This window comes from Maribacter halichondriae, from assembly GCF_027474825.1.
GTDB classification, from domain to species: Bacteria; Bacteroidota; Bacteroidia; order Flavobacteriales; family Flavobacteriaceae; genus Meishania; species Meishania halichondriae.
Window position 1 is genome coordinate 1504044 of the sequence record NZ_CP107030.1, and the last position, 230686, is coordinate 1734729.

Here is a 230686-nt window from a genome sequence, read left to right on the forward strand (position 1 = left end):
TATACTTGCCAGCCTGATTATATGTTAAAATAGCATATAAATAGGAAAATACACTTGTAGTACGAACTGGCATAAAAGTAGAACTTTGTACCGTAAAGTTAAACCTACTTAAAACATTAAATATGGATATCACTCCAATCATCGGCAACATTGCCGCAGCATTGACTACGATAAGTTTTCTTCCACAGGCCATAAAGACCATAAAAACAAAGGATACGGGCGGACTCTCGTTCCCCATGTATTTTATGTTCGTAACAGGCGTCTCTTTATGGCTCATTTATGGTATGATGAACAACCAAATGCCAATTATCATCGGCAATTTAGTCACTTTGGTGCTTGCAGGAATCATTTTTGGTTTTATGCTCAAAGATATTTTTAGGAAGAAATCGAAAAATCGGTCGGCATTTTTAGGTTGAAGCGAACCTAGTACCTACTAATATTTCCCCAACAGATCTATCATATCGGGCGAACCCTGTATTTTGGCATGGTCAAGAGCAGTATTTCCTCGACTATCTTTCAACGCGGTATCGGCGCTGTTCTCGAGTAATAATTTAGCTATGTCCAATCGACCAAAAGTTGCTGCGTAAATCAAGCAGGTTGCCCCCATGGCATTCCGTTCGTTTACATTGGCTTCTTTTTCTATAAGTTTTTGGGCGAGATCGGTATAACCTTTAAAACAGACGCCCATCAGCGCCGTATTGCCAGAAGCATCCTTTGCATCGATTTTGGCACGTTTTTCCAATAAAAAATCTACGATCTCGGGTTCGTCATAATAGGTTGCCATAATCAGTGGCGTTGATCCGCGCTGGTCTTTGCTATCAAGCAGCACAGGGTTCTTTTCCAACATGGCCCGTACTTCATTGAAGTTGCCGTTACGTATCTCATTAAAAAATGTTTCGTTCATGGTCGCTGTGCTTTTATAATACTGAAATTCAATCCGTTCATATAAATGTATAAAAAAAACTACCACATCTAAGCTATGATGTGGTAGCCAATATACTTAATTCTCTTTTTCATTTGTTGGGACTATCGTATGCGGCGAGCACTAGGCCAAGCACATTTCAACAATCCTCAAATCAATTCAAATCAAAACGATCCAGATTCATCACCTTTGTCCATGCGGCTACAAAATCTTTGATGAACTTTTTACCCGAATCGGCACAAGCATAGACTTCAGCATAGGCACGAAGTTCTGTGTTCGATCCGAATATAAGATCTGCACGAGTACCTGTCCATTTGATATTGCCCGACATCCGGTCACGGCCTGCAAAAACGGTTTCGTCATCAGAGGTATCTTCCCATTTGATACTTAAATCAAGAAGGTTCACGAAAAAATCGTTGGTCAATACTTCACGGCGATCGGTAAACACACCATGTCTAGACTTGTCAAAGTTCGTATCAAGAACTCGCATACCACCGATCAAAACGGTCATTTCAGGAGCCGTAAGTTTCATCAACTGCGCCCTGTCTACCAACATGGCTTCGGCTGACGATTTGTAATCGGGATTTTTATAATTCCTAAATCCATCAGCCTTTGGTTCAAGGGCCATAAACGATTCGACATCGGTCTGCTCTTTTGAGGCATCGCTACGGCCGGCAGTGAATGGTACCGTTATTTCGTGACCGGCATTTCTTGCCGCTTCTTCGATACCTGCGTTTCCTCCAAGAACGATTAAATCGGCCAATGAAACCTTTTTGTTTCCAGATTGCGCTACGTTGAATTCATTTTGGATTCCCTCTAAAACCTCCAGCACTTTTGAAAGCTCGACAGGATTATTTACTTCCCAATTTTTCTGTGGTGCCAAACGAATACGGGCCCCGTTAGCTCCACCTCTTTTGTCCGAATCACGATATGTCGATGCAGATGCCCAAGCCGTGGTCACCAGTTGCGAGATGGATAATCCTGAGGCCAAAAGTCGCCTCTTCAACTCGGCAATATCGGCATCGTTGACCAATTCATGGTCGACCGCTGGCACGGGATCTTGCCATATCAACTCTTCCTTAGGTACTTCCGGTCCTAAATAGCGACTGACCGGACCCATATCCCGATGTGTTAATTTAAACCAAGCACGTGCAAAGGCGTCTTCGAATTCCTTCGGGTTCGCTTGAAAACGCTTTGATATTTCAAGGTATTTCGGATCCATTTTCATGGCCATATCAGCATCGGTCATCATCAATTCTTGAGTCTGAGTAGGGTCACCAGCGCGAGGCGCGCGTCTAGCGGCGGATTCGGCGGTTGGTTTCCATTGGTTCGCTCCGGCGGGGCTTTTCGTCAATTCCCATTCATAGCCTAAGAGCACATCAAAGTAATCATGATCCCATTTTGTTGGGTTGGGTGTCCAAGGGCCTTCGATTCCGCTGGTAATGGCATCGTCAAGCACGCCTGTTTTATATGAGTTTTTCCATCCCATACTCATATCGGCAATTCCGGCACCCGCGGGTTCTGGACCAACATACTCATCAGGGTTCGCGGCACCGTGGGCTTTTCCAAAAGTGTGCCCCCCTCCAGTAAGTGCTACTGTTTCCTCATCGTTCATGGCCATACGCCCAAAAGTCTCACGAATCAATTTTGCGGTTCCTAATGGATTAGGATTACCATTTGGCCCTTCTGGGTTTACATAAATGAGACCCATATGTGAAGCTCCTAAATTTGCCTCCAATTCGTATTCCCCTTCAGAAAAACGTTCTTCATTGCCCATCCATTCAGTCTCGGAACCCCAATAGATATCTTCTTCGGGTTGCCAAATATCTTCACGTCCACCGGCAAAACCAAAAGTCTTGAACCCCATAGATTCCAACGCGCAGTTCCCTGTCAAAATCATCAAATCGGCCCAAGAAAGTTTCTTACCATATTTCTTTTTTATCGGCCATAAAAGCAATCGTGCCTTATCTAAGTTGCCGTTGTCGGGCCAGCTGTTCAAAGGTGCAAAACGTTGCGATCCCGAACCTGAACCACCACGACCATCACCAATACGATACGTACCGGCGCTATGCCAAGCCATACGAATCATAAATGGACCGTAGTGTCCGTAATCGGCTGGCCACCAATCTTGAGAAGTTGTCAACGCTTCTATGATGTCTTTCTTTACTTCGGCCAAATCCAAAGAACTGAATTCAGTGGCGTAGTTGAAATCCCCATCCATCGGGTTGGTCAACTCTGAATTTTGACGTAATACATTCAATCGCAACTGGTTCGGCCACCAATCTTGATTCGTGGTTCCACCACCTGCTGTTTGCTTTAATGTCCCCCCTAAATAAGGGCATTTACTGGAATCGTTAATCTCCCATGCCTGTCCATGGGAATTGTTCTCGTTGTTCTCCATTTTAATATTATTTATAAGCTTTGCGAAGTTGCACTAAGCGGTTAGATTCTATCCTTTAAAAATACAAAAAACATAGGGCAGCTCATAGCCATTCTATATTAAAATATTATCAAATAATAAATATTTCCTATTTGAATGATGATTAATCTCAAAGAAACAAAATCATACAAAAGTAACTTGTTACCTTACAATTTTTAAGTAATTTCTTACGTTATAGAAATTATTGTAGTTTTACAATCTAAAACCAACCAAATATTTTGGAAACCTTATCCATCAATTTTCTGATTAAAGATTCTCCCACGGCGGTGGCCATCATCGACAATGACATGTGTTTTATGAGTCATTCACGTATTTGGCTTTCAGAGCTTTGCAAAACGAGTAAAAATATCATAGGAAAATCATACTATGAGGTTCTTCCCGAAACCCCTACAGATTTAAGAACAATTTTACGAGAATGCCTTCAGGGAAAAACCAACATCAACAAAGGCCATAAATTTATCCATCCGAATGGCAGGATACAGTGGTTAAAATGGAAAATAAATCCATGGAAGTACGAGGATGGAACTACTGGCGGTATTATCATAATCTTAGAAGATATAACCGAACAAAAGCGGGACGAAGAACTTTTGTTGAAGGCAGAAAGCGTTGCCAGAATCGGTGGTTGGGAAGTCGACCTAGCGACCAGTAAAGTATATTGGACAAGTATTACCAAAGAAATACATGAAGTGCCTGAAGATTACGTTCCCAATCTAGAAGAAGGCATTAATTTCTATAAGGCCGGAGAACATCGTGAAAATATCACCAAGTTAGTCAGCGAGGCCATCAGCGATGGCACCCCTTGGGATATTGAATTGATTATTGTCACCGCTAAAGGAAAGGAACTTTGGGTCAGGGCCATGGGCGATACCGAGGTCGTTGGCGGTACCTGCGTCAGGATTTTTGGCACCTTTCAAGATATCGACGAAAAGAAAAGGGCCGAACTCAAGTATCAAGAAGTCACCACACGACTTAAAATTGCCACCGAAGCAGCCAATGTTGGCGTTTGGGACTACAACATTGAGGAAAACAAACTAGTCTGGGACGAAAACATGTACCGACTCTATGGAATTAACAAAGATGACTTTATTGGCGAATACGAGGCATGGCAGGCAGGCTTGCATCCCGATGATAAAAGACGAGGAGAGCAAGAAGTGGCAATGGCAGTTTCAGGTGAAAAAGAGTTCAATACCGAATTCAGGGTCATTTGGCCCAGCGGAGAAATCAGGCATATAAGGGCTATAGCAGTAACGCAACGAAATACCGATGGCGAAGCCATCAAAATGATCGGCACGAATTGGGATATCACCGAATTAAAGAACACCCAACTACAACTCATAAAAACCGAGGAGTCTTTGCAAGGCACCTTTGAAAATTCATCCATTGGTATGGCACTGGTCGGATTGGACGGCAAGTGGGCCAAAGTAAACGAAAGTCTTTGCAATAGTGTTGGATATACCGAAGACGAGATCCTAAAATTGACATTTCAAGATATAACGCACCCTGATGACCTTGCAAAAGATCTCGCTTTATTGAAAGAACTTATTGATGGAAAACGAGAGAGCTACCAAATCGAAAAACGATACCATCATAAAAATGGACATATAGTATATGTTTTATTGACAGTTACCGCCGTTAAAAACATAAACGGTGAGATATCACATTTCATTTCCCAGATTGTTGATATAACCTCACGCATAGAGGCCGAAAAAAATTAAAAGGTCTCTTAGACGTTACCAGCGAGCAGAATAATAGCCTGATGAATTTCGCACATATCGTTTCTCATAATCTTAGATCTCATTCGAGCAATCTCTCAATGCTCTCCGGTTTTTTGGCACAAGAGAAAAAAGAAAAAGAGCGAAAAAACCTAGTGCAAATGTTACAAGAAGCCTCGGGTAGCTTGAATGAAACCGTGATGCATCTAAACGAAGTAGTGCAGGTAAAGGCCCATGCTCTGGAAAAAATGAAGGCCGTCAATCTGTATGATTGTTTGAAGGCAGTCGAAAAGAATATTAGTGTTTTATTGAAGGAAAAAGAAGCTAAGTGTATTATTAGTGTTCCAAGAAAGCAAAATATTAAAGCAATTCCGGCCTACTTGGATAGTGTTTTTCTTAACCTCTTTACCAATAGTCTTAAATATAGTTTTCCCAGCAGGAAGCCGGTTATTGAAATAACATCCGAAGAAAAAGGCGATAAGGTTGTGGTCAAGTTCAAGGACAACGGCCTTGGTATCGATTTGGATAGACATGGGGAAAATCTATTCGGCATGTACAAAACGTTTCATCGCCATAAAGACGCCAAGGGTATCGGACTTTTCATTACGAAAAATCAAATAGAAGCGATGAATGGAAATATTTCTGTCGAAAGTACTGTGGATGTCGGAACCACCTTTACACTAGTTTTTGATATCAATTAATAACTCTGAAAATGAAAAAATTAAACAGCACCTGTATAATAGATGACGATCCCATTTTCATTTATGGAACCAAACGAATCATGAACGAGATCGATTTTAGCGAGAATATATTGGTCTACAACAACGGGCAAGATGCTCTAGATGGTCTTATGGCCCTAACAGCGGAAGGTAAAGACTTGCCTTCGGTAATATTTTTAGACCTCAACATGCCCATCATGAACGGTTGGGAGTTTCTAGAAGATTATGTAAAAATACCCAATCCAAATCGGGAGAAGGTCATTATATATATACTAAGCTCCTCGGTCGACCCAAGAGATCTTGAACGAATCAAACACTACAAAGTGGTCAATAATTATATTCTAAAGCCGATTTCGCCGAAGGACCTAAAGCGTGTTCTCGAGCAGGTGGTATAGCCCAATTATCTTATTTAAGAATTTCAATTTCTGATACCGGGCGTAAAGTCATCGGGGGCTTCTAGGGGTCTATCAATGGTCCATTCGTCAGACGTGTAGTTTGAATTACCTGCTAAAATATTCAAGTTTCGGAGTGCACGGCCATTTTCAAATTCGTGGTTTGTGCCAGTACCATCCTCTCCGATGACCCCAAAAACATCAATTACGGTCCCGAACGGGTCAACCAATTCGAAATTATCATCGCCATTTGAATCTGCAGGACTATTTGTGCCAACGACTAAATCGGGCACAAAATCATATACTTTTTCAAATTCTTCCGCATTGGGCGAAATAACCAAAGTTCCATTGGCCGTAATAGCATAACCTGAAAAATCAATGGTCGAACTTATTTCGGTATTATTATTGGTGTAGCGATGTAGCTTCCATCCTTTAAGGGATAACACATCTGAATTCGAATTGAACAATTCTACGAAGCGGGCACCAGGATTATTTTCCGGATCGGCAAGTTCCGAAATGAAAATGTTGGTCGACGTGAACTCATCGACCAGATCTTCACATCGTTCTTGGGTAAAATCAATATCAGCCAAACTTCGTACTGCCAAAAAATAATTATCATTTTCCCTGAGCAACACCCCGGTTACCGTTCCATTACCTTCGGGCAAAAATTCCTTTTGAAAATCGGAAAACCCGCTATTTAGCAACAAGATTTCATTGTCATTACAGTCGGTCAGAGTACGTTCGGTTTCTTCGTTTTCCAAAGCAAATGTTTCTCCCAATTCCTCATCGATAATTTCAAGGGAATTGAATTGAACCAAGGTATTGGTCAAATCTTCTCTAAGGTCAAGTATAGAGATTTCAGCAGGCTGAAGGGAAACACCCGATTCACAGGAAACAAAGATATGTTGGTCGACTACTGAGGCGGGCAATCTTCCCACTGATACATTTCCAAAAGAGGTAAAAGTGGCGCCAAGCTTAAAAACACCTCTACTTCTGCCAAGATACAATCCTTTCAATTTAATATATATTTTGCTTCCTAGCGGATAAAATAAGTGTGAATCGCGCTTATCGATTTCAATCTGAAACCCTTCTATCGGATTTACTTTTTTATCCTGAATATGCAATACACTAAAAAAATTACCAGCTTCATCGGAAGAAACGACATATCCTTCAATAATCAAATCCTCTTGTATTTGCAGCGTTTGATCTACATAAAGATTTTTGATTTCCGAATATGTAGCATTCGCCGTAAGGGCTTCGGTACAATTACTTTCGGGCGCATCGAAGTTTTTGTCTTTGACGCAGGAGAACTGCATTAAAACCAAGATTATCGCGGTTACAAAATTTATTTTTCTATTCATTTCAAGTGCTCCTTTTCAAAAACTAAACGCCATATTTAAGAAGTACGTCCTTCCATAGCCGTACCAATACTTTGGTGCGAATGAAGGCGTGCCGCTCAGATTGTCTTGTTGCAATTGACCAAAATTTCCGTTTCTGCTCTGTTCGTATCCTCCCGTTCTAAATGTCGTATCGAATACATTGTTGATGCTAGCGAAAATGCTGATATATTTTCCTTTCTTAAGCCATGATTTTCCTCCGACAAGATTCAATAGATAAAAATTGTCCAAAGGTTTTTGTATCAGTAACTGATTGACATTCTCATCGGTAGCTTCCGGAAAATTTCGACCTGTTTCCGGGTCAATAAAAAAACTTTGGGTTCGGGTTATGGTCGAAATATTGGTATAATTATTTCCCAAATAGTTTGACGTTGCGGCCACCCACCAGTATTTTGGGTCACGGTACTCGATACCAAACGCAAGTGCTTTTTGAGGGCCCTGGGTAAGTTTGTAACCCTTGATGTTCGACACTCCCAAATCTATAAAACCATCAAGATTTATTAGGTCTTCTTCCGCTCCAGCAGTATCGAAATTGATGTTTACGTTGGGGTTGCTGGCATATTCATATTTTCCAACGGCGGCAACGGCGGTCAGTTTTACCGAAGATGAGATTTGATATTCGAGACCGAGTTCAACACCCTTATGAAGTTTATCCAAATCGGTCAATACTTCTTGCACAAAATCAGAGCCCACCCCTGCATCGACAAAAAAGAAGTTTATGTCTATCGTGTTTTGAAATCGGGTATAAAAGGTGGTAAATCGACCTGTCAGTTTTGCCAAGCGCATAAAATAATTTAAATCTACTGTTGACTGCGTTTCACTTTGAATTCCTCGTACAATCTGATTGTTCTCCCTTGAATTGATGAAAACATTCTGTAAAACGGGCGGGCGGGTCTGATAGCTTCCATGTGCGGTCAACCAATGCCTTCCCGTCAATTTATAAGTAAATCCACTTTTTGCGCCGAAATTGGAAAATTTCACAACGGAACTCTTTCCCAAGGAATTATCAGGAAAGCGTTCGTTTGCAAAAAGTCCGTTGCGTTGATAGTTCGTGCAGGAATACCTTCCGGCGAAAAAGGCATTCCATGTATTCCGGTTGTATCGCAGTTGCGCAAAACCATCGAATTGGGATGCATCCATTTCATAATGGTAATTGAAAATGTCATCTTCATTTTTCTGTTGCTCGCCGTTTGTGTCATTTAGGGTATTTGAAAATGGATCTACATCCAAATGGTAATCTGCTCCCAACAAATCGTTGATACGGGCAAAGTTCTCAGAGGTCAGTTTCTTATAGGCCAATCCGAAATCGATTTGGAAGCGGTCGGTCAACGTGAAATTTCCAAGTGAATTAAATGTCAATTGAGTATCATCCGCGGTATCGTCATATAAAATATAAGCCGCTTGCTCTCGATTGTTAGATGCATAAATTTGTCCCCAGTCCGTTTGTGGATCTTCCAAAAAACCTTCTTTGGCCAAATTGGCACTGGCGAAATTGGCGCCGATGGGGCTATTGATATAGAAGCTTGGTAGATACCGATAATAGGTCGGGTCAGGGTTGGGCGCATTGTAATATCCTAATCGGCTTCGCGCATGGGTTCCGAATTGATATACAATACCCGTATTCAAGTTGAACTTATCTGACTCGTAAAAATGGTTCAGCATCAACATAGGCTCCACAATTTTACGTTCCCGGGCGTTTCTAATTTTCCCATCTTGCAAGCCCCAATAGGGATTATACTTTTTACCCGCCAACTCGAAAACTTCTTCTGTAATAGCCAAGGAACGGCCACGACGATTGCTGGCGAAAATTCCTGTGAGGGTAACAGCATGTTGCTCGTTCAACCGATATTCCAAAGCTCCGAAAAGTGAAAAGGCATCATATAAAGTACCATCGATATAGCCTTGTCTCGCCCATCTTCGTGAGCCCGAGACCGAATAGGCTAGGCCATTTTCCTTTACCCCCGAAGTATAAGTAGCCATTAATCGACCTGCATAGGTACGGTTCGATGCTGAGGAAGACAATCGCGTACCCGGCCGCAAGCCCGAAGGTCGCATATCGATATTCGTATTGCCTAAGATTCCGCCGAAGGTGAAATCGGAAGCCTCCAAACCGTTAGTGAACTGTTGGTTTCTGGTTACGTCGTTTAGGCCTCCCCAATTGTTCCATTGCGGTCGGCCGTCAAAAAACTTGTTCATGGGTACGCCGTTGATCAATACTTTTCCATTTTGGGAATCGTATCCTCGAACACGAAAAAAGGCTTGGCCGAAATCAAAAGCGGCACGGCTCAGAAAAACATCGCGAGTGGCTTGTAAAAGTCCCGAAGAGTTTGAACTGGCCGCGTCGTCCAAAAGCTCCGAATCGGTTAATGTTATCAGATTGTCCGTTTGTTCTAGAGTAAGGTCGCGTTCAAGATATATGGTTCCAATATCCAAAGCCAGATTTCCTAAATTCACGGGTATTCCCTTTGTGACAAAATCAGGAAAGGATATGGTAAGAATATAGTCGTCTGCCGAAGGGCCGAAAAGTGTAAACTTTCCGTTAGCATCGGTTTTTGTCGCGAATTCGGTTCCTTGCAAGGTTATATCGACGTTGACTAAAGGTTCTTTGGATCGCTCATTAATTACGACTCCAAATATCCTGTTTTCCTGTCCGGTCACGAATTTTGGCAACAGATAAAATACTATGAATACGAATAAAATTCGCATTTAAAATAGTTTGGTTAGTGTGAATACCTTACAATATATTGATAAAGTGAACAATGAAGACGAAAAACCTATCGAAATTGAGGGTTTTTTCGTTACTTGAGGACTATATCTACTTGATTCAATGAAAATTAGATGTATACTTTTGCTCCTTTTTTCGGTATGTAACACCCTAGCACAATCGGAAAAAAGGTTCAAAATCAGAACTGTCGCCTTTTATAATGTCGAAAACCTATTCGACACTGTGAACGACACCTTAATCTTTGACGATGACCGCACGCCAGAAGGAAAAGACCATTGGACCGTAGAACGTTATGAAAAGAAAGTTGGCGATATTGTTAGGGTGCTATCCGAAATAGGTTCGAATGTAACCAATACTTCCCCGGATATTATTGGAATTTGTGAAGTAGAGAACCGAAAGGTTGTCGAAGATTTGATAAACCACCCTACATTACAACAAAAAGATTACGGAATTGTCCATTTTGATTCCCCTGATGAACGGGGAATCGATGTTGCCCTACTTTATAAGAAATCAGCATTCCTTCCTATCTCATTCGAAAGTCATAGATTATTGTTGATTGACGATGAGGAGGAGCGAAACTATACGCGCGACCAACTTGTAGTGAGCGGACTTCTGGATAATGAGAACATACACCTTATTGTAAACCATTGGCCCTCTAGAAGTGGCGGTGAGGCTCGAAGCAAGCCCAATAGGATGGCCGCTGCCAAGTTGAATAAGCGCATCATCGATTCCATTCAGCGATTGGATGCTTCCGTTAAAATCATCAGTATGGGCGATTTTAACGATGGGCCAAAAGACGACAGCTTTACAAAGATTCTAGGAACTAAAGGAAAGCGTGAAAAAGTCATGGAGAACGAACTTTTCAACCCAATGGAAAAATTACACCGCAAAGGTATTGGCTCATTGGCCTATCGCGATAAATGGAACCTTTTTGACCAAATCTACTTTACGGGCAACTTTTTGCATTCAAAAGATGAATATCGCTTTTGGAAAGCCGGAGTATATAATCCAAAGTATTTGATAACCAAAAAAGGACAGTACAAAGGATACCCGTTTCGCACTTATGCGGGTGGGAGTTATGCCGGCGGGTATTCGGACCATTTTCCGGTGTATGTTTATTTGATAAGGGAGGCCGCCGCAGACCCTTCTCAAGGTGGGGAGCCAAAACGATAAGGGAAATTGTACGTCATTGCGAGCAGAGCGAAGCAATCTGTTGAACCCTTCTGCAAAAGTTTAACAGATTGCTTCGTCGTTTTACTCCTCGCAATGACGTTTTCTATAATTCCTCAATAACGATATTCCGCCACTTCACTTTGATACCGCCACCATCATGAATTTGAAGCGCGATACCCCCTTCTCCCTCACCGATTTTTTCATCGGAAAAGTTGACCATTTCGGTGCCATTGAGCCAAGAAGTCAAATGGTCGCCATCGACACGTATCTTCATGGTGTTCCACTCGCCCATTTTTAGGGCCTTATCTTTATCAGGATCGGGTTTAATGAGCCACCCACGGCCGTATGATTCATATACTCCCCCAGTATCGTGCCCTGGGGGGCGACCTCAACTTGCCAGCCGCTTACTTTTGTACCATCGACAGTGGATCGATAAAAACGCCACTGTTACCATTGGCTTCTTGTTTGAAATCTAAGGTAATCTCGAAGTTTTTATAATGGTCGTTCGTGCCCAGGTACCCATAGCCTTTGTCAGGGCCACTTTCGCAGATTAGAAGTCCGTCTTCGACGTACCACTTTTCGGTGCCGTAGATAGTCCAACCTTCAAGGTTTTCGCCGTTGAAGAGTTGCTTTTGTTGAGAGAAAATTAAAGTGGAAAAGAGGATTGCCGTAAGCAGCATTGGTTTTTTCATAATGAAGTCTTTATTATTTGAGTTTTTGATATGTTAACCAGATTCCCGCCTTCGCGGGAATGACAATAAAACCTGCTTTTAATTAAACCATTGCCCCCAGGGGATTCGGCTTAGAATCAATATTAGACCAAGGCCATAAAAAATAGCGATGCTCTTGAATTTTTTATTCCCATCAAGAAATTTTTTATGTCTTGACCATCCTACGGTAATCAGTATGATGGCCAAAATATTGACAAAAGGATGCTCTACGGCCAATAGGCGCGCCGCCGATGTCAAACCGCCCATACCAAATTCTTGAATGGCACTAAAGCCATTGACAGACACAAAATATAGTATCAGACCTACTACCAATTGAATATGGCATATAATAAGCGCGAATAAGCTCAAACGAAGATCTTTGGTCATGGTGAACATCTTATTGCCGACCAAGCCCATTATTGCGTTGGCAACGGCAAAAAATAAAATGGCCAAGGCTACATAGGCCAAATAAGAATGAAGCATTTGAATAATTTCGTACATCACTTTGATTTTAGCATTTAAATGTAGCGATTTTTGCGCATAAAAAAACCCTGACTGAAAAGTCAGGGCCTAATTCGATTTGATAGGTGTACTAAAAGTTTAGGCGAACACTTGCGTTCCAAGTTCTTCCAAAACCAAAGAAGACCCTATTACTAGTACTAATGCCATCATAGGTTGGATCACCCGGCTGAGCAAAAATATTCGTATCCGATTCGGCGATGTAGGTATTATCAAAGATATTATTGACATTCACCCTAAAACTTAAGGCATTCTTACCGAATGGCAATCTATAGGAAAGGCCGGCATCGGCCAAACCGAAGGATGGTAGCTTTAAAGCGCCCTCTTCGCCAATATCGGTGGCGTCGAAATCCGCATAAAGATTGTCTGCAAACCGATATCCAGCATCAAAACTCAAGTTATCAATGATGTTTATATCAGTACCAATGAAAGCCGTGAATTGCGCTGCATCGCCAACTTTTACACCATCTAAGGGTAAAACTTCTTGTTGTTCTTGGCCATCAATTACAATAGGTTGTTGATTGTTATCAAAAAAAGTGGCGCTAACATCATCTTTATATTCCCAATTACCGATTGAAAGCATTCCAATAAATGCCACTTTATCGGAAACTTGGAACCTTCCGTCCAATTCTATACCGGTATGTACTTGGGTAACCCCTAACAAGTTTGCATTTCCTCTGATTTCGTCAGGATCACCGGCATTGAAGGTAGCACTCACAGATTCGAACCGGTCTTTCCAGCTCGTTCTATATAGGTTAATATTACCCCGAAATTTAGAACTTCTATAGCCATAGCCCAATTCCATCCCCACGATTTTTTCGTTGGTCAGGTTGGGGTTCAAATTGTTTCCGAAATTGATATATACAGCATCGAAAAGTGGTTGTTTTGAATAATACCCTGCATTGGCGAAAATATTATTTCGTTCGTCCAAGTTCCAGTTTACGCCACCTTTGATATTACCGCCCAAGATATTTTCAAAATCGGTCTTTTCGGGCGGAGTTTCGTTAAAGAATTCTTCCCTAGCAAAACCTTGGTTGGAAAGGGCTCCTTGTACGAATCCTGTAATATCCTCATTAAAACTATACTCAACTTGACCAAATACACCCAACCATCTGACCAAACCGGTATTGTAATAATCTATTTTTTCTTCATCATCTATATTTCCGAAGACCCACCATGGTTGGTTTGATTCGTAGGTTTCAAAAAACAGTGGATTAGGGTCATTATTCAAGTTGTCAGTCTGTAAATAGGCATCACCGCCCAATCGATTATCCACTCTTCTGTAATGGTACCCTGTATACGATCTAAGGTCAACACCAAAATCAACAACAAGTTTATCATTCAATTGGTTGTTGAAGTTTGCTAGAATGCCGTACCAGTTATGTGAATTTACGGAGGCCCTACGAGAAATTCCGTTTGTGTCGAGATCGATCTCCATTACCTTGATTTACATAAAGCCCATCTACCTGTGCCCTTTGTACCGTAGCTCCATCGAACTGAACGGGTTGCCCAGAGTTATAGGCCACTATTCTATCAACATCGACCAGGCCATCCGCTGTTTTCCATCGGCCATCGAACTGTCTTGCACCGGCGGCTCGGCCAATTTCACCTGATCCTCCACCACGCCCGAAAGAGGCATAGGTAGACGTTTCCAAAGTGGTCTTATCACTGATCTTCCAAGCCCAGTTCAAGCTAATGACCGGCTTGTGGTAAAAATTACGTCGGAAGTTGAATTCTTCTCCGTTCAAGTAGCCCCAATCACTATTGTACCTTCTGTTTGGCTCACCGTCTGAACCACCATAGGTTATATAATCGGCAATTGTGGGTGCAAAATCACGCTGGTGATGCCATTGTGGGGCACCCGTGACCATGAATTCCAAACTGTGCTTGTCGGTAGTATATCCCAATCCTAAATAGAAATTATAACCTTCGAATTTGGTCCCGTCGGCATACATACTACCTCCGGTACGGCTCAAAAGCAAAGAGGCCGAGAAGCCATTATCCAACAATCCTGAGGAATACGAAGCCAAAGTCTTTACGTAACCATCGTTACCCACTGTTGCGCCTATTGCACCTCCTTCGGCATTCTGAGAAGTTTTAGTCACAACATTAATGGTACCCCCTACTGAAGATATAGCGAGTTTGGACGACCCCAAACCTCTTTGTACCTGAATTGCAGAAGTAACATCAGAGAGTCCGGCCCAGTTGCTCCAGAATACGCGACCATTCTCCATATCGTTAACAGGAACCCCGTTAATCATCACAGCCGAATTGTTAGTATCAAAACCCCTGATATTGATTCGTGAATCTCCAAAACCACCCCCTGTTTTTGTTGCGTAGATAGATGGAGTGGTGTTCAAGATTTCAGGTAGCTCTTGCGAGCCAAGCTTTTCTTGAATCTCGGCAAATTTAATCGTTGAAACGGCAACAGGAGTTTGCCGGTCCTTAGCAATATCTTGCACTCCTACCACGATGATTCCTTCAAGTTCTTCAGCACTTGGCTCTAAGGTAATCGACCCAATATTACCCCCACTGGTAAAACTTACCTGTGCGTTGTTGAAACCGATATAGGATATCACCAAGGTTCCGGATTCTTCTGCGACTTCGATACTGAAATTTCCATCAAAGTCGGTGGAGACTCCGCTATTTGTTCCTTGATCAGAACATTGGCTCCTGGTAGCGGGCCACCGTTATCACCGTCAAGCACGGTACCGGTAATCGTTGTTTGCGAAAATGCTATAGCGACCATTAAAAATGATACCATAGCCAAATACATTTTTTTCATCTCTCTAGTGTTTATTTGTTTTTTTGAACGTGGTGCAAAAGTGCCGTATTTTTTGCGCTTTCACTTTAAGTGAACGTTAAATTAGTCGATGCAAATTTAACATAAAATTGGCAATCCTTGGCTCTGAAAAACAGGAAGTTATCAAAGGTTGCCAAAAAATAAGGAAGTGCTATTTTAATTCTTAAAAGCTTGCAACAGTTGCAGTGTCGAAACATCGTGATCAGCAATTTCGGAAGTATTCAAATCTTTTAGTATCGTACCTGCCAATTGTTTGCCCAGTTCTACGCCCCACTGATCGTAACTGAAGATATTCCACAATATACCTTGAACAAAGATTTTATGCTCGTACATGGCAATCAGAGCTCCAAGGGTATTTGGAGTGAGTTTGTCTATGAGTATAGTATTAGTAGGTTTATTGCCCTCAAAAACTTTAAAAGGAAGCAGTTTTTCCATTTCATCGACACCCATATTCTTCGCTTCCAGCTCAGTATGGACTTCGTCGGATGTCTTGCCATTCATGAGTGCTTCTGTCTGGGCAAAAAAGTTGGCCATGAGCTTATTGTGATGGTCTTCATCACCATAAAGGGATTTCTTGAATCCGATAAAGTCGGCGGGTATCAATTTCGTCCCCTGATGGATCAGCTGAAAAAAGGCATGTTGAGAGTTCGTGCCCGGTTCTCCCCATATGATCGTTCCGGTCTGATAATCGACTCGATTTCCGTTGCGGTCGACACTTTTTCCGTTACTTTCCATGATGCCCTGTTGTAAATAGGCGGAAAAACGGCTAAGATATTGCGAATAAGGAATTATTGCCTCGGTCTCGGCTCCGTAAAAATTGTTATACCAAATACTCAACAAGGCCAACACTACGGGAATATTGCTTTTGAATTCGGTGGATTTGAAATGTTCATCCATTTCATTCGCCCCTGAGAGCATGGCGTCGAAATTTTCAAATCCAACGGCCAGGGCAATGGACAGACCTACTGCACTCCAAAGGGAAAAACGGCCACCGACCCAATCCCACATTGGAAACACATTTTCTGGGTCTATACCGAATTCCGCAATAGCTTCCGTATTGGTCGAAACAGCCGCAAAATGTTTAGCAATATCAGCTTGGGTGGCATGTTTCAGAAACCATTTTTTTATCGTGGTCGCATTGCTTAAAGTCTCTTGGGTGGTAAAAGTCTTTGAAACCACAACAAAAAGAGTCGTCTCCGGATTTAGCTCCTTTATAATATCATGTACATGATCTCCATCAACATTGCTGACAAAGTGTACTTTTAGATGATTTTTATAGAACTTTAAGGCTTCCGTGACCATCGCAGGGCCTAAATCTGAACCTCCGATACCAATGTTGACCACATCGGTAAAGGTCTTGTTCGTATAACCTTTTTTATCGCCAGAGATAACGGCGTTGGAAAATGCCTTCATCTGTTCTTTGACCTGATATACTTCGGGCATTACATTTTTACCATCGACTAAAACGGAATCAGATTTTTTTGCACGTAAAGCGGTATGGAGAACTAATCGACCTTCAGTCTGGTTTATGGCATCCCCATTGAAATATTTTTGAATGGCATCTTTCAAACGAACCTCATCGGTCAATTGTAATAACAACTGGAGGGTTTCATCGGTAATTCTATTCTTTGAAAAATCAATAAAAAAGTCTTTCCACCTTAGGCTGAACCTATCGGCTCTAGTACCATCTGCGGAAAAAAGGGATTTCAAATGTGTATCCTTCGTAAGGGTATAGTGTTCGGTAAGTTTTTTCCAGGCTTCGGTAGTCGTAGGATCGATATTCTGTAATGACATTTAGGGCAGTTTTAAGATTACAAACACTCGCTCACCTGTTTTTCGATGGGCAACAAGATTGCAAAAATAAACTATAATCACTAGATTTTGAGACTACTTTGAAATGTGGTGCCTAGAACGGCGGACCTTATTCCCCTAAACTGGCCAAATCTTCTTCTTCAGTCACTTTTTCCGGAAATACAATACAATCCAATTGATCTTTTATAGAATCGATGTATTCAAAATATTTTGGCTGTAACGTTTCTGCCAAAGGCTCGGCTTTTGGAAGTTCTTCCCTTAGCGGGTCCACCTGCCTACCATTCTTCCAAAAACGGTAACATACGTGTGGTCCGCTAGTATTTCCTGTCATACCTATCCACCCAATGACATCACCCTGACGAACGAATTCTCCTCTTTTGACCTTTTGCTTTTTCATATGCAAATACTGTGTAGAATAGGTGCCATTATGACGGATCTTTACGTATTTTCCGTTGCCCCCTTGCGCGTAGACTCCGTGACCGTTCCGTCTGCGGTAGCCATTATGGGCGTCCCTATAGGAGCTGCATAATCTGTTCCTTTATGTGGGCGAATTCTGTTACCGTAATATCGTATTCTTCGCTTGAGATTATACCTTGAGGACAATCTACCATATTCGACCGGCATCCTTAGAAATGTTCTTCTTAGGTTATTCGCTTCCTCATCAAAATAATCTATAATGCTTTTTAAAGAATCGTTTTCATAAGCAAAGGCATAAATAGGTTTCCCATTATGCTCAAAATAGGCTGCCTCTATCGGTTCTGCTCCGGCATAAATAGAATCGTTGATATATTTTTCCTTATAGATCACCTTGAACTTATCTTCCTTTTGAAGCATCGTAAAATCTATAGTCCAAGCATATACATTTGCTAAATTATGTGTGACCGCGTAATCTATTCCCTGATCGAGAATAGCATCTGAAAGTGAAGTTTCGATAATACCCGATATTTCACGCTCTACATATTTGACTTTTTCTTTTTTTATAAGCGGTGACACTATCTCTAAAATCGACTACGGTATAGTTTATAGGGTCGTTTTCATAGATGAATACTTGAGCTGTTTCAGTGGTATCTTTTGATTTCAGAATCATGTAAGGCTTACCGACCCGGATTTTTCGAACATCAAAAGTATCTTTGTAATGCTCCGATATTTTAGCAATCTTAGGATAGTCTACCTTATTCTCGATCATGAGTTCGCCAAAACTATCCCCGCGTTTTACAGTATCTTTTTTAACCTTGAAATCATCAAGGTTGAACCCGAATTGCTTTACGGTAACTTTTTCGGCCAAAGAGACGACCTCTGCGATTTTTTCTTCATGCTCCTCTAAGGTATGATCCTCTTTGCAAGAAATCAAAATCGTTATTAAAAATAAGAAGCCCCAGTATTTGTACATTTCAGTTTTTTGGTTTTTCAGGGTTAAAGATATGGTCTACCCATTGCTTTCCCCAATCATTTAACTCTTGTTTGGTATACAAGTCTGGAAAAAACACGACTTTCTGAAAACTGGGTGGCAAATAATCTTTCCAATTTGTTCCCCCGGTCGCATCAATCTGGCCTTTGTCTTTTCCAAGATACCTATGGGCAGAACCCATATGCATCAACGGCCAATTTACGTTCGCATTTAAATCCAATGTCTTTAACGCTTTTATCAGGTCTTTATTATCTTTTTTTTCTTCGGGCAATTGTAGGAATTTATGATAAATAGTGCTGTCTTGAACCTGTTTTGAGATACGCACCAAGCGTGGCGTATATCGATATTCGAACTGTTTTAGCGTTAGTGTTTTTTCACCCGTGACCACGTCGGTAGCACCCTTTTTCCAATAGATATGTTCATATAGCTCTTCAACACTGTCTTCCGATGAAAACCGTTCACGTTGTGTGTGGTGTACCAAATTCTCCAACGGTGTCGCATAGATTTCGATCATGCGGTATTGGACAGATTGAAATCCGCTGGCCGGTAAGAGGGCCATTCTGTATTGTAGAAACTGCTCTCGCTCCATACCTTTGATCATGATACTGAAGGAAGAAATCAAGGCTTCATAATAACTGTTTATTCGTCTTGCCTTTTCAATGAAGAAATCCACATTTTGCGATTTGTCATCAACGACTTGCTTCTGTTCATGCAAAATCAATTTAAAATACAGTTCGGTAATCTGATGGTACATGATAAAAATTTCCTCATCAGGAAAATAGGTGCGGGGAATCTGAAGACTTAAAAGTGTATCGAGATGAATATAATCCCAAAAGGTAAGATAACGCTGATAAAGAAGGCCATCTAAATAAGAGCTTAAATCTTGGCCTGAATCTTTATACTTTTCTTCAAGTTTTGAAATTTGGGAATCGATATGCTCTTTGTTCTTCATTTAAGGGTACCATCAATAGGGAACAAAGTTACTAATTTATGACCTCAAAGTTAATCCATTATTATTTTGAACTGATGTTTGAGTCCGTTATAGCCATCGAGGTCAGCTTTGATAGAACCCACCGCCAAGTCGGCCTTGATACGTACCGGAATTTTGTTCATGTCATTCGAAACCCATAACGAGAGGCTTTCTTGTTCTTTAAAGACCCTACCTGACTGTACATAAGGGCGAAATTTTAGGCATTCTACCTTGCCGAACTTTGTTTTTAGTACTTCCTTACCCAAGTATTTAAGCTTAAACGGAAAGATACCGTCGTCGTCGTACAACATGTTCAATGTTATCGATTCACCCTGAACAAGGTCTTCGAGTTTATAATTGTTACGAAGGTAGTAAAACGCAGAAAGAAGATCTTGAACACTGTCTTGAAGTGTAAAATCGATTTTTTTATTATTCTTCTTGTCGTTGAGTACGGCTTTTGAGTTTTTATGATCAAAATTGATTTCGATATCCTTGGTGTAACCTCCTTCGTCGATTTTACGGATAAATCGATACGGCCTGCCATCTTTCTTGCCAAAATAACTCTCATAGGTATCATCAACTTTAAAAAAGACACTGGCAAGGCCTGTGGTCTTTCCTTTGCCTACTACATGATATGTCGGAACACCATCAATCTTCGCCGATTTTACCTGAAGTGTTGCGATACTGGCATTCAACCAACCATAGTGCATACGAAATTTGAGCCATTCCCCGGGTTTGAAGGCAGATTCCCTTTCCGGTGACTTATTATGTGTAATGGTAGATCTGTGCTGCTTTGAATTCATAACCAAGTCTCCCGACTTGCTTTCCTGAGCATTCGCAAACAGACCCATGGACAATACAAGAAGTAGTAAAAATTTCTTCATGTTCAAAGAATTGCACTAAAATTACGTATTGAGTCGTAAAACTTAGCGTTCGTTACAATTACTTAAACAAAATTTATTCCAAAGTATTGTGACTTAGATATAAAAAAAGCCCAGTTTTAAAACTGGGCTTTTCCTAAATAACCAACCAAACTTTAAATTATGAAAAACCAATACTTAAAGTTGTAAGGGAACCACCCCTTACTGATACCAAATTTAAGGCATTAAAACAGTCTGAAAATAGTTTTAACGTACTTTAACTATTCTCTTAACAGTACTTTATAATTCACATAATGATTTTAGCAGAACGTTAAGACTTTTAGGCGTTCTAGAGGGTGCCCCGTGCGGCCTGTTCTCTTTCTATTGCCTCGAACAAGGCCTTGAAATTGCCCACCCCAAAGGACTGAGCACCCTTGCGCTGAATGATCTCTATAAAAAGTGTAGGTCTATCCACAATGGTCTTTGTGAAGAGCTGTAATAAATATCCTTCTTCATCCCTATCTATTAAGATACCATGTTTTTTAAGGGTTTCGATATCTTCATCGATGTCGCCGACACGTTCCAGCAAATCGTCATAATACGATTCAGGAACATATAGAAACTCGATGCCCCGTTCGCGCATCGCCGAAACCGTCGCGACAATATCATCTGTGGCCAAGGCCAAGTGTTGCACCCCAGGGCCGTTGTAAAAATCAAGATATTCTTCTATTTGAGACTTTTTCTTGCCTTCGGCGGGTTCGTTTATCGGAAATTTTACGCGACCGTTTCCATTGCTCATCACCTTGCTCATCAATGCAGTGTATTCGGTAGCGATATCATCGTCAACAAAAGATACGATTTGGGCAAAGCCCATCACCTCACCATAGAACTTGCACCAAGTATTCATCTCGTTCCACCCCACATTTCCGACCATATGGTCGATGAATTTAAGACCGACCGGCTCAGGATTATAATGAGATTCCCACTTTCGGTACCCGGGCAAAAAAATGCCATTATAGTTTTTACGCTCTACGAATATATGTACAGTCTCACCGTAGGTGTATATACCTGAGCGTATCACATGGCCATTTTCATCTTCTTCGCGAGTAGGTTTCATGAAGGGCTTCGCTCCTCTTTTTGTAGTTTCCTCAAAGGCTTTGGTTGCGTCATCTACCCACAGGGCAATTACCTTTACACCATCACCATGTTCACCGATATGGCGATTTATTTCACCTCCTTTTTGTAGCGGAGTGGTCAGTACCAGGCGTATTTTATCCTGTTTTAAGACATAGGACACCCTATCTTTTAAACCGGTTTCCAAGCCTGCGTAGGCTTCTGACTGAAAACCCATTGCGGTTTTATAAAAATGGGCCGACTGTTTGGCATTACCTACATACATTTCTACATAGTCAGTACCCAGTAATGGTAGAAAGTCTTCGGCCTCATCGAATAATTTTCGTAACGAATACTCGGTGTTCTTTAAATCTTTTAGATTTTTTATTTCTGCTGCCATCTTAATTTTTTTATGGATTGAATAAAAATTCCGCTATCGACTTTTTCAAGTCCGCGGTCATCATATAAATCTCAGTACCTAACTATCATTAGGGATACCGAAATGGAGGTAAAACAACCTATTTACCACATAGCCCTAAGATGGGAAGTAATATCGATTCTTCGCTGAAGCATACTGTTATCCTATTCTTACAAATATCGGAAAAAACAAGGAAAAACACACAAGATGGCCTAAAACCAATATCCTATGCTAAAGAAAAAATTACCGTCATCAATTTCGGGAGACCAAGAATAGATGATCTGAACTGGTCCGAAAAAAGATTCCCATCCATAGCCAATTCCGTAACCCGAATAATCGGGTTCGGTAAACCACTCCCCAAGACGAAACAAGTCATCATCTATATTCGCAAAATTCGCAGCGAACAGAAGATGATGATTCTGGGCAAATTCAAAGTCCAACCTGCCGTAAGCTTTTACGAAACTGTTGCCGGGAATACTCAAAAAATCATATCCATAAAAGGGAATAAAGTTGTTGATCAAATCCGTACCATAGCCGCCTAGAACAAAATCGAACGTTGTGACATTCGAGGTGCCTAGTTTAAAGCCTCCTCGGTCTCGATGTTCATCGATAGGTTCTTTAGAATAGAAAAAGCACCGCCAAGTCTGGCTTTTGCAATAGAATATTCCTTAAAATTTTCATTAAAATCGGAAGACAATACATAAAAATGAAAATCACCGTTGAAGTAAAGTCCTTTTGACGGAAAATATTTATCGTCATAGGTGTCCAAAATAAGCTGCCCAAAGGCGCTATAAAAATTGCTCTTTTCGAATACCGATTTTGCTGCGGTCTGATTTGCTGCCAAAGCTTCGGCAGTTGTTGAACCTCCTAAGGTGTTGGTACTATATTTTATAAACTTATGTTCGGCGCCTATTCGAAATGCAAATTCTTCCTTTAATACCGTTTGCAGATAAAATTGGTTCGTGAAATCGGTCACATCTAAACGTATATTGTTCACACCGATGCCATTGGTTACGTCAAAATTTGAACGGATGACATCAAAATCGATATCTTGTTTGAATTCATTAAAGCGAGAATTGACCCCAAAACTCCAGTAGGAGCCCTTGTCTACAAAATAGTGGAAATTATAACGCAGGTTATCGCCAAAAATAAAATCCAACGAGGCCACATCATCTTTAAATAACAACTTCTTATGCGTGATATTGATCAAGGCCGCCGTTTTATAAAGATCGTCGTAGTGTGCCCCTAAACGAATGTAGGTCTTGTTGGGGTTTTCATTCAGGTCCAGCACCATATCTACCCCTCCTTATCTTTATTGGACAACAATTCGTAGCGAATGGTCTTAAAGTTGCCCGTCGCGGATAGGTTGCTTATACCTTGCTGTAATTTTTCAAAGGTAATTTTCTTATCCAGATCAAAACGGAGTTTTCCTTTTACATAGCCACGGGTGTAATTTTCGTTTCCCTTTAAAACTAATTGTTTGACTATCAAAGTATCTTTGGGCACCACATATTTTACTAGTTTCCCTTCACGGTTCTGTTGCTGTGAGATTTCCTTTAGGGCATCGAATTTTTCCCTAGCGGCAATCTCCCCGTTTTCAATGATTTGTTTTCCTGAATTAAAATCGACCACTGAATAGTCCCCTATTTCGGGCTTTATATAGATATCGGTCATTTTTGATTTCTCCTCCATGGCTACGGCAGTTCGGTAATTGTTGATTTGAAGCAGTATTTCCGTTGCCGACAACAGCGCTTCACGATTACGAAGGCCTTGCTGTACGTCGACACCGATAATGATATCGGCTCCCATGTTCTTTACTTCCTCTATCGGATAATTATTAACAACACCTCCATCTATCAATACCCTATCGCCCATTGCCGCAGGTTCAAAAAGGGATGGAAGCGTACCACTAGCCAAAATCGCCTCTGGCAGATATCCTCTATCCAAAAGCACCTCTTCACCGGTCTCGACATCGGTCGCAATACATAAAAAGGGTATCGAGAGTTTGCTGAAATCACTTACGTCTTTTACATGATAGAGCACTCTGACCAATTCGTTATAAATACTCTGGCCACCTGAGTAGGCTGGTGGAAACGAGATTCTGAACTTATTAAAGGGAAGGGTCAACGCATATTTTTCGGAAACCTCTTTTTCATAAAACGATTTTGCCCCCCGAGGAAGGTTGTCTTGGATCAAGGTTGCGAAATCCGTATTTCTGAAAATCGAGTCCAATTCAGTGGCCGAATACCCCGCGGCATATAGGCCGCCCACAATGGCTCCCATACTCGTACCCCCTATATAGTCAATTTTTACACCAGCTTCTTCGATGACTTTCAGCGCCCCGATATGTGCCAGTCCTTTTGCACCCCCTCCACTTAGAACCAGACCGACTTTCAAATCGTCTTTTTGACCGTTCTGCTGCGCATAGGTTAAAACCGGAAGTATTATAAGTAGTATTGAAAATACCTTTTTTAGCATAACTCCATATAGGTCTAAATTTTTAATGAAATGTTTCATAGATCATTTTTGCCTTGGCCATACCTACCTTTTCGGCCAATTTTTCAATAGGAGCTTCCTTTACCCGCTTTACCGACTTAAAGGCTTTTAAAAGTTCTTCCGCCGTTTTTTCGCCAACGCCCTCTATAGCCAGCAACTCGGAATTAATGGCCGCCTTGCTTCTTTTATTTCGATGGAACGTAATGCCGAATCGATGGGCTTCGTTCCGCAATTGTTGAATGATTTTTAGACTTTCCGATTTTTTGTCAAGATATAACGGAATAGAGTCTCCCGGAAAATAGATTTCTTCTAATCTCTTGGCAATACCGACTATTGCTATTTTTCCCCTTAGCCCAAGAATATCCAAACTTTTTAAGGCAGATGACAACTGTCCTTTTCCTCCATCGATCACAATCAATTGCGGTAACGGTTCTTTTTCGGCCAATAACCGTTTGTATCGTCTAAAAACCACCTCTTCCATAGACGCAAAATCGTCAGGACCATCTACGGTCTTGATGTTATAGTGACGATATTCTTTTTTAGAGGGTTTGCCATTTTTAAACACCACACAGGCCGCAACGGGATTGCTACCCTGAATATTACTATTGTCAAAGCATTCGATATGCCTAGGTTCACTGGTGAGCCTCAAATCTTTTTGCATCTGGGCCATGATACGATTCGTATGTCTATCGGGATCGATAATTTTTATTTGGTTAAACCGTTCTTGACGATAATATTTGGCATTGCGTTCCGATAGCTCAAGAATTTTCTTTTTGTCGCCCAATTTTGGCACTGTCACTTTTAATTCAGGTGATACCACGATCTTCAACGGCACGTAGAGCTCCTTTGATTCCGAATTGAAACGTTGCCGAATTTCGATTACGGCCAGCTGTAAAAGATCGATATCTTCTTCATCCAGTTTTTTCTTTATTTCCAAGGTGTGTGACCTCACGATCGAACCGTGTGAAAGTTGTAAAAAATTCACATAGGCAAAGGCATCATCCGAAATAATCGAAAAGACATCAACATTATTGATTTTGGGGTTTATGATGGTCGACTTTACCTGATAATTTTCAAGGACCTCGATTTTATCCTTGATGCGTTGGGCTTCTTCAAACTTCATATCAACCGCCAGAGCTTTCATCTGCCCTTTAAAATAATGTAACGAGGCTTTGAAATTTCCTTTTATAATTTCTCGAATGTCCTCAATTTGACGGTTGTACTCCTCCTCTTCTTGAAGATTCTCACAAGGGCCTTTGCAATTTCCTAAATGATATTCGAGACATACCTTATATTTTCCGGCATCCACCTTTTCCTTGGAGAGGTTGTAATTACAGGTTCGCAACGAGTAGACACTTTTGACCAGATCCAACAGTGTTTTTACCGTCTTCATACTGGTGTAGGGGCCAAAATATTCCGAACCATCTTTAATCAATTTTCTTGTCGGGAATATTCTAGGGAAACGTTCATTTTTAATACATATAAAAGGATATGATTTGTCATCTTTGAGAAGCACATTATAGCGTGGGCGATTTTTTTTGATAAGGTTATTTTCCAACAACAGTGCATCGGATTCGGTCCGCACGACGATATGCTTGATACGGGCAATCTTTTTTACTAGAACCCTAGTCTTGCCATTATCGTGATTCTTGGTGAAATACGATGAAACCCTTTTCTTGAGATTATTTGCTTTGCCGACATATAACATCTTATCATCTTCATCAAAGAACTGATAGACACCAGGGTTATCCGGCAATGTGCTCAACTGTATTTTTAAGGGTATTTGGGGCATGAAAACGGTATCGATATCATTTCGCAAAAGACTTCGTTAAATTACTATGTTTTTATAAATTGCTAGTGTGATTTTGCTTTTTTAACGAAAACCGAGGTCATACCCTTATGAAGAGAAAACAAGAAAACCCACGTCCATTTTCTTGGTAATTATTTTCTCAGAAGTATTTTTTTGACAGCAGGGAAAAATATCCCGATCATATCTCACCAAAATATGTTTGAAGCTTTTTCTTACATTTTTTATGATAATACTGATAGAAATTTTTAATATTTTGTAAATCAGCTACTTAGGTTCAATCGTTGTTCATTTATTGTAAAATAAACGTTAATCTTTTACTAAAAAGATGCATTTCATCGATAAAAAGTTGCACTTAAAAGGATTTTTAATGATTTTTTATTTACATTTATCACATCAAAATCATTTTCCCCTATGGACAACTACATCATAACACTAGGCCTTTATTTAGTTTTAATGCTATTCTTTAAAGTCTACTATGCCGTTGCGGCAAAAGAATAGTTTTTGCATTTTCATAGCCGTAGAAATTTAATCAACCTCAATGTTGAAAAAAGATTTACGTGTTCGCTATTTACAACTACGAAAGGAAGTCTCCAAGCAAAGTCTTAGTAATGCAAGTCTGACCATTGCGAATAAATTACTTGAGCTACCTATTTGGTCCTTTGATTGTTACCATATCTTTTTGCCTATTTCAAAAAAGAACGAAATAGACACTACGTTCATTCTCTCCATTTTACAAGGAAAGGACAAAAACGTAATTCTTCCGAAAATCGTTTCGACAAAAAGCCTGAAACATTTCTTGCTCATGGACAATACCAAACTTGAAGAAAGTTCATGGGGGTTCCCGAGCCAGTAGATGGTATTGAAATAGACCCAATGAAAATAGATGTGGTATTCGTACCGTTGTTGGCCTTTGACGAAAAAGGGAATAGGGTAGGTTACGGAAAAGGGTTTTACGATGATTTTTTAAGTAAGTGCAGGCCTAATGTCGTCAAAGTGGGCCTGTCGCTGTTCGAAGCGGAAAAAAATATTACTGGTATTGCGGATCATGATATACTTTTGAACTACTGTGTAACACCACAAAGAATTTATAGCTTTTCATGAGCTTGCTCTTCGTCATCAAAAGTCTGTAAATTCTGTTCGCCGTCCTCTTTTTTCTCACCAAATGCTCTTTTATTAAAGACCAGTAAAATTCCAACCCCTGTGCTAATTGCAGTATCGGCAATATTAAAGACCGGTTCGAAAAACCTAAAATTATTGCCTCCAAAATAGGGTACCCAATCGGGCCATGTTGTGTCGACCAAAGGAAAATAAAGCATGTCTACAACCTTTCCATAGAATATTTTGCCGTAGGGTTCCTCAGAGAACATTGTCGCCACGTGATTGTTACTGTCATCGAAAATTACTCCGTAGAAAATCGAATCGAGAATATTGCCCAAGGCCCCTGCAAAAATTAATGAGACCGCGATAATCAAGGTATTTGAAGCTTTTTTTCGAATTACGTCAAAGAGCCAATATCCTATGCCTATAATAGCGAATAGACGAAATATGGTCAAAAAGAGTTTTCCCAAACTTTCGGATATGGGCAATATATCGCTCAGTTTCGCTCCCCATGCAGCACCTTCATTTTCAATGAACAATATCTTGAACCAATTGAAGACCTCGACCGATTCGCCTAAAACAAAGTTGGTTTTTATATAAATCTTACTGATTTGGTCGATTATTAATATGGCCAAAATCAGTAAAAGAGACTTCTTTATGTTCATAGGAATAAAATATGATGGGCAAAAGTAGGAATATTATTCGGTTTTCTTGATTACAATGTTTCCCGTGGTCGTAGCCAAATAAAGCTCGTTCGGGCCATCAGAAATATTGTCTTTTTCTACCGTACCATACTTACTGACCGCATCTATAGAGGCCTTGGAAATCTTTGCAGAGATATCTCCGCTTTGGGTTTTGACATGGACAGATCGAGAAACTTCGCTCAGATGACAATCTCCATCGGCTAATGTGATATCGAGTTTTTTATATTCTCCTTTTGCAGCGACATTACAATTCGTTCCAAAAACTTGGACCTCCTTGAATTGAGGCAACATCACTTTCAACGAAATAGAAACAACCTTATGAGCGCTCAACTTATCGTTCGGGTTATTAAAACTAGGCTGAAAACCGGCCCCGACATGTAATGTCTTGCCTTCTTCCCGAAAACTTAAAAGCAGGTCATTTTTATATTCCCCATCGATCAGGGCCTCAACGACGACCTCATCGCCAATGCCTGTCTGCATTTCAATTCTAAAGCAATTTTCCGTATCGATTTGGATACGGTTTGTATTGTCATTGACAATCGACTTTTTAATGATTTTTTGTCCCGATAAGGTTCCAAAGGTCATTAGCAATAGGGCGCAAAAAAAGTCTTCATATTGTGAATCATTGTAGAACAAAAACGTCCGCCGAAGTGGCGGACGTTTTTTATTTCTGCATATTTTTCGCCTCGATACTCAGCGTAGCATGGGGCACGAGTTTCAATCGTTCTTTATTGATCAGCTTCCCTGTTACGCGACAAATACCATATGTTTTGTTCTCTATTCTCAATAGTGCGTTCTTCAGATCACGAATAAACTTCTCTTGGCGTATGGCCAACTGGGTGTTCGCCTCTTTGCTCATAGTCTCGCTTCCCTCTTCAAAAGCCTTGAAGGTAGGCGATGTGTCATCGGTACCATTATTTCCATCATTCATATACGAACTCTTCAAAAGTTCTAAATGACTTTTGGCTTTTTCTATTTTCTCTTCGATCAATACTTTGAACTCTTCCAAGTCCTTGTCCGAATATCTAACTTTTAAATCTGTTGCCATGTCTTCTAGTGTTTTTCGATAAACAATTTAGTGTTCACTTCATCAAATGCCACTTCGGTGCCATTTTCCAATATTTCCTCTAAATCTAATTCTGCGGTCAGCGTCTCCGTTTTAATATAGTTCAGGTTGTTCTCGACCGCTTTTTCGACCAACCCGTCCTTTAATATTTTAATATCGATTTTGTCAGTAACCTCAAAACCCGAATCCTTTCTCAAGTTCTGGATGCGGTTGACAAGTTCCCTTGCGATGCCCTCTTGCCTCAGTGTGTCATCGATTGTTACGTCCAACGCGACGGTCAATGCCCCTGAACTGGCGACCAACCAACCTTCTATGTCTTGAGAAGCTATCTCTACATCCTGTAACTGTAATTTAATGAATTTATTTTCAATTTCAAGGGATATTTCGCCCTCCTGTTCAATTTTTTGGATATCCTTCTGCCCCAGCGATGAAACTGCTTGGGCGATTTGTTTCATTTCTTTGCCAAATTTTGGCCCCAAAACCTTAAAGTTCGGTTTTATTTGCTTGACCAATATTCCCGAGGCGTCGTCTAGTAATTCAATTTCCTTTACGTTAACTTCCGATTTTATCAAATCGGAAACTGCTTCGATTTCTTGACGCTCTTTTTGCCCCAAAACAGGAATCATAATCTTTTGTAGGGGCTGACGCACTTTTATCTTTTCCTTTTGGCGAATAGAAAGAACCAACGAAGAAATGGTCTGTGCCTTCTGCATCTTGCTTTCCAATTCTTTATTTACCAAGGAGGAGTCGAAAATAGGAAAATTCGCAAGATGAACACTTTCAAAGGTTTCCTTCTGAGTCGTATTGGTCAAGTCACGGTATAGTCGTTCCATATAAAAAGGAGCAACAGGTGCCGATAATTTCACGACGGTTTCCAAACAAGTGTAAAGGGTTTGATAGGCCGAAATCTTATCCTCTTGGTAATCTCCTTTCCAAAAACGTCTTCTGCTCAGGCGTACATACCAATTGCTAAGATTTTCCTGCACATAACTGGAGATAGCCCTGGTGGCCTTGGTCGGTTCGTAATCGCCGTAGGCTTCATCAACAATTTTGATGAGTGTATGCAATTCCGATAAAATCCAACGGTCGATCTCAGGCCTTTCGTTTAGAGGGATTTCAGGTTCGGAATAGTTAAATTCATCAATGTTCGCATAAAGGGCGAAAAAGGAATACGAATTATAAAGGGTACCAAAAAACTTGCGCTTTACTTCTACGATACCGTCCAAATCGAACTTTAGGTTGTCCCAAGGGTTGGCGTTCGAGATCATATACCAACGGGTCGCGTCTGCACCATGCTCTTTCATCGTCTCGAACGGATCCACGGCATTGCCCAAACGTTTTGACATTTTTTTGCCCTCCTTGTCCAAAACCAGTCCGTTGGAAACGACGTTCTTATAGGCTACGGAGTCAAAGACCATTGTGGCTATCGCATGAAGGGTATAGAACCAACCTCGTGTCTGATCCACGCCTTCGGCGATAAAATCGGCGGGGAAAGTCTCACCCTTATCAATAAATTCTTTATTCTCAAAAGGATAATGCCATTGTGCGTAGGGCATGGAGCCGCTATCGAACCAAACGTCGATAAGATCACTTTCGCGCTTCATGGGCTTGCCGGATGAAGATATCAACACTATCTGATCGACGATATTTTTATGTAAATCTATTGTTTCATAATTCGCTTCCGACATATCCCCTATCACGAAATCTTCAAAAATATCGCTCTTCAATACGCCTGCCTGAACTGCTTTTTGCATCTCGGATTTCAATTCGGCCACCGAACCGATCATGATTTCTTCGCTTCCATCTTCAGTTCTCCAAATCGGCAATGGAATCCCCCAATACCGAGACCGGGAAAGGTTCCAGTCATTGGCATTGGCCAGCCAGTTGCCAAAGCGTCCTTCGCCCGTGGCTTTTGGCTTCCAATTGATGGTCTGGTTCAAATCGAACATCCGGTCCTTTACATCGGTTATCTTGATAAACCAAGAATCCATTGGGTAATATAAAATCGGTTTGTCGGTACGCCAACAATTGGGGTAGCTGTGTACGTATTTCTCGACCTTAAAAGCCTTATTCTCTTCTTTAAGGCGGATGGCTATTTCAACGTCAACCGAACGATCGGGAGCCTCGCCATCTTCATAATATTCATTTTTGACATATTTACCGCTCAATTCGTTCATTTCAGGACGAAACTTGCCTTGCAAATCTACCAAAGGAACCGGATTCTTATTCTCATCGAGCACAAGCATAGGTGGCACCAGCGGAGTTGCTCTTTGGGCCACGAACATATCGTCTGCACCAAAGGTTGGTGCTGTATGAACGATTCCCGTTCCATCTTCTGTGGTTACAAAATCTCCTTCGATTACCCGAAACGCATTTTCAGGATTTTCATAGGGAAGTGCATAATCCAACAATTGCTCATATTTGATTCCGACCAAATCTTTTCCTTTGAATTCCTTTACCACATAATAAGGAATCTTTTTATCGCCAGATTCATATTGAATCAATTCAGGCTTAGTTTCGACTTTTTCGAATTTTCCCGAAAACTGTTTCCCGACCAAATTTTTTGCCAAGATTACGTTCATGGGTTCAAAAGTGTATTGATTGTAGGTTTCAACCAAAACATAATCAATCTTCGGCCCAACGGTCAATGCGGTATTCGATGGAAGTGTCCATGGTGTGGTCGTCCATGCCAAGAAATAGATAGTACCTTCATCCTTCAAGAAATCAGGAAGCGTATTTTCGATGGCCTTGAATTGCGCAACGACCGTAGTATCGGTCACATCTTGATAGGTGCCAGGCTGATTTAGTTCATGCGAGCTTAATCCCGTACCAGCTTTTGGCGAATAGGGCTGTATGGTATATCCTTTATAAATGAGGCCTTTATCATAAATCTGCTTCAAAAGCCACCAGACCGACTCCATATATTTAGACTTGTAGGTAATATATGGGTCATTCATATCGACCCAATAACCCACCTTTTCGGTCATATCGTTCCATACATCGGTATAGCGCATCACCGCCTTCTTACATGCGTCGTTATATTCTTCGACAGATATCTTCTTGCCGATATCTTCTTTGGTGATACCCAATTCTTTTTCCACACCAAGTTCAATGGGCAGCCCGTGGGTGTCCCATCCGGCCTTTCGCTTCACTTGAAAACCCTTCATGGTCTTGTATCGCGGAAAAATATCCTTGATCGTACGGGCCATAACATGGTGAATGCCAGGCATACCGTTCGCGGAAGGAGGTCCTTCATAAAATACATAGCTCGGGCCACCCTCTCTCGAGGAAACACTCTTTTCAAAAACATGGTGCTCCTTCCAGTATTGCAAAATTTCTTCTGCCACCTTAGGTAGATCGAGACTGTTATATACTGCGAACTTCATAGTGCGTGTTCTCATACAAATTGAGGGTGCAAAATTATAAATTTAGATTGAATTATCGTGGTTTGTGACCGAATGAAATACCATTACCGTACATGGCTCGATTTAAATGGTAAATCATTAACGTCCAAAAAATACTTTACTACGTATATCTAAGCATCAAATAAATTAAACACTAAAAACAAAACAAAATGAAAAAAGTAATTCTTGGATCAATTTTAATGCTTGCCCTTAGTTTGTCGTTTGTTTCTTGTAGAGAAACTGCCGACAAAGCTAAAGATGGCATGGAAGAAGCCGGTGAAGATGTAATGGATTCAGCCAAAGAAGTTGGTGAAGACATGAAAGAAGCTGGTGAAGATGCAGCTGATGCGGTAAAAGAAGCTGGTGAAGATGCAGTTGACAAGGCCAAAGAAGTTGGTGATGACATCAAAGAAGGAGCTAAGGAAGTTGCTGATGATGTTAAAGATGCGGTTGACGACAACTAATTCAACTAGTTTATAAGAAAGCAAACCCTGATATTAGTCAGGGTTTTTTTGTTATTTACATTTTGATAGTATGATTAAAAGCTATACCCCACTCCCAATATAGCGTTTATTCCGGGTGCAACAATACCCGAAGAATAGGTGCGATAACGCTGATCTGTCAGGTTTTCAAAACTCAAAGATGCCTTTAGCGCGTTTGAAATGGTGTATTGCGAACGCAAATTGAGCGTATACCATGACGGAGAATATGGGTTACCGGTCCCATCAAGCGCATAGATGTACTCTTTGTTCCTTTCTGAAAGTGCCAGGTCGTCATACGCCAGTTCACCGTTAAAGTTCAAAAATAGGTCGGTATGTAGTCTTTGATTTTTCCAAATAACATGAAAATCTCCAAAAGTAGGAGCTGCATGTCGTGCCGGGGTATCGGTGCCGTCAGATTCTTCTTCAACACCTTCGGTCAGGGTAAGATTCGAAGACAACGATAGATTGTCCGTCAAAAAAGCTTCCAGTCCAAATTCAAAGCCATAAACATAGGCCTTTGCCGCGTTCTGAATGGCCTGTACATTGCTTAACTCTCCCTTGTAATCGATTTCAGATTGGCCATTGTATTGAAAATCTCGCCGCACTAGGGCATCGACCAAATAGGTATAGAAAGCTGCACCCTTTAGCACCACTTTATCATTGAAGTTCTTTTGAATACCCAACTCGGTATTATAGGCATATTCCGGTTCAAGATCAGGATTAGGTACAACGACCGATCCCGGTTCGGAATCAAAAATTTTTCCTACATCGTCTATATTCGGAGCTCTAAATCCGGTAGATCCGTTCCATGTAAGTTGAAGATTGGCCCTAGGAAACCAGCTAAAACCCAAACTACCGGTCAAAGCGCCTGTGCTTAAATCGGCATCATCGAATGGAAAAGGATAAAATGTTTTATCGAAAATGGCATCGATCCAGACATGGCTGTAGCGTAATCCTGAAAGCAAGGTAAAGTTTGGTTTTGCCTTATATTCTGCATTGATATAGCCGGCTGCAGTCTGCCAAGTAGACCCATCAGGATATCGGGAAGCCGTGCTCGAGACCACATCAGTTACTATATTCTTGCTGTTACCATCGGAATGCACTTTGTTGAAAAGATATTCCAAACCGTAATACAATCGTAGGTTTCCTATCTTCTTGTTCTCAAAATCAAGGTTTGTTGAAAAGGCATTGACTTTTTCTTTGGTCGAGAAAAGTACGTCGTCTTGAAAACCCCTATCGTTTCTGCTTTCCTCAAAATGCTGATAGGCCGTGGTCAGTTTTACGCCATCGTAGAACTTCCCTCTTCCTTTTTTATTCACCTGTAAATTCGTCATAAACCATTTCTGGGGACCATAATACCAAACTGCGGAACGCAGGCCGTCACCAGCTCCATTGGGACGTATCAATCTATCATATCGAGAATAGTCGGAAGTCTGCGAATAATGTGTGCCCAACTGAAAGTCTAATTGATTATTTAGTTTGAAAACTATTTTCTGCATTGCATTGATTTGATTATAACCCGATGGCAACTGTTTTTTAGGATTCTCATTAGCAACCAATCTGTCAATTCCGTTGGAAGTAGACACAAAAGTTTCGCGCAAATAGGAATCTGGCCCATGGGAGCCCATGGTCAAATCACCAAAATCATTGTAGGATACACTGGTCAAAAGTCCCCACTTATTCTTTGCCAGGTTAATGTCAAAATGAAAAGTGTTTTCGGTGTTGGCCGACGCAAACCTATAGTTTGCATTGCCCGCAGTGACCAAACTGTCACCTGATGACAAAAAGGGCGTTTTCGTGTAAAAATTCATGACCCCACCTATGGCATCACTCCCATAAATCACGGATCCGGGGCCGAAAATAACTTCAGTGTTTTTGACCGTGAATGGGTCTACCGAAATTATATTTTGAATATTGCCTCCTCTGAAAATAGCATTGTTCATACGCACCCCATCAACGGAAAGTAACAATCTATTGGTAGCGAATCCGCGAATCATGGGGCTTCCCCCACCCAGCTGACTTTTCTGAACAAATACTTTACCGCTGTTCTGCAGCAAATCGGCAGAAGTCTGCGGATTCATAAATGCAATGGTACGGGCATCAATGGAGACTATTTTATTAGGAATATCTTTCTTTTGCTGTTCCCATTTTGATACCGACATGACGACCTCATCCAACTGTTCGGCCTTCATTTCGAGAAATATCAGCCTGCCTTGTCTGAGCAACTGAGCCTTGGTACTTTTACGCATATCATAGCTCAAGTGCTTGAAGGTCAGGCGCTCATTGTTATCAAATATGCTTAAATCGCATATACCATCAAAATCGGACAGGGCGGTTTTCGACCTGTCGGAATTATAGGCAACTACATTGACAATGGGTTCTCGGGTTTCAGCATCCAAAACGGATATCTCCTGTGCTGAAAGTGCACCGAAAAATAATAGAAGTACGATACAGGTCAGTCTGCGCATCTTAGCTAAATACTTCATTTAAAATGGCCAGGGAACGCGGTTTTCGGAATCCCTGTAAATGTAATTCAAAATAAAGAACGATAGCTTTCAGTAGGGCTTGACGGTTGGTCTTCTTCATTTTGACAGTATGTATTGTATCAAAATTTATGCCCAACAGCTTTTTGAAGTACCCTAAATTTTCTCCGGTGATGCTAGGGTTGAACGAAGGGGTATCGGTAAATTCTCCTTCAAGAAGGTCAAAACAACTCGTATCCATATAGTCCGTATCCGGGTAGAAGCCAAAATATTTGGTCAATCCCAACAAAAAATAAATATGGAAGTTCGAGATTTCGTGATGTATATCGAGCCATTGCAAAGAGGCTTCGATATAATGGTACAGTTCTTCGTTACACTCCTCTTCATGAATGCTATTGGCAAGCATTTCCGATAAAAATAGGGTCAAGGAGTTTTTAGTGATATCGGTATGTAAGGTATTGTAAGGATAATCAATTTTCACTTCGCGAATACTTTCCAAAGTACCTTTGTTCTTATGCACGGCAACAATTTCCAATTGTGTCAAAGGTTGGAAGTACGCTGTTTTCAGTTTCCCTTTTTTTGAGGCCAAAACCCCTTTTAACAAATAGGATTTAAGTCCATCGGAATAGGTAAACGCTCTAACGATCAAGCTCGTATCCCCATATTTTATTGAGGAAAGTACTATGGCTTTGGTGGTTACTTGCATCGAGTGGCCGAAGTTTTGGACAAAGATAGGAATTTGAGAGGAGGAGGTACGAGGGTAGAAGTACGAGGTACGAGGGGGTAAATTCCTCCCGAATAACTCGGGACCAAGCACCAAATTCCAAAAAATCGACATTATGTTTATGAAATGGTGGGCTAAGGCTCTCTACGGGACACCATGTTGCGCATGGTTTTTTATCCGTAAATATTTGGATTCGTTAATATACCGGCAAGAATGTTGGAAGCCACATCTGTTCCGAATTTTTTAAGCTTGTCAACAATTTTAGTTTTCTTTTCGTTAACGTCAACATCTTTACTTTCTATAATTTTTTGCAGTTCTTTTAGTTGTTTACCCGTTAATTCGTCTTGAATTGAATCTATTATAAGGTTTAGACTTATTTTAGTTTCTTGATTTTGAGTGATGTTAATATTCATTTTATCATTATCCGAAGATATTTTATCAGGCAATCCAAATCTTTCAATTTCTTTTATAAGTCCATCTATCAAATTATAAGATTTGGATTGCCTGATAAAATATTCTCTCCCCTCCCAAATAACTTATGTATTTTAATTCTTTGATTTGATTTTCAGGCTTGCTATCAGCCCCATAAATTCTTACAATGAGGTTTATTGCTTTGTTTTTCCAATTGGTTAATGAATGTGAATCTGAGATATCTTTTGCTTCCGTCTTTAATTCTTGTAATGCTTCTAAAACTGTTTCTATCATTTTTTTAGATTTTGCACAATTATGACATAAAAATACACTCATAAAACCTAACAAAAAAGACCTACAAGGTTGGAAAAACCTTGCGGGTCTGTATAAATATAAAACTTCGTACTTCTAATTTCGTACCTCGTACCTTAAATCACTCCCTGCGCCAACATCGCATCGGCTACCTTTACAAAACCTGCGATATTCGCTCCTTTGACATAGTTGCAGTAGCCGTCTTTCTCTTTACCATATTCGATACAGGAGTCGTGAATGTCTTCCATAATATCTTTCAATCTTTCATCAACTTCCTCACGGGTCCAGCTGATACGTAATGAGTTCTGCGACATTTCGAGTCCCGAAGTGGCCACACCGCCAGCGTTGGATGCCTTACCAGGTGCAAACAAAATCTGCGCCTTTTGAAATTCGTGTATTGCTTCTGGAGTTGAGGGCATATTCGCCCCTTCAGCAACGCACATACACTTGTTCTTAATCAAGGTTTTAGCACTCTTACCATCCAACTCATTTTGGGTTGCGCAGGGTAATGCGATATCACATTTTACCTCCCATGGTATTCCTCCACTCACAAATTTGGCTGATTTGTACTTTTTGGCATACTCAGAAATTCGTCCTCTCTTGTTATTTTTCAAATCCATGACATAGGCCAACTTTTTCTTGTCGATACCTTCCTCATCATAAATATATCCTCCTGAATCAGAAAGTGTTACCACTTTACCGCCTAAGTGAAGTACCTTTTCGGCTGCAAACTGTGCAACATTGCCAGAACCGGAAATCACAACGGTCTTACCTTCAAAGTCTTCACCTTTGGTTTTTAACATGCTTTGGGCAAAGTATACTGTTCCGTATCCCGTTGCTTCGGGTCTAATTTTTGAACCTCCCCAGGAAAGTCCTTTACCGGTAAGTACACCCGTAAATTCATTACGCATTTTCTTGTACATTCCAAAAAGGAAACCTATTTCTCGCGAACCTACTCCGATATCACCGGCAGGTACGTCGGTATTCGGACCGATATGACGACATAATTCGCTCATGAACGCATGGCAAAAACGCATTACCTCATCATCGGATTTTCCTTTTGGGTCGAAATCGGAACCTCCTTTTCCACCTCCCATAGGTAATGTGGTCAAGCTGTTCTTGAATACTTGTTCAAAGGCCAAGAACTTCAAAATACTGGCATTTACCGATGGATGAAAACGCAATCCACCTTTATAAGGTCCGATTGCCGAGTTCATTTGAATTCGATACCCCCGGTTTACATGAATTTCACCATTGTCATCGACCCATGAAACGCGAAACGAGATTAAACGTTCGGGTTCTACCATGCGCAACAGAATGTTTTTACCGCTATATATTTTTTTCTGGCTATATACGGAATGATCGTTTCCGCCACTTCTTGTACCGCTTGGATAAATTCAGGTTCATGACCATTTCTGATCTTGACTTCCTCCATAAATCCATCGATTTTTGCTTGCATTTTTGCGTCCATAAAGTCTAAGGAATAAATTGTTTCCCTTTGGCTAGCCTCAGGGTTGGTTATTGAATTTAAGATATAACGGCAAAATTATGGTATTTCGATAATTCTAGGGCTATTTTTTTAAAAATTTGATAAAATTCTATCTGATTGCCTGCTCTAGGTCAGCGATAAGATCATCCAAATCTTCGATACCTACGCTCAATCGGATCAAGGCATCAACAACCCCGCTTTTTTCCCGTTCTTCTTTCGGAATGCTCGCGTGTGTCATACTCGCTGGGTGGCCCGCCAAACTCTCTACCCCGCCCAAGGATTCGGCCAAGGTAAATACTTGAAGTTTTTCCACGATTTTTATTGCATCTTCAAAATTGCTTCCCTTGGTAATGAAGGAAATCATACCACCGAATCCGTTCATTTGATCTTTGGCTACTTGATGATTCGGATGATTTTCAAAACCAGGCCAATAGACCTTCTCGATTTTAGGATGTTTGGCCAGATACTTGGCGATAGCTTCCCCATTTTCACAATGCCGCTGCATACGAACATGTAAGGTCTTGATTCCGCGTAGCACCAAAAAACTATCCATGGGCCCACAGACGGCACCACTTGCATTCTGGATAAAATAGAGCTGGTCGGCCAGTTCTTTATCCTTGACAACCAAGGCTCCAACGACCACATCACTATGGCCGCCCAAATATTTGGTTGCGGAATGCATAACAATGTCGGCCCCTAAATCCAAAGGTCTTTGTAAATAGGGGGTCGCAAAGGTATTATCGACCGCCAAAAGAAGATTATTTTTTTTGCAAGCCGTGAAACGGCTTTTATATCGATAATATTCATCATAGGGTTGGTCGGCGTCTCTACCCAGATAAGCTTCGTATTCGTATTGATACGTTTTTCAATTTCATCGATATTTTGCATGCCAACAAAATGAAAGGTAATACCGAATTTTTCGAATACTTTTTTGAACAGTCGATAACTGCCGCCATAGAGGTCATTTGTCGAGATCACTTCATCGCCCGGGTTCAATAATTTTATAACGGCATCCATGGCCGCTAATCCGCTAGCAAAGGCTAGACCATAATTTCCATTTTCTATACTTGCCAAGGAATTTTCCAACGCTGTACGGGTGGGGTTGGCACTACGTGAGTATTCGTAGCCTTTATGTCCGCCTGGAGTGCTCTGTGCATAGGTAGAGGTTTGATAAATTGGAGGCATTACCGCACCATAAGCTTTATCAGGCCGTTGCCCACCATGAATCGTTTTACTATTGAATTTTAAGTCTTTATCCCTCATATAGTATAATTAACACCACAAATGTATAGTTATCTTACGGAGAATACAACGGAGTTGTACTTTTGTACCAACCTAATACCGCCCCCAATGAAATTTCAAATTGTTTTTGTGCTTTGTTTTGTATTTCTGCTAAGTTGTAAGAATGATGAAAAGCTTACTTTCGAACCGGTTCAAATAACAAGTAACTCGTGTGCGGACTGCCCAAAGGTCGACATAAGCATTCCGAAAGTTCTTGAAAATTCCAAAATCGGACGCACTATCGAAACCGCATTACAGGAAGAAATCATCTTTCTGCTCACTTTTGATGAGGAAGTCGATGCTAAATCCATTAAAGAGGCCATACAATCCTTCAATAAAGGCTATATGGACCTCAAAGAATTATATTCGGATGAAAGTGTGGGTTGGGAAGCGAATATAGCGGGCAAAGTTACTTTTGAGGACCAAAATAGATTGACCATACTACTGGATTCATATATTTTTACCGGAGGCGCCCACGGATACAGCGGGAAAAGATTTTTAAACTTCGGCAAGAAAAAAGGAAAAGAACTTGAAACCTGGGAAATTTTCAAAAATATGCCTGAATTTGAAGATTTTGCCGAGGAAAAATTCCGTGAGCAAGAAAATATTGCTTTGGATAGAGCCATCAACAGCACCGGCTTCATGTTCGAAAATGATGAATTTTACCTTCCTGAAAATATTGGGTTTACCGAAGAAGGACTTCAACTATTGTACAATCAATATGAGGTTGCTTCGTATGCTGATGGACCAATTGTCCTGACATTATCCTACAATGATATCAATGCGTTTTTGAACACGAAAGTCAAGTCGTAGCCCTTATTCACTTACGGCTTTTTGAAGGGCCAATATTGCTCCCAGATGCAATCCCTCATGAAATATGTTAAACGCCAACGCATCATCAATGTTCCGTAAAGTCACATTGGCGCTGGTCGTATATTCATTGTATTCTTTGAAAAGACCGGCTTCATAATCTTTTTCTGCCCATTCCACAGTCGAGAACAAAAACCCCTCGATCATTTTGATTTCTTCATCGGTAGCCGTTCCGTCTGGCACCGTTCCCTTTCGAAATTTGTCCACTAATTCTTGAGTAACTCGAACCTGCAAACCACTCATCTTATAAACCAATAATTGTTGGGTTACGACTACATGGACAATGTTCCACCAAATATTGTTTCGGAAGCCTTTGGGTATTTTCAGCAATTCATCTTTAGATGTCACGCTCAAAATCTTATGAAGTATTTTTCGGTTCTGCAAAGTAATATCGAAGAGTTTTTCCAAAATATGCTTTTTAATGTGGATGCCAAAAATAGTACAATTGAACGGAATTGGGTTTCTTTGTACCTCACTTTTAAAAAGCAATTCTCTGTCAGTTCGAGCGCAGTCGAGACACGTATGGTAAAGGTTCTCGACTGCGCCCGAATTGACAGCAATACAACTATTTACGGTATTGCCTATCAACATGAAGACTATTTGAAACGAAAAAACGACGTATGAAAAAAATCTACCATCTAAGCACCTGCGACACCTGCCAACGCATCATCAAAGAGTTGCAACCCCTTGACGGTTTCGAATTGCAGGATATCAAGACCGAAGCCATGACTAAAGAACAGGTTGAAGAAATGCATAAACTTGCAGGAAGCTATGAAGCCCTTTTCAGCAAACGCGCAAGATTGTACCGCGAAAAAGGTTTGAACGAAAAACAACTTTCAGGAACCGATTTTAAAAACCTCATTTTAGAACATTACACCTTTCTAAAGCGACCTGTAATTTTTGTAGACGATACCATATTCATAGGTAACAGTAAAAAGGTAGTAGAAGCTGCCAAAGCTGCCATACATTCTTGAGTAAGCGAACCTTCGCCATATTAGCCGCTATAGGTGCAACCACCATTTACGCTCTGAACCATACTATTGCAAAGGGCGTGATGCCCCATTATGTGCAACCTTTTGGATTTATCATTTTCCGGGTTTGTGGAGCAGCTTTTTTATTTTGGATTATCTCAATTTTCGGCCCCAAGGAAAAAATAGAAAAAAGAGATTATTTGCGGATGCTTGTCTGCGCCATATTAGGAATGGGTATCAATATGTTGGTATTCTTTAAAGGCCTCTCGCTTTCCACACCTATTAATAGTGCGGTTTTGGTCACCACCACGCCTATCATTGTTCTAATCCTTTCCGCGGTTTTTATCAAAGAACGGGTTTCAGGTCGAAAAATTTTCGGCATCACAATAGGACTTTTAGGCGCGCTTGGTTTGATTCTATTCAGTTCTGAAATCAGGCAAGATGCACCCAACATTCCGCTGGGGAATTTCCTGATCCTAATGAACTCGGTTTTCTATGGTTCTTATCTAATTATCGTTAGGCCCTTGCTCGACAAATACCATCCATTTACATTTATGAAGTGGCTTTTCACTTTGGGAATATTGTTGGTGTTGCCCTTCGGATACCGAGAATTCATGGAAATCGATTTTACCAACCTACCGATGGACGCGATTTGGAGCATTGTTTTTGTAATAGTAGGCACAACGTTTTGCACCTATCTATTTAACATTTTTGCTTTGACCCAATTGAAGGCTTCAACCTTAAGTGCCTTTGTTTATATACAACCGTTGATCGGCATTCTTTATGCCACCGCCACTGGAAAAGACAGTTTGACCACTTTAAAAATATTGGCAGCCTGTCTGGTGTTGCTAGGCGTTTACTTGGCCAGCAGAAAACCAAAGCCACGAACTCAAGGATAAAACAAAATCTGTTGGGATTTTTACCCAAATAAACTTAACTGCTTGTTTTGAGGAGCTTTGGCAAAACCATAAATACTTCGACCACCATATTTATAAGATTCATCATTCTCCTTTTTAATCAGGGCATCGAAGTTCGTATTTGGCGTAAAGCCTTTTTCAGCTTTTTGGGAAAGAACGGTCAGCTTTTTAATGGCTTTGAGTTTATCGGAATTTCCAATATTTGCTCGGTGCACGGCATTTTTTAAGGTAGCTATGGTTTCATCATACACTTTGGTCGGCACTGGAAACGGAGTTGCGTCTTTTCCGCCGTGGGCAAAAGCAAATCGCGCAGGGTCCGAAAAGCGCGATGGTGTACCATGAATGATTTCACTGACCAACGTCAAGGACTGAAGCGTTCTTGGCCCAAGACCTTTCAACAATAATAAATCCTCAAATTTCTGGGTCTCGTTTTCTTGCGCCAGCCACAAAATACTGCCCAACCGTTTCATGTCGACATCCTTGGGTTTAATATGATGATACACCGGAACCAACAAATGTGGCAGTTCTTTTAGTATTTTATCGGGATGTTCTTTCGCAATTTCTAAAATACTTTGTTTCGTAGGCAGCGCATTTTTGTGGGTCAGGTTCAAAATATTCCCTTGATTCTTGCCACACACAGCGGTGTGTGGTTCTTCAACAAAGGATTTTAGATTTTCCGAATGCCAGTGATATCTGCGAGCCATACCGTTGGTGTTGTGCATGCCTTGTTGAATGACCGACCATTTGCCCGTATCGCCAACGATGAAACTATGAATGTATAGATTGAAGCCATCTTGTAATGCAGTATTATCGACTTTAGCGCTGAGCTTGCTACATTTCGCCAGATGGTTGCCATCGAGCCCAGTTTTGTTGCCTACCTCAAGTAATTCTTGCGGGGTTCTTGTAGATTGCTTTCCTTTTCCTCCGCAAACATAAAGTCCCAATTGTTTTGAAACGGGGTTTATGGACTGTTTCAGCACGTTCAAAACAGTAGTCGTAACTCCAGATGAGTTCCAATCCATACCGATGACCGAACCGAAGCTTTGGAACCAAAACGGGTCTGAAAGACGTTCCAAAAAATCATCCTTGCCTTTTTGCTCAATAATGGCCTCGACAATCGGAAGGGTCAACTGCTTCATGCGACTGAAGAGCCATATGGGAACGGCTCCGCCATGTAGTAATAAATCAGCCGTGCCTGAACGTTTCATATTATTGGAATTTATCCAAATATATGGATTTTTTCCATAAAAAATAATTGATTTAAAGAGAAATATCCTTCGGGGTTTTAGCAAACTTCCTAGTATCTTCTTTTGTCAAAATTTTGAAACCTTCAGGTTTTTCGACCGTAGTGAATATTTCGAGCAAATCTTCCGGAAGGGAAATAAGTCCATGTGATTTCAAACTCATCCATGCACCCATCATTTCGCAATGGGCCACATTCTTGCCATTGGCATCATAAAAGTTATGGTGGAATTCGAAGAACTTTCCATCTTCGCTCATTCCGGCAACCTCTAAAGAAACCTTTATCGGCCGTCCGGGAAACACTTCCTTAAAATAATAAATGTGCTCGTAAAAAACCACCGGACCGATTTGGTGTTCGGCGAATGTTTTTTGGTCGAAGCCAAGTGTTTGTAGAAAGGCCATTCGGGTATGGCTCATAAAATTGACATAGGCACTATTGGCCAAATGACGGTTCGCATCGACATCGCTCCACCGGACTTCGAATTCTTTTAAGTACATCGTATCGAGATTATTTTATTATGCATGCATAGGAATCACAAAAATACCATAGTTTTGGAAAAGCACACCGATATACTTAGAATTAATGAATAAATTTAGAATCAAAATTAGAGCCTTATGAATCAAAAGCCCGCTTTTATAAAAGAACTTTCATTGCCCGCAATCGCCGCCCCGATGTTCCTGATTTCAGGACCCAAATTGGTCGTCGAATGTTGTAAAAATGGTATCGTAGGCACCTTTCCCGCATTGAACCAAAGAACAAGCGAAGGTTTTGAGGATTGGCTCGTTGAAATAAAGTCGGAACTTCAAAAATTTGAAGAAGAAACAGGTAAAAAGGCTGCCCCTTTCGGAGTGAACTTAATCGTGCATCCAACGAATCCCAGATTAGAGGCCGATATCAAATTATGTGTCAAACATCAAGTACCCATTATCATCACCTCTCTAGGTGCCGTTTCGATGGTCGTAGATGCCATTCATAGTTACGGCGGATTGGTCTTTCATGACATTATAAAAAAGAGACACGCGGAAAAAGCTCAAGAAGCCGGCGTAGACGGATTGATTTTGGTGGCCGCCGGTGCAGGAGGGCACGCAGGAACTATAAACCCAATGACCTTGGTAGCAGAAATCAAGAAATTTTTTCATAAAACAATTATTCTTTCCGGCTGCATCAGTACCGGTCGAGATATCGCTTCTGCTTTACAGATGGGAGCCGATCTGGCTTATATGGGCACCCGTTTTATCAATACAGATGAGGCCAAAGCTCCGGATGAATACAAGAAAATGATTATTGACGCAGGTGCCAATGACGTCGTTTATACCGCTGCTATTTCTGGGGTACACGCCAATTTCTTAGGCGCAAGCCTAAAAGCTGCGGGACTTACCGAAGAGGATTTAAAAAAAGACCGAAAAATAGATTTCGGAAAAGAACTTGATACAGAGGCCAAAGCATGGAAGACAATTTGGTCGGCCGGGCAGGGTTCGGCTTTGATCGATGATTCCTTGCCCATTGCCGAACTTGTGGACCATTTGAAATCGGAATTTAAAGCTGCTATTGAAGAACAGATTAAAGTTTTGGAAACCTATCCTAAATAATCTATACTCTCATCCTGAGCGCAGCCGAAGGGCTACGTAGCTTTGGGCCCTTCGGCTGCGCTCAGGATGACATTTTTGTCGGACAACACTCTTTTTCTCAGTTAGAATATGCCAATAAGCCCTTCATCTTATAATCCGTCTTTTTTATTCAAAAACGGACATTTTTCGACGATTTATAGCGGATTATGGCGAAAAATCAATGATTTTCAGCAAAAACGCGAGCGAATCGATTTGCGCGATGGCGACTTTTTGGACTTGGATTGGAGTTTTTCCGAACAACCTTCCGAAAAAGTCGTTATTCTTTTGCATGGTTTGGAAGGCCACGGACAGCGGCCCTATATCACAGGCAGTGCCAAGACGTTCAATGCTTCCGGATATGATGCTTGTGCTGTAAATTTCCGGGGCTGTAGTGGCGAGACAAATCGATTATTCCGCTCGTATCATTCCGGGGCTACAGAGGATTTGGATGCCGTAGTGCAACACATCCTAAGTGAAAAAGAACACACAGAAATCTATATCAAAGGGGTCAGTCTCGGCGGCAATATGGCGTTGAAATATGTTGGGGAAGACCGGGAAATCCCAAAAGAAGTAAAGGCGGTAATAGGTATATCCGTTCCGTGCGATTTGCACAGTTCTTTGAAGGAATTATTGAAACCTAAAAATTACCCTTATTCCTTAAGGTTCAAAAAACACTTGACCGATAAATTATGGTTGAAGTTGCCTTTGTTCCCCGATAATATTTCCAAATTGGATATCAAAAATATAAGAACGCTAAAAGATTTCGACACTATTTATACCAGTAAGGCCCACGGCTTTAAAGATGCCTTGGATTATTATGAAAAATGCAGTTGCCTACAATTTCTTGCGAGTATCAAAGTACCTTCCTTGATTATCAATGCCACGAACGATTCGTTCTTAGGCCCCGAATGCTACCCGTATAAGGAAGCTCGAGAAAATGAAAATCTATATTTGGAAACCCCGAAATTTGGCGGACACGTTGGTTTCCATGATTCCGAAAATTTGTATTATTCTGAAAAAAGAGCGATAAAATTTCTTGAAGAACGTATTTAGATTTTGCTATTCCTTATATTAGTAGCATAAACCGATGTCGAATCGGATTCGGCATAAAAATCTGCATACATGAAAAAAGTACTCATTGCCATAGCTCTTGGAGGTCTGACGATCGGCTGTGGCGGAAAAGAAAAAAAGGAAGAGGAGAAAGAAGGTTTTGAAATGAGCCGCACCAAGGCCGAAGATAAAAAAGAAGCCGTTTCAGAGGGCGTACCCGTTGATATGGACAATGACGGTGTCGGGCCGTATGGCGATATCACGTTCCCAGATGAAATCGATTCGGAAATGGCCGCTGCCGGCGAGGCAAAATTCAACGCCATCTGTACTGCCTGCCACATGGCCGAACAACGTATGATAGGCCCCGCCCTAAAAGGGGTGTATGACAGAAGAAGTCCGGCTTGGGTTATGAACATGATTGCCAACCCCGACGGAATGCTTAAAGAAGATCCGATTGCCAAGGCACTTCTTAAGGAATACAACAACGCCATTATGTTGAACCAAAACCTTTCCGAGGAGGATACAAGAGCCGTTGCGGAGTATTTGCGGACGTTGTAAACTTATGAATTGTGAAAACAAACTGCCTATCTAGCAATGCATAGATAGGCAGTTTCATATATGACCAAGACCGTTTCAAATTTAAACTATGAAAACTTGGATTTCGATTTTAACAATTCTCATCATATTTGCTTCCTGCACGGAAAAAACAACTCTAAAAAATCAAAAACTTGACGTACAAATCATCCCCACACCCAAAAAAATGGTGTTGGAAGAAAAGGCGTTGGTACTCGATTTGAATAGCGGCATTACAAGCACCGATAAGAAGCTTGGGCCTTTTCTAGAACTTTTCCAGTCTGAGCTTCAAACCCTGACAGGTTTTGGATGGCCCATTGTAACCGACAAAGACCAAGCTGCGATTACCTTTCAGATTGCCAAAAACCAGGCCGAAGATGAATATCGTATTGCCATAGACAATTCCGTTTTGGTCAATGCAGGCAGCTTTCAAGCGCTTGCCATGGCCCGCACCACTTTGTTGCAATTGGCAAAGGTCGATGGCGAGGAACTTTTGTTCCCGCAATTGACATTGAACGATTCTCCCGATGCAAAATACCGTGGTTTGCTTATCGATCTCGCCCGCAGTTGGCATTCTATGGAAACGGTAAAAAAACTGATTGATTTGGCTTCCTATTACAAGACTAATTATATACAACTCCATTTTACCGACGACCAGTCGTATACGCTGCCGTCGAAAAAATATCCCAAGCTCCCAACGCCCGGCCGCCATTATTCCTTTGAAGATTTGGAGGAATTGGAAAGCTATTCGCAGCTGCGAGGCGTAACGATTATTCCTGAACTTGAAATGCCGGGGCATGCAAAATCTTTTATCGATGCCTATCCGGAAATCTTCGGGATAAAGGATGTTGAGGAGAATCCATATATCATCAATATGGGGAAGGAAGAAGTCTATAGCGCACTGGAAGAACTCATTGCTGAAATCACCCCCATTTTTAAAGCCTCGCCCTACTTTCATATTGGTGGCGACGAAGCGCGATTTACCAAAGTGATGGACGACCCCGAGGTCACGAAGTATATGAAGGAAAACAATCTGGGCAACGAAGAAGTCCACGAACTCTATCGCCATTTTTTGGTGCGGATGAACGAAGTCGTTAAAAAATATGGGAAGCAAACCTGCATTTGGGAAGGCTTTGCCAGAGCGGGAAACATCAAGATTCCGAAGGATATGATCGTGTACGAATTTGAATCATTATACCAATTGCCCAACGAACTGATCGAAGATGGTTATACTCTCGTGAACGCTTCTTGGAAACCGCTGTACGTGGTCAACGAAAAAAAGTGGGAACCAAAAACGATTTATGACTGGAACCTATGGCGTTTTCAAAACTGGTGGTCAAGATCCCCGCCACCGAAAATCCGATTCAGTTGGAAGAAACCGACCAGATCATCGGTGCTCAAATGTGTACGTGGGAGCAGCCGCAAAAAAGTGAATTTACAAGTTTGCGCAAACGGCTTCCGGTCATGAACGAACGTATTTGGAATACCAAGGAGAAAATTCCATTCGAAGAATTTATACAGCATTTGGAAAGTACAGATTCCAAATTATCGGTTTTGGCAAACGACTCGGAACAAGACAGTTTGTTGATCGGACATAATCACAAGGAGCCTGAAGAATAGAGCTATTTCAAGTATGATTGTAACAATATTTGGTTTATGGCCACTAACCGTTTAATAACCTGAATAATGAATAAGGAACCGAACGAATTTTTCAGTTCCCCAGCCCTAAAGGGAGGAAAAATTCTTCGGTAAATAATCAAAATCCAGAAAATCCTTTCCCTTTAGGGTCAGGGCAATAGGATTTTCGGCCACATTGCGATTATCCATTATTTTAGCCAAATGGCCCTTACCATCTATATTAAACCGATTTCATGAAAATATTGACCAAAGGGGAATATTACGGAGAGAAGCGATTGGAGTTGGACAATAAGGGAATCGTACTGTCAGAATACGATTATCAATTGCCCAAAACCGATTGGCATTATCATGAAAACCCCTATTTCATGTACATCATCGAGGGCAACGTTTATGATGTCAACAAAAAAAGGACCACCAACTGTACCCCGGGAAGTCTTCTGCTACACAATTGGGACGAAACGCATTATAATAGTAAAGCATCATCTACTGCCCGAGGATTCCATATCGAATTCGAAAGGGAATGGTTCGATCAGAAAAAATTAGATGTCGATCTTTGGGAAGGCAGCCATCTCATCCACAACCCGAAAATGCACCACTTGTTGGGTAGGCTTTATTTTGAATTCAAATGTCAAGACGAATACTCCGAACTATCCATAGACCTATTGCTTCTTGAACTTTGTGAGACAAGTCAAGCTGATAAAAAATTGGCCTTTTTGGATACTCCTGTATGGGTCGAAACATTAAGGGAATTATTGCACGAGCATGATTTACATAATTATAGCTTGGCCGAACTTTCTTCGATATTAGGCGTGCATCCTGTTCACATTTCAAGGGCCGTGCCCAAGTATTTTTCGGTTACTTTAGGAAATTATATCCGTCAGCAAAAAACAAAAAAGGCCATGGGTTATCTGTACGACCCCAACTATTCACTGACCGAAATAGCATATCTGTGTGGGTTTGCCGACCAAAGCCATTTTACCAGAACGTTCAGATCGTTTTTTGAAATGACCCCCAAAGAATTCAGGGTTCGTCTTTGATGTTAATATCGTTCTATTTAACCTAAAGGTGCGGTCTTACCTTTGAGCTCATCAAAAAACGTATAGATCATGTCAAAAACAATTTCATTCTTACTTTTCTTCTTTATCGGGAATATCATTTTCGCCCAAATCGACTTTTCAGAAACCCATTTAAAAACGATGCCGCTATTGACCACTATGGATTCTTTGGTAAAAGATGGAAAGTATGAAAATATTACGAGTATCCTCATCGCCAAAGATGGAAAACTTCTTTTTGAGAACTATTATAATGATAACGACCGGAGTTCAAAACACAATACCCGATCCGCCACAAAGAGCATAGCGACACTCTTAACGGGAATCGCTATCGACAAGGGATTTATAAAATCGGAAAACGATAAAATATTCGATTACTTAAAGCATAAAATGCCTGTCGAGCATCCCGATCCTCGTAAGGCGGAAATTACTATCGAAGACCTTTTGACCATGAGTTCGATATTAGAATGTGATGACAACAACAGTTTTTCAAGGGGCAATGAAGAGCGAATGTATATCATCGAAGACTGGGCCAAGTTCTTTGTAGACCTTCCCATAAGGTCGTATCCTTTTGGTCCCAAACCCGAAGAAATGCCCTATGGCCGATCTATGAGTTATTGCTCGGCCGGTGCCGCAGCATTAGCTGAAATTGTACAAACCGCCATCGGAAGCAGCGCGGAGGAATTTCTAAAAGAAAATCTATTCAAGCCTTTGGAAATCCAAAATTACAAACCGCACTACACGCCCACAGGAACATTGAATACAGCGGGGGGTAGTGAATACCAAAGTAGGGACTTCTTGAAATTAATACAATTGTGTTTGCAAAAAGGTACTTGGAACGGACAAAATATCATCTCAAAGGAATGGGTCGAAAAAGCAACCACCCCAAAAGCGAATGCGTGGGAAGGTATGGACTACGGCTATCTTTTTTGGCTTAGAAAATATGATAGGGCGAAATGCTTCGCCATGGCCGGAAATGGTGGGAACAAAATTATGGCTTTTCCCGAATTGGGCGTTACCGTTGTGCTGACCTCGACGAATTACAACAATCGTAATGCGCACAATTACACCGATGAGCTTTTGGAAAAATATATTATTCCGGCTATGAAGTTATAATTCCCAAAGATTGAAGGGTCGTGTGATTTTGGAGTCGTCATCTTTTTTTACTCGATCTACGACCACTTTATAGGTGGGATCTTCCAAAACATTCACTTCGATGATATCATCGGCGTCTTCCAAAAGCTGGATACAATCTTTGCTCAAATGCCGTAGGTGGACTTTCTTGCCTGCTTTTTTATAGCGTTCGGTAATTTTATTGAGGGCCTCGATACCTGACATATCGGCGACTCGGCTTTCCTTAAAATCAATAATGACCTCATCGGGATCGTTCTGAATATCGAACTTTTCAGCGAACAAAGTTGTGGAGCCAAAGAACAGGGGGCCGTAGATCTCATAATGTTTGATTCCATGCTCATCCACATATTTTCTGGCACGGATGCGTTTCGCGTTTTCCCAAGAATAGGCCAACGCGGAGATAATCACGCCAAGTAAAACCGCCACCGCCAGGTTATGCGTAACCGCTGTAATCAAAGTGACCAAGACCATAACGACTACATCAGACTTCGGCATCTTTCCAAAAGTCTTAAAACTCGCCCATTCAAACGTTCCGATGGCGACCATGAACATCAGGCCGACCAATGCGGCCATTGGCAATTGCTCTATCAAGCTTGATCCGAACATGATGAATACCAACAACATTACAGCAGCTGTAATTCCTGAAAGTCTAGCTCTAGCCCCTGAAGAAGTGTTGATCAAACTCTGCCCGATCATGGCGCAACCGCCCATTCCTGATAAGAATCCTGAAAGAATATTCGCAGTTCCTTGGGCCACACATTCTTTATTGCCGCTACCACGCGTCTCTGTTATTTCATCTATGATATTCAGTGTCAAAAGACTTTCTATCAACCCAACCCCTGCCACGATTGCTGCGTAGGGAAAAATAATCTTTATGGTTTCTAAAGTCATGGGCAGTTGTGGTATAGAAAGAGGTGGAAAGCCCCCTTGATAGTTTCTCCCGCGCCTATGGTATCGGCCACGGTCAAGGTATCGACACCAAAACCGATTACGATCGCAGAAACGACCACAATAGCCAACAAGGAAGACGGAATCGCCTTTGTCAATTTCGGGAAACCCCAAATGATCAGCATGGTTAAAAGTGTCAGCCCTAACATCACGAACATGGGTGTTCCGCTCAACAAACTATCAGTTCCCTTTTCATAGAAATTTGGGAATTGCGCCATGAAGATGATAATGGCGAGTCCGTTTACAAATCCGAACATTACCGGATGCGGCACGAGACGGATAAATTTTCCTAACCTCAAAACACCAGCCAATATTTGCAAAGCTCCAGCTAAGATTACCGTAGCAAAAACATAGTTTAGAATGGTTTCTGGTTCAATGCCCGGAAAGTTTCGTTTCAATTCTAAAATCAGTCCCACAAATATCACCGCTACGGCACCTGTGGCACCGGAAATCATTCCCGGGCGGCCACCTAAAATTGAAGTGACCAAACACAGTATGAATGCAGCATATAATCCTGTCAAAGGAGAAAATCCGGGAATTAGGGCAAAGGCGATCGCTTCTGGCACCAAGGCAAGTGCAACGGTAAGTCCCGAAAGAATTTCGGTCTTATAATCTACTTTTTGCTTAAAATCGAAAAGGTTCAGGTATTTTTTCATTTATGCTGAATTTATTTCAGTATGACCATGGGATTTTAAGCGGGCAAAAATAGGGTTAATTGAGGGATTAGCCGCAATGTCAAGATTTAAATTTGGCTGTCATTGTGGGGAGCTGAACGAATATTGAACACGCAACAAGGTCAAAAGCGACGCGGCAATCTGTTACATTTGAACATGAATGTAACAGATTGCCGCGCTACGCTCGCAATGACGATTTCGATTACCAGTCTTTCAACCCCAACAACTTCTCGCCCAACTCGTTCAATTTGGCAGTTTCGTATTTGGTCTGCTCCCATTTTCTAGGGTCTCCAGGGAAGGCGTAGCCTTCGGGGGCAATGCGATGTTTCCAAGAATTGATACGCCATTGTCTTAATTCCTCATTATCTTCTTCGGCAGGCATCATGGAAATATATTGTGCGATACGGACTTTATCCTTTGATTTATTAGGTCGAATACCATGCGGTTCGGTACTATTAAAAATGAGTAAATCACCAGCATTCATTTTGACTTTTACGATTTTATCCTCCAAATCAGAGATATCGGGCTGAAAACGGTCGCGGTCTTCGGGCTGGGTCAATTTCCAGGTATCATAATTTCTATAAAGCCACGGAATACATTGAAATCCACCCATGTTCTCGTCGGTCTGATCGGCAAGGGCCAAAACGCCCTGAACATTTTGCGGTCGGGTCTCAGGATCATAATCCCAATGAATGAATCCTTTTTTATCGACGCCCGGTTTTAATGGAAAGTTCAAATTAGCTCGGTCGATAGTGACCCAAAGCTTTTCGGTTCCCCAAACATCAACAAAGGCATCGTAGACTCGTTGCATTTGGCGGTTGTTCCAAAGGTGTTGGTTGTTGTATACTTCGACCATTCCTGTTCCGGTCAATTCTTTCATTTTCATTTCGGCGCGTGGAGGCGCATACCATGTTTCGGGGTCGTTAGGGTCTTTTTCATCGAATTCCCAAATAAAATCGGCGGTCGCTTTTGCCTGTGCTGAAGGGATGGCGTTTTTGATCAAGATATAACCGTTGTGCCTCCAAAAATCCCAATCTTCTTCGCTCAAAACCCGAAGCGGTTTTCCGTTGGAGCGGTCGTTCAATTTTATTTTACTGCTGGTTGCCGTTGATGGGTTTCCGGGAATCTCCTCATGGGCCTTGTTGGCCATTTCGATTTTTGAATTTGTCTGTTGCATGATATATCGCTTTAAAACTGTTTTTAATTTGATGAAGTAAAACTACTCCCAAATCATAATGGATGCCACCTTGATATTGACCTAAATTTGAACAATATTGACATTTAATATAATAATTGATTGCTTAAAAGGCAATTTTGTCTATTTTAAATAAATGAAAATTGAATTAGAAAGTATCAGTCCGCAGTCTAAAAGTCCGTTTCGGCTTTTACATGACCCTAAGCTAAATCATCTTTTTTATTGGCATTTTCATCCTGAATTTGAATTGGTGTACATTGAAGGAGCAAGCGGCACGCGCCATGTCGGCGACCATATTTCGCAATATGCCGAAAGTGATTTGGTCTTAATAGGTTCCAATATCCCGCATTTGAATTTTGACCACGGTGTGACAACGACTTATCGAAAAGAAGTCTTGCATATCAAGCCATCATACAAAGAAAATTTTATTTCACAATTTCCCGAATTACAAAGTTTGGACCGTTTGATCGAGCTTTCAAAATATGGGATTGCTTTTTCCGGGTCTACGAAAAAAGAAATTGGCATACTAATGAAAGAATTGCACGAGTTGCCGCCCTTCGAGTTTTTCATACAAGCGATGAACGTTTTAAAGAGACTTGCCCACAGCAAAGAATTTCAATTGTTGCATACGAAACCTTATATCAACCGATACAGTAAAAAAGAGCAAGAACGTATTCGTGAAATCTATTCATTTGTCGATGAGCGGTATCAAAACAAAATTACTGTTGAGGAAGTAGCCCAGATATGCAGTTTGACCAAGCCGGCTTTTTGTCGTTATTTCAAAAAATCAACAGGTAATACCTTTATCGGATTTCTGAACCAATACCGGATTAGCCAAGCAAAACGTTTATTATTAATGGGAAGGAACATCAGCGAAACCTGCTACGAATGTGGGTTTGAAAGTCTATCCTATTTTAACCGTACGTTCAAAAAAGTGACCGGTGAGAACCCGTCCGATTTTAAAAAAAGACTGTTAACGGATGGCGACTGATTTCAGTTTGCGTTAAAAAAAATACTAAAAGAGGCTGTATGCTGGTCATGTAATTTCTATCTTACCTTAAAATCAACTTATGAAAATGAAAAATATTATTATTCTATCAGGTCTATTTTTATTCCTCTTTACTTCTTGCGCACATCGATTGGTTGGAACATGGAATGTACAAAAATACGAACGAAAGACTCCTGGAGAAGAAGGCATGTCGGTCAGCAATATTGGCAAAATAACCTTTGACAAAAATGGTTCAGGAGAAAAGAACCTTGACTATTCGCTTTTGGGGATTTCTGCAAAGGACGTTACCCCCTTTCAATGGTCAGCAACGGATCAGTTCGTTACTATCGAGGGAGAAAATTCGGAGATTACCAAGACGTGGATCTATATCGAGAACAAATCCAAGTTTCAAAAATGGCAATCGACAGATGGTGCCAATAATGTGCAGACCTTGGAACTAGCAAAGGACTGAAATGGATATATTTAAAATCATGGAGTTTTCCGTCATCCTAAAAATGCTTTTGGCCGGGGTATGTATCTATGTTTATATTCTTATCATCACAAGAATTGCCGGAAAGCGCACCTTCGCCAAGATGAGTAGTTTTGACTTCGCCGTGACCATAGCCATGGGATCCATATTGGCCGATGCCGTAAACAAACCGGGCAGTAGTCTGATGCCCGCTTTTGTTTCGTTGGCAATTTTGGTCGCACTTCAAGTACTATTTGCTAAATTCAGGTCTTCATCGAACAAATTTGAAAAGGTGGTCTCGAATACTCCCATTCTATTAAATGACGGGAGCAACATTTTAAAAGACAATCTCAAAAGGGCTCTTGTCAGTGAAGCGGACTTAATGGGAAAAATACGCGAAGCGAACGTGCTACAGCTCTCACAGGTTAAAGCTGTGGTTTTTGAAACGACAGGGGATATTTCGGTTTTGCATACTACAAATGATGTAACCGTTGATGAAATTATAATGCAAGACGTAGACCAATAAGAAATCGGAAAAACTACAAACGAAAACCGCCCCGACACTACATCGGGGCGGTTTCCTAACTAAATAACCAACCAAAAAATCTTTACTTCGACGGCGCTCAGCATAACAGTCTCGGACTTTTATCTTTTTTAATATTTCTTTCTCCTATAATTGTCGTAATCTTTTGACTTTCATTACAGGATTCGAAGTTTTTTGTCTTTTCTTGACCGTCGAGCCCTTGCCCGATTTCAAGTACTGCTGATACCCTCTTCCTTTAAACTCATATACCGTTTCGCTACTTGGGTGGTACAGCTCGATTGTACTATCATTAATAACGTAGAGTTCAAAGTAATCATTGCCCATGGTATCATAAGCGAGTGTTAAAGTTTTAAGCGTTTCATCGTTTTCTACGTCGTACACCTGATAATCGCCCTCAAAATCCCATTGCAAATTGCTAACCGCTGTACCGGGAGCATCGATTGAGGACCTAAAAAAGGATGGAAGAAATTGTAAAAAGTTCTCATCATCAAAATCGTTCAAGGCACCTTCTTCACTGGCATAGGTCTTTTCCCAAGCATCGTATTCTTGAAGGAAATAGTTGATATTGTCATAGAAAACAAAGTCATAATCGAAGTTGTTGATGTTATATCCCTTCATATAATAAGACGTATCCGATCTAGAATCATAAAGTTCGATGGTGTTTCCGTTAACCGCAAAGACATCCAACAGCCAAAGTCCGTCAGCATCGTGGTCGATTTCTACGGTTCCGCGAAGGGTGCTGTAATAACCCACATCGATTCCGAAGCCGTTTCCGGTCTTACCGATTCCCACAATATTATTGTTGGCATATACGGTGCCTGTATCAAAAGAAATAGTAAAGGCACGTTGTAAAAATGGCACTTCCCCATTACCCTGGGTCGCATTAATATCGATATACCAAAGATCATACGACTGCAAAACCTGATCGGTATTGAATGCCGATTCCTCTATAAAATCGTCATGAACAATTGTTTCTGTATAACAGGATGTTATTAAAGTTCCGATGAGCGCCAGCCCGAATAGTAGTTTTGCTTTCATAATAAAAGGTGTTCAAATTCGAATTTTATAAAACAAGGATTGTGCCGTTATTTGCAACTATTTGAAAATCAATCTGTAAGGCGTTGCCTCAATTTTTAATTACATTTGACCGAATAATCATTTTGGTATGGATGAAGAATTACGTTTTGCTGTTTTGGGAGGCGGAAGCTGGGCGACGGCCATCGTAAAAATGCTGTGTGTCAATCAGGAAAAAGTGGGTTGGTATATGCGAAATTCAGATGCCGTAGGTTTTATAAAAATCCAGAAACACAATCCCAATTATTTGACTTCGGTCACTTTCGATATTAATAAATTAGATTTAACAGATGATATAAATTCGGCTGTTGAAAAAGCGGGTATTTTGATTTTCGCAATACCTTCCGCTTTTTTGAGTGACGAACTAAAAAAACTATCAACTTCCTTAAGGGATAAAATCATTTTTTCCGCAATAAAAGGTATCGTACCAGAATCTGGCCTTATTGTTGGGGAACATTTTCATGAAAAATACGATATTCCATTTGAGAATATCGGGGTCATTACAGGGCCTTGTCATGCCGAGGAAGTTGCCATGGAGCGATTGTCCTATTTGACAATAGCCTGTGCCGATAAAGAAAAGGCAAAGTTCGTAGCAAAAAATCTTGAAACCGATTATATCAAAACAAAGATTACGAAAGACATTATCGGTACCGAATATGCCGCCATGCTCAAGAACATTTATGCGATTGCCGCAGGTATTGCCCACGGATTGGGCTATGGCGATAACTTTCAAAGTGTTCTAATGAGCAATGCCATTCGTGAGATGAAACGTTATACGAAACGCATTCATAAAATCGACCGCAATATTAACGATTCAGCGTATTTAGGGGATTTGCTGGTAACGGGATATTCAACCTTTAGCCGAAATCGAATGTTCGGTAATATGATCGGTAAGGGCTATACCGTTAAAAGCGCACAGATGGAAATGAGTATGGTGGCGGAAGGGTATTATGCCACAAAAAGTGCGTTCGAACTTAAGTCAAAATTCAAGAAAAAAGTCAAAACGCCGATAATAGATGCAGTGCACGAAGTGTTGTACGAAGGAAAGAATGCGAAAAAGGTTTTTTCGGAATTGACCGATATGTTGGATTGAAAATAGTTTCCCTATCTTAGAATCAATCAATCCGTATTAGTATGCGTTCATATATCCTATTACTTTTTATCACGCTCCTATTTAGTTGCAATGCGACCCCTCCCGATATAACAATAGATGGTATTTTAGAAGTCCCTGAAAACCGAGACAATCCAAATTCCCGTACTCTCAAATTAGTCTATAAGGTTTTGAAGGCGAAGGACACAACTTCTGGCAAGGCACCTATTGTGTTTTTGATGGGCGGCCCCGGCGGGGCAACCTTGGTCACCGAAGAAATGTGGATAAACCATCCGCTTCGAAATGAGAGAGATATTGTATTGATGGATCAACGGGGCACTGGCGAATCGGAAGCCAACTGTACCAAAGTGGGTGACGCCATGTTTGCCATCATGCGAGAAGACCTTGGCCAAGAAAGTGAAACGACGACTTTGAGCGCCCTGATGTCCGACTGCAAGAAATTAATGAAACAGGATGGTGTTGACCTTGCTGGATATAACAGTAGAGAAAATGCCGCTGATTTTGAAGATCTGCGCAAAGCGTTAGGGTATAAAAAATGGAATCTATTTGGAGGTTCCTATGGTACTCGGCTAGGCTTGACCATAATGAGAGATTTTCCAAACAGTGTTCGAAGTTCAGTACTTGTGGGGGTTTTCGCTCCAGAATCGAATTTATTTGAAAATTATATCCTAAATTTTGAAAAATCGCTTTTTTCAGTTCTTGAGCGTTGTAAGAATAATGAGGACTGCAATAATCGATATCCTAATTTGACACAGCGTTTATTGAATGCATTAAGGAAAATACAAACAGCACCTTTGCGTTTTGACTATGAAGGAAAACCATTTGTGCTCAATTCCCAAGATGCTATGTTATTAATCCACTTGTCTCTTTTCAATCGCTATTACATAGGTACTATACCATTACTTATTGAAGCATTGGAAAATGGAGAAACCGAACCTCTTGTCAACGTCTTAAAATTTGTCGAATATTTGAGTAATCTTGTTAATTGGCCCATGAACCATTCTGTGACCGCTTATGAAGAAATTCCTTTTTATGAGGCAGAAGCTTTGAAAAAAGCCGCAATGGAGTCTAAAATTGGTGAGTTTTTACCTGTTACCTTCGATTTAAACTACATGTCCTTGGCTAATTGGCATTCTTTGAGATCCGATAGCTTTGAAAACCAACCCGTAGTTTCTGAAATTCCTTCGCTTTTGGTGAGTGGCAGTTTAGATCCAGTTACTCCCCCTAGCTATGCCCAAGAAGCTTTGAAGCATTTAAAAAACGGTTATGGGATCATTTTTTCAGATGAAAGTCACGATTTTGTTAACCCCTGTTTTCTTCAAATTACCGAAGATTTTCTCAACGACCCTTCCCAAAAGCCTAGTTCAGCTTGTAGTGAGGTAAGAAACCCTATTGAATGGAACTTATCAAACCCGCTCCAATGAAAAGTTGGAGTGCGTATCGATTTCGGCAGTAAGTTCCTCGCGCCAAACAGAAACCTGTTTTTCGTCTACTTTAAATACCGTCTTGAACTCCTCCAAGAGAGGTTCCATCAGATTACGAACACTATCAATATCAAAATATAACCTGCCCGTTCTTCGGATAAAGAAATCCATTGGTGTCTGCACCATTTCATGGTCGATACCAAAACGTAGTTCGGCTTTGGCCATTCTAATATAGATATCCTCATCTTTCAAAGAAGCATAGGTTTCCAAAATGGTCTCTGTTTGTTTTCCATAATTGGTTATTAAGAACCACGCATCATATTCGGTAAATCCATCGGATTTTATTTTTCCATAGATTTCGGCAATATATTTTTTGACATGTTTGAACTTTTTAAAGCCATCGTTGCCACACAGCGGAATATTCTCGGTGTCGCACTCCTTAAGTTTAGATTCATGCTCCTCTTCCATTTTTTTGGCGATTCGATTGACGACTCGTTCAGCCATTTTGCGGTAGCCCGTCAATTTTCCGCCGGCGATACTAATCAAACCTGTATCCGAAGTAAAGATCTCATCTTTTCGTGAAAGTTCCGAAGCCGATTTTCCTTCTTCATGGATTAAGGGCCTTAGTCCCGCCCAAGAAGAGACAATATCCTCCATTTCCAATTCAATTTTAGGAAACATATTGTTGACTGCCGATAATAGATAAATAGCGTCGGCCAAATCGATATCCACATTGTCCTTATCCTTGTTGAAATTGGTGTCCGTCGTACCCACATAGGTCACTTTTCCACGAGGAATGGCGAACATCATCCGCCCGTCGGGGACATCAAAATAGACCGATTGTTTTACAGGGAGTTTCTCATGCGGAAAGACCAAATGCACGCCTTTTGTCAAATGCAGTTGTTTCCCCTTTTTCGAATTATTCACACTTCGCAATTCATCGACCCACGGACCAGCTGCGTTGATGACATATTTCGATTTTATCTCGAATTCCGTGCCAGAAACCACGTCTTTCACCTTGACCCCAGCAACCTTTTCATCGGCATAAAAAAAATCGGTCACCTCTGCATAATTCAAAGCCTCAGCACCATATTTTAAACTGGTTTTGATATTTTCAATGGTTAAACGTGCATCATCGGTTCGATACTCAGCATAATATCCAGCGCCCTTTAAAATTTTCTTTGGAAGCAAAGGTTCCAACTTCATAGCTTCCTTTTTCTCCAGCATTTTACGCTTATCATCACCAGTCACTTGAGCCAAAATATCATATACCTTTAGTCCGATGGAGGTCAACCATTTTCCATACGAACCATTCTCGATCAAGGGCAACAACATTTTCTCAGGAAGCACCAAATGCGGTGCCAATTTATGCACAATCGCCCGCTCGGAACCTACTTCCTTGACCAACCAAAAATCGAATTGCTTTAAATAGCGTAAGCCGCCATGAATGAGTTTGGTCGATTTACTACTCGTTCCCGAAGCAAAATCGCCTTTTTCGACCAGAGCGACTTTCAATCCGCGGGAAGCTGCATCTAGGGCGATTCCGCCTCCCGTAATCCCGCCGCCGATGACGACTAAATCGTATTTTTCTTTGGAGAGTTTTTGAACGGTTTTTGTTCTATCGAGATTTGAGAATTTAATGTTTTTCATTTAGTAATTTTCTTTTTTCTTCGTTTTTGCGAGGAGCCAACCAAATGGTCAAAATCAAGTACCAACATTTGCGGCGACGTGGCAATCTGTTGAAAATCTTACTGAGATTCGACAGATTGCTTCGTCGCTTTATAAAATAGTCTACTTCAACTTTTTAGTCAGCTCCCCGCAAAGACGTTTTCTACTGCTCCTCCCAACCTTTCGTTCTTTCCACCGCTTTTTGCCATTTCTCGTATAACCGCTTCCGCTTGACCCGATCAAAAGTGGGTTTGAATATTCGGTTCATGGGTCGGTTTTGATCAATGTCATCTTGGGTCCAAAGTCCGACTTGGATACCCGCTAAGAATGCCGCACCCATCGCGGTGGACTCAATAACCTCAGGGCGATGAACTTCCGTATCCAAAATATCGGCCTGGAATTGCATCAAATAATTGTTGGCGCAAGCTCCTCCGTCTACTCTTAGGTTTTTCAATTGAATGCCTGAATCTTCTTCCATGGCCTTCAAAATATCCTTGGTTTGATAGGCCAATGATTCCAAGGTTGCTTTTGCCAAATGTGCTTTCCCGGTATCTCGGGTGAGTCCGAAAATAGCTCCACGGGCATACATATCCCAATACGGTGCACCCAATCCCGCAAATGCGGGAACCACATATACCGAACTTTCTTCCTTGACCGATTCGGCCAATGCCTCGGTTTCTTTTGCGTCCTTGATCAATCCCAATCCGTCGCGAAGCCACTGAATAGCAGCTCCGGCAATAAAAATACTTCCTTCGAAAGCATAATTCACTTTCCCATCAAGGCCATAGGCGATGGTAGTCAACAATCCATTTTTACTGAACTGTGGTTCCGTTCCCGTATTCATCAACATAAAACAACCTGTCCCATAAGTGTTTTTGGCCGTTCCCTTTTAAAACAACCCTGTCCGAAAAGCGCGGCCTGTTGGTCTCCTGCAATTCCGGCAATTGGTATTTTAACTCCATCGATTTCATAATCGCCGAAATGATGGGCCGAAGGTTTCACTTCCGGTAACATCAACTTGGGAATTCCGAGGGCATTCAACATTTTATCGTCCCACTTCAGATTTACAATATCGTAAATCATGGTTCTAGAGGCATTGGTATAATCCGTTACATGGTTCTTTTTATTGGTCATGTTCCAGACCAACCACGAATCAATCGTGCCCATCAGCAAATCGCCTTTTTCAGCCTTGGCTTTGGCCCCATCCACATTATCCAATATCCACTTGACTTTCGTTCCTGAAAAATAAGAGTCGATAACCAATCCCGTGGTTTTTCGAACGTGTTCTGTAAGGCCAGTTTTTGTAAGATGTTCGCAGATATCGGCAGTACGTTTGTCTTGCCAAACAATGGCATTATAAACAGGTTTCCCTGTGTTTTTATCCCAGACTACGGTAGTTTCACGTTGGTTGGTAATTCCGATACCCTTGATATCCGATGCACTTACCTTTTCTTTTTTCAACAATTCGGATAGCACCCCAAGTTGGGATTCCAAAATCTCATTGGCATCATGTTCAACCCAACCTGATTTTGGAAAGATCTGTTTGAACTCATTTTGGACCATGCCTTGTATCTTGCCATTCTCATCAACAAGAAGGGCGCGGGAGCTAGTGGTACCTTGATCTAGGGAAATGATATATTTCATACTGTTTTTTTTCTAAGTCTAATCTGTGCTAGTGTTAAATTCTGTTTTCCATTGGTTACTTGGCGATTATATCAAATTGATCTTTTTTAAGCCCTATATCAACCATATGACCATATGACCATATTCCAAGCCCTCTATTTTTGGAAGAATCAGTTCAAGCATATTCGGTATTTAAAAATGATCTTCTTTAGTTTCGGAATCGGGCATATAAACCAATCCTTTATAGGTTTCATCCTTATAATAGAGGGTTACATCAAAAAAATAAAAATTCTCTGGAGGAATATAATCCGACCAATCTATGTTCTTAAAAAAATATTTTGGCTTCTTTATTTCATATGAGCAAGGTGAAATATCCAAATTGATAGTACCCATGAAATAGTTGCTCAAATCAAGACCTCGTTCTAGAAAATGCTCAAATTGTTGTTTTAAAGTTCCTTCCGGATATCTCTCATCCTTGCCTTTTCCGGATGCAACACCATGACCCGACTTAATTTCACCGCGAACTAGAGCGTATTCCATGGATTCTGTCTTGTTTCTTTTCTTACCCGAACGTTAAATATAGGGCTTAAACTCCCTAATTCAAAGCTTGAAAACTACTCTATCGTTATCGTTACGTAAACTTCATTTCCAAAGGCATCGATAGCAGTAATTTTATGATTTCCCTCCGAAGGAAGCAATCCAATTTCATGGAAATTCTGGGTCTGTTTTACAAAAGTCTCATCTAGATACCAATACACTTCTGTTTCGGGTTTCGCATGTGCCAATTTCAGTACAAGCTCATTCTGCTTACCCTCGAAATTCTTGGCCAGGGTAATTCGGCTTCCGTTTTTCGGATAGATGAATTCCATCGGAACTGTATTATTGCTTTTACAATCGTTACGAAAAGGAGGTAATGGCTTATAAATAGGATGTGATTTCTTGTAGTAATATTCCATCAAAGGTGGTAGTGCGAACCAAGGTTCCATCTTTGCTTCAGACAAGTCAATACAGGAGGAATTTACCCGAAATTGCCGTTGAGGATCTAAGTGAACGATTTGATGATAACTGCACGATTTTACATAATTCTGTTTGTTGGGGATGGAAATTGTTTGCTTCAGACAAATATCCGTAGCCAAAAATCCACTTTCAGAACAGACTTCGATTTCGACAAATTCATCCACCGGTTTTTGGAACCAATTCGACCTAGGTAGCACATCGAAAACGTCAAATAGTATCGGTGCTGCGCTGCTCACACCGGACACATTTGGTCTTCCTTCGCCATCTGCATTACCAACCCAAATACCGACCACATGGTCTGCAGTTAATCCGATGGCCCAAGCATCTTTATTTCCAAAACTTGTGCCTGTTTTCCAAGCGATCTCTTTACTACTATCATAGAATTCCAATGATTCATTTCCTTCCGGGCGGTTGACCTCTTTCATCGCTTCAAAAGTGAGGTAAATACTGCCCGCATCGAAAACTGTCTTTTCTGTGGACAATTTGCCGAAACCGACCGCCTGGTCTTTTTGTAAAACCAAATCTGTGAATTCTTGACTAAAATATTCACTTGAAGTGTCGTTGAAATGGTTAACGGTTGAGGCCAAATTTGCATAGGTCTTGCACAAATCCCAAAGGTTGCTTTCAGCACCACCAAGAATCAAAGTGAGTCCGTAATGATCGGCTGATTTGTTTAGTCCGTCCAATTGAAATACTTCCAATTGATCGCGGAATTTCTCCAATCCGTATTGTTGCAACAATCGCACCGCAGGAATGTTCAACGAACGCGCCAAGGCACTTTTCGCTGCAACGGCACCACTATAATCTTCATTAAAATTTTCGGGAGTATAGCCAGCGATCTGTGTAGGAATATCGGGCACCAACATTTCAGGAAGCAGTTCACCCGCATCCAACATTGCGGCATACAATAGCGGCTTTATGGTGCTGCCCGTACTGCGGTTTGCCTGCACCATATCAACGTCTTTTTGATGTTCTTTTGTGGTTTTGGTATTACCCACATACGATAATACCTCCCTTGTTTTTACATCCAAGACCAAGACTGCGGCATTGTGCACTTGATTTTGACGCAAGTTCTGATGGTACTTTTGCACTATGGAATTCACATTACGTTGCAAATTTTCGTCCAGCGAACTTTTGATACGTTGCCCATTCGAGCTCTTGGCTATATGTTGAACCAAATGTGGTGCGCTATTCGGTAAGGGATATGGTTTTTGCGGAAGTTCTTCCAATAACGAAAGTTCATAAGTGGTACTGTCAATGATTTCTTGGGATAGCAATTTTTGCAACAAGCGATTTCGTTTTTCGAGTAGGCGTGTTTGATTCTTTCCAGGATAAATTAGACTGGGTGCATTTGGTAAAACTGCCAAAGTTGCCGATTCGGCCCATGATAACTGATACGGTTGCAAACCAAAATAACGCCAGGAAGCAACATCCAATCCTACCACATTACCACCATAAGGTGCATGGCTAGCATAGAGTTTTAGAATGTTTTCTTTTGATTCACGGAATTCTAACCGGGTGGCTAAAACCAATTCTATCAGCTTCTCCCAGTACGAACGACTTTTGCCATTTCGTGAAAGTCGGATTACCTGTTGGGTCAGCGTACTCGCGCCGCGAACGGTTTTTCCAGCAGAAATGTTCTCGCCGACTGCCTTGACCATCGAAACGGGATTAAATCCTGGATGCTTGTAAAAATGAGCATCTTCAAATTGCAGCAAACATTGCTCGAACTTATAAGGCACACTATCTATTACCGGAAAGCGCCATTGGCCGTCATCTGCGATTTTTGCCCCCAACAAAGTACCATGGCGGCTTTCAACCACGGTTGCCGTTGGAGTATTGAAAAGCTGTTTTGGAAGGCAGAGGTAGTAGGCGATTAAGAGAACCAACAGTAGAATTAGCTTTTTGGGGTGTTGCTTTGCGAATGAAATGAGCTTCTTCATTTATTAAAGTCATACTCACGTTCCACCAGGCAAATCCTGACTTTGTACCATGAATACCAATCTTTGATACCTTTTCGTTGGGCGAAGAGGTGGTCGGTGTTGGCTTTCCAATTGGCAATGGATTCCAAGCTTTCCCAATAGCTTACTGTGATACCGATTTCTTCCCTAGCACTTTCAATACCCAAATAACCTGGTTGTTGTTTGGCCAAATGATCCATTTGCTTTGCCATTTCGCCATAGCCGTTGTCGCCCTCGGTACGGATAGAGGTAAAGATTACGGCGTAGTAGGGTTTGTTGATCTGCATGTTGTTTGTATAGTCATTCCGAGCGCAGCGCGGGAATCTGTTGAAGCTTTACAAAGTGCCTATTGCACTTTAAGTGACCTCGAACCTAACGATAAACAGATTCCTTCGCTTCGCTCTGAATGATGTTATTTAATATACTCCTTCTCTAAAAAATACCCTACAATGGCCTCCTTCATCAATACCGATTGCTCCCCTGCTTTTAACGGGGGCAATTCTTCCTTGATTGTATAATGGGGCCAACTTTCTTCATCGAAATGTGAAAACTCATAGTAACCGTAGGGTTCTAACAAGCGGCAGATGGCGATATGCATCAAATCCAGCTTATCGTCTTTTTTATATTTTCTATGGTACTGACCCAATTCCTGAACGCCTACCAAATAGATGATGGCATCGAGTTCTAAAGGATCACCATCGGCAAATTGAGCGGAGAGTTTTTCCACCAGTTCTTCCCAATATTTTTTTAGTTGTTCGTCTCTTGACATTTACTTTTTTTGGCTCCCCTCCTCAGACGAGGAGGGGAAATTTAGCAAGCTAAATGGGGTGGTTGACCCGCAAACTTACTAACGTACTATTAGGTCATGAAACTTTTACGCCAAGGCCTGCGTTTTCAACCCCTCCGCTTTTTCCACAATAAAGTGGAAAAACCACCTCCCCTCGTCAGAGGGGAGGAACTTTTTAACCCTACCATAATAAGACACAAAGGTACAATACAAAGTTCTATATTTGTTTTATGAGCTTCTTGGATATTATCTTAGGTTTATTACTTCTTTACGGACTCTACAAAGGCCTTAAAAACGGACTTTTCGTTGAAATAGCCTCTATCATAGCCCTGATTGCGGGTATATATGGAGCCATTCATTTCTCTTACTACGCAGGCGATTACCTCTCCGAAAACATGCAATGGGAAGAACGTTACATCAACATCGCAGCCTTTATCATCACCTTTGCAGCCATAGTTTTAATTGTGCATGTAGCAGGGAAATTCTTGACCAAAATTGCCGATTTCGCCATGCTGGGACTGCTCAATAAAATCGCCGGAGGCATTTTCGGAGTGGTCAAAGTAGCCGTAATTCTCGGGGCGATTCTAGTCTTTTTTGATAGGGTAAATTCTTCTGCGGGCATGGTAAAAGATGAAACGATGCAGAACTCTGTGCTTTATGAACCGGTGAAAGAGGTTGGGGCGTTTGTTTTTGATGCGGTTTTGAAGGGGGAGGTTAAAAGGGAAAGAGAATAACGTTCTTTGACCTAGCTTGCTGTAACATGTGGCCCAAAGTCGGGAGACTTTGCGCAGCTTAAGGAGGTTAAAAAGGAAACCGAGTGAGTTTCTTTCTCGCCACCAGTTACAAACTGGCGGGAGCGAGTGAGATGGAGTGACGAGTTGCTCAAGGTCTCCCGACTTTGGGCAGCCGAAAAAAAATTTAGTCGGTATAAGATTCTCCAAATTATTTATTCCTGCCTTTTAAAATAAGCCTTACTCTTTGTGAATAACGAACGGCTTCTATACCATTTAACATATACCTTAATCTCCTTATTTTCATCACTAAGACAATTGACTACATAATACTGTACTGCATATAAAACATTCGATATTGGGTTCACATCTTCATCAAATTTCTTCTTTGCAATGCTCCTTTTTGATTCTGTTGCATGATTCAAATAGCTAAGATTATGAGCATTTAAATAAGGAGTTATCTTTTTCTTTGAAAAACTTTTATCATTGAGATAAAACTTAATAAACAAGATTAAGATGACAATTGCAACTATATAAGCCATATTCAAAATAAATAAAAATTTTCGCGCTCTTTAAAGTCTCCCGACTTTGATGGCACGAACTTGTTCGGTACCCTCTCGTTGGAACGAGCATCATACCCGTGTTCTCCACTGTCGACAGACAAGTTTACAACTGGTGGATTCATTTTACTTTTGGCCAAGTAAGAACATCCCCCTTGCTCCCCCTTCAAAGGGGGAATTCCCGCTCCGCAAAGTCTCCCGACTTTGACGGCACGAACTCCTTCGCTACCGCGAGTTTGCAACGGGTGTGTTCCATACAGCTTTCTGACCAGCTAGAACACACCCCTATCCGCTAAAGCGGACTTTCCCCTCTCAAGAGGGGATTTCCATTTTAAATCTTTTTGCCAGGCGATCACTCATAACTCTGAACTCATAACTTTCCACTTCGTACCTCTAACCTCGTACCTCTAACTTCCTACTGAACAACCTCAACCCATTGCCCCTTAGTCCGCACTATATAATCATTATCGTACATCGCCTCAGCTTGAACTCCCGGTAAATAATAACGGCCCAAATATGAAGCATTCAACAATACTCGAAAAGTCTTCGTCTCATTCTTTTTCATGTCGAAATAGAAGTTGGCACGGTCATCACGGATGTCTGTGTGGGTCACTTGGTTGTCGGCGAATTCGCCGAAATCGGTAAAACGGGTGTTGACGATTTCCCAGCCGCTGGGGAAGATTTCGGTCAAGGCCATATCCTTTAGATTGTTCGAACTGGTGTTCGTCAAGGTAACCTCGGCCACAAAATCGGTGCCCTGCATAATCTTTGTAGCATCGATGCGTGAACCGTCCCTGCCCTTAAAGACCATACTCGCTTTTAGGTTTCGCTGCACGATTTTTTTCTTCGCCAACGGGCAGAATACCGTTATTGATCAAACTTACGTATAGCGTATTGCCCTCGTCGTTCTTTAAATTGATGCTATTGTTTCCCTCTTTGATTTCAAGCTTACGGGATGCCAAGGTTTTGGAAGTACCGATACTTTCCGATTTTCCATTGATGGTCATGCTGGCCTTGATCCCCTTTCCACCTACCAATTCGGCGAATTTCGCCATGGCCAATAGGCTGTATGCTGTGCTTTGGGTGCTCATCCATCGTTTTTCGCTTAAAGTCGAGGCGACGGTTTTTGCCATTTGTTGGGCTTTTGATTTGTCCTTTAACAAGACCAAAGTTTCCAAAGCCATAGCTCTATTTCTATCCGAAGATCCGTAGGTGTAATAGTTGTATTTGTATTCCTTGAAATCCAAGGTTGCATTGCCCAACAATCGGTTGGCGACATTGGCTTGTCCGATCAATCCGTAGGTTGCGGCAAGTCGGTATTTGGCCTCGTTGGAAAGGTTGTTGGTTTCCCGCAATCGGTTCATACTGGCTACATCGGCATTGCCTGAAAGTGCCAAGGCGTACAGACGATACGCCTGGGCCAAATCGGCATTATTCGCTCCCGTACGCCATTGTTTGGCAATGTTCTGCTGGTATTTGACCCAGCTCGATTTAAAGCCGATAGGCAATACATAGCCCTTTTTCTCGGCTTCGAGCATAAAATGTCCGGCATAGGTAGTGCCCCAATCATTTACATTATTTTGACCCGGCCAGTATGAGAATCCGCCATTGGGCCGTTGAAAGCCGCCCAAGAGTTTGATGGCACTTTCGACATTTGTCTGTATTTGCTTTTTGCGATTGGAATCCACGTCAAAAATATCGGTCAAAAACAATTGTGGAAAAGCGCCCGAAGTCGTCTGCTCAACACACCCGTGCGGATACCGAATCAAATACTGCATGCGTCCGTTAAAATTCATCGGTGGCAAGGTGGAGAATTCAACCTGTGCCGAATTACTCCCTGCAATGCCGAAAGTTTCCAGATTGATGGTCTGACTTCCATTGGCATCCAATACGATATCCTGTACTTCGGTCGTCATCGGATTCGGATTGACCACATCGATCTCTACTTCGTAGGATGCTTTTTCGCCATTCCCAGAAGCTTCGATTACCACCTTTCCTATTCCCTTAAAATCGGCGACATCCAAATCGAAATAGACCATTTTTTCATCGGGCTGTGAAAAAGACAAGGTTTGGGTGCTATTCCCATCGATTGAAAACGCCTTATCTTTTTTAATTGAAATGGTCACATTCTTGACCTTGTTTTCCATGGCGAAAACGGTCACCGGAAGCGTCACTTTTTCACCCGGAGTAATCTTTCGTGGCAAAGAGGCCAAGACCATCAAGGGCTTGCGGACGGGAGTGGTCTTCTCGGCCATGCCGTAGGCTTCTTTTTCATTGTTTCCAGCGACGACCATTGTCCGCACCGAACCTATATATTTTGGAATTTTGATTTTATGCGATTTCGTCTCGCCTGCCTTCAATTCAAACGGCCCCAAATGCACCACCATCGGTTCAAATCGGTTCGCTTTTTTATTTTTGGCGCCTGCCAGGGCACCATCACCCCCGATTGCAAAAACCTGGTCGATCCGGCCGCCAAAGGCACCGATGACATCATCGTACACATCCCAGGTCTTCACACCTAGGGCTTCATGGGCATAAAAGGTATCCCACGGATTCGGGGTTTTAAACCGCGTCAAATCCAACAGACCCTCATCGATTATGGCGATGGTATAGGTCATCGCTTTTTTGCTTTTTTCGCTTACTTTGACCGTAATGGTTTCCTCGGGCCTCAAAACTTCCGGCATTGTTATTTGAGGTTCAATTTTTGTCGCCGGATTTTCCACCGAAACCGGTACCACTCCGTACAACCGAATCGGATTGTCGTTCAGGGTCGTGGCATGGGGTTGCAATAAAGAAATATGTACAAATACATTTGGCGTGTACAGCTCGCTCATCGGAAGCTGAAATTTAGTCTCATCCTTGGTCGTTTCGACCCAAAGACTTTCCAAAACCTCGGTACCGTTCTCCACCGTGACCAAGGCGCGACCCCCTTCTGAACTTGGAAAAGTAACCGTAGCCGTCTCGCCAACATTGTATTTTTCCTTATCCGTAGAAAAGACCAACATTGTAGCCGCGGAAGGATCGTTCTTTCGGGACTTGCCAGCCCAACCTGGCCAATCGATATAAATGGTCTTCCCAGTTGCATGGCCTCCGTTTTCATCTTCGACACGGACCAGATACCTTCCCCAGTTCGGATATTTCAATTCAAAATTGAAACTCCCTTTTCCGGAAGAATTGGTACTTATCGTTTCCTCAAAAATCTTTTCATGGTAATTGCTGCTGCTAAAATTACTCAGGTTATCGGCAGAGGTATCCCACCACCATCTCCAGCTCACTTTGTGAACGGTCACTTTCAGGTTTAGTGCCGCTTTGGGGCTTCCTTTTTCATCCACCGAAACCACTTCGAACTTGTGAGGCGTATCAGTCAGGAGCATACCACGAGTCTTGTCTCCCTTTGGAGCATTGAGTCCGATATAGGTTGTATATGGAGAATAAGGTTTTGTAAAGACATCGGTGCTGAAATCGCCACCGTTTTCGTATACTTTTGTGATAAATGCCGCGGCCAACATGCCCGGGGCTTGACTGTTCAGTTGCGGATTGATACTGAAACCGGTTTTGCCTTCGGCATCGATTCTTCCATCGAAAACAACTTGGTCTTCCATGGAAAAACTCCGGGTCGGGTCATCAAAATTATAACCGGAGAATTTGTCGAATTTTGTCGTTGTGGGATTGAATTTCGCCGTAATATCGGCCTTTAGATTCTTGGCAATCGCACCGTGCAACCATTTGACCTCCAGGTCGCCTTGTATCGGTTTGCGGCCCGAGAGCACTTCTTGGTCGAACTCGGTCTTGATCTTCAAGCGGTTCGGTTTGATGGTCTCGATCTTAAGCGATTTTGTAAAGGATGTGCCACCCACTGAGACTTTTGCCAACCAATTTCCGGTCGGGGCATTTTCGTCAGTCTTTAAGTCGAAATGATAGAAATTGTTGAGTGCGACAGTCTTTACCTCACGATGCACAACCTTATTATACGGGTCGAACAATTCCAGTTTTACGGGATGGTTTTCCGGCAATTCATTGGCATTATCGTTCAACATAAAAGAGAGGAAAATTTGGTCTCCCGGTCGCCAAACACCACGCTCACCAAAGATAAATCCCTTGATTCCCTTTTGAAGTTCCACCCCTGAAACCTTGAACTTGCTCACCGAAAGTACATTACCATCGTTCAGTTTTACGTAAGTCTTTTGACCCTTGTTTTCAGCAATCGCGAAATAAGCGAGCTTTTCCGAATCATAAATTGCCGTACCGTCAACATCGGTAACGACATTGCCCATCGGCTGCTGTTGAAAATTATAAAAGGTAACCTTCGAACCGGCAATGGGTTGGGTATTCAAAATATCGTTTACGGCCACGAAATAGCTCTTGTTCGCCCCTTTCTTTACTGTTACACCGATATCGGAAGCCAAAACGTTAATGCCGATTTTCTTGTCGTAGTAATACGATTTATCGCAGGGATTTTCGCGTTCGTTCCAATTGTAATCGTAATAATAGTCTTCGTAGTAGGTCTCGATGCCGTCCCACGAACTGTCTTCTTGTTCCTCGTCAAAATTATCAGCTGACTCGGTTTCGGGGTCGAAATTGGTGCTATCACATTTATACGAACTGTACTCAGGTTTATAATTGAATTCGACCCTATATATGGCTCCGACTTCAGGGGAAATCAACGATTTTAGATCCAATGCATGGGCCGACCATTTTCCGTTTGCTGATGAAAGGTTGTTCTGTAATACGATTTTCTTGGTGGCTATGGGTCTTGCCACGGAACGCAGATTGTAATTCCCGTTCAAGTTATTGCCCTGAAGAAATTGAAGGATGTTGTTCTCATAAATCTTCAGAACCGAAACATCAACAGCCTTCAAATTGACCGCCTCGAAGTTGATTTTTAGATTACTGGAAGAAGGCAAAATGGTTCCGTTTGAGAGCAGACGGACTTGCGGTTTGATCTGCTCAAAGGCAACGCGTTCCTCAAACTTTTGTTTCAATTTATACCCATCAGTGCTTTCGATTCCCTCAAAAACTTCAAGATTGGCGGTTCCCTTCAGTTCTATGGACGGATAGACTTTCAACGTATTACCATCGACGGAATATTTTGGACTGGCATCGCCTTCCAGCACCACAAGGCCTTTGAAGTTCTGCCCTTTTTTTATAGGGTCGGAAAAATTGACAAGCACCAATTGCGTTTCTCCGGTTTCTACGGTGGCATCCAACACCGTAAAATTATTCTTTCCTGAGATTTTGATGGTGTTTTTTCCCTTGCTATCAATATCAAATTTGCTTCCGTCCCAAGAAATTTCGAGTTCGGAATCCTCCTCATATCTTTGGATGCTATCAATCTTGAACTGGAATTGATTCCCTTTTTTTATGGCCTCGTCAAACTTAATGGGAATAGTTTTTCCCTTCTGTTTTACCTGAAGCAATTGCTTGGCGGTTTCCAACGAAAGTCTATCTGCACTTCGCAATTGTCCTTCGATAAATTGTCGTTCCTTCGAATAAGATTGCAGCGGATTTGTATAGACATTGAACTGCTGTTTCAAGGTTTTTACGCCGAAGGTCAAGGTTTTTAGTTCTTTGGGAGCATCCTTTACAATGTCTTCCAAGACCAACGTAAATTGGTATTCGGTATCTTGTTTAAATCCATTTTCTGGAGTAAAGGCGATGGTACGGTCGTTCAGGGCGACCACTTTCCCTTTAGTGCTTGGAGAAATCCGTAAGAGGTCATCATCCAATTCGTCGCCCTGACTCCAAGAATCGACGGGTTGGTTGAGTACCACGCGAACGTCTGAATTTGCGGAAATTATTCCGTGGGAAACTTCAGAAATATATTCTTGATACTTATTAAGGTTATCAAAATTTTCAGCATTGCTTTCTTCTTTGGAAGTACATCCAATCAGTAAAAATAGTAGAAGTGAAAAACGGAGAAAAGAGTTGATCTGCATTGATTTATATTTTGTTTAAAAGTAACTGGGTTCCAAACAAAATATATCACGGTAAACCGTGAAAACATTGCCCCAAATACCACTGTCTTCAGTTAGAACGAAATCCATTTAATAATTATTACTTTGTAGGGAAGAAATCAAGTAGTGTTAAAGACGTCGGTTTTGGATTACAAATATGTTATAGAATCATGTCGTTTATCGAAAAAAACAGTTTTCTCAAAGATGATTTCGATAAATTGGCTATCATTACAATTCGGTTGGCTACCCCATGTCGACCTACCACGAGAATCCCACACCGCTTCTTTACCTACTTATACGGCGAATACCTACTTACAATTTAGAACATTGTATGAAAATGAATTTGAAGCCCGTCTGCCGAAAGGCACGATATACCTTCTTGGCGTGTTTTTTATTGGTGTTGGCATCTTGTAGCAAAGAAACCATCGATACGATTGAAATACCGAAAGCGGAAAACGATGCTGCTCTTGAGCAGGCATTGCTCGGCATTGTGAACGATCACAGAACCGCTTTGGGATATACTTCATTGGAATATAGCACCGTGGCCTACGAATATGCCAATCTTCATAATGATTACATGATTGCCAAAGGCGGCATCAGCCATGATAATTTTAGTGCAAGGGCATCGAATATCGCTTCTGAGGTCAATGCCGAATTCGTTGCCGAGAATGTTGCAAAGGACTATACTTCAGCGGCCGAAGCGTTTCAAGGTTGGCTTGAAAGTTCAAGCCATAAAAAAACGATGGAAGGCGAATTTACCCATACTGCGGTAAGCGTTAAAAAAGATGCGAACGGAACTTTTTACTACACACAATTGTTCTTTCGGTAACTTCCTCAGAAAGCGGTTTTCTTTTCTTAATTTTGGGGTTTCGCGTCTTTCTGCGAAAAGTTAACAGTAAAAAGTTAATGGTTAATCGTAGGTTACGTTTGATCGGAATGGCACTGTTAACGATTAACTTTTAACCCTTTTTGCCATGTCAATAAAACCTCCCTTCAACCTCAGCAAGTGGATCGAAGAAAATCGAGATACCTTAAAACCGCCCGTCGGCAATAAAAACCTCTACAAGGATGCCGGCGATTATATCGTGATGGTGGTCGCTGGCCCCAATGCCAGAAAAGATTATCACTATAACGAGACCGAAGAACTTTTTTATCAGTTAGAAGGAAATATTGAAATACATATTCAAGATAACAGGCAAAAAAAAACGCTAAAATTAGGCCCAGGTGATATGTATCTGCATCCGGCCAAAGTGCCCCATTCCCCGGTACGCCATGAAGGAAGTATCGGCCTTGTCATCGAACGCAAACGTGCTGATATGGAAGTTGATGACGGACTGCTCTGGTTCTGTGATAATTGCAATCACAAACTCTATGAGGCCTATTTCACACTCAACGATATTGAAAAGGATTTCTTAGCACATTTCAAACACTTTTATGGCTCTGAGGAGTTGCTTACCTGCGATAATTGTGGAACCGTAATGCCCGTTGATGAAAGGTTTATAGCTCAAAAAGATTAGTCTATGCAAATCGCTATCAATATCTTAATCGGACTCGTAGCACTTCTGCACCTCTATTTTCTTTGGTTCGAAATGTTCGCATGGACGACCAAGGGACGGAAAGTATTTCGAAAATTCCCGCCAGAACTTTTTGAACCTACCAAACCTATGGCTGCAAATCAAGGTTTATATAATGGTTTTTTAGCGGCAGGGCTTATTTGGACTTATTTTATTGCAGATCCTATTTGGAAGGACAACGTTGCATTATTTTTTTTGGGATGCGTCGCCGTCGCCGGAATCTATGGGGCCATGACTGTCGAAAAGAAAATATTCTTTATTCAGGCATTGCCTGCCCTCATTGCCATAGCACTTATTTTGATATAAGGGTTTTAAAACACAAAATTATGAGCAGTCCTTATAAACCTGATGGGTATAATTCCCTCTCCCCATATTTTGTGATCGAAGATGTGCAAAAATTTATCGACCTTCTACAACAGATTTTCGATGCCGAAGAATTAAGAAGATACCATCGCCCCGATGGTTCGATTATGCATGTCGAACTTAGAATCGATGATACCGTTATCATGATTGGGGGAGCCACAAAAGTGTATACACCCATCCAACAGATGGTACATTTATATGTTCAAGATGTGGACGCAACCTTTGAAAAAGCCCTGAGGTTAGGTTGCAAGCCGATTCAAGAACCTGAGAAAAAAGAAAGTGATGATGACAAAAGAGGCGGTTTTACAGATTTCGCGGGCAATAGTTGGTGGATTGCGACGCAATTAGCTTAGCGCAAAATCTAAGGAATCCATGAATTCGAACGTATCATTTTACATCGTCATATTGGGATTGTTTTCGCTAATATCCTTAAATGCGCAAGAAATGACTCCTGAAGAAGTAGTGCAAAAACAATTGGAAACCTATAACAATAGGGACATAGATGGGTTTATGTCCACCATCGATGAAAATGTAACGTTCCATAATTTTTCAGATGGACAGGTAACCATGACAGGATCCGTAGCCTGCAGAGCCTTCTACTCCAAACTTTTTGAATCATCGCCCAAGCTACATTCCACGATTTTGACACGAACTGTTTTTGGCAACAAAATAATCGATCATGAAAGTATCATTGGGCGTAACGGAAGTGACGAAATTCTGGAATTAGTGCTCATCTATGAGGTAAAAAACGAAAAAATCATAAAAGTTACCGTCTTGCAAAAAGAGGAATAAGAATCGTAACTTTGCAATCCCGATTGTTATCGGGATAACAATACACGCTTAAAAAGTTATAAAATGTCGAAAATTGCAACGGAATTCGGTATCGATGCCGCTCTGAAAGCCTTGGGAATTAAAGAAATCAATGACGGAACCTCAACAGGTTCCAACTACTTCGCTTCAGGGGAAATTATAGAATCATATTCTCCCGTAGATGGTGTTTTGATAGCCAAGGTAAAGACGACCTCAAAAGAAGACTACGAAAAGGTCATGGCCAAAGCCACGGAAGCCTTTCAGACATGGCGCAAAAAACCGGCGCCCCAACGTGGCGAAATCGTTCGCCAGTTCGGGGATAAACTGCGAGAATTAAAAGAGCCGCTTGGAAAATTGGTTTCCTATGAAATGGGAAAAAGCTACCAAGAAGGTCTGGGTGAAGTTCAAGAAATGATTGATATCTGCGATTTTGCGGTCGGACTTTCAAGACAGTTGCACGGTTTGACCATGCACTCCGAACGACCTGGTCACAGAATGTACGAGCAATACCATCCTCTAGGAGTCGTGGGAATCATTTCTGCCTTTAATTTTCCAGTTGCCGTCTGGGCATGGAACACCGCTTTAGCTTGGATTTGTGGCGATGTATGCGTTTGGAAGCCCTCCGAAAAAACGCCATTGTGTGGAGTAGCTTGTCAAAATATCGCTGCAGAAGTTTTTAAGGCGAACGACCTTCCAGAAGGTATTTCCTGTTTGATAAATGGCGACTATAAGGTGGGTGAAATGATGACCGGAGACAGTCGTATTCCACTGGTTTCCGCTACAGGTTCCATCCGAATGGGAAAAATTGTGGCACAGGCCGTAGCCGCACGTTTGGGCAAATCACTTTTAGAACTTGGAGGTAACAACGCCATTATCGTCACTCCGGATGCTGACATTAAAATGACCGTAATCGGCGCGGTCTTCGGCGCCGTTGGTACCGCAGGGCAGCGCTGTACCTCAACGAGACGATTGATCATCCACGATTCGATTTATGATAAAGTAAAAAATGCCGTGGTCGATGCCTATAAACAATTACGAATCGGCAATCCTTTGGATGAAAACAATCATGTCGGTCCACTAATCGATACGGATGCGGTCGGAATGTATAATAAAGCCCTTGAAAAAGTAGTTTCTGAAGGCGGAAAAATCATTGTTGAAGGTGGCGTTTTAGAAGGAAACGGCTATGAGAGCGGTTGCTATGTAAAGCCCGCCATCGCCGAAGCAAAACCTGATTTCGAAATTGTACAACACGAAACGTTCGCGCCTGTACTCTATCTTTTGAAGTATTCCGGAGATGTCGAAAATGCCATCAAAATCCAAAATGGAGTTGTTCAGGGATTATCCTCAGCAATCATGACCAACAATCTGCGCGAAGCGGAACGTTTTCTATCGGTCGCCGGAAGTGATTGTGGTATTGCCAATGTCAATATAGGAACCTCAGGGGCCGAAATCGGTGGTGCTTTTGGGGGCGAAAAAGAAACCGGTGGTGGACGTGAAAGCGGTTCCGATGCCTGGAAAATATATATGCGTAGACAGACCAATACTATTAATTACACAGACCAACTACCGCTCGCACAAGGTATACAGTTTGATTTATAAAAAATGCAATTCTCTCGCCCTTTTGGTCGCTCGTCGGTTGCAGGGGCTCAGGGCATAAAATTCGACCTTTAGAAGTACAGGAGAAAAACTAAAAAACCGCTGTCTTTTCTTCTCTTGGTCCGTTCCCCCGAAAGACCAGATTGAAAATGCAGCGGTTGTCTTAACACTAAACTAACTCAACTAACTATTTTATTTTCAAGAACCAAAGTTTCCTCATATTCCGAAAAGCACTATTTATATTTTGACCGGATCCCACTCGTCTCTTGAACTGACCAACTGCCATGGAGCAGTGCCTGAGTTCCCAGTACAATGACCATACAACAAAATGTCAATAGTTTTCTGAATCTCGTTTTCATCTTAGAAGTGGTTCTCAAATTAAATTCTATTCAATATTACAATACATAACAAATGCCTCAAAGGGATAATGTATCGGTTCCCAAAAAATATGTATACCTGATACGTTTCCATGTATAATCGGTAAATTCAAAAATCTGAAAATTCATGTCTATCCCTGTTTTTTACTAGACTGTACAGTTTTTGTCACAACTTAGAATCTACTTATAAGTCTCTAAATATTAGTAATCTGCGGTTCGTATTTTGGTTATTTAATCTTATGATTCTTAAAAATTTTAAGATTTTTTTAATACATTGCTTAGCTTAACACTAAATGAATTTTAACTATGACAAAAACAACGACTAGTCTGATTGGGATAATCCTTACCATTCTAGCGGGTATTCTTCTGTACATGAAACTCTGTAGTTCTTGCGGAGTGCCTGTTGCCGAAGAACCTGTAGAAGAAAAGGCGGTGGTTCCCGTAACACCTGATCCAACATCGTATCCCTTCGCCTTTTCTGATGGTGAATACGCATGTGACGTAAACGACAATTATAATTTTAATGTGTCGTCTTCCTCCATTTTGATGCCTTTGGCCCAAGGTGTAACCGATTGTATCGGTAGTTTAAAGACCTTTTTGGCCGATAATGCTGGTAAGGTCATTAATATTACCGGTTATTTCAAAAGCGATGAAAATAATGATTCGGCCTTTCCGAATTTAGGGTTGGCGCGAGCCAATGCCGTCAAAAACCATTTGGTCGAAAACGGAATATCATCGGCAAGTATCAACACTTTTGGAAAGTTGATGGACGAAATGATACCCAAGGGCAATATGTTCCTAGGGCCAGTTACCTATGGCTTGGCTGGAGAATCTGCCGATGCCGCCGATGAGTTAAAGGCACTTTATGACAAAATAAAGGCTGATCCCTTAGTGCTTTATTTCAATACTGCAGAGGCTTCAATCAATTTGGATGCAGAACAAAGGCAGAAAGTTGCTGACATAAGTCGATATCTTGATAAAGTCGAAGGAGCTAAAGCCCTTGTGGTAGGCCATACCGATAACACAGGTAAAGCATCGAGCAATATGAGATTGGGGCAAGAGCGAGCCGATTTTGCGAAAGACTACCTTATGAAAAATGGTATCTCAGCGGTAAAAATCGACGCAACCTCAAAAGGACAAACACAACCTATAGAAAGCAATGCCACGGATGAGGGCAAAGCCAAAAATAGAAGAACAGTAGTAACATTAAACTAAACAATTAACTATTAAAAATTAATAAATATGGATTTTTCAAATATTTGGTGCTGGTTGATTCCCCTTCTAACAGGTTTGATCTGTGGTATAATTGGTTACTATTGGGGCAAAGGCTCAAGTACTACTATCGACAATTCTGCAGACTTAAAAGTATTGCAGGATAAAAATGCAAGACTTCAGGCCGATCTTGATGCATGTAACGGCAAACTAAAAGTTGCGGCGGCCGGTGCGGCGGCAGCGACTGTGGCGGCAGTAGCTCCAGCTGTTGAAAGAGAACTTCCTTTTGATGCGGAAGCCGCAAAATTGGCTATGGGCAAGGCTATTAAGAAAGACGACCTAAAGGTTGTTGAAGGTATCGGTCCGAAAATCGAGGAAATGTTCCACGCAGGTGGTATCAAGACTTGGAAGGCATTATCCGAAACCGCAGTAGCGAGATGCCAAGAAATATTAGACGGTGGTGGTGAGCGCTATAAAGTGCACGATCCTGCATCATGGCCCATGCAAGCTAAGATGTGTTATGAAGGTAAGTGGGCAGAGTTGGCCAAGTGGCAAGATGAGCACGACCACGGCAAATTGTAAAAATATCAAATAACCAACAACTAAAAATCCGGTTCATTTCTGAACCGGATTTTTTTTTGGACTCTGTTGGTATTTATTTATTGGGATTTTTTTCCCTATACCATTCCGTTGGCCTCTACCCATTTGAAACGGTATTGATCTTGGGGAAATTTCATGCGCTCGGAGATTCGCTCCAATCTTTCAGGAAGTTTAACAAGGTAATCGCGCGCTTTTTCCGCCTCATCAGAAAGACTTCGTATCGCATCCAATTCCCAATATGTATTAAGCTTGCGAAGTATCTCAACATAATCCTGGGCGGTATAGACCCCCAAACGCTGCGCACAATTTGAAAAATTTTCGAAGGCCGTACCTATCGTACCACCTGATTCCCTTAAAAAATGTGCGGGCATCACAATTTTCTTTTTCATCATATCGGCAAAAGCCAACATCATTCCCGATGGGTCTTCCCCAAAAATGGTTTTTACAAATTCCCTATACGCCAAATGGTGTCGCATCTCGTCACCGGCGATAATCGTACACATCTTTCCTAAAAGGGCATTGCCTTTCTTCTTGGCCATTTGACCTACTCTTTTGTGAGAAATATTGGTGGCCAATTCTTGAAACGAGGTATACACAAAATTCTTATACGGGTCTCTGTCCGTGCCGATATCAAAACCGTCCGTCAACAAATGTTGGGTCGTAATCTCTACTTCACGCATATTCACCCGTCCCGATAAATAAAGGTATTTGCTCAGTACATCTCCGTGACGGTTTTCTTCCCCGGTCCATGCGCGCACCCATTTTGACCAACCATTGGTCTTACCATCATGCTGGTTGATTCCCTCAACATCCATTAGCCAAGATTCATAGGTAGGCAGTGCTTCTTCAGTAATGGTGTCGGCAACCATGGTCACCCAAAAATCATATCCTAATTCCTTGGATTCGCCGCGCAAGGTCTCAATAGCATCCAGAAAATCATCACTTTCTGAATCGGGCAAAAAATCGGAAGGTTGCCAAATATCTTCAACAGGAATCAGAAAAGAATCCATAAATCCTTCAACTTGCGGCTCGATGGCCTGCATCACTTCTAACCGAATGTTCTTTTCAGCCATAATCTGTTTTTTACAAAGTTCGTGAATAATATAAGGAAATCCATTTAAAATCGGATGCTATTTCAATTTCGGCCCCGTTCATCAGAATAGAGGGTATAAACCGGGTCACTCTGCCAAACCTCTTTTGAATCTACGTCCATAACCGAGAGTTGCCCTTTAAAAGCGGCCCCTGTATCGATATTCCATACGTTGGCGGCATTCTCCGGAACGGCCGTTCCTGTCTTTGTAATCGGCGTATGGCCAATATAAATCTCTTCGTAGTGGGTCAACCTTTGAGGATAGCGGAAATCATCATTCTTAATATCTGGATGTAATGATAATGCAAGTTCCCAAAGCGTTCGGTCCCAATAAAAACTTTGCTGAAAATGCTCATGCTCAACTCCTTTTAGATTTGTAAAGCCCGCGTGGAGAAACAATCTATTTTCGGTGTCAAGATAATAATTCGTGAGATTCTCGTAAAACATAATATGAATGTCCTTTACGGAGTCATCAGCTTCTAGATAGGAATCCATGGTCGATTGGCCTCCATGTTGAAGCCAAAGGTGGTTATCTTCATCTTCTGCCAACCATTTAAGACAGAGTTCATCATGGTTTCCCCTTAAAAATACGCAACTATGGGTTTCGTCCAATTCTATCAAAAAATCAACGGTCTCAACGGCCTCACTCCAACCATCGACATAATCCCCGAGAAAGATCAATCGATCATCTGTGGTAATCTTTGCGCGCTCGAACACTTGTCGCAAAGCTTTGAGGCCTGAATGGATGTCTCCTATTACCAAAGTTCTCATCATTTTGCAAAAGTCGCAATTACGAGGATGATAACAAGGATAAAAAGCACTAAAAAGAAAATTTTCCAGAATGAATAGGGCCGCGTTCCGCTTAACGCACCGGTCTGACCATTGATATAAAAGTGGTATTCCTTATTATTAAAGCGGTATGAACTGATATAAACTGGAAGCAGAATGTGTTTGAATGTTTCGTCGGACAGTTTTATATCGGTGTTGTGAATTCGCTGGGTATCACCCCCTATATCTCTTCGAATCCAAGTATACGCAATATCTTTGGCCTCTTGAAACGATTGGTGGTGCCCGTCTTTTAACGATACGGTATATTTTTCGGTGACGAATCCGGAGAGGTATTTTGAATTGAATGACACCAATTCTTTTACATTCCAATACGAAATATTGGCAGGTATTTCTCTTCGTTTTTTTTGGGAAGCATTGATCAGAATATCATCGATAAAACCGTTTACCGAACCGGAAGCAGGTGACCAACGTGTTTTTCTGACCTGTTGGGTCTGGGTTCCATTTTTGGTTCGTATTCGCTGTGTTTCATAATAATAATCCCCACGTTGCCCTTGGTAGGCCGCATAGAGATTGGCATCGAAAGTCCAATAGGGAACATAAAGTCCGTGTAAGCCCTCAGGATCCAGCGCAGCTTTTTTTAAATTATTGGGCGCAAACCAAATGCCGTTTACCCAATTCTTAAAAATATTTCTTGCTTTTTTGGAATCCAACTGAAAAGGCAGTACTGCTTGTGGAAGTATCCACCCTTCTTTTTCGATATCCTCCCGAATTAAAGGTTCGCTACAATACACACAATCCAACGATTTGAAATTTTCCTCTACATGTTGGTTGGCCCCGCAATTTTTACAATGTAATAATTCGATAGTCTCGGTGTAGGCATTCTCTCCCACAACCTTTAAATAGTGTTGAAGTTCCAACTCTTCGAAACTGCTTTTGGCCTGCTCAATGAATTCTTCATAACCGCAATATTCACATTTGAGCTGATGTGACCCGGGCTTGAATTTCATTTCGGCACCGCAGTTGGCGCATGATTTTTTATGTTCGGAATTTTTGGTCTCTTCCATAAATTACTCCTGTCATTCCCGTGAAGACGGGAATCTTTTCATGCGAATAGATATTCTAGATATGGGTTCTTGTGTGAAGGCGAAAGTATATTTAATGGCTTGCGCTTTCAACCCCCGCCCGTACCGTTCGGGCGGGCCTCCGTCTTCTTCACTACGCTCGAAGACACCTCCCCTCCTCTGAGGGGAGGAGCCGTAAACTTCATTAATTATTACTCACTTGGCAATGGTGGTGGTGTGCTACCCCCTAAAAAGGATTTTAGTTCTTCAACATCCTTCAAAGCCGTCCAATTGGCCATCCCTTGTTTCCATATCAAAGAGTCGCGGTTGATTGTTCTACTTGCAAAGAGTTCTTGAAGTTTTTCAAAAGAGACCGGGCCCATTTGTTGGCTATTTGCGGCATAATGGTACATCACTTGTGCCGGTATCGGAGGTGGGGCCACCGCACCTTGTTGTGGCTGTGCGCCAAAAGGTTGTTGCGTGGCCTGCGGATTCATCATGCTGCCCATTTGTTGTGCCAGCACAAAGCCCATTCCCATTCCCATTCCGGCGCCTGCAGTACCTCCTTCGTTCTTTGCGGCTTCCTCCATGGCCTTAGCCGCTTTGAACTGGGCGAGTTTGGTCATATCCAACTTATCCAATCGGCTGTATTCGAAAATCTCTTTTTTGAGTTCTTCGGGCATGGAAACGTTTTCGATATAGAATTTTTCCAATTCTATTCCGATCCTTCCAAACTCTGGTTGCATGACCTCTTGACACGTTTCCGAAAGTTCGGTAGTATTAGCAGCATAAAGCTCTATAGGTAAATTGGCCTGACCTACCGTGTTCGTAAATCGAGTTACAATAAGGCTTTTCAAATGTTCGTTAACTTCATAATTGGTAAAATTACCGTCAGTGCCGACTACATCGACCACAAATTTTCCAGGGTCGTTGACCCTGAAGCTATAGGTGCCGAACGCACGAATCTCGACCAGCCCGAAACGCTCATCACTCAACATAAAAGGGTTTTTCGTTCCCCATTTTTCATCGGTGAACAAACGGGTATTTACAAAATAGACTTCGGCCTTGAAGGGACTATCGAATCCATATTTCCATCCTTTTAAAGTGGTCAGAATGGGCATGTTTTGGGTATTCAGGGTATATGTGCCCGGTTTAAAAACATCGGCCAACTGTCCCTCATTCACAAAAACCGCGGTCTGCCCTTCGCGAACGATCAGCTTCGCATTGTTCTTGATTTCATTCTGATACCTTTCAAAACGATGTACAATGGTATCATCGGTTGCATCGAGCCACTCTATAATGTCTATAAATTCGTGGCTAAGTTTCTTTTTTATTTCGTTGAACAAATCCATTTTCAGTAGTGTTTAAAAATTTTGAAGAAGGTACTGATTTCTTTAAAAGGTACAAAGTGGAAATCAGCAATTTCATACTTCTGTTTTACCAACAAATAGAATGAACTCTTTGGATCGAGTTTGAATTATACTACATTAGGAGGGAATAAAATTTTTAGAATGAAAACTGTTTACTGCATCGGAGAACTGTTAATCGATTTTGTGGCCGAAAAACAGGGTAATGATCTTTCGAAAGCTACTGAATTCACAAAAAAACCAGGAGGTGCCCCTGCCAACGTAGCTTGTGCCATTTCTAAATTGGGAGGTCAAAGTGCTTTTATCGGTGCTGTTGGCAAAGACCCTTTCGGAGTCTTTTTGCTTGAAGTTCTTAAGAATAACAAGGTCGATGTTTCTCTCGCCCAACGAAATAATACGTTTACAACGCTGGCCTTTGTCTCATTGGCTGAAGACGGAGAGCGTGATTTTGTTTTCAGTCGCGGGGCGGATAAAAATTTGGCATATGATTCAAGTGCAAAGCAGCTATTTAAAGAAAGTCTGATCCATTTTGGCGCGGCAACATCTTTGCTTGGCGGTGATTTGGAGGCTACCTACTCAAAATATTTCGAGGATGCTTTGGCTCAAAATACCTTTATCAGTTTTGATCCCAACTTTCGGATTGATCTTTGGAAAGGAGATGAGGCCACATTTATAAAAAAATGCATCCCTTTCATCGAAAGATCCCATTTGTGCAAGTTTAGTTTGGAGGAAGCACAACTACTTTCGGGAAAAACAGAACTTGAGGAATGCTGTGATTTTCTACACCAGTTGGGAACAAAAATCATTACCATAACGTTGGGGTCGCAGGGCACTTTGCTCAGTACATCTTCCTTTAAACAAACCATTCCCAGTATTTCCGTTTCTCCAGTTGATACTACTGGTGCAGGGGATGCCTTTATTGGTTGTTTGTTACAACAGATTGCGAAACTCGATAATCCGCACGAAATCATCGAAAACACTTTGGCCATGATTAAAATGGTCGAAAATGCCAATAAAGCAGGTGCCTTAACCACTACGGGGTTTGGGGCTATACCTTCGTTGCCTTCTGCGAATCAAGTATTCGAGTTCAATGTCTGAATTAGGATTTTTGGGATGTAAGGGTGTTAAGATAATGGCCTATGAAATATGAGGATATTACACATAAAATAATCGGTTGTGCCATGAAAGTGCATTCTACCTTGGGCAACGGATTTCAGGAAGTGATCTACCAAAGAGCTTTGTCCATAGAATTCAAATGGCAGGGATTAACATTTCAAAGGGAGATGGAAATGGACATCCGCTATGAAGGCCAACTCATCGGATCAAGAAGGGTCGATTTTTTTGTCGAGGAACAAATTATGGTCGAGTTAAAAGCCCTTATCCAGCTCGAGGATGTTCACTTGGCCCAAGCCATGAACTACTGTCAGGCCTACAACCTACCCATAGGCCTTTTGATAAACTTTGGCTCAAAAAGCCTCCAATTCAAAAGGGTCTATAACGTAACCCACCCAGAAAACAAAGACCATAAGGACAAATCCTAAAATCATATCACCCAAAGTAAAACAATCCTAAAATCAAATAATCCTACTAATCCTAATTCAAACAAAATAACCCATTTAATTTGTCATATTTTCAAAGCCCATGTCACTAAATTAATAGAGGCCAACTTTACATATGGGCAAAGACCTAGAAACCACCTTTCTAAATGCATTTGACGAGCATCGGCATAAGCTGCTGCGCATATGCTCGGTCTACGCCAAAGATGAAGATGACACCAAAGATCTTTTTCAAGAGGTATTGGTAAACATTTGGAAATCGATGCCTTCGTTCAAGGAGAATTCAAACATTGGGACATGGATGTACAGGATTACCTTAAATGTTTGCCTCCGTCTAAAAACCAAAGAAATCGGGAAGCAGAAAACAATGCTGCGCATGGATAGCCGCGCCATAAACATCTATAAAACCGATGTTGTAGAAGATGGGCAAATAGAGCAACAAAAGCAACTCGTACAATTACGAAAGTGTATCAAACAGCTTAACGAGGCCGATAAGGCGGTCATCACGCTCTATTTGGAAGAGCTGCCTTATAAAGAGATTTCAAACATCACCGGCCTGACGGAAAATAATATCGCCGTAAAAATAAAACGCATCAAGAGGAAATTGTTGAACTGCCTAAATCAAAAGTCATGATGGAAGATGAACTCATAAAAATCTGGCAGTCTTCTCCCCAAGCGGAGCAGATAAAGTTCGAGAAATCTCGGTTGATGTTGGATATGGAGTCGAGTTTGAATCGTATTCATCGAGGTTGGAAGTACATGGTTATTAGGGAAACTTTAGCCGGTGTCATTGTTATTCCGGTATTCGCATACACTGCATATACACACCCTTTTACCCTAACTAGAATTGGATCGGTTTTGATTATCCTAGCGGTCTTATATATTCTTTTTCGACTTTTAAGCATAGATAGGCAGAAGCCCAATAACTATGCTGAAACTTACTTGGATTATCTATATAGGGCAAGGGAAGTCCTCGGTATTCAGAAGAAGTCACTGGACAATGTTCTATATTGGTATGTATTGCCAACGTATCCCGGCCTAATAGTTTTTTTATTGGGGTTTGTTCACATTCCAGAAAAAATCAACATAATTCTATTAGGTTTTTCGACTACAATAGCTATGACGATTGGTGTCTATTTTCTAAACAAACGGGCGGCTAAAAAGCAATTTACACCAAGATTGCGAAAAATTGACGAACTTATCCAGACAATGGAAGAATAGTCTTTAAATCAAAAGAAATGAAAAATATAATTATACTGATAGCAACCTTTTTGATTGTGGTTACAAGTTTCGCCCAAGACATCACAGGCCAATGGAACGGAATGCTAAAAGAAATAAACCTGCGTCTGGTATTGCACATCACAGAAACCGATGCGGGCTATAGTTCGACTATGGACAGCCCCGATCAAGGTGCTGCCGGTATTCCAGTGACAAGCACCACTTTTGAGAATTCAACCTTAACCATCTCGGTAACCAATCTCGGCCTTACCTATACCGCAAAATTTGCCGAAGATAATTTTGATGGCACTTTTACGCAAGGAGGAATGGTTCTTCCCTTAAAAATGTCTCGGGAAGCAGTCGAAAAACCTGAATTAAACAGACCACAACACCCGAAGGAACCCTATCCATATCACTCGGAAGAAGTGACTTTTAAAAATGAAAGAGCCGATATTTCCTTGACCGGAACATTGACCTTGCCAAAAGAGAAGGAAAGTTCCCTGTGGCCATACTAATTACCGGAAGTGGGCCACAAGACCGAAATGAGGAGCTAGTAGGGCACAAACCTTTCTTGGTAATCGCCGACCACTTGACCAAACTCGGTATAGCTGTACTGCGTTATGACGATCGAGGTGTTGGCAAATCAACGGGTAATTTCGAAACTGCTACTTCGGCCGACTTCGCAACGGATGTTGAAAGTGCGGTCAGTTTTTTGAAGAAACGAAAAGAAATCGATTCGACAAAAATCGGACTCATAGGCCATAGTGAAGGCGGATTCATAGCCCCGATGGTAGCTTCAAGTTCAAAAGATGTCGGCTATGTCGTTTTATTGGCAGGACCAGGCATTCGGGGAGACCAAATTATCATACTACAACAAGAGTTGATTGCAAGGGCATCCGGTGTCTCTGAAGAGACCATACAATTGACAAAAGGTTTTAATACTGAAGTTTTCAAATTGATTCTGGAATCCCAAGATATTGACATCTTAAAAAAAGATTTGACTTCCTATATGAAAAAAGCACTTGAAAACGAAGCAAAACAGTTGGTTCCCGAAGGTCTGAACACAGCGGATTTCATTACCACTCAGGTCAATGCTCTTGCAACCCCTGGCTGGTTGGCTTTGTGAAGCACGACCCTGTTCCGGTACTAGAAAAAGTAACTTGTCCGGTATTGGCAATCAATGGCGAAAAAGACCTGCAAGTACCCCCAACAGAGAATTTGAGCGCAATTAAAAATGCTCTGGAAAAAGGAGGTAATAAATCGGCGACCACAAAAATGTTGCCGGGGCTGAACCATCTATTTCAGGAAAGTAAAACTGGGCTGCCCATTGAGTATGGCACTATCGAAGAGACCTTTTCACCAAAGGCGTTGACCATTATGTCCGATTGGATTTTGGAGCAAATCAGGTGATTTGATAAAATCAATTATAACGCACTTTTCTTAAAATACGTAGCGATTCTTTTAACGAGGCATAAATTTTCGCATCGTATGCTTTAATGAGCGGTCGTGCAGTTTCCATAGTATCCTTTGCCTCTTCAAATCCATTTAGATAACAAATAAGATAAGTATCCGGCAAGTGTTTTAAATCATTTATTTCCGATTGCTTCAGTTCAATTTTCTGCTCTAATTTTTTTAATAATGCGTTGTTGGCATTTAGCACATGATACAAGGTTTTTTTATCGAACTGTGGGGGTTCAAAAAGTAATTCACTATTAATCTGATAAGTACCATTGTCTTCAAAAGTTAGTACCACCTTTTCCAATGGATAGTATTTTTGTTTTTTACCTAGACCCAATTGAACGTATTCCATCGTTGTGAACGAGTGTTCATCATAGGTGATGGTTATTTCGTCCAAAGTAGAGTAAAATAGCTTAACCTGTTCGTTGATCAATTCGATATCGACCCTTGAATAGTAAGTCTCTCCGTTAACTTTTTTTCTGTTTCCCGCCCAGCAGACCACAAACTGTTCTTTAAAGACCTTGTAACTGCTCTCCAAATCAGGATGGCGATAGTTTATAAAATCGATAACCCCGTCAAGGGTCAACTCGATATTGTTCTTTGCATGTTGCTCGATGGTGGCTACAGCGTCCGAATTGATATCCTTCAACTCAATATCATAGGCTTTGGGTAGGCTGATACTGCCTTCCCGGAAAAATACCGAACCTCCATAGTACTTCCAGATATTTTTGCGCAAAGCGCAAACTTTCCCATTTGATTTTATGGTGACCAATCCCACCACCTTACCTTCCGGAAGATGCGGAAAAGGAATGTTTTCGTAGGAAATCAGGGGAGGATTATCTAAATAGGCATTGACTAAATTTTGGATCTTGCTGTCATCAAAGAAGTCTACTCCGACAATTTTATTGTCCTCGTCCTCGACTCCGATAACAATGAATGAATTGTTTTTAGGATTACTGTTCGCCAGCGCGCAAACATGCTTCAAGAATTTACCCTTACCTTCTTTTTGACCGATATCAATAAATCGCTTTTTGTCATAAAAACTGTTCTCATCATTGTGGGCGAGCAAGTTTTTAACGAGAAGGCGTTTGTTGATCATAATTCCTTCTTGACAATCGTACTGCTCGCTTGAGCTGTTGGCATAACTACCAAATCGGCAATGTTTACGTGATAGGGTCGGGTGACCACAAAATAGATAATGTCAGCGATGTCTTCGGACCTTAGTGCCTTAAATCCTTTATACACTGTTTCAGCTCGCGCCGTATCACCTTTGAAACGAACGTCGCTAAACTCGGTTTCGACCAGTCCCGGATTGACCGCTCCGACACGGATTCCATATTGATTCAAATCGATGCGCATCCCTTGATTTATAGCATCGACGGCATGTTTACTAGCACAGTATACATTCCCTTTTGGATAAACTTCTTTACCGGCGGTAGAACCAATATTGATAATATGACCTGACTTCCTCTCCACCATTTGGGGCAAGATCGCTTTTGAAACATATAGCAGCCCCTTAACATTGATGTCGAGCATGGCATCCCAATCATCGAGACTTCCTTCATCGATAGGGTCCAAACCATGGGCATTGCCAGCATTGTTGATGAGGATGTCAATTTTTGAAAAATCATCGGGCAATGATTCGATTTCACTTAGAACTGTTTCCCGATGACGAACATCAAAATTCAAGGTGTGAACATTCGTCTGATTTTTTAATTCCTCTTTCAGGTCATCCAAACGTTCTTGACGCCTTCCGCAGAGCACAAGATTGATTCCATTTTTGGCAAAAAGTTCGGCCGTAGCTTTACCTATTCCACTCGTGGCTCCGGTAATCAATGCTGTTTTTTTCATATCATTTTTCTTTTATGGGACTTTATGGCCCTGATTGGCTTCCAACAACATGAACCAATCTTGAAGTTCCATTTCTATTTTTGTTGCCTTCATGGCATTGGCCAAGCGATTCTTGTCCGTTGTTCCGACAACGGGATGTACTTCGGCCGGATGCTTTAAAATCCAAGCCAACAACAATTGATCCTCGGTAGCCGAATACTTTTTAGTCAGCGTTTCCAGAACTCTTCCTATCCGTTGCGTGCTTTCATTTTCTTCCCCGAAATAAGCCCCAAGTGGACTCCAAGACATAGCCAATCTTTTATTTGCTACAATATCATCCAAGGTGCCATCGTACATAACTTTGTCGGCCGTCAAGGAAAATTCTACCTGATTGCCAGTTACGGGAATTATGGTTTCAAGCATCTTAATTTGCGCAGGAGTAAAGTTCGAGACCCCGAATTCGAGAATTTTGCCCTCCTTTTTGAGTTGTGTTATTGCAGTGGCAATTTCCTCGGGGAGCATCAAAGGGCTGGGTCTGTGCAACAGAAAAAGGTCTAGATAATCCATTTTCAGATTGCGAAGTGATTCTTCAGCAGACCAAATGATATAATCCTTTGAATATTCGTAGTGCTTTATTCTATTGTCCCTTGCATCACAAACATATTGAATGCCACATTTGCTTATGAGTTGGATGTTTTCCCTAATGATTTCACTTTCGGAAAACGCCGCCCCAAAATCGGTTTCATTGGTATATCCACCATAAATATCGGCATGGTCAAAAGTTGTAATTCCGACCTCCAGACAATGGTGCATTAATTCAATTTTATCGGATTTGGAAAGTTGTTTTCCCCATTGGCCCCAAGTCATCGTTCCGGCGATAATTCTAGAAAAAGGTTGTATGTTTCCCATAGGGATGTGAAAATAAAAAGAAATCCCTTAAAAACTTCACAAAAATAGGGCGGCCGCAATATTATTTAACCAATCGTTAACAGCAATCCAATGAATAATTTAACAATTTGCAGCGCTATTGACTTTGCAACCGATCAAAACCAAAATTGTAAAATAACTTATGGAAGAAAATACCACTATCGACATTAGTGCCGTGAACGAGAAAATCGCCCAGGAAAGTGCTTTTATCGACTTATTGATGTTGGAAATGAACAAAGTGATCGTAGGCCAAAAACATATGGTCGAGCGATTGCTAATCGGTCTTTTAGGACAAGGACATATTCTGTTGGAAGGTGTACCCGGTCTGGCCAAGACCCTAGCCATAAATACACTGGCAAAAGCCGTAAAAGGAAGTTTTAGCAGAATACAGTTTACCCCAGACCTTTTGCCCGCCGATGTTGTGGGAACGATGATCTACAACATGAAGGTCAATGATTTCTCAATAAAGAAGGGTCCCATCTTCGCGAATTTCGTGCTGGCCGATGAAATCAACAGAGCCCCCGCAAAAGTACAGTCCGCACTCTTGGAGGCCATGCAGGAAAAGCAAGTGACCATCGGCGATGAGACTTTTATCCTCGATAAACCCTTTTTGGTCATGGCGACCCAAAACCCCGTAGAGCAAGAGGGTACCTATCCGTTGCCAGAAGCCCAAGTGGATCGATTCATGTTGAAAACGGTCATAGACTATCCCAAGATGAACGATGAGCAATTGATCATGCGCCAAAATTTAATGGACAACTACGAAGAAGTCAAACCGGTAATCACTATAAAACAGATTCTAAGTGCCCAGCAAGCTGTTCGTGAGGTTTACATGGACGAAAAAATTGAGAAATATATTCTTGATCTGGTATTCGCTACCCGATATCCTGAAAAATACAATCTAGAAAACCTGAAACCATTGATCAGCTTTGGCGCCTCCCCAAGAGGAAGTATTAATCTGGGCATTGCTGCAAAATGCTATGCATTCATTAAGCGAAGAGGTTATGTGGTTCCAGAAGATGTCAGGGCCATAGTTCATGATGTGCTAAGGCACCGAATCGGTATTACTTACGAGGCCGAGGCCGAGAACATCACTTCGGAAGAAATCATCAATAAAATCGTAAACGAGGTCGAAGTACCTTAAAAGCAGTAGGCGGTAAACAGTAAGCAGTTGGCAGTATACTGCACCCAATTGATACTGATTACTGAATACTGAACACTGTTTACCGAAAAAGATGGATACCAAAGAGCTACTTAAAAAAGTCCGTAAGATCGAGATCAAGACGCGTCGTCTCTCCGATCATATTTTTGGTGGGGAATACCACTCTACCTTCAAGGGCCGAGGTATGACCTTCAGCGAAGTACGGCAGTACCAATTCGGCGATGATGTTCGTAGCATCGATTGGAACGTAACTGCACGTTACAACGAACCCTTTGTAAAGGTTTTTGAAGAAGAACGTGAACTTACCATGATGTTGATGGTAGATGTCAGTGGTTCCGAAATGTTCGGCACCACGAATCAGTTCAAAAAAGAAATCATCACCGAGATATCTGCGACTTTGGCCTTTTCCGCAATGCAGAACAATGATAAAGCAGGTTTGATTCTCTTTTCGGACGAGGTAGAACTTTTTATTCCCCCTAAAAAAGGAAAGAGCCATGTTTTGCGTATCATTCGTGAACTGTTGGAATTCAAACCAAAAAGCAACAAGACCGATATTTCGGAGGCCTTGAAATTTTTGAGTAGTGTGATGAAGAAGAAGGCCATCGTTTTCGTTCTCTCCGATTTCATTGCGGACGATTATGAAAAGACCTTGAAAATTGCAGGAAATAAGCATGACCTTACGGGAATTCGGGTGTATGACGAGCGTGAAGAGACCATTCCGAATTTGGGCATGGTGCAAATGAAAGATGCTGAGACCGGCACCGTTCAATTGGTGAACACGCAATCGAAAAGTGTACGCCTGACTTATGGGAAATATCATAGAGAAAAGGTCGATTACTTCACTGATACCTTTAAAAAATCAGGCTGTGGCACATTGAGTTGTCGGGTCGACGAGAGTTACGTGAAAAAGCTATTGGGTTATTTTAAACGAAGAGGATGATTCGAAGTACGAAATATGAAGTACGAAGTACGAATGTAGCGTCGCAATGTTTGCGATGCGAGTGTATTCGTCAGCTTCGTATCGCTCCATATCTTCTTAAATATTTCGCTGTAGTCTTCTTTTTGATGGGATTTTTAGGCTTTTCGCAAAAAAATCCTTCGGTACGTTCCGTGGTCGACACAACCTTTATCAAAATCGGCGAGCAAATAAATTTTACGGTCACGGTGGAAGCCGATACCACTGCCCAAGTGATTTTTCCGGATGGACAGACTTTTTCGCCTTTGGAAACCGTTGAGGCCTACGCCACCGATACGACCCGTGAAAAAAGTCGCTACATTCTTCAAAAGATATATGCCCTGACCCAATTTGATTCTGGGTCCTATAAATTACCGACACAGCGCATCGAAATCAATGGAATAGGTTATTTTACCGATTCCCTTATGGTGGATGTAGCTACCGTGCCTGTTGATACCCTCAAACAGAAAATGTTCGATATCAAGGAATTGATGGTGGTGGAAAAAAGCAACTCGGCCTGGTGGAAAATCTTGTTGGGTATTCTAGTCGGACTCCTTGTTTTAGGAGGATTATTATATTGGTTCATCTTTCGTAAAAAGCCCTTGACCGAAGAAGAAAAGGTCGCCTTGCTGCCTCCTTACGACAGGGCTTTGCTAGAATTGAAGAATCTCGAAAATTCAAAATACCTTATCCAAGACGAGTACAAACAATACTACACAGAACTTACCAATATTGTTCGTTCTTATTTGGAAGAGGATGTTCATGTAAGTGCGTTGGAAAGCACGACGGACGAGTTAATCGCTAAATTGGAAATGCGTAAGGATGCGGGGGAACTAAAACTAGATGACGACACCTTGATCCAGTTCAAAAGAATTTTACAAACCGCCGATTTGGTAAAATTTGCCAAATCAAAACCGGAAACCTCGGTTGCCGAGCAGGATCGTAAATCGATTGAACAAATCGTTATCAAGACCCATGAAGCCCTGCCCGAGCCGACGGAGGAAGAACTTTTGGAACAAGAAGAATATCGTGAGGAATTGGAGCGTAAAGAGCGACGCAAAAAGTGGATCTATGCTTCCGGGATTGCAGCAGGTGTATTGGTCATTGCCTTGGTTTCAGTCGCCGCATATTATGGCCCAAGAAATGTTTGGGATACGGTGACCCGACAAAAAACCAAAATATTGTTGGACCAAGATTGGATTGCCAGTTCGTATGGTTATCCTCCAATAAACCTCGAAACACCCGAAGTGTTGGTTCGCCAAGAAGTGAAATTGACGGCAGAGCAAAAGTCCACGATCAATGAACTTCAGGTTTTCGCCTATCAAAGCCCGAATAATTCGATTGCAATCAACACCTCATCGTTGTCATTGACAAATCTTGAAGAAGAGCCCGATTTTGCGAAATCCGTCGAGAACCTTTTGAAAGACCTTGAAAAAAAGGGTGTGAAAAATATTATTACCAAACAAGAAGAATTCACTACGGTAAGAGGGGTAAAAGGTGTCAAGGTATTCGGAAGTGGAAAATTTCCAATACCCGATTCAAACGAAACCGCGAAGGGAGAATATAGTATTCTGCTCTTCGGCGGAAAAGGTTTTCAACAACGTATTATGATTACCTGGCTTTCCGATGACCCTTATGCACAGGCCATCGTTGACCGAATTATACAAACGGTAGAAGTAAAAACAGAAGTGTAGATGCTGAAGAATATTGAATTTGCGAACCCTGAGTTTTTTTGGCTGCTTCTGCTGCTTCCTTTGGCCATGCTTTGGTATTTCTTCAAGCGAAAAGAGCAATCAGCATCTTTGAAAATATCGACCATTAAGGGATTCACTTCGCAAGGCATCCTCCCAAAATTAAAACCTTTGCTCTTTCTTTTTAGATTGTTCGCATTGGCCGCGATCATTGTTGCCATGGCCCGTCCGCAGACCGAGGATATTTCTACTCGCACAAAAACTACCAAAGGTATCGATATTGTCATGGCCATTGACGTTTCCTCCAGTATGCTGGCGCGTGATCTGAAACCAAATCGTTTGTCGGCGCTAAAAGAAGTGGCATCCGATTTTATTAAAGAACGCCCTAGCGACCGGATCGGGTTAGTAGTATATGCGGGTGAAGCCTTTACGAAAACCCCTATTACCAGCGATAAATCGATAGTGCTAAGTGCACTTAGGGAAATTACATATGGTCAATTGAATGACGGAACGGCCATCGGAATGGGACTGGCAACCTCCGTAAACCGTCTCAAGGAAAGTAAGGCCATTAGCAAGATTATTATTCTCTTGACCGATGGCGTAAACAATTCAGGATTTATAGAGCCCCAGACTGCTGCCGATTTGGCGGTAGAATTTGGAATAAAAACGTATACCATAGGCTTGGGCACAAACGGGAATGCACTTACCCCCGTTTCCTATAACGCCGACGGTTCATACCGATACGGAATGCGACAAGTAGAGATCGATGAAGAACTGTTAAAGGAAATAGCCAAAGCGACCGGTGGTCAATTTTTTAGGGCGACCGACAACGAAAAGCTGGAAGCCATCTATGACGAGATCAATAAGTTGGAAAAAACCGAGATAGAAGAATTTAAATACTATAAATACGAAGAAAAATTCAGGCCATGGGTGCTTTTGGCAGGCGCTTTGCTGTTGTTTGAATGGGTATTGCGAAACACACTTTTTAGAAGTTTTATTTAGATGATTCAGTTAGACGAAAAAATATATTTCTATTTGTTGACCATCGTTCCGGTGCTCGTCGTACTTTTCATTTTCGTACAGATCTGGAAAAAACGCACCCAGAAGAAGTTTGCCGATTCACCTTTGATGAAACGGTTGACACCCGATAGGTCCGATTTTAAATCGACCTTGAAACTTTTGTTTTTCCTTATCGGAATTTCATTGTTGACCCTCGGGTTGGTAAACCCGAAAATCGGCACAAAATTAGAGACCGTAAAACGCGAAGGTGTCGACATCGTTTTTGCCGTCGATGTTTCAAAAAGTATGCTTGCCGAAGATATCGCGCCCAACCGTCTTGAAAAGGCAAAAAGATTGGTCTCTGAGATCATCAACCAGCTGGCCAGTGATCGTATCGGAATCATTGCCTATGCCGGACAGGCTTTTCCGCAATTGCCGATAACGACCGATTATGGGGCGGCCAAAATGTTCTTGCAAGGTATGAATACCGATATGCTCACCTCTCAAGGCACTGCAATAGATGCGGCGATAGAGTTGGCGACAACCTATTATGATGATGAGGAACAGACCAACAGGGTGCTTTTTATCATTTCGGATGGTGAAGATCATTCCGAAGGTGCTGCCCTTGATGCCGTAGAATTGGCAACCGAAGAGGGCATTATCGTTTATACCATCGGGGTCGGGAAAGCGAAAGGGGCACCCATCCCCATAAAACGGAACGGGGTCGTAGAAAGTCTGAAAAAAGATTCTCAAGGGGAAGTCGTGATTACCAAATTGAACGAGGCTGTTTTGGAGGATATCGCGGACGAGGGAAATGGCGAGTACATTGATGGCACCAATACGGAAGAGGCCGTAGAATTTATTAAGGAGCAATTGAACCAAATGGATAAAAAAGAATTCGAGGCCAAACAATTTGCCGAGTACAAAGATCAATTTCAATGGTTTTTGGGGGCAGGACTAATCTTTCTATTTTTGGATATTTTTATTCTCGATAGAAAGACGAGTTGGTTGCGAAAATTGAATTTGTTCAATGAAAAAGTAGTAGACTAATATGAAACAGTTAATCGTATTTCTTAGCTTTTCGATGGTGTTCTTAAGCTATTCTCAAGAAGAGGAAGAAAAGCTAAAACAAAATGCATTAAGAGAATCTAAAAATCTCACTTGGGAAGGTAACAAAGACCTTTCGGAAAACAACTTCGTAGAAGCCGAAGTCGATTATAGAAAGGCCATTGCCAAGAGTGATGAAAACCCAGCGGCACCCTTTAACTTGGGCAATGCCTACTACAATAAAGAGTCTTTCAGCGAAGCTTTTGGCCGTTTCAAAGAGGCCGGCGAATCGGCCGGTGACAAGAAAGATAAACATAAAGCCTATCACAATATGGGCAACGTCTTCATGAAAAGAAAAGAATATGAAAAAGCGGTCGAAGCTTATAAAGAAGCTTTGCGCAACAATCCGACTGATGAAGAGACCCGGTATAATTTGGCCTTGGCAAAAGAAATGTTGAAAAAGGAGCAAGAAGAACAAAAAAACGACCAAAACGAAGACAACAAGGATAACCAAGATCAAAAAGATAAGGAAGAAAAAAACGAGGATAAAGAAGAGGGAGACAATAACGAGGACAAAAAAGACCAAGGAGAAAACGAAGACCAGGGCGAAGAAGAAAAAGAGGAAAATGAAGAAGGAGAAGGCGACGAAAAGGAAGAACAGAAAAAGCAGCCCGATCAAGGAGACAAACCCGAAGAAGAAGAGCAACAACAACCTCCGCGTCCCAATCAATTGAGTAAGCAACAGATCCAAAACCTGTTGGAAGCCATGCAGAATGAAGAAAAAAAGGTACAGGAAAAAATCGATGCCCAAAAGGTAAAAGGCGTTAAAGTGAAGAATGAAAAAGATTGGTAATCTATAATAATGTCGATTAAAAAATACATTTCGTTGTTTTCAATGCTGTTCTTGGCCTTCGGGCTGAGCGCACAAGATGATGATGCGGTCACTTTCGAGCTACGATTAAGTAAAGAGAAGCTGGGTATCAACGAAAGGTTACGGGTAGAATTCGTCATGAATAAAAATGGCGACAATTTCACCCCTCCCGATTTTGAGGATTTTCGCGTATTGATGGGTCCTTCTACGCAGATTAGCAACAGTTGGGTAAACGGGGTAAGAAGCTATGAACAGAGCTTTACTTATTTTTTACAGCCTACCGCCCAAGGTACATTTACCATTAAGCAGGCAACCGTAGAAATAAGTGGGGAAATTTATAAGACGGCGACTAAAAAAGTTACTGTGGGGCCAGCGGTCGACAAGCCGAGCGATGAGAAAACCGCGGACGATGTTGCCGACGAAAGCCTCCATTTGGTGGCCGAAGTATCGAAAGCTAGCCCCTATTTGAACGAGGCCATCAGTGTGGTCTACAAGTTATATGTAAGTCCTAATATCAGTGTGTCCAATTATCATCCTTTGGACAATCCTAAATACAACAACTTTTGGAGCCAAGACATTCCGGTATCAAGATTATCAGCTGAAAATGGCACTTACAAGGGTAAGCCTTATCGTTACGTTGTTTTGAAAAGGGTCGTTCTGTATCCTCAAAAAGCAGGGAAACTCGAAATCGAGCCCCTTTCACTCGAAGTTACCGTTGATGTGCCGACCAATAAAAGAGATTTTTTCGGACAACGGATTTTTACCCAGACGAACAAAACAGTTTCGGCGGGCAACCGTACCATACAAGTGAAGGCACTGCCCACCGCCGGTAAACCTGCTAATTTCAGTGGTGCCGTGGGCAATTTTGGTTTTTCGGTCACTACGAGTAAAACCAACCTTAATGCTTCTGAATCGTTGCAGGCAAAAGTCGAGGTAAGCGGCAAGGGGAACTTGAAGCTCTTTCAACTTCCTGAACCCAATTTGCCAAGTTCTTTGGAAGTTTACGAACCAGAGTTTGAAGAAAGTGTCCGTACCACACTATCCGGATCTCAAGGTAAAGTAAGCAATAACTATACTATCGTACCTTCTTTCAGGGGAAAGTATCCCATCCCCAGCATTTCCTTTTCCTATTTCGACCCCAAGACCGAGAAGTACAATACTATTAATTCAAAAGAAATTGTAATCAATGTCATGAAGGGTCCGAACAATGCCTCTGGTGATGGTGTAATTCCTTCCGCGGGTAACCGACAGAAAGTTCAGGTCACAGGCGACCAATTCAACTTTATCAAATTGAAACCCAATTTATCGGCGATCGGCACCAACTATTTCTTTGGCTCGACATGTTTTTATCTATGGTTATTATTGCCGTTACTACTGATCCCTGTCGCAATACTATTAAGAAAGAAGCGAGAAGCGATTGCAGGCGATGTCGCCGGAAACAGAATTAAGAAGGCCAACCGTCTAGCGAGAAAATATCTTTCTACTGCGAAAAAGGCATTGGGCAACAAAGAAGCTTTTTATGTGGCACTTGAAAAAGGCTTGCACAACTATCTAAAGGCCAAATTGAAAATAGAGACCAGTGAATTCAGTAAGGATAAAATCGCCTCGTTACTTATACAAAAACAAGTCGATGATGCCACCAAAGATGGATTCATAGGCCTCCTAAAAAACTGCGAAATGGCAAGGTATAGTCCATTCTCAGATGTACAGATGCAGCAAGATTATGATAAGGCGAGCGAGGTAATTTCACAAATGGACAAGCAATTATGAAAAAGTTGATGACATTTCTTCTGTTACTGATCTGCTTTTCGGTTTCCGGCCAAAACGAAGCTCTGTTCAGCGAAGCATCGAAAGCTTACAATGGGGGTAATTATGAAAATGCTATCCAAAACTATTTGGAAATTTTAGAAAATGGTCAACATTCCGCGGAAGTCTATTTCAATTTAGGCAATTCGTATTACAAACTGAACCAAATCGCCCCAAGCATCTATTACTATGAAAAAGCCCTATTGTTGCGCCCTAACGATTCAGAAATCAAGAACAATCTGGCCTATGCCCAAAATATGACTCTTGACGCTATCGATGAAATGCCCGAAACCGGATTATCAAAAATCAAAAAAACCTAACGGGGTTTCTATCCTTTGACCAATGGGCCAAAACTGCGGTTATCTTTATGATTTTATTCGTGCTACTATATATTGCATTCTACTATTTTAGATATTCCACACGTAAACGCATCGCTTTTATTGCAAGTCTGGTATCATTATTTATCGCCATAGTTTCAGTCATATTCGCATTTGTACAATTCAGCGATTTTACATCAGACCGCCCTGCCATCGTCTTCTCAGAAGAGATTGCCATTCGCTCTGAGCCAAACGATCGCAGTCAAGAAGTATTTACGCTACATGAAGGCACAAAAGTAAATGTGCTGGATGAACTGAACGAGTTTCAAAAAATCAAGATTGCCGATGGCAAGACAGGTTGGGTTCCCAAAGAAAGTATCAGAGTATTGAAAGATTTTTAAACTTTTCTTAACAATAAGTTGATAGTATTACTTTTATATTTACGCTCTTTACACGCCACATGAAGAAATTTGCACGTATTTCGCTTCTCATACTATGGCTCTTTGCCATTGTGACACCGAGCGTGAATACTCTATTTGATGTTGACAATCCGGTTGTGGTGACCAATCTCAATGAAGAGGAGCAGCAGGAGTCCGGTAAAAAATCGCAGGCCGAAGAAAAAATCGTAAATGACGGCATGTCCGATTTTTCACTGATTGCACAGTCAAAAAAATCTATGATGGATGGATATCATCCCTTAGGTTATTTAGATCATACCCTAGAAATACTTCTTCCCCCTCCCGAATATATCGGTTAGTCTTAATCTTAATTCTTTTTTTAAATTGACTAACCTGTCTTCACTTCCTTTTGAAGGCACAATAACTTTATGATATGTTCAAATATTTAAAAAACGACTTGCCTGCAAGTATCGTTGTATTTTTTGTAGCACTGCCCCTTTGTTTGGGTATTGCATTGGCAAGTGGAGCTCCCTTATTTTCAGGCTTGATTGCTGGTATTGTTGGCGGAATCGTGGTAGGCGCCATTAGCGGTTCACAAATCGGGGTAAGTGGCCCGGCCGCTGGTTTGGCCGCTATCGTGCTAGTTACCATCGGTACCTTGGGCAGTTGGGAGAATTTTTTGCTCGCAGTGGTTCTGGGTGGCGTCATTCAATTGGTCTTTGGATTTTTAAAAGCAGGGATTATAGGATACTATTTTCCTTCATCTGTAATCAAGGGGATGTTGACCGGTATCGGAATCATCATTATTTTGAAACAGATTCCGCATTTCTTCGGATATGATGCTGATCCCGAAGGTGATTTCGCCTTTTTCCAGGTCGATGGGGAAAACACGTTCTCCGAAATTTTACAAACGTTCAACAATATCAGTCCAGGGGCGACCTTGATAGCCGTTATAGGACTTACCATTTTAATATTGTGGAGCAACGTTTTGTCAAAAAAAGGCAAGTTCTTTCAACTTGTACAAGGTCCTTTGGTTGCCGTGGTTGTGGGTATCATTTTCTACAATCTGACAAAGGACAGTGAGTTGTGGGGCATTTCATCAAATCATTTGGTAAGTGTTCCTGTTCCTGAGGATGCTTCCTCTTTTCTGGCACAGTTCAGTTTTCCTAATTTTGGAGCAATCGGGAATCCGCAGATATGGATTACCGCATTTACCATTGCGTTGGTGGCAAGTCTTGAAACCCTACTTTGTGTAGAGGCAACCGATAAGCTTGACCCCGAAAAAAGGGTTACTCCTACCAATCGTGAATTACTGGCGCAAGGTACGGGCAATATTGTCTCGGGGCTGATCGGCGGGTTGCCCATCACCCAAGTGATCGTTCGCAGCTCGGCCAATATTCAATCAGGCGGCAGAACAAAGGCATCGGCCATAATTCACGGCTTCTTTTTATTGATTTCGGTCATTCTGATTCCGAGATTACTGAACATGATTCCTCTTTCCGTTTTAGCGGCCATACTTTTTATCGTTGGCTACAAATTGGCAAAACCCACGCTGTTCAAAACAATGTACGATTTGGGCTGGAAACAATTCGTGCCGTTCGTCGTAACCGTTTTGGGTATTATTTTTACAGATCTTTTGGTAGGTATCGGCCTTGGGCTCGGGGTAGGTATTATAGTTATCCTCATAAAAAGCTATCAAAACTCGCACTTTTTGCATATTGAGGATAAGAGTAATGGAAAGCACAAGATAAAAATGACACTTGCCGAAGAGGTTACCTTCTTTAACAAAGGCGCCATTTTAAAAGAGCTTGATAGTCTTCCAAGAGACACCTATTTAGAATTGGATGTACGAAAAACAAGATATCTCGACAATGACATTATCGAAATTCTTGATGATTTTGCGTTCAAGGCGAAAGAAAGAAATATCGATATACATTTGATTTCTGAGCGGGGTATGGTCGAAAACCCTCCAAGCTTTATCGAGTTCTTCAAATTAAGGCCAAAATCAGCTTAAATTAAAAAATCATGAAATCAAGTAAAAGAAAATACAAAATAGTGGTGCTTACAGATTTGGGCAAATCTTCTTATAAAACTCTTAAAAGCACGGTGGGTCTAGCTAAGATAATTCATGGTGACATTGAAGTTTTTTATGTAAAAAAACCTTCTGATATAGTAGAGAGTGACAATCAACTATCAGCTATGCGCACCATTAACGATAAGCATACCAAGGTAGACAGGCAAATGAAGAGTTTAACTGGCCCTATATCAAAAGAATTCGGAATAGATATAAATTATTCATTTGTCTTCGGTAATGTGAAAAATGAAATTAGTGATTATATTGAAAAAAGTCGACCAGATATCGTAGTACTCGGCAAGCGAAAATCTAAACCTTTTAAATTAATCGGTGATAGTATTACCGAATTCATTTTGAATGTACATGATGGTGTGTTGATGATCGCTTCCGATAAAGGTTGCCTAGTTCCGAACAAAGAAATCGCTTTCGGCACTTTAAATAGTTCTGAACCCTCTTTCAATTTGGAATTCGCCGAAGAATTAATGGAACATACCCAAAAACCGTTGAAATCGTTCAAGATTATCAAAAACTCAGCATCGGCAAAGCAACTTTCAAAATCCACGGATAAAGGAACAATAGAATATGTATTTGAGCACAATGATAGTACGGTCAAGAACCTTTCTAACTATCTATCAAAAAATAACATCAATGTATTGTCCATAGATAGAACGAAGAAAGACCCTGATCAAATACAGAACTCAATGATGCCGGATATCACTAGCATGATCGGCAAGCTTGATGTAACATTATTAGTTAGCGGAAAGCAAAAATATAAGACGACATATTAACAGAAAAATAAAAAATAGTACCATGAAAGCACAGACTAAAGAAACACAGGCAGCGATTACACCAGATTCGGCCATAGAAATGTTAAAAGAAGGAAACGAAAGATTCGCTGCGAACAAAAAGGCGGATCGCGATTTATTGGAACAGGTTGGTGATACCGCTTCTGGGCAATACCCCTTCGCGACCATATTAAGTTGTATCGATTCCAGGGTTTCTGCCGAATTGATTTTTGACCAGGGTGTGGGGGATATTTTCAGTGCACGGGTCGCGGGAAACATTGTGAACGAAGATTTGTTGGGAAGTATCGAGTTTGCTTGCAAGTTAGCTGGCACCAAAGTGGTAGTTGTTCTTGGCCACACCGCCTGCGGAGCCGTCAAAGGGGCGTGCGATGATGCCAAGTTGGGTAATCTAACTACTTTATTGCATAAAATAAAACCTGCGGTTGCCGCCGTACCCGAACCTTCCGATGCCGGCTTGCGCAATTCGGGCAATATTGATTTTGTAAATGCCGTCGCTCGAAAGAACGTTAAAATGACGATTGAGAACACTCGTAGTTTAAGTCCTGTTTTAAAGGAGATGGAAGATAATGGTGAAATAAAAATCGTCGGTGCTATGTACGATATTAAAGACGGAAGTGTTACTTTTATGAGCTAACAGCTAATCCGTTAGAACAAAGCCAATGCCTTTGCATTGGCTTTTTTATTGCCAAAAAGCTTTATCTTAATCATTCCAGAAAATAAAACTTTATGAAAAATCTCTTTTCCAATCTCAAGGGCGATCTTTTTGGCGGTATTACTGCCGGGATCGTTGCGCTACCCTTAGCCCTTGCCTTTGGCGTAAGTTCAGGTCTTGGCCCCAGTGCGGGACTCTACGGAGCTATCTTCATTAGTTTTTTTGCCGCTCTCTTTGGCGGTACTAACACCCAGATTTCAGGGCCGACGGCTCCGATGACCGCAGTTAGCATGGTCATCATCGCAGGTATCATTGCGATATATGATGGAAGTGTTGAAAAAGCTTTGCCGGCAATTCTCACGGTCTTCCTATTGGCAGGCCTCTTTCAAATAGGATTAGGACTTCTTGGTCTTGGAAAATACATACGGTACATTCCTTATCCTGTAGTATCGGGCTTTATGACCGCTATTGGACTTATTATTATCATTACCCAGATTTTACCGGCCCTTGGGTATTACCCGAAGGAAGATTCCACATTCGTAGACCAATTCAAGCCTGAGGCCGAAGAACTGATTCTTGAAAATATATTGAGAGAAGAAGCTGGCGAAGGCATTTTAGTATTGGAAGATTTTGAGGAGACCATCAAAAGATCTCACGAAGTTACCGAGCCGGCTATTTTAGAGGAAGCCCAAACTTTGGCCGCTTCGAAAGCATCAGGTGTCATCGGGGCAATAAACGTATTACCGAAAGCACTGAAAAACATCAATTGGCTTGAGTTGGCATTGACCCTAGCGACCATAATTATCATTTTTGGTTTTAAGAAAATTACGACGGCGGTACCGAGTACGTTGGTTGGACTTATTGTTGTTTCAGGCGTGGCCTATGGTTTCGGCCTAGACTATCGTGCCATTGAGCAAATACCTGAGGGGCTGCCCATGCCAAGGCTCGAAATTTTTACCGAATTTAAGTTGCAGGCAATAACCCCCTACATTTTTACCGCATTGACTCTAGCACTTTTGGGCGCAATTGATTCATTGTTGACTTCCGTTGTCGCCGATAATATGACGAAGACCAAACACAAACCGAACAAAGAATTGGTAGGTCAAGGAATCGGAAACAGTATCGCTGCGATTTTTGCAGGTCTTCCCGGAGCCGGTGCTACCATAAGAACGGTCATAAATATCAACTCAGGGGGCAAGACCAAACTTTCGGGAATGATTGCCGGCGTACTGCTATTGATGATCTTATTGACGCTTGGTCCGGTGGCATCTCAAATTCCTGCAGCGGTTTTGGCCGGTATTTTGATTACAGTGGGAATCAGCGTAATGGATTACAAGGGATTGAAAGCCATTCCCAGCTTACCTAAAGATATCAGCTTCGGGCCTATCAAATTGAGTTCAGAGGTCATCATTATGCTTACGGTAATGGCTCTTGCTACTTTTTGGGATTTGATTTACGCCGTAGGCATCGGTCTCGTTATCGCCTCTTTGATGTTCATGAAGAAGATGGGCGATTTAACTGCCGAACGCTCTGACGTTAAGAGCTTGGAAAAAGAAAAGGCTTGGGCCGATGAATCGGACTTTCCTAAGAACCTTCGTGAAGAGGTTTTTATCAAGCATCTTAAAGGGCCCTTGTTTTTTGGCTCCACTAGTGAATTTCAGGCACTTGCCGAACAAATTCCGGATACGGCATCCACAGTCATTATTCGAATGGACCGCATGCAATATATGGATCAATCTGGCCTTTATACCTTGGAAGACATTCTCATCGACTTAAGAAAATCGAACATCAATGTACTCTTTGTCGATGTATTGCGCCAACCCCGATATATGATGGAGCGGGTGGATGTTATTCCCGACCTGATTCCCGAAGAACATATTTTCGATACCTTCGAAGAATGTTTAGAATGGGTCAAGTCAAATGTGAAGGATGTCGTTTAACTGGCCAGTAAGTAACATTCAAAACCGCCTCCTGAGATTCAGAAAGGCGGTTTTTAATCTCATAACAAGACTTACTTCCCCATAAAGTTTTAAATTTGCTGACTTAGTTTTGCATCATGATCGACAAAATAAAAGAACATATTGCCGAGGTTGAAAAATTCTCAGCGGACTCACCTGAAGCGGTAGAAGCTTTCAGAATCAAGTATTTAGGAAAAAAAGGATTGTTGAACGATTTCTTCAGTGGGTTCAAGAATGTAGCAAACGATCAAAAAAAAGAGTTCGGTCAAGCAATCAATACCCTAAAGCAAAAGGCCACCGATAAAGTAGCTGAATTGAAAGAGGCTCTGGAAAACAGTTCGGTAGAAGAAGGTATTTATGGCGATTTGACCCGACCAGGAGAGCCTATCGAATTAGGAGCCAGGCATCCCATTTCCATTGTAAAAAACCAAATCATCGAGATTTTTTCTAGAATAGGTTTCAACGTATCCGAAGGGCCTGAGATAGAAGATGATTGGCATAATTTCACGGCCTTGAATCTTCCGGAGTATCACCCTGCAAGAGATATGCAAGATACATTCTTCGTTCAGACAAACCCCGATATTTTGCTCCGCACCCATACCTCATCGGTTCAGGTACGGTATATGGAAAATAACAAGCCGCCGATCCGAACGATATCCCCCGGAAGGGTATACCGCAACGAGGCTATTTCAGCACGTTCACATTGTTTTTTTCATCAAGTCGAGGGACTTTATATTGATAAGGATGTGTCATTTGCAGATTTAAAACAAACGTTACAATTTTTTACGACCGAGCTTTTCGGGAAATCAAAAATACGCTTGCGCCCTTCCTATTTCCCTTTTACAGAACCAAGTGCAGAAGTCGATGTTTATTGGGGGCTTGAGACCGAGACCGACTACCGTATGACCAAGGGCACTGGTTGGCTTGAAATTATGGGCTGTGGAATGGTCGACCCGAATGTATTGACGAACTGTGGAATCGACCCTGAGGAATATTCCGGTTTTGCCTTTGGTATGGGTATCGACCGTATTGCCCTGTTACTTCATCAAATCTCAGATATTCGGTTGTTGAGCGAGAACGATGTACGGTTTTTGGAGCAGTTCAAAAGTGCCTTTTAAACTTTTCCGTTGAAGAAAGATATCGAAATACCCATTGCCAAAGATGTTCATATTGCCATCGTTCAGGAGTGGAGCGATGATTTTCTCTCTAAAGACTGGAACGCCTATGTGCTTAACAATCGACCGGACCTAATAGAGATGGTCATTGTAGTCTCAAAAGGATTTGATGAAGACAAGAAAACATCGACTATGCGCCATGGTATCGGGGTGGTCGGGGCTAAGTCTTTCGAAAAAATCGAATTGTTGCAAGAAGAGGTGCTGACCTTGAACAATGAATTCTTCCTTACCTTTTTTGCAGATGGTAAATTATATGAAAAACGTTTTGTGTTCGAAAAAAACACGGTGATGGAGCAAAACCTTGTGCACCTTCCCTTGATTGAGAAAGAAGGTGTTATGGCCTCATAAAAAACGCTTATCTCAAAGAGAAACCCTTTGCGGCCCACCATGGGTGTATTTCGATTTGTAATCTGCCCGCCTGTACCATCGGGTCTGAATTCGCAAGACTATCGGCCATTTTTTGTGTAGGCACATTGTAAATGGTAATCCCACGAATATCTCCATCATCTCCGAACGGACCTGAAATATCGGCAAAACCTTGTTCGTACATGCTTCCCAAATGGGCCATGTGGAGGGCTTGTAAACCATCCTCTTCCTCTTTGTTTTGCGAGCGATTAGGCCCTCGTTTCAAAAAGGCGATAAAATACTGTTGCATGAGTACGGTATCTTTGGTCTCTTCATCGACATAATCGAATATTTCGAAACCTTTGGATGTCAGCTCCTCTTTACGTTCTTTGGCTGTTTTTATCGTTTCCGGTTCTTCCTCAAAAGCAAAAGTATTTTCTTCTTTATCCTTGACTTCCTTTTTACAGGATACTATGGCTAGACACAGTATCAAATAAATCATTGATTTCATTTTTTCCAGGTTTTATAGGGTTGTTTGCTTAATTGTGAGTTGTAATAGTTGACGTTTCCGGTTACCTCTTCGCCAAGCCATTCGGGCTTTTCGATAGTTTCGTTTTCATCGTTCAGTTCCACCTCCGCAATAATCAATCCTTGGTTTTCTCCATAAAATTCATCCACCTCGAAAATATGTTTTCCAACGGGGATTTTGAACCTTGTTTTTTCGATTATGCCCTCTTCACAAAGGTCAAGAAGGTTCTCCGCATCCTCAACCGAAATTTCGGTTTCCCATTCAAAACGCGACGTTCCTGAGACATTCGATTTGCCTTTTATGGTCAAATACCCAAAGTCCCCAGAAATACGAACCCTGACCGTTCTTTCTTTATGGGTATTGAGAAACCCCTGAACAATTCGCTCTTTGGATATGGCTTCTTTACGATAGCCATGAGAGGTTACCAAAAACTTTCGTTCTATTTCTACCATAGGTTCTTATCGAAGTTGTTATAAATTTACAATATGGAGATGGATTTCCTTTTACGAAAAATCATCCATGTAGATATGGATGCATTTTATGCTTCCGTAGAGGAATTGGACAATCCTGAATTGAAGGGGAAACCAGTTGCGGTCGGAGGAAGTGAAAAAAGGGGCGTGGTCTCCGCCGCCAACTACGAAGCAAGAAAATATGGGGTGAGAAGTGCTATGAGTGGCTATTTGGCGAAAAAGAACTGTCCGCATATTATTTTTGTCAAACCTCGATTCGCCCGGTACAAAGAAATCTCTAAACAGATACGAAGTATTTTTTTCGACTATACTGACCTGGTCGAACCGCTTTCTTTGGATGAGGCCTATTTGGATGTTACCATAAATAAAAAAGGAAATCCGTCGGCTACTTTTATTGCCCAAGAAATCAGAAAACGAATTTTTGATGAAGTCGGATTGGCCGCTTCCGCAGGAATTTCCATCAATAAATTTATTGCCAAGGTCGCCAGCGATATCAATAAACCCAACGGGCAGAAAACCGTGAATCCTGAAGAAGTCATACAATTTCTGGAAGAATTGGAAATCAGAAAATTCTATGGTGTGGGCAAAGTGACTGCCCAGAAAATGTACAAACTCGGAATTTTTACAGGTAAAGACCTCAAAGAAAAGTCCGAGGAGTTTTTGGCGGAGAAATTCGGAAAGAGTGGATCGTATTATTATCATGTCGTTCGCGGCGTTCACAACAGTGAGGTTAAACCGCACCGCATTCCGAAATCGGTGGGTGCCGAACGTACCTTTAGTGAAAACCTCAGTAGTGAAATCTTTATGCTGGAACGTTTAGATCATATTGCCGAAGAGTTGGAGCGACGCTTGACAAAATCAAAAATTGCCGGGAAAACCGTGACCTTAAAAATAAAATACAGTGATTTTACTTTGAATACCAGAAGCAAGACCCTCCCCTATTTTGTTGCCAACAAGAACCTTATTCTTGAAACTGCCAAAGAATTGCTCTATCAAGAAGAATTACAAAATTCGGTACGTTTGCTGGGTATTTCGTTGGCCAATCTCAATACTGAAAAAAAGAAAACCGAACTCGTACAAGAATCGGTTTCGGTACAGTTGAAGTTTGATTTTTAGACGCTTTTGATATTGCTTGTAGGCAAATTAAAATGAAGATTACATAGCTCTCATAGAGGCCAAGGTAGCAAACCAGATTATTGCCGAAGAGATAAAAATACCGATGGTATTGGCCCAGAAGGCTTTTTGCTTTTCAATCTTAAATAAATACGTGGCAATACTACCTGCATAAACCCCTGTACCTGGCAAGGGAATCATCACGAATAAAACGAGTCCGAAAAAACCATACTTTTTGATTTTGTCCCCCGAACCTGTTTTCGCCTTTCTTGCGACGAACAATGCCGATTTCTTGTAGAATGTCCATTTGGTCAGATAGCGATTGATTCTTTCCAAAAAAAACATCATCATAGGAAAAACAAGTACGTTGGCAAGAAAACAAAGCAGAAAGACCCAATAGATATTCAGCCCTTTGAGCATACCATACGGAATACCGACTTTGGCCTCGCCAAAGGGTGATAAGCTCCACAAAATGGCTACAATAAAATCTATTATCAAAGTGACTTTTTTGGAAATGCTAAACTAACGATCCATTTAATCGTGCAGTATATTTTAACCCTTAAAAAAGAATTAAAGTTCTATAAAAAAGTCCTGATCTGTGCGGTCAGGACTTTTGTTTTTCTTTCAAAATTTTCTATTTAAAAACTACAGGTTTCAATTTCGGTCACGCGAAGTGTGTTGACCATACCCTTATCTTTTATGGGCATAGCCGCAAGGCTGATCAACATATCGCCAACATCCAAAAAGCCTTTTTTGCAGGCGATTGCATTTACGTCTTCGATAGTCTCATCGGTGGATACGTATTTATCGTAATAAAATGCTTTTACACCCCAGAGCAAGTTGAGTTGAGTCAGTATTCTTCTATTGGAGGTAAACACCAAAATATGGGCACTCGGTCGCCAGGCAGATATTTGAAAAGCCGTATAGCCACTGTTGGTCAAGGTTGAAATTGCCTTCGCCTTGATCTCGTTGGCCATAATCGCAGCGTGATAACAAATGGATTTGGTGATGTATCTTTTCGTTCTAATATGCGGTGGATCATGTGGTACTTGAATCAACTCGGATCCCTCGACACTTTTGAGAATACTAGTCATTTTTTCAATTACCTGAACGGGGTAGTTACCTACCGAGGTTTCTCCCGAAAGCATTACGGCGTCTGCACCATCCATTACCGAGTTGGCGACATCATTTACTTCGGCCCTTGTCGGGGTCAAGCTCGTTATCATGGTTTCCATCATCTGGGTGGCAATAATCACCGGAATACGTGCTTTTTTGGCACGTAATACCAATTGCTTTTGGATCAATGGAACTTCCTGGGCCGGAACCTCAACACCCAAATCGCCACGGGCCACCATGAGTCCGTCACAGTAGGCCACGATCTTATCAATGTTTTCTACGGCTTCCGGTTTTTCTATTTTGGCGATAATCGGAATCTTATGTTCTGAATGTTCTTTGATGATATTCTGTAGATCGATCAGATCTTGGCTAAAGCGCACAAAGGAAAGTGCGATCCAATCCACATCTTGTGAAACAGCAAAAATGGCATCTTTGATATCCTTTTCAGTAAGTGCCGGTAACGAAATATTCGTATTGGGTAGGTTCACCCCTTTTTTGGATTTTAAAGGTCCGCCTTGAATCACTTTAGCCTTCACTTCGTTCTCGCCATTGGTAGTGACCACTTCGAACATTAATTTACCGTCGTCAAGTAGAATGCGTTCCCCCGGTTTTACATCTTTGGGGAAAGCGGTATAGTTCATATATACTTTTTCAGCAGTGCCTTCGAAGGGTTTTCCCGTAACAAAGGTTATCTCGTCATCTGGAGATACGACAACTTCACCTGCCATGACACCGACCCTGAGTTTCGGGCCCTGTAAGTCCGCTAAAATGGAAACATTGGTCTCCATTTCTTCATTTAACTCACGGATCATTTTGATCCTTTCGGCAACATCTTCATAATTGGCATGTGAAAAATTGATTCTAAAGACGTCGACACCGGCCTCTATCATATTCTTCAGCACATTTTTTTTACTAGTGGCGGGGCCTAGGGTAGCCACTATTTTGGTTTTCTTCTTCGTCGGCATTCATTAAAATATTAGGTGGTTCTTTGATTTTAGTTTTTCTGTGTCTATTCTGTATGCGGTCAATACTTTGGGCATTTCCAATAGCTTCTTCACAATTTTATGGATGTGGTCCAATTCATCTTGTTCGATTTTCAATAGATAATCGACCTCTTTGTATTCAGGTAAAACATAATGTTTACTGAACGAAGGCTCATCGACAAAAAGATCCTCCCCGGCTATATGCAGTTTTTTAATACTTCCATTGGTAATCAATGTCCAATAACTATCGTTTATAGTATCGTTCCACTCAAAAATCGGGAAGGTGGTGAACGGAGATAATTCCAAGTCTTTCGAACATCTTTTAAATTTGGTCTTTAAATTTTGATTTAAGGCATATACCAAGGCATGGTCTTCAAGGCTGCTATGTACGGCAATAATGGCAAAAGAATCTTCATAAAGGTCCTCGGTAATCCTGTGTATTGCTGCCATAAATCTGCAAAAACGTAAATGTAAAGATAGGATTAATAACGAATAAAGCCTAGTTGAGCTATTGGTTTTACCTAAAATCGGGAAATGATAACGTTTTGGTAAATCAATTTCCGTATTTCTATTTGTCCATCTTGTCTTGAAGTGCAAAAAAGGCGCGTTTTGATGCGCGTTCTTCTGCTTTTTTCTTCGAGGTGGCACGGGCTTTGGCGATGACGCCGCCGTCTATGGAAAGTTTGACAGCAAAATGCTTAAGTGCATCATTGCCAGTATCTTCGTAAACATTGAAGTCAAAAGTCTTTTTTTCTTTTTGACACCACTCGATGACCAAACTTTTATAACTGATTACTTTGCCCTCTAATTGTTCAATGTCTACATAGGGCTCTATCACGCGCTCATTGATGAACTTTTCGCAATATCTGTAACCACGATCTAGGTAAATGGCTCCGACCAAGGCCTCGAATACGTTGCCATGAATATTTTCCCCAAAATGTGTTTTCGGAATGCGGCTCTCGACGAACTTGATCAGATTCAGGTCTTTGCCCAATTCGTTAAGATGTTCCCTACTCACGATTTTTGATCTCATTTTGGTAAGGTATCCCTCATCGCCCAGCGGTACGACATCGTAGATATGTCTTGATATGATCGTACCCAGCATCGAGTCTCCCAAAAACTCGAGGCGTTCGTAGTTCATTGGGTTTCCATCCTTATCTTTTTTGTTGGCCGATCGGTGTAGAAAAGCCTTTTTGTAGATTTTTAATTTTTTAGGCTTGAATCCAAGTATTTTAGTCATCCCCAAAAAAAAATCCCCATCCTCTTTGGCATGGGAATTAAATAAATTAGATGGGAAATTCATTTTAAATTAACTGATTTTCTTGAAAACCACGCAGGCGTTGTGGCCACCGAAACCAAAGGTATTGCTCAAGGCGACATTAACTTCCCTTTTCTGGGGTTTGTTCAGCGTCAGGTTCAATTTAGGGTCAATATTTTCATCGACCGTAGTGTGATTTATAGTAGGCGGAACAATACCATGCTCCATAGCCAATATTGAGGCAATGGCTTCAATTGCCCCCGCCGCACCCAAAAGGTGTCCGGTCATTGATTTTGTGGAATTGATATTGATGTTCGGCGCATGTTCTCCAAAAACTTCGGAAATAGCTTTCAATTCGGCAACATCACCTAAGGGAGTAGAAGTACCGTGGGTATTTATAGCATCTACATCTTCCGGTTTTAGTCCAGCATCGGCCAAACAATTCTGCATCACGCGCACAACACCGATTCCATCGGGATGTGGGGCCGTCATGTGATAAGCGTCACTTGATAGGCCTCCACCGACAACTTCGGCATATATTTTTGCCCCCTAGCTTTGGCATGCTCGTATTCTTCAAGAATCAAGGCCCCTGCTCCTTCGCCTAGAACAAATCCATCTCGGGTAGCATCGAAAGGTCTGGACGCCGTTTCAGGACTCTCATTTCGAGTTGAAAGGGCGTGCATAGCACCGAAACCACCCATTCCGGCAATGGTTACCGCAGCTTCACTTCCTCCCGTAACTATAACATCGCAATATCCTAAACGTATATAATTTAGGGCATCGATCATCGCATTTGCCGAAGAGGCACAAGCCGAAACCGTGGTATAGTTCGGTCCCATGAATCCATGTTTAATGGAAATATTTCCTGGAGCGATATCTGCGATCATTTTAGGAATGAAGAAAGGGTTGAAACGAGGGGTTCCATCACCATTGGCAAAATTCATCACCTCGTTCTGAAAGGTTTCAAGTCCACCAATTCCTGCTCCCCAAATAACACCGACCCTGAACTTGTCGATATCGTCTAAATTTAATTTCGAATCGAGTATCGCCTCATCTGAAGAAATGAGCGCATATTGTGCGAAGCGATCTAACTTACGTGCTTCTTTACGATCGAAATAATCCTCAGGATTGTAATTCTTTAGTTCACAAGCGAATTTGACCTTGAATTTTTCAGTGTCGTAATACGTAACCGGTGCACAGCCACTCTTTCCGTTCACCAAACCATCCCAATATTCCTGAATATTGTTACCTATCGGTGTTAGCGCACCCAACCCGGTAACCACAACTCGTTTTAACTGCATTGCGCTTTTTTTAGGTCTTATATGTCAAAGGTAAATTAAAAAAATTATCCATGCAGTACGGTTACCACATGGATAATTTTGAAACGCGTTCAAGAAAGCATAAAATTACTTCGCTTCTTCTATATAACTTATGGCCTGGCCAACAGTTGCGATGTTCTCAGCTTGATCGTCAGGGATTTGAATATCAAATTCTTTCTCGAATTCCATGATCAACTCAACAGTATCCAATGAATCTGCCCCTAAGTCGTTGGTAAAGCTAGCTTCTGATACCACTTCGTTCTCATCAACTCCCAGTTTATCAACAATGATAGCTTTAACTCTTGATGCAATGTCTGACATAATAATATTGGTTTTAAAAATTTAAATTGTTGGCAAAAATAAAAAACTTTGGTTGAATAACACCATTTGTCGTTAAAATGTCAGTCAATTTAAGAAATTTAAACACAAACATGGTATTTTAGCCCCCAAATAATTCTTCTTCGGTAATCGTCTTTCTCTTTGTATGAAACGTATTGTACTTTTTGCCTCTGGTTCTGGATCTAATGTTGAAAACATAGTACGCTACTTTCATAACGAGCCGAACGTTACTATAGCCGCTGTCTTGACTAACAAAAGGGATGCCAAAGTTTTGGAAAGATGCAACAATTTGAAAATCAATGGTCTATATTTCAATAGGAATGCCTTTTACACGACTGATTGTGTACTTGACATACTAAAAACATTCAATCCGGATTTAATTGTCCTCGCCGGATTTCTTTGGAAAATGCCGGAAAAGATCGTTCGTTCCTTTCCAGGGAAAATCATTAACATCCATCCCGCGCTCTTACCAAAATATGGCGGCAAAGGCATGTATGGTAACCACGTGCATCAAGCCGTAAAAGATAGTGGGGATATCGAAACCGGAATCACTATACATTACGTGAACGAAAATTATGATGAAGGGGCCATTATAGCACAAGAAAAAGTTGCCATCAAATCGAACGACTCCACTGAAAAGATAGCCGAAAAAGTTCATGCACTTGAATATGAACACTTTCCCAAGACGATTGCGAAGTTGTTGGGCCTCTCCATGGCCTCCCCGGAAACGCAGAAATAGCGTTTCCGACCCCTCCCAAGGAGGGGTAAAAATGGTAGCTTTGATATAACAATACTACTATGGCCAAAAAAGAAAAGTTTTACACCGTCTGGAAAGGGAAAAGACCGGGAATTTATACCACTTGGGCTGATTGTAAGGCTGCAATAACCGGGCACAAAGGGGCCCAGTACAAATCGTTTTCAACGTTTGAGGCGGCCAAAAAGGCCTTCAATGGAAATTACGAAGATTACAAAGGGAAGAAAAAAGGCGAATCTTCCTTAACCCCCGAAGAACTTCTGAAATATGGTTCGCCGAATTACCACTCCATTTCGGTAGATGCCGCATCAAGCGGAAACCCCGGGGTCATGGAATACCAAGGGGTCGATACCAAGACAAGTAAAAAATTGTTCCGACAAGGGCCTTTTCCTGAAGGCACCAATAATATCGGCGAGTTTTTGGCCATCGTACACGGACTAGCTTTTTTAAAAGAGCGAAATAGTGACCGCATCATCTATACCGATTCTCGAACGGCCATGAGTTGGGTGCGCAAGAAGACCTGTAACACAAAACTCAAAGAGACTACAAAAAATAAGAAACTTTTTGATTTGGTGCGTCGCGCCTTGGATTGGTTGAACAAAAACAATTACAATACGCCAATCGTGAAATGGGAGACGAAAGCTTGGGGGGAGATTCCTGCTGATTTTGGGCGGAAATGAACGATTTCTTATCCGTTTATCGTAAAAGTATTCCTCTGAACAATTTTTAATAACTTGATTTATTTACCGCTCACTAATCGGTGTTCAATATCGTATCTTTGCACCAAATTCAAACACATTTAATGGGAAAATTGGTAATCGTAGGTACAGTCGCCTTTGACGAAATCGAAACTCCTTTCGGTAAAACGGATAAAATATTGGGCGGTGCCGCTACATTTATCGGTCTCGCCGCTTCACAGTTCGATGTGGATTCAGCAATCGTCTCGATTGTAGGCGAGGACATGGATCAAGAACATCTCGACCTTCTCGCCAGCAAGGGAATAGACTTATCAGGACTTGAAATCGTTAAAGGGGGTAAAACCTTTTATTGGAAAGGAAAATATCACAACGACCTGAACTCAAGGGATACCTTGGTGACCGAATTGAATACGTTGGCAGATTTCAATCCAGTTGTGCCCGATGCCTTTAAAGATGCCGATGTGGTCATGTTGGGCAATCTGCACCCAAGTACGCAGCTGAGTGTAATTAATCAAATGGAAAAACGACCAAAGCTCATTATACTCGATACGATGAACTTTTGGATGGACAATGCACTGCCTGAATTAATGGAAACCATAAAACATATCGATGTTATTGCCATCAATGATGAAGAAGCGCGCCAACTGACAGGGGAATATTCTTTGGTCAAGGCCGCTGAAAAAATACAGACCATCGGGCCAAAATTCGTGGTTATCAAAAAGGGGGAGCATGGTGCCTTGTTGTTCCATAAGGACAATGTGTTTTTTGCCCCGGCATTACCGTTGGAAGAAGTTTTTGACCCCACCGGAGCAGGGGACACCTTCGCCGGGGGTTTCGCAGGCTATATTGCCGCAACCGGAAATACGACATTCAATGGTTTGAAAAACGCCGTTATACATGGTTCAAATCTAGCCTCCTTTAGTGTTGAACGCTTTGGCACAGAACGTATGCAAGATTTAGATAGGGCCGAGGTCAATAAAAGGTTGCACCAGTTTAAGACCCTGACCCAATTCGATATTGAATTAAAATAAGTTAAATGTGCCCTGAATTTCAGGGCTTTTTTAATAGCTTTATATAATGAGTGATGCCATTAAACATGAATGCGGTATATCGGTAATACGATTGTTAAAACCCTTGGAATACTATAAGAAAAAGTATGGTACGGCTTTTTATGGTGTCAACAAGATGTACCTTATGATGGAGAAACAACACAACCGTGGCCAAGACGGTGCGGGTTTCGCCAGCATCAAGTTGGATATGGCTCCTGGGGAACGTTTTATGAGCCGTGTACGCTCTATAGAACAGCAGCCTATTCAAGATATTTTCGCACAGATCAATGACCGGATAAACACCACTTTGAAAGAGCATCCCGAATATGTGAACGATGTTGCTCTTCAGAAAAAACACATTCCTTATATAGGCGAGGTTTTACTAGGTCATGTGAGATATGGCACCTTCGGCAAAAACAGTATGGAGAGCGTACACCCGTTTCTTCGTCAGAACAATTGGATGCACCGAAACCTTATCGTTGCCGGAAACTTCAACATGACCAATGTCCATGAGCTTTTCGACAACCTAATACAATTAGGACAGCATCCTAAGGATATGGTCGATACGGTGACCGTCATGGAAAAAATAGGCCATTTTCTAGACGATGCCGTTGCAAAACTCTACAAGAAGATTAAAAAAGAAGGATATACCAAACAAGAGGCATCCCCTCTTATTGCCGAACGTATCAAAGTTTCAAAAATACTAAGAAGAGCAGCCAAGAATTTTGATGGAGGCTATGCCATGGCAGGCCTATTTGGCCACGGAGATGCCTTTGTGCTTCGTGATCCTTCCGGCATCCGACCCGCATATTACTATCAAGATGACGAGGTCGTGGTAATGGCTTCGGAAAGACCTGCGATCCAAACCGTATTCAATGTTAAATATGAGGAGGTCAAGGAACTGGATCCCGGCCATGCCATCATTGTCAAAAAGAACGGAGACGTTTTCCTTGAGGAAATATTGGAACCTAGGGAGCGTAAGGCCTGTTCTTTTGAGCGTATTTATTTTTCTAGGGGAAGTGACCAAGAAATCTACCAAGAGCGAAAAGAATTAGGGAAGCTGATCTTCCCCCAAATATTGGAATCCATAAATCATGATATCAAGAATACGGTCTTTTCCTATATTCCGAATACGGCCGAGACTTCGTTCTACGGTATGGTCAAAGAGGCCCAAAACTATTTGAACAAAAAGAAAGAAGAACAGATTCTTACCATTGGGGCAAAGATTACCAGCAAGGAACTTCACGAGATCTTGGAGATTCGCCCTAGAATCGAAAAAGTCGCCATAAAGGATGCCAAGCTAAGAACCTTTATAACGCAAGACAGTAGTAGAGACGATTTGGTAGCGCATGTTTATGACATCTCATACGGATCTGTTGAAAAAGGTGACAATCTCGTCATTATTGACGATAGTATAGTTAGGGGAACCACATTGAAAAAGAGTATTTTAAGAATTCTGGATAGACTTTCCCCAAGCAAAATAATAGTGGTTTCTTCTGCACCCCAGATCCGTTACCCAGATTGCTATGGTATAGACATGGCCAAGCTTGAGGATTTTATAGCCTTTAAGGCAGCACTAGCCTTACACCAAGAACGTCTGACCATGAATTTGGTCGATGACATCTATGAAAAGTGTTTACAACAGGTCGATACCAAAGATCAAGATGTTATCAACTATGTCAAGGAGTTCTATGCGCCTTTTACAGCTGAAGAAATTTCCCAGAAAATTGGCGAACTCTTGAGTCCCAATGATATTAAGGCCGAAGTTCAAATCATCTATCAAACCGTCGAAAATTTACATCTTGCTTGCCCTAAAAATCTTGGTGATTGGTATTTTACAGGAGATTACCCCACTCCTGGTGGAAATCGAGTCGTAAACCGGGCATTTATCAACTTTTTTGAGGGCAAAAATGAAAGGGCCTATTGAGATTAAATATCGATGAAATACAACATTTTATGTAGTTCGTCGATAAATATCGTTGTTCATCGGTATTATAGCCTCTTTGGCGATCCGCCCGACTATTTTAGACTTGCCATAGCATAAGTAGGTTAAGTTCATGGTAAGATTTGGGGCAAAAAAGGTGGAGACTTCTCCACCTTTTTTATTTGGACACAGGGCCATCTCTTTTTTTGATTAAAGCTAAAATACTATAGGTCTCTTACTTTACATTTTCATTCATTAAGTCACTTCACCCTATTTATGGACCTTTTAACAAAGATGTTTTACCAGCGTATAAGCTAGCAGTATATTTGGAGAACCATAGCATAAGTAGGTTAAGTTCATGGTAAGATTTGGGGAAAAAGGCGGAGCATTGCTCCGCCTTTTTATTTATCATGAATTCCACAAACCCCATTCTTTGAACTTTTAATGCTGTTGAACTCATCCTGAGTCATTATTTTACCTGTTGGCGCTAGATAACAAGTAGACCCTTTTTTCAACTACTACTATTTTTAGGTAATGATAGTGTCGAAGAAAACGATGATACTGATTTTCTAAGCTATATTCTCAATACTATATGTATTCTATTCGCTTGACATTGTATCATTTTTCTGTACGCTTTATAGGACAATAACCTTGAAAACGCACTTTAACCGTATATATGGATTTTCGTCTAAAACATTTCTCCATAGCCCTTTGAAGGTCTATTTTTGGAGAACCATAGCATAAGTAGGTTAAGTTCATGGTAAGATTTGGGGAAAAAGGCGGAGCAATGCTCCGCCTTTTTTATTTGCGTGAAACCCAAGCATTTAACAAGGTTAACCCCACTTCTTGCTTTCTTTAGGGCTTTTATTTATACCCAAACACTATTAAAATTTCTTAAAATTTCTTTTTTATTTCCCACAATACCAGTAATTTAGTATTGCCATAGCATAAGTAGGTTAAGTTTATGGTAAGATTTGGGACGAAAAGGGTGGAGACTTCTCCGCCCTTTTCTATTTTAAGAAACCATAAAAAAACCTCCCTCTTTTACAAGGGAGGTTTTTTTATACTATGTGTATTTGCTTATTTGCCGGCCGCATAAAGCTCGGCAACCTTATCCCAATTGATAACATTGAAAAACGCGTTCACATAATCAGGGCGTCTGTTTTGATAGTTCAGATAATAGGCATGCTCCCAAACATCCAACCCTAAAATTGGGTGACCTCCGCAGCCTGTATTCGGCATCAACGAATTATCTTGGTTGGGCGTAGAACAAATATCTACTTTACCCCCTGGGTGCACACATAACCATGCCCAGCCCGATCCAAATCTCGACCCGGCCGCTGCACTGAATTTCTCCTTAAACGTTTCGAAAGACCCAAAAGCATGGTTGATGGCGTCGGCCAATTCTCCTGAAGGAGTTCCGCCACCATTGGGAGACATTACTTCCCAAAACAATTTATGGTTGTAGAACCCGCCCCCGTTATTACGGACAGCACTGTTCGACATGTCAAGATTCTTTAATATATCTTCGATGGTCTTTCCTTCAAGATCCGTGCCTTCGATAGCCGCGTTCAATTTTGTGGTATAGCCATTATGATGTTTGGTATGGTGAATCTCCATGGTGCGGGCATCGATATGTGGTTCCAGTGCATCATAGGCATAGGGTAATTTAGGTAGTTCAAAAGCCATTTTATAGTGTTTTTAGATTAATAATTATGTTCCTCAAATTTACGGATTTTAACAAAGATAATGCACTAATTATTTGTTAAGAACTCTGATAGAATCCGTAATTTGCGTGAAAAAGCACGTGCAAGACGCACCCTTTAAAATCTACAGTGCATCCGCCGGGTCTGGCAAGACCTATACGCTGGCAAAAGAGTATCTGAAAATAGCCCTATCATCACGAATTGGGTACCGTCAGATTTTGGCCATCACTTTTACGAACAAGGCGGTCAATGAGATGAAGTACCGTATTTTGAACAGTCTGTACAACTTTAGCCAGACCTCGGTGCCAGCGGAAGCGCAAACCATGTTCGATGAAATTTGTACCGAACTTCAAATCGATACCTCAATTTTAAAGCAAAGGGCCGGTCAAACCTTAAAAAGCATACTTCACAATTATGCTTTTTTTGATGTCTCGACCATTGATAAGTTCACCCATAGACTTATCAGAACTTTTGCACGTGACTTAAAGCTTCCCCAAAATTTTGAAGTTGTATTGGACACCGACCTGTTAATGGATGAAGCCGTATCAAGGTTGATAGACAAGGCCGGCTCCGATGAAAAATTGACCAGAATATTGATCGACTTTGCTCTCGAAAAAATTGATGATAGCAAAAGCTGGGATGTCGCCTATGACCTCAACCAAATCGGAAAATTACTCTTCAATGAGAACCACGCGCCCCATATTAAAAAGTTGGAAGACAAGGGTCTCGATGATTTTTTGGGAATAAGGCGCCATATTCGCTCACGTATCGATGACGCATCAGAGGGGTTGACATCCGATGCGTCCAAATCCCTTAAGCTCATTGAAGAAAACGGATTGGATTTCAGTGATTTCACTGCCAGTTATTTCCCAAAGTTTATGGTAAAGATTCAAGCCGGTGAATTCAACATCGATTTTAACGCTGCTTGGAAGCAAAATTTTGAGACAAAACCCCTGTATAATAAATCATGTGCCGAGGGTACTAAATCTGTTCTTGATGAACTGCATCCAGAACTTATTATCCTTTTTAATAAACTAAAAACAGGTCATAGAGAGCTTTCCTTTTTAAATAATGTCTATGGCAACTTGGTTCCATTAACGGTTTTGAACGCCATACAACAAGAAGTAAAAGCCATTCAATCGGACCGTGACCAACTTTCGATATCAGAATTCAATACCTTAATTTCCAAAGAAATCAAAGATCAGCCGGCCCCTTTTATCTATGAACGGCTAGGTGAAAAATATCGGCATTATTTTATTGACGAATTTCAAGATACCTCGGGTATGCAATGGAACAATCTGATGCCTTTGGTAAGCAATGCTTTGGAAAGCGAAGATGTAAACGGGGAAAGAGGAACTCTATTCTTGGTAGGAGATGCCAAGCAAGCCATTTACCGATGGCGCGGCGGCAGGGCCGAACAATTTCTGAACTTGGTCAATTCGGCCACCAATCCTTTTGTCGTGCCGCCGACTATAGCACCTTTACCGAAAAATTATCGTAGCTATAGTGAAATAGTGGCATTCAATAATGATTTCTTTTCAAGTACCAGTCCGTTTTTGAACAATGAAATTTATGAGACCTTATTTATTGAAGGTAATAAACAGGCCCATACCGAAAAACAAGGCGGTGTCGTCGAAATCACATTTATAGCTCCAAGTGAAGAAAACCCAAAAGATGGCCTTTATTGTACCGAAGTGTTAAAGACAATTGAAACGGTACGTAAGAAAAAGTATCGACTCGAGGATATCACGATTCTAGTACGCGATAACAAACATGGTATTTTGTTGGCCGATTTTCTGACCCAAATGGGCATTGGGGTAATATCGTCCGATTCGTTATTGATACAGAGCAGCCCCGAAGTTCGCTTTTTAATTGATTTGCTGCATTTCAGCGTACAGCCCGATGATTTGGAGAGTAGCTATAGCCTATTGAACTATTTGTCACCCACTGAAAAACAAAAACATGAATTCATTCATAAGAACCTTAGGGAAGTTTCAAAGTTTTTACTGAATGAATATCAATTCGATCTTCAAAAGTTTAAAAAGAATTCAGTCTACGATGGGTTGGAATATGCCATTCGGCTTTTTAAATTGGCAAACCATTCAGATGCCTACCTTTCTTTTTTCATGGATACCGTTTTTGAAGTAGAACAAAAAGAGGGGGCCGGAGCACGTACATTTTTATCCTATTGGGAGAAGAAAAAAGACCGATTGGGCATCATAGCCCCCGAAAATGTGGATGCCGTTCGTATCATGTCTATCCACAAAGCGAAGGGACTCGAATTTCGGATAGTCATTTTTCCCTACGCCAATGCCTACATTTACAAAGAAATAAATCCAAAATTATGGTTGCCCGTTAATGCTAAGTCCTTTATGGGATTTGATGAGGTCTTATTAAATAAAAAACAGGAAGTGTTGAATTATGGCCCCGAGGCGGCGGAAATTTATGATGATGAGCAACATCGGCTTGAACTCGACGCCTACAATGTACTTTATGTGGCGCTTACCAGGGCCATACAAGGGCTTTATATCATAACCGAAAAGGACGTATTAAAAAATGGCGAACCAAAACTGGATTATTATTCAGGGCTTTTTATTCATTATCTTAAGGAAATTGGGCTGTGGCAGGAAGATAGAAAATCATATTCCTTTGGTTCTTTGGTCGATTTAGAAGGAGTTGGGGCCATCAGCCCGCAAGAACCCATCTCTTATGGATATTCTTTCAAAGAGCGGCCCAGCTTTAAAATTTTGGCCCAATCTGAAAACCTTTGGGATTCGACAACGGAAAGTGCACGAATACGAGGTAATTTAATTCATTATATCTTAGGCTTATTGGAAAGTGTTGAAGATGTGCCCAAGGCCATAATGACTTTGAAAAAAAATGGAGATGTGGCCCCTGACGAGATAGAATACGTGACGACCAAGATCAATGAAGTTGTAGAACATCCCATACTGGCAAAATATTATGCCAAAAACAATGAAGTGCTGAACGAGCGGGGCATCCTGACTAAGGAAGGTACTTTATTGCGGCCCGACAGAATTATCCTGAACGGAAGATCAGCAACCCTGATCGATTATAAAACAGGAAAGAAAAATCCCAAATACCATGAACAACTATACTTCTATTCGGACACGTTGACCGAAATGGGGTATGTTGTAGAAAACAAGATCATTGTATATATTAATGAGACCATAACTCCAGAATTCATTTAGAACCATAAAAACTATGTACGGTAAAATCAAAGAACATTTACAAAACGAGCTGACCGCCATAAAAAATGACGGACTTTACAAATCGGAACGCATCATTACCTCCCCACAAGATGCGGTCATCAAAATCTCAACTGGCCAAGAGGTCATTAACTTCTGCGCCAATAATTATCTAGGGCTATCGTCTCACCCTGAAGTTATCCAAGCGGCCAAAGATACTATGGACACCCATGGCTTTGGCATGTCTTCGGTACGTTTCATTTGCGGCACACAAGACATACACAAAGAGCTGGAACAAAAAATCGCAGATTTCTACGGTACGGAAGATACCATATTATATGCCGCGGCCTTCGATGCCAATGGCGGCGTTTTTGAACCTTTATTTTCGACCGAAGACGCCATCATTTCAGATTCGTTGAACCATGCATCGATTATAGACGGGGTTCGCTTGTGCAAGGCTAAAAGATATAGATATGCCAATAGTGATATGGCCGATCTTGAAAAACAGCTTCAGCAAGCAAATACCGAAGGGGCGCGATTTAAGATCATTGTGACCGACGGTGTCTTTTCTATGGATGGTCTTGTCGCTCCGCTGGATGCTATATGTGACTTGGCAGACAAATACGATGCCCTTGTCATGATCGATGAATGCCATGCCACAGGTTTTATAGGGAAAACCGGTAGAGGAACCTTAGAGGAAAAAGGCGTCATGGGTCGCATCGATATTATTACAGGCACCTTGGGGAAAGCCCTTGGGGGCGCCATGGGCGGTTATACCACTGGAAAGAAGGAGATTATAGAAATTCTCCGGCAAAGATCCAGGCCCTATTTATTCTCAAATTCCTTGGCACCGTCAATTGTGGGTGCCTCGATCAAGGTATTTGACATGCTCAAAACGGACACCTCACTTCGCGACCGCCTTCAAGAAAATACCGAATATTTTAAAAAGGGAATGAAAGAGGCCGGTTTTGATATCATCGATGGCGATTCGGCCATTGTACCCGTTATGTTGTACGATGCCAAGCTATCGCAGAAAATGGCCGATAGACTTTTGGAAAAAGGAATCTATGTTATCGGATTCTTTTATCCAGTAGTGCCCAAAGACAAGGCTCGAATACGGGTGCAACTATCGGCAGCTCATAAAACCGAACATTTAGACAAGGCTATCAATGCATTTATCGAAGTCGGAAAAGAACTAAAAATCGTTTAAACGGCCTATTTGTTCTATGAAATACGTTAAAAAAAATATAAGATTGTTTTTGTTAATAATATTTAACAACTTACATTTGCACCTAATAAACACTTAAACTTAAAATTTTGAACATGAAACATCTTAGCAAATTATTGGTTGTTGCCTTACTTATGGTGGGCTTTAACAACATACAAGCGCAAGACGAGAATAACCCTTGGCAAGTTAGTTTTGGAGCCAATGCCATAGACGTATATCCAACTGGGGATGTTAGTTCTTTTGGTAATGAACTTTTTAATGTATCCGATCACTGGAACATTCTTCCTTCTATTTCTTATGTTGGCGTTTCCAAGAGCGTAGGCAGTGGTTTTTCTATCGGAGCAAGAGGATCTTTAAACAAGATTAGCAAATTAGGCGATGTTGCTGTCGACGATCTTTCGCATTATGCAATAGATGGTACTATTAAATACAACTTTTTGAAAGAAACCGTTGTCGATCCTTTCGTGGAAATCGGTGGTGGTTATACTTGGGTAGATGAAATCGGTGCCGGTACCGTAAATGGTGGTGTTGGTGTTAATTTCTGGTTTTCCGATAATCTAGGTCTTACCCTTCAAATGAACTATAAGCATGCTTTCGAGGATTACGGCGTTAAGCACTGGCAACATTTGGCCGGTATCGCTGTTAAATTTGGTGGAACCGATACCGATGGTGACGGAATCTACGACAGGGATGATGCTTGTCCAGAAGTAGCTGGTCTAGAAGCTTTCAACGGTTGCCCAGATGCTGATGGCGATGGTATTGAAGATAGCAAAGATAGCTGTCCTAACGAAGCCGGTTCAAAAGAAATGAACGGTTGCCCAGATGCTGACGGTGACGGTGTTGCCGATAAAGATGATGCTTGTCCTAATGAAGCTGGTCTTGCCGCTTTAGGCGGATGTCCTGATGCTGACGGTGACGGTGTTGCCGATAAAGATGATGAGTGTCCTAACGAAGCAGGTCCTGCCGAAAACAAAGGATGCCCATGGCCAGACAAAGACAGCGATGGTGTATTGGACAAAGATGACCAATGTCCAGATGTTGCTGGTACTGTAGCTAACGCAGGTTGCCCAGAAGTAACTGAAGAAGTTCAGAAACAATTGAACGACTACGCAAGAACTATCTTGTTTGACACTGGTAAATCAACTATTAAAGCTGAATCTACTTCGGTAATGGTAGATATCATTACGATCTTGAAAGAATACCCAACTGCCAAGTTCTCCGTTGATGGTCATACTGACAGTCAGGGTGGTGCTAAGACCAATCAAGCACTTTCTGAAGCGAGAGCGCTTTCAGTAAAAGATTTCTTGGTAGAAAAAGGAATCGATGAATTCAGATTGTCAGCTGCAGGTTATGGTGAGGATAAGCCAATCGCACCTAACAACACAAGAGCTGGTAGAGCTCAAAACCGAAGGGTTGAAATCAACTTAGTAAAATAAGATTTTAAAATTCTAGAATAGAAAAGCTCCGCAAATGCGGAGCTTTTTTTTGCCTTGTCCTCACGAATTCTTAAAGATGCACTTGCCCGTTGCTAGCTTTAATATGTACATTTAAACATGCAAAGTTTTATCGCTGAAATTGTCGACGAAGTTCTGAAAAAAGAGGGTTCCATCGAAGACCTGGTCTTTGTGCTTCCCAGCAAACGGGCCGGTACTTTTCTTCGAAATGCAATTGCGAAAAAGGCTAATAGAACCCTCTACGTTCCAGAAATTTATAGCATCGAAGATTTTGTAGAGAAAGTTTCGGGTCTTGCCTATGCCTCGAACACAAAACTTGTATTCGAACTTTACCAAACCTATCTTAAAAATACGTCTGGTGAAAAAGAAAGCTTTTTTTCTTTTTCAAAGTGGGGCCAGACCTTGTTACAAGACTTTAATGAAATCGATAGGCATCTGGTAGACCCAAAAGCGATATTTGGTAATCTCGCAGCTGTACAAGAGATAGGTCATTGGTCACTACGGACTCAAAAGACCGAAATGATGGAGAATTACCTTCGTTTTTGGAACAATATCGAAAGTATCTACAATGGTTTTTTGCAAAGTCTGACAACACAAGGCCTTGGTTATCAAGGATTGGTCTATAAAAAGGCCTGTGCCAATCTAGAAACCTATCAGACCAACTATGGCAACAAGCATATTTTTATTGGTTTCAATGCCCTTAATGCTGCGGAAAGTCAACTGATACAGAAAATGTTGGCTTCGTCAAAAGCGGAAATTTATTGGGATATCGATTCCTATTTTTTAACCGACCCGATTCATGATGCCGGATATTTCATTCGAGAATACCAAAAAAAATGGCCTTATCTGCGAGCCAACCCACTACAAGGTGTGAGTAACCATTATGAAAAAGAAAAAGACATTCAAATCGTTGGGGTACCCAAGAACATTTCACAGGCAAAATATGTCGGGCACCTTTTGAAAAATCTATGCGATACAGATAATGAAGTGCTATCAAATGCCGCCTTGGTCCTTGGCGATGAAAATCTGCTGAATCCCATACTGAATTCCATTCCAGAAGAAATAGAAACGGTGAACATAACGATGGGGTATCCGTTACAAAAAACAATTTTGGCAGGACTGTTCGACCAGTTTTTTAATCTCTATATCAATGTAGGCCAACAAGGGTGGTACCATCGCAATGTACTAGAATTTCTGTCGCACCCTTATGTACATAAAATATTGGATGATTCTCAAGAAAATTTCTCCGATCAAATAAGTACGGCCATTAAGAAGAACAATATAACCTACCTAAATGCAAGAAAAATAAATAGTATTGCCCAAGAAGAACATCCCTATGTAAAATTATTATTTTTCGACAAGGAGTTTACAACTAAGGACTTTATAAAGAAATGCCTCTGTCTAATTCAGGTTCTCAAAACAAAATTTTCCGACTCTACCTCAGATTTGGAACTTGGACATCTTTATCGGTTTTATAAAATCTTCAATCAAATATCCGATTTGCTCGAAGACTACGATTTCATAACGGATATAAAATCACTTCACAGTTTGTACAGCGAAATTCTAGCCTCCGAGACCCTTGATTTTCAAGGAGACCCGTTGGAAGGACTACAAATTATGGGAATGTTGGAAAGCCGCAACCTTGATTTTGAGACCGTCATTATCACTTCGGTAAACGAGGGCATACTTCCTTCCGGAAAATCGAACAATTCTTTTATTCCCTTTGATTTAAAAACCTACTTCGGCCTACCTACCTACAAAGAGAAAGATGCAGTTTATACTTACCATTTTTATCGGCTTTTGCAACGTGCCAAGAACATTTACATTCTTTACAATACAGAACCTGACGCCTTGGAAGGTGGAGAAAAGAGTAGGTTAATAACCCAAATGTTGACCGATGAAAGAATCTCAAAGAATATTCATGAAAAAATTGCAGCTCCTGAAATAAGGCCAATAACGAAAAACTTAGCTGTAGTCTTCAAAGATACCCATGCCTTAGGTTTAATCGAGAAACACGCCTCCAATGGTTTTTCTCCTTCCTCTCTGAGTAGTTATATCAGAAATCCTATTGACTTCTATAAACAAAGCCTTTTGGGCATCGAAGACACCTTGACGGTCGAAGAAACCGTTGCCGCCAATACATTTGGTACCATTGTTCACAATACCCTCGAAGACTTATATACTCCTTTGATAGGAGAACGACTTTCCAAGGAAAATCTAATGCCCTTAAAACTCAAAATTAAGGGTTTGGTAAAACATCATTTCGTAAAAAGTTATTTTGAGGGAGACCCGACCAAGGGTAAGAACCTTATTGCATACCACGTTATCGTTAGGTATTTGGAAAATTTCATCGATATGGAAATCGAGGAAGCCCAGAACCACAACATCAAAATAATAGGGTTAGAAGAAAAATTAAAACTTCGATTGGATATTCCAGAAATTGGGTTTCCTACTTATTTAAAGGGGAAACTTGACCGTATCGACGAAAAAGATGGTATTCTACGAATCATTGACTACAAAACCGGAAAAGTAGAGCCCAAAAATGTGACCGTTTCAGATTGGGAAGACCTTATTATGGACTATGAGTATAGCAAAGCATTTCAGTTGTTATGCTACACGTTCATGTACCAATCGGAAAACAACACCGATAAAACGCAAGCAGGAATTATTACTTTCAAAAATCTCTACGGAGGATTTCAAAAACTGACTCTCAGAAACCTCAACGGCAAAAAGGGAAAATATCACTTGATCGAACCGGAGACTTTACTTCAATTTCAAGGAGTACTTAAAAATTTGGTTTTGGAAATATGTGATATCGACATTCCCTTTACCGAGAAAGAGGTTTGATTATTTTTTATCCGGCCGACTCGGTCTTACCTCGATTTTGCTGGGCAATGTTCTCGGATGCATTTTTAATAGATCCAATACCAATTCCCCAATATCTTCAGGCTGTATTTTCCAAGCATCTTTCTCGTCAGGCTCGTTACCGTTAAAGTGTGTGGCAACAGATCCCGGCATAATAGTAGATACTTTGATATCATACTTTCGCAAATCAAGCATGGCGGCCTGCGTAAAACCAACCACCCCAAATTTTGTGGCATTATAGCCCGCACCTGAAGCGAAAAAATTGGTACCTGCCAAACTGGCCAAGGTCATATAATATCCTTTCGATTTCTTTAGGGCCTCGACGGAAGCTTTCAACGTATGGAATACGCCATTGAGGTTGGTGTTAATCATTTGGTGCCACTGTTCATCCGACATTTGATCAATGGGCGCAAAATGGCCCACTCCGGCATTGGCCAAGACCACATCAAGTTGACCCCAGGTATCCAGTATTTTTTCTATGGCGGCTTTTTCATCCGAAAGCTTCGTGACGTCAGATTCCAAAGCCAATACATTTTGTGAGTCTCCCAAATATTGTGCTGCTTGCTCGGTGGTTTTCAAAGTCCTACCGCTTATTGCCACCCGCATTCCTGCTTTCAACAACTTTTCTGCAACACCGAAGCCTATTCCCTTTGAGCCCCCGGTGATATAGGCTACTTTATTTTTTAAATCCATATTGTATCGTTTTCCATAAATGTAATAGTCTCATATCTCAAAGTCAATCTGAAGATGTTATTGTTTTGCTAAAAACAAAAAACCATCCGTCGTTTGGCGGATGGTTCTTGTGGAGAATACCGGAGTCGAACCGGTGACCTCTTGCCTGCCAGGCAAGCGCTCTAGCCAGCTGAGCTAATCCCCCGACTTTGAGAGGGTCAAAGGAAATACTTTTTGAGAACCTATCAAAATGAAATCAATCTTTCTTAACACTGAGCACCAATACAGGAATCTTAGAAGAAAATTCCGATTTAGGTATGGTGTTCTTTTCCCAAAGATTTTTAAAGAACCCTCTTTTTCTTCTGAAAACACACAACAAGTCAGGCTGTTGTGACTGAAAATGTTCCAAAACCCCTAAATAGGTAGTAGGAGCCTCGGTCAATGTCAATTGTGAACTTATATCCATCAAGGCCGTATTGATCTTCAAATCATCATCGGAATAACCTGGGGTTTTGACCAATAAGAGATTGACCTTAGCACCGAATTTATTTTTAATGGCGACGAGGGGGTCAAGTATACGATTCCGTTTCAAAACGCCTGATTTAAATGCCGTCAATATGGTTTTAAGCGGTTTTAAGGTCGTACCCCTTGGAATTATCAACGTCGGAATATCGGTTCGCTTGATAATTCTACCCGAGGTATGGCCCAAAAACAATTCTTCGGTAATTTCATTGCTCCGAGGGGCGATGATGATCAAATCGATTCCCAATTCTTTATCGATCTGTTTTAGTCCATCGATCAAATCGCCATTATAGGTCGCTACTTTGAGATTTAGTCCTTTCGTATCGACTTTGTCCATAATCTCCTTGACCCGTTCTTTACTACTTTCTGTTATGGTTTCTTCGGTGTTCTTTAAACTTCTGCCCGCTCCTATGGAAGCCGTGAAAACCTCCATTACATAAATTTGCGCAGAAAATTCAACGGCAAAATCCACCGCATACTGTAACGTATTATGATTGTCAGGGGAAGTGCCTATGGGAACCAATATATTTTTCATGACAAGGAATTATAGTTAATACTCTAAATTTACAATTAAATTGAAACCGATTCATGATTCGACGTGCAAAGATATCGGAAATTACCGACATTCTTACCATTACCAAGGCCTGTGCGGACTACATGTCTCAAAACGGAATTCTACAATGGAACGAGCATTACCCCTCTAAATTTGCCTTTCAGACCGACATAGAACGCAATGAACTGTTTGTTCTTGAACTGGAAGGAAAAGTTATCGGTACCATCGTGATTTCGACATTTATGGATGAAGAATATTACCCGATCGAATGGCTGACGAAAAACGACAACAATGTTTATATACACAGACTTTCCGTCCATCCGAAGTTTCAGGGTCAGGGATATGCACAAAAATTGATGGATTTTGCCGAAAAACATGCCAAAGAAAAGGGATATACATCGGTGCGGTTGGATACTTTTAGCCAGAACAAACGAAACCAACGATTTTATGAAAAACGGGGCTATAAAAAATTGGGTGATATATTCTTTCCCAAACAAAGCGAGTATCCGTTTCACTGCTATGAACTGGTGTTTTAACCTCATTTGTTTTGAAAACTGCCATTAATTTTAAAACCATCAACAAACTGGCCATTCCTGCAACCATAGCAGGTATTGCCGAACCACTGTTGTCGATAACCGATACCGCTATCGTCGGTAACATTCCCGTTGACGGATTGGAATCTTTGGCCGCAGCGGGCATTGTAGGTTCTTTTCTGTCTATGCTCATTTGGATCTTGGGCCAGACCCGTAGCGCCATCTCCGCCATTATTTCCCAATATCTCGGAGCCGGTCGTTTGGAAAAGGTGAAGTCTTTACCAGCACAAGCGATCTTTCTGAATATTGGCCTTAGCGTATTCATATTACTTTCGACCGTATTCGTGGTTCGGGAAATTTTCGAACTGTTGAACGCATCTGGAAAAATATTGGAATACTGCATCTCGTATTACAACATCAGGGTTTGGGGGTTTCCCTTGACACTGTTCGTCTTTGCGGTCATGGGTGTTTTCAGGGGACTTCAAAATACGTATTGGCCTATGCTTATCGCTATCGTAGGTGCGGTCTTGAACGTCATTCTCGATTTTATTTTGGTTTATGGCGTAGAGGGACTTATAGAACCCATGTATCTCGAAGGCGCAGCTTGGGCGAGTCTTATTTCACAAGCCATAATGGCGATTCTAGCCTTTGTACTTCTAATTACCAAAACGGATATAAGTCTGAAACTAAGACTTCCCATTCATGCCGAACTGAGTCGATTGGTAGTTATGAGTTTGAATTTATTTGTCCGGGCCTTGGCGTTGAACGTTGCCCTTATATTGGCTGTCCGCGAGGCTACGGCCTTGGGAGATAAATATATCGGTGCGCATACCATCGCTATTAATCTCTGGTTGTTTGCCGCATTCTTTATCGATGGCTACGGGGCTGCCGGAAACATTATGGGAGGAAGACTTCTAGGCGCCAAAGACTACAACGGGTTATGGAAACTTGCCAAAAAAATTATTCTTTATGGTATTTTGGTAAGTCTAGTACTCGTTGTTTTCGGTTTTATGTTCTATCGCCCTATCGGCAGGTTATTTTCAAATGAAATACCGGTGCTTGAAACATTTTACATGATATTTTTTATTGTTATTCTTGGGTTGCCCATGAATACATTGGCCTTCGTGTTCGATGGTCTGTTCAAGGGACTCGGGGAAATGAAGTATTTGAGAAACGTATTGCTCTCCGCAACCATTCTAGGTTTTGTTCCGACACTATTTTTAGGAAAGTTTATGGGATGGGGCTTGTATGGAATATGGATTGCCTTCACCGTATGGATGTTCATTAGAGGTGGGGCATTGGTCTGGAAATTCAGAAGAAAGTTTCGACCGCTGTTACAAAACGTTTAATTTTGGGCAAAACAAGCAGCCATGGGCACAACTAGGGAAAACGGAAGTTTATATACCAAAATCGAAAATAGGGTGGCGACGGTGGAATTCGGACATCCTGCGAGCAATTCCTTCGTGGCAGAACTCCTGAATCGACTGACCCATGAACTAAACAGTTTGTCGGCAAACGGTGAAGTATCGGTCATTATCTTAAAATCGGAAGGGGATCGGGCATTTTGTGCAGGTGCTTCCTTTGATGAACTGATGGCCGTTTCAAATCTAGAGGAAGGAAAAATATTTTTTAGTGGCTTTGCAAATGTCATCAATGCCATGCGAACCTGTTCAAAAGTGATTATTGGACGTGTGCACGGAAAAGCTGTTGGCGGCGGTGTCGGACTCGCAGCGGCATGCGACTATGTTTTTGCTTCCGTAGATGCCTCCATACGCCTATCGGAATTGACCATCGGTATCGCCCCTCTCGTTATAGCACCCGCAGTCGAACGTAAAATCGGAACTGCGGCACTTTCAGAATTATCGCTCTCCCCGACCGAATGGCATAATGCCTATTGGGCCAAGGAAAAAGGACTGTATGCCAAGGTTTTTGATAACACGGAAGAACTGGATAAGGAAATCGATTTTTTTACACAAAAATTGGCATCCTATAATCCTGAGGCTTTGGTAGCTTTGAAAAAAATACTTTGGCAAGGAACCGAACATTGGGATGCCCTCCTGACAGAGCGAGCAGCTATTACAGGAACTCTAGTGCTTTCCGAGTTTACAAAAAATGCATTGACGAAGTTTAAAAAATAATATAATTCCACTCACTTCGTTACATATCTAAATCGATTCATTATGGATATTCTCAACTTCTTGAACGGAGACCTCATCTTCCCTATTTTGGCATTTGTAGTGGTGGTGGTCTATTTCGTAAATAGAGTGCGGGTTCGAAAGAAATTTAAGCGTTGACCCAAAACAGGCTATATCTTATAATGCGTACCTTTGTCCCGCAGCCTTATCAATAGGTACCATGATAATCTTCAAAATAAAAAATATCTCCACTTTATTGGTGCTAATCGTACTAGTTGCTTGCAAGGAACGGAAATCGATAGGAGAAAATGAACGGCCTCAAAAGTGGTTTAAAGGGAACCTACATACCCACTCATATTGGAGCGATGGGGATGAATTTCCGGAAGTCATCTTAGATTGGTACAAGACTGAAGGATATAATTTTGTCGCCCTATCGGACCACAACACCTTGGCAGAAGGAGAAAAATGGATTACCATAAAAGAAAATGAACTATATCAAAATGCCTTTAAAACCTATCTCGATACCTATGGAGAGGATTGGGTAGTGCATAAAAGTGATTCGGGCAAGACCATGGTCAAATTAAAGACTTTTGAAGAATATAGGGGGCTTGCCGAAGAAAACGGAAAATTTCTGGTCATAGAATCGGAAGAAATAACCGACAAATTTGAAGACCATCACTTGCATATGAACGCCACTAATATCCAAAAAAATAGACCCTCAAGGTGGCACCAGTGTGGCCAATGTACTGCAAAATAATATTGACCAGGTGCTGAAACAACGTGAAGAAACCGGAGTTGCGATTATGCCTCATATCAACCATCCAAACTTCTTCTATGCCGTAAGCCTTGAAGATATGATGGCATTGAACGGAGAGCGCTTTTTCGAAGTTTATAATGGTCATCCCATGGTCCATAACTTGGGTGATTCCATTCATATTTCAACAGAAGAAATGTGGGACTTGATCAACATTTCATATCTTGAGAAGAAGAAGCCCATTATGTATGGTCTAGCGACCGATGACTCGCACCACTACCATCAAAAAGACAGTAAATGGAGTAATGCGGGCCGAGGTTGGGTAATGGTTCAAGCTGATACGCTTTCGGCCATCTCTTTGATCGATGCCATGGAAAATGGAAAGTTCTATTCGACTACTGGTGTCGAACTAAAAAAAATAAATTTTGAAGATGATATCCTTACGGTAGCCGTCGATGAGGAAGCGGGTGTTTCGTATACCATTGCTTTTATGGGAAGCAAAGTCGAGGGCTCAGAGCCAGAAATATTCAGTACTACCGAAGGAACAACGGCAAGCTTTAAGATGAACGATGAAATCTTGTTCTTGCGATGCAAGGTAACCTCTTCGAAATTACAGGATAACCCAGTGGAGGGGATACTGTATGAAATGGCATGGACCCAACCTCTGGTAAATAAACCATAAAACAATCACACCTTTCAATAACCCTCACATGTCCAAAATCAGAATTACCAAACAGTTTACCTTCGAAACAGGGCACGCCTTATATGGCTATGATGGCAAATGCCGCAACGTTCACGGGCACAGCTATAAACTTTCCGTGACCGTAATCGGAAAACCTATTGCCGATGCCACGCATGTAAAACTAGGCATGGTTATCGACTTTGGGGATTTGAAGAAAATAGTCAAGGAAGAAATCGTCGATCCGTTCGATCATGCCACCGTATTCAACAAGAACACACCCCACGTAGATTTGGCGAAAGAGTTAATGGACCGCGGGCATAAGGTAATCTTGGCCGATTATCAACCTACAAGCGAAAATATGGTCATTGATTTTTCGGAAAAAATAAAAGCTCGGTTGCCAAAGAATATTCAGCTGCATTCATTGAAACTACGCGAAACCGAAACCGCTTTTGCCGAATGGTTCGCCATGGATAACTAGCCCTTATCTCCCAAAAGGGGAATTATTATCTTTATACCCAAATGACGACCATCACTATTCCATCGGGCAAAAAGTCTACTTCGCCAGTGACAACCACTTGGGCGCCCCAACTATGGAAGCTAGTAAACCGCGCGAAAAAAAATTCGTGGCATGGCTTGATGAAATCAAGAAAGATGCCGCTGCCATATTTCTCTTGGGGGACCTCTTCGATTTTTGGATGGAATATAAAACCGTAGTCCCTAAAGGATTTACCCGTACCTTGGGCAAACTAGCGGAAATCTCCGATTCTGGCATTCCCATCTATTACTTTGTCGGCAATCACGACCTTTGGATGAACGGCTATTTTGAGGAAGAACTCAACATTTCGGTATTTCACAAACCCCAGCAGTACGAAATCAATGGGGTTTCCTTTTTTATCGGTCACGGCGACGGACTCGGGCCACATGACAAGGGCTACAAGCGTATGAAAAAGGTTTTTACAAACCCAGCGGCGAAATGGTTTTTCCGTTGGTTGCACCCCGATTGGGGCGTGCGTTTAGCGCAATATTTTTCGGTAAAGAACAAGTTGATCTCAGGCGATGAGGATGCTAAATTCTTGGGCGAGGACAAGGAATGGCTTGTGCAATATGCCAAACGAAAACTCGAAACCCGACACTACGACCATTTTATTTTCGGGCACCGGCATCTTCCCTTGGAAATCGATTTGAACCAGAAATCAAAATATACCAACCTCGGTGACTGGATCAATTACTACACCTATGCCGTTTTTGATGGTGAAAAAATATACCTAAAAAATTACGAGGTCAATTAGTCGCCTCGTGTTCCTCAATATCCTTTTGTAAATCCAGTTTCCGGAATGTTGGCGATACAAATGCCGTTATGCCGACGGTCAACAAGGTCATCGTTCCCCCGAAAACCACGGCGGTAACCGTGCCCATCAATTTGGCGGTCGCTCCACTTTCAAACGCCCCCAACTCATTGGATGATCCAACGAACATCGAATTGACGGAAGCTACCCTACCTCGCATATGATCCGGAGTCTTCAATTGCAATATGGTCTGGCGAATGATCATTGAAATACCATCCAAAGCTCCACTAAAAAATAAAGCTACAACGGATATCCAAAAGGAAGTGGACAAGCCGAACACGATGATACAGATACCGAATCCGAATACGGCCCATAATAGTTTTTTGCCGGCCATTTTGTGCAGCGGAAATCGGGTAGAGGCCAACATCATAATCGCGGCACCGACCGCCGGAGCCGCCCTAAGCACTCCGAAGCCCTCTGCCCCGACGTGTAGAATATCTTGTGCATATATGGGAAGTAGGGCTACCGCCCCACCAAAAAGCACGGCAATCATATCCAAAGTCAATGCGCCGAATATGGCTTTGGTGCTAAAAACAAATCTTAAACCCTCCCTTAAACTCTGAAGAATCGGTTCGCCCAATTTGGGATTTAATATGGGTTTTCGGGGGATTTGTAATAATCCGATCAGCGCAATAACAGAAAAACCGACAATAACGCACATCGACCAATGCACCCCAATCCAGCTAATTGAAAAACCGGCCAATGCAGGACCCAAAACAGAAGCCAGTTGCCAAGTGGTACTACTCCATGTCGCAGCGTTCGGATATATTTTCTTGGGAACGATCAAAGCGATCAACGAGAAAATGGTAGGCCCCAAAAATGCCCTGACGATGCCTCCTAAAAAACGAGCGCGTAGATGCCGTATAGAATACTTTTCGAGGACAAACTTTCGGACAGCGATGGCACACTCAAAACAAACAGGCCAAGGCTAATAATGGAAAAACCCAATATACACTTGACCAAAAGGTTTCTTTTCTCTTTTTGATCTACAAAATGTCCGGCGAACAAAGCCGTAGAAACTGCCGGAATGACTTCCATGAGTCCAATGATTCCTAATGACAAAGGATCCTTGGTCAAGGAATAAACCTGCCACTCGATAACGATAAATTGCATCGACCATGCAAAGACCATCGCAAAGCGGACCCCGAGAAAAAGATTGAATTCCTTAAAACGTAGCGCGGCGTATGGATCCATTATCTTACATCACGAAGCTTTAGTTGCAGACTAACGTTCCCTTGCCATTCATTTTCAACCAATGAAAAAACAGTGTCGAATGATTTTCCGTTCTTTACTAGACCCAGCTTACCTCCAAGATTAAAACCGATTGCCCCAATAGGCGTACTCCCGTTTTGAGTGACCGAAAGTTTCAGATGTTTGCCATCTTCCCCTACTCCTTTGGCGTAGCCCGTGTCCCTCAATTTCTCGGCCATAAAAATCGGAGTCATATTGCCAGGGCCAAAGGGAGCAAACTGGTTGATGATTCGCATTAGTTTTGGAGTAATATCCCTCAATTCTATTTGTGCATCGATGCTAATCTCAGGAGTCAACAAATTAGGGTCGATACTCTCGGAAACAACTTTTTCGAACTGTTTTTTGAAGGTTTCGTATTGCGATTCCATGAGGGTCAATCCGGCTGCATACTTATGTCCTCCGAATTGTTCGATACAATCCGCACAGCCTTGTAAAGCATTATAGACATCAAACCCTTTTACGGATCGTGCCGAGGCCGCCAATTTATCGCCACTTTTAGTAAAGACCAAGGTCGGGCGATAATAGGTTTCGGTCAGGCGAGAGGCGACGATTCCGATAACGCCTTTGTGCCAGGTATCCTTATAGACCACAGAGGTAAACCCTTCTTTTTCATTATTGGCCTCGATCTGCAACAATGCTTCTTGGGTTATTTCCCTGTCCAGTTCCCTACGATCATAATTGAATTTTGCGATTTGGGCCGCAAATTCGACAGCCTGTTCATAATCCGTTTCGGTAAGCAAGTTGACGGCATGCTGTCCATGTTTCATACGACCGGCAGCGTTGATACGTGGCGCAATGATAAAAACCACATCGGTAATCGTCAGCTTTGTTTTTTTTATTTGATTGATAATCGCCCTAAAACCGATTCTCGGATTGGAATTTATCACTTCTAATCCGTGATAGGCCAACGCCCGGTTCTCACCGGTCATGGGAACGATATCAGCACCAATGGCGGTAGCTACCAAATCAAGATAGGGAATCAAGTCTTCGATTGTTTCTCCTCGTTTTGATGCTAGGGCCTGTATTAATTTGAAACCCACTCCACAACCGCATAACTCATCATAGGGATAGTCGCAATCATCTCTTTTCGGGTCAAGTACGGCAACCGCTTCGGGTAAATTTTTTCCAGGTCGATGGTGGTCACAAATAATAAAATCGATGTTCTTTTCTTTGGCATACGATATTTTCTCTATGGCCTTAACTCCGCAATCCAGAGCAATAATCAATGAAAAACCATTGTCTTCGGCAAAATCTATGCCTTGATATGAAACCCCATATCCTTCATTGTATCGATCAGGAATATAGGTGGCAACGTTTGGGTAATAGCTTAATAAATAGGAAGATACCAGTGCCACAGCCGTAGTTCCATCGACATCATAATCACCGAAAATCAGAATATTTTCGTTTTTGGAAATCGCATCTTCAATGCGTTCGACTGCAACATCCATATCTTTCATCAGAAAAGGATCATGCAAGTCTGAAAGTTGAGGGCGGAAGAATTTTTTGGCCTCTTCGTAGGTCGTTATTCCTCGCTGTAATAGAAGTTGCGCCACTAAATCGTCTACATTTAGCTCATTAGCCAATGCTTTGATTTGGTTTTCTTCAGGTTTGGCTTTAATTGTCCAGCGCATGGTTAGTTTTCTATAATTTAGCTCCCCACTTTAGAAAAAGAGGGGAAATTCAACTTGTTGAATGGGGAGTTTGAACCGCAAACTTGCTCAGGTAACAATACATTTTCCAGACCCAAAATAGTAAGGTGCCAACCCAAACTATCGTATCAATGGACTTTATAATTGCAATACGCAATTGACGCGTGAGCAGGTTTGCGGGTCAAACCCTCTGTCCGCCGGAGGCGGGCACCTCCCTTCGTCTGAAGGGAGGAACGTTCTAGCTTTTAGCTATAATGAAACTTGGTACTGATTGTCAACTCGGCAAACCTTCTGAACATCTCCATAACCCCACAATATTTTTCTACCGACAGATCAACGGCCCGTTGTAGCTTTTTCTCATCGAGATTGTTGCCATGAAAATGATATTCTATGACTACGGAATCATAGTATTTTGGATGCTCGTCGGTCAAATTTGCAATGGTTTCAATAGTAAATTCATCGACCTCCAACTTCATTTTCTTGATAAGTGAGGCTACATCCAAACCTGAACAACCTGCTAAACCTGAAAGCATAAGAGCCTTGGGCCGTAGCCCTTTGCCTTCGCCACCGTCATCGGGACCTGCATCGATGGTCAAATTCAATCCAGATGGATTATTACTTTCAAAGGCCATATTGCCGAGCCATTTGGTCGTGATATGATTTGTAGTACCCATAAATTTTCGTTTCTTGTGTACTCACAAAAATACAATAATCTAATCTGTCATTTCGAGCGCAGTCGAGAACTTTTGAAAACGCATCTCGACTGCGCTCGATTTGACAGGAACATAAAAACCCTCTTAGATGCCCTTAGTAAACCCTCTTGACCCAAGCCATAGTTTGGAAACCGCAGAACTTGCCAAATTCTTTAATGAGACCCTGGGCTTTTGCCCAAATTCGGTATTGACCATGCAACATCGGCCGGCCATTTCAAAAGCTTTTATCAACCTCAATAAGGCGGTAATGTCAAACGAAGGTCGCGTGACCTCGGCCCTTAAACGTATGATTGCCTGGGTCAGTAGCAACGCCACCGGATGTCGCTATTGTCAAGCCCATGCCATTCGCGCCGCGGAACGCTACGGAGCCGAACAAGAGCAACTTGATAATATTTGGGAGTACCGCACCCACCCCGCCTTTTCAGAAGCGGAACGCGCCGCCCTTGATTTTTCATTGCTTGCCTCTCAAGTGCCGAATGGCGTAAATGCCGAAATCAAGGAACGACTTTACAAATATTGGAATGAAGGCGAAGTCGTGGAAATGCTAGGCGTTATCTCTTTGTTCGGATACCTCAACCGCTGGAACGATTCCATGGGGACCTCCATTGAAGATGGGGCCGTGGAAAGCGCGGACCAATATCTAGGGAAACATGGCTGGGAGAAGGGGAAGCATGATGGGTCGAAGTATTAGTTGATAGTTGTTGGTTGATTGTACTGTCACTTCGAGGCTGCCTATAAGGCAGGCAGGGAGAGTCGTGAATTTGGTCTGCATAATCTAACTCAGAGCATAGTAGTGATGCAATTGCACTCGGCATGACATTCATTCAAACCAAAAACCTCTCTAACAACCAAATCGTCAACATCCCCCAGAACGTACCTGAGGCCATACTCAAAATGGCAAGTACGATGGCATGGGGCATCCATTTTATTTCGTAGGCAGCGGTAACCGCCGGGGCGGTGGCAATTCCGCCAACATTAGCCATACTCGCTATAGGAACCCAAGCCATGTTGACATTCAATAATTTGGCGACGAATACCATAAATACAAAGTGACCCAATAGCCACACGATCAAAAACCCTAAGAAAGAGGTATTAAAACCGAGGGTTGCGAATTGTAGTTTTAGACCTAATACGGCCATGACCACGATAATCAATATTCCACCTATTTTTAAGGCGAAGCCATAATTCCATTTGGGGATGAAATTACTGATGACCAATCCTATAATGGAGAGAATAACTACTTTACCAATAAAACTTTCAAGAACCGCATTGCTCAATACAGCAATCCCCAATAAAAGCAAGGCACACCACCAAGGGGAAACCTTCTTTTCAGTATCAGTTCTCATTTCTTCGGGCATAGCGGTATCGGTTATCTTGAACATTGTATTTAAAGTGCCACTACCTTTGATACTCTGGAACATTAAAATAGTCCAGACGTTGACTAGAATATTATCCATCACCAAAACAGATAAAAAGATGTTTTCAGGGCATTCGACCAATTCTTTGAGTACAAGTTGGCTTGTGCTTCCCCCGATCCAACTGCCAACGATGGGCGGAATGCCTTTCCAATATCCCTCGGCGACCAGGGTTCTCGAAATCAATTCGGTATCCAAAAGGCCCAATCCCAATACTACCGGAAACACGGCAATAAAAAACGATCCGGCAGCAAACAACAGTATCGGTTTCCATCCGATAGATTTCAACTGTTTCAATGATAAACTGCTCATGACCGCAATAATGGCCAAGGGTATAAAATAGGATTTACTGTATTCATGAATATCGGCTTGGGAGTAATCGACATTAAATACATAGGAAATAATCGCAGGAATAATATAGGCCAATAGAATGGCGGGCACCCAATCGAAAAGTGATTTGACATGTCGGTTCTCCCATCGATCAAGAAAGTAAACCGCGATTACCGTAAAGAGGGAGATGAGCCATGGTGCTACCATGGGGTTAATTTAGGTTTTTTAGAAATATGGAACGTAATTATTTCTTTCCCGCCACGACAATCACAATTTCGCCTTTCGGTGGCTTTTCAGAAAAATGTTCCAAAACTTCCAAAGCACTTCCACGAATGGTTTCTTCGTATAGTTTTGAGAGTTCCCTTGAAACGGAAACCGGTCTTTCGGCACCAAAATATTCCACAAAATTTGCCAGCGTTTTCACGAGTTTATGGGGTGATTCGTAAAAAATCATCGTCCGGGTTTCCCCGGCCAAGAATTTCAATCGCGTCTGACGCCCTTTTTTTACAGGAAGAAATCCCTCGAAAACAAACTTATCGTTCGGCAATCCGCTATTGACCAAAGCTGGAACAAAAGCCGTAGCACCAGGGAGACAATCGACCTCGATACCGTTCTCGACACAGGCACGGGTCAATAAAAATCCAGGGTCTGAAATTGCGGGGGTGCCGGCATCTGAAATCAAGGCAATATCACTTCCGGACTGGATTTTCTTCACGATTCCATCGACCATTCTATGCTCGTTATGCATGTGATGGGATTGCATCGGGGTGGTAATTTCAAAATGCTGTAAAAGCTTCCCGCTGGTCCGCGTGTCTTCAGCCAAGATAAGATCGGCCTCCTTCAGAATGCGTATGGCCCTCAAGGTCATGTCTTCTAGATTGCCTATCGGCGTAGGAACCAAGTATAATTTTCCCATAAAACAATTTAAGGCCGGACGGTCTTTCCGAGAAAATAAGAAATCATTAAAACCACAATCGCAACAATGGGCAGTATATGCCCGCCATCTTTGGCGACCCAATGTGCCGTAAATGCCAGCACAAAGTCAAAGAAAAACCCGGCATAGGCCCACTCTTTCAACCATTTTGAGAAATTGCCCCATATCGCGACCAAGCCCAGAATTTTAGCGATCGCCAACGGATACACCAAATACTTCGGATAATCCAAGGCTTCGAAAAAACCTTGTACGGTCTCATAGTTCAAGAAATACATTTGAATGGAAAACAGCATGATCGCGGTCAATATTCCAGTGGCTATCCAATAGGTTATTTTTCTTGCTTTCATTCTAATATTGCTGTGGTGAATAAAGATAGCAAAATAAAAGACCCCACTCTTATAGCAGGGTCTCAATCATATTATAATAAGAATCTTATGAAAACCTTCGTTCTATCAAATCCATAAATCGGAGCTCATATTCTTCCTTCCCTTCCCAATTATTATAGTCGGGTTTGACCATATTGTTGATAAATGAAATAGAACGCTCTTCGGTATCTATGGTGTTCAGTTGCGATAGCACGCGATTGTAATCCTCTGCACTACCATTAAACAGGTGTTTTACAAAGGCCAGACGATTATTAAGATCGACCTTGATATGCTTGGCACTCAACTTGTCATTGAGCGATTTTGGTTTAACTTCCTTTTTCGTCCCATTTTCTGAACTTGGCATGAAAAGCTCCTTGTCATTCTTCATGTATTCAGGTTTACCCAAGAACTCTTCCAAAACCGAATCAACCGGATTATCGTTAGACATTTCGGGCAACATATCCTTTATGGTATCTATGCCCGGGGTCATGATATCTTCTTCATGCGGATTGCTCTCAGGCACCGATGAATTTGCACTTAGCACGGCATTTGCCATTTTTTCGAATTTAGCGGCGATGACATTTTTAGAGACATCGATTTCAATATCGTGCAGTTTCTCTTCGATGAACTTCAACACCGCGAGTTTTTCATAGAGCCCCTTAGCCGTCTCGTACAAATCGGAAATGTCATCCGAATCTCTCGAAGTGATAATATCGGTAGACAATTTTCGCAACTCCTCTTTTAGTTTCTTCTTCATGGCTTTTATTTTAAGCTAAAGCAAAAGGTGTACCTTTTTTACTAATTTTAAGGCTCCCTATTATAGGAACGAAAAAACACCCTATTTTCGTCTAAAATTACAAAATGTTTCTCGAAAACACCGTTAATCATAAGGAACAGTTTGGCTGGATAGAAGTTATCTGCGGCTCGATGTTCTCTGGCAAGACCGAGGAACTCATCCGACGCCTGAAGCGTGCCCAGTTTGCCAAACAGAAAGTCGAGATCTTCAAGCCGATGGTCGATACACGGTACGATGAAGATAAGGTCGTATCACACGACTCGAACGAGATTCGCTCTACGGCCGTGCCCGCGGCGGCCAACATACGTATTTTAGGAGACACCTGCGATGTCGTCGGTATCGATGAAGCCCAGTTTTTCGATGATGAGATCGTAACGGTCTGTAACGACCTGGCCAATAAAGGTGTACGGGTCGTTGTGGCCGGATTGGACATGGATTTTAAGGGGAAACCCCTTTGGGCCGATGCCTGCGTTGATGGCTACGGCCGAATACGTTACTAAGGTGCATGCTATCTGCACCCGCACAGGAAATTTGGCAAACTATAGTTTTCGTAAATCGAGCAATGATAATTTGGTGCTACTAGGTGAAACTGAAGAATATGAACCGCTCAGTAGGGCTGCGTTCTACAAGGCCATGCTGAAAGAACGTGTTAAGGAAATCAATGTCGAAGCTGAAGAAATCTCCTCAAAAACAAAACGTTCCAATGCGTAAAGCCCACGAGACCGTTCTAGAAATCGACCTGAACGCACTTGAACATAATTATCGATTTTTAAAATCACAATTGCGCCCGGAGACCAAGTTTCTTGCGGTGGTCAAAGCGTTCGCCTACGGCTCCGATGCCCCACGAATAGCACAGAAACTGGAAACCTTGGGTGTCGATTATTTTGCCGTTGCTTATGTTTCAGAAGGAATTGCATTGCGCAAGGCGGGAATAACCCTTCCTATATTGGTACTCCATCCGTTGCCTGTTCATTTTGAAAGCTTGATCGATAATTGTCTGGAACCCAGTTTGTATTCCCCAAAAGTTTTAAGGGATTTTTTGGAAGTGGCGCAAAAGAAAAATCAGAAGAACTATCCGGTACATATCAAGTTCAATACAGGATTGAACCGTCTGGGCTTCTGGGAAAACGATGTGGATTTTATCACTGAAACATTGAATGAAAGGGAAGAAATAAAGGTCGTTTCCATCTTTTCGCACTTGGCCGCCTCCGAAGACCTTAAGGAAGCACCCTTCACTTACCGTCAAATCGAAATTTTTGAAAAAATTGCGGAAGAAGTAACCGAAAAATTGAAGCATGCCCCATTTAAGCACTTATTGAACACTTCGGGAATCATAAATTACCGTAATGCGCAATACGATATGGTGCGAAGTGGCATCGGCCTATATGGTTTCGGAAACGATAGAATTGTAGATGCAGATCTTAGGCCTGTGGTGACCTTAAAAACGGTCATCTCCCAAATTCATAAAATAGAACCGGGGGAAACCGTCGGCTATAATCGGGCCTTTACCTCGACAGAATATCGTAAAACGGCCACTTTGCCTATTGGCCATGCCGATGGTATCGGTAGGCAATATGGCAAGGGAAAGACTTTTGTACATGTAAAAGGGCAATTGGCTCTGATTATAGGAAATGTTTGTATGGACATGATTATGATAGACGTAACCGGCATCGATTGTGCGGCAGGAGATGAGGTCATCATTTTTGGAGAAAATCCGACTGCTGAGTCTTTTGCGGCATCGGCAAATACCATTTCGTATGAATTGCTGACCGGAATTTCACAGCGCGTGAAACGCCAATATATGGGTAGATGAAATAAGTTTTTAACATATTGTTATGAATTGGTTTTTTCACTATATTGCAGTTCACTAAACTATTAACACTAAAAAACACTACATCATGTTAAAAGAATTTAAGAATTTCATTATGACGGGCAATGTCATAGACTTTGCCGTCGCGGTTATCTTGGCGGGTGCTATGGGTCTTGTCATTAATGGCTTTGTAGCCGATATCATTATGCCAATCGTGGGCCACTTTGCAGGCGGGGTCGATTTTGCCAATTTAAAAGTTGTGCTTACCGAAGGCGTAGGTGTAGAAGGCGCCGAAGGTTATGTTGCCGAAAATGCCATTCGTTGGGGTGCTTGGGTCAATACCATTGTAAACTTATTAATCGTCGGTTTTGTAATGTTCCTTATCGTTAAGGCCTATAACAAAACAAAAGCTCCTGTTGAGGAAGCTCCTCCAGCAGGTCCAACAGCAGAAGAATTGCTTGCCGAAATTCGTGATGCCCTAAAAAAATAGATTACAGAATTAAGCCTAATTAAGAATTAGGTAAACCGCTGCACTATAATAAATAAACCCCTGCCTATTGGCGGGGGTACTTTTTTGGACTCATTTGGCATACTGAGCGCTTTCGAAGGGTTGGCAATACCTTGGCATATTGCAGTTCAATTGCGCCTGTGGTGATAGTTGGTCAATTATAGAATGTGTCAAATAAAACATTTTGTTATATTTTTAATATTCTATTCGATTTATATTGTCGGATAAACCCCATTGATCTACCTTTGCCGCCTAATAAAAATTCAATATGAAAGTAGCGGTTGTAGGTGCCACCGGTATGGTAGGCGAAGTCATGTTACGTATTCTGGCCGAACGGAATTTCCCGATTTCGGAACTGTTATTGGTCGCCTCCGAACGGTCTGTAGGCAAGAAATTGTTTTTTAAGGAGGAGGAATATACCATAATCGGTCTTCCAGATGCCGTTGAAGAACGACCCGATATTGCCATCTTCTCCGCAGGAGGCGATACCTCCTTGGAATGGGCACCAAAATTTGCCGAAGTCGGCACCACGGTCATCGATAACTCTTCGGCCTGGCGCATGGATCCCGATAAGAAACTGGTAGTGCCAGAAATCAATGCACATCAATTGACGAAAAATGATAAAATCATTGCCAACCCAAATTGTTCCACAATACAGATGGTCATGGCATTGGCACCTTTGCATAAAAAATATAAAATGAAGCGAGTGGTGGTCTCTACATACCAATCGGTATCTGGTACCGGAGTGAAAGCCGTGCGTCAATTGGAAAATGAAATCGCCGGTATTCAAGGCGAGATGGCCTACCCCTATCCCATCAGTAGAAATGCCTTACCACATTGCGATGTCTTTATGGAAAATGGCTATACCAAAGAAGAAATGAAATTGGCCCGAGAACCGCAGAAAATATTCGATGATCGAACTTTTTCGGTCACCGCGACCGCGGTTCGTATTCCCACCGCAGGCGGACATTCGGAATCGGTCAATGTGGAGTTCGAAAATGATTTTGAACTGAACGAGGTTCGAAGACTTTTAAATGACACTGCGGGAGTAACCGTTCAGGATAATCCCGATACGAATACCTACCCGATGCCGATATATGCCCATGATAAAGATGAGGTTTTTGTAGGACGTATCAGAAGGGATGAGACTCAAAGGAACACTTTGAACATGTGGATTGTTTCCGACAATCTGCGGAAAGGTGCGGCTACCAATGCGGTTCAGATTGCTGAATATTTGGTAGCGAAAGGGTTGGTTTGATATGTATTCCAAAAATGTTAAAACCTTCAAAACAAAGCCGTTTTGAAGGTTTTTTTATGGTATTTTTAGCCTCCATCAAACAGCCAATTCAACATGAAAAAAATATTCTTTCTTCCCATTATTGTACTTTCAATTGTATCCTGTAAAACCGAAACCAAAAACGAACCGATATCCGTGAACTACCCTATTACTGCAAAAGCCGATTCCTTTGATACTTATTTTGGTACCGAAATCAAAGACCCCTACCGTTGGCTGGAAGATGATCGAAGTGACGAGACCGAAGCTTGGGTAAAGGAGCAGAACAAGACCACGTTCGGATATTTGGAAAACATTCCCTATCGCGACGCGTTGAAAAATCGCCTCGAAAAGCTGTGGAACTATGAAAAGCTGGGTACTCCCTTCAAAGAGGGCGATTATACCTATTTCTATAAGAATGATGGATTGCAGAACCAATTTGTGGTCTATCGCCGAAAAGAGGATGGCGACCCTGAAGTGTTTTTGGACCCGAACAAATTTTCCGATGATGGCACGACTTCTCTGGCCGGACTCAGTTTTACCAAAGACGGCTCGTTAGCGGGCTATCTGATTTCAGAAGGAGGCAGTGACTGGCGAAAGGCGATTATCATAAATGCAGAAACCAAGGAAATCGTTGAGGACACCTTGGTCGATATCAAGTTTAGCGGCATTTCATGGAAAAGGAATGATGGGTTTTATTATTCCAGTTACGACAAACCGGAAGGAAGCGAACTTTCGGCAAAAACAGATCAGCACAAGGTCTATTACCATAAATTGGGCACCGACCAAAAGGAAGATAAACTGATTTATGGCGGAAGACCCGACGAAAAACATCGTTATATCGGTGTTAGCGTGACCGAAGACCAACACTATATGGTACTTTCCGCGTCAACCTCTACATCGGGAAACAAACTTTTTATTCAAGATTTGACCGACCCGAACGGGCTATTGGTTCCTATTGTCAACGATACGAAATCCGATAATTACATTATCGAGAATGTCGATTCTAAACTATATATCGTTACCGATAGGGATGCACCGAACAAGCGGATAGTAACGGTAGATGCCGCTAACCCGACTCCTGAAAATTGGGTCGATTTTATTGCAGAGACCGAAAATGTGCTCTCCCCGAATACTGGTGGCGGATATTTCTTTGCGGAATACATGGTCGATGCGATTTCGAAAGTCCTTCAATATGATTACGAAGGAAAATTGGTGCGCGAAGTGAAATTACCAGGTTTGGGGAGCGCAAGTGGTTTTGGCGGAAAAAAAGAAGACAAGGAATTTTACTTCTACTTTACCAATTACAACACGCCAGGATCATCCTATAAATTCAATGTTGAAACAGGGGAATACGACTTGTATTGGAAACCCGAAATTGATTTCAATACCGATGATTATGAATCGAATCAAATTTTTTATACTTCAAAGGATGGCACAAAAATACCGATGATCATCACCCATAAAAAAGGTTTGGAGAAAAACAGTAAAAATCCGACCATTCTTTACGGGTACGGTGGATTTAACATCAGTCTGACTCCCAATTTCAACATTGCCAACGCGGTATGGATGGAACAGGGCGGTATCTATGCCGTACCCAATCTCAGAGGGGGTGGCGAATACGGTAAAAAATGGCACGAGGCCGGCATCAAGACCAAAAAACAAAATGTTTTTGATGATTTTATCGCGGCGGCGGAATACCTGATCAAAGAGAACTATACCTCATCCGACAATCTCGCGATTCGAGGTGGCAGTAACGGTGGACTTCTAGTCGGCGCGACCATGACACAACGTCCAGACTTGATGAAAGTCGCCCTGCCGGCCGTAGGGGTAATGGACATGCTTCGTTACCACAAATTTACCGCAGGGGCAGGATGGGCTTATGACTATGGCACCTCCGAGGAAAGCAAGGAAATGTTCGAATACCTAAAAGAATATTCCCCGGTACACAATATAAAGGAAGGAACGGCCTATCCCGCGACATTGGTTACTACCGGAGACCATGACGATCGCGTGGTACCCGCACATAGTTTTAAGTTTGCCGCGGAGTTGCAGGAAAAACAGGAGGGCGAAAATCCCACTTTGATTCGGATTGAAACGAATGCGGGCCACGGTGCGGGAAAGCCGACCAGTAAAATCATTGAGGAATATGCCGATGTTTTCGGGTTCACCCTCTATAATATGGGCTATGATACATTACCTAACAAATCGGTATTGAAAGAATTTAAAGATTGACCAATCAATAATTTTGGCTAAAATCCGTTTCATAACTGAGACGGATTTTTTTGGCCTCTCCCCAGCCCTCTCCGGAAGGAGAGGAAGCCAATCAGTCGGTTTATCCAAATAGACAAGAACATTAACCCTTCATCTTCGAGAATGCTACAAGTCGATCATGTTTCCTTTGCCTATGACAAGAAACCCGTATTGGATGACATAAACCTGAAAGTAGCCAAAGGCGAACATGTTGCGATTATCGGCGAAAGTGGATGTGGTAAAAGCACCCTTCTAAAAATCATCTATGGCCTGCTCCATATCAAAGTCGGTGAAGTCTATTGGGATGAAAATCAGGTACTCGGTCCACTCTACAACTTAGTTCCTGGTGAACCTTATATGAAATATCTGGCGCAAGACTTTGACCTGATGCCGTTTACTACCGTCTACGAAAACGTCAGCGAGCATCTTTCCGTTCTGGAACCTGACTTCTTGAAAGAACGTACGGCCGAACTTTTGCAAATGATCGAGATGACCGAATTTTCCAAGACTAAGGTCAAAAATCTCAGCGGAGGGCAGCAACAACGGGTAGCCTTGGCCAGAGTACTCGCTCAAAGACCAGACGTACTTCTACTCGACGAGCCCTTCAGCCATATCGATAATTTCAGGAAGAACAGTTTACGGCGAAATCTTTTCGCATTTCTCAAAAACAAAGGAATTACAGTACTCACGGCTACCCATGACCATAACGACATGCTTCCGTTTGCTGACAGGGTAGTCGTTTTAAAAGACACCAAAATCATTGCCAAAGACACACCGAAGAATCTTTTCGAACATCCTAAAGATCTTTACATTGCTTCACTGTTTGGCGAGGCCAATAAGATTCCCATTAACATTGTAAAGACCTATGCCGATACGAAAAGGCGCATCATCGTTTACGCACATGAATTCAAGGTCTCCGAAAAATCAGGGCTTGAGGTTACCGTTAAGGGTTCTTATTATATGGGTGGACACTACATGATCGTTGGCACCTACGAAGAACAAAACATCTATTTTAACCATCATACCGCCATTGAAGAGGGCAAAGAAGTTTTTCTTAATATTGCCTTGGAGGTCATCAATCAAAGGCTGAACATTTAAAATCGTGGATAAGGAAAGGGTACTTCAAGAACTTCAATTCAAGGCTGTACGGAGCAGCGGTGCCGGTGGGCAACATGTGAACAAAGTATCCACAAAAATCGAGCTTTCTTTTAATCTTGAAAATTCAAACGCCCTGACCGAACAAGAGAGGGCAAGGCTTCTTTTAAAGTTGGGAAATCGGCTTACCAAAGAAAATGTTTTGCTGCTACAATGTGATGAAAGTCGCAGTCAGCACAAGAACAAAGAACTGGTCATCAAACGTTTGTTCGAAATTCTGGAAAATGCTTTGAAAATCCCTAAAAAAGAAGAAAGACCAAGCCTAAAAGATCGGCTATCGAGAAGCGTTTGAAATCCAAAAAGAAAAATGCTGAAAAGAAAGTACGAAGAGGAAAACCGAATCTTGATTAGGGTGTTTTTTTGAAACTACCGTTCCTTTAAGGTTTTCAGATACTTTGCACACCCAATAGGGTCGTCCGTATTAATAAACTCTATGCCCAAAAGTGATAATGTTTTCCATGCGGTTTCAGAATCGGGCGTAGCCCAAAACCGGAAAGGCTTGCCCATTGCGTTCGCCTTTTTTATAACAAAAGAAATTTTATCGATATCTTCTAATTGCAATTGTCCTTCACCGTTCCAAAGTGACAATTTTCTAAAACTCAAACTTACCAGTGCGATTTTTTCCAGAATAGATGGATCGCTAATCTCATCCAAACTTTGATAATCAAAATGAATAAAATCAGGATAGTTGTCATATTCAGTTGGTTTGGGCCGATTTCCAGAAATCACGATAGAGACATCATTGTTCTTTGTTATGGTGGGATAATCTTTCAACACCCGTATTATAGTTTCTAAAGTGGCATAAGGTTCCGACTTAATGTCGATTAACAGTTGGATGGGTAGGTCTTTGATAAAATTCCTATCTATACTCCTTTGAAGTGGATCCAAGTATAGATTTCTGAGATTTCTTAATGTATCGATTTCCATAATCGTATGTGCCACGAACAACTCATTGTCTTCTAGAAATACGTCGGCCTCGATAGAGCTGGCTCCAGAAGAAAAAGCATTCCAAAAAGGAATATTTTGCAGATAATCATTATGAGAATGAATCCGAAAATCATGGCTGTTTTGCGCAACTACGTTATTTGCGATCAATACAAGAAAAAACAACCATTTCTTCATAAGAATCTTTTTGCCAAAACAATATAAGCATTTAACGAGGTACACCAATTCATTACCAAAAAAACCGAGACTAACCAGCCTGTACGGACGGGGAGTCAAACTAAACTAACTCAAACTTGGCGTACAAATCGTACTTCGGTTTATGTTTTGAGTTAAGCCAATATCAATATACCATGACCAAAACTCCAACTCATTGTGATATCAGGTCAAGTGGTTTGCCATGGGCTTTTGATGCATCCGGTTTAAGGCCCAAGGTCATTAAAATCGTTGGGGCGATTTGGTTGCTGTATAATTGTTTATTGATATCGATTTCGCCCTTTGGCGAAATATCCTTTCCGAAAGCTACGAGCCATACTTGTCCGGCGTTTTTAACATCACTGCCATGACCCGTCCATGTTTTCAGGGGTTCTGTGCCCCTTCCATGATCTGTGGTAATTATAAATATGGTTTTGTTCTTATAAAATGTATCCTGTTGGGTATAATCCCAAAGTTGTTTTATCAGGGCGTCGGTATTGTTAGCAGCCTTTAAATACGCTTCATAATCCCCATCATGGGCGAAATCATCCGTTTCTCCATAGGAGATATATACTAATTCGGGATGGGCCTTTTTCATGTACTCCAACGCGTAGTGATGTGTAAAGGCATCAAGCCGGACAGTACCCCAAGGACTTGGTACTTTCGGCTGCAACTCGTTCAAGAATTTTTCACGCTCCGTTAAACTGTTTCCGGTTGCCAATTCGAAGCCCGCATTAACAGGTACTCCTGAACGCTCTTCGTTCACGATGTACGGAAAAACATCCCAACTGCCAAAGGCTGCTATTTTGCCTTTATATCTCGCGTCATTGTTGGCAATTTCCAAAATAGTCTTATTCGGATTGGGAATTTTATCGTTGCTATCGATTCGAGCATCATCTGCCTTTCCTGTCAAGATTTCATTATAACCCGGATACGAGAACCACATTTGGTTCGTCAAATCTACCTTGCTGCCCAAGTTGCGGTTGCCATATATTTGGCCCATTTTAGAAACTTCTTTCCAGACAAAGGGCATCAGAGCTTCCCTTCTATCTTTTGGGTTTTCCCTCCAAAAGCGTTCTTTTAAATCGGTAGTGTCATGAACGTATTCTTTGTTGGTTACAAGTAGCGGGTCGGCCCCAGAAAAGAGTTCTTGCCAACGAAGACCATCCAAGGTAATTAATACCACTTTCGGAGTTTCGGCATCTTGAGCCCAGGTTAGATGACTGCCAAGGTATAGCACCATCACAAATGCAGTTATGCTGATTTTATTCATGATATATTTTCTTTGTTCGGAAAATTAGACAATTTCGTCAATATAAATTTCTTCCCCGTTGAAGTAAGCTACCTCTCCGACAGATTTTCCCAAAAGCATTTGCGCCATCGGGGTGCCCGTAGAGATACAGAATACCGAAGTCTTAATATCTCTAAATTCTCCGGCAGAAATACTTAGAAAATAATTTTGTTTGGAAGTATATACCAAACTGCCCAACCGGATACTATTAGTCGGTTCATCAATATTGATCTTGTTTAAAATACCGAACATTTTTTCGGCCTCAAAAAGTTGTTTGCCAAGTTTCTCACGTTCCAATTGAATCATGGCACGCCCCGTTTCGTGTTTGTCACCTGCACTACTTTTTGTTTCTGAAGACAAAGAATGTTGAAGTTCGATTATTTGCGAATTTATTCTAGCGATTCGCTGTTCAACATACGTGTGGCAAAATTGAAATAGTGATTTCTTCAAGACTTGGGTCGTCATGTCCCGACTATTCTTCAAAATGGTAGAGATCTGCCAATTTGTATACCAAAAACCCAACGACGTTACCCACTCCCTGCCCGTTATGTAACATTCGTCTCACTTCGGCCGCATGTTCAACCTTGAAAAAATCCAAGTCGTCCGTGCCAAATTCACTGAATATATTCCATGACTTGAGTCCCTCAAGCATTTTTCGATGCGCATAGTATCGTTTATTCACATCAGCTTCCTGTTTTCCGAAGGCTTTGCTCTCTTTTTCTTTCCCGACCTTGTTTTTGGCATTCCAGTTCAAATATTCACGCTCAAGACGACTATCGGCCATTTCTGCCTCCGCTATAATCTTGGCATAGGCCCGATGGACCAAAAAATCATAGGTATCAGCAAACCCATCGTCGTACGCAATCTCCCCAACAGAAGGGCCAGATGCTATCTCCATATCATCGGTACTCGCGTAAAAGTCCGTGTTTTCTGAAACCATTGGATTTTCCTTTCTTAAAGCTTCTTTCCAGGCACTCGATTTGAGTACTTCTTTCCAGGCCTTTTCGTAGCGCACGGTATATGCCTCTTTTGAGGGGCCACAAGCCGTACCAAGTAGTAGCAGACCTGACAAGATAATAGTATAGATAGTTGATTTTAGCGTATTTTTTCCCATCTTATTTTGTTTAGAATGTAAAAAATATGACCCTGACCATGTCATTGGCTTTGTCACAAATTTTAATCTTCGATAAGTGGGGTTAAATTCTTTTGCGTGTGTTCTGTTAAGAACCAAAGCGCAGTTTCAAGCCGTTATAACTTGAACTTTTAGGGGGAAACAATATAGGAAGAAATTAAAATAAAGAAAGAAGAAAACGGACAATAGTTATTAAAAATCGGACGAATCTTTATAAATGAACGTACTATATCAGTTCTGCTAGTTCTTTTCCAACGGTAGTGCCAATGGCAATGCCCATGCCACCTAGTCGCACACCACAAAAAACGTTGTTGTAAAGTTGCTTTACAATAGGCCTTTTTGCTTTCCGACGCCCATAATACCGCTCCATCTGGTCTCTACTTCAAAAGGAGTATCGGGCAAGATTACTTCCTTTAGCAAATCTTCTAATCTGACTTGAATCAATTGGGTCTCCCCGAACACTGTTGTTTCTTCGCCTTTGAAGTCAAGGTTTCTACCACCGCCAAGAAGAATTCGCCCGTCGATATTCCTGAAATAATAGTACCCTTCATCCAAATGAAAAGTTCCTTTGATACGTAAATTAGCAATTGGTTTGGTTATCAGTACCTGCGCCCGGGCCGGTTGTACATCTTGGTTCACTAGTTCTGAAGCAAATCCGTTCGTGGCAATAAAAAGCTTTTTGGTCTTAAAGTCGAATACGTTGGTTTTTATTGCTACTTGGTCTTCTAGGTCCGAAAATTCCTCGACAGTTACCGAATTTAAGATGTTGATGCTACAATCGCGTGTTTTTTGCAATAATATCTCCATGAGTTTCCCGGTATCCAACTGTCCCTCGAAAATATGGGAAATGTAGTTCTCTTGGATTTTTCCAAACCCATTGCCATCGGGAGTTTTTTGGAAGGGAAAATCCCCAAAAACAGGTTTCAGTAGCTCATTAACATATTTTAGCTGCCCAAGACACTTTTGGTAAAGTTCGCCATTTGATTGTAAGAACAGTTCATGACCACCATAACATTGAAAATCAATGTTGCCGTCATTAAGATTTTGACGTAGCAGTTGAATGCCCTCCCATCTTTTCTTTACGAGCTGTATGACCTCCTCTTCAGAATGATTTTTTAAATCGGAAAGTATTTCAGAAATGCTTCCGAAACAAGCAAATCCAGCATTTTTGGTGCTCGCTCCCTGGGGAAGTATTCCTTTTTCCAGAACCAATATTTTGGCTTTCGGAAAGCGGCTTCTAAGCTTCAGGGCACAGTTTAAACCAACAATACCGCTTCCCACGATGGTGAAATCGACGTTGGAGAGCCAGGTCTTATATTCCCAATAACTTAGGTTCATATTGAGTAATAAAAACTCCAGCTCGATGGCTGGAGTCTATATTCTATTCTTCCGGCTGAGGATCCATTTTGAAATCCTCCATGAATTTAGTTGTGTAGTTACCTGCTAAATAATCGGGGTGGTCCATCAATTGCCTATGAAAGGGAATTGTGGTTTTTATTCCCTCGATTACAAATTCATCCAACGCACGTTTCATTTTATTGATGGCCTCTTCACGTGTCTGTGCGGTCGTAATCAATTTGGCTATCATCGAATCATAATTCGGCGGTATGGTATACCCACTATAGACATGGGTGTCCATTCGTACACCGTGACCTCCGGGCGTATGGAGCGTCGTAATTTTTCCCGGGGAAGGCCTAAAGTTGTTGTAGGGATCTTCGGCATTGATCCTACACTCGATGGAGTGTAGTTTAGGCGTATAGTTCTTTCCAGAAATAGGTACGCCACCGGCAACCAAGATCTGCTCACGGATCAAGTCGTAATCTATTACCTGTTCGGTTATGGGATGTTCTACCTGAATTCGGGTATTCATCTCCATAAAATAGAACTTCCTATGTTTATCCACTAAAAACTCTATCGTGCCCGCACCCTCGTATTTTATATACTCCGCAGCCTTTACAGCTGCTTTTCCCATCGCGTCGCGAAGCTTATCGGTCATAAACGGGGAAGGCGTCTCTTCGGTCAATTTCTGATGTCTTCGTTGAATGGAACAGTCCCTCTCTGATAAGTGACAGGCTTTACCGTATTGATCCCCTACTACCTGAATCTCGATATGCCGGGGTTCTTCGATCAATTTTTCCATGTACATGCCGCCATTGCCGAAGGCCGCTGATGCTTCTTTTACAGCACTATTATAAAGTTCCTCCATTTCTTCCTCTTTCCACACGGCGCGCATTCCCTTTCCACCACCACCGGCAGTAGCTTTGATCATGACCGGATAGCCCATTTTCTTGGCTACCTTTTTGGCATCGGCGACGTCTTTTAACAGTCCGTCAGATCCAGGTACACAGGGTACTCCTGCTGCTTTCATGGTAGCCTTGGCCGTGGCCTTATCTCCCATTTTATCAATTTGGTCGCCAGACGCCCCGATAAATTTGATGTCGTGTTCGGCACAAATTCTTGAGAACTTAGCGTTTTCAGAAAGAAAACCGTAGCCAGGGTGAATGGCATCGGCATTGGTAATCTCCGCCGCTGCAATAATATTGGGTATTTTAAGATAGGATTCACTACTGGCAGCAGGTCCGATACAGACCGCTTCATCGGCAAAACGAACGTGAAGGCTCTCTTCGTCTGCCTTTGAATAGACCGCAACCGTTTTTATGCCCATCTCTTTGCATGTGCGGATTACACGTAATGCTATCTCACCTCGATTCGCAATCAATATTTTTTTGAACATAACTGTCTGAAATTCCAAGCTCCAAATTCCAAATTCCAAAAAAATAGCTTGGAATTTGGAATTTGGAATTTGATTATTTACTTAGGATGGATCTACCAAAAACAACGGTTGGTCAAACTCTACCGGAGAGGAATCTTCAACCAGAACCTTGACAATTTTACCGGACACCTCAGATTCTATGTCGTTGAACAACTTCATCGCCTCGATGACACAAAGCACATCTCCCTTATTGATGTCGCTACCGACCTCGACGAACGACGGTTTATCTGGAGACGGTTTGCGATAGAATGTTCCGATGATGGGCGACTTGATGGTAATGTATTTTGAATCGTCATCTTTGGATTCTTTGGCCGATGCATCCGTTGCAGGACTTTCGGCTGTCTGAATCGGTGCCGCCGGAGCTACAGGAGCTTGTGCCATTGGAATCTGTTGTACGTACGTAGTTTCTGAATGGCTATCGCCTGAACCGGTCTTGATGGTAATCTTCAGATCTTCCATCTCCAATTTTACCTCGCTTGCCCCTGATTTGGCCACAAACTTTATAAGGCTTTGAATGTCTTTAATATCCATGGAATTTATTTTTGTTTAGCAATTGGTTCTCTTATTTTGAATAGGCCCATTTTAAATATATGGATCCCCAGGTAAACCCTCCTCCAAAGGCGGCAAATACCAGATTATCGCCTTTTTTGAGCTGGTCTTCATAGTCGTTCAACAATAGCGGAAGCGTGGCCGATGTTGTATTGCCGTACCGCTGAATGTTCATCATTACTTTATCGTTATCGAGGCCCATTCTTTTTGCCGTGGCATCGATGATACGTTTATTGGCCTGGTGCGGTACCAGCCAAGACACGTCGGTATCCTCTAAATTGTTACGCTCCATAATAGTTGCCGCAACTTCGGCCATGTTCGATACCGCAAATTTGAAAACCGTTCTTCCGTCTTGGTAAATAAAGTGTTTCCTTTCCTTAACGGTTTCAATGGATGCTGGCAACAAAGACCCACCTGCGTCCATACCTAAAAAAGGTCTCCCCGAGCCGTCGGCCCTGAGATATTCATCTTGTATACCCAAGCCCTCTTGATTAGGCTCGAAAAGTACGGCCCCCGCCCCATCGCCGAAAATGATACAGGTCGTTCTGTCTGTATAATCGATGATCGATGACATTTTATCGGCCCCTATCAAAAGTATTTTTTTATATCTGCCCGACTCTATAAATCCTGCCGCGGTCGACATACCGAAAAGAAAACTTGAACAAGCCGCTAAAAGATCATACGCAAAAGCATTTGTGGCCCCGATTTCCGATGCGACGAATGCAGCGGTCGAAGCGACCATACTATCGGGCGTAGCTGTGGCAACAATGACTAAATCTATTTCCTTTGGATCGACACTGTGTTTTTCGAAAAGATTTTGGACCGCTTTGATCGCCAAATATGAACTACCGGAACCTTCTTCGGGTTTTAATATTCTTCTTTCCTTGATTCCGGTTCGTGAGGTAATCCATTCATCATTGGTCTCTACCATACCCTCCAACATTTTGTTGGTCAATACAAATTTCGGAACATAGGCCCCTACAGCGGTAATGGCTGCCGATAATTTCCCCATTCTAAAGTTGATTTTAGACCAAAAAGCTTTTAAAAATGCTTCAAAAGTCGGGAAAATTAGTGATTTCTCAAGACTTTTTAATGAAAAACCCTTCTTTTTGGAGCATTTTGATTCTAACTTGATTGTCAAGTGGTAACTGGCCGTATTTTTTCGTTTACATTACCAAAAAGCAAAAAAAACTCCCACCTTTTACAGCGGGAGTCGTATTTGATTTTATTTTTTATCTATGCCTCAGCTTCCTCGGTCTTATCGATCAAGACCTGACCTTTATAATATAATTTCCCCTCGTGCCAATGTGCTCTGTGGTACAAATGCATTTCGCCAGTAGTCGGGTCCGTTGCCAATGTAGGTGCTACGGCTTTATAGTGCGTTCTTCTTTTATCCCTTCTGGTCCTTGATATTTTTCTTTTAGGATGTGCCATTGTAAATTATTTATCCGTTAATAGTTTTTTTAAAGCATCCCATCGGGGATCATTATCTTCTTTATTTTCTCTTGATTCTTTTGGTTGTAGCGCCTTTAGCCTATCCAATACTTCCGATTGTAAAGTGCCATCGGCAATACCTGGGTGCACTCTTTTCTGCGGAACGGCCAAAACCAACATCTCGTAAACGTATTGTGCGATGTTAACCTGATGTTCGCCATGGGGAATAATCAATATTTCGTCGTCATCGTCATTGAAATCATCCCCAAATTTCACGACCAGTTGTAATTCAGCCTCGATTGGCTGATCATACGCTTCGCTCGAAATATCACAATTGACATTCACCGTGCCCTTGGCATGAAATTCCAATTCGAGCATCGTACTCGTCTTGTTCAATTGCACGTTCAAATCGATATTCGTATCATTGAACTCATCGTACCCAAAAGATTCAAAGAACTTGTTTTCGATTACGTAATCAAACTGGTGTTTTCCTTGCTTTAACCCTGAGAAAGGAATACTGTATTCCTTATGCTTCATCCTTTACAACACTAATTTAACATAAACACCATTTTAATAAGGCTTGCCAGCCGTCAAGAAGGCGGGTGCAAAGATACTATTATTTTGATAAATGCCAATTTATAGAAAGTAAAATAACAGTAGATGAATGAATTTACAAGATTGAAGCGCTATCTCAATTTACATCAATTACCGCCTGACCCGTTGTTTCTGCAAAACGTTTTCGATCAGTTCTTTATATTCCTGCCTATTTCTAAAAATACTAAGTGCGGTAAATACGGCTTCTTTGAATGAACTATGATCCGCTTCTCCCTTTCCCGCAATTTCATAGGCCGTGCCATGATCAGGGAAGTTCGAACTTTTGAAAGGCCTGCTGTGAAATTCACCCCTTTGCCAAAAGACAGGGTCTTGAACGGAATCAGCCCTTGGTCGTGATAGGCCGCCAAAATCGCATCAAAATTCTTATAGGAGTCGGAACCGAAAAAACTATCCGCCGAATACGGTCCAAAGACCAAATGTCCGGCATCGGACATTTCTTTTATGACGGGCTTCAGAATTTCATCATCTTCTTTACCAATGACACCGTTATCGCCACTATGGGGGTTGATTCCCAAAAGGGCAACCTTAGGCCTTCGGATACCAAAATCCATCTCCAACGATTTTTCGATGGTACGTACTTTGGTGCGAATCAATATCGGATTAATGGCGGCAGGAGCATCTTTTACCGCAACATGATCCGTAAGCAATCCGATTTTCAGCCCATCGGTCACCATGAACATCAAGCTTTCGCCTTCGAGTTCCTGTGCCAGATAATCGGTATGACCAGGGAATTTGAAATCATCGATCTGTATATTGTTTTTGTTGATGGGCGCAGTCACCAAGACATCTATTTCATCATTTTTTAAAGCTTTCACAGCTGCTTTTAAGGATTTCAGCGCATAACCTCCTGCTTCTTCCGTAACCTCTCCAAACTGAATTTTCGGAACTTCCTTCCAGACGTTCACCACATTGACCTTGCCGTCCAAAGCACTTGAGGCTTCCTGCACCCCATTAAAGGGAATCTCTAGCCCAAACGTGTTCAACTGGTATGAAACTGTCTTATTCGAGGCAAAAATTACAGGGGTGCAAAAATCGAGCATACGAGAATCTTCAAAGGTCTTAAGGATGACTTCACATCCTATGCCGTTCAGGTCACCTACGGATATCCCCAGTTTTATTTTGGCATTTTCGTGCATTATATCTTTACCTTTGTAGCCCACTGAAATCGTTTTTGGCGATTTCGACTTTCCTTAAAAGGAAGGCCGCGGGGAACTAAATTAATCGATCAAATTAAATTTGACCGACCACAAAACTACTTAATTTAAATCGAAGATGTTTACGGGAATCATTGAAACTTTGGGCGAGGTAGGCAAACTGAATCGTGAGGGCAGCAATCTTCACATAACTATAAAATCGACACTTGCCAACGAACTGAAAATCGATCAGAGTGTAGCCCATAATGGAGTATGTCTCACCGTGGTTTCTTTGAATGGAAACACCTATACCGTGACGGCAATCGATGAGACCTTACAAAAAACCAATCTAGGGAATCTTGCTGTTGGGGACAAGGTAAATCTAGAACGTGCGATGATTTTGGGAAGTCGTCTTGATGGCCATATCGTTCAAGGCCATGTAGACCAGACCGGAACATGTACAAAAATCGAAGAAAAAGACGGAAGCTGGGTTTTCTATTTCGAATATGACGCCTCAAAAAATAACCCGACCATTGAAAAAGGGTCAATAACCATTGATGGAACCAGTTTGACGGTAGTCGATTCAGAAAAGCATGCGTTCAGTGTTGCCATAATTCCGTACACTTATGAACATACACGATTTAATACCTATGAAGTGGGTTCAGTAGTAAATCTCGAATTCGATGTCATCGGTAAGTATGTGGCGAAACTCATGTCACACTGATATTAATCTTCAAAAAAACTAATCGAAGAACCAATCCAAGTATCTTCGGTCAAATGTGAAACGTTAATGAGCCCACCTTTGCCCATACGGGTCAAATTGATTACCGGTTTAAGTTTGTTTTTTTCAGGATCCAAAACATAGAGAATTCGCAATTCAACTTTTGAATTTTTTTCTGAATTGGTTTTGATCAAGGGCGGTAGTTCACTTTACTTTGAAGCAAATAGTTTTGCTTGTCATCGATTTTATCCACAATCTCTTGGCTCGGATTAAGCTCGATACCTTGTCCCGCAAAGGAAAACAGGGGTTTTAGCACGAACTTGCTAAAATCCAAATCTTTTGGAACATCGTTTAAGTAATAGGATTTTGGAATGTATTCATGTTCAAGCATGGGCATAATACACTTTGAGACCATAAAGAACCAATCGGGGTGGGTGACCCAATCCACATCGACCTCATCAAAAAGGTTGAAGTTCGTTTTGATGTCCTTTAAGCGCTGCATGTCATCAAATATTACACGATTGTAAATGCGATGAATCGGAATTTTTTTGCCGTTCTTCTCGTAGAATAGTTTCGTGCCTTCCTTAATAACTTTTGTAATACAAACTACCTCGATACCCAATTTCTCTTTCGTAGCCCAAAAATCGATTCTGGTCTTTTGTTTTTCAGGGAACAATTCCATCAAAATTGCATTTTCAGGATGCTCCTTTCCCAGTATTATTTTATTTATCATTTCAAAATAACTGTCCTCGTCAAGGTTGTCCAAAAAATAATGGAACCCCTTTGACGAAAGGCCAGGATAATTTTTTAGAAATGCCTTCCCTAAAAAGGGCTGGTAGTACATTAATGAAGGAAACGCTTGAAGTTCAATGAGTTGAGGCGTAATATTGCCCTCTGAATCGTCACAGAGTCCAAAATCGATTGCTAAGAAGTGAGGCTTCCCCAATGGGCTCGGCGACTGAAGATGCTTTGGCATGAATCGTTCACGTATGGCATCCATATCGAGCTTCCATATTTGATCAAGAATGCTTTCACAGGCATCGAAAACCTTTTTTTGATTTCCTTACTGATAAAAACAGGGGTTTCCGATATGCGAAAGGCGCAACGTTCGCCCAAGGTTCTTTCAATCTCGTTTTGGAGGTTTTCATAATACTCCTGTTTGAAATCAATGTTGAATGCCTCACGGACTTCCTTTATCATACGGAGATTAATTTAGATTGATCAATGGTGTCTGCCGCTTGTTGCAGAAAACGTGGAATTATAGTATGGTTCGTTTTCATGATCTTGTCATCGTCATCAAGATGCTCAATCATATCAAGATATTTCTTTTTGCCGTGTTTTTTTATAATCTGGGCACGTTTCTCCTCTTTACTGAAATGGCGTAACATGCCCTCTGCATCAGCTTCTGGGTGAAACTGTACGCCGAATATTTCATTGGAAAACCGAATGGCCATGACCGCCCGTTCCAAAGGTACATGAGGTCGCACCTTTTCTCTGCACAGCACTTTACCATCCAAAGTATCCAGTTTCCATTCTTGCGGACCAACGACTTGATAGTCGCGCGAATCGACGGCATAGAACGGATTATCAAGGCCTTCGAACAAGGTTTCACGTTCACCGCTCAAAGTCTTATAAATAGGAAGAATACCGAAGGAAGTCGATCTTCTTTTTGTAACTCTTGCCAAATCCCAGTGCAGACAGGCCAATTGAAACGAATGGCATATCAAGAATAAATGCTTTTTGTTCGGATGCGAAAGATTGTGTTTTAACAAATCGTCCAAAAGTCCGAAATATTTGGTTTCCCATACTTCCCCAGAAATCAGGGGAGACCCTGGCCCACCGGAAGATAGATAGATATCATAATCCTCAAGCCTTGGAACCTCTTCATTGACCCGGACTTCAAAAACATCATAATGTCCCTCGATTCCATCCTTTGCCAAAAATTCACCTGCCAACATTTTGATGCATCGCATACCCTCGTTGGGGTGGCCCGCATTCATATCCAATATTGCAATTTTGTAGGTATTTTGCATCTCCTTTTTTTATTCGTCATTGTGAGCGAAGCGAAGCGATCTTTTGAAAATTGTACAACAGTTCAATAAATTGTCACGCCCGCCTTTCTAAACTGGCAGGTTCGCAATGTCATTTTCATAGTAACGCTCAGTAACAAAAAATAATATATTGATACCTGGGTAAAAAAATGGTCTAAAGTCCTTTAGCCGTTTGCTTTACAACATAATCCACAACTTGTTTCAAGTCGTTGGTTTCCTCAAAAACTTTCAATTGCCTATCGGCACCGGATCCTTGCTCCAGCATTTGATATACATAGCCCACTTCGGTGCGGCATCCGAGATCATCGACCACATCATCGATAAACTCCAACAACTCGTTAATGAGCGTCGCAAACGGAACTTCTTCCTCTTTTCCAAAATCGATAAGTTTGGCTTCCATACCCCAGCGCGCGGCACGCCATTTGTTCTCGTTGATCAAAATTCTACGATACGACCTGAAACTTTGGTTCATACGGTGCAATTTGCTCAACTTGGCAATGATACACTGCATCAAGGCCGCAATACAGATGACTTCGTCAACCGTCATGACCATATCGCAAACCCTGAATTCAACTGTAGGATAGAACGGGTGCAAACGAATGTCCCACCATATTTTCTTGCCATTGTCGATACATTGGGTCTTGACCAGCAATTCTACGAATTTATCATACTCCGCTACACTGGCGAAATATGGCGGAATGCCCGTTCTCGGGAATTTATCGAAAATCTTTGATCTGAAGGATTTAAATCCCGTCTCACGACTTTCCCAAAATGGCGAGTTGGTAGAAAGTGCATACAAATGCGGCAGAAAATAACGCGCTGTATTCATGATATGCAGACCCTCCTCACGGTTTGGGATGCCTACATGCACGTGCATTCCGAAAATCAGATTCGAACGGGCTACATCCTTCATTTCCGAAATCAATTGATCATACCTCGGGTTCGGGGTAATCAATTGCTCGCTCCAATGGGAAAAAGGATGCGTTCCTGAAGCGGCCACCTTCAGGTCCTCCTTGGCGGCAAGCTCGATAATCTGTTGTCTCAGATACGATACCTCATCACGGGCCTGGTTGATATTTTCGCAGATATTGGTGCCCATTTCGACCATCGACTGGTGCATTTCCTCTTTGATGCGTTCTTTCAGCACCACTTTACCCCCATCGATGATTTTTGACATCTGGGAATGAAGCGTCAACGCATCGTTATCCAGAATTTGAAATTCCTCTTCTATTCCCAGTGTGAACTTGTGCATATCGGTCGTTTCGATTTATACAATTTTTCTATTTTGATTTTTTAGGCGTGCTTTTTGCCTTCGCCGCAGGTTTATTCGTTTTCTTAGTCGTAGCTTTTGCTTTTGTCGCTGCCTTTTTGACTGCTGCAGACTTGGTTTTAACCGTCGTCTTGGTAGCGACTTTTGATTTGGCCGCAGCCTTTTTCACTGCTGTTGTTTTGGGCTTCGCAGCAGCTTTGGTCGTTACCTTGGCCTTGGCCGGGGCTTTCTTCACGACGGTCGGCTTGGATGCAGTTTTAGGTTTTACTGCAGTTTTAACCGGGGTTCTTTTTGCACCTGTCAGCTTAGACGTAGTTTTGGCAGTAGCCTTCTTCTTTGTTGCCGGTTTCGCTTTTGGCGTGGCCTTCTTAGCCTGCTTTGGTGTGGCCGTAGTAGTTGCTTTTTTCGAAGCTGCGGGTTCTTTGATAACCGATTTCTTAGCTTGGGCCGCAGTCTTTAAAGGTACTTTGCTAGTGACCTTTTTTGGTGGGGAAACAACATTTTGAACAAAAGTGCCCCACGAAGTATTATTTTGGCCTGCCTTATGCGCATTTGCTTTTTCAATGGCATATTTGGCGGAATGCTCAACAATCCAATCAAAATTGGCCTGACCTACTGAATTGATATCCGCATCGGGCGCAGGGTTACAGAAATCGATGGCATAGGGTACCCCATCACGAACGGCAAATTCAACGGTGTTGAAATCGTAGCCAAGGGCCTTGCACAACTTTAATGTATAGTCGTGAACCGTTTTCAACAGTTTCTTAAGCTCTGCTCCCTTGGTTTGCGGTTGCGCTACGTAACGCTCGTGAAATGCATTTCGAGGCTCATAGGGCATAATATGCACATACTTTTGTCCCAAACAATATACGCGGAAATAGTCGTCAAAAACGATTTCTTCCTGAAGCATCATGACTAACTGTTCGGTTTCACCATGTTTTGCAAAAAGGTCATCCGGGTTATCTACACGATAAACGCTTTTCCATCCACCTCCTGAATGCGGTTTCATATAGGCAGGAAATCCGATGTAGTTGAAGATGTACTCCCAATCCAAAGGATCTTTCAGATTACGGAACGATTTCTCGGTAGTGTCGTCTGGACGATGGTGCGATGGCAAAAGAACGGTCTTGGGTACCGGAACACCCACCTCCAAAGCCAAACAGTTGTTAAAGAACTTTTCATCGGCACTCCACCAAAATGGATTGTTGATGACCGCCGTACCCTTTAAAGCTGCATTTTTCAAATATGCGCGATAAAAAGGTACTTCTTGCGAAATACGGTCAAAGATGACATGATAGCCATAATCGATACCTTGCTGTACCTTATCAATTTGAACGGCTTCGGCAACTACTTTGCCTTTTCCCAATTCGTTTACCTTGTCGATAAAGGCCCATGGGAAGGTGTCTTCCATTCCGAATAGTATTCCAACTTTTTTTGTCATGATAAATTATGTTTTATTTTCATTCCCGTGCAGACGGGAATCTGTTTATTGATTTTATAAGGTTCTTTATTATTGTGCTAAAATAAAATTAGGCCTGCGCAAAACACCTCCCTCAATCCCTCCTTATTAGGAGGGAAGAATATTAGTCAAAAATACTTCCCGATATATTCTGGAAACATCATTTTCCACAAGGGCCAATCGTGTTCCGCCCATTTTTTTCGTCATACCAATGGGCAATTCCTTTGGCGTTTAAAATGCCCGACATGTGCTTGTTCTTGTCAAGACATATATCCCATTCCGAAGTACCCAGCACAATATTCATGTGATGGAACTTCCATCCTTCCTCATTTTGCATGTATTCATTGGGACAGTTGAAATAGATCCGCATATCATCGGAAAGTGGTGTCATGTTACGAATGTCAAACGCGGCACTCATGGCAAAAAGGTGCGATACCACATCCGGAAATCTAAAAGCTGTATTTGAAGCATGAAATCCTCCAAAACTAACTCCGGCGGTCGCGATGCGATGTGTGTTGCATTCTTGTTGGATATACGGAATCAGTTCATCCTTTAAAAACTGCATATACAGTTCATAGTTATGGATCTTGATTTCCGAATTCATGTTGTCATCGTAAAATGACATCATGTCAATGGTCTCTACGTTATAGAGTTTAATGCGCCCTTCTTCAACAAATGGCATGACCGAATCTACCAATCCGAAATCGGTATTCTGGGTATATTGCCCTCCCGAAGACGGAAACATCAGTATCGGGTGCCCCCAATGCCCGGTAATCTCAAGATTGATGTTCTTGCTTAAGATGTTCGAATAATATTGCCTGTGTTCTACTTTGGCCATGTTCCTTTAAAAATACTTTAAAATGATTAACAATCAACCGATTAAGGGCGGCAAAATTAATTTATTTTATGACATGCCAAACAATTATTTTAGGTATTCGTTATACTTGCACATTCTTACAGAAAAATATGCCATTTCAAATCGATATTGTAAGCCTAAAAGGGAGTTTCAGGTCTGTGCATTTGGGCAGAAAAGTGCATTTTCGACTGGTTGCGCCATCCGAGTACAAGGAAGCCCAAAAAAGGTATCCCGTGCTAATGATGAACGACGGACAAGATTATGCGGCGATGCAATTGGAACGTGCCTTGACAAACGCTTTTTCTGATAAAAGTATCACTCCTTTTATATATGTTGGCATCGAGTGCAATCAAGACCGTATGTACGAATACGGCACAGCATCTTCACCAGATTATAAAAAGAGGGGGGCAAGGCGTTACCATATTCCAAGTTCATAATCGAGGAGTTCATTCCGTTTTTAAAAGGAGAATTCAAGGTTTCGCTTGAAGGATTCGATTGGATCTATTGCGGAATGTCATTGGGTGGATTATCGGCCTTTGACATCGCCTACAACCATCCGCTGTTCTTCGGAAAAATCGGAGTTTTCAGTGGATCATTCTGGTGGCGCAAAAAAGCCTACGTAAAGAAGGATATCGCCGATAGAAGCCGGATCATCTTGGACGTGATTAAAAACGGAACTCCCCCGAAACACCTAAAATTCTGGCTTCAGACCGGCACCGAGGATGAGACCGCAGACCGGAACAATAATGGCATCATCGATGCCATCGATGATACTTTGGACGTGATAAAAGAACTTCAGTTAAAAGGGTATTCCTATCCGGGTGATATCACCTATGTTGAAATTGAAGGAGGCAAACATGATTTGCCTACTTGGGCCATTATATTTCCAGATTTCTTGAAGTGGGCCTTTAATTCATCCTCTAATCTCTCTAAATAAGATTGAAAAGCTAATGGTTTTATAAGAGGGTCTTGCGCTAATTCTTTACCGTTTCTTGGTTTTCCTTCCACTTATTATAAAATTGGACTATTTCTGAGGGAGTTTTAAACTCTTTGTTCGCAATTTTTTGAGCTAAGGGAGGGCAATCTGAAAAGAACTTGGCCAGGTTCTTTCTCTTTAGGCCTAAAACTCCTTGGTTGACCCTAACCAAAGAAGGGTTATCCTCTTTTTTAAAATAAGCTATGTAATCGATATAGCCAGAGTCAGCATCTTCAAACTCCCAATGATAGTGGGTCAAGAAACCCTTCTCAACTACCTTTAAAAAAACAGGCTCCCCATAGCCCTGAACAGAGGCGTAGTTTTGTGAGAAAAAATCCCCAGAATCGGTTATCCAAACACTCTCAAAAACACTTTGTCCCTTATTGTAAGCTAAAATTTGTTTGGGGCCATATTTACGCTTTTTCTTTTCTCCTTTAAATTTTATTTTTTTATAAAGACTCCCGAACGGGTGCGGTTTTCTGTCCATCAGGGCTCCGAAAAGCGTATCGTTATTGTTTAAGACAACATAGCCCTCTTCAAAATGTTTTTGCCCCAACGATAAAATGGGAATGCAGAAAAGAACAATAAAAAATGGTAAAAAAATTATGGTCTTTATAAGGTTTGTCATGTTTATACCTTGAAGAATATCTTCCTCCGGTACAAGAAATATGCCAAAAGACAATAAAAGGCGACGACAGACAACCCATATAACAATGATGAGAGTTGCATCGATAAAAAGTCATGAACATATACGGTATCGAAAAGCCAACCATGCAATGATTGATCTTCCTTTATCTTAATCATCCCCATAATCTTACTGATGAAACTGGATAGAAAATAGAGAATAATGGCATTTGCCCCAGCGTACCTGAAAATGCTTCCAAATTTTATTTTTTGTACATCGGTCAGATAATAAATCAATGCCAAGACTAGATTGGCCCATCCTGCCGTTACCAACACGAAACTACTGGTCCATAAGGCCTTGTTGATGGGAAAAATAATATCCCATAAATGACCTATAATCAATAGTGAGCCTCCAAGACCCATCAAAATAGTTGCTTTCTTCGGTTGCTTCGAAGTCAAGATCAGTCCCGTAAAAATTCCTAGTATTGAACTACAAATTGCCGGCAACGTACTTAGCAGTCCTTCAGGGTCGTAGTCGGCTTTGTAATTGTGGGTTCCGAAAACTTTTACATCCAACCAGTTGGCCAAATTATTCGGGGCGCGTTCGAGAGTTGATTCCATTCCCTCGACGGGAACAAAACCCATAAGTAGCCAATAGCCTATCAAAATTGCCGCACATATACCGATGAGGGTTTTCCATTTAAAGTTTATAAATAGGATGGATGCGAAGAAAAATACTACTCCGATACGTTGCAAGACTCCGGGAAAACGAATGTTCTCAAAGTCTTTGATAAAAGGAAAAGTTAGTGTAAATGCCCCAAGAAATAGGCCCAAACCAATCAATTTCAGCGTTCGGACGATTATCTTTTTATAGGTTCCAGCATTGGTAGGCTTATTTTTATAGGAAAAAACAATAGACGTGCCTACGATGAATAAAAAGAAGGGAAACACCAGGTCGGTGGGTGTATAACCGTGCCATTCGGCATGTAGAAAGGGCGCATATACAGCGGACCACGTGCCTGGGGTATTCACCAAAATCATCAGAACAATGGTCGCTCCCCTAAAAATATCAACGGAAAGGATTCTTTCTTTCATGAGTTGGGTTATTGAGTTATTCGGTTACTAAATACAATGTTGATGAATATTTGTTTTCGACTTGAACTATCTAGACAGGATCTCATCTATAAACATTATGTTTCACAAATTTTTGATATTGAATTTGCGCTTGAACCTACCTCCCGGCAGGCAGGCTTAAACTTTTTAGAGAATATGGTCTTTCATTCGGTTCCATGCTTTCATCAATAAGAAGCCCGAGACCACTGCAATACCGGTCAATATCATTGCTTGCGTTGTCCTTCCATAAATCCAATAACCAGTAGCGAACATCATAGAATAAACTAGAACAACTCCTAAAAGCATGGCTGTAATTCCAGAAGGAACGCTCCACTTTTCATTTGTGGTCACAATTTCCACATTGTCGATTTTAGCTTCTTCGACCACTTTGGCCCATCCTGGGCCACCTGGCTGTATTTTGCGATAAAAACTCCTCAATACTTCCTTTGATTCGGGTTGGGTCATAAAGGTTGCCGTCAACCATATAATGGTCGTAACAATCATAATAAAAGGGAGTTCGGCCCAGTCAGGAAATAAGCCGTTCTCGATACCGAAAAGAATTTCCTTTAATGATGTAGTGGCAATCAAAATCGAAAGAATACCTGAAGCAAACATGGCTGAAATCTCTGTCCATGCATTGATACGCCACCAAAACCACCGTAGAATAAATATCAGACCTGTACCGACCCCGAACGATATCAACAGTTTAAAAACCTCCTCCGCATTTTGCAAGGCCAATGCTAAAATCGCACTTAAAACCATAAGTACGACTGTCGATAATCTACCAACCGCCACCATTTGCTTTTCAGTCGCATTCGGATTGACCTGTTGCTTGTAAAAATCAAATACCATATAAGATGAACCCCAATTCAGCTGTGTAGAAATTGTACTCATATAAGCTGCTACAAGCGAGGCCAAGACTACTCCTAAAAGGCCGCTTGGCAGTTTGGTCAACATTGCCGAATACGCCAAATCATGACCTAATTTGTCGGCGGGTACGTTCGGAAAAGCCGCCGAAATACTAGCAATATCGGGATAAACCACCAAAGATGCCAGTGCTACCAAAATCCAAGGCCATGGGCGTAGCGCATAGTGCATAATGTTGAAAAAGAAAGTTGCTCCGATAGCATGGTTCTCGTTTTTTGCTGCCAACATTCGTTGCGCAATATAACCTCCGCCGCCCGGTTCTCCGCCTGGATACCAACTGGCCCACCATTGAACGGCCAATGGAATGACCAAAATCGTAATGAACAATTTTTTATCGCTGAAATCAGGCAAGATATCCATTTTCGATTTTACCAAATCATTTTCGATAATAGCCTGTATTCCGCCTACTTCGGGCAAGTTTACCAAATAAAAAGCTGCACCGATTGCCCCTGCCATGGCTACGAAAAACAATAGAAAATCGGTATAGACTACACCTTTGAATCCACCCAAGGCACTGAAGACGACGGTAATAAGACCAGCGCCTATTATCGTTTCCAAGGGTTCTAGTCCAAGCATGACCCCTCCTATCTTTATGGCCGCGAGATTTACCGCAGACATGGTAATCACATTGAAAAGAACGCCTAAATAAACGGCACGAAATTTTCTCAAAAAACGAGCGGGCTTTCCCCCGTAACGCAATTCGTAAAACTCCAAATCAGTTTTGACATTAGACTTCCGCCAAAGTTTAGCATAAACAAAAACCGTGAGCATACCCGTAAGAAGAAAACACCACCAACCCCAGTTGCCCGAAACACCTGTTGTTCTGACCAAATCGGTTACCAAATTCGGCGTATCAGTAGAAAAGGTGGTTGCCACCATAGAAAGACCCAATAACCACCAAGGCATTGTTCTTCCGGATAGAAAAAACTCGTTGGAGTCTTTGCCCGATTTTTTAGAAACATAGATTCCAATCCCTAAAACGATTGCGAAAAATACAATGATAAAGCTATAATCGAGCGTACTGAGTTCCATAGGTCGGGTGTTGGTGGATGGCTAAAGATAAAATTTTTTAAGATACATTTGTCCATTGTTCGCTAAACATACCTCTTGCTCGTATCGATAACTTCTGAAATATCATTGACCGCATGGTCCATTGCCTCTACGGCCGCTTTTGTTTTAGGGATTTCGAAAGCGGGAGTAAAGGGAATCGCTATCATCATAGTTACCTTAATGGCGTTGGCATTCGGAGCAAAGGAGTCTACGGGTTTGATCGTACCCTTGTTGGTAGTTGGCGATATCTTTGCCGTCATTTACTACAACCGTCACGCACAATGGAAATATATTCTACGTTTTTTACCCTGGATGATGGGGGGTGTTCTCATTGGAGTACTTATTGGAAAAGATCTCGACGAAGAAACGTTCAAAATAGGAATGGCCATTATAATTCTTGGCAGCGTCATCATGATGTATTGGTGGGACAAAAGAAAATCAAAGGCAGTGCCTACCCATTGGAGCTTTGCCGGATTCATGGGCATCATGGCCGGAATTACCACCATGGTCGGCAATTTGGCAGGAGCCTTTTCAAATATTTTCTTTTTGGCGATGCGCCTTCCTAAGAATGAATTCATAGGCACTGCGGCCTGGCTCTTTTTTATCATAAATATTTTCAAACTCCCTTTTCATATTTGGTCATGGGGTACAATAACTCCTGAAACGCTTCTTATTAATTTGAAACTTGTGCCAGGGATTTTAATCGGTCTGTTCGTGGGAGTTCGTTTGGTCAAAATCATCAAAGAGGATTTTTACAGAAAAATGATATTGGTCTTGACCGCAGTAGGGGCTATCTTGATTCTTTTTAGGTAGTGTTTTCGAACAAAAAAGGACACTTTGAAAAAATTCAAAATGCCCTTCGGGGGAACTAACTTAAAAAATCAATCTACTCTGATCTCCATTATTTTTTTAAACGCTAATGAGACGATTCCAAGACTATTTTTGCAATAAAGAACAACGCAATCAGAACGACCAGAATTGCTACGGATTTTCTCATATTCATAATCTATTTTTTAAAATAGAACATCGGTAGATAAGGGTTAAGTCTATAGTTTATGCATTTCGAAGTTCTCCTAAAACCCGGTCTGCACTTCAGTTTTTATCAAAAAGCCCTGACGAATCAGGGCTTTTTATCCGACCCAACGATTAAAATTCATTTTCACCTTGTTCTATTTAAAGGTGTGCTTTCTTTAATTCCGCAGGCTCCACTGCGATATTGAATTTCAAAAAGCGAATTCAACTGTTAGACCGATGTCGGACAACATACATGGTTAGTGCTGGTATAGCCCTATCTTACTTTTTCTTTTCACTGATCTCAAAACTGGCGGCGAAACGATTTTTGTTTTCTGAATCATGTTTCTTTTTTTTTAATTCTTGCCCAATTGATTTTTTGTGCTCTCCAATGATGCGGCATAGAATCTGTTCCACATCGCCTTTATCAGTTCAGGCCTATAAAAAGTTCTCTTATCATACAAAAAAGCCGGTAAAATGACGTAAAGGGTAATTAGAAAAACGATTAGACTAATACCGAAAAAAATCTTTACTATCAACGTACTATCGACACCACTCATTTTAGCTACATGTCATTTTTAAAGGTTTGGTTATAAGGAATTCAAAGTTCGTTTTTCGTAGCAACCCTTAAAACTAAGAAGTGATGGATAAGTTGAAAGAAAAGATTTTGAACGAAAAATAAAGTGCCGATAAAGTGTACATTTTTATCGATGAAATGCACTTTTATGGGCTTTTTCTTACTTTATAATTTTATCTGTTCGTTAAAAAATATCGATTTGAAAAAGTTTTTAGAAGATGAACGGGTCATGAAGCAAGAACCCATTCTTATTTTAACATGCGAAATATGGTCTTTAGCAGGTCTTCTTTTTCAAAAGGTTTGGTCACTACTTCGTTCATACCGGAATTGCGATATGTTTGCACCTGTTCAGGGAACGCGTTGGCCGTTAGACCGATAACAGGAATGCGTTTTATGTTCTTGAAAGGAAAATCCCTAATAAGGCTTGTGAGATGGTCTCCTGAAACATTGGGCAAATCAATATCCATTAAAACAAGATCGTAAGGGTTGTTGACCAATTCTTTCATAACATCCGCTCCGTCGTTCAGCATCTCAACCTGAAAAAACCCAACATCTATCAACATCTTTAAAATCACCGTCTGAATATGTTCGTCGTCTTCCACCACTAGAAGGCGAAATTTATCACTATTCTTTTGATCCTCTCGGGCACAAACACACTTGCATTATCCATATGCTCTGCGGGAAAGGTTTGTAAAGGAAACCGTAAAAGAAGGTCAAAGTAAAAAACAGAGCCCTCGCCAACCGTTGAATTCAGTCTTATCTTACTTCCCATAAGTTTAAGCAAGCCCTTTACGATCGCCAAACCAAGACCGGACCCATTTGCTTTGTTTTCAGTGTTTAATTGCGTGAAACTTTCAAAAATAGTATCGAAAGATTCTTGTGGAATGCCATTTGCCGTATCGGAAACTTCAAAACGAAGGCTTACCTTGTTCGCCCATTTCTGGTTGAATACTATGGATAGTTTAATATTGCCCTTCGTCGTATACTTAATAGCATTGTCAAGTAAATTGGTCAACACTTGATATATTCGCAACCTGTCTCCTTCTACAAATTCAGGAACCTTCTCATCTAAATGACAATAGAAATCAAGGTTTTTCTTCTTGGCTTTCGTTTTATAGGTAAATTCTAGGAGCTTAAATAACTTCGCTAGACTAAAAAGCTTCTGCTGTAACTCTAGTCTACCTGACCCGATGGAGCTTATATTAAGTATATCTTCAAGCATCAAACTTAAATTTGAATTCGAATGCTTTAGAAAGTCCAACATTTTTCGCTGTTCACCGTTCAGTGAAGTAGTAGCCAATATATCTGAAATAGCCATGATGCCCGTCAAAGGGCTTCTGAGTTCATGGCTGAAATTCTGAATAAAACTATTTTTGAATCGCTCTCTTTCTTCAAGTTCTTGATTCTTGATAACGGTCAACTCGGTCTTTATTATAGACTCGTTACGTGACTGGGCAACACTTTGATAGGAGTCATAATGTTCAGAAAGATCATCGATTATCAGAAGAAATCCTTCGTCTTTCTTTATCATCGTTATATCGGTAATAAGAGATGTTTTTTCAATTCTTAGATGGATGCAAAAGAACTTGAACACTTCGTCAGAACTTTCAAGCAATGAAGATACACTTTCGAAAAAAGGATGTTCTTCTGATAGCTTAGAACCTGCTATTAATGGGAAAAGAGTCTGATCACTTTCGACAATAGTATCATCGTAGTCCACAAAGATGAACTGTACCTTATGGTCTCTATATTGCCGGCGATATTTTTCAAGCATGGTTATGTAAAAGAGTTGCCATTTTATGAAAGAGTTCTTCGACAGATTCGCCGGTCTTGGCACTGGAAAGAAAATCGGAATTGATATTGTTTTCCTTTAAAATGGAATTCAAGTCCGTCAAATCGACCAAATCGACCTTATTACCCACAACGATAAGCGGAACATCGGGTAGTTTCTCAGTAGTTATCTTCAGGTCATCGTTCAAATTCTGAAAGGTCGAAGGGCGCGTAACGTCAAAAACGAATACGGCGCCATGTGTTCCCAATAAATATGAACTTCGGATGGTTTTTATATCGTCCGTTCCCTCCAAATCCCAAAGAATGAGGGAAATATTCTTTCCAACAGAAATTTCGACTACTTTCTTGGTAATATGAACCCCAATCGTAACCTTATAGTTATCAGAAAAGCTATTGCTTACGAATCTTCGGATCAAGGAAGTCTTTCCAACACCAAAATGACCCAGGATGACAATTTTTTTAGATTCTTGCATTGCCGAAACTTTGTGCCAATTCCCGTTCCAACGTATCCCTTCTGACGGGAATGATCTTTTTCTCCGCATTCAAGGTGTCAAAGACAAGGTCTAAATTCATGGCCATATATCGGTGGTAGAAATCAAAAATAATATCCTGTAGTTTGTTTTTCGAGCTCAGGGAATAATTACCCGATATTGCCACGGCAATATAATGGGTCACAAAACTCTGAATATGAATCTGGTACAATTCATATTCGATAAGTTCCAGATTTTGATCTTTCTGCTCAAAAGCATCTTCTACAAAAGATTTAATAGCCGTGAACATGCCCGAGATCATTTCTTCATCGATAGTTTTCGATTTTACGTACCCCGCCTTTAAAATACCCGAATCTTTTTCTATTAAAAAAACCTGTTCGATTTTCGCCGATGACAGTTCGTCCATCATAAGTTGGTCTTCACTCTTGCTCGAAAAGATGGATTTGAATTTGCGTTTCCAACTTTTAAGAAAGCCTAATTGCCCATCTATTTTTTCGGAAAGTAATTTCATTTCCTGCGCCACATACTTTTTGACCATCTTGCCCAAAACTGGATATAAGGCGTCAACAACTTCATCTTTGTGATTCTTTATTTCTTCCTTTAAAGTAGCGGTAATTGTAGGCCCCAAGGTCTGTGGAATACTTTTGGCAAATTCCGCTAGTTGGTGTTCGATGAGCGGATCGACCTTTTTGGAAAGTTGTTTCTTCTTGTTGACCGTACGTTCAAGCATATCGACCCGCTTGGATATTCTTTCTTCGAATTCACGGTCATCAGTGAATAGAATATCCTTTAAGATCTCAATCTTGTCCTTCTCGTTCATCAGGGGAATTTTCAATCGGATTATTTTTTACCAACTTTCTCGCCAAGTTCGACAAGCAATTTCCCCAGCATCTTTTTGTTTACGGCATCTTCTTCAAGATTCTCGATTCTGTTTTCAAGATTCTTTTCTACTTCTGTAATACGGATATTGGTATCCGTTGCAATATTGTCAATGGCGATGTTCAGATCGTTTCTTACCTGTTCGACCAAGTCTTCCAAGACTTTTTTCTTGTCAAGAATATCTTTTTTGAGTACTTCGAACTCAGAATCATAGGCTTCAATGGTCTCGCCAAATATCAAATTCTTTATGGTCTCGATCTTTGAAGTCGTACTCTCGACTTTGCCATTCAATTTAAATACGGTTTGGTCGTTCTTTGACATAACACCTAATTTTAAAAAGGTTGAACTGCACTATTCGTCCGTTTATCTAAGGTTGTGTTTTTAAAAACACACAAATAATCAACATGGCCACTTTCGATACGCGGTCGTTAAAATGCACATTGCTATTTTTACTGCTTGGCCAAAATCCCCGCGTAGAGGGCTAATGTACAACATTTTAGGAACTAAATTCAACAATCAGCGCAATTTTACGGCACTTCGAGATTACTTCCATGGATGTTAAAAAGTACTTTTGATTGTCGTTTTTCCATTTTCCGTGGCTTTGCTCGACAATGAAAAATGGGCGGGCCGTGAATTGCTCATGAAATATCGATGAAGATTTGTCTTAATTTCATAAAAAAACCAGTAGCCACCGATGATAAGGTGATTACTGGGTTACGTTTTACCGTACTTGTTCTGGAATTCTATTACCAGACTGGAATAGGAATGTGTACATCCAACTTTAAGGGTTGAAAATTTAGCTGAAACAACCATGAAATATCAGGTGCGCAACTCGAATCAAAAAATCAAGGTTTCATAGCCCAATTCATTTTCGCATTTGCGACCTTCTTCCCAACAATCCAGGTTTTCAAATGTCGTCTTTGCAATATTGCGCATGGCTTCATCGGTCATAAATGCTTGATGTGGGGTAAGCAACACATTTGAAAATGACAACAACCTTTTCAATTGACCATCTTTGATTCCGTCATCTGAATGATCTTTAAAAAAGATGCCTTTTTCCTTTTCATAGACATCGGTACAGTAGCCTCCAAGATTTTCTTCCTCCAAAACCTTGATCAATTCTTTGGTATGGACGATAGCACCTCGGGAAGTATTTATCAGAATAGCATTTTGCTTCATCAAAGCTAGCTTTTCGGCGTTGATCAAATAGTGGTTTTCGTAAGTAAGTGGTATATGCAAGCTGATAATGTCCGATTTTCGGCAGAGCTCATCCAACGGACAATAGGTCACATCGCACAGTTCTATCAAGTCCATATCAGGTTTTAGGTCGCAGGCCAGAATCTTACATCCGAAGCCATGCATTATCTTGACCATAATGCTACCTATTCTTCCTGTGCCGATTATGCCAACTGTTTTTCCGTGAAGGTTGAAGCCCATTAGGCCTTCCTGCAGAAAATTATAAGTATGTACTTGGGCATCGGCCAAAATGAGTTTCCTGTTAAAGGCCAACAGAAGCGCGGCGGCATGTTCGGCAATGGCATGTGGCGAATAGTCCGGTGTATTCGCCACTTTGAAACCGAACCGTTTGGCGGCCTTGATATGTATGTTATTGTACCCCGCAGAGCGCAGGGTAATATAGCGCACCCCTAACTCCCATAGTTTTTCGAGTACGACCAAAGAAGCATCATCACCGGAAAAAATTGAAATTGCGTTGTACCCGACAACTTGAATAGCGGTATGAGTATCTAGCGCATCTTTGGTATAGGTTACCTTGAATTCTTTTTTGGCCGCACTTTTCAGATAGGGAATTTCATACTCTTTTGCACTATAGACCAGTAACTTCATCTTTTTCTTCTTTGTGAAAAATCAAATCTTGTTCCTCCATCGCCACAACCACTAGTTTCACGTAATCGTTTACTGTTTTCGCAATATTATTGGGATCGGTTATTTCGATATTCCCGCGCCAAATCAATGCCCTTTCCTTTCCCTCACAGATACAGTATAGTGAAGTTTCGGCATGGTAAACAGTGAAGTTTTCATAGTATTCGTCATCGTAATAGATATCTTGATGGCGGAGATAATCATCACGGAACCTATTGTTCTGGTTGTTCCATTTCGCAACACTCTGTCGGAAGCTTTGCCGATTTTCAGAACCGGTTATCTTGGTTAAAAGTATAGCATCAAAGTCCTTGTCGAGAAGGCTACGCTCCACATCGTCCAATTCTTTTTCCGTTCTTTTTGTGTTTGTAAACGCCACATCAAAAAGGTCGATACTGCGCATGGCTTCTATTCCCCTTTGATCAAATTCGGACTTCAGACGACTTTCAAAATCAGTTCGTGCCTCTTCATTCTGTGTCATCCCCACCAGTAGCACCTTGTTGGCATAAAAAATTACGATATCGGGATCTTTCCAGTTGTCGACCAATTCAGCGGAGGAACATCCCATTAAAATTAATATGGATAAAATGAATATTTTTTTCATGATGGTGGTAATTAGTTCAACAATCTTTTTTGCTTTTGCTTCTTCATTACATTGGAAACCAATTTGAAAAGTCTGGACTTCAACTTTCGATACTCGGCCAAATACTTTTTGATTTCCGAGGTGAGTTCCCAATGGGTCTCGGTGTAGGCTTTTTCCATTTTTAATTCATCGACGTCGTTGACCATAATTTCCAAAAGGTTTTCGTGCGATTGTACCTTCTTCATCAGTACGACCACTTCTCTTTCAGCCTTTAGAATGGCAACTATAATTTTTTTGCTTTCATCGAATACTTCGCTATCTACCAATTGTAGCGTGTACGATTTTACCAAATCGTTCAGGAACAACTGTTCGTCTCTTGCGAACTTGAGTTCTGACATCCATTGTATGCTAGCCGCATGCATCTCTTCGGCACTGAGCCATTCTATGTAGCTATGTTTATTTCTCTGGGTCTTCATGACATTTTTGTTTAATGATATTCAAAAACGGTAAAGATTCCCCCGAAAATCTTGCCGTTTTTACAAGATTAAACGACCTCGATTTTCCTTTTTGCCTTTCGCTTTGCCCCTTCTTTTTTCATTAGTTGCAACTTGAGGATGCCGTTCTTGTAGGTAGCCTTCACGTCTTTGGAATCATCGACTGTTTTTGGTAACTGAAGTGATTGCCTGAACGAACGATAATTGAACTCTTTTCGGGTGTAGTCATCGTCTTTTTCCTCTTCCTCCTTACTCTTTTTTGCGGATACTTCAAGTACATCATCTTTCATGGTGATTTCGAAATCTTTTTTCTCAAAGCCGGGAGAGGCCAACTCGATTTCAAAGTCGTTTTCGTGCTCTTTAACGTTCATAGCAGGAGTCGATTCTTCAAGATTGAAGAAGTCTTCATCGAAGATAGCATCGCGGTCGAATAAATCAACCAGATTGTTACTCCAAGGAAATCCGCTCTTGTTGAATTTAATAAGTGACATAGCGTTCGATTTTAAGGGTTAAACAATTTATATTGGACTAAAATTAGGGTGCAAGGAATGAAATTGAAATGATTTTGGTCAGGTTCGCTTCGGTCACACTCCACGATTAAAATCAAAGTTCAAAAGTCTCGTTTTCGTTTTTTCAGAATACCACCGGCATAATTGAATATTTCTGACTTCAAGTACTGAAAATCTTCCATAACGAACACCACTTCAGCTTCTAGAGCATCGTGTTTCTGATAAAATCGTAAGTCACAAGTATCGTCGGTGCATTCCAACATTCCTCCTAAATCATTTTCATGGTTTGAAATCTTTTCTAAAACTCTGACCTTGTTCGCCTTGACCTTTTTCAATCGACTTAGATAATCTTGTAGCCGCTCAAAAAGATTGGGGGTATTGGGCTCGAAAACATAAGAGTTGAGCAACCGTTCGATAAATGAAAACTCGTCATCTAAAAAGCGAAATTTCGATTTCCAGTTTCGGCAATCGGCATGCAGGTCTTCTACTTTTTTGGTTTGCTCCGTTTTTGTATGTGTAGTATTTGGGTTCATGATAACGGGTGTTTCCCATAAAACTACTGTGAGCTATTTGGTATAGCAATGATATTCGTCAGTCCATTAAGAAATGGGCAATTCTAATATTTCATGCAAACGTGGAATATGTGACTGCCAAGCGAAGGTGTCCTTTATTTTGACACGGAATGCATCCAAAGCCGTTGGTTCACCATGGATCAAAAATACCCTTTCTGGAATGTTCTTAATACCGCTCAACCAATCCAACAATTCGAATTGATCGGCGTGAGCCGAAAGACCTTCCAGGTGTTCGACTTTTGCCCTTACCGGATAGTATTTGCCAAAGAATTTCAGCTCATGGGCACCTTCCAACAATTGTCTTCCCCGGGTACCCTCGGCCATATAGCCGACCAATAAGACCGTCGTGGTAGAGATGTCTATCAACTGTTGCAAATAGGTCAATACACGCCCCCCTGTGACCATTCCGCTTCCGGCAATAACGACTTTTGACCTTGTGTCATCTATAGTTTTCCAAGTGTCTTTATAGGAAGTAATGATATTAAAATGGTTGCACATGGCACGACATTCGTCCAACGGCAGTTTGTGCCAAGCAGGATGGTTCTCGAAAACGGAGAGCACACTGTTCCCCATAGGACTATCAATAAAAAGGGGAATATTGGGAATACGGTTCTTTTTATATAATTTCCATAAGAGATACATCAATGATTGCAGACGCTCCACGGCAAAGGAGGGAATAATCAGGTTTCCCCTTTCGTTTATTGTTCTCTTTATCAGAGAAACCAAGATTTCTTCCACATCTTCTTCAGGATGTAATTTATTGCCATAGGTGCTTTCCAAAAAAAGATAGTCGGCCCATTTCGGGCGTTCGGGCGGAGATAATAATAAATCATCGGTTCTGCCGACATCTCCTGAAAAAACGAACACTTTACCAAAGATTTCCAGTTCAATGAAAGTCGCACCGATGATATGTCCATTGTATCGAAATCGAAATTTGATATTTTCAGAAATCATATTCCAGACATCTCTTTCTTCGGTAACGAATAAATCAATGGCTCGCTCAGCCTCCTCGACCGTATAAAATGGCAACGCAGGTCGATGTTTGCTATAGCCTTCTTTATTGGCGCGCTCAGCCTCTTCTTCATGAATTTTGGCGCTATCCCTTAAAATAATCGAGGTTATTGATAAAGTGGGGGCCGTACCGATAATTTTTCCAACAAAACCTTCTTTGACCAATCTGGGCAAATATCCTGTATGATCCAAATGGCCGTGGGTCAAAAGCACCACATCTATTTTGGAAGCATCAATCGGAAGGGTTTCCAGTTCAGCTCCCGAAGTTCTTTCAGCCCTTGGAACATACCGCAATCGACCATAATGTTCTGTTCGGGAGTTTCGAGGTAGAACTTGGAACCGGTTACCGTACCGGATGCTCCTAGAAAATGGATTTTTACTTTGTTCATAGTACCTACATCAGTTATTGCACAATTGCCCGACCTCTTGCAATATCCTTTCTTTCCGGGAATCGGAAATTCCCAAATGATCAAGAAAAAAATTGTCTTTTATCAACTGTCTGCACAACACAACATCCCTACTCAATAAAAACTGTTTTTCACGATTCGTCAATAATTGTGAAACGGTAATTGGGTATAGCCCCAAACGATCGATACGGTCTTTGAGTCCGTCGTTCTTAGGATAGTCCCAACTCAACAGATTGAGGCCCACACATTTGCCATAGGTTAGGGCATCGGCCGTAAAGCGTGTATTCGTTACTACACCGCCCCTATCGAGTATTTTGGTTTTGTCATTCTTTTTGTCCCATTGTTGCTTTACATCCCGATAGCGGGAATTAATATAGAGCGGCACTTTTACGTTGCAATTTCGCCCTTCCTCACCATGGAACTTGCATTCGATGATACTGACGCTTCCGTTCTTTTCGGCAAAGACATCGATTTCGTGGGTTACGCAAATACCAGGAAGCATCTTGCCCGTTTCAGTTTTATATCCTGAAAAATCCAAAATAGCGGCCACGAATTTCTCGAATGGGAATCCGGTCGGGCCCAATTCGTAAATGGCCTTTTTCAATTTATATTTTGAGGCAAAAACGGACCTTTTTTGTTTTAACAAAGCAAAAGCCCGATTATAGATTTCCTTGGTGGAAATACCCTGATAAAGTTCATCGCGCACTTTATCAACGATATGCTTTACCAAAGTATCATCGGCACCACTTCGCTGTAAAGACCTACGAAGTTTTTCGATAGAGAAACGTACTTTTTCTCCCGATGATTTTACAATTTCCAGATCGATTTCTTTGGTGGTTTTATTTCTTGAGGTTGACATCCAGTTCCGGTATTTGTAAAAGTTGAAGGGTGGCCGAGGCCAATTTTACCTTCCCATTAGTTTGAGAAATCGACTGTTCTATGGTTTCGAACAATTCATGTTTTGTCATCCGTCTACGCTTATAATCGGTAATATATCGCAGGTTCAGCTCGACCCAGTTATCGGTCAACCGAACCGCAACGGTGGGATCTATTTTCGCATCTTCGATATAGTAACGTTCGACCATTGCTGACCATTTCGTTTTCGAACCCTTGACATAATCGGAGAGTTGTGCATTCGCAGTTTCCAACACTATTTTTTTTGCCAATTCAACGTCAGACCCATAGGTAATAAAAACATTAAGTTCATCCCAAACAAAAGGGAAGTCCATGGAGTAATTTTTAATGGGTCCCTTGAATACAAAGGCATTGCTGATCTTGACAATCCGGCCCGAATAATTATCGCTACTTACCCATTCACCCATTTCCATAATGGTGGTATAGACACTGTCAATATCGATGACATCACCCTTAATACCATTGATTTCGATACGGTCTCCCGGTTTGTAGACCCGAACGAAAAAAATGTAGAACGAGCCAGCGATGCTCAATATCAATTCTTGCAGCGTGAACGTGATGCCAGCGGTAAAAAGGCCAATGATAATAGTATAATCCTTAACACTTTCCAGCGTAAAAGAAATGAGCAACAACAGCACAATAAGCACATAACCAATGATTTCGACACCTTTTTGCGCCTTGTAGCGAACTGTCACATCGTCGATTCGACGTTTTAAAAGTTTGCGAAGAAAACTTATGGAAATCACTATGACGAAAAGCCACAAGAGCAAACGTATTATTTTGACCGCCATAGGTTGGCTCAGAAAATCGATTATCTCTTGCACCTTAGGTAGCGGTTTTATAGAAATCCCGAACCAAGGCCTTGACCTGATTCTCGGTCATGCTGTCTGCCTTTGCTACGGTCATTATTTTTGCAGCTAATGACTTATGGTGTTCTTGTAATTCTTTTCTGAACTTTTCAGCTGTTTCTGCAGGGCCAAAGAGAACAAGGACATCGGCACCCTCTATGACATTGACCAACTTCTTAAAATAAGCTTTCAATTGTTGCTTTTCACGCTCAAGATACTTACTGTCTTGCACGACATCTTGAGGGCCACCCTTAAACCTCGTTCCCGAACCACCTTTTGGATGATAGAATTCCATCTCTGAATGAACGGTATACAGCTTCTCCCTTTCGTCACCTAGTATGACGACTTGGGCTTTTTCCTTATCCATCCATATTCCAATTCTTTTCATAACAATGGTTTTAGGAAACATCATGTAGGGTCAGCACGGGAATTTTCGAGTAATAGCCCATTTCTTTGACCAATGGTTTGGACAATAGACTTCCGAAGAAACTATGCTTTCTATTTACGAAGGCAATCATATCACTCTCTCGACTATCGATAAAAGCACTTATGCCCGATTTTACTTTAAGGTCGGTCAAGGTATGGTAGCTATGATCAGTGCCTTCAAGAATCGACTCCAACAATTCTTTGTTGCTCAATTGATTTCCCCTCAATTCAGATTCTTTGACAATGTGAAGGACCCTTATAAAGGCCTTATGGTATTTAGCAATCTCTAATAGGTAGTTGAGTTCTTTTCGTTTGAAGGCGGTCTTGTAATCGGTCGGAAAGACAATTTCTTTTGGCTTCTCGAAACGCGCATTTTCAGGTATGGCAAGTACAGGACATTCGGTTACCTTCTCCATGACATCTACCGTATTCGTTCCAAAAATCACACTTTCGGCACCCGTGGCTCCCTTAGTGCCCATGACGACGATATCGATGTCTTTCTTCGCGATGATATCCTTAATGGCAAATAGCAAGGAGTTATAGGTCGAAATCGTATGGTACGTATGTTTGGTATTATCGTGATGTAGTGCCAATACATCCATCAGTTTGACGAATGTATCCTCAGAAGCTTTTTTTGCCGCTTCGTACGCCCTTTCACCAGGTTCGGGAACCATCATATTGTCAATGGAATATCCGTTTACGGTAAACGCGTTCAAAAAATAGAAATCGCAGGTTTGATCTTTATAAAGATCTAATGCATAACGAATCGCATTCAATGCATTTTTCGAGAAATCAGTTGGTAATAAAACTCTCTTGTCCATAACAAATAATTTTAGGGTTATCCTATAAAATTAAATGCTCGCCTCAAGAAATACTATGACAACGGTCAGTCGAATGAGGGAATTATTAAAAAAGGTATATCAAGATCAAAGGCGACCCTTTTAATGACAGGCTCTCGTGTTATACGTTCCAAAAAACTATGTTCGTAATTGACCATAGCCAGCATTTTTATGTCCAGCTCGTTTAAAAAGGTGTGGATGGAATTTGCCTTGTTTTTAAAGAGTGGCATCCAGTGCATAGTGTATTCAAAGGGCAAAAGGTACTTTAGAAGAATGCTTCTGTTCATTTCTTGATCCCTGTCCAATACTTCTTCTTCATTAATGTGCATCAAACAAATCTTGGATTTGTATTGTTTGGCCATGAGTAATAATGGTTGAAGCAATCCCGCATCATACGGGCGTTGATAATCGGTCACAAATGCAATTTCTTTTGGCGGCTTAAAATCTACCTCTTTAGGAATGGTCAAAACCGGACATTGTTCAATCGCACCGATAACATCCAAGGCATTGCTTCCCATAAAAATGGCCTCGATTTCTGAACGACCACTGTTGCCTATGACCACCAAATCTATTTTTTCCGTATTTACAACATTCGAAACGGCCGCTATAAGTTCACCGTGTTCGGAGATTGTTTTGAAAGTATGCTTCGGATCCGCTTCATCGAGCTTGATGCGATGAAGTACACGTTGCAATCCCTCATTTGATTCATCCTTCAATTGGGCAATCAGTGTTTTGCCTACGCTTTTGCTTCGTAATGGCGTGTATTCATTATAGGTGTTGAGCACGTGAAAAGTACATGCTTTGCCTTTGACCAATCGTGTGGCATGGAACAGGGCATTGTAAGCATTGTTCGAGAAATCGGTCGGAACCAGTATATTCTCCATTTTTCTATTTTTTGATTTGACAAGAGATTACCATAAATGGAATTTTCACGTGAAACCCAATTTTCTTGATGATAGGTTCGATGAACAATCGTTCGAAAAAGTTATGCTTGTTCTGGATCATGACCAAAAGATTCATGCGTTTTTTCATCTGAAAATTGTTAATGGCATCGATAACACTTTGACTTGGCAGGTCATGAAACAGATGGGCGGCCTTTGAAAGCAAGCTATCCAATTTTTGTTTGTTCTTCAATTGATTTGCAGTTAGATCGTAACCGGAAGAAGCATGAATTACCTCAATGCTGGCGATATGCTCGTAGGCAATGTCAAGAAGATTTTCCAATTGTTCTTCTTGGTAATCGATTTCATAATCCGTTGGAAACAAAATCTCCTTGGGGGTTTCATATTCAAATCTGGAAGGCACTGCAATCACCGGGCAAATGGCTTTTTTTATCATATGCACCGTATGTGTGCCAAACAGAATTTCTTTGGCCCCTGTGGCGCCCTGGGTGCCCATAATGACCAAATCGGCCTTTTCATTTGCTATGGTTTCCAAAACCTCATCTACCAAAATATTGAAAGCGGAATGGACCATAAAAGTGTGTTTGGGATTGTTGAAATCCTGTTCGACCTTTGCTTTTACCTCTTCTAGTTGCGTCATGGAACTTTCGTGATAAATATCGCCAAGACCTATTTGTCCAGGACTGTGCAGCACATATTCCGACTGATAAATGGCCGGGGTATAGGTATGTAAGAGATAAAAAGTACATTCCTGATTCTTGAAAAGTTGTACCGCATAGCGGATGGCGTTATAGGCATTGTCGGAAAAATCGGTGGGTAATATGATTCGTTTCATTTTATTCGTCTTTAAGTTTCATTTTATTCAAAGTTCAAGGGCGTCCTACTTTGTACCATGCAACTTTTTTCATCTCGTCAAGTTCTGCATGACCAAAAAGGGAATCTTCACATGTAATCCCAATTCATCTATCGTGGATCTGTACAGCATATCCTCGATATACGAGTGCCGGGAGTTGACAATGACCAGCATATCGATTTTTTTATGCACAATGTATTTCGATATGGCGATGGTCTTCTCCTTTTCGGGCGAGGTCTCGAAGACCAATTTTGGTTTTTGCAAACAGCCTTTCAAGAACTCTTGATTGTCTTCTTGGCGCAACGAGAGTTTTTTTATCGGGTCGATATACAGCATGTGGATGGTCGATCGAAAAGAACCCGTCATATCGCATAATAGTTTGAGTTCCCTCCTTTTGTACGGCACTAGATAATTGGTGGGAAAAAGAATCTCTTTCGGTGGATGGTAGACATAGCCCTCAGGAATTGCCAGCACAGGGCAATCTACATATTTCAATACCTGAAGCGTGTTGCTGCCAAAAGTGAGCTTTCGGTCATTGGTTTCGCCACGGGTGCCCATGACCACGATATCCATATTCTCGTCTCCGACCCAATCGTTGGCGGCATCGATCAAGGTTGCGAAGACCGAAACGAACCTATATTTATGGTGCGGGTTGGGCGAGTATTCCTTAAGCTGGGTTTTGATATGTTTTAGTTTTTCTTCGGATTGTTGAAAAACGGAATCCTTGAGTTCGTTCAGTTCCGAGCGTTCCTCCAGCGCATCTTGTCGGTATACCTCGTCGGCATAGGCGTGCAGGATAAAGAATTCGCTTTTCTCGTACTTGAAAATCTGACAGGCATATTTTAGCGCGTTGAACGCGTTATCCGAAAAATCAGTGGGCACCAATACTTTTCTCATGGTCATCAGTTTGTATCAAAATTAAATGGGATAATGACCAAAAACCATGATATTCGTCAGGTCGCGAATCCAGGATTACGCTGATTGATCGCTAGTTCAATAGTTATTTCTTTTTTACATTTATTGATCAATTTATAGGCCCAATCATAGTGGCTAGAGGTCGCGGAAATCAGATAGGTCGCAAGGGAGGTAGAGCCTGTCCATTTATATTTTTTCTTCTCGAAGAGCTCTCCTTCAGTATGGTTTCGAATTACTTTTTGAACGGATGCAAAAGATTCACCTAGTATTTTTCGCGCATCCTCCAAGGGAACGTCTTTATATTTTTTTGGATTTCGCGATTGAAATCGGGCAAGGTTTTCCAAGTATAGCCTTTGGCGGGCATATCAGGTTTGTTTCCACCCATTCCTATAGTGTACCATTCGAGCATTAACAGATGCCAATGATGTAAATGGGCGAATACATCTTTGATATTTCGGTTCAAATATCCTTCCGGAAATTCTTTGTTCAATTCTTTCGTTGCAAAAGAATCGACCAAATCGTTGAGTTTATCAAAACTCTTTTGGCTCAGTTCTAAAAGCTTGTCTTTGGTCTTTGGTCTGGGCATTGCGTGAAAAGTATATACGCTTCAAGGTTTAAAGGTTCTGGTTCTCTTGCTTTTGAAATTTGGACTTATTCATGCAAAACCAAAAACGGTACTTCGGCATGGTAACTTATTTCCTCTACGGCGGGCCTAAATAATATTCTTTGGAAGAAATTGAGGTTCTTGGCAACCATGGCGATCATATCGATATCCCTACTTTCGGTAAAACATTGTACTGCAGTTTCCAGTTTAGTGCCCGTCAGGGAATGGAAACTGTGTTCGACATCCACCAAATAATCATCTAGAAAATCTTTATTCTTTTCTTGTTCCTCGGTCAACCGCTCCCCTTTTTTTGAAATATGCAGAATACGTATTATCGAATCGTGCATAACGGCCATACGTATCAAGGTATCCAATACCTTTTGCGTCATAGCCGATATGATAGTCCGTGGCAAAGGCAATCTCGCGTGGCTTCTCGTACACCGTATCTTCTGGAACGGCCAACAAGGGTTGTTTTATTTTTGTAATCACATCGCCGGTGTTGCTTCCAACAGTCGCTTTTTTGAGTCCGGTGGCTCCTTTGGTTCCCATGACGATCAGGTCGATCTTTTTGTTTTCTGATTCCCTTTTGATAGCATCTACAAAATAATCATGCAGGGCGAGGGTAACAAAGGTGTGCTTTGGATTCAGTGGCAGTTTTTCAACCTCCGCCATCGATCTTGCAACTCTTTTTTACTCTGTTTGAGTACATAGTCCCCAAAATTCCGTGAGGCCGAGCGTACGGCCGTTCCCGCACCCGAATAAGGCGGAATCGGGTCAATATGCAACAAATGAAAGGTACATTTGGTTTTCTTGAACAGTTCAAGGGTGTACTTCAAAGCATTGAAGGCATTTTCCGAAAAATCGGTCGGGACGAGAATATTTTGCATTTTAATCTGGTTTTAGCTTTACTGAAGTTAAAAGTAGAAAGCAAAACGGGGATGGCAAATGATATTGGTCAGGTTTGGGGTCTTGTCTGATTATACGGGTCGAGAATAAAATGGCATTTGAAAGCCTACCCTCAGTGATAAAGGAAATCTGGGATAATTTTGGCCGGAATAAAAAAGTGGTTTCTTAAACGACTCCCCCCTTTTTCAAGGAGGGGTGGATTCCCGCCATTTCCGGCGGGAAGACGGGGTGGTTGCATGAGGTTTGGCAATTTTTTCTATTCTAAGCTCGAAGCCTTCCCTGCGTGTCGGCCTTTACCACCCCTTTCTCCGCCAAAGGCGGATTCATTCCCCTCCTTGAAAAAGGAGGGGAGCCAAAAAAAGACAAAATCAATATACCCTACTCAAACGCTCAATATCCAAAATCTGGATGTTTCGATCCTCTATTTTGATCAGGCCTTCTTTTTAAAATTTGATAAGGTGCGGATTAGGGTCTCCGTGGCCATTCCCGCCACGCTGGCAAGGTCGCTGCGCAAAATATGAAGTCTCCCCTGGTGGTCCTTTGGTAATTTTTCAGCGAACTTCAATATGGTTCGAGCCGTCTTTTTACGGACAGAACCATAGGCCATTTCTAGCAATTGCTCTTTGGTATCGGAAAGGTTTTCGGTCAACATTTGCATGAGCTCCATCGTCAATTGATGGTTTTCTCGAAGTATATTCTTGAGTTCGTCCCTTGCTATGGAAACAGCTGTCACATCTTCCATGGCCGTGGCGGATTCTTGATATAGCAGGTTTTTGGTAAAACAAGTGAAACCGAAAAAATCATCCGGCCTATGAATGCCTGTTATCAGTTCTTTGCCCAATTCATCGAGTTTGTGGGTCTTGACGACTCCTTTTGAAATAAGAAAGATCAAGCTTGAATTACCACTCTCGTTATATACGGTCTCCCCCGTTTTAAATTGGTATTCCTTTCCGTTATCGTCGATAAAATTCTTTAGTTCATGAATGGTTCGTATACCATAACCCGAAGGTGCATCCTCTTGATTTTGTTTTACCACTGCCTCATTCAAAATCGAGATGCGTGCCAAGCGGCTTTCTATGGCGCCGATAAGTTCAGATTCTTCAAAGGGTTTTGTGAGGTAATCGTCGGCACCTAGCTCCATGCCTTTTCGTATATCTTTTTGCTCCGTTTTTGCGGATAAAAAGATAAAGGAATCTGTCGCGTCGCTTTGTCTTGCGACATGTTTTCCAACACACCATACCCGTCTAGTTCGGGCATCATAATATCGCAAATAATCAAGTCAGGGAGGTGTTCCTTAGCTATTTTGATACCCAATTTTCCGTTCGGTGCGGTCAAAGGCTCGTACCCCGCCAAATGTAGAAGCTCGGCCGTGTTCTCTCTTAGCACGGTGTCGTCTTCGATGATGAGTAGTTTTCTCATAGAGGTGTTCTTTATTTTTTGGGGATGTTATAAAATAAAAATTCTATTTGATATCTTTTTCATTTTACCATTTATAATCTTTTTTAAACAACCCATAGTTTTTTTCGACTGCAAACTGTGCCTTAAGATTACCTACTTAAAAAATCACTTTTCAAGAGGAAACTCGACCGTAAAAGTGCTTCCCTTGTTTTCTTCGCTAATAAAAGAGAGGCTTCCCCCAAGTTTTCCAAATGGCCTTTTACGATATTGAGACCAATGCCGGTACCTTGGGTCAACAATACATTTTCCGCCCTGTAATACCGTTCAAAAATATGCTTTTGGTCTTTTTTTGGAATGCCTATTCCTTGATCGACTACTTGAAAAACGACCTTGTCTTTTAGCAATTTTACCACTAGGTCAATCTCGGTATCCTCGGAAGAATACTTTATCGCATTGTACAAAAGATTGGTCAGGGCAATGGTCACGATTTTTTCATCTTGGCATAAGGTAACATCATCGATATTCGAAGGATAGTTTATTTTTTGTCCGATCTTTAGCATCATATTGGCATTATAAACCACCTCGTTCACGACCTTGCTCAACGAAAAATCAGCCAGCGTGTAGAGTTCTTTTCCTTTCTCCAGTTTTTCAATAGAAAGAAAGTCGTTCAATATGGCGTTCAGGTGCCGGACTTCCCCAATGATGGTCTTCAAATGCTTGTCACGTTTTTCTTGCTGTTCGGCTTCGGCGTATTTACCCACCAAGGTCGCGGAAGTCAAAATTCCACTTAACGGGGTCTTGAATTCGTGCGATACCAACGAAAGGAATTTGGTCTTCAATTCGTTCAACTCCCGTTCTTTTTGAAGGGCTGATTTTATTCGTTCCTCCGCCTTTTTTCTTCGCTTGATTTCGCGTTTCAGTTCCGCAACCGTATCCCGCAATTCGCCTGTCCGTTCCTTTATTTTTCTGTCCAGATCGGCATTCAACTCATAGATTTCCTTTTCTTTCTGCTTTGATTCGGTCAAATCAAGAATCAGAGCCAATACATACGTATTGCCATATAACGAAAACGGATTGAGACCTACCTCAATAGGTATTTCCTCGCCGTTTTTGCTCAAACCCAAAAGATTCCTGCCCCTCGCCTTTCTATGTTGCTTTTCTTGTTTATAATAATCTTGAACATGTTTTTTATGTGATTTACGCAAAGATTTAGGTATAAGGCTGTTCAAAGACATGCCCACTAATTCATCTTCATCGTAACCAAGCATAGCGTTGGCCCTGTTGTTCGCGGCAACGATCATCTGCTCTTGATTCACTACCACGATACCCTCCGAAACCGCTTCTGAAAGCAATTTGAAAATGTTACTATTTTTTTCGAAAACACGCATGTCTTAAAGGTAGTTTTTTAACTTTTGCCAAGTCCATCAATTTTACTAAATCATTTGGTTTTAACACATCTTTCGCGATACTGAGAATCAAAAAAATAGTACTATTGTGAAACCCCTACCGAATAGAACAAGATAATACTATCTATACGCAAGAAGTATGACAACCGTCATTTTTCGCTTTTGCGGCAACGGTTACTTTTACATTTGGACTAAAACAGGCTTGATTGAACCCATATAATCAGCAGCAGTTATAAAAAGGATGGAATACATAGATTACTACAAGTTATTAGGAGTCTCAAAAAACGCCACTGAAAAGGAAATTAAATCTGCCTACCGGAAACTCGCCCGAAAATACCACCCCGATGTCAACCCGAATGATAAAACGGCCGAGCAGAAGTTCAAGGAAATCAACGAGGCCAACGAGGTTTTGAGTGACCCGGAAAAACGAAAGAAATACGATCAGTACGGCGATCAATATGGGAAGGATTGGCAACATGCCGAGGAATTCGAAAAGGCACGAAAAGCCCAAGGATCACGAAGAAGATCACAGCAATATGCGGGAGGTTTCGAAGGACAAGATTTCGGGGGAGGCGATTTTTCGGATTTCTTCGATGCCATGTTCGGTGGGGGCGGATTTTCAAGTGGCGGTGGCCGACAAGTAAAATTCCGGGGGCAGGATTTTAACGCCGAACTGCGCCTACAACTTCGCGATGCCTACAAGACCCAAAAACAGACCTTGACCGTAAACGGGAAGAATATCCGCATTACCATTCCCGCGGGTATCGAAAACGGACAGACAATAAAAATTGCCGGTCATGGTGGCCCTGGAAGAAACGGAGGGCCCAAGGGCGATCTTTATATTACGTTTTCCATAGAAAACAAGACCGACTTTAAACGTGATAAAAACAACCTCTACAAAAATGTAGATCTTGATCTTTATACCGCTGTGCTCGGTGGTGAGCTTACCGTTACTACTTTTGACGGAAAGGCCAAACTCAAAGTAAAGCCAGAGACCCAAAATGGCACTACGGTAAAACTGAAGGGCAAAGGTTTTCCAATATATAAAAAGGAAGGACAGTACGGAGACCTGTTCATTACCTATACCGTTAAGACCCCGACCAAATTATCAGCGCAAGAAAAGGAACTTTTTAAACAATTGGTTTCGCTCAAAAAATAAAATGACATGAACCTCGAAGACTTGATTACCATAACCGATTTTTGTAAAAGTTACCAAATTTCTAAGGCCATGATCGTGGAGTTCAAGGAATTTGGCCTCGTCAATATCATAGAGAATAAGAACACGCTTTACATGCCCTTGACCGAACTGCCAAAGGCAGAAAAGATACTGCGTCTGCATTCAGAACTTGATATCAATCTCGAAGGTATCGAAGTTATTACCCAACTGCTGAACCGAATGGAAGAAATGCAAAAAGAAATGACCCGATTACAGAATCGGCTGCGATTGTACGAATAATTTTGAATCGGGATAAACGGAATTACTGTACTATTTTCTTCCGTTCCTTATTTAAAAGGAACACCAAAAGACCCAGAAAAACAATGTTCTTCATGATATACTGGCCTAAAAGCGTAAGTCCGAAAGGAGCTTTGGTAAACGTAAGTTCCGGGAAAAAGAAAAAAGGTGTGAAGGTCAGTACCATATGTACTAATGCCAAGAGATAGGCAAACCGGTTTAGGAATCCTCCGATAAGTAATATACCCAAGGCCGTTTCCCAAATGGCCAACAGAAGCAACGACAATTGCGGTTGTATAACTCCGAAGGTCAGTTCATGAATGGTATCCATGGCGATGGTCTCGGCGGGACTCACACCGGGGAAAAATTTTAGCATTCCGAACCAGAGATAAATAACGCCGATACACACCGACAGCATGTTATTTTTCTCGATGCGTTGGGTCAAAAAGAGGCTTATCGTCTTCATATGTGGTTTGTGGTTGATTTGGGCTAAACTAGGCAACCCAATGTGCTAAAAAGATGATAAATGTCATGTTTAAGGCCAATCATTATATGCCAACTTTTGGAAGTGAACTCATTGTGAAATCAATTATCATCCATGATAAATATCATTTTTGAACACCGCCGTACAACCTAAATTTACTCTTATATTTTTCAAATTAAATTCAAATACAATGAGCGATCTAAGAGCAAGGCCCAAGGCCAATTTTATACAAGAAACCGATTGGCAAGAACTGTACATCTTGACCAAGCATTGGAAATCAGATTTACTATTTTATAAGGATGATCTTAAATTTTTGCATCATCTTATTGATAAATATTTTATCTGGATTACAAAAAAGAATAATTTAAAAGATGTTCAAAAAGTGGGAACAAGCATCTTGGCCGATACCAAAGAATGCCAACTGCTTTTGGAAAAAATAGATAAGCACCTTTCACATTTGGCAAACCTAATCGACGAACCCTTTAAAAATAATGCAGGTCAATTTCGCGATGAACACCAAGAATTGGAAGATGAAATCGCCCTGTTTACCAAGGCCGTTCGCAAAAACCGCAAACAATTGTTCACGGTTACCGAACACGTGCTTGACGATGAGCAGTTGGCACATTTGATGGAACGATAAAAAAGAACGGTTTAGAAGCTTTCGGTTAAACTATTTTCTCGCAACGATCATTCGATACCGCGTGGTTGACTCGTGACCGGTTTCTTTATCTTCCCACGTGTAATTGAACTTTATGTTGGTCAACCGTTCTAGTTTATTTTCAAAGTCGATCGCTTCATTTAGAATTTTGACTTTGTTTCCGGTATCTTGAATACAAGGTATGATCAGGCAACCAGGTTTCACAGTTTTAATTGTGCTTTTAATGAGTCCAGTTTCTTTCTCCTTGTCCTTTTTTTGAAAATGAAACATACTGTCGAACAATACAAAATCAAAGTCCTGATACTTGCTGAATTTGTGGATATCCGAAACCTTTCCTTTTAAATTCAATCCTTCTTTCTCGGCGACTTGCAACATTTGTTCGATTCCGACTTTGGAGTTATCTATTCCCATAACTTCGTATCCGAGCCTCGCAATCGGGATGGCATCTCGCCCCTGTCCGCAACCCATGTCCAATACTTTTCCTCTGGTCGGATAGTTGGCGAAAAAATCGATAAGCTCAGGATAGGGCTCGCCAAATAAATTTTCGGTCTTGTAATGGATATCGTAGCTCATAATTGAAAAAATACTATTGTTTTTAGCCCGCTCAAACCTGAATCGCTCTCCACCCCAAAGCTGCCGCTCCCAAAACCGAATGATTACTGGGTCTATCGACCATCAAAATCTTTACTTTACCCTTATAGGCGTGAAAAAGATTCCGCTGCATAGCGGCCTTAACTGGATTTAAAAGGATGTCGCCCGCTTTGCTGAGCCCTCCTAAAAGAATAAAGGCCTCGGGATCTAAATGTGCCGCAGTATCGGCCATTTGGGTTCCGAGAAATTCGGCGGTTTCTTCAAATGCCTTTAGGGCTATGGCATCACCTTTTATGGCGGCATCGGAAATAATTTCCCCCGTCATATCCTCAAAACTGATAGTTCTTAATTCTGAATCTGCGTTCATATCCGCAAGAAGTTCAAAGATGGTCCGCCGCATGCCCGTTACCGAAACATAAGTTTCGAGACAACCTTTTAGGCCACAGTTGCATTGCCTACCATTTGGCACGACATTGACGTGCCCTATTTCACCTGCCATTCCATTTTGGCCGATGAGCAGTTCACCATTGGAAATAATACCACTGCCCAAACCTGTGCCCAGAGTCAAGACCACAAAATGCTCCATTCCCTTCCCCATTCCGAACTGCAATTCTCCCACGGCGGAGGCATTGGCATCGTTCGTCAGGGAAACAGGAAGGTCCAAAATTTTCTTGATCGAAGCCACCAAAGGCACATCATCGCCCCATCGAAAATTGACTGCGTGTTCCATGTTGCCCGAATATCCATTTGCATTGGGTGCGCCCACTCCAATGGCCAAAATTTTCTGGTCGGTATGAACTGTTGCTTTTAGGGCATTGATTTCCGATTCTAATTGTTTTTTAAAATCATCGAACGGTTTTTTTGCCTCCGTGGGAAATTTTCTTACCGACAAAATTTCTCCCTTTCGGGATACCAATCCTAGTTTGGTATAGGTTCCGCCTATATCTAGGCCAAGTACAAATTCTTTTTCCATGCGAATCGAATGTAGTACAAAAGAAATCCATATAAAAATTACAGCGCATGACCAAAGTCATTTTAAAAGATGGCCCTTCGATATAGCTTTAGGGTCTAACCCAAAATCTACAACACTATGAGAGCAACTGCACAACTACAAGATCTTTCTTCCGATTCATGCAAGCATGTTATCGTTCGAAATTTAAGTCGGATTCTGGACATCCGTATCTTGGATATCGATGTCGAAAACAGGACGGTATCCTTTGTTTACGACAGCGTTTTGGCCCTTGAAAAGGCCAAGCGCGAACTTTGGCGCATCGGTTTTCCTGTCCTTCATTGCTTATGTCAAGAGCCGAACCTGGGCAGACATCGAAATATGTCGGACACATCATCGGTCTTAGCAAATTAAAAACATTGGTTTTATGGAATATTCCGAAAAAATAGGCAACGAACTCTATCAAAACTTAGGGAAACTTTTCTATTCAGTAGCTATGGCCGACGAGAGTGTTCACACTAAAGAAATAGACAAACTGCGAAGTTTTATCAGAAAATATTGGCTCGATGTCGATGCCATTGAGGATGAATATGGCGAGGATGCCGCATTTCAAATAGAAACGGTATTCGATTGGCATTTGGATAATGAAAAGGATGGAGACGAAACTTTCGCTGAATTCGAGGAATTCTATAAAGACCACGAAAAGAAATTCACTCCTTTTATCAAGGTCTTGATTTTGGATACTGCCTATGCAATCGCCAATTCCTTTTCGGGTACGAACAAATCAGAATTAATCCTGTTGGGCAAATTGAGGCTAATATTGGAATAATGAACTACGTCTCCTACCCATACCACCGTCTATGTGTAACCAATGTTACCGTACACCTAATCAGCAGTTTATACCTTTACTGAAGTAAAACCAAAATAAAAGAGCATGAAAATAGAGCAAATTTATACCGGCTGTTTGGCACATGCGGCCTACTATTTAGAGAACAATGGTGAAGCGGCCATTTTTGACCCCCTTCGCGAAGTTCAGCCTTATATCGACAGGGCGAAAAAAGACAATGCCAAAATCAAATACGTTTTTGAAACGCACTTTCACGCCGACTTTGTGAGCGGACATTTAGATTTGAAAAAGAAAACGGGTGCACAAATTGTTTTTGGCCCAACGGCAAAACCGGGTTACGATGCGTTGACCGCGGAAGATGGTCAAATTTTTAACGTTGGAAATTATAAAGTGAAGGTCATTCACACTCCGGGGCATACGATGGAAAGTACGACTTACCTATTGATCGATGAGAATGGAAAGGAACATGGAATCATTACCGGAGATACCTTATTCATCGGAGACGTAGGAAGACCTGATTTGGCACAGCACGTCATTGCTGATTTAACGGAAGAAAAATTAGCGGGGCATCTCTATGATTCCCTTCGCAACAAGATCATGCCGTTGAGCGATGATTTAATTGTCTATCCGAACCACGGTGCAGGTTCCGCCTGTGGAAAAATGATGAGCAAAGAAACTACGGATACATTGGGCCATCAAAAAGAAACGAATTACGCCTTACGCCCAGATATGACGAAGGAGGAATTTATTAAAGAATTGTTGACCGGCTTGACCGCTCCGCCAAGTTATTTCCCGCAGAACGTTTTGATGAACATTAAGGGATATGATAGTTTGGACACGGTGATGGATCGTGCCAAAACCCCGTTATCAGTGGAAGCTTTCGAAGCCGCTGCCAATGAAACAGGGGCTTTAATGTTGGATACTAGGGATTCCAAGGATTTCGCCCAAGGATTCGTTCCGAACAGCATCAACATTGGTCTCGACGGAAGTTTTGCCCAATGGGTTGGCGAAATGATTCCCGATGTGAAACAGGAAATTCTCTTGATTACCTATCCAAACAAACAAGAAGAAGCCATTACCCGATTATCTCGTGTGGGCTACGACAACACCATCGGGTATTTGGAAGGCGGATTCGATAGTTGGAAAAAATCCAATAAGGATTTCGAGACCGTCGGTAGAATCGATGCGAAGGAATTCGAGGCGGCTTTTAATTCAGAAAAACCATTGGTCATCGATGTCCGCAAGAAAAGTGAATTCGATTCAGAACATGTTATTGGTGCTTTAAATGTGCCATTGAACGAAATCAATCGGCATTTGGCTCAATTTCCAAAAGACAAACCTTTTGTATTGCACTGTGCAGGCGGTTACCGAAGTATGGTCGCAGCATCCATCTTAAAACAAAGAGGATGGAACGATTTTGTAGATGTTGAAGGTGGCTTTGACGAAATGAAAAAAACCAGCATCGAGAAATCGGAATATGTTTGCCCGACTACGATGCTTTAAGAAGGAGTTTGCAGTCAGCAATTGCAGTTGGCAGTTTCGAGGGTGTCTTTGCGAGGAGCTTCTAGTTGATTGACGCAAGTAGAAAGGGTTAGATCGACGTGGCAAACTGCCTATTAGGAACACTAGAGGTATAATTCAGTAGGTAGCTTCGTGCCTCGCAATGACAGAAATAATAAACAGATTCCCGCCGAAGCCAGTCCTGAGCGCAGCCGAAGGGCGGGAATGATAATAAAACATAAATAGAATGGAAACAACAGAAATTAAAACAACGACAATGCCACGGATCGGCGACCAAGCTCCCGATTTTGAGGCCATAACTACGAAAGGGAAAATTAAATTATCCGATTTTGCCAAGGATAAATGGCTTGTGATGTTCTCACATCCAGCGGACTTTACGCCAGTTTGCACCACAGAAATGAGCGGTTTTGCGACACGTAAAAAAGAGTTCGATGCCTTGAACACCGAGTTATTGGGTTTGAGTATTGACAGTGTACATGCCCATTTAGGCTGGGTCAGCAACGTGAGGGAAAAAACAGGAGTTTACTTCGACTTTCCGATCATTGCGGATATCGATATGAAAGTTTCAAAACTATACGGAATGTTGCAACCGAACGAAAGTGAAACTGCTGCAGTTCGTGCCGTATTTTTTATCGATCCAAAGAAGAAAATAAGACTGATCATGTATTATCCATTGAACGTGGGTCGTAATATGAACGAAATCTTACGTGCTTTGGAAGCCTTACAAACTTCCGATAAATATAAGGTCGCCATGCCTTTAGATTGGAAAAAAGGAGATAAGGTCATCGTTCCTCCGCCAAAAACGTTAGATGAAATGAATGCAAGGCTAAAAGACGATTCCATCGAATTGGTGGACTTCTATCTGGCAAAAAAAGAGTTAAACTATAATTGAAACTGCCATCGGCAGGCAAGCTATTTTTGGTTGGTTGTTTTAAGGAAACGGTCATTTATTCAAACTTTGGCCGTTTCCTTTAACAAAAAACCAACTGTTAAAAAACAAAAACTATGTCATTTTTAAGCGCTCTTTTTGGAGCAAAAAACGAAACCTCGGACAAAATCGCCATTCTGGATCGAGATACATATGCAGAAGCAGTAACAGGTAAAAAAGTGCAACTGGTAGATGTGCGTACCGCCAATGAATTTAGGGGCGGACATATCAAGAACGCCATCAACATCGATTTTTTCAATGCGGGCAATTTCGCAAAAGCTTTTGAGAAAATGGATAAATCAAAACCGGTATATCTGTATTGTAGGTCCGGTGCACGCAGTCAAAAAGCAGCCAGACGATTAGTAGATATGGGCTTTTCGAAGATCTATGATTTGAAAGGCGGGTTTATGCGATGGCCTTGATAGAAGTATTCAGTGGGCAGTAGCAGTGGGCAGTAAGCCCTTTTGAATGTCATTCAGAGCGTAGCGATGAATCCCACGCAATTCGCTTCAGGCACTAGCTAGATTGAGATTTCTCGTTCCTCGGAATGACAAATTAACGATGAAAACAATACAAACATGAAAACAACCATAATAGTCCAAAACCTAAAATGTGGTGGCTGTGCCAAAACCATAACTTCAAAAATATCGGAAGTTGAAAATATATCCGATGTGTTGGTCGATGTGGAATCATCAAAGGTGTCGTTCGAATATCAAGATAGCAACGATGCAATTAAGGTAAAGGATAAATTGAAAAACTTGGGATATCCATCCATAGATAGTAAAAATTCCATGGCGGCAAAGGCGATTTCGTTAGTAAGTTGTGCCACGGGAAAAATGTCGAAATAATAAGACTCAGGAAGCTAGAGCCAAGAGCCATGACTTCCTAAAATAAATAAAGAAAAATGAAACGTTTCGTAGTATTTCTATCCGTATTAGTATTGACAAGCTGTAAGGACTCTAAGAAATCAGAGTATAAATCCGTTGAATCTACTTCGGAAAAAGAGCTGGCGGAAGCCGTTCAATCGCATCCCGGAAAAAAGATTATGGAAACGGAATGTTACATCTGCCATGACCCGAAGGCTTCTCAAGAAAGCATGATAGCGCCGCCTTTGGTCGCCGTAAAAAAATACTATATCGGTGAAAATACCACTAAGGAACAATTTACAGAAGACCTTATCAAATGGGTCAACGATCCAGAGACGGAATCGAAAATGCCAGCTGCCCTCTTTGAATTTGGAAGTATGCCCTACATACCCTACCCCGATGATGCCTTAGCACAAATAGCCGAATATATCTACGAATATGATATTGAGCGACCAAAATGGTACGATAAAGCTATTCAAGGAGAAAATGGTAAAGACCTCTGGATGAACAGGAATATCGTGTCCAAAGAAATTCAAGAAACCAATGCGCAGAAAGGACTGGCCTATGCCCAGACTACACAAAAAGCTTTGGGGCAGCAGCTCATCAAAGCTATCGGAGAAAAAGGAACGGTCGGGGCCATCGAGTTTTGCAACACAAAAGCAATGGCACTTACAGATAGCATGTCCGTTATGAACAATGCCATTATTAAAAGGGTATCTGACAAACCAAGAAACCCGAATAACGAGGCCAATGAAGAGGAGTTAGGTTATATTAACTATTATAAAAAACTAATTGCTTCAGGAAAAGAACCGAAACCCATCGTCAAAAGAGAACAGGGTGAGGTCGAATTTTACTATCCGATAACCACAAACGCGATGTGCCTACAATGCCATGGCAAACCGACCGAGCAGATAACCCTGAAACCTTGACAACCTTGCAAAGCCTGTATCCCAAAGATCTAGCCGTTGGTTATGATGCAAATGAGGTTCGCGGTATTTGGGTCGTGAATTTTGATGAGGAAAAATAGAATTCAAAATAAGCCATAAGCTGACTTACCCAAAATAGCAGTATGAAAACCCAAGGCATGATCGGCGGTACTTCTTGGCATTCCACTATTGTTTATTATCGATTGATAAACGAACTCGTCGGGCAAAGAATCGGTGCTCAGGCCAATCCGCCCATGATTATCCATAGCATCAATATCGAAATAATGCGGGAACAAGATGCGGATAAAATCAATGCTAAATACCTTGAGGTATCCCAAAAATTGGAGCAGGCGGGAGCCGAAGCCATTGTAATCTGCGCCAATACTCCACATATGGCCTACGATTTTGTGCAACCAAAAATTGGTATTCCCATACTTCATATCGCCGGTGCCACAGGAAAGGAAGCCACAAAACTAGGATTGAAAAAATTGGGGCTACTTGGAAATCGCCCGACCATGACCAAAGGTTTTTTTCAATCGCAGCTCTCAGCCAACTATGGCATTGAAACAAATATTCCCGATGAGCTGTACCTTGACAAATGCCATGATTATGTTTCCAAAGAACTGACGCAAGGCCAGTTTACCGATCAAGCCAGAGACTTTTTTATCGAACAAATGAAATTCTTGAAAACCAAAGGCGCTGAGGGTATCATTCTTGGCTGTACAGAATTACCGATGCTAATTGGTCAAAAGGATTTCGGCATTCCCTTGATAGCGACGACAAAATTGCACGCCCAAATGGCTGCAGATTTTATTCTTTCGTAAATTTTAACAGCGCATTTTAAGGCATCAACAATCTTGTGTAACAAAAGTTGCTGTATTCTAAGAAAAGACGTGTTACTTTTAAGGATAAACAATAAACGACCCTAAAAATGAAATCACATCATCAGGTTCTTATCATTGGCGGAGGCACAGCGGGAATTATGGTTGCAGGCCAATTGTTGAACAAAAATAGGACATTGGACATCGGCCTCATAGAACCCGCCGATACACACTATTATCAACCAGCATGGACATTGGTTGGCGCAGGCACCTACGATTATGAAAAAACGGCGCGACCAATGGCATCGGTAATGCCTAAAAATGTCAATTGGATCAAAGATTTCGCTACCGGATTCGCTCCTGAAAACAATTCTGTTTCCACAAAATCGAGCGGTGAAATTACCTATGATTACCTAGTGGTGGCACCCGGACTAACCTATGACTTTAGTTTGGTTCCAGGACTCGGCTATGTGATCGACAAGGGGGTTGTTTGCAGCAACTACACAGACCCAAAACATACTTGGGATGTAATAAAAAAATTCAAAGGCGGTACTGCGCTATTCACTCAACCTACCACGCCCATTAAATGTGGTGGCGCACCTCAGAAAATCATGTATTTGGCTGAAAGTCATTTTCAGAAAAGTAGTGTTCGCAAAAACACCGATGTAGTATTCGCTACGGGCGGAACGGTTATTTTCGGTGTCAAGGAAATTGCCAAAACCCTAATGGAAGTTGTAGATAGAAAAGACATTAACCTACGATTTCATCATAAATTGGTTGCCGTTGATGGCGAAAAGCAAATCGCTTGGTATGAAATGGGCAAGGAAATCAACGCGGGCGGCTGCGTTGTCATTACAGGTGATCAAGACAGCGAACTGAAATTGGATGAAACTTTCCAGTATAATTATAAAGATGTAAAAGTTACCAAGGATGGTGGTCGATACGGTATTCACTATGATATGTTGCATACCGCTCCCCCATCGGTCGCTCCTAAGTTCGTAAGAGAATCTTCGTTGGTCAACGACGCAGGTTGGGTCAGCGTAGATCATCAGACCATGCAGCATACCAAATATGCGAACATTTTTGGCTTGGGCGATGTAGCCGCTCTACCAACGGCGAAAACGGGTGCGGCGATCCGTAAACAAGTGCCGATCGTGGTCGATAATATCAACTTGCTTATTTCACAACATAAGATGGGTACAAAGGCGTATAACGGCTATTCTTCTTGCCCACTGGTTACTGACTATGGAAAAATGGTGTTAGCAGAATTCGACTATAAGAACAACTTTATTCCTGATCCCAAACTAAAACAGATGTTCATCTCTGACAGTTCAAAAGAACATTGGAGATTGTGGATGCTAAAAAAATACGGACTCCCCTACCTGTATTGGAATAAGATGATGAAAGGAAAAGAAGTATAGTTTTTTGATTGATGATGTGTTTTTTAAAAATGGGAGTCTTAGGCTCCCATTTTTCATTGATGAATACTTAGGTAACCGTAGTTACAGTTCTATTCGTTAGTGAACCCTAATTTTGAGACTACGTTATGAATTGGAAATGACTTTTGTCATTTTTATTGATTCAATCCACAACTACATTTGAATACTTAAAGAAATAAGGAACAAAACCCTCAAATGATTCAAGGACTCAAAGAAAACTACGGCCATATTTTTGAAGATGCACTACTTAATGATATCAATCAAGTAGCGACCTATAAAGAAATTCCCGAAGGGTTCAAACTGATGGAAATCGGCGATTATATCAAAAACATGCCGCTGTTGGTCTCTGGTGTCATCAAGATTTTAAGGGAAGACAAGAACGGCGACGAGCTATTGCTCTACTTTTTGGAAAACGGCGATACTTGTGCCATGACCTTAAGTTGTTGTGTCGGACATAAAAAAAGTGAAATCAGGGCCGTGGCTGAAACTGCTGCCAAACTGATTATGATTCCCGTGGGGAAAATGGAAGAATGGATGGCGAAATATTCTAGCTGGCGTAATTTCATTTTGGATAGTTACCATAACCGTCTTAATGAAATGATGGAAACGGTAGACAGTATCGCTTTTTTAAATATGGATGAGCGCCTTTTAAAATACTTGAAGGATAAAGCTCGTGTAACCGGAAGCAACACCATCAACAGCACCCATCAAGAAATTGCCTATGAATTGCATACTTCACGTGTGGTAGTCTCCAGATTACTCAAAAAACTGGAAAATATGGGAAAGTTGAAGTTGAACCGCTACCATTTGAAAATCATTGATTTGTGATTAGAGTTAATATAGGTAAGACAACAAAAAGTACCTTTGTAGACGAAAAAGCCTATTAAGAAATCGATTTCTTCAAATTTTCAAAACTGGTGAAGAATTACTTTTCAGTAATCGAATGCTACTCGCACCTAAAACAGATGTATATAATCTCTCTCATAAATTTCCCATGGGATTTTTATCACAAATCTTTTATTTTGAATAAAACGATATTGAAACCATTTGCTATAAACTGAAGTAAAGAAATACCTCATGGAAAACAATACAAACCACAGATTACAACCTGAAGAATCGAAATTTCTCTCTGGACCGCTTTCTAGGTTCAAAGAGCTCCTTTTTACTTTTAGGGTACAGTTTAGTTTTATCAAGGCCTTCCGGAAAATGCACTTTATCGGGCCATGCGTTACCGTTTTTGGTTCCGCACGATTCGAACCCGACAATCCCTATTACCAACAGGCCGAAAAAGTAGGTGCGGCCTTGGCAGATTTGGGCTTTACCGTAATGACGGGTGGCGGGCCCGGCATCATGGAGGCGGCTAACAAAGGAGCCTATGAAGCTGGTGGTTATTCGGTGGGCTGCAATATTATCCTCCCCTTTGAGCAAAAACCGAATCCGTATCTGCATAAATGGATCGACATCCGGTATTTTTTTGTGCGCAAGTTCCTCTTGATAAAATACTCCTATGCGTTCGTAGTCATGCCCGGCGGAATGGGCACTTTGGATGAGCTCTTCGAGTCGATTACCTTGATCCAGACCAAGATGATCCAAAACTTCCCGGTAGTCATATTCGGTTCGGAATACCATAAAGAACTCTGCCATCATATTCAGATTATGGCAGAAGAGGAAAGCATTGGTCCCGAAGATATGAAGCTCTTGTTTGTAACCGATTCGGTAGAAGAAATGGCGAATCACATTAAGATCCACGCTATCGAAAAGTTCAAACTGGTCAAGGAAGAGCAAACACCCAAATGGTGGATGGGGGAAGCTTAGATGGGCTATTCGGCTAGAAAATGAATATCGACTTGCTTAAACTGTTGCTTTTATTGGGCAATCAAATATTTGTTTTTAAAAGAATTGTGATCAGTACCTTTTGCTATATTTAATAGTACCATTATTCATACTGAAACAAAAATGCGTTTATTTTCATTACTCTTAATAATGTTGGTAGTATGTGGCTGTACTAGAAACAAAAAACCAACAGAAAAATCGGGAAAGTCCGTACCCGAGAGGGGGAATTGAGCATGGATTCCCAAATTTTTCTGGGCAATCGATTATTTTCAGAAAAAACATGCATTACCTGTCATGATGTTAACGAGAAAAAAATAGGCCCCTCGGTCAAAGAGATCATGACCATTTATAAAGAAAAAAACGGGGATATAGTAGCATTTTTAAAGGGCGAGGCCAAACCGATGGTAGACACCATCGCAAGCCAAGTAGCCATTATGCAAGCGAATATCGACGGATTTTTAAAAAACGTGTCTGACGAAGAACTAAAAACCATAGCTACTTATATGCTTCATGTCGATAATTTAAACTCGGCACGGCCAGACCCAAATCATTGAGTTAAGCGAACTGGTCAGAAGAGGATGAAAATCCAAATGACAGTCCGTAATAGACAAGCTTGCTAAGCTTCCTTTGACACCCCATACTCTGTAACAAAAGTTGCTGTATAGGTGTCCCATAATATTGAGATTTACACTAGAAATAATTTTTCAAATGACAAAAAAAGCAATTTTACTTACAGTTTTGGGCGTTGTGGTCGGTGCAATTGCCGGATATATATACTATGCGGAAGTCGGTTGTATTTCAGGCACCTGTGCCATTACTTCAAAACCTGTAAATAGCACATTATATGGGGCCTTTATGGGCGGATTGTTATTTAATACATTTGTAAAATCCCCTAAAAAGTAAACCTGTTTCATATTCGGTTTTGTTGATCGGTTAGTATAAGGCACCTCGGTAAAACGGAGTGCCTTTTGTGTAACAAAAGTGACTGCAAGAGTCTAAGCTAATCCTGATATTTATGGAAAAAAGATATGAAAACATTTAAAAATACTAGAATTCTAATAACAATTTTCGGACTTTTTACCCTAGTAACTGCCTGTAATAATGACGGATCAGACGAGTCTATAGATGATTTGGAAAATGCCGTAATCGGTAACGAAGACAAAGAGGCCTTGCTTTTCATGTTGGAAGAGGAAAAACTAGCCCGTGACACCTATCGTTTTCTTGATGATTTATGGGCAATCAATCAGTTTTCCAATATCAAAGAGAGTGAACAGAGCCATATGAATGCGGTAATCGCCTTACTAGATCAATTTGCCATTGGGCATACCATTTTACCAGATGGCGATTTTGCCAACGGCGAGATACAAGAGTTGTACGATCAATTTATTATTGATGGTAGTATAGATGAGAAAATGGCATTGCGGGTAGGTGCTACCATAGAAGACCTTGACATCGTTGATCTTGAAGACTATTTGAATTCCACCATGAATGATGCGACAACAACAGTATTTGAAAGTTTACAATGTGGTTCTCGTAACCATTTGAAAAGTTTTGTTTCCGCTCTGGAGCTGTATGAAACTACCTATGAACCACAGTACTTATCGGAAGCCGACTACGAACTAATTATTAGTTCTAGTAAAGAACATTGTGGTCGGTAATTTTTTGATGTTTAAGCATTAAAAAAATACTCATGTTTCAGTTTGTTTTGATTGGTTGTTTGATAAAAGGCACCTCGGTAAAATGAGGTGCCTTTTTTATTGAGCGAGTAATAATAGATTGCTAATCTCTAAATAAAGAGAAGTTGGGTACCTTCTTCATCGGCCCTATTATAGAAATCGCCGATGGTCAAAATGCCCTCAATCTCATCAATCAAATCTTCCTCCTTTAAGTGGAACATATCGACCGCGAGCTTACAGGCCCAAAGCCTACAACCTGAATCGGAAAGAATTTCGAGGAATTCCCCTACCGGCGGCATATCCAACTTTTCCATTTCATTTTTCATCATTTTGGTGGCGAATGCCTCCACTCCCGGCAATCCCCCAAGCATGGTAGGAATGTGCATTGCAGGGTTGCCTACAGTGGCCACGTGCAGGTGCTCCAGCTTTTTCTTTTGGATGGCCTCCAATCCAAAAAAGGTAAAAAATATCTCTGATTCTATACCCTCCATTCGTGCGCCATTGGCCATGATGAAGGCTGCATATACGTTTTCAATTGTTGCCTTTGAAAGAATGAATAGCATCTTTCTAACTTTGGTCTTTCCCATAATTCAAGTTTTAATGTTGTGGTTTTGTTTGCCAATCCGATTGAAAATCTGAACGACTTTTGTCAAAACCGATCAATGGTTAAATACAGCTTTTTGGTTTTGGAATGCCAGCGATCATTGTTGCCTTTTTTAATGGCCCACCAGGGAAAAGGCTGTAAAATTCCTTGATATTGATTACCCCACTTTTCTTGATACCACGTATCGAAAGTGGTTCCTCATTGTTATGTTTTTCGTGAATGTACTTGATAACTTCCCAATGTCTTTCGGTCATACAGATGCCTTGTTCATCTGCAATACACTCGCAAATTTCCTCGGTCCACTGTGAAAAGTCGGTCAGATAGCCTTCTTCGTTTACTTCAATTTCGGTTTGTGATATGATCTTTCTCATTGTTATTAATTTTAGGTTATTTTATTATTCTACTTCTTCAAAATGTTTGCCTTTAGTACTCATTCTCGCCGATACAAAAGGGATATGTATTCCCTTGATCAGCATGTTCCAGTACACCCATCGAAAAGCCATTTTGCCCATGTGATTGGTTCTACTTTCCTTTAATAGGTTCAATGGCCCGACACCGGGAAACGGAAATGTGCCTTCAACGGGTTCATGGGTATAATTGAAATCTATCAATAACGCCTTGCCATTCCCTGTTTCGATAAAACAATTGGCATGGCCATCGAACTCCACTTTTAATTCCTCCCCCTTGATAAAATGAAGGATATTCTCAGTCAAGATTTCAGCCTCGAAGTGCGCCACTGAACCAGCCTTGGAAGCAGGCAAGTTTGTAGCATCACCAATGGCAAAAATGTTTTTATGGTCTAAGGTTTGAAGGGTGCCCTTGTTCGTCGGCACATAATTCAAATCATCGCCCATACCCGAACGTTCAATTAAGGCATCGCCCATATTGGTCGGAACGGTAACCAATAGGTCATATTCCACTTCAGAATCAGCATAATCGATGATTTTATTGTTTTCGTAATCGACACGCTCGATAGCGAAATCGGTTACCTCTTTGATTCCCTTTTCTTCCAAGAGGTAGTGAAGGGCTTCAGTGGCCTTGGGCTTAGTAAAAGCTCCACCAAGTGGGGTAACAAAAGTGATGTCCACTTTATCGCGCATACCTTTGTGTTTAAAATATGAATCGGCCAAGAAGGCAAATTCCAAAGGCGCTACGGGGCATTTTATCGGCATTTCGGAGATATGAACTACTAGTTTTCCACCTTCCCATTCCCTAAGCTTATCACGTAAGGATTTTGCACCCTCGTAGGTATAAAAATCAAAAATGCTTTTGTACCATTCCGGACCATCCATGCCGTCAATTTCGTCAGGAGCGATTTTTGTGCCTGTGGCGATGATTAAAATATCATAGGGTACATCTTTCCCCGATTCGAGCTTCACCGTATTATCTTTGGGAACGATTAATTCAATTTTTTCTTGAATATAGTCCACCGCTTTCGGGATGAACTTTTTACCGTTCTTCTTGACCTGTTTTGTGGTATAAATATCAAAGGGAAGAAATAGGAATCCGGGTTGATAGTAATGCGTTTTGTATTGGTCTACAATCGTAATTTTCCATTCTTTTTTTGGTAGTTTTGATACCAGATGGTTTGCCATCATCGTACCTGAGGTGCCAGCACCTAATATGACCAGATTTTTCATTTTTCAGCTTTTATGGTTACTTTATTTAACGGTATAAAGGTATCATTACACCTAGCTAAAAAAGATGACAAAAGTCATGTCAGCACCATAAACTTGGTAACAAATGTTACATAACTTATTGTTTTTCAATATTTAACACCCTCTTTTGAAATCGACCAAGCCATTGAAGGAATGGCTTGGTCCGCGAATTTATCATTACTAAACAAAGTAATCTGTTCAACATGAATATAATGTTGAACAGATTGTTTCACTATGAATGCAAAGACAGTTCTGAATTATTTACTTCCAGCTTTTATAGCTGCCTGCGCCGAAGCAACCCTCGCAATTGGAACTCGAAATGGAGAACAACTCACATAATTCATTCCCGTATTATAACAGAACTCCACAGAACTGGGTTCGCCACCATGTTCGCCACAAATACCGACTTTCAAATTCGGTTTGGTACTTCTGCCTCGCTCTGTTCCCATTTTTATCAATTGCCCAACCCCTTCTTGGTCCAGTACCTCAAAAGGATCAACAGTAAGGATTCCTTTTTCCAAATAAATCGGAAGAAATTTGCCCGCGTCATCTCGTGAGTATCCGAAAGCCAACTGAGTTAGGTCGTTGGTGCCAAAGGAAAAGAAATCGGCATATTCCGCGATTTTATCAGCCATTAATGCCGCACGGGGGATTTCGATCATGGTGCCAACCAAATACTCGATGGTATCATTGTATTCTTCGAATACCTTGTTTGCCGTTTCCCTTATTATTGTTTCCTGTTCGATAAATTCGTTCATGGTACCAACCAGCGGAACCATAATTTCTGGTTTTGAAACAATACCTTTCTCTTTTAAGTTTAAGGCCGCCTCTATGATGGCGCGAGTCTGCATTTCGGTAATTTCGGGATACGTATTGCCCAATCTACAACCTCGATGCCCTAACATGGGATTGAACTCATGAAGCTCCGCCACTTTGTTTTTTACGGCCGATAGCGAGATGTGCATATCATCGGCCAGTTCCTTTTGTGTGGCCAATTGGTGGGGTACGAATTCATGTAATGGTGGATCTAACAAGCGAATCGTAACAGGCAATCCATCCATAGCCTCAAAAATACCTTCGAAATCTTCGCGTTGCATAGGTAGCAATTCTTCGAGTGCTTGTTTGCGACCTTTGACCGTATCCGCAAGGATCATTTCTCGCATGGCCTTGATACGGTCTACTTCAAAGAACATATGTTCGGTACGGGTCAAACCTATACCTTTTGCCCCAAAATTCCGTGCCGCCTTGGCATCCTTCGGAGTATCGGCATTTGTACGTACCTCCATAGTGGAAAACTTATCCGTTAATTTCATTAGCTCGGCGAATTCTCCACTTAAGGTGGGTTCGATTGTTGCCACTTTTCCTTCTATGATATTTCCAGTGGAACCGTTCAATGAAATCCAGTCCCCTTCGTGGTACTCTTTATCGTCAACGGTCAAGGTGCGGTTTTTATAATCGATTTTCAAAGCACCTGCTCCGGAAATGCAGCATTTACCCATTCCTCTTGCGACTACCGCTGCGTGGGAAGTCATACCGCCTCTTGCGGTCAATATCCCTTTTGCCAAATTCATACCCTCCAAATCTTCAGGGGAAGTCTCGATTCGAGTCAAAATGGTATTCCGGAATTTCTTGGCTTCATCGGCAAAAAATACGATTTGGCCGGTAGCTGCCCCAGGAGAAGCTGGAAGCCCTTGTGCAATAATATGTGCCCTCTTTATTGCTTTGGGGTCAAAAACAGGATGCAATAATTCATCCAACTTATTGGGTTCGATACGAAGTAACGCTTCCTTTTCATCAATTAAGCCCTGTTTAAGTAAATCCATTGCAATTTTAACCATTGCCGCTCCTGTACGCTTACCGTTTCGGGTCTGCAAAATCCAAAGTTTACCATCTTGAATGGTAAACTCCATGTCTTGCATATCGTGGTAGTGGTTTTCTAGTTTGTTCTGGTATTCAAAGAGTTCTTTATACATAGAGGGCATCAATTCTTCCAAGGAAGGATAATTTTCAGCCCGATCCGTCTCTTCAACCTTTGCCAGTTCCGCCCATCGCTCTGAACCCAATTTGGTAATCTGCTGTGGGGTGCGAACACCTGCCACCACATCTTCGCCTTGGGCATTGATCAAGTACTCCCCGTTAAAAACGTTTTCGCCCGTACCGGCATCCCTTGTAAAACAGACACCTGTGCCTGAATTTTCGCCCATATTACCATACACCATGGCCTGTACGTTTACAGCTGTTCCCCAATCGGCTGGATATCCGTTCATCTTTCTGTAGTAAATGGCGCGATTACCGTTCCAACTATTGAATACGGCAATGACCGCTCCCCATAGCTGTTGCCATGGGTCGGAAGGAAAATCATGTCCCGTTCTTTTTTTAACCGCATCCTTAAAGTCATAAACAAGGTCTTTAAGATCTTGAACCGTAAATTGAGTATCGAGTTGAATTTCTCTTTTTTCCTTGAGGTGTTCCATAATTTCCTCGAAAGGATCGATATCGTCTTTTGATTCCGGTTTCATCCCCAGAACTACCCCACCATACATTTGTATAAAACGGCGATACGAATCCCATGCGAAACGGTCGTTACCTGTTTTGGCCGCCAAACCTTTGACCACCTCATCATTGAGACCGAGGTTCAGCACCGTATCCATCATACCGGGCATTGATACCCTAGCCCCAGAACGTACCGAAATCAATAATGGGTTTTCATTATCCCCGAAGGTAGTCCCCATAATATCTTCGATATTTTCAATGGCTTTTTCAACATCCTCTTTTAAAAATGCCAATACCGCTTCCTCGCCCAGTTCGTTATATTCGGTGCAAGCTTCGGTGCTAATTGTAAATCCTGGTGGAACGGGAATACCAATTGCACTCATTTCCGCTAAGTTAGCGCCCTTACCTCCTAAGAGGTTTTTCATTGTGCTGTTTCCATCAGCAGTCTTATTACCAAAGCGATAGACTCTGGTGCGGATGTCTTCCAATACTTCCATACTATAAAGTTTTTGTTGTATTTCAGTTCTTATTTAAGGTCAAAATTATGGACTCCTACTCGGCATTTTCATGACTATTATCATACTATTTAGAATTGTCTTCGAAATACCTTCTTATGTAACATTTGTTACATTAAACCCCCGTATTTATTGGCCTTGCATGACCTAGGTCATTGTTGGGGGTATTTCCATGGAATACTTTTATCCCATTATTAACCCTAAAATTTATAACGATGAAAAAGAAACTTTTAATGGTGGCTTTTGCGGTTCTAGGAACTGCTTCGCTCATGGCACAGGAACACGATCGTGACAGGATTCAAGATCAAGACCGCACCAAGTTAGTCATGGTCAATGGTGAAATGTTAGAATTAAGAGATCGTGCCGAAATGCACTTAAGAGAGAAACAAACTTTGACAGACGGTACCGTGGTATTCCCAGATGGAACCTTTCAAACCAGGGATGGCGAACGATTACGATTGCAGGATGGTGAGTGTTTGGATGGTGATGGAATAAAATATCGCAATGAATACCAATATCGCTACAAAGTGAACCAAGAGAATAAAGGATTGGCCGAAGCCAAAATTCAAGAGCGTAATCAGAACAGGGTTCATTACACTTTGGTAGATGGAGAAATGTATTTGATAAGAAACCAAGCTCAAAATCGGTTGCAAGATCCTTTGGAGCTGGGTAATGGTGTGGTAGTAAATGCCGATGGCACTTACCAATCACAAAATCGTAAACAAATACAACTTCAAGATGGCGAGTGCTTGAATATGCATGGAGAGAAATTTAAGAATACCTACCAACATCGTAAAATGATGGTTCAAAAAAATATGAAGGCGAATAAAATGATTAAAAAGGGTGCAAAAAAGCCTATTACCAAAAATAAGATAGGAAAGAAGTCCTCTAAATAATACCTGATAGGGCATTAGCATATTACTATGCTAATGCCCCTTTCTATATAATTTAATCAGTCAGTGTCATGAAAACTAGACTTTTACTTTATTCAATTATCGCCTTCTATATAACTACAGGTCTCGTGGCGCAAAACAATCCACAATCTGTAAAAGAAAAGTCCAGCGAAGATGAATCCTATTTTTTGATGGATGTTAGTTATATCAACGATGCCGTATTTATGGGAAGGCGAGATTCGATTGCTGCACCTTATCTTTATCCTTCTATTGGCTATTATGACAAATCGGGATTCTTTGCAGATGCCTCCGCCTCTTATCTAACAGCTTCTGAAGAGAACCGGGTAGATTTATTTTTACTTACAGCTGGGTATCTATTCAATTCCAAAAAATGGAGTGGTGGAATTTCGGGAACAGGCTATTTTTATAATGCGGACAGCTACAACGTACTTTCGGAAGTCGTGGCTGATATCACAGGTATTCTCAGTTATGATCTAAAGGCCTTGGAACTGTCACTATCCGCTAGTAGTTATTTCAATAACAATAGCTCGCCCGACATATTTATAGGCTTTATGGCGGATCGAACCTTTTATGCCGCAGAAAACAAGTTGTTGATCAACCCAAGAATATCGCTTTATGCAGGGTCGCAATATTTCTATCAAGAATATTACAGTACCAGTCGCTTGGGCAACCGCAAAGGGCAAGGAAAAGGTTCCGGAGTTACAGAACCATCTGTTGTCACTTCTGTAGAAATTGCAGAAGCTTCCGAATTCAATTTTCTGAATATGGAATTAAGTCTTCCGCTACAATTGTATCACAAACAATTCATTTTTTCTCTTACCCCTGTTTGGGCGTTTCCTCAAAGTAGTGCCACAATTACTACCGATGACTCAGTGATAAGCGAAGATTTAGAAAGTGTATTCTATATATCCGCAGGCATCGCCTATTGGTTCAATACCAAGAAAGAAAACTAATATTCCCCCTTAAAGTTCGCTCAACTGGAAGTTGGTAACATTAGTTACTGCACAGGCTTTTTTGCACCTCTAATTTTGCACCAAATAATAAAACAAAGATGAAGTACTACGTTTCATTAATATTTCTTTTAGCGGGATTACTAACTGTACAAGCACAAGAAACGATATTGATTACAAAGGCCGAAGTGGTTGCCAAAGTAAAAGAAAATAATAATTCCCTCAAAATATCAGAACAAGATGTTTTGGCGGCACAAGGCGATTATAGACAGACAAATGCCGTTTTATTGCCTAATGTGGGCATATCGCATACGGGGATTGCCACCACAAATCCGTTAATGGCTTTTGGTTCTAAATTGAACCAGTCCATCTTGACTCCTGTGGATTTTGATCCAACGCTTTTGAACAATCCCAGACAGATTGAAGATTATGCAACGCGCATCGAAATACAACAACCTCTATTTAATTTGGATGGTATTTACCAGCGAAAAGGAGCGAAAGCCAAATTGAACGCTAGCGAATTACAATCAGAGCGCACCCAACAATATATAGACCTTGAAATTGATAAGGCTTATATGGAACTTCAATTGGCTTATAAAACTGTTACCGTTTTAGAAAAAGCCAAAGTGTCCGCTTTGGAAAACAAACGTATCGCGGCTAACAGTTTTGAACAAGGCTACCTTCAAAAATCAGATATTCTAGCCGTTGAAGTACGTGTTACGGAAATCGAAAATCAGTTGCAGTACGCGAAAAGCAATATTCAAAATGCATCGAATCAGTTGTCCGTTTTGATGAACGATACCAGCTATGCGATACTTCAACCATCGGATTCCTTAACAATATTGGCCAGCGATTTATCAGTGAAGGAACTATCAGAAAACAGGGCCGATATTCAAGCCATGTCATCCGCCAGTAAGGCCTATCAACAAATACACAAGGCAGATAAGATGAGTTTCTTACCTCGTTTGAACGCTTTCGGAACCTATGAACTTCACGATGATGAAATCTTTCAAGGAGATGCTGACGGTTATTTGTTCGGTGCTCAATTACAATGGAACATTCTAGAAGGCAGCAAACGCTTTGGAAAGGCTCAAAAAAGTAAGGCCGAATTCGAAAAATCAAAACTGGAACTAGAACAATACAAAGCTCAAAGTCAGGTAGAGCTTAACAGGGCAAAACGTATGCTTCAAGATGCGAAAAACAACTTGGAGCTTACAGCCCTCGCCCTAGAACAATCGGAAGAATCATTGCGCATTCGTACCAACAGATTTCAACAAGGACTCGAAAAAACAACAGATCTTCTAATGTCTGAAACCCAATTCGCGCAAAAGCAACTGGAATACTATAGCACTATATATCAACACAATTATGCACTGGCTTACTTGCAATTTTTAACGAAATAAAAACATAATACTTTGTACGTAGTACCTAATACAATCATAACCATGAAAAAATATAATTACATACCCGTAGCGCTTCTAATGTTAACATTAGTATTGAACAGTTGTGGTGAAGCTGACAAGAAAACGGTTGCCGATAATTCCCCCGCGGTGGCCGTTCATGTCAGTGCAGTTTCAGAAAATACAGATAATCCATTTTTATCGACTAGTGGAAAGATTGAAGCTGTGAAAAGTGTCGATTTGAGTACCCGTATGATGGGCTATGTTGATAAAATCTATGTACAAGTAGGTACTAAAGTAAAAAAGGGTCAGCTGTTAGTAAGCATTAATAATGCTGATATCTCTGCCAAATTGGCCCAGGTAAATGCAGGAATTACCGAAGCGATCGCTGCATTCAATAACGCAGAAAAAGATTACAATCGATATACGGCCCTGTTTCAAGAGAACAGTGCATCGCAAAAAGAGTTGGATGATATTACGGCCAATTACAACATGTCGAAAGCCCGACTGGAAGCCGCCAAACAAATGAAGAACGAGGTAAATGCCCAATTGTCTTACGCAAATATTCGTGCACCTTTTAACGGAGTCGTAACCAATAAATTTATCAATGCAGGGGATATGGCAAATCCAGGAATGCCTTTGTTGGAAGTAGAATCCCCTGGAAAATACCAAGTATTGGCCATGGTGCCTGAATCAGAAATAGTTGGCATAAAAGCGGATTCAGAAGTTGATGTGATTTTAAAATCGCTGAATAAATCAATAAAAGGAAAAGTAACGGAAGTGAGTACCTCAGCAAAGAATACAGGAGGTCAGTATATGGTCAAAGTGATTTTGGATAAATCCGATGCCAACATACTTTCAGGCATGTATGCGACCGTGCAGTTTCCGGTGGAACGGAAATCGACCACAAAAGCTGCTATCATGATTCCTACCATAGCACTGGTTGAAAAAGGACAACTGACAGGAGTTTATACCGTGAGTCAAAGCAATACCGCTTTGCTGCGTTGGTTGCGATTGGGTAGAACCTTTGGAGATAAAACAGAGGTGCTATCTGGCCTTTCGGCAGATGAACAGTACATCGTTTCCGCAGAAGGGAAATTATATAACGGAGCGAAAATTAGTATTCAGTAATTAAAGATAAGAGGGGCTCCTCCCCTCAGACGAGGGGAGGTGGATTCGAGCGAAGCGAAGAAGACGGAGGGGTTGAAAGCCCAAGCCATTGCTCAATAGCACGGAGTTTGGGAAAATGGACCAAAGCTCGGGTTCTACCCCTTCCGACCGTATCCGCCTAAGGCGGACGGCCACCTTCCCCTACAAAGGGGGAAGGAGCTGAAAAAACTAAAATATAAGACAAAATAAAATGAAAGAAGGTTTAGCAGGTAAAATCGCCAAGATGTTCATAGGCAGCAAGTTAACAGTATTGTTAATGATTGTCTTTATGGTCATTGGGGTTTACAGTTCGTTTTTGATACCTAGGGAAGAAGAACCCCAAATTGACGTTCCGATGGCTGATATTTTTATCGGATACCCTGGTGCGAGTCCGACCGAAGTTGAAAGTCGTGTTACAAAGCCCTTAGAGAAACTTATCTCTAACATCAAAGGAGTAGAATATGTCTATTCAACTTCAATGAAGGAACAGGGTATGGTTATCGTGCAATTTTATGTGGGCGAAGATATTGAGCGCTCGTTCGTAAAGCTTTACAACGAGATCAATAAGCATATGGACATTATGCCGGAGGGAGTAACATTTCCTCTTGTAAAGACCCGTGCTATTGATGATGTGCCCATGCTGGGTCTAACGCTTTGGAGTGAAAACTATGATGGGTATCAACTCAGCCAAATGGCACAAGAGCTGGAAAGCGAGATCAAGAAAGTCAATGATGTGGCTGTTACCCATAAAATCGGGAATCAAAACCGACAACTACGTGTGGTATTGGATAAAGACAAACTAGCGGCTAGCGGACTGGATTTCTTGGAGGTCTCTGAAATGATCAAAGCGAACAACGCACAGCTAAGCTCAGGTAGTTTTGATAAAAACGACACCGAATTTTTAGTAAATACAGGTAAATTTTTGGCATCGATTACTGATGTAGAAAACCTTGTGGTGGGTGTTCAACAGAACCAGCCCATCTATTTGAAACAAATTGCCAGTATTATCGATGGTCCGGAAATACCACAGAGCTATGTTTCCTTAGGTTTTGGTCAGGCCAGTGATAAAGTTGTCGATTACAAATCAGAATATCCAGCGGTTACTATTTCAGTTGCAAAAGAAAGGGTGCCGACGCAATGAAAATCGCGGATATAGTCATCGACAAAGTAGATCATTTACGTGCTAATCTAATACCTGATGATGTTCATGTTGAAATCACTAGAAACTATGGCGAAACGGCATCGCATAAAGTATCGGAACTATTGCTGCACCTTATTGGATCCATCTTTGCGGTAACCTTAGTGGTAATGCTGGCAATGGGCTGGCGAGGTGGTTTGGTGGTGTTTTTGTCAGTGCCGATTACGTTTGCATTGACCCTGTTGAGTTATTACATGCTCGACTATACGCTAAACAGAATTACATTGTTCGCATTGGTTTTTGTTACAGGTATTGTGGTAGATGACTCCATTATCATTGCCGAGAACATGCACCGGCATTTTAAAATGAAACGCTTGCCCTTTAAACAAGCTGCTTTGTATGCAATCAATGAGGTGGGTAACCCAACCATCTTAGCAACCTTTACCGTAATTGCATCCGTTTTACCTATGGCTTTTGTATCGGGCCTTATGGGGCCGTATATGGCTCCAATGCCTATAGGTGCGTCTATAGCGATGATCTTGTCTTTGTTCGTCGCCTTAACCATAACGCCTTATTTAGGTTATATTTTCTTGCGGGAAAAAGACAAAAAAGGAAAAGTAGCGAAGAAGCAAACGCCTTTAGAAGATACTTTCATTTACAAGGTTTATAACAAATTTGAACGACCACTTATTGAAAATAAAGGAAAACGTTGGCTGTTTTTAGGGGTAACTTTTTTAATGCTAATGGGATCGATGGTTTTGTTTTTTACAAAATCAGTGGCTGTGAAAATGTTGCCTTTTGATAATAAAAATGAATTTCAAGTCGTCATTGATATGCCTGAGGGCACAACACTTGAACGTACGGGCGTAGTCGCTCAAGAAATCGCACAATACTTGTCTACACGACCTGAAGTGGTTAATTATCAAAACTATATTGGTACCTCTGCACCGATTACCTTTAATGGTTTGGTACGTCATTATGATTTACGTGGAGGTAGTAATATGGCAGATATTCAAGTGAATCTAATTGATAAAGGCGAGCGGTCTATTCAGAGTCATGGTATTGCAAAACTATTACGGCCTGAAATACAAAAGATAGCCGCCAAATACAATGCGAATGTGAAACTGGTTGAGGTGCCACCAGGGCCTCCAGTTTTGTCAACCATTGTTGCAGAAGTTTATGGACCTGATTATGAGGAGCAAATAAAAATCGCCAATAGTATTCAGGATATCTTGAAAAACACGGATGATGTAGTGGATATCGATTGGATGGTAGAAGCTGACCAAACCGAATATCAGTTTGAAATCGATAAGGAAAAAGCAATGCTCTACGGAGTTGCACCACAACAGATTGCCTATACCATGAATATGGCATTGTCAAACAGAACGATAACCAACTTGTATGATGAAGATGCTTCCAATCAAGTAGGGTTGGTATTAGCACTAGATGAAAAGGAAAAGTCGACAATAACCGATATTTCACAATTGAAAGTTGCCTCTAAACAAGGAGGTATGGTATCGATTGCAGATTTAGTCGACATTATAGAAACCATAAGTGCCAAAAGCATTTATCGTAAAAATCAAAAACGTGTTGTTTATGTATTGGCCGATATGGCTGGGGATTTAGAGAGTCCGGCATACGCTATTTTAGGTATGGAGGAAAAGCTAAAAGAGATTGCTTTACCGAAAGGATATGAAATTAATGAGATGTACCTAGGGCAGCCCGATTTTGAAGATGATTATACAGTTAAATGGGATGGCGAATGGCAAATTACCTTAGAGGTTTTTCGCGATTTAGGAATTGCCTTTTTAGGAGCTATCATATTGATATACATTTTAATTGTAGGATGGTTTCAAAACTTTAAAGCCCCGGTAGTAATGATGGTAGCCATACCCTTATCATTAATAGGAATTGTTTTAGGGCATTGGATAATGGGTGCCTTTTTTACGGCAACCTCTTTCATTGGTATGATAGCTTTAGCGGGTATTATGGTACGAAACTCGGTATTACTTATTGATTTTATCAATCTAAGATTAGCAGATGGCGTACCTATAAAACAGGCAGCAATTGAAGCTGGTGCGGTACGTACCACCCCAATTTTATTAACTGCAGGTACGGTGGTAATCGGAGCATTTGTAATACTGTTCGACCCTATTTTTCAAGGTTTGGCCATATCGTTAATGGGCGGTACCATTGTTTCTACGGTATTGACGCTCTTGGTGGTTCCCTTAGTCTATTATATGATTGAACGAAAAAATTATCCTGAAGCTGAAATGGAAACTGCAGAGGAAACTTCGGATATTTCTGAATAATAAGATTTAGTGAGAGTAACAGAAAAACAACAAATTATGAAACTACTAATCGTAACGGTCGTAGAGCAATTCGAAAAAGAAATTTTGCGACTATTTAAAAAGGCGAACATTGAAAGCTTTAGTGAAAGCAATATAGACGGGTATAAAAATGCAACATCAATGGTGCGTACCGCAAGCTGGTTCCCCAGTGAAAAGGGTGGTGTAAAATCTAGTTTGTTCTTCTCCTTTACCGAAGAAGAAAAAATTGATACCCTTTTTGGTCTCATCAAGGAATTCAATGCAAATCTAGAAACCAACAATCCGATAAAAGCGGTCGTGGTTCCTATTGAAAAATCGATTTAATCAATAAAAAATAATTGAAATGCTAAATACATATTTTAGGGTTATCGTCGGCACATTTGTTTTATTAAGTGTGGTTTTAGCCGTATTTGTTCATATCAACTGGTTGTGGTTTACCGTATTTATAGGCTTTAATTTAATACAATCAGCATTTACAAAGTGGTGTTTGTTGGAGACTATCCTTATGAAATTAGGTGTTAAGAAAGATGGTGGTGGTTGCGCGATATAGCAAGCACTTGGTTTAAAACTTAAAAGTAATCACAGGAAGTGAAGCATGATTCGCAAGGTCTTCACCGATGCTTCCTTTAAAGAAATGTGCCAAGCCGCTACGTCCATGGGTGGCAACCACGATGGTATCGGCATGTACTTCTTTTGCATAATTATAAATTCCACTTTCGATGGTATAATCAGCTCGTTGATGCGCATGAACATGGCTCGGCACATCGTTATGATGGGCAACCCTTAAGAACGTATTAATTTGTTCTTGTATCTCACTAGAACTCATAAAATTGATGCCCGTTCGGTTCACATAAACTACATGGGTCTCTACATTGAAGCTTGCTAAAAACGAAATTGCTTTTTGATATGCGGGTAGGCTTTCAATTCTAAAATCAAAACCGAAAACCACCTTTTTCATTTGAAAATCAGCTATCCTATTCTTGATGACCAAAACGGGTACTTCGGCGGAGCGCACTACTTTTTCGGTATTTGATCCTACGAAAATCTCACTCAATCCTCCGGCACCGTGTGACCCCATGACGATCAAATCAATATTTTGTTCTTTGGCTACATTGTTAATCTCAGAGAAAATCTTGTAGTTCTGTACGGTTTCCGATATTTTGATTCCTTCTAGGTAGGGTTTCTTCAAAAAATCGGTAAAACGCTTCTTGGCCAGCTTCATATAGAACTGGGCTTCCATGAATTCTTGGGAGTCATCTTTAGTAAAAACGGCTTCTGAAAGTCCCATCATATGGAGCACGACGATTTCGGACTTCCATTGTTTTGCTAAACTGGCGGCTACTTCCAAAGCATATTCAGAATGCTCGGAAAAATCTACGGGAACCAATATTTTTTTCATAGAAAATCAATTTATTTTTCATTCCCGAGAAGTCGGGAATCTCTTTTGTTCCTTTATTCTTAATTAAGAATCAATACTTCTTCAAAATCGTTTTCCGTTTGCGAAGTTGCCCCTCAAGATCATGTACAGTTTCCGACAATGATTTTTCAAAATTATCGGTATCGCTTTTTGCAAATAATCTAGGTCCAGGCAAACTCAATCGAATTTCGCAAATTTTACCTTTTCCTTTAGGGTCGTTTTCTTGTTTAAAAAAAACATCGGCATTAATGATATCGTCGTATTTTTTTTGAAGTTTTTCTAATTTGTGCTCCACCATCGTATTCATTGATTCGCTAACGGGCATCTGTACATATTGAATGTTCGAGGTCATAAGGTTATGTTTAAAATTTAACGTAATAAAGGTAAACCATACGCTCTTCAGTAATAATGACATATATCAGCTTTGCAAATTTGCGAGCTTTTTCTGTCAATCTGTTCAATTCTAAATGAGTTATTTGTTTGAATTGACTATCTTGAAATGACAATAATCATAGTTCGCATAACATTTATATCTGACTTTTATACGGATTAATCTATAGCTTTTAATATGTTGTCAAGAACATGCATTCTACTCATCTTCCTCCTAATTTCCTGTGGAAAAAAGCAAGAAAAAATCCTTCCTGAGAGAACTTCGCTAATAGAGTCGGTATACTCTTCGGTAACCGTACAACCGGATAGTCTCTACCAAGTCTATGCTGCCGTTGCCGGTATTTTGGATAACAATCTGGTTGAGGAAGGCGATGTTGTAAAAAAAGGTGCTCCCCTACTTCAGATCATCAACAATGCCCCAAAGTTGAATACAGACAACGCTCGATTGAATTTGCAATTGGCCAAAGAAAATTATAGCGGCAGTTCTACACTACTAGGTTCATTGGAGGATGAAATACAAGCAGCGACTTTATCCTTCAATTACGATTCCATCAATTATTTTCGTCAAAAGAAATTATGGGAGCAAAATATCGGCTCTAAAGTGCAGTTCGAGAATCGAAAACTGGCTTATGAACTTTCTCAGAATAATTTGCGACTGCTCAAAAACCGATATGAGCGTACGAAAAACGAACTTTCTACGCAGGTACAGCAAGCACGAAACAATTATGAAACTGCCCAAATATCAACAAGGGACTTTACAGTTAAGAGCAAAATTGAGGGAAGAGTATATGCGCTTTTTAAAAACCAAGGGGAAATCGTTACAACCATGGAGCCTTTGGCATCCGTAGGGAGTGCAACTGATTTTATCATCGAAATGTTGGTCGATGAAGTTGATATCGTAAAACTTCGTGAAGGTCAAAAAACCTTGATCACCTTAGATGCCTATGGCCAACAGGTTTTTGAAGCGGAAATCAGTAAGATTTATCCAAGAAAAGATGAACGTTCGCAAACGTTTACCGTGGAGGCCATTTTTAAAAATCCCCCAGAACAGTTATATCCCGGGTTGGCAGGGGAAGGGAATATCATCGTCGCTCAAAAAGAAGATGCTTTGGTTATTCCTAAAACCTATCTCATTGACGGCACTAAAGTAGAGACCGAAGACGGACCTGTAGCGGTCAAAATAGGACTTCAAAACCTTGACCGAGTGGAAATTTTAGAAGGTATTGACGAAAATACACCTATAATAAAACCAGAAGAATGACCAATTGGAAGGTAATTCTAAATATCGCCAAGACCCATTTGTTGACCAAGATGAAATCTACGGTTACAGCAGCACTTGGGGTCACTTTTGGTATCGGGGCTTACATTACACTTGTAAGTTTTATGACGGGCCTTAATCAAATGTTAGACGATTTGGTGCTGAACCAAACTCCCCATATTCATATTTACAATGAAATAGAACCTTCCGAAATACAACCGATTTCAAGATATACTGAATTCGAGAATACGTTCAATGTAGTTCACTCGGTCAAACCGAAACTGAGCCAACAGAAAATCCATAATGCATTGCCCATTTTAAATTATCTGAAAAACGATGCCAATGTGAAAGGGGCTACACCCCAACTTCGGGCACAGATTTTTTACCTCTCAGGTTCCATTGAGTTGGGTGGTAGTTTGATCGGTGTGGATATTATGGAAGAAGCCCGCCTTTCAAACATTCAAGATAATATCATAAACGGCACCCCCGAAGCGCTACGTAACAATGAAAACGGTATTCTACTGGGCGCAGGATTGGCAAAAAAAATGTCGCTTTCAGTTGGAGACCGAGTGCAGATAAGCACCGTTTCAGGCAGTATCTTTCCTTTGAAAATCGTAGGTATTTATCAAAGTGGTATCGCCGAAATCGACAACATCCAAAGTTTTGTAAATCTAAAAACCGCGCAACGCATTCTGGGCGAAGCGCAAAACTATATTACCGATATCAATGTAAAACTTTTAGATATTGCCCAAGCAGTACCTATGGCCAAACAACTACAAAAGCAGTTCGATGTTAAGGCTACCGATATCAACCAAGCGAACGCTCAATTTGAAACAGGCTCAAATATCAGGAACCTCATTACCTATGCCGTTTCCATTACACTTTTGATCGTAGCCGGTTTCGGTATTTATAACATCTTGAACATGCTGATTTATGAAAAGATGAAAGACATTGCTATTCTGAAAGCCACAGGGTTTTCTGGCCGTGATGTACAATTGATCTTTATGAGCCAGGCCATGATCATAGGTGTTGTCGGTGGATTATTAGGCTTGCTTATCGGATTTGGGCTTTCCGTATTGATAGATAATGCACCTTTTGAAACCGAAGCACTGCCTACCATAACGACTTACCCGGTGAACTATAATATGGGCTATTATATCATCGGAATCGTTTTTGCCATCATATCGACTTTTATTGCAGGCTATTTACCTTCTAACAAAGCAAGAAAAATTGACCCTGTCCGTATCATTCGAGGTACTTAATTTGAACAATGAAGCTAGTCTTAGAAACTAAAAATATCAACAAACATTTTCATAAGCCCAAGGACTTTCATGTGCTAAAGGATATTTCTTTTGGAATACAAGAAGGAGAATTCGCTTCCATCATGGGCAAATCGGGTTCTGGCAAATCGACCTTACTCTATATACTTTCTACCATGGATACGGACTATACGGGGGAACTTTATTTGAACAATGAACTTGTTACCGGAAGACCACATCAAGAATTATCGCGCATTCGAAACAAGCACATTGGTTTCGTGTTCCAATTTCACTATTTGCTTTCCGAGTTCAGTGTCTTGGAAAATGTGATGCTTCCCGCCAAAAAACTTGCTGAAAAATCACATGCTGAAATCGAACATGATGGCATGGAAAAATTGAAAATGTTACATATCGATAATTTGGCGAAACAACGGGCTTCACGTATTTCAGGTGGAGAAAAACAACGTGTGGCCATTGCGCGGGCTTTGATAAATAACCCTACTATTTTAATGGGTGATGAACCTACTGGAAATCTAGATAGTCATAACTCCGAAAACGTTTTCAGTATTTTTAAAAGATTGAAAGAAGAAGAAGGATTGTCGCTGTTGGTGGTAACCCATGATGAAGATTTTGCCAAACGTACCGATCGTATCATTACAATGGAGGATGGGAAAATCATTCAATAAGTATTTAGGAATTATGTCTGTCGCATTTTGGTTTGGTTTTGAAATATTAAAATGAGGTCAGCACCATATTAGTGATGACCTCAAAAGCATACATTGTAAATCCTATTTATACTTCTACTGCCAAATCCCAAAAACCTAAGGCAGCTGTTTTCTGAACGTAATCCGAAAAATCAATAGGTTTTCTCTTCAACACTTTCTCGATATCATTTGTAGTTTCAGAGACCATCGGGTTTCCTAACACCTCTGTAAATAGATATTCAATCAACCAGACAAAATCTTCTGGAATACCCTGTTGCCGCATTCCCTCGCTATACTGTTGAATACTGATAGGGATAAACTGAATATTTCTACCCAAAGCTTCTGCAATTTCCTCTATTGCTTCTACAAAAGTAAGTCGTCTGGAGCCTGTAAGTTGGTAGATTTGACCATTGTGCTGTTCACTTAAAAGTGATTTTACTGCCACCTCTGCAATATCATCGGCATCCACAAAAGGAATTTTTACATCCGCCTGTGGCAAGGCTAATACACCTTGAAGAATGGGTTCTAATAAAAAGTTTTCGCTGAAATTTTGATTGAACCAGCTTGCCCGAACAATGGTATGGTCGAGTCCTGAATTAATGACTACCTGTTCACAACGTTGTGCTTCGACCTCTCCTTTTCCTGAAAGTAAAACCAGTTTTTTGATTGAAGTCTCCTTCGCGTATTTGACCAATTGGGCAACGGCTTCAAACGCACCGGGGACGGCCAAATCTGGTTGATAGGTAATGTAAACTTTGTCCATACTTTCAAGTACTTTAGGCCATTGTTCTGGTTGGCGCCAGTCGAATGCCGGTGAAGCCGACCGAGACCCTATGCGAACTTGGTGCCCTAAATCTTCTAGTAATGTAACGATTCTTCTTCCGGTTTTTCCAGTACCTCCGACAACTAATATTTTTTCTTTTTTCATACTATTTGTTTTTATAGTTTATAAAAAATATTCCGATTCCTGTTATAGTTAAACCCTATAAAAAAACCGCCGAGACTAACGCTTATCAACGAGTTTTGAAAATCATATCGATTACCGGTTGTAGGGTATTCAGAAAGGCTACCTATAAGACCCAATTCCAAGAAAACATATGCCAGTCCGAAAATTAGCCAAATGACCCCGAAAGGGAGAATCTGCCTAAAGTACCGTTTGTATTTTGGGTGTAGCATTGACTTATAAATGTAAGGAATAAATTTTCTGGACTGTATGCCCAAGCAAGAACACCATATGACCAGTGATTCATTTTATACTCCTGTCATAGGAACAATTGAAACTCGCGAACCTCTCCAAGAAAACTCCCGCTGCACTACCCGAGCAAAACTCAACTGAAACTAACCCGTAATTACTGATCAATACCTCCTATTCTATGAAACTCATTCAAAAAAATAACCCGTTACTGTAACTATTAGAAAAAAGCGAAATCCTTAGTGTGAAGTAACGAAAAAATTAAAATTAAATGTAACACTTTAATTATCAGTATATTAAAATCTACTTCTATTTTTCTTAAAACTCACAAATGTTAAATATTACATAATATAGTACCTTTTTATACATAGTACTGTAACAAAATGAATCTAGCGTCGTCTATAAGGTGTAATTCAATTTTAAAACAACAATATAAACATAATAAAAACTAGAAATTATGAAAGCAACTAACAGCAGAACAGCAACAGAATCAAAAACAGGACAGTACTTCTCAACCTTTAGTAGCAGCAAAAGAGCGCAATGGGCACAGTACAGAAATTTCAACAGATAGTCTGAATCAAAAAAACAACAATCATCAATCTATTAAAAACAAAGAAATCATGAAAGCATCATTCAACAATACAGCAACAGAATCAAAAACAGGACAGTACTTTTCATCTTTTAGCAACAGCAAAAGAGCCCAATGGGCACAGTACAGGAACTTTAATCGCTAATCACGATTTGTAACAACACATCAATCAATAAAACATCAGTCATGATAACTTTCATCAATCAATCATCAATGGAATCTAGAAGGCTAACATTTCTTTCTAATCAAGAGGATAGCAAAAGAATCCGTTGGTCAGTACCAAAAGATCTGCTCTAGCAGAAACTTAAACACATGTCAAAGGGGATGGACCTTCATCAAAGTCCATCCCTTTTTTTTACTTGTAGCTTATTTGTCCTTTGATGGGTGCTATAACCATAAATAAAAGCACCAATTAATGGTGCAAACATTGAGTTCAAAACGATGTAAAACCGAAAACAGGATTCCTTAACTTTTAGCAAGTAATTCGTCAAAGCAAAAAAATCGTGAAAGAACTTGTAAAAAACATCAACAAACCAATTCTTGAAACTAATTACAATCCTATTTTTTAATGATTAAATAAGAACAAAATGGAACATTTAGCCGCAATAGATATTTCTTATTACAAGTATAGGAGCTCTACTATGCAACTTTGGATTTTTTTGAGTTGTCTTGGTTTATCAAAAAATAAAAATGCCCAAAGAGGCCCAATCGACGGATCACTTACCGAAAGAATTATAAAGACAATCGTAATACTAATTGTCATTCTAAGTTCTTTACACCTTAAAGCACAAGAAAATCAAAGCAAGACGCTAATATCAAACATCACTATTATTTCGGCAAATACTGATAGCATAAAAACTCAAGTAGGTTATGTATCGATCAAGGGCGAAAAAATTGTTTCCATAGGGGATAAAAAACCGGAAGGAATAGGAAATTATATTGAATTAGACGGAACGGGGAAGTATCTCATTCCCGGTTTGATAGATTCACATGTTCATCTTGCCAACACCGCCGGACTTAACGGACCACTTAAAAAGAAGTATCCTGAATTGGTCGAGCTTTATTACAATCAGTTACCTAAAAGCTATCTCTATTTTGGGTTTACAACCCTGATCGATGTGAACAATTACTGGCCTGAACGGATTAATAAAATTCTTAAGGTAGAAATACGTCCTGACATATACACCTGCGGCGAGCAAGTTACCGTGATGGATGATTTTAATATGGAAATGGAAGGGTATTCACAAGGGCAGCGATATGCGTCCAATTTTTTGAATGACAACTATAATGCAAATAGCATTTTACCTGACTCCATTCAAGCGAGCGAACATACGCCTCAGAAAATCGTGGCAAAAATCAGGGAACAGCAAGGTATTTGCGCAAAATTGGTCTATGAAGACGAAGCATCAGGTTTGGCGGTCAGCTGGGAAAAACCAACTGCCTCTATTTTGCGCGATTTGATATTGGAAGCCCAAAGGTTCAATATGCCCTTGGTATTGCACGCACCTTCCTTAGAGGGGCATAAAATAGGGTTGGAAACGGGTGTTCAAATTTTTGCCCATGGGATGTGGAACTGGAGCGATGACCCAAATCAGTTCAACAACCCCGATATAGGGGACGAACATAAAAGAGTACTTCTTGAAATCGCTGAAAAGCAAATTCCCTATCAACTTACTTTTAGAACAATAACGGGAGAGAAAGATCTGGTTACGATGGATTTTCTAGAGGATAAAAACTTAGAACACGTATTTCCCAAACAAATGCTAGACTTGCTCAATACAGAAGAAGGACAATGGGGAAAGCGGAAAATTTTTGGGAGGACCGCTTTTCTAGAAAAAACAAACCCTCCATTTTACAAAGCATTAAAAGCCGATTTTACCGATGACCAAAAAATGTGGGAACATGTGTTTAAAATCTATAAGCATCGTTTAAGCACGGTCGCTAGATTTTTAGGGGAGAACGACGCCAATCTTATTTTAGGTACTGACTCCCCGGCCATGAATATGTATACCAATCCGCCGGGGTATAATGGAATTTTGGAAATGAGGCATTGGGCGGATACTGGCATTCCGCTGGGGAAAATTTTCAGAGCGGCCACATTTAACAACGCCCAAGCATTTCATCTGGAACACCTCTATGGGTGTGTGGAGAAGGGTAGCATCGCCAATTTACTTATTTTGAATTCCAATCCTTTGAAAACGGTCGAGGCCTATAATGACATCGAAAAGATCATTTTACGAGGGAGAGTGATTGATAGAAAACATTTTTCGGCTGTAAAAAATTAATATGTAAACTCCCTAATTAGAACCACTTTTTTCAGTCTTTTTAAAAGTAGCATTACAATCCTGAATCAAATAATCTTTTTAGTAACGCCTATCCTAATGGTAATTAAAATTTAAGAAAATGAAAAAATATGCACTTTTATTCATTATGGTCATGATTGTCAACAGTTGTGCGCAACAGCAAGCAAAGGAAATTGGAAAGGAAGGAATTTACAGCGGCATTTTCAGTCATGGTAATTTTTCGGGTGCCATATCCTTCGAAATCGTAAAAGATTCCACCGACTGGAAGGTATTCTTTACAAGTCTCGAACAGAATGCGTTTCAGATACCGGCAAGAAATGTTCAAATAAGCGGCGATTCAATACATTTTATGTTGCAAAGCGATCGCTACACCTATAACTTCAAAAACAAATGGACCGATAATTATGCCGGATTGTCAGGATCATTGGAAGTCGATACCCTACTAACAACTTATTCTTTAAAAGAGAAGCTAGAAGCGAAGAAGAAAGTTTGAAATCCGAAGAAATCGTATTTCAATCAAACGGGCTGAATATTGGTGGAACCATACGAAAACCCTCTAAATCCAATTCAAATGCCATTGTATTTCTCACTTCCTCCGGAGGTGGTGATCGCAGCGGTTCAAGAGCAGAAGCCCTTTATTTTGCGAACAAAGGATATGTTACTTTTCATTATGACAAACGTGGGACAGGAACCTCTGAAGGTAATTGGCAGGCCGCAACCAT

The 230686-nt window shown here is 41.3% G+C and carries 222 protein-coding genes, 1 tRNA gene and 15 pseudogenes (1 of these 238 running past the window's edge); 113 read left to right on the forward strand and 125 right to left on the reverse strand.

Annotated elements, in window-relative coordinates; translation table 11 throughout:
* The first annotated feature begins 122 nt into the window (after positions 1-122).
* Positions 123-416, forward strand: a complete 294-nt coding sequence (locus N8A86_RS06830) for a SemiSWEET transporter (RefSeq protein WP_273568356.1) — start codon at positions 123-125, stop codon at positions 414-416.
* Between the two features lie 17 nt (positions 417-433).
* On the opposite strand, the gene N8A86_RS06835 is transcribed toward N8A86_RS06830, so the two are convergent.
* Together N8A86_RS06835 and katG are read right to left on the reverse strand one after the other, a co-directional pair.
* Positions 434-904 (reverse strand): ankyrin repeat domain-containing protein, encoded by a 471-nt coding sequence (locus tag N8A86_RS06835; RefSeq protein WP_273568357.1) that lies wholly within the window; start codon positions 902-904, stop codon positions 434-436.
* Between the two features lie 172 nt (positions 905-1076).
* The gene (gene katG, locus N8A86_RS06840) at positions 1077-3323 is read right to left on the reverse strand and encodes a catalase/peroxidase HPI (RefSeq protein ID WP_273568358.1); all 2247 of its coding nucleotides are present in this window, start codon (positions 3321-3323) and stop codon (positions 1077-1079) included.
* A 257-nt stretch (positions 3324-3580) separates the two neighbouring features.
* Between katG and N8A86_RS06845 the strand changes: the two genes are divergently transcribed.
* From N8A86_RS06845 to N8A86_RS06855, 3 genes are read left to right on the forward strand one after another with little or no spacing between them, the layout of a single operon-like run.
* Positions 3581-5077: a PAS domain-containing protein gene (locus N8A86_RS06845; protein WP_273568359.1), complete on the forward strand. Its 1497-nt coding sequence runs from the start codon at positions 3581-3583 to the stop codon at positions 5075-5077.
* A gap of 41 nt (positions 5078-5118) precedes the next feature.
* Positions 5119-5775 (forward strand): sensor histidine kinase, encoded by a 657-nt coding sequence (locus N8A86_RS06850; protein WP_273568360.1) that lies wholly within the window; start codon positions 5119-5121, stop codon positions 5773-5775.
* 11 nt (positions 5776-5786) lie between these two features.
* A complete protein-coding gene (locus tag N8A86_RS06855) occupies positions 5787-6188 on the forward strand; it encodes a response regulator (RefSeq protein ID WP_273568361.1) in 402 nt (133 codons plus the stop codon).
* Positions 6189-6211: 23 nt separating this feature from the next.
* Here the strand turns inward: N8A86_RS06855 and N8A86_RS06860 are convergent, their stop codons facing one another.
* Both N8A86_RS06860 and N8A86_RS06865 read right to left on the reverse strand, forming a co-directional pair.
* Positions 6212-7546 carry a DUF5689 domain-containing protein gene (locus N8A86_RS06860; protein ID WP_273568362.1) on the reverse strand — a complete coding sequence of 445 codons (1335 nt, stop codon included), beginning with the start codon at positions 7544-7546 and terminating at the stop codon, positions 6212-6214.
* Positions 7547-7561: 15 nt separating this feature from the next.
* A complete protein-coding gene (locus N8A86_RS06865; RefSeq protein ID WP_273568363.1) occupies positions 7562-10288 on the reverse strand; it encodes a TonB-dependent receptor in 2727 nt (908 codons plus the stop codon).
* Positions 10289-10409: 121 nt separating this feature from the next.
* On the opposite strand from N8A86_RS06865, the gene N8A86_RS06870 reads away from it, so the two are divergent.
* Positions 10410-11480 carry an endonuclease/exonuclease/phosphatase family protein gene (locus N8A86_RS06870; RefSeq protein WP_273568364.1) on the forward strand — a complete coding sequence of 357 codons (1071 nt, stop codon included), beginning with the start codon at positions 10410-10412 and terminating at the stop codon, positions 11478-11480.
* 103 nt (positions 11481-11583) lie between these two features.
* Here the strand turns inward: N8A86_RS06870 and N8A86_RS06875 are convergent, their stop codons facing one another.
* The 14 genes and pseudogenes from N8A86_RS06875 to uvrC form a co-directional block, all read right to left on the reverse strand.
* Positions 11584-11808 (reverse strand): 3-keto-disaccharide hydrolase, encoded by a 225-nt coding sequence (locus tag N8A86_RS06875; protein ID WP_273569040.1) that lies wholly within the window; start codon positions 11806-11808, stop codon positions 11584-11586.
* Between the two features lie 76 nt (positions 11809-11884).
* Positions 11885-12172, reverse strand: coding sequence for a 3-keto-disaccharide hydrolase (locus N8A86_RS06880; protein ID WP_273568365.1), 288 nt, complete (start codon positions 12170-12172; stop codon positions 11885-11887).
* 78 nt (positions 12173-12250) lie between these two features.
* Complete coding sequence (locus N8A86_RS06885; protein ID WP_273568366.1) at positions 12251-12691, reverse strand: hypothetical protein; 441 nt, start codon at positions 12689-12691, stop codon at positions 12251-12253.
* A 91-nt stretch (positions 12692-12782) separates the two neighbouring features.
* Positions 12783-14147, reverse strand: a complete 1365-nt coding sequence (locus N8A86_RS21460; protein WP_337251760.1) for a TonB-dependent receptor domain-containing protein — start codon at positions 14145-14147, stop codon at positions 12783-12785.
* Positions 14110-15318 (reverse strand): TonB-dependent receptor plug domain-containing protein, encoded by a 1209-nt coding sequence (locus N8A86_RS21465; protein WP_337251802.1) that lies wholly within the window; start codon positions 15316-15318, stop codon positions 14110-14112. Before N8A86_RS21465 ends, N8A86_RS21460 begins: the two co-directional genes overlap by 38 nt.
* Positions 15285-15494: a peptidase associated/transthyretin-like domain-containing protein gene (locus tag N8A86_RS21470; RefSeq protein WP_337251761.1), complete on the reverse strand. Its 210-nt coding sequence runs from the start codon at positions 15492-15494 to the stop codon at positions 15285-15287. The genes N8A86_RS21465 and N8A86_RS21470 overlap by 34 nt, the downstream gene beginning before the upstream one ends.
* Positions 15495-15668: 174 nt before the next feature.
* On the reverse strand, positions 15669-17306 hold the full coding sequence (gene pgi / locus N8A86_RS06895) for a glucose-6-phosphate isomerase (RefSeq protein WP_273568367.1): 1638 nt from the start codon (positions 17304-17306) through the stop codon (positions 15669-15671).
* A 127-nt stretch (positions 17307-17433) separates the two neighbouring features.
* Positions 17434-18714, reverse strand: a pseudogene (locus tag N8A86_RS06900) (peptidoglycan DD-metalloendopeptidase family protein).
* A 1-nt stretch (position 18715) separates the two neighbouring features.
* On the reverse strand, positions 18716-19684 hold the full coding sequence (locus tag N8A86_RS06905; RefSeq protein WP_273568368.1) for a tryptophan 2,3-dioxygenase family protein: 969 nt from the start codon (positions 19682-19684) through the stop codon (positions 18716-18718).
* A gap of 50 nt (positions 19685-19734) precedes the next feature.
* Complete coding sequence (locus N8A86_RS06910; RefSeq protein WP_273568369.1) at positions 19735-20586, reverse strand: DUF3108 domain-containing protein; 852 nt, start codon at positions 20584-20586, stop codon at positions 19735-19737.
* A gap of 325 nt (positions 20587-20911) precedes the next feature.
* Complete coding sequence (hppD, locus tag N8A86_RS06915; protein ID WP_273568370.1) at positions 20912-22075, reverse strand: 4-hydroxyphenylpyruvate dioxygenase; 1164 nt, start codon at positions 22073-22075, stop codon at positions 20912-20914.
* A 230-nt stretch (positions 22076-22305) separates the two neighbouring features.
* Positions 22306-23387, reverse strand: a pseudogene (locus N8A86_RS21480) (hypothetical protein).
* A 2-nt stretch (positions 23388-23389) separates the two neighbouring features.
* A complete protein-coding gene (locus N8A86_RS21485) occupies positions 23390-24610 on the reverse strand; it encodes a patatin-like phospholipase family protein (protein ID WP_337251763.1) in 1221 nt (406 codons plus the stop codon).
* Positions 24594-26381 carry an excinuclease ABC subunit UvrC gene (gene uvrC, locus N8A86_RS06925; RefSeq protein ID WP_273569041.1) on the reverse strand — a complete coding sequence of 596 codons (1788 nt, stop codon included), beginning with the start codon at positions 26379-26381 and terminating at the stop codon, positions 24594-24596. The genes N8A86_RS21485 and uvrC overlap by 17 nt, the downstream gene beginning before the upstream one ends.
* Positions 26382-26937: 556 nt before the next feature.
* Between uvrC and N8A86_RS21490 the strand changes: the two genes are divergently transcribed.
* Positions 26938-27252 (forward strand): 5-formyltetrahydrofolate cyclo-ligase, encoded by a 315-nt coding sequence (locus tag N8A86_RS21490; protein ID WP_337251764.1) that lies wholly within the window; start codon positions 26938-26940, stop codon positions 27250-27252.
* Entirely contained in the window at positions 27231-27500 is a 270-nt protein-coding gene (locus N8A86_RS21495) for a 5-formyltetrahydrofolate cyclo-ligase (protein ID WP_337251765.1), read from the forward strand. Before N8A86_RS21490 ends, N8A86_RS21495 begins: the two co-directional genes overlap by 22 nt.
* Here the strand turns inward: N8A86_RS21495 and N8A86_RS06935 are convergent.
* The 4 genes from N8A86_RS06935 to ileS all read right to left on the reverse strand — a co-directional run bounded on the left by N8A86_RS06935 (position 27485) and on the right by ileS (position 32653).
* Positions 27485-28162 (reverse strand): lipoprotein signal peptidase, encoded by a 678-nt coding sequence (locus N8A86_RS06935; protein ID WP_273568371.1) that lies wholly within the window; start codon positions 28160-28162, stop codon positions 27485-27487. The two genes, N8A86_RS21495 and N8A86_RS06935, sit on opposite strands and share 16 nt — an antisense overlap.
* 33 nt (positions 28163-28195) lie before the next feature.
* Positions 28196-28681: a DUF4097 family beta strand repeat-containing protein gene (locus N8A86_RS06940; RefSeq protein WP_273568372.1), complete on the reverse strand. Its 486-nt coding sequence runs from the start codon at positions 28679-28681 to the stop codon at positions 28196-28198.
* Between the two features lie 184 nt (positions 28682-28865).
* Entirely contained in the window at positions 28866-29249 is a 384-nt protein-coding gene (locus tag N8A86_RS06945) for a TraR/DksA family transcriptional regulator (RefSeq protein ID WP_273568373.1), read from the reverse strand.
* A gap of 5 nt (positions 29250-29254) precedes the next feature.
* A complete protein-coding gene (ileS, locus tag N8A86_RS06950; RefSeq protein ID WP_273568374.1) occupies positions 29255-32653 on the reverse strand; it encodes an isoleucine--tRNA ligase in 3399 nt (1132 codons plus the stop codon).
* A gap of 188 nt (positions 32654-32841) precedes the next feature.
* Here ileS and N8A86_RS06955 point away from each other — a divergent pair, with 188 nt between their 5' ends.
* Entirely contained in the window at positions 32842-33135 is a 294-nt protein-coding gene (locus tag N8A86_RS06955) for a hypothetical protein (RefSeq protein WP_273568375.1), read from the forward strand.
* A gap of 74 nt (positions 33136-33209) precedes the next feature.
* On the opposite strand, the gene N8A86_RS06960 is transcribed toward N8A86_RS06955, so the two are convergent.
* The 6 genes and pseudogenes from N8A86_RS06960 to N8A86_RS06985 form a co-directional block, all read right to left on the reverse strand.
* Entirely contained in the window at positions 33210-35639 is a 2430-nt protein-coding gene (locus tag N8A86_RS06960) for a TonB-dependent receptor plug domain-containing protein (RefSeq protein ID WP_273568376.1), read from the reverse strand.
* Positions 35623-36342, reverse strand: a complete 720-nt coding sequence (gene recO / locus N8A86_RS06965; RefSeq protein ID WP_273568377.1) for a DNA repair protein RecO — start codon at positions 36340-36342, stop codon at positions 35623-35625. The genes N8A86_RS06960 and recO overlap by 17 nt, the downstream gene beginning before the upstream one ends.
* Positions 36343-36533: 191 nt before the next feature.
* Positions 36534-36845 (reverse strand): hypothetical protein, encoded by a 312-nt coding sequence (locus N8A86_RS06970; RefSeq protein WP_273568378.1) that lies wholly within the window; start codon positions 36843-36845, stop codon positions 36534-36536.
* A 1-nt stretch (position 36846) separates the two neighbouring features.
* Positions 36847-37065 (reverse strand): hypothetical protein, encoded by a 219-nt coding sequence (locus N8A86_RS06975; protein WP_273568379.1) that lies wholly within the window; start codon positions 37063-37065, stop codon positions 36847-36849.
* A gap of 134 nt (positions 37066-37199) precedes the next feature.
* Positions 37200-38542, reverse strand: a pseudogene (gene gdhA, locus N8A86_RS06980) (NADP-specific glutamate dehydrogenase).
* Between the two features lie 139 nt (positions 38543-38681).
* Positions 38682-39835 (reverse strand): annotated as a pseudogene (locus N8A86_RS06985) (cystathionine gamma-synthase).
* A gap of 87 nt (positions 39836-39922) precedes the next feature.
* On the opposite strand from N8A86_RS06985, the gene N8A86_RS06990 reads away from it, so the two are divergent.
* Positions 39923-40666 (forward strand): DUF3298 and DUF4163 domain-containing protein, encoded by a 744-nt coding sequence (locus tag N8A86_RS06990; protein WP_273568380.1) that lies wholly within the window; start codon positions 39923-39925, stop codon positions 40664-40666.
* A 3-nt stretch (positions 40667-40669) separates the two neighbouring features.
* Here N8A86_RS06990 and N8A86_RS06995 read toward each other — a convergent pair whose 3' ends face one another.
* Entirely contained in the window at positions 40670-41314 is a 645-nt protein-coding gene (locus tag N8A86_RS06995; protein ID WP_337251766.1) for a DinB family protein, read from the reverse strand.
* Positions 41315-41343: 29 nt separating this feature from the next.
* On the opposite strand from N8A86_RS06995, the gene N8A86_RS07000 reads away from it, so the two are divergent.
* Together N8A86_RS07000 and N8A86_RS07005 are read left to right on the forward strand one after the other, a co-directional pair.
* Positions 41344-41697 carry an arsenate reductase family protein gene (locus tag N8A86_RS07000; RefSeq protein WP_273568381.1) on the forward strand — a complete coding sequence of 118 codons (354 nt, stop codon included), beginning with the start codon at positions 41344-41346 and terminating at the stop codon, positions 41695-41697.
* On the forward strand, positions 41694-42593 hold the full coding sequence (locus N8A86_RS07005; RefSeq protein ID WP_273568382.1) for a DMT family transporter: 900 nt from the start codon (positions 41694-41696) through the stop codon (positions 42591-42593). Before N8A86_RS07000 ends, N8A86_RS07005 begins: the two co-directional genes overlap by 4 nt.
* A 20-nt stretch (positions 42594-42613) precedes the next feature.
* Here N8A86_RS07005 and N8A86_RS07010 read toward each other — a convergent pair whose 3' ends face one another.
* Both N8A86_RS07010 and N8A86_RS07015 read right to left on the reverse strand, forming a co-directional pair.
* Positions 42614-43819 carry a DUF763 domain-containing protein gene (locus tag N8A86_RS07010; protein ID WP_273568383.1) on the reverse strand — a complete coding sequence of 402 codons (1206 nt, stop codon included), beginning with the start codon at positions 43817-43819 and terminating at the stop codon, positions 42614-42616.
* A gap of 52 nt (positions 43820-43871) precedes the next feature.
* Positions 43872-44351: an acyl-CoA thioesterase gene (locus N8A86_RS07015; protein ID WP_273568384.1), complete on the reverse strand. Its 480-nt coding sequence runs from the start codon at positions 44349-44351 to the stop codon at positions 43872-43874.
* 117 nt (positions 44352-44468) lie between these two features.
* Between N8A86_RS07015 and N8A86_RS07020 the strand changes: the two genes are divergently transcribed.
* The 7 genes from N8A86_RS07020 to N8A86_RS07050 all read left to right on the forward strand — a co-directional run bounded on the left by N8A86_RS07020 (position 44469) and on the right by N8A86_RS07050 (position 50890).
* Positions 44469-45443, forward strand: coding sequence for an NAD(P)H-dependent flavin oxidoreductase (locus N8A86_RS07020; protein ID WP_273568385.1), 975 nt, complete (start codon positions 44469-44471; stop codon positions 45441-45443).
* A gap of 108 nt (positions 45444-45551) precedes the next feature.
* Positions 45552-46514, forward strand: coding sequence for a YheT family hydrolase (locus tag N8A86_RS07025; RefSeq protein ID WP_273568386.1), 963 nt, complete (start codon positions 45552-45554; stop codon positions 46512-46514).
* 69 nt (positions 46515-46583) lie between these two features.
* Entirely contained in the window at positions 46584-47069 is a 486-nt protein-coding gene (locus N8A86_RS07030) for a c-type cytochrome (protein ID WP_273568387.1), read from the forward strand.
* A gap of 88 nt (positions 47070-47157) precedes the next feature.
* Positions 47158-48552, forward strand: coding sequence for a family 20 glycosylhydrolase (locus N8A86_RS07035; RefSeq protein WP_273568388.1), 1395 nt, complete (start codon positions 47158-47160; stop codon positions 48550-48552).
* Entirely contained in the window at positions 48549-48704 is a 156-nt protein-coding gene (locus N8A86_RS07040; protein WP_273568389.1) for a hypothetical protein, read from the forward strand. The genes N8A86_RS07035 and N8A86_RS07040 overlap by 4 nt, the downstream gene beginning before the upstream one ends.
* Before the next feature lie 251 nt (positions 48705-48955).
* Complete coding sequence (locus N8A86_RS07045; protein ID WP_273568390.1) at positions 48956-49759, forward strand: AraC family transcriptional regulator; 804 nt, start codon at positions 48956-48958, stop codon at positions 49757-49759.
* 69 nt (positions 49760-49828) lie between these two features.
* A complete protein-coding gene (locus N8A86_RS07050; protein WP_273568391.1) occupies positions 49829-50890 on the forward strand; it encodes a serine hydrolase domain-containing protein in 1062 nt (353 codons plus the stop codon).
* On the opposite strand, the pseudogene N8A86_RS07055 reads toward N8A86_RS07050, so the two are convergent.
* Together N8A86_RS07055 and N8A86_RS07060 are read right to left on the reverse strand one after the other, a co-directional pair.
* Positions 50885-52512, reverse strand: a pseudogene (locus N8A86_RS07055) (SulP family inorganic anion transporter). The gene N8A86_RS07050 and the pseudogene N8A86_RS07055 sit on opposite strands and share 6 nt — an antisense overlap.
* A 220-nt stretch (positions 52513-52732) precedes the next feature.
* Positions 52733-53707: a phytanoyl-CoA dioxygenase family protein gene (locus N8A86_RS07060; RefSeq protein WP_273568392.1), complete on the reverse strand. Its 975-nt coding sequence runs from the start codon at positions 53705-53707 to the stop codon at positions 52733-52735.
* Positions 53708-53861: 154 nt separating this feature from the next.
* Here N8A86_RS07060 and N8A86_RS07065 point away from each other — a divergent pair, with 154 nt between their 5' ends.
* The 3 genes from N8A86_RS07065 (at position 53862) to N8A86_RS07075 (ending at position 55708) form a co-directional block, all read left to right on the forward strand.
* Positions 53862-54716 carry a helix-turn-helix domain-containing protein gene (locus tag N8A86_RS07065; protein WP_273568393.1) on the forward strand — a complete coding sequence of 285 codons (855 nt, stop codon included), beginning with the start codon at positions 53862-53864 and terminating at the stop codon, positions 54714-54716.
* A gap of 85 nt (positions 54717-54801) precedes the next feature.
* Complete coding sequence (locus N8A86_RS07070) at positions 54802-55185, forward strand: lipocalin family protein (RefSeq protein WP_273568394.1); 384 nt, start codon at positions 54802-54804, stop codon at positions 55183-55185.
* Between the two features lies 1 nt (position 55186).
* Positions 55187-55708 (forward strand): DUF421 domain-containing protein, encoded by a 522-nt coding sequence (locus N8A86_RS07075; RefSeq protein WP_273568395.1) that lies wholly within the window; start codon positions 55187-55189, stop codon positions 55706-55708.
* A 144-nt stretch (positions 55709-55852) separates the two neighbouring features.
* On the opposite strand, the gene N8A86_RS07080 is transcribed toward N8A86_RS07075, so the two are convergent.
* Positions 55853-56764, reverse strand: coding sequence for a nicotinic acid mononucleotide adenyltransferase (locus tag N8A86_RS07080; RefSeq protein WP_273568396.1), 912 nt, complete (start codon positions 56762-56764; stop codon positions 55853-55855).
* A gap of 127 nt (positions 56765-56891) precedes the next feature.
* Here N8A86_RS07080 and N8A86_RS07085 point away from each other — a divergent pair, with 127 nt between their 5' ends.
* A complete protein-coding gene (locus N8A86_RS07085) occupies positions 56892-57893 on the forward strand; it encodes an NAD(P)H-dependent glycerol-3-phosphate dehydrogenase (protein ID WP_273568397.1) in 1002 nt (333 codons plus the stop codon).
* 41 nt (positions 57894-57934) lie between these two features.
* The gene (locus N8A86_RS07090) at positions 57935-59335 is read left to right on the forward strand and encodes an alpha/beta fold hydrolase (RefSeq protein ID WP_273568398.1); all 1401 of its coding nucleotides are present in this window, start codon (positions 57935-57937) and stop codon (positions 59333-59335) included.
* On the opposite strand, the gene N8A86_RS07095 is transcribed toward N8A86_RS07090, so the two are convergent.
* The 7 genes from N8A86_RS07095 to N8A86_RS07120 all read right to left on the reverse strand — a co-directional run bounded on the left by N8A86_RS07095 (position 59318) and on the right by N8A86_RS07120 (position 66373).
* Entirely contained in the window at positions 59318-60985 is a 1668-nt protein-coding gene (locus N8A86_RS07095; RefSeq protein WP_273568399.1) for a glycerol-3-phosphate dehydrogenase/oxidase, read from the reverse strand. The two genes, N8A86_RS07090 and N8A86_RS07095, sit on opposite strands and share 18 nt — an antisense overlap.
* A 181-nt stretch (positions 60986-61166) precedes the next feature.
* Positions 61167-61853 carry an FGGY family carbohydrate kinase gene (locus N8A86_RS21980; protein ID WP_337251767.1) on the reverse strand — a complete coding sequence of 229 codons (687 nt, stop codon included), beginning with the start codon at positions 61851-61853 and terminating at the stop codon, positions 61167-61169.
* Positions 61847-62647, reverse strand: coding sequence for an FGGY family carbohydrate kinase (locus N8A86_RS21985; protein ID WP_337251768.1), 801 nt, complete (start codon positions 62645-62647; stop codon positions 61847-61849). The genes N8A86_RS21980 and N8A86_RS21985 overlap by 7 nt, the downstream gene beginning before the upstream one ends.
* Before the next feature lie 171 nt (positions 62648-62818).
* Positions 62819-63166 (reverse strand): hypothetical protein, encoded by a 348-nt coding sequence (locus N8A86_RS07105; protein ID WP_273568400.1) that lies wholly within the window; start codon positions 63164-63166, stop codon positions 62819-62821.
* 74 nt (positions 63167-63240) lie between these two features.
* The gene (pbpC, locus tag N8A86_RS07110) at positions 63241-65586 is read right to left on the reverse strand and encodes a penicillin-binding protein 1C (protein WP_273568401.1); all 2346 of its coding nucleotides are present in this window, start codon (positions 65584-65586) and stop codon (positions 63241-63243) included.
* Complete coding sequence (locus tag N8A86_RS07115; RefSeq protein ID WP_273568402.1) at positions 65583-65891, reverse strand: antibiotic biosynthesis monooxygenase family protein; 309 nt, start codon at positions 65889-65891, stop codon at positions 65583-65585. The genes pbpC and N8A86_RS07115 overlap by 4 nt, the downstream gene beginning before the upstream one ends.
* Before the next feature lie 125 nt (positions 65892-66016).
* Positions 66017-66373 carry a hypothetical protein gene (locus tag N8A86_RS07120; protein WP_273568403.1) on the reverse strand — a complete coding sequence of 119 codons (357 nt, stop codon included), beginning with the start codon at positions 66371-66373 and terminating at the stop codon, positions 66017-66019.
* 248 nt (positions 66374-66621) lie between these two features.
* Between N8A86_RS07120 and N8A86_RS07125 the strand changes: the two genes are divergently transcribed.
* The gene (locus N8A86_RS07125) at positions 66622-67125 is read left to right on the forward strand and encodes a CvpA family protein (protein WP_273568404.1); all 504 of its coding nucleotides are present in this window, start codon (positions 66622-66624) and stop codon (positions 67123-67125) included.
* A gap of 972 nt (positions 67126-68097) precedes the next feature.
* On the opposite strand, the pseudogene N8A86_RS07135 reads toward N8A86_RS07125, so the two are convergent.
* A pseudogene (locus N8A86_RS07135) lies at positions 68098-73618 on the reverse strand (alpha-2-macroglobulin family protein).
* Between the two features lie 355 nt (positions 73619-73973).
* Between N8A86_RS07135 and N8A86_RS07140 the strand changes: the two are divergent.
* The 8 genes from N8A86_RS07140 to N8A86_RS07175 all read left to right on the forward strand — a co-directional run bounded on the left by N8A86_RS07140 (position 73974) and on the right by N8A86_RS07175 (position 80150).
* Positions 73974-74465 (forward strand): CAP domain-containing protein, encoded by a 492-nt coding sequence (locus N8A86_RS07140; protein WP_273568407.1) that lies wholly within the window; start codon positions 73974-73976, stop codon positions 74463-74465.
* 145 nt (positions 74466-74610) lie between these two features.
* A complete protein-coding gene (locus N8A86_RS07145; protein ID WP_273568408.1) occupies positions 74611-75153 on the forward strand; it encodes a 3-hydroxyanthranilate 3,4-dioxygenase in 543 nt (180 codons plus the stop codon).
* Between the two features lie 3 nt (positions 75154-75156).
* A complete protein-coding gene (locus tag N8A86_RS07150; RefSeq protein ID WP_273568409.1) occupies positions 75157-75516 on the forward strand; it encodes a DUF1304 domain-containing protein in 360 nt (119 codons plus the stop codon).
* Positions 75517-75536: 20 nt separating this feature from the next.
* Positions 75537-75926 (forward strand): VOC family protein, encoded by a 390-nt coding sequence (locus N8A86_RS07155; RefSeq protein ID WP_273568410.1) that lies wholly within the window; start codon positions 75537-75539, stop codon positions 75924-75926.
* 19 nt (positions 75927-75945) lie between these two features.
* Positions 75946-76365 (forward strand): nuclear transport factor 2 family protein, encoded by a 420-nt coding sequence (locus N8A86_RS07160; protein WP_273568411.1) that lies wholly within the window; start codon positions 75946-75948, stop codon positions 76363-76365.
* A 63-nt stretch (positions 76366-76428) separates the two neighbouring features.
* Complete coding sequence (gene amaB, locus N8A86_RS07165; protein ID WP_273568412.1) at positions 76429-77982, forward strand: L-piperidine-6-carboxylate dehydrogenase; 1554 nt, start codon at positions 76429-76431, stop codon at positions 77980-77982.
* A gap of 680 nt (positions 77983-78662) precedes the next feature.
* Entirely contained in the window at positions 78663-79571 is a 909-nt protein-coding gene (locus N8A86_RS07170) for an OmpA family protein (protein ID WP_273568413.1), read from the forward strand.
* 27 nt (positions 79572-79598) lie between these two features.
* A complete protein-coding gene (locus N8A86_RS07175; protein WP_273568414.1) occupies positions 79599-80150 on the forward strand; it encodes a hypothetical protein in 552 nt (183 codons plus the stop codon).
* 95 nt (positions 80151-80245) lie between these two features.
* On the opposite strand, the gene N8A86_RS07180 is transcribed toward N8A86_RS07175, so the two are convergent.
* From N8A86_RS07180 to N8A86_RS07195, 4 genes are all read right to left on the reverse strand, one after another.
* Positions 80246-81241, reverse strand: a complete 996-nt coding sequence (locus tag N8A86_RS07180; protein WP_273568415.1) for an acyl-ACP desaturase — start codon at positions 81239-81241, stop codon at positions 80246-80248.
* A 62-nt stretch (positions 81242-81303) separates the two neighbouring features.
* Positions 81304-82029: a metallophosphoesterase family protein gene (locus tag N8A86_RS07185; protein WP_273569043.1), complete on the reverse strand. Its 726-nt coding sequence runs from the start codon at positions 82027-82029 to the stop codon at positions 81304-81306.
* Entirely contained in the window at positions 82029-83111 is a 1083-nt protein-coding gene (locus N8A86_RS07190) for a TFIIB-type zinc ribbon-containing protein (RefSeq protein ID WP_273568416.1), read from the reverse strand. Before N8A86_RS07190 ends, N8A86_RS07185 begins: the two co-directional genes overlap by 1 nt.
* A 209-nt stretch (positions 83112-83320) precedes the next feature.
* A complete protein-coding gene (locus tag N8A86_RS07195) occupies positions 83321-84460 on the reverse strand; it encodes an SPFH domain-containing protein (RefSeq protein ID WP_273568417.1) in 1140 nt (379 codons plus the stop codon).
* Between the two features lie 159 nt (positions 84461-84619).
* Between N8A86_RS07195 and N8A86_RS07200 the strand changes: the two genes are divergently transcribed.
* The 7 genes from N8A86_RS07200 to N8A86_RS07230 all read left to right on the forward strand — a co-directional run bounded on the left by N8A86_RS07200 (position 84620) and on the right by N8A86_RS07230 (position 88659).
* Positions 84620-85573, forward strand: coding sequence for a carbohydrate kinase family protein (locus N8A86_RS07200; protein WP_273568418.1), 954 nt, complete (start codon positions 84620-84622; stop codon positions 85571-85573).
* A 41-nt stretch (positions 85574-85614) separates the two neighbouring features.
* Positions 85615-86016, forward strand: a complete 402-nt coding sequence (locus N8A86_RS07205) for a GxxExxY protein (protein ID WP_273568419.1) — start codon at positions 85615-85617, stop codon at positions 86014-86016.
* 133 nt (positions 86017-86149) lie between these two features.
* Positions 86150-86665 (forward strand): RNA polymerase sigma factor, encoded by a 516-nt coding sequence (locus tag N8A86_RS07210; RefSeq protein WP_273568420.1) that lies wholly within the window; start codon positions 86150-86152, stop codon positions 86663-86665.
* On the forward strand, positions 86662-87252 hold the full coding sequence (locus N8A86_RS07215; RefSeq protein ID WP_273568421.1) for a hypothetical protein: 591 nt from the start codon (positions 86662-86664) through the stop codon (positions 87250-87252). The genes N8A86_RS07210 and N8A86_RS07215 overlap by 4 nt, the downstream gene beginning before the upstream one ends.
* Before the next feature lie 17 nt (positions 87253-87269).
* Positions 87270-87764: a hypothetical protein gene (locus N8A86_RS07220; protein WP_273568422.1), complete on the forward strand. Its 495-nt coding sequence runs from the start codon at positions 87270-87272 to the stop codon at positions 87762-87764.
* Positions 87752-88375 carry an alpha/beta hydrolase family protein gene (locus tag N8A86_RS07225; protein ID WP_273568423.1) on the forward strand — a complete coding sequence of 208 codons (624 nt, stop codon included), beginning with the start codon at positions 87752-87754 and terminating at the stop codon, positions 88373-88375. The genes N8A86_RS07220 and N8A86_RS07225 overlap by 13 nt, the downstream gene beginning before the upstream one ends.
* Positions 88372-88659 (forward strand): alpha/beta hydrolase family protein, encoded by a 288-nt coding sequence (locus N8A86_RS07230; protein ID WP_273568424.1) that lies wholly within the window; start codon positions 88372-88374, stop codon positions 88657-88659. Before N8A86_RS07225 ends, N8A86_RS07230 begins: the two co-directional genes overlap by 4 nt.
* Before the next feature lie 10 nt (positions 88660-88669).
* Here the strand turns inward: N8A86_RS07230 and N8A86_RS07235 are convergent, their stop codons facing one another.
* The 3 genes from N8A86_RS07235 to N8A86_RS07245 are packed head-to-tail and all read right to left on the reverse strand — an operon-like array spanning position 88670 to position 91446.
* Complete coding sequence (locus N8A86_RS07235; protein ID WP_273568425.1) at positions 88670-89806, reverse strand: ATP-binding protein; 1137 nt, start codon at positions 89804-89806, stop codon at positions 88670-88672.
* Positions 89803-90558, reverse strand: a complete 756-nt coding sequence (locus tag N8A86_RS07240; RefSeq protein WP_273568426.1) for an SDR family NAD(P)-dependent oxidoreductase — start codon at positions 90556-90558, stop codon at positions 89803-89805. The genes N8A86_RS07235 and N8A86_RS07240 overlap by 4 nt, the downstream gene beginning before the upstream one ends.
* A gap of 12 nt (positions 90559-90570) precedes the next feature.
* Positions 90571-91446 carry an aldo/keto reductase gene (locus tag N8A86_RS07245; protein ID WP_273568427.1) on the reverse strand — a complete coding sequence of 292 codons (876 nt, stop codon included), beginning with the start codon at positions 91444-91446 and terminating at the stop codon, positions 90571-90573.
* Between the two features lie 160 nt (positions 91447-91606).
* Here N8A86_RS07245 and N8A86_RS07250 point away from each other — a divergent pair, with 160 nt between their 5' ends.
* The 16 genes from N8A86_RS07250 (at position 91607) to N8A86_RS07320 (ending at position 107723) form a co-directional block, all read left to right on the forward strand.
* Positions 91607-92608 carry an AAA family ATPase gene (locus N8A86_RS07250; protein ID WP_273568428.1) on the forward strand — a complete coding sequence of 334 codons (1002 nt, stop codon included), beginning with the start codon at positions 91607-91609 and terminating at the stop codon, positions 92606-92608.
* 91 nt (positions 92609-92699) lie between these two features.
* A complete protein-coding gene (locus N8A86_RS07255) occupies positions 92700-93566 on the forward strand; it encodes a DUF58 domain-containing protein (RefSeq protein WP_273568429.1) in 867 nt (288 codons plus the stop codon).
* The gene (locus N8A86_RS07260; RefSeq protein WP_273568430.1) at positions 93563-95275 is read left to right on the forward strand and encodes a hypothetical protein; all 1713 of its coding nucleotides are present in this window, start codon (positions 93563-93565) and stop codon (positions 95273-95275) included. Before N8A86_RS07255 ends, N8A86_RS07260 begins: the two co-directional genes overlap by 4 nt.
* Entirely contained in the window at positions 95276-96274 is a 999-nt protein-coding gene (locus N8A86_RS07265) for a vWA domain-containing protein (RefSeq protein WP_273568431.1), read from the forward strand. It abuts the gene before it with no gap.
* Complete coding sequence (locus N8A86_RS07270) at positions 96275-97321, forward strand: VWA domain-containing protein (protein ID WP_273568432.1); 1047 nt, start codon at positions 96275-96277, stop codon at positions 97319-97321. It abuts the gene before it with no gap.
* A gap of 1 nt (position 97322) precedes the next feature.
* A complete protein-coding gene (locus tag N8A86_RS07275; RefSeq protein WP_273568433.1) occupies positions 97323-98171 on the forward strand; it encodes a tetratricopeptide repeat protein in 849 nt (282 codons plus the stop codon).
* Positions 98172-98180: 9 nt separating this feature from the next.
* The gene (locus N8A86_RS07280) at positions 98181-99959 is read left to right on the forward strand and encodes a BatD family protein (protein ID WP_273568434.1); all 1779 of its coding nucleotides are present in this window, start codon (positions 98181-98183) and stop codon (positions 99957-99959) included.
* On the forward strand, positions 99956-100315 hold the full coding sequence (locus tag N8A86_RS21510; RefSeq protein WP_337251769.1) for a tetratricopeptide repeat protein: 360 nt from the start codon (positions 99956-99958) through the stop codon (positions 100313-100315). The genes N8A86_RS07280 and N8A86_RS21510 overlap by 4 nt, the downstream gene beginning before the upstream one ends.
* 47 nt (positions 100316-100362) lie before the next feature.
* Entirely contained in the window at positions 100363-100713 is a 351-nt protein-coding gene (locus N8A86_RS21515) for an SH3 domain-containing protein (protein ID WP_337251770.1), read from the forward strand.
* Between the two features lie 59 nt (positions 100714-100772).
* Complete coding sequence (locus N8A86_RS07290) at positions 100773-101069, forward strand: hypothetical protein (RefSeq protein WP_273568435.1); 297 nt, start codon at positions 100773-100775, stop codon at positions 101067-101069.
* A 74-nt stretch (positions 101070-101143) separates the two neighbouring features.
* Entirely contained in the window at positions 101144-102724 is a 1581-nt protein-coding gene (locus tag N8A86_RS07295) for a SulP family inorganic anion transporter (protein ID WP_273568436.1), read from the forward strand.
* An 11-nt stretch (positions 102725-102735) separates the two neighbouring features.
* Complete coding sequence (locus tag N8A86_RS07300; RefSeq protein ID WP_273568437.1) at positions 102736-103572, forward strand: universal stress protein; 837 nt, start codon at positions 102736-102738, stop codon at positions 103570-103572.
* Positions 103573-103594: 22 nt separating this feature from the next.
* Positions 103595-104224, forward strand: coding sequence for a carbonic anhydrase family protein (locus N8A86_RS07305; RefSeq protein WP_273568438.1), 630 nt, complete (start codon positions 103595-103597; stop codon positions 104222-104224).
* 92 nt (positions 104225-104316) lie between these two features.
* Complete coding sequence (locus N8A86_RS07310) at positions 104317-106182, forward strand: SulP family inorganic anion transporter (protein WP_273568439.1); 1866 nt, start codon at positions 104317-104319, stop codon at positions 106180-106182.
* 116 nt (positions 106183-106298) lie between these two features.
* Positions 106299-107318, forward strand: a complete 1020-nt coding sequence (gene pheS, locus N8A86_RS07315; RefSeq protein WP_273568440.1) for a phenylalanine--tRNA ligase subunit alpha — start codon at positions 106299-106301, stop codon at positions 107316-107318.
* Between the two features lie 9 nt (positions 107319-107327).
* Complete coding sequence (locus tag N8A86_RS07320; protein ID WP_273568441.1) at positions 107328-107723, forward strand: hypothetical protein; 396 nt, start codon at positions 107328-107330, stop codon at positions 107721-107723.
* A 7-nt stretch (positions 107724-107730) separates the two neighbouring features.
* On the opposite strand, the gene N8A86_RS07325 is transcribed toward N8A86_RS07320, so the two are convergent.
* Positions 107731-108240 (reverse strand): YciI family protein, encoded by a 510-nt coding sequence (locus tag N8A86_RS07325; protein ID WP_430682196.1) that lies wholly within the window; start codon positions 108238-108240, stop codon positions 107731-107733.
* Positions 108228-108701, reverse strand: coding sequence for a CYTH domain-containing protein (locus N8A86_RS07330; RefSeq protein WP_273568443.1), 474 nt, complete (start codon positions 108699-108701; stop codon positions 108228-108230). Before N8A86_RS07330 ends, N8A86_RS07325 begins: the two co-directional genes overlap by 13 nt.
* A 33-nt stretch (positions 108702-108734) precedes the next feature.
* Between N8A86_RS07330 and dinB the strand changes: the two genes are divergently transcribed.
* A complete protein-coding gene (gene dinB / locus N8A86_RS07335; RefSeq protein ID WP_273568444.1) occupies positions 108735-109835 on the forward strand; it encodes a DNA polymerase IV in 1101 nt (366 codons plus the stop codon).
* A 39-nt stretch (positions 109836-109874) separates the two neighbouring features.
* On the opposite strand, the gene N8A86_RS07340 is transcribed toward dinB, so the two are convergent.
* The 6 genes and pseudogenes from N8A86_RS07340 to N8A86_RS07365 form a co-directional block, all read right to left on the reverse strand.
* Positions 109875-110330, reverse strand: a complete 456-nt coding sequence (locus N8A86_RS07340; protein ID WP_273568445.1) for a COG2426 family protein — start codon at positions 110328-110330, stop codon at positions 109875-109877.
* Between the two features lie 140 nt (positions 110331-110470).
* Entirely contained in the window at positions 110471-111913 is a 1443-nt protein-coding gene (gene pyk / locus N8A86_RS07345; protein ID WP_273568446.1) for a pyruvate kinase, read from the reverse strand.
* Between the two features lie 3 nt (positions 111914-111916).
* Positions 111917-112381 (reverse strand): IPExxxVDY family protein, encoded by a 465-nt coding sequence (locus N8A86_RS07350; protein ID WP_273568447.1) that lies wholly within the window; start codon positions 112379-112381, stop codon positions 111917-111919.
* Between the two features lie 118 nt (positions 112382-112499).
* Positions 112500-113234: a ribonuclease III gene (gene rnc / locus N8A86_RS07355; protein ID WP_273568448.1), complete on the reverse strand. Its 735-nt coding sequence runs from the start codon at positions 113232-113234 to the stop codon at positions 112500-112502.
* Positions 113235-113240: 6 nt separating this feature from the next.
* Positions 113241-114490 (reverse strand): annotated as a pseudogene (gene fabF / locus N8A86_RS07360) (beta-ketoacyl-ACP synthase II).
* Positions 114491-114595: 105 nt separating this feature from the next.
* Positions 114596-114829, reverse strand: coding sequence for an acyl carrier protein (locus N8A86_RS07365; protein WP_047247024.1), 234 nt, complete (start codon positions 114827-114829; stop codon positions 114596-114598).
* A gap of 163 nt (positions 114830-114992) precedes the next feature.
* Here N8A86_RS07365 and purN point away from each other — a divergent pair, with 163 nt between their 5' ends.
* The 4 genes from purN to N8A86_RS07385 all read left to right on the forward strand — a co-directional run bounded on the left by purN (position 114993) and on the right by N8A86_RS07385 (position 119275).
* A complete protein-coding gene (gene purN / locus N8A86_RS07370; protein ID WP_273568449.1) occupies positions 114993-115586 on the forward strand; it encodes a phosphoribosylglycinamide formyltransferase in 594 nt (197 codons plus the stop codon).
* 59 nt (positions 115587-115645) lie between these two features.
* Positions 115646-116281 (forward strand): ribonuclease H family protein, encoded by a 636-nt coding sequence (locus tag N8A86_RS07375; RefSeq protein ID WP_273568450.1) that lies wholly within the window; start codon positions 115646-115648, stop codon positions 116279-116281.
* Positions 116282-116403: 122 nt separating this feature from the next.
* Entirely contained in the window at positions 116404-117330 is a 927-nt protein-coding gene (locus tag N8A86_RS07380; RefSeq protein ID WP_273568451.1) for a PfkB family carbohydrate kinase, read from the forward strand.
* Between the two features lie 46 nt (positions 117331-117376).
* Complete coding sequence (locus tag N8A86_RS07385; RefSeq protein ID WP_273568452.1) at positions 117377-119275, forward strand: amidophosphoribosyltransferase; 1899 nt, start codon at positions 117377-117379, stop codon at positions 119273-119275.
* Between the two features lie 1077 nt (positions 119276-120352).
* Here N8A86_RS07385 and N8A86_RS07390 read toward each other — a convergent pair.
* Positions 120353-120961 (reverse strand): superoxide dismutase, encoded by a 609-nt coding sequence (locus N8A86_RS07390; RefSeq protein WP_273568453.1) that lies wholly within the window; start codon positions 120959-120961, stop codon positions 120353-120355.
* Positions 120962-121067: 106 nt separating this feature from the next.
* On the opposite strand from N8A86_RS07390, the gene N8A86_RS07395 reads away from it, so the two are divergent.
* The 4 genes from N8A86_RS07395 to N8A86_RS07410 all read left to right on the forward strand — a co-directional run bounded on the left by N8A86_RS07395 (position 121068) and on the right by N8A86_RS07410 (position 129716).
* On the forward strand, positions 121068-124190 hold the full coding sequence (locus tag N8A86_RS07395; RefSeq protein WP_273568454.1) for a UvrD-helicase domain-containing protein: 3123 nt from the start codon (positions 121068-121070) through the stop codon (positions 124188-124190).
* A 13-nt stretch (positions 124191-124203) separates the two neighbouring features.
* On the forward strand, positions 124204-125397 hold the full coding sequence (gene kbl / locus N8A86_RS07400; protein WP_273568455.1) for a glycine C-acetyltransferase: 1194 nt from the start codon (positions 124204-124206) through the stop codon (positions 125395-125397).
* A gap of 113 nt (positions 125398-125510) precedes the next feature.
* Positions 125511-126851 carry an OmpA family protein gene (locus N8A86_RS07405; protein ID WP_273568456.1) on the forward strand — a complete coding sequence of 447 codons (1341 nt, stop codon included), beginning with the start codon at positions 125511-125513 and terminating at the stop codon, positions 126849-126851.
* Between the two features lie 117 nt (positions 126852-126968).
* A complete protein-coding gene (locus N8A86_RS07410; RefSeq protein WP_273568457.1) occupies positions 126969-129716 on the forward strand; it encodes a PD-(D/E)XK nuclease family protein in 2748 nt (915 codons plus the stop codon).
* Here N8A86_RS07410 and N8A86_RS07415 read toward each other — a convergent pair whose 3' ends face one another.
* The 3 genes from N8A86_RS07415 to N8A86_RS07425 all read right to left on the reverse strand — a co-directional run bounded on the left by N8A86_RS07415 (position 129717) and on the right by N8A86_RS07425 (position 131463).
* On the reverse strand, positions 129717-130427 hold the full coding sequence (locus N8A86_RS07415) for an SDR family oxidoreductase (protein ID WP_273568458.1): 711 nt from the start codon (positions 130425-130427) through the stop codon (positions 129717-129719).
* Positions 130428-130537: 110 nt separating this feature from the next.
* Positions 130538-130611, reverse strand: a tRNA-Ala gene (locus N8A86_RS07420).
* Between the two features lie 51 nt (positions 130612-130662).
* Entirely contained in the window at positions 130663-131463 is an 801-nt protein-coding gene (locus tag N8A86_RS07425) for a universal stress protein (protein WP_273568459.1), read from the reverse strand.
* Between the two features lie 53 nt (positions 131464-131516).
* Between N8A86_RS07425 and N8A86_RS07430 the strand changes: the two genes are divergently transcribed.
* The 7 genes from N8A86_RS07430 (at position 131517) to N8A86_RS07460 (ending at position 136874) form a co-directional block, all read left to right on the forward strand.
* Positions 131517-132017: a GNAT family N-acetyltransferase gene (locus N8A86_RS07430; RefSeq protein ID WP_273568460.1), complete on the forward strand. Its 501-nt coding sequence runs from the start codon at positions 131517-131519 to the stop codon at positions 132015-132017.
* A gap of 11 nt (positions 132018-132028) precedes the next feature.
* On the forward strand, positions 132029-133363 hold the full coding sequence (locus N8A86_RS07435; RefSeq protein ID WP_273568461.1) for an MATE family efflux transporter: 1335 nt from the start codon (positions 132029-132031) through the stop codon (positions 133361-133363).
* Positions 133364-133384: 21 nt separating this feature from the next.
* Positions 133385-134152: an enoyl-CoA hydratase/isomerase family protein gene (locus N8A86_RS07440; protein ID WP_273568462.1), complete on the forward strand. Its 768-nt coding sequence runs from the start codon at positions 133385-133387 to the stop codon at positions 134150-134152.
* Positions 134153-134369: 217 nt separating this feature from the next.
* Entirely contained in the window at positions 134370-134906 is a 537-nt protein-coding gene (locus tag N8A86_RS07445; RefSeq protein WP_273568463.1) for a CehA/McbA family metallohydrolase domain-containing protein, read from the forward strand.
* The gene (locus tag N8A86_RS07450) at positions 134884-135585 is read left to right on the forward strand and encodes a hypothetical protein (RefSeq protein WP_273568464.1); all 702 of its coding nucleotides are present in this window, start codon (positions 134884-134886) and stop codon (positions 135583-135585) included. The genes N8A86_RS07445 and N8A86_RS07450 overlap by 23 nt, the downstream gene beginning before the upstream one ends.
* A 28-nt stretch (positions 135586-135613) precedes the next feature.
* Positions 135614-136063 (forward strand): 6-pyruvoyl trahydropterin synthase family protein, encoded by a 450-nt coding sequence (locus N8A86_RS07455; RefSeq protein ID WP_273568465.1) that lies wholly within the window; start codon positions 135614-135616, stop codon positions 136061-136063.
* Positions 136064-136175: 112 nt separating this feature from the next.
* Positions 136176-136874, forward strand: a complete 699-nt coding sequence (locus tag N8A86_RS07460; RefSeq protein WP_273568466.1) for a UDP-2,3-diacylglucosamine diphosphatase — start codon at positions 136176-136178, stop codon at positions 136872-136874.
* Here N8A86_RS07460 and N8A86_RS07465 read toward each other — a convergent pair.
* The 3 genes and pseudogenes from N8A86_RS07465 to N8A86_RS07475 form a co-directional block, all read right to left on the reverse strand.
* A pseudogene (locus N8A86_RS07465) lies at positions 136867-138125 on the reverse strand (MFS transporter). The gene N8A86_RS07460 and the pseudogene N8A86_RS07465 sit on opposite strands and share 8 nt — an antisense overlap.
* Entirely contained in the window at positions 138125-139813 is a 1689-nt protein-coding gene (gene recJ, locus N8A86_RS07470; RefSeq protein ID WP_273568467.1) for a single-stranded-DNA-specific exonuclease RecJ, read from the reverse strand. The pseudogene N8A86_RS07465 and the gene recJ overlap by 1 nt, the downstream one beginning before the upstream one ends.
* Before the next feature lie 263 nt (positions 139814-140076).
* The gene (locus N8A86_RS07475; protein ID WP_273568468.1) at positions 140077-140505 is read right to left on the reverse strand and encodes an OsmC family protein; all 429 of its coding nucleotides are present in this window, start codon (positions 140503-140505) and stop codon (positions 140077-140079) included.
* A 127-nt stretch (positions 140506-140632) separates the two neighbouring features.
* Here N8A86_RS07475 and N8A86_RS07480 point away from each other — a divergent pair, with 127 nt between their 5' ends.
* A complete protein-coding gene (locus tag N8A86_RS07480; RefSeq protein WP_273568469.1) occupies positions 140633-141235 on the forward strand; it encodes a carboxymuconolactone decarboxylase family protein in 603 nt (200 codons plus the stop codon).
* Between the two features lie 133 nt (positions 141236-141368).
* Here the strand turns inward: N8A86_RS07480 and N8A86_RS07485 are convergent, their stop codons facing one another.
* The 4 genes from N8A86_RS07485 to N8A86_RS07500 form a co-directional block, all read right to left on the reverse strand.
* A complete protein-coding gene (locus N8A86_RS07485; protein ID WP_273568470.1) occupies positions 141369-142496 on the reverse strand; it encodes a DUF819 family protein in 1128 nt (375 codons plus the stop codon).
* 37 nt (positions 142497-142533) lie between these two features.
* A complete protein-coding gene (gene rsmI, locus N8A86_RS07490) occupies positions 142534-143205 on the reverse strand; it encodes a 16S rRNA (cytidine(1402)-2'-O)-methyltransferase (protein ID WP_273568471.1) in 672 nt (223 codons plus the stop codon).
* A gap of 8 nt (positions 143206-143213) precedes the next feature.
* A complete protein-coding gene (locus tag N8A86_RS07495) occupies positions 143214-143570 on the reverse strand; it encodes a DoxX family protein (protein WP_273568472.1) in 357 nt (118 codons plus the stop codon).
* Positions 143571-143655: 85 nt separating this feature from the next.
* A complete protein-coding gene (locus tag N8A86_RS07500) occupies positions 143656-144345 on the reverse strand; it encodes a hypothetical protein (RefSeq protein ID WP_273568473.1) in 690 nt (229 codons plus the stop codon).
* A gap of 104 nt (positions 144346-144449) precedes the next feature.
* Here N8A86_RS07500 and N8A86_RS07505 point away from each other — a divergent pair.
* The 7 genes and pseudogenes from N8A86_RS07505 to arfB all read left to right on the forward strand — a co-directional run bounded on the left by N8A86_RS07505 (position 144450) and on the right by arfB (position 151675).
* Positions 144450-145095: pseudogene (locus tag N8A86_RS07505) on the forward strand (thymidine kinase).
* A complete protein-coding gene (gene alr, locus N8A86_RS07510) occupies positions 145088-146197 on the forward strand; it encodes an alanine racemase (protein WP_273568474.1) in 1110 nt (369 codons plus the stop codon). Before N8A86_RS07505 ends, alr begins: the two are co-directional and overlap by 8 nt.
* Positions 146198-146282: 85 nt before the next feature.
* Positions 146283-146684 (forward strand): large conductance mechanosensitive channel protein MscL, encoded by a 402-nt coding sequence (gene mscL, locus N8A86_RS07515; RefSeq protein WP_273568475.1) that lies wholly within the window; start codon positions 146283-146285, stop codon positions 146682-146684.
* 286 nt (positions 146685-146970) lie between these two features.
* Positions 146971-147960 carry an aspartate-semialdehyde dehydrogenase gene (locus N8A86_RS07520; RefSeq protein ID WP_273568476.1) on the forward strand — a complete coding sequence of 330 codons (990 nt, stop codon included), beginning with the start codon at positions 146971-146973 and terminating at the stop codon, positions 147958-147960.
* Between the two features lie 93 nt (positions 147961-148053).
* A complete protein-coding gene (locus tag N8A86_RS07525) occupies positions 148054-150210 on the forward strand; it encodes a prolyl oligopeptidase family serine peptidase (RefSeq protein WP_273568477.1) in 2157 nt (718 codons plus the stop codon).
* Positions 150211-150351: 141 nt separating this feature from the next.
* Positions 150352-151326, forward strand: coding sequence for an ABC transporter ATP-binding protein (locus N8A86_RS07530; RefSeq protein ID WP_273568478.1), 975 nt, complete (start codon positions 150352-150354; stop codon positions 151324-151326).
* Positions 151327-151330: 4 nt separating this feature from the next.
* The gene (gene arfB, locus N8A86_RS07535) at positions 151331-151675 is read left to right on the forward strand and encodes an alternative ribosome rescue aminoacyl-tRNA hydrolase ArfB (RefSeq protein ID WP_430682185.1); all 345 of its coding nucleotides are present in this window, start codon (positions 151331-151333) and stop codon (positions 151673-151675) included.
* 74 nt (positions 151676-151749) lie between these two features.
* Here the strand turns inward: arfB and N8A86_RS07540 are convergent, their stop codons facing one another.
* The 11 genes and pseudogenes from N8A86_RS07540 to pdxA all read right to left on the reverse strand — a co-directional run bounded on the left by N8A86_RS07540 (position 151750) and on the right by pdxA (position 161450).
* On the reverse strand, positions 151750-152505 hold the full coding sequence (locus N8A86_RS07540) for a phosphatidylinositol-specific phospholipase C/glycerophosphodiester phosphodiesterase family protein (protein WP_273568479.1): 756 nt from the start codon (positions 152503-152505) through the stop codon (positions 151750-151752).
* 190 nt (positions 152506-152695) lie between these two features.
* On the reverse strand, positions 152696-153793 hold the full coding sequence (locus N8A86_RS07545) for a sulfatase-like hydrolase/transferase (protein WP_273568480.1): 1098 nt from the start codon (positions 153791-153793) through the stop codon (positions 152696-152698).
* A gap of 24 nt (positions 153794-153817) precedes the next feature.
* Positions 153818-154276: a 3-oxoacyl-ACP synthase gene (locus tag N8A86_RS07550; RefSeq protein ID WP_273568481.1), complete on the reverse strand. Its 459-nt coding sequence runs from the start codon at positions 154274-154276 to the stop codon at positions 153818-153820.
* 7 nt (positions 154277-154283) lie between these two features.
* A complete protein-coding gene (locus tag N8A86_RS07555; RefSeq protein ID WP_273568482.1) occupies positions 154284-154925 on the reverse strand; it encodes a hypothetical protein in 642 nt (213 codons plus the stop codon).
* Between the two features lie 244 nt (positions 154926-155169).
* Positions 155170-156281, reverse strand: a pseudogene (locus N8A86_RS07560) (NAD(P)/FAD-dependent oxidoreductase).
* 43 nt (positions 156282-156324) lie between these two features.
* Entirely contained in the window at positions 156325-157677 is a 1353-nt protein-coding gene (gene accC / locus N8A86_RS07565) for an acetyl-CoA carboxylase biotin carboxylase subunit (protein ID WP_273568483.1), read from the reverse strand.
* A gap of 81 nt (positions 157678-157758) precedes the next feature.
* On the reverse strand, positions 157759-158247 hold the full coding sequence (accB, locus tag N8A86_RS07570; protein ID WP_273568484.1) for an acetyl-CoA carboxylase biotin carboxyl carrier protein: 489 nt from the start codon (positions 158245-158247) through the stop codon (positions 157759-157761).
* Between the two features lie 31 nt (positions 158248-158278).
* Complete coding sequence (locus tag N8A86_RS07575; protein ID WP_273568485.1) at positions 158279-159277, reverse strand: beta-ketoacyl-ACP synthase III; 999 nt, start codon at positions 159275-159277, stop codon at positions 158279-158281.
* 224 nt (positions 159278-159501) lie between these two features.
* Positions 159502-159699, reverse strand: coding sequence for a 50S ribosomal protein L32 (gene rpmF / locus N8A86_RS07580; protein ID WP_273568486.1), 198 nt, complete (start codon positions 159697-159699; stop codon positions 159502-159504).
* A gap of 6 nt (positions 159700-159705) precedes the next feature.
* Positions 159706-160236, reverse strand: a complete 531-nt coding sequence (locus N8A86_RS07585; RefSeq protein WP_273568487.1) for a YceD family protein — start codon at positions 160234-160236, stop codon at positions 159706-159708.
* Between the two features lie 168 nt (positions 160237-160404).
* Positions 160405-161450: pseudogene (gene pdxA, locus N8A86_RS07590) on the reverse strand (4-hydroxythreonine-4-phosphate dehydrogenase PdxA).
* A gap of 136 nt (positions 161451-161586) precedes the next feature.
* Between pdxA and N8A86_RS07595 the strand changes: the two are divergent.
* Positions 161587-162171 carry a riboflavin synthase gene (locus N8A86_RS07595; RefSeq protein WP_273568488.1) on the forward strand — a complete coding sequence of 195 codons (585 nt, stop codon included), beginning with the start codon at positions 161587-161589 and terminating at the stop codon, positions 162169-162171.
* Positions 162172-162173: 2 nt separating this feature from the next.
* Here the strand turns inward: N8A86_RS07595 and N8A86_RS07600 are convergent, their stop codons facing one another.
* From N8A86_RS07600 to N8A86_RS07630, 7 genes and pseudogenes are all read right to left on the reverse strand, one after another.
* Complete coding sequence (locus tag N8A86_RS07600) at positions 162174-162362, reverse strand: hypothetical protein (protein WP_273568489.1); 189 nt, start codon at positions 162360-162362, stop codon at positions 162174-162176.
* Positions 162359-163144, reverse strand: a complete 786-nt coding sequence (locus N8A86_RS07605) for a hypothetical protein (RefSeq protein ID WP_273568490.1) — start codon at positions 163142-163144, stop codon at positions 162359-162361. Before N8A86_RS07605 ends, N8A86_RS07600 begins: the two co-directional genes overlap by 4 nt.
* The gene (locus tag N8A86_RS07610) at positions 163093-163368 is read right to left on the reverse strand and encodes a hypothetical protein (RefSeq protein WP_273568491.1); all 276 of its coding nucleotides are present in this window, start codon (positions 163366-163368) and stop codon (positions 163093-163095) included. The genes N8A86_RS07605 and N8A86_RS07610 overlap by 52 nt, the downstream gene beginning before the upstream one ends.
* Entirely contained in the window at positions 163365-164201 is an 837-nt protein-coding gene (locus tag N8A86_RS07615; protein WP_273568492.1) for a type 1 glutamine amidotransferase, read from the reverse strand. Before N8A86_RS07615 ends, N8A86_RS07610 begins: the two co-directional genes overlap by 4 nt.
* A 172-nt stretch (positions 164202-164373) precedes the next feature.
* Positions 164374-165471, reverse strand: a complete 1098-nt coding sequence (locus N8A86_RS07620) for a carboxylate-amine ligase (RefSeq protein WP_273568493.1) — start codon at positions 165469-165471, stop codon at positions 164374-164376.
* A 511-nt stretch (positions 165472-165982) separates the two neighbouring features.
* Positions 165983-166930, reverse strand: a pseudogene (locus N8A86_RS07625) (ATP-grasp domain-containing protein); the annotation flags it as partial.
* A gap of 178 nt (positions 166931-167108) precedes the next feature.
* Positions 167109-167786, reverse strand: a complete 678-nt coding sequence (locus N8A86_RS07630) for an alpha/beta hydrolase-fold protein (protein ID WP_273568495.1) — start codon at positions 167784-167786, stop codon at positions 167109-167111.
* 128 nt (positions 167787-167914) lie between these two features.
* Between N8A86_RS07630 and N8A86_RS07635 the strand changes: the two genes are divergently transcribed.
* Together N8A86_RS07635 and N8A86_RS07640 are read left to right on the forward strand one after the other, a co-directional pair.
* Positions 167915-168241, forward strand: coding sequence for an alpha/beta hydrolase-fold protein (locus tag N8A86_RS07635; protein WP_273568496.1), 327 nt, complete (start codon positions 167915-167917; stop codon positions 168239-168241).
* Between the two features lie 11 nt (positions 168242-168252).
* Entirely contained in the window at positions 168253-168741 is a 489-nt protein-coding gene (locus N8A86_RS07640) for an alpha/beta hydrolase (RefSeq protein WP_273569044.1), read from the forward strand.
* A gap of 37 nt (positions 168742-168778) precedes the next feature.
* Here N8A86_RS07640 and N8A86_RS07645 read toward each other — a convergent pair whose 3' ends face one another.
* The 3 genes from N8A86_RS07645 to N8A86_RS07655 all read right to left on the reverse strand — a co-directional run bounded on the left by N8A86_RS07645 (position 168779) and on the right by N8A86_RS07655 (position 172476).
* Positions 168779-169408: a hypothetical protein gene (locus tag N8A86_RS07645; RefSeq protein ID WP_273568497.1), complete on the reverse strand. Its 630-nt coding sequence runs from the start codon at positions 169406-169408 to the stop codon at positions 168779-168781.
* Between the two features lie 2 nt (positions 169409-169410).
* Positions 169411-170499 (reverse strand): acyltransferase family protein, encoded by a 1089-nt coding sequence (locus N8A86_RS07650; protein WP_273568498.1) that lies wholly within the window; start codon positions 170497-170499, stop codon positions 169411-169413.
* Between the two features lie 165 nt (positions 170500-170664).
* Positions 170665-172476: a sodium:solute symporter family protein gene (locus N8A86_RS07655; RefSeq protein WP_273568499.1), complete on the reverse strand. Its 1812-nt coding sequence runs from the start codon at positions 172474-172476 to the stop codon at positions 170665-170667.
* A gap of 75 nt (positions 172477-172551) precedes the next feature.
* On the opposite strand from N8A86_RS07655, the gene N8A86_RS07660 reads away from it, so the two are divergent.
* Positions 172552-173307, forward strand: a complete 756-nt coding sequence (locus N8A86_RS07660) for a sulfite exporter TauE/SafE family protein (RefSeq protein ID WP_273568500.1) — start codon at positions 172552-172554, stop codon at positions 173305-173307.
* A gap of 554 nt (positions 173308-173861) precedes the next feature.
* Here the strand turns inward: N8A86_RS07660 and N8A86_RS07665 are convergent.
* The 26 genes and pseudogenes from N8A86_RS07665 to N8A86_RS07790 form a co-directional block, all read right to left on the reverse strand.
* Positions 173862-174065: a hypothetical protein gene (locus N8A86_RS07665; protein ID WP_273568501.1), complete on the reverse strand. Its 204-nt coding sequence runs from the start codon at positions 174063-174065 to the stop codon at positions 173862-173864.
* Between the two features lie 265 nt (positions 174066-174330).
* Entirely contained in the window at positions 174331-174687 is a 357-nt protein-coding gene (locus N8A86_RS07670; RefSeq protein WP_273568502.1) for a response regulator, read from the reverse strand.
* On the reverse strand, positions 174687-175856 hold the full coding sequence (locus N8A86_RS07675) for a sensor histidine kinase (RefSeq protein ID WP_273568503.1): 1170 nt from the start codon (positions 175854-175856) through the stop codon (positions 174687-174689). Before N8A86_RS07675 ends, N8A86_RS07670 begins: the two co-directional genes overlap by 1 nt.
* Positions 175849-176346, reverse strand: coding sequence for a Rab family GTPase (locus N8A86_RS07680; RefSeq protein ID WP_273568504.1), 498 nt, complete (start codon positions 176344-176346; stop codon positions 175849-175851). Before N8A86_RS07680 ends, N8A86_RS07675 begins: the two co-directional genes overlap by 8 nt.
* The gene (locus tag N8A86_RS07685; protein ID WP_273568505.1) at positions 176333-177199 is read right to left on the reverse strand and encodes a cell envelope biogenesis protein OmpA; all 867 of its coding nucleotides are present in this window, start codon (positions 177197-177199) and stop codon (positions 176333-176335) included. The genes N8A86_RS07680 and N8A86_RS07685 overlap by 14 nt, the downstream gene beginning before the upstream one ends.
* 5 nt (positions 177200-177204) lie before the next feature.
* On the reverse strand, positions 177205-177564 hold the full coding sequence (locus N8A86_RS07690) for a fructose 1,6-bisphosphatase (protein ID WP_273568506.1): 360 nt from the start codon (positions 177562-177564) through the stop codon (positions 177205-177207).
* 516 nt (positions 177565-178080) lie between these two features.
* On the reverse strand, positions 178081-179088 hold the full coding sequence (locus tag N8A86_RS07695; RefSeq protein ID WP_273568507.1) for a 2-hydroxyacid dehydrogenase: 1008 nt from the start codon (positions 179086-179088) through the stop codon (positions 178081-178083).
* Positions 179069-179725 (reverse strand): hypothetical protein, encoded by a 657-nt coding sequence (locus tag N8A86_RS07700; protein WP_273568508.1) that lies wholly within the window; start codon positions 179723-179725, stop codon positions 179069-179071. The genes N8A86_RS07695 and N8A86_RS07700 overlap by 20 nt, the downstream gene beginning before the upstream one ends.
* An 11-nt stretch (positions 179726-179736) precedes the next feature.
* The gene (locus tag N8A86_RS07705) at positions 179737-180180 is read right to left on the reverse strand and encodes a hypothetical protein (protein WP_273568509.1); all 444 of its coding nucleotides are present in this window, start codon (positions 180178-180180) and stop codon (positions 179737-179739) included.
* 68 nt (positions 180181-180248) lie between these two features.
* Complete coding sequence (locus N8A86_RS07710; protein ID WP_273568510.1) at positions 180249-180689, reverse strand: Hsp20/alpha crystallin family protein; 441 nt, start codon at positions 180687-180689, stop codon at positions 180249-180251.
* A gap of 119 nt (positions 180690-180808) precedes the next feature.
* Complete coding sequence (locus N8A86_RS07715; RefSeq protein WP_273568511.1) at positions 180809-181240, reverse strand: hypothetical protein; 432 nt, start codon at positions 181238-181240, stop codon at positions 180809-180811.
* A 66-nt stretch (positions 181241-181306) separates the two neighbouring features.
* Positions 181307-182679: pseudogene (locus tag N8A86_RS07720) on the reverse strand (MBL fold metallo-hydrolase RNA specificity domain-containing protein).
* A 10-nt stretch (positions 182680-182689) separates the two neighbouring features.
* Positions 182690-183556 (reverse strand): ATP cone domain-containing protein, encoded by an 867-nt coding sequence (locus N8A86_RS07725; RefSeq protein ID WP_273568512.1) that lies wholly within the window; start codon positions 183554-183556, stop codon positions 182690-182692.
* Positions 183537-184436: a mechanosensitive ion channel family protein gene (locus tag N8A86_RS07730; RefSeq protein WP_337251771.1), complete on the reverse strand. Its 900-nt coding sequence runs from the start codon at positions 184434-184436 to the stop codon at positions 183537-183539. The genes N8A86_RS07725 and N8A86_RS07730 overlap by 20 nt, the downstream gene beginning before the upstream one ends.
* A 1-nt stretch (position 184437) precedes the next feature.
* Positions 184438-184848: a hypothetical protein gene (locus tag N8A86_RS07735; protein ID WP_273568513.1), complete on the reverse strand. Its 411-nt coding sequence runs from the start codon at positions 184846-184848 to the stop codon at positions 184438-184440.
* A 10-nt stretch (positions 184849-184858) separates the two neighbouring features.
* Complete coding sequence (locus tag N8A86_RS07740; RefSeq protein WP_273568514.1) at positions 184859-185707, reverse strand: universal stress protein; 849 nt, start codon at positions 185705-185707, stop codon at positions 184859-184861.
* Positions 185708-185772: 65 nt separating this feature from the next.
* Positions 185773-186609: a universal stress protein gene (locus N8A86_RS07745; RefSeq protein ID WP_273568515.1), complete on the reverse strand. Its 837-nt coding sequence runs from the start codon at positions 186607-186609 to the stop codon at positions 185773-185775.
* A 4-nt stretch (positions 186610-186613) separates the two neighbouring features.
* Positions 186614-187462: a universal stress protein gene (locus N8A86_RS07750; protein ID WP_273568516.1), complete on the reverse strand. Its 849-nt coding sequence runs from the start codon at positions 187460-187462 to the stop codon at positions 186614-186616.
* 69 nt (positions 187463-187531) lie between these two features.
* Positions 187532-188377 (reverse strand): universal stress protein, encoded by an 846-nt coding sequence (locus tag N8A86_RS07755; protein WP_273568517.1) that lies wholly within the window; start codon positions 188375-188377, stop codon positions 187532-187534.
* A 56-nt stretch (positions 188378-188433) separates the two neighbouring features.
* Positions 188434-188981: pseudogene (locus N8A86_RS21990) on the reverse strand (ClbS/DfsB family four-helix bundle protein).
* 65 nt (positions 188982-189046) lie between these two features.
* Entirely contained in the window at positions 189047-189295 is a 249-nt protein-coding gene (locus N8A86_RS07770) for a hypothetical protein (protein WP_273568520.1), read from the reverse strand.
* Positions 189270-189671: a universal stress protein gene (locus tag N8A86_RS07775; RefSeq protein ID WP_273568521.1), complete on the reverse strand. Its 402-nt coding sequence runs from the start codon at positions 189669-189671 to the stop codon at positions 189270-189272. Before N8A86_RS07775 ends, N8A86_RS07770 begins: the two co-directional genes overlap by 26 nt.
* Complete coding sequence (locus tag N8A86_RS07780) at positions 189644-189886, reverse strand: universal stress protein (RefSeq protein ID WP_273568522.1); 243 nt, start codon at positions 189884-189886, stop codon at positions 189644-189646. The genes N8A86_RS07775 and N8A86_RS07780 overlap by 28 nt, the downstream gene beginning before the upstream one ends.
* Before the next feature lie 449 nt (positions 189887-190335).
* A complete protein-coding gene (locus tag N8A86_RS07785; RefSeq protein WP_337251772.1) occupies positions 190336-191046 on the reverse strand; it encodes a Crp/Fnr family transcriptional regulator in 711 nt (236 codons plus the stop codon).
* Positions 191037-191324 (reverse strand): response regulator, encoded by a 288-nt coding sequence (locus N8A86_RS21520; protein ID WP_337251773.1) that lies wholly within the window; start codon positions 191322-191324, stop codon positions 191037-191039. Before N8A86_RS21520 ends, N8A86_RS07785 begins: the two co-directional genes overlap by 10 nt.
* A gap of 128 nt (positions 191325-191452) precedes the next feature.
* Positions 191453-192691, reverse strand: a complete 1239-nt coding sequence (locus tag N8A86_RS07790) for a PAS domain-containing sensor histidine kinase (protein ID WP_337251774.1) — start codon at positions 192689-192691, stop codon at positions 191453-191455.
* Positions 192692-192950: 259 nt separating this feature from the next.
* On the opposite strand from N8A86_RS07790, the gene N8A86_RS07795 reads away from it, so the two are divergent.
* Positions 192951-193868, forward strand: a complete 918-nt coding sequence (locus N8A86_RS07795) for a J domain-containing protein (protein ID WP_273568523.1) — start codon at positions 192951-192953, stop codon at positions 193866-193868.
* Positions 193869-193874: 6 nt separating this feature from the next.
* Positions 193875-194165 carry a chaperone modulator CbpM gene (locus N8A86_RS07800; RefSeq protein ID WP_273568524.1) on the forward strand — a complete coding sequence of 97 codons (291 nt, stop codon included), beginning with the start codon at positions 193875-193877 and terminating at the stop codon, positions 194163-194165.
* A gap of 22 nt (positions 194166-194187) precedes the next feature.
* On the opposite strand, the gene N8A86_RS07805 is transcribed toward N8A86_RS07800, so the two are convergent.
* Positions 194188-194628 (reverse strand): DoxX family membrane protein, encoded by a 441-nt coding sequence (locus N8A86_RS07805; protein WP_273568525.1) that lies wholly within the window; start codon positions 194626-194628, stop codon positions 194188-194190.
* A gap of 208 nt (positions 194629-194836) precedes the next feature.
* On the opposite strand from N8A86_RS07805, the gene N8A86_RS07810 reads away from it, so the two are divergent.
* Entirely contained in the window at positions 194837-195286 is a 450-nt protein-coding gene (locus N8A86_RS07810; RefSeq protein ID WP_273568526.1) for a hypothetical protein, read from the forward strand.
* 30 nt (positions 195287-195316) lie between these two features.
* Here the strand turns inward: N8A86_RS07810 and N8A86_RS07815 are convergent, their stop codons facing one another.
* Positions 195317-195877: a class I SAM-dependent methyltransferase gene (locus N8A86_RS07815; RefSeq protein ID WP_273568527.1), complete on the reverse strand. Its 561-nt coding sequence runs from the start codon at positions 195875-195877 to the stop codon at positions 195317-195319.
* 31 nt (positions 195878-195908) lie between these two features.
* Positions 195909-196868 carry an ROK family protein gene (locus N8A86_RS07820; protein WP_273568528.1) on the reverse strand — a complete coding sequence of 320 codons (960 nt, stop codon included), beginning with the start codon at positions 196866-196868 and terminating at the stop codon, positions 195909-195911.
* Positions 196869-196985: 117 nt separating this feature from the next.
* Between N8A86_RS07820 and N8A86_RS07825 the strand changes: the two genes are divergently transcribed.
* The 14 genes from N8A86_RS07825 (at position 196986) to N8A86_RS07890 (ending at position 207683) form a co-directional block, all read left to right on the forward strand.
* Positions 196986-197258, forward strand: a complete 273-nt coding sequence (locus N8A86_RS07825) for a hypothetical protein (RefSeq protein ID WP_273568529.1) — start codon at positions 196986-196988, stop codon at positions 197256-197258.
* Positions 197259-197271: 13 nt separating this feature from the next.
* On the forward strand, positions 197272-197673 hold the full coding sequence (locus tag N8A86_RS07830) for a hypothetical protein (RefSeq protein WP_273568530.1): 402 nt from the start codon (positions 197272-197274) through the stop codon (positions 197671-197673).
* Positions 197674-197778: 105 nt separating this feature from the next.
* Positions 197779-199194 carry an MBL fold metallo-hydrolase gene (locus N8A86_RS07835; protein WP_273568531.1) on the forward strand — a complete coding sequence of 472 codons (1416 nt, stop codon included), beginning with the start codon at positions 197779-197781 and terminating at the stop codon, positions 199192-199194.
* Positions 199195-199438: 244 nt separating this feature from the next.
* Positions 199439-200104, forward strand: coding sequence for a peroxiredoxin (locus N8A86_RS07840; protein WP_273568532.1), 666 nt, complete (start codon positions 199439-199441; stop codon positions 200102-200104).
* Between the two features lie 113 nt (positions 200105-200217).
* Positions 200218-200562, forward strand: a complete 345-nt coding sequence (locus N8A86_RS07845) for a rhodanese-like domain-containing protein (protein WP_273568533.1) — start codon at positions 200218-200220, stop codon at positions 200560-200562.
* 156 nt (positions 200563-200718) lie between these two features.
* Entirely contained in the window at positions 200719-200988 is a 270-nt protein-coding gene (locus N8A86_RS07850; protein WP_273568534.1) for a heavy-metal-associated domain-containing protein, read from the forward strand.
* A gap of 56 nt (positions 200989-201044) precedes the next feature.
* Entirely contained in the window at positions 201045-201935 is an 891-nt protein-coding gene (locus N8A86_RS07855; RefSeq protein ID WP_273568535.1) for a c-type heme family protein, read from the forward strand.
* A 140-nt stretch (positions 201936-202075) separates the two neighbouring features.
* Entirely contained in the window at positions 202076-202756 is a 681-nt protein-coding gene (locus tag N8A86_RS07860; protein ID WP_273568536.1) for an aspartate/glutamate racemase family protein, read from the forward strand.
* A gap of 107 nt (positions 202757-202863) precedes the next feature.
* On the forward strand, positions 202864-204174 hold the full coding sequence (locus N8A86_RS07865; RefSeq protein ID WP_273568537.1) for an NAD(P)/FAD-dependent oxidoreductase: 1311 nt from the start codon (positions 202864-202866) through the stop codon (positions 204172-204174).
* Between the two features lie 213 nt (positions 204175-204387).
* Entirely contained in the window at positions 204388-205020 is a 633-nt protein-coding gene (locus N8A86_RS07870) for a Crp/Fnr family transcriptional regulator (RefSeq protein ID WP_273568538.1), read from the forward strand.
* 249 nt (positions 205021-205269) lie between these two features.
* Positions 205270-206007, forward strand: coding sequence for an LOG family protein (locus tag N8A86_RS07875; RefSeq protein ID WP_273568539.1), 738 nt, complete (start codon positions 205270-205272; stop codon positions 206005-206007).
* 251 nt (positions 206008-206258) lie between these two features.
* Positions 206259-206579 carry a c-type cytochrome gene (locus N8A86_RS07880; RefSeq protein WP_273568540.1) on the forward strand — a complete coding sequence of 107 codons (321 nt, stop codon included), beginning with the start codon at positions 206259-206261 and terminating at the stop codon, positions 206577-206579.
* 154 nt (positions 206580-206733) lie between these two features.
* Entirely contained in the window at positions 206734-206928 is a 195-nt protein-coding gene (locus N8A86_RS07885) for a DUF6132 family protein (protein WP_273568541.1), read from the forward strand.
* A 125-nt stretch (positions 206929-207053) separates the two neighbouring features.
* Positions 207054-207683: a DUF2202 domain-containing protein gene (locus tag N8A86_RS07890; RefSeq protein ID WP_273568542.1), complete on the forward strand. Its 630-nt coding sequence runs from the start codon at positions 207054-207056 to the stop codon at positions 207681-207683.
* 128 nt (positions 207684-207811) lie between these two features.
* Here N8A86_RS07890 and N8A86_RS07895 read toward each other — a convergent pair whose 3' ends face one another.
* The 4 genes from N8A86_RS07895 to ppdK all read right to left on the reverse strand — a co-directional run bounded on the left by N8A86_RS07895 (position 207812) and on the right by ppdK (position 212953).
* Positions 207812-208288 (reverse strand): DsrE/DsrF/DrsH-like family protein, encoded by a 477-nt coding sequence (locus N8A86_RS07895; RefSeq protein WP_273568543.1) that lies wholly within the window; start codon positions 208286-208288, stop codon positions 207812-207814.
* 79 nt (positions 208289-208367) lie between these two features.
* Entirely contained in the window at positions 208368-208676 is a 309-nt protein-coding gene (locus tag N8A86_RS07900) for a TusE/DsrC/DsvC family sulfur relay protein (protein ID WP_273568544.1), read from the reverse strand.
* Positions 208677-208700: 24 nt separating this feature from the next.
* Positions 208701-209945 (reverse strand): type III sulfide quinone reductase, selenoprotein subtype, encoded by a 1245-nt coding sequence (gene sqr, locus N8A86_RS07905; RefSeq protein ID WP_273568545.1) that lies wholly within the window; start codon positions 209943-209945, stop codon positions 208701-208703.
* Positions 209946-210220: 275 nt separating this feature from the next.
* Positions 210221-212953, reverse strand: a complete 2733-nt coding sequence (ppdK, locus tag N8A86_RS07910) for a pyruvate, phosphate dikinase (protein WP_273568546.1) — start codon at positions 212951-212953, stop codon at positions 210221-210223.
* Positions 212954-213186: 233 nt separating this feature from the next.
* Here ppdK and N8A86_RS07915 point away from each other — a divergent pair, with 233 nt between their 5' ends.
* The 7 genes and pseudogenes from N8A86_RS07915 (at position 213187) to N8A86_RS07945 (ending at position 221402) form a co-directional block, all read left to right on the forward strand.
* Positions 213187-213867 (forward strand): DUF6799 domain-containing protein, encoded by a 681-nt coding sequence (locus tag N8A86_RS07915; protein WP_273568547.1) that lies wholly within the window; start codon positions 213187-213189, stop codon positions 213865-213867.
* 68 nt (positions 213868-213935) lie between these two features.
* Positions 213936-214838 (forward strand): hypothetical protein, encoded by a 903-nt coding sequence (locus N8A86_RS07920; RefSeq protein ID WP_273568548.1) that lies wholly within the window; start codon positions 213936-213938, stop codon positions 214836-214838.
* A gap of 98 nt (positions 214839-214936) precedes the next feature.
* The gene (locus N8A86_RS07925) at positions 214937-216238 is read left to right on the forward strand and encodes a TolC family protein (RefSeq protein WP_273568549.1); all 1302 of its coding nucleotides are present in this window, start codon (positions 214937-214939) and stop codon (positions 216236-216238) included.
* A 42-nt stretch (positions 216239-216280) separates the two neighbouring features.
* A complete protein-coding gene (locus N8A86_RS07930; protein WP_273568550.1) occupies positions 216281-217366 on the forward strand; it encodes an efflux RND transporter periplasmic adaptor subunit in 1086 nt (361 codons plus the stop codon).
* 229 nt (positions 217367-217595) lie between these two features.
* Positions 217596-220834: pseudogene (locus N8A86_RS07935) on the forward strand (efflux RND transporter permease subunit).
* Positions 220835-220870: 36 nt separating this feature from the next.
* Positions 220871-221176 (forward strand): hypothetical protein, encoded by a 306-nt coding sequence (locus N8A86_RS07940; protein WP_273568551.1) that lies wholly within the window; start codon positions 220871-220873, stop codon positions 221174-221176.
* A gap of 19 nt (positions 221177-221195) precedes the next feature.
* Positions 221196-221402, forward strand: a complete 207-nt coding sequence (locus N8A86_RS07945) for a YgaP family membrane protein (protein WP_273568552.1) — start codon at positions 221196-221198, stop codon at positions 221400-221402.
* Positions 221403-221414: 12 nt separating this feature from the next.
* Here the strand turns inward: N8A86_RS07945 and N8A86_RS07950 are convergent, their stop codons facing one another.
* A complete protein-coding gene (locus N8A86_RS07950) occupies positions 221415-222251 on the reverse strand; it encodes a universal stress protein (protein WP_273568553.1) in 837 nt (278 codons plus the stop codon).
* 70 nt (positions 222252-222321) lie between these two features.
* On the reverse strand, positions 222322-222621 hold the full coding sequence (gene hpf, locus N8A86_RS07955) for a ribosome hibernation-promoting factor, HPF/YfiA family (RefSeq protein ID WP_273568554.1): 300 nt from the start codon (positions 222619-222621) through the stop codon (positions 222322-222324).
* 216 nt (positions 222622-222837) lie between these two features.
* On the opposite strand from hpf, the gene N8A86_RS07960 reads away from it, so the two are divergent.
* The 3 genes from N8A86_RS07960 to N8A86_RS07970 are packed head-to-tail and all read left to right on the forward strand — an operon-like array spanning position 222838 to position 225862.
* Complete coding sequence (locus N8A86_RS07960; protein ID WP_273568555.1) at positions 222838-223920, forward strand: efflux RND transporter periplasmic adaptor subunit; 1083 nt, start codon at positions 222838-222840, stop codon at positions 223918-223920.
* On the forward strand, positions 223917-225179 hold the full coding sequence (locus tag N8A86_RS07965) for an ABC transporter permease (protein WP_273568556.1): 1263 nt from the start codon (positions 223917-223919) through the stop codon (positions 225177-225179). The genes N8A86_RS07960 and N8A86_RS07965 overlap by 4 nt, the downstream gene beginning before the upstream one ends.
* Positions 225180-225187: 8 nt before the next feature.
* Positions 225188-225862, forward strand: a complete 675-nt coding sequence (locus tag N8A86_RS07970) for an ABC transporter ATP-binding protein (RefSeq protein WP_273568557.1) — start codon at positions 225188-225190, stop codon at positions 225860-225862.
* A gap of 106 nt (positions 225863-225968) precedes the next feature.
* Here N8A86_RS07970 and N8A86_RS07975 read toward each other — a convergent pair whose 3' ends face one another.
* Complete coding sequence (locus N8A86_RS07975) at positions 225969-226808, reverse strand: NmrA family NAD(P)-binding protein (RefSeq protein ID WP_273568558.1); 840 nt, start codon at positions 226806-226808, stop codon at positions 225969-225971.
* A gap of 1440 nt (positions 226809-228248) precedes the next feature.
* Between N8A86_RS07975 and N8A86_RS07980 the strand changes: the two genes are divergently transcribed.
* The 3 genes from N8A86_RS07980 to N8A86_RS07990 form a co-directional block, all read left to right on the forward strand.
* On the forward strand, positions 228249-229946 hold the full coding sequence (locus N8A86_RS07980) for an amidohydrolase family protein (protein ID WP_273568559.1): 1698 nt from the start codon (positions 228249-228251) through the stop codon (positions 229944-229946).
* Positions 229947-230064: 118 nt separating this feature from the next.
* A complete protein-coding gene (locus tag N8A86_RS07985; protein ID WP_273568560.1) occupies positions 230065-230457 on the forward strand; it encodes a hypothetical protein in 393 nt (130 codons plus the stop codon).
* Positions 230454-230686, forward strand: partial view of an alpha/beta hydrolase family protein gene (locus tag N8A86_RS07990; protein ID WP_273568561.1) — the 5' end (the start) only. The gene runs 661 nt beyond the window's last position; only the first 233 of its 894 coding nucleotides appear in the window; it begins with the start codon at positions 230454-230456; its stop codon lies beyond the right edge, outside the window. Before N8A86_RS07985 ends, N8A86_RS07990 begins: the two co-directional genes overlap by 4 nt.

Excerpts from the sequence above, each read along its gene's own strand:
- N8A86_RS07985 (WP_273568560.1), top strand. The coding sequence starts at position 230,065 with ATGAAAAAATATGCACTTTTATTCATTATGGTCATGATTGTCAACAGT.
- N8A86_RS07415 (WP_273568458.1), bottom strand. The coding sequence starts at position 130,427 with ATGGATTTAAAAAATAAAGTAGCCTATATCACCGGGGGCTCAAAGGGA.
- N8A86_RS06975 (WP_273568379.1), bottom strand. The coding sequence starts at position 37,065 with ATGATAGAAACAGTTTTAGAAGCATTACAAGAATTAAAGACGGAAGCA.
- N8A86_RS07025 (WP_273568386.1), top strand. The coding sequence starts at position 45,552 with ATGCCAATAAGCCCTTCATCTTATAATCCGTCTTTTTTATTCAAAAAC.
- N8A86_RS07895 (WP_273568543.1), bottom strand. The coding sequence starts at position 208,288 with ATGGGAAAGACCAAAGTTAGAAAGATGCTATTCATTCTTTCAAAGGCA.
- N8A86_RS07440 (WP_273568462.1), top strand. The coding sequence starts at position 133,385 with ATGGGCACAACTAGGGAAAACGGAAGTTTATATACCAAAATCGAAAAT.
- N8A86_RS07290 (WP_273568435.1), top strand. The coding sequence starts at position 100,773 with ATGAAGAAATTTGCACGTATTTCGCTTCTCATACTATGGCTCTTTGCC.
- N8A86_RS07945 (WP_273568552.1), top strand. The coding sequence starts at position 221,196 with ATGCTAAATACATATTTTAGGGTTATCGTCGGCACATTTGTTTTATTA.
- N8A86_RS07160 (WP_273568411.1), top strand. The coding sequence starts at position 75,946 with ATGAATTCGAACGTATCATTTTACATCGTCATATTGGGATTGTTTTCG.
- purN (WP_273568449.1), top strand. The coding sequence starts at position 114,993 with ATGAAACGTATTGTACTTTTTGCCTCTGGTTCTGGATCTAATGTTGAA.
- pgi (WP_273568367.1), bottom strand. The coding sequence starts at position 17,306 with ATGTCATTACAGAATATCGATCCTACGACTACCGAAGCCTGGAAAAAA.
- N8A86_RS07255 (WP_273568429.1), top strand. The coding sequence starts at position 92,700 with ATGGATACCAAAGAGCTACTTAAAAAAGTCCGTAAGATCGAGATCAAG.
- N8A86_RS07175 (WP_273568414.1), top strand. The coding sequence starts at position 79,599 with ATGGATTTTTCAAATATTTGGTGCTGGTTGATTCCCCTTCTAACAGGT.
- N8A86_RS07780 (WP_273568522.1), bottom strand. The coding sequence starts at position 189,886 with ATGCAAAATATTCTCGTCCCGACCGATTTTTCGGAAAATGCCTTCAAT.
- N8A86_RS07425 (WP_273568459.1), bottom strand. The coding sequence starts at position 131,463 with ATGAAAAATATATTGGTTCCCATAGGCACTTCCCCTGACAATCATAAT.
- N8A86_RS07635 (WP_273568496.1), top strand. The coding sequence starts at position 167,915 with ATGCCATTTCAAATCGATATTGTAAGCCTAAAAGGGAGTTTCAGGTCT.
- N8A86_RS07845 (WP_273568533.1), top strand. The coding sequence starts at position 200,218 with ATGTCATTTTTAAGCGCTCTTTTTGGAGCAAAAAACGAAACCTCGGAC.
- N8A86_RS07890 (WP_273568542.1), top strand. The coding sequence starts at position 207,054 with ATGAAAACATTTAAAAATACTAGAATTCTAATAACAATTTTCGGACTT.
- N8A86_RS07275 (WP_273568433.1), top strand. The coding sequence starts at position 97,323 with ATGAAACAGTTAATCGTATTTCTTAGCTTTTCGATGGTGTTCTTAAGC.
- hppD (WP_273568370.1), bottom strand. The coding sequence starts at position 22,075 with ATGGCAGCAGAAATAAAAAATCTAAAAGATTTAAAGAACACCGAGTAT.
- accB (WP_273568484.1), bottom strand. The coding sequence starts at position 158,247 with ATGGATATTAAAGACATTCAAAGCCTTATAAAGTTTGTGGCCAAATCA.
- N8A86_RS07405 (WP_273568456.1), top strand. The coding sequence starts at position 125,511 with ATGAAACATCTTAGCAAATTATTGGTTGTTGCCTTACTTATGGTGGGC.
- N8A86_RS07885 (WP_273568541.1), top strand. The coding sequence starts at position 206,734 with ATGACAAAAAAAGCAATTTTACTTACAGTTTTGGGCGTTGTGGTCGGT.
- N8A86_RS07295 (WP_273568436.1), top strand. The coding sequence starts at position 101,144 with ATGTTCAAATATTTAAAAAACGACTTGCCTGCAAGTATCGTTGTATTT.
- N8A86_RS07975 (WP_273568558.1), bottom strand. The coding sequence starts at position 226,808 with ATGAAAAAAGAAAAAATATTAGTTGTCGGAGGTACTGGAAAAACCGGA.
- N8A86_RS07810 (WP_273568526.1), top strand. The coding sequence starts at position 194,837 with ATGAGCGATCTAAGAGCAAGGCCCAAGGCCAATTTTATACAAGAAACC.
- N8A86_RS07210 (WP_273568420.1), top strand. The coding sequence starts at position 86,150 with ATGGGCAAAGACCTAGAAACCACCTTTCTAAATGCATTTGACGAGCAT.
- N8A86_RS07410 (WP_273568457.1), top strand. The coding sequence starts at position 126,969 with ATGCAAAGTTTTATCGCTGAAATTGTCGACGAAGTTCTGAAAAAAGAG.
- N8A86_RS07430 (WP_273568460.1), top strand. The coding sequence starts at position 131,517 with ATGATTCGACGTGCAAAGATATCGGAAATTACCGACATTCTTACCATT.
- alr (WP_273568474.1), top strand. The coding sequence starts at position 145,088 with ATGCGTAAAGCCCACGAGACCGTTCTAGAAATCGACCTGAACGCACTT.
- N8A86_RS07615 (WP_273568492.1), bottom strand. The coding sequence starts at position 164,201 with ATGCAAAATACCTACAAAATTGCAATATTGGATATGAATGCGGGCCAC.
- N8A86_RS07645 (WP_273568497.1), bottom strand. The coding sequence starts at position 169,408 with ATGACAAACCTTATAAAGACCATAATTTTTTTACCATTTTTTATTGTT.
- N8A86_RS21495 (WP_337251765.1), top strand. The coding sequence starts at position 27,231 with ATGGGGGTTCCCGAGCCAGTAGATGGTATTGAAATAGACCCAATGAAA.
- hpf (WP_273568554.1), bottom strand. The coding sequence starts at position 222,621 with ATGACCTCGAACATTCAATATGTACAGATGCCCGTTAGCGAATCAATG.
- dinB (WP_273568444.1), top strand. The coding sequence starts at position 108,735 with ATGGAGATGGATTTCCTTTTACGAAAAATCATCCATGTAGATATGGAT.
- N8A86_RS06960 (WP_273568376.1), bottom strand. The coding sequence starts at position 35,639 with ATGAAGTATTTAGCTAAGATGCGCAGACTGACCTGTATCGTACTTCTA.
- N8A86_RS21485 (WP_337251763.1), bottom strand. The coding sequence starts at position 24,610 with ATGAAACATTTCATTAAAAATTTAGACCTATATGGAGTTATGCTAAAA.
- N8A86_RS07235 (WP_273568425.1), bottom strand. The coding sequence starts at position 89,806 with ATGATCAACAAACGCCTTCTCGTTAAAAACTTGCTCGCCCACAATGAT.
- accC (WP_273568483.1), bottom strand. The coding sequence starts at position 157,677 with ATGTTCAAAAAAATATTGATTGCGAATCGAGGTGAGATAGCATTACGT.
- N8A86_RS06885 (WP_273568366.1), bottom strand. The coding sequence starts at position 12,691 with ATGTACGAAATTATTCAAATGCTTCATTCTTATTTGGCCTATGTAGCC.
- N8A86_RS07970 (WP_273568557.1), top strand. The coding sequence starts at position 225,188 with ATGAAGCTAGTCTTAGAAACTAAAAATATCAACAAACATTTTCATAAG.
- N8A86_RS07300 (WP_273568437.1), top strand. The coding sequence starts at position 102,736 with ATGAAATCAAGTAAAAGAAAATACAAAATAGTGGTGCTTACAGATTTG.
- N8A86_RS07855 (WP_273568535.1), top strand. The coding sequence starts at position 201,045 with ATGAAACGTTTCGTAGTATTTCTATCCGTATTAGTATTGACAAGCTGT.
- kbl (WP_273568455.1), top strand. The coding sequence starts at position 124,204 with ATGTACGGTAAAATCAAAGAACATTTACAAAACGAGCTGACCGCCATA.
- ileS (WP_273568374.1), bottom strand. The coding sequence starts at position 32,653 with ATGAAGTTCGCAGTATATAACAGTCTCGATCTACCTAAGGTGGCAGAA.
- N8A86_RS07065 (WP_273568393.1), top strand. The coding sequence starts at position 53,862 with ATGAAAATTGAATTAGAAAGTATCAGTCCGCAGTCTAAAAGTCCGTTT.
- N8A86_RS07860 (WP_273568536.1), top strand. The coding sequence starts at position 202,076 with ATGAAAACCCAAGGCATGATCGGCGGTACTTCTTGGCATTCCACTATT.
- N8A86_RS07350 (WP_273568447.1), bottom strand. The coding sequence starts at position 112,381 with ATGGCAGCAATACACAGGATTACCGAGGACCTTTATGAAGATTCTTTT.
- pheS (WP_273568440.1), top strand. The coding sequence starts at position 106,299 with ATGATCGACAAAATAAAAGAACATATTGCCGAGGTTGAAAAATTCTCA.
- N8A86_RS07790 (WP_337251774.1), bottom strand. The coding sequence starts at position 192,691 with ATGCGTGTTTTCGAAAAAAATAGTAACATTTTCAAATTGCTTTCAGAA.
- N8A86_RS07140 (WP_273568407.1), top strand. The coding sequence starts at position 73,974 with ATGAATTTGAAGCCCGTCTGCCGAAAGGCACGATATACCTTCTTGGCG.
- N8A86_RS07815 (WP_273568527.1), bottom strand. The coding sequence starts at position 195,877 with ATGAGCTACGATATCCATTACAAGACCGAAAATTTATTTGGCGAGCCC.
- N8A86_RS07090 (WP_273568398.1), top strand. The coding sequence starts at position 57,935 with ATGCGTTCATATATCCTATTACTTTTTATCACGCTCCTATTTAGTTGC.
- N8A86_RS06830 (WP_273568356.1), top strand. The coding sequence starts at position 123 with ATGGATATCACTCCAATCATCGGCAACATTGCCGCAGCATTGACTACG.
- N8A86_RS07145 (WP_273568408.1), top strand. The coding sequence starts at position 74,611 with ATGTCAATAAAACCTCCCTTCAACCTCAGCAAGTGGATCGAAGAAAAT.
- N8A86_RS07040 (WP_273568389.1), top strand. The coding sequence starts at position 48,549 with ATGAACGAACGTATTTGGAATACCAAGGAGAAAATTCCATTCGAAGAA.
- N8A86_RS07445 (WP_273568463.1), top strand. The coding sequence starts at position 134,370 with ATGATAATCTTCAAAATAAAAAATATCTCCACTTTATTGGTGCTAATC.
- N8A86_RS07880 (WP_273568540.1), top strand. The coding sequence starts at position 206,259 with ATGGATTCCCAAATTTTTCTGGGCAATCGATTATTTTCAGAAAAAACA.
- N8A86_RS07195 (WP_273568417.1), bottom strand. The coding sequence starts at position 84,460 with ATGGATTTGTTCAACGAAATAAAAAAGAAACTTAGCCACGAATTTATA.
- N8A86_RS07170 (WP_273568413.1), top strand. The coding sequence starts at position 78,663 with ATGACAAAAACAACGACTAGTCTGATTGGGATAATCCTTACCATTCTA.
- N8A86_RS07725 (WP_273568512.1), bottom strand. The coding sequence starts at position 183,556 with ATGTCAACCTCAAGAAATAAAACCACCAAAGAAATCGATCTGGAAATT.
- N8A86_RS07825 (WP_273568529.1), top strand. The coding sequence starts at position 196,986 with ATGAGAGCAACTGCACAACTACAAGATCTTTCTTCCGATTCATGCAAG.
- N8A86_RS07020 (WP_273568385.1), top strand. The coding sequence starts at position 44,469 with ATGAATCAAAAGCCCGCTTTTATAAAAGAACTTTCATTGCCCGCAATC.
- N8A86_RS07380 (WP_273568451.1), top strand. The coding sequence starts at position 116,404 with ATGGGAAAATTGGTAATCGTAGGTACAGTCGCCTTTGACGAAATCGAA.
- N8A86_RS07545 (WP_273568480.1), bottom strand. The coding sequence starts at position 153,793 with ATGAATAAAATCAGCATAACTGCATTTGTGATGGTGCTATACCTTGGC.
- recO (WP_273568377.1), bottom strand. The coding sequence starts at position 36,342 with ATGCAAGTAACCACCAAAGCCATAGTACTTTCCTCAATAAAATATGGG.
- sqr (WP_273568545.1), bottom strand. The coding sequence starts at position 209,945 with ATGAAAAATCTGGTCATATTAGGTGCTGGCACCTCAGGTACGATGATG.
- N8A86_RS07850 (WP_273568534.1), top strand. The coding sequence starts at position 200,719 with ATGAAAACAACCATAATAGTCCAAAACCTAAAATGTGGTGGCTGTGCC.
- N8A86_RS07805 (WP_273568525.1), bottom strand. The coding sequence starts at position 194,628 with ATGAAGACGATAAGCCTCTTTTTGACCCAACGCATCGAGAAAAATAAC.
- N8A86_RS07265 (WP_273568431.1), top strand. The coding sequence starts at position 95,276 with ATGCTGAAGAATATTGAATTTGCGAACCCTGAGTTTTTTTGGCTGCTT.
- N8A86_RS07260 (WP_273568430.1), top strand. The coding sequence starts at position 93,563 with ATGATTCGAAGTACGAAATATGAAGTACGAAGTACGAATGTAGCGTCG.
- N8A86_RS07620 (WP_273568493.1), bottom strand. The coding sequence starts at position 165,471 with ATGCACAAGTTCACACTGGGAATAGAAGAGGAATTTCAAATTCTGGAT.
- N8A86_RS07035 (WP_273568388.1), top strand. The coding sequence starts at position 47,158 with ATGAAAACTTGGATTTCGATTTTAACAATTCTCATCATATTTGCTTCC.
- N8A86_RS07390 (WP_273568453.1), bottom strand. The coding sequence starts at position 120,961 with ATGGCTTTTGAACTACCTAAATTACCCTATGCCTATGATGCACTGGAA.
- N8A86_RS07205 (WP_273568419.1), top strand. The coding sequence starts at position 85,615 with ATGAAATATGAGGATATTACACATAAAATAATCGGTTGTGCCATGAAA.
- pyk (WP_273568446.1), bottom strand. The coding sequence starts at position 111,913 with ATGCCGACGAAGAAGAAAACCAAAATAGTGGCTACCCTAGGCCCCGCC.
- N8A86_RS07085 (WP_273568397.1), top strand. The coding sequence starts at position 56,892 with ATGGATGAAGAATTACGTTTTGCTGTTTTGGGAGGCGGAAGCTGGGCG.
- N8A86_RS07775 (WP_273568521.1), bottom strand. The coding sequence starts at position 189,671 with ATGGCGGAGGTTGAAAAACTGCCACTGAATCCAAAGCACACCTTTGTT.
- N8A86_RS07745 (WP_273568515.1), bottom strand. The coding sequence starts at position 186,609 with ATGGAGAATATACTGGTTCCGACCGATTTCTCGAACAATGCTTACAAT.
- N8A86_RS21460 (WP_337251760.1), bottom strand. The coding sequence starts at position 14,147 with ATGGAGATCGATCTCGACACAAACGGAATTTCTCGTAGGGCCTCCGTA.
- N8A86_RS06880 (WP_273568365.1), bottom strand. The coding sequence starts at position 12,172 with ATGAAAAAACCAATGCTGCTTACGGCAATCCTCTTTTCCACTTTAATT.
- N8A86_RS07785 (WP_337251772.1), bottom strand. The coding sequence starts at position 191,046 with ATGGAGCTAGGTGCCGACGATTACCTCACAAAACCCTTTGAAGAATCT.
- N8A86_RS07185 (WP_273569043.1), bottom strand. The coding sequence starts at position 82,029 with ATGAGAACTTTGGTAATAGGAGACATCCATTCAGGCCTCAAAGCTTTG.
- N8A86_RS07740 (WP_273568514.1), bottom strand. The coding sequence starts at position 185,707 with ATGGACAAGAGAGTTTTATTACCAACTGATTTCTCGAAAAATGCATTG.
- N8A86_RS06990 (WP_273568380.1), top strand. The coding sequence starts at position 39,923 with ATGAAATTTCAAATTGTTTTTGTGCTTTGTTTTGTATTTCTGCTAAGT.
- N8A86_RS07075 (WP_273568395.1), top strand. The coding sequence starts at position 55,187 with ATGGATATATTTAAAATCATGGAGTTTTCCGTCATCCTAAAAATGCTT.
- N8A86_RS07520 (WP_273568476.1), top strand. The coding sequence starts at position 146,971 with ATGAAAGTAGCGGTTGTAGGTGCCACCGGTATGGTAGGCGAAGTCATG.
- N8A86_RS07930 (WP_273568550.1), top strand. The coding sequence starts at position 216,281 with ATGAAAAAATATAATTACATACCCGTAGCGCTTCTAATGTTAACATTA.
- N8A86_RS07900 (WP_273568544.1), bottom strand. The coding sequence starts at position 208,676 with ATGAGAAAGATCATATCACAAACCGAAATTGAAGTAAACGAAGAAGGC.
- N8A86_RS07875 (WP_273568539.1), top strand. The coding sequence starts at position 205,270 with ATGGAAAACAATACAAACCACAGATTACAACCTGAAGAATCGAAATTT.
- N8A86_RS07840 (WP_273568532.1), top strand. The coding sequence starts at position 199,439 with ATGGAAACAACAGAAATTAAAACAACGACAATGCCACGGATCGGCGAC.
- rsmI (WP_273568471.1), bottom strand. The coding sequence starts at position 143,205 with ATGGGAAAATTATACTTGGTTCCTACGCCGATAGGCAATCTAGAAGAC.
- N8A86_RS07575 (WP_273568485.1), bottom strand. The coding sequence starts at position 159,277 with ATGGGGAAATTATCGGCAGCCATTACCGCTGTAGGGGCCTATGTTCCG.
- N8A86_RS07250 (WP_273568428.1), top strand. The coding sequence starts at position 91,607 with ATGGAAGAAAATACCACTATCGACATTAGTGCCGTGAACGAGAAAATC.
- N8A86_RS07460 (WP_273568466.1), top strand. The coding sequence starts at position 136,176 with ATGGAAGCTAGTAAACCGCGCGAAAAAAAATTCGTGGCATGGCTTGAT.
- N8A86_RS07865 (WP_273568537.1), top strand. The coding sequence starts at position 202,864 with ATGAAATCACATCATCAGGTTCTTATCATTGGCGGAGGCACAGCGGGA.
- N8A86_RS07125 (WP_273568404.1), top strand. The coding sequence starts at position 66,622 with ATGAGCTTCTTGGATATTATCTTAGGTTTATTACTTCTTTACGGACTC.
- N8A86_RS07960 (WP_273568555.1), top strand. The coding sequence starts at position 222,838 with ATGTTGTCAAGAACATGCATTCTACTCATCTTCCTCCTAATTTCCTGT.
- N8A86_RS21980 (WP_337251767.1), bottom strand. The coding sequence starts at position 61,853 with ATGTTGATGAATACGGGAACGGAACCACAGTTCAGTAAAAATGGATTG.
- uvrC (WP_273569041.1), bottom strand. The coding sequence starts at position 26,381 with ATGCCCCAAATACCCTTAAAAATACAGTTGAGCACATTGCCGGATAAC.
- N8A86_RS07925 (WP_273568549.1), top strand. The coding sequence starts at position 214,937 with ATGAAGTACTACGTTTCATTAATATTTCTTTTAGCGGGATTACTAACT.
- N8A86_RS07155 (WP_273568410.1), top strand. The coding sequence starts at position 75,537 with ATGAGCAGTCCTTATAAACCTGATGGGTATAATTCCCTCTCCCCATAT.
- N8A86_RS07550 (WP_273568481.1), bottom strand. The coding sequence starts at position 154,276 with ATGACGACCCAAGTCTTGAAGAAATCACTATTTCAATTTTGCCACACG.
- N8A86_RS07525 (WP_273568477.1), top strand. The coding sequence starts at position 148,054 with ATGAAAAAAATATTCTTTCTTCCCATTATTGTACTTTCAATTGTATCC.
- N8A86_RS07605 (WP_273568490.1), bottom strand. The coding sequence starts at position 163,144 with ATGCCAAAGCATCTTCAGTCGCCGAGCCCATTGGGGAAGCCTCACTTC.
- N8A86_RS07980 (WP_273568559.1), top strand. The coding sequence starts at position 228,249 with ATGGAACATTTAGCCGCAATAGATATTTCTTATTACAAGTATAGGAGC.
- N8A86_RS07965 (WP_273568556.1), top strand. The coding sequence starts at position 223,917 with ATGACCAATTGGAAGGTAATTCTAAATATCGCCAAGACCCATTTGTTG.
- N8A86_RS07920 (WP_273568548.1), top strand. The coding sequence starts at position 213,936 with ATGAAAACTAGACTTTTACTTTATTCAATTATCGCCTTCTATATAACT.
- N8A86_RS07000 (WP_273568381.1), top strand. The coding sequence starts at position 41,344 with ATGAAAAAAATCTACCATCTAAGCACCTGCGACACCTGCCAACGCATC.
- N8A86_RS06860 (WP_273568362.1), bottom strand. The coding sequence starts at position 7,546 with ATGAATAGAAAAATAAATTTTGTAACCGCGATAATCTTGGTTTTAATG.
- N8A86_RS06910 (WP_273568369.1), bottom strand. The coding sequence starts at position 20,586 with ATGAAGAAATTTTTACTACTTCTTGTATTGTCCATGGGTCTGTTTGCG.
- N8A86_RS07915 (WP_273568547.1), top strand. The coding sequence starts at position 213,187 with ATGAAAAAGAAACTTTTAATGGTGGCTTTTGCGGTTCTAGGAACTGCT.
- katG (WP_273568358.1), bottom strand. The coding sequence starts at position 3,323 with ATGGAGAACAACGAGAACAATTCCCATGGACAGGCATGGGAGATTAAC.
- N8A86_RS07200 (WP_273568418.1), top strand. The coding sequence starts at position 84,620 with ATGAAAACTGTTTACTGCATCGGAGAACTGTTAATCGATTTTGTGGCC.
- N8A86_RS07870 (WP_273568538.1), top strand. The coding sequence starts at position 204,388 with ATGATTCAAGGACTCAAAGAAAACTACGGCCATATTTTTGAAGATGCA.
- N8A86_RS07050 (WP_273568391.1), top strand. The coding sequence starts at position 49,829 with ATGTCAAAAACAATTTCATTCTTACTTTTCTTCTTTATCGGGAATATC.
- pbpC (WP_273568401.1), bottom strand. The coding sequence starts at position 65,586 with ATGAAGAAGCTCATTTCATTCGCAAAGCAACACCCCAAAAAGCTAATT.
- N8A86_RS07735 (WP_273568513.1), bottom strand. The coding sequence starts at position 184,848 with ATGAAAAGAATTGGAATATGGATGGATAAGGAAAAAGCCCAAGTCGTC.
- N8A86_RS07480 (WP_273568469.1), top strand. The coding sequence starts at position 140,633 with ATGCCCTTAGTAAACCCTCTTGACCCAAGCCATAGTTTGGAAACCGCA.
- N8A86_RS07015 (WP_273568384.1), bottom strand. The coding sequence starts at position 44,351 with ATGTACTTAAAAGAATTCGAAGTCCGGTGGAGCGATGTCGATGCGAAC.
- rnc (WP_273568448.1), bottom strand. The coding sequence starts at position 113,234 with ATGAATTTCCCATCTAATTTATTTAATTCCCATGCCAAAGAGGATGGG.
- N8A86_RS07695 (WP_273568507.1), bottom strand. The coding sequence starts at position 179,088 with ATGAAGTTACTGGTCTATAGTGCAAAAGAGTATGAAATTCCCTATCTG.
- N8A86_RS07240 (WP_273568426.1), bottom strand. The coding sequence starts at position 90,558 with ATGAAAAAAACAGCATTGATTACCGGAGCCACGAGTGGAATAGGTAAA.
- N8A86_RS21985 (WP_337251768.1), bottom strand. The coding sequence starts at position 62,647 with ATGAAATATATCATTTCCCTAGATCAAGGTACCACTAGCTCCCGCGCC.
- N8A86_RS07060 (WP_273568392.1), bottom strand. The coding sequence starts at position 53,707 with ATGCAACAGACAAATTCAAAAATCGAAATGGCCAACAAGGCCCATGAG.
- N8A86_RS06905 (WP_273568368.1), bottom strand. The coding sequence starts at position 19,684 with ATGAAGAACAAAGAGCATATCGATTCCCAAATTTCAAAACTTGAAGAA.
- ppdK (WP_273568546.1), bottom strand. The coding sequence starts at position 212,953 with ATGGAAGTATTGGAAGACATCCGCACCAGAGTCTATCGCTTTGGTAAT.
- N8A86_RS07010 (WP_273568383.1), bottom strand. The coding sequence starts at position 43,819 with ATGAAACGTTCAGGCACGGCTGATTTATTACTACATGGCGGAGCCGTT.
- N8A86_RS07500 (WP_273568473.1), bottom strand. The coding sequence starts at position 144,345 with ATGAAGAAGAAACTAAAAGAGGAGTTGCGAAAATTGTCTACCGATATT.
- N8A86_RS07270 (WP_273568432.1), top strand. The coding sequence starts at position 96,275 with ATGATTCAGTTAGACGAAAAAATATATTTCTATTTGTTGACCATCGTT.
- mscL (WP_273568475.1), top strand. The coding sequence starts at position 146,283 with ATGTTAAAAGAATTTAAGAATTTCATTATGACGGGCAATGTCATAGAC.
- N8A86_RS07750 (WP_273568516.1), bottom strand. The coding sequence starts at position 187,462 with ATGAAACGAATCATATTACCCACCGATTTTTCCGACAATGCCTATAAC.
- N8A86_RS07455 (WP_273568465.1), top strand. The coding sequence starts at position 135,614 with ATGTCCAAAATCAGAATTACCAAACAGTTTACCTTCGAAACAGGGCAC.
- N8A86_RS07715 (WP_273568511.1), bottom strand. The coding sequence starts at position 181,240 with ATGAACCCAAATACTACACATACAAAAACGGAGCAAACCAAAAAAGTA.
- N8A86_RS06945 (WP_273568373.1), bottom strand. The coding sequence starts at position 29,249 with ATGGCAACAGATTTAAAAGTTAGATATTCGGACAAGGACTTGGAAGAG.
- amaB (WP_273568412.1), top strand. The coding sequence starts at position 76,429 with ATGTCGAAAATTGCAACGGAATTCGGTATCGATGCCGCTCTGAAAGCC.
- N8A86_RS07705 (WP_273568509.1), bottom strand. The coding sequence starts at position 180,180 with ATGAAGACCCAGAGAAATAAACATAGCTACATAGAATGGCTCAGTGCC.
- N8A86_RS07650 (WP_273568498.1), bottom strand. The coding sequence starts at position 170,499 with ATGAAAGAAAGAATCCTTTCCGTTGATATTTTTAGGGGAGCGACCATT.
- N8A86_RS07680 (WP_273568504.1), bottom strand. The coding sequence starts at position 176,346 with ATGCAAGAATCTAAAAAAATTGTCATCCTGGGTCATTTTGGTGTTGGA.
- N8A86_RS07610 (WP_273568491.1), bottom strand. The coding sequence starts at position 163,368 with ATGATAAAGGAAGTCCGTGAGGCATTCAACATTGATTTCAAACAGGAG.
- N8A86_RS07530 (WP_273568478.1), top strand. The coding sequence starts at position 150,352 with ATGCTACAAGTCGATCATGTTTCCTTTGCCTATGACAAGAAACCCGTA.
- N8A86_RS07585 (WP_273568487.1), bottom strand. The coding sequence starts at position 160,236 with ATGAAGCATAAGGAATACAGTATTCCTTTCTCAGGGTTAAAGCAAGGA.
- N8A86_RS07030 (WP_273568387.1), top strand. The coding sequence starts at position 46,584 with ATGAAAAAAGTACTCATTGCCATAGCTCTTGGAGGTCTGACGATCGGC.
- N8A86_RS06850 (WP_273568360.1), top strand. The coding sequence starts at position 5,119 with ATGAATTTCGCACATATCGTTTCTCATAATCTTAGATCTCATTCGAGC.
- N8A86_RS07940 (WP_273568551.1), top strand. The coding sequence starts at position 220,871 with ATGAAACTACTAATCGTAACGGTCGTAGAGCAATTCGAAAAAGAAATT.
- N8A86_RS06995 (WP_337251766.1), bottom strand. The coding sequence starts at position 41,314 with ATGTTGATAGGCAATACCGTAAATAGTTGTATTGCTGTCAATTCGGGC.
- N8A86_RS06935 (WP_273568371.1), bottom strand. The coding sequence starts at position 28,162 with ATGAACATAAAGAAGTCTCTTTTACTGATTTTGGCCATATTAATAATC.
- N8A86_RS06835 (WP_273568357.1), bottom strand. The coding sequence starts at position 904 with ATGAACGAAACATTTTTTAATGAGATACGTAACGGCAACTTCAATGAA.
- N8A86_RS07045 (WP_273568390.1), top strand. The coding sequence starts at position 48,956 with ATGAAAATATTGACCAAAGGGGAATATTACGGAGAGAAGCGATTGGAG.
- N8A86_RS07540 (WP_273568479.1), bottom strand. The coding sequence starts at position 152,505 with ATGAAGAAATGGTTGTTTTTTCTTGTATTGATCGCAAATAACGTAGTT.
- N8A86_RS07070 (WP_273568394.1), top strand. The coding sequence starts at position 54,802 with ATGAAAAATATTATTATTCTATCAGGTCTATTTTTATTCCTCTTTACT.
- N8A86_RS07710 (WP_273568510.1), bottom strand. The coding sequence starts at position 180,689 with ATGTCACTTATTAAATTCAACAAGAGCGGATTTCCTTGGAGTAACAAT.
- N8A86_RS07280 (WP_273568434.1), top strand. The coding sequence starts at position 98,181 with ATGTCGATTAAAAAATACATTTCGTTGTTTTCAATGCTGTTCTTGGCC.
- N8A86_RS07690 (WP_273568506.1), bottom strand. The coding sequence starts at position 177,564 with ATGTCAAAGAACGACCAAACCGTATTTAAATTGAATGGCAAAGTCGAG.
- N8A86_RS07835 (WP_273568531.1), top strand. The coding sequence starts at position 197,779 with ATGAAAATAGAGCAAATTTATACCGGCTGTTTGGCACATGCGGCCTAC.
- N8A86_RS07795 (WP_273568523.1), top strand. The coding sequence starts at position 192,951 with ATGGAATACATAGATTACTACAAGTTATTAGGAGTCTCAAAAAACGCC.
- N8A86_RS21470 (WP_337251761.1), bottom strand. The coding sequence starts at position 15,494 with ATGAAAAAAATGTATTTGGCTATGGTATCATTTTTAATGGTCGCTATA.
- N8A86_RS07950 (WP_273568553.1), bottom strand. The coding sequence starts at position 222,251 with ATGAAAAAAATATTGGTTCCCGTAGATTTTTCCGAGCATTCTGAATAT.
- N8A86_RS06855 (WP_273568361.1), top strand. The coding sequence starts at position 5,787 with ATGAAAAAATTAAACAGCACCTGTATAATAGATGACGATCCCATTTTC.
- N8A86_RS06955 (WP_273568375.1), top strand. The coding sequence starts at position 32,842 with ATGAAAAAAGTAATTCTTGGATCAATTTTAATGCTTGCCCTTAGTTTG.
- N8A86_RS21490 (WP_337251764.1), top strand. The coding sequence starts at position 26,938 with ATGTTGAAAAAAGATTTACGTGTTCGCTATTTACAACTACGAAAGGAA.
- N8A86_RS07665 (WP_273568501.1), bottom strand. The coding sequence starts at position 174,065 with ATGAGTGGTGTCGATAGTACGTTGATAGTAAAGATTTTTTTCGGTATT.
- N8A86_RS07365 (WP_047247024.1), bottom strand. The coding sequence starts at position 114,829 with ATGTCAGACATTGCATCAAGAGTTAAAGCTATCATTGTTGATAAACTG.
- N8A86_RS07310 (WP_273568439.1), top strand. The coding sequence starts at position 104,317 with ATGAAAAATCTCTTTTCCAATCTCAAGGGCGATCTTTTTGGCGGTATT.
- N8A86_RS06940 (WP_273568372.1), bottom strand. The coding sequence starts at position 28,681 with ATGCAGACAGGCATTGGCGATGAGGTCGTCGTTGAGGCCCTGATCGAT.
- recJ (WP_273568467.1), bottom strand. The coding sequence starts at position 139,813 with ATGCGCTGGACAATTAAAGCCAAACCTGAAGAAAACCAAATCAAAGCA.
- N8A86_RS06870 (WP_273568364.1), top strand. The coding sequence starts at position 10,410 with ATGAAAATTAGATGTATACTTTTGCTCCTTTTTTCGGTATGTAACACC.
- N8A86_RS07180 (WP_273568415.1), bottom strand. The coding sequence starts at position 81,241 with ATGGCTGAAAAGAACATTCGGTTAGAAGTGATGCAGGCCATCGAGCCG.
- N8A86_RS07755 (WP_273568517.1), bottom strand. The coding sequence starts at position 188,377 with ATGAGAAAAGTATTGGTGCCCACTGATTTTTCGGATAACGCGTTCAAC.
- N8A86_RS07150 (WP_273568409.1), top strand. The coding sequence starts at position 75,157 with ATGCAAATCGCTATCAATATCTTAATCGGACTCGTAGCACTTCTGCAC.
- N8A86_RS07800 (WP_273568524.1), top strand. The coding sequence starts at position 193,875 with ATGAACCTCGAAGACTTGATTACCATAACCGATTTTTGTAAAAGTTAC.
- N8A86_RS07385 (WP_273568452.1), top strand. The coding sequence starts at position 117,377 with ATGAGTGATGCCATTAAACATGAATGCGGTATATCGGTAATACGATTG.
- N8A86_RS07595 (WP_273568488.1), top strand. The coding sequence starts at position 161,587 with ATGTTTACGGGAATCATTGAAACTTTGGGCGAGGTAGGCAAACTGAAT.
- N8A86_RS07655 (WP_273568499.1), bottom strand. The coding sequence starts at position 172,476 with ATGGAACTCAGTACGCTCGATTATAGCTTTATCATTGTATTTTTCGCA.
- N8A86_RS07105 (WP_273568400.1), bottom strand. The coding sequence starts at position 63,166 with ATGGAATACGCTCTAGTTCGCGGTGAAATTAAGTCGGGTCATGGTGTT.
- N8A86_RS07245 (WP_273568427.1), bottom strand. The coding sequence starts at position 91,446 with ATGGGAAACATACAACCTTTTTCTAGAATTATCGCCGGAACGATGACT.
- N8A86_RS06865 (WP_273568363.1), bottom strand. The coding sequence starts at position 10,288 with ATGCGAATTTTATTCGTATTCATAGTATTTTATCTGTTGCCAAAATTC.
- N8A86_RS21515 (WP_337251770.1), top strand. The coding sequence starts at position 100,363 with ATGATTTTATTCGTGCTACTATATATTGCATTCTACTATTTTAGATAT.
- N8A86_RS07555 (WP_273568482.1), bottom strand. The coding sequence starts at position 154,925 with ATGGGAAAAAATACGCTAAAATCAACTATCTATACTATTATCTTGTCA.
- N8A86_RS07485 (WP_273568470.1), bottom strand. The coding sequence starts at position 142,496 with ATGGTAGCACCATGGCTCATCTCCCTCTTTACGGTAATCGCGGTTTAC.
- N8A86_RS07700 (WP_273568508.1), bottom strand. The coding sequence starts at position 179,725 with ATGAAAAAAATATTCATTTTATCCATATTAATTTTAATGGGATGTTCC.
- N8A86_RS07630 (WP_273568495.1), bottom strand. The coding sequence starts at position 167,786 with ATGGCCAAAGTAGAACACAGGCAATATTATTCGAACATCTTAAGCAAG.
- N8A86_RS07120 (WP_273568403.1), bottom strand. The coding sequence starts at position 66,373 with ATGTCAAGAGACGAACAACTAAAAAAATATTGGGAAGAACTGGTGGAA.
- N8A86_RS07080 (WP_273568396.1), bottom strand. The coding sequence starts at position 56,764 with ATGAAAGCAAAACTACTATTCGGGCTGGCGCTCATCGGAACTTTAATA.
- N8A86_RS07495 (WP_273568472.1), bottom strand. The coding sequence starts at position 143,570 with ATGAAAGCAAGAAAAATAACCTATTGGATAGCCACTGGAATATTGACC.
- N8A86_RS07220 (WP_273568422.1), top strand. The coding sequence starts at position 87,270 with ATGAAAAATATAATTATACTGATAGCAACCTTTTTGATTGTGGTTACA.
- N8A86_RS21520 (WP_337251773.1), bottom strand. The coding sequence starts at position 191,324 with ATGAGAAAACTACTCATCATCGAAGACGACACCGTGCTAAGAGAGAAC.
- N8A86_RS07095 (WP_273568399.1), bottom strand. The coding sequence starts at position 60,985 with ATGAAAAACATTAAATTCTCAAATCTCGATAGAACAAAAACCGTTCAA.
- N8A86_RS07190 (WP_273568416.1), bottom strand. The coding sequence starts at position 83,111 with ATGGAAGAGACCAAAAATTCCGAACATAAAAAATCATGCGCCAACTGC.
- N8A86_RS07330 (WP_273568443.1), bottom strand. The coding sequence starts at position 108,701 with ATGGTAGAAATAGAACGAAAGTTTTTGGTAACCTCTCATGGCTATCGT.
- N8A86_RS07820 (WP_273568528.1), bottom strand. The coding sequence starts at position 196,868 with ATGGAAAAAGAATTTGTACTTGGCCTAGATATAGGCGGAACCTATACC.
- N8A86_RS21510 (WP_337251769.1), top strand. The coding sequence starts at position 99,956 with ATGAAAAAGTTGATGACATTTCTTCTGTTACTGATCTGCTTTTCGGTT.
- N8A86_RS07115 (WP_273568402.1), bottom strand. The coding sequence starts at position 65,891 with ATGCAGATCAACAAACCCTACTACGCCGTAATCTTTACCTCTATCCGT.
- N8A86_RS07675 (WP_273568503.1), bottom strand. The coding sequence starts at position 175,856 with ATGCTTGAAAAATATCGCCGGCAATATAGAGACCATAAGGTACAGTTC.
- N8A86_RS07475 (WP_273568468.1), bottom strand. The coding sequence starts at position 140,505 with ATGGGTACTACAAATCATATCACGACCAAATGGCTCGGCAATATGGCC.
- N8A86_RS07830 (WP_273568530.1), top strand. The coding sequence starts at position 197,272 with ATGGAATATTCCGAAAAAATAGGCAACGAACTCTATCAAAACTTAGGG.
- rpmF (WP_273568486.1), bottom strand. The coding sequence starts at position 159,699 with ATGGCACATCCTAAAAGAAAAATATCAAGGACCAGAAGGGATAAAAGA.
- N8A86_RS07375 (WP_273568450.1), top strand. The coding sequence starts at position 115,646 with ATGGCCAAAAAAGAAAAGTTTTACACCGTCTGGAAAGGGAAAAGACCG.
- N8A86_RS07215 (WP_273568421.1), top strand. The coding sequence starts at position 86,662 with ATGATGGAAGATGAACTCATAAAAATCTGGCAGTCTTCTCCCCAAGCG.
- N8A86_RS07305 (WP_273568438.1), top strand. The coding sequence starts at position 103,595 with ATGAAAGCACAGACTAAAGAAACACAGGCAGCGATTACACCAGATTCG.